The organism is Shewanella fidelis ATCC BAA-318 (genome assembly GCF_000518605.1).
Taxonomy (GTDB): Bacteria; Pseudomonadota; Gammaproteobacteria; order Enterobacterales; family Shewanellaceae; genus Shewanella; species Shewanella fidelis.
The window spans coordinates 284,885-515,570 of record NZ_JADX01000004.1 but is presented as its reverse complement, the minus strand read 5'-3'; the positions used below and the strand labels follow the sequence as shown (position 1 = coordinate 515,570).

The 230,686-nt window shown below is 42.9% G+C and carries 212 protein-coding genes and 1 tRNA gene (1 of these 213 only partly in view); 98 read left to right on the top strand and 115 right to left on the bottom strand.

Features of this window, described 5'->3' with window-relative positions; translation table 11 throughout:
- Window positions 1-302 carry the end of a glycerol-3-phosphate 1-O-acyltransferase PlsY gene (gene plsY / locus L884_RS0102225; protein ID WP_028765959.1) on the top strand. 310 nt of this gene lie to the left of the window's left edge, so only the last 302 of its 612 coding nucleotides appear in the window; its start codon lies beyond the left edge, outside the window; the stop codon is at window positions 300-302.
- A gap of 241 nt (window positions 303-543) precedes the next feature.
- Window positions 544-1,167, top strand: coding sequence for a 2OG-Fe(II) oxygenase (locus L884_RS0102220; protein WP_028765958.1), 624 nt, complete (start codon window positions 544-546; stop codon window positions 1,165-1,167).
- Between the two features lie 45 nt (window positions 1,168-1,212).
- Here the strand turns inward: L884_RS0102220 and tsaD are convergent, their stop codons facing one another.
- A complete protein-coding gene (tsaD, locus tag L884_RS0102215) occupies window positions 1,213-2,229 on the bottom strand; it encodes a tRNA (adenosine(37)-N6)-threonylcarbamoyltransferase complex transferase subunit TsaD (protein ID WP_028765957.1) in 1,017 nt (338 codons plus the stop codon).
- 227 nt (window positions 2,230-2,456) lie between these two features.
- On the opposite strand from tsaD, the gene rpsU reads away from it, so the two are divergent.
- The 5 genes from rpsU (at window position 2,457) to L884_RS0102190 (ending at window position 7,319) form a co-directional block, all read left to right on the top strand.
- Window positions 2,457-2,672: a 30S ribosomal protein S21 gene (rpsU, locus tag L884_RS0102210; RefSeq protein ID WP_006080725.1), complete on the top strand. Its 216-nt coding sequence runs from the start codon at window positions 2,457-2,459 to the stop codon at window positions 2,670-2,672.
- Between the two features lie 7 nt (window positions 2,673-2,679).
- Window positions 2,680-3,123, top strand: a complete 444-nt coding sequence (locus tag L884_RS0102205; protein ID WP_028765956.1) for a GatB/YqeY domain-containing protein — start codon at window positions 2,680-2,682, stop codon at window positions 3,121-3,123.
- Between the two features lie 138 nt (window positions 3,124-3,261).
- Window positions 3,262-4,992 carry a DNA primase gene (gene dnaG / locus L884_RS0102200; RefSeq protein ID WP_028765955.1) on the top strand — a complete coding sequence of 577 codons (1,731 nt, stop codon included), beginning with the start codon at window positions 3,262-3,264 and terminating at the stop codon, window positions 4,990-4,992.
- A 126-nt stretch (window positions 4,993-5,118) separates the two neighbouring features.
- Window positions 5,119-6,969, top strand: coding sequence for an RNA polymerase sigma factor RpoD (gene rpoD, locus L884_RS0102195; RefSeq protein WP_156925636.1), 1,851 nt, complete (start codon window positions 5,119-5,121; stop codon window positions 6,967-6,969).
- Window positions 6,970-7,242: 273 nt separating this feature from the next.
- Window positions 7,243-7,319: transfer RNA gene (locus L884_RS0102190), tRNA-Ile, on the top strand.
- Window positions 7,320-7,732: 413 nt separating this feature from the next.
- Here the strand turns inward: L884_RS0102190 and L884_RS0102185 are convergent.
- The 5 genes from L884_RS0102185 to L884_RS0102165 form a co-directional block, all read right to left on the bottom strand.
- Window positions 7,733-8,119 carry a hypothetical protein gene (locus tag L884_RS0102185; RefSeq protein WP_028765953.1) on the bottom strand — a complete coding sequence of 129 codons (387 nt, stop codon included), beginning with the start codon at window positions 8,117-8,119 and terminating at the stop codon, window positions 7,733-7,735.
- Window positions 8,120-8,688: 569 nt separating this feature from the next.
- Window positions 8,689-10,854: a c-type cytochrome gene (locus L884_RS0102180; protein ID WP_028765952.1), complete on the bottom strand. Its 2,166-nt coding sequence runs from the start codon at window positions 10,852-10,854 to the stop codon at window positions 8,689-8,691.
- Window position 10,855: 1 nt separating this feature from the next.
- Window positions 10,856-11,470, bottom strand: coding sequence for a cbb3-type cytochrome c oxidase subunit II (locus L884_RS0102175; protein ID WP_028765951.1), 615 nt, complete (start codon window positions 11,468-11,470; stop codon window positions 10,856-10,858).
- Window positions 11,460-12,869 (bottom strand): cytochrome-c oxidase, cbb3-type subunit I, encoded by a 1,410-nt coding sequence (gene ccoN / locus L884_RS0102170; RefSeq protein ID WP_028765950.1) that lies wholly within the window; start codon window positions 12,867-12,869, stop codon window positions 11,460-11,462. Before ccoN ends, L884_RS0102175 begins: the two co-directional genes overlap by 11 nt.
- Window positions 12,870-12,872: 3 nt before the next feature.
- Complete coding sequence (locus L884_RS0102165) at window positions 12,873-13,205, bottom strand: c-type cytochrome (protein ID WP_028765949.1); 333 nt, start codon at window positions 13,203-13,205, stop codon at window positions 12,873-12,875.
- A gap of 322 nt (window positions 13,206-13,527) precedes the next feature.
- Between L884_RS0102165 and L884_RS23365 the strand changes: the two genes are divergently transcribed.
- Together L884_RS23365 and L884_RS0102160 are read left to right on the top strand one after the other, a co-directional pair.
- Entirely contained in the window at window positions 13,528-13,653 is a 126-nt protein-coding gene (locus L884_RS23365; RefSeq protein WP_281171811.1) for a hypothetical protein, read from the top strand.
- Between the two features lie 341 nt (window positions 13,654-13,994).
- Window positions 13,995-14,426 carry a universal stress protein gene (locus L884_RS0102160; RefSeq protein ID WP_028765948.1) on the top strand — a complete coding sequence of 144 codons (432 nt, stop codon included), beginning with the start codon at window positions 13,995-13,997 and terminating at the stop codon, window positions 14,424-14,426.
- 98 nt (window positions 14,427-14,524) lie between these two features.
- Here L884_RS0102160 and gabT read toward each other — a convergent pair whose 3' ends face one another.
- The 10 genes from gabT to L884_RS0102110 all read right to left on the bottom strand — a co-directional run bounded on the left by gabT (window position 14,525) and on the right by L884_RS0102110 (window position 26,454).
- Window positions 14,525-15,805, bottom strand: a complete 1,281-nt coding sequence (gene gabT, locus L884_RS0102155) for a 4-aminobutyrate--2-oxoglutarate transaminase (RefSeq protein ID WP_028765947.1) — start codon at window positions 15,803-15,805, stop codon at window positions 14,525-14,527.
- 37 nt (window positions 15,806-15,842) lie between these two features.
- Entirely contained in the window at window positions 15,843-17,291 is a 1,449-nt protein-coding gene (gene gabD, locus L884_RS0102150; RefSeq protein WP_028765946.1) for an NADP-dependent succinate-semialdehyde dehydrogenase, read from the bottom strand.
- A 97-nt stretch (window positions 17,292-17,388) separates the two neighbouring features.
- Window positions 17,389-18,675, bottom strand: coding sequence for an NAD(P)/FAD-dependent oxidoreductase (locus L884_RS0102145; RefSeq protein WP_028765945.1), 1,287 nt, complete (start codon window positions 18,673-18,675; stop codon window positions 17,389-17,391).
- Window positions 18,676-18,896: 221 nt separating this feature from the next.
- Entirely contained in the window at window positions 18,897-19,712 is an 816-nt protein-coding gene (locus tag L884_RS0102140; RefSeq protein WP_028765944.1) for an ABC transporter permease subunit, read from the bottom strand.
- Window positions 19,709-20,614, bottom strand: coding sequence for an ABC transporter permease subunit (locus L884_RS0102135; RefSeq protein ID WP_028765943.1), 906 nt, complete (start codon window positions 20,612-20,614; stop codon window positions 19,709-19,711). The genes L884_RS0102140 and L884_RS0102135 overlap by 4 nt, the downstream gene beginning before the upstream one ends.
- A 10-nt stretch (window positions 20,615-20,624) precedes the next feature.
- Complete coding sequence (gene potA / locus L884_RS0102130; protein ID WP_028765942.1) at window positions 20,625-21,761, bottom strand: polyamine ABC transporter ATP-binding protein; 1,137 nt, start codon at window positions 21,759-21,761, stop codon at window positions 20,625-20,627.
- 118 nt (window positions 21,762-21,879) lie between these two features.
- A complete protein-coding gene (locus L884_RS0102125; protein ID WP_028765941.1) occupies window positions 21,880-22,980 on the bottom strand; it encodes a polyamine ABC transporter substrate-binding protein in 1,101 nt (366 codons plus the stop codon).
- A gap of 316 nt (window positions 22,981-23,296) precedes the next feature.
- The gene (locus L884_RS0102120) at window positions 23,297-24,646 is read right to left on the bottom strand and encodes a glutamine synthetase family protein (RefSeq protein WP_028765940.1); all 1,350 of its coding nucleotides are present in this window, start codon (window positions 24,644-24,646) and stop codon (window positions 23,297-23,299) included.
- A 3-nt stretch (window positions 24,647-24,649) separates the two neighbouring features.
- Entirely contained in the window at window positions 24,650-25,411 is a 762-nt protein-coding gene (locus tag L884_RS0102115) for a gamma-glutamyl-gamma-aminobutyrate hydrolase family protein (RefSeq protein WP_028765939.1), read from the bottom strand.
- A gap of 494 nt (window positions 25,412-25,905) precedes the next feature.
- Complete coding sequence (locus tag L884_RS0102110; protein WP_028765938.1) at window positions 25,906-26,454, bottom strand: cupin domain-containing protein; 549 nt, start codon at window positions 26,452-26,454, stop codon at window positions 25,906-25,908.
- A 247-nt stretch (window positions 26,455-26,701) separates the two neighbouring features.
- On the opposite strand from L884_RS0102110, the gene L884_RS0102105 reads away from it, so the two are divergent.
- On the top strand, window positions 26,702-28,009 hold the full coding sequence (locus tag L884_RS0102105; RefSeq protein ID WP_028765937.1) for an NAD(P)/FAD-dependent oxidoreductase: 1,308 nt from the start codon (window positions 26,702-26,704) through the stop codon (window positions 28,007-28,009).
- Window positions 28,010-28,174: 165 nt separating this feature from the next.
- Here the strand turns inward: L884_RS0102105 and L884_RS0102100 are convergent, their stop codons facing one another.
- Window positions 28,175-29,674 carry an aldehyde dehydrogenase gene (locus tag L884_RS0102100; RefSeq protein WP_028765936.1) on the bottom strand — a complete coding sequence of 500 codons (1,500 nt, stop codon included), beginning with the start codon at window positions 29,672-29,674 and terminating at the stop codon, window positions 28,175-28,177.
- 291 nt (window positions 29,675-29,965) lie between these two features.
- On the opposite strand from L884_RS0102100, the gene aptA reads away from it, so the two are divergent.
- The 4 genes from aptA to L884_RS0102080 all read left to right on the top strand — a co-directional run bounded on the left by aptA (window position 29,966) and on the right by L884_RS0102080 (window position 34,289).
- Window positions 29,966-31,306: an omega-aminotransferase AptA gene (aptA, locus tag L884_RS0102095; RefSeq protein ID WP_028765935.1), complete on the top strand. Its 1,341-nt coding sequence runs from the start codon at window positions 29,966-29,968 to the stop codon at window positions 31,304-31,306.
- Window positions 31,307-31,413: 107 nt separating this feature from the next.
- Window positions 31,414-32,913: a CoA-acylating methylmalonate-semialdehyde dehydrogenase gene (locus L884_RS0102090; RefSeq protein ID WP_028765934.1), complete on the top strand. Its 1,500-nt coding sequence runs from the start codon at window positions 31,414-31,416 to the stop codon at window positions 32,911-32,913.
- Between the two features lie 79 nt (window positions 32,914-32,992).
- Window positions 32,993-33,373: a cupin domain-containing protein gene (locus tag L884_RS0102085; protein ID WP_028765933.1), complete on the top strand. Its 381-nt coding sequence runs from the start codon at window positions 32,993-32,995 to the stop codon at window positions 33,371-33,373.
- A gap of 193 nt (window positions 33,374-33,566) precedes the next feature.
- Complete coding sequence (locus tag L884_RS0102080) at window positions 33,567-34,289, top strand: TorF family putative porin (RefSeq protein ID WP_028765932.1); 723 nt, start codon at window positions 33,567-33,569, stop codon at window positions 34,287-34,289.
- 221 nt (window positions 34,290-34,510) lie between these two features.
- On the opposite strand, the gene cyaB is transcribed toward L884_RS0102080, so the two are convergent.
- Together cyaB and L884_RS23150 are read right to left on the bottom strand one after the other, a co-directional pair.
- The gene (gene cyaB / locus L884_RS0102075; protein WP_051435495.1) at window positions 34,511-35,074 is read right to left on the bottom strand and encodes a class IV adenylate cyclase; all 564 of its coding nucleotides are present in this window, start codon (window positions 35,072-35,074) and stop codon (window positions 34,511-34,513) included.
- Between the two features lie 151 nt (window positions 35,075-35,225).
- Window positions 35,226-35,399, bottom strand: a complete 174-nt coding sequence (locus L884_RS23150; protein WP_169731768.1) for a hypothetical protein — start codon at window positions 35,397-35,399, stop codon at window positions 35,226-35,228.
- A gap of 156 nt (window positions 35,400-35,555) precedes the next feature.
- Between L884_RS23150 and L884_RS0102065 the strand changes: the two genes are divergently transcribed.
- Window positions 35,556-35,900: a DUF3634 family protein gene (locus L884_RS0102065; RefSeq protein ID WP_028765930.1), complete on the top strand. Its 345-nt coding sequence runs from the start codon at window positions 35,556-35,558 to the stop codon at window positions 35,898-35,900.
- Between the two features lie 218 nt (window positions 35,901-36,118).
- Here the strand turns inward: L884_RS0102065 and L884_RS0102060 are convergent, their stop codons facing one another.
- The 12 genes from L884_RS0102060 to L884_RS0102005 all read right to left on the bottom strand — a co-directional run bounded on the left by L884_RS0102060 (window position 36,119) and on the right by L884_RS0102005 (window position 47,136).
- Window positions 36,119-36,679, bottom strand: coding sequence for a DUF3833 domain-containing protein (locus L884_RS0102060; protein WP_028765929.1), 561 nt, complete (start codon window positions 36,677-36,679; stop codon window positions 36,119-36,121).
- The gene (locus L884_RS0102055) at window positions 36,667-37,314 is read right to left on the bottom strand and encodes a chalcone isomerase family protein (protein WP_037410165.1); all 648 of its coding nucleotides are present in this window, start codon (window positions 37,312-37,314) and stop codon (window positions 36,667-36,669) included. Before L884_RS0102055 ends, L884_RS0102060 begins: the two co-directional genes overlap by 13 nt.
- 33 nt (window positions 37,315-37,347) lie before the next feature.
- Window positions 37,348-37,851, bottom strand: a complete 504-nt coding sequence (locus L884_RS0102050) for a DUF2878 domain-containing protein (protein WP_028765927.1) — start codon at window positions 37,849-37,851, stop codon at window positions 37,348-37,350.
- Between the two features lie 19 nt (window positions 37,852-37,870).
- Entirely contained in the window at window positions 37,871-39,124 is a 1,254-nt protein-coding gene (locus L884_RS0102045) for an SAM-dependent methyltransferase (protein ID WP_028765926.1), read from the bottom strand.
- Window positions 39,124-39,897 (bottom strand): DUF1365 domain-containing protein, encoded by a 774-nt coding sequence (locus L884_RS0102040; RefSeq protein WP_037410163.1) that lies wholly within the window; start codon window positions 39,895-39,897, stop codon window positions 39,124-39,126. Before L884_RS0102040 ends, L884_RS0102045 begins: the two co-directional genes overlap by 1 nt.
- Window positions 39,894-41,174, bottom strand: a complete 1,281-nt coding sequence (locus tag L884_RS0102035) for an NAD(P)/FAD-dependent oxidoreductase (protein WP_028765924.1) — start codon at window positions 41,172-41,174, stop codon at window positions 39,894-39,896. Before L884_RS0102035 ends, L884_RS0102040 begins: the two co-directional genes overlap by 4 nt.
- Window positions 41,171-42,013 carry an SDR family NAD(P)-dependent oxidoreductase gene (locus L884_RS21575; RefSeq protein ID WP_084221376.1) on the bottom strand — a complete coding sequence of 281 codons (843 nt, stop codon included), beginning with the start codon at window positions 42,011-42,013 and terminating at the stop codon, window positions 41,171-41,173. Before L884_RS21575 ends, L884_RS0102035 begins: the two co-directional genes overlap by 4 nt.
- On the bottom strand, window positions 42,010-42,492 hold the full coding sequence (locus L884_RS0102025) for a nuclear transport factor 2 family protein (protein WP_084221375.1): 483 nt from the start codon (window positions 42,490-42,492) through the stop codon (window positions 42,010-42,012). The genes L884_RS21575 and L884_RS0102025 overlap by 4 nt, the downstream gene beginning before the upstream one ends.
- Before the next feature lie 26 nt (window positions 42,493-42,518).
- Window positions 42,519-44,048 carry a deoxyribodipyrimidine photo-lyase gene (gene phrB, locus L884_RS21570; RefSeq protein ID WP_051435494.1) on the bottom strand — a complete coding sequence of 510 codons (1,530 nt, stop codon included), beginning with the start codon at window positions 44,046-44,048 and terminating at the stop codon, window positions 42,519-42,521.
- The gene (locus L884_RS22560) at window positions 44,041-45,036 is read right to left on the bottom strand and encodes a MerR family transcriptional regulator (RefSeq protein ID WP_051435493.1); all 996 of its coding nucleotides are present in this window, start codon (window positions 45,034-45,036) and stop codon (window positions 44,041-44,043) included. The genes phrB and L884_RS22560 overlap by 8 nt, the downstream gene beginning before the upstream one ends.
- Window positions 45,037-45,085: 49 nt before the next feature.
- Window positions 45,086-46,042 (bottom strand): YbgA family protein, encoded by a 957-nt coding sequence (locus L884_RS0102010; protein ID WP_028765922.1) that lies wholly within the window; start codon window positions 46,040-46,042, stop codon window positions 45,086-45,088.
- Between the two features lie 176 nt (window positions 46,043-46,218).
- On the bottom strand, window positions 46,219-47,136 hold the full coding sequence (locus L884_RS0102005) for a polyprenyl-phosphate transporter (protein WP_028765921.1): 918 nt from the start codon (window positions 47,134-47,136) through the stop codon (window positions 46,219-46,221).
- Window positions 47,137-47,366: 230 nt separating this feature from the next.
- Here L884_RS0102005 and L884_RS0102000 point away from each other — a divergent pair, with 230 nt between their 5' ends.
- From L884_RS0102000 to L884_RS0101990, 3 genes are all read left to right on the top strand, one after another.
- Window positions 47,367-47,858, top strand: a complete 492-nt coding sequence (locus tag L884_RS0102000) for a hotdog fold domain-containing protein (protein WP_028765920.1) — start codon at window positions 47,367-47,369, stop codon at window positions 47,856-47,858.
- Between the two features lie 97 nt (window positions 47,859-47,955).
- Entirely contained in the window at window positions 47,956-48,249 is a 294-nt protein-coding gene (locus tag L884_RS0101995; RefSeq protein WP_028765919.1) for an ArsR/SmtB family transcription factor, read from the top strand.
- 51 nt (window positions 48,250-48,300) lie between these two features.
- Window positions 48,301-48,909: a DUF1294 domain-containing protein gene (locus L884_RS0101990; protein ID WP_028765918.1), complete on the top strand. Its 609-nt coding sequence runs from the start codon at window positions 48,301-48,303 to the stop codon at window positions 48,907-48,909.
- A gap of 96 nt (window positions 48,910-49,005) precedes the next feature.
- Here the strand turns inward: L884_RS0101990 and L884_RS0101985 are convergent, their stop codons facing one another.
- A complete protein-coding gene (locus tag L884_RS0101985) occupies window positions 49,006-53,982 on the bottom strand; it encodes an Ig-like domain-containing protein (RefSeq protein ID WP_028765917.1) in 4,977 nt (1,658 codons plus the stop codon).
- A 2-nt stretch (window positions 53,983-53,984) separates the two neighbouring features.
- A complete protein-coding gene (locus L884_RS0101980; RefSeq protein WP_028765916.1) occupies window positions 53,985-55,073 on the bottom strand; it encodes an OmpA family protein in 1,089 nt (362 codons plus the stop codon).
- Between the two features lie 273 nt (window positions 55,074-55,346).
- Here L884_RS0101980 and bamJ point away from each other — a divergent pair, with 273 nt between their 5' ends.
- Entirely contained in the window at window positions 55,347-55,817 is a 471-nt protein-coding gene (gene bamJ / locus L884_RS0101975) for a BamJ family beta-barrel-assembly machinery protein (protein WP_028765915.1), read from the top strand.
- 125 nt (window positions 55,818-55,942) lie between these two features.
- On the opposite strand, the gene L884_RS0101970 is transcribed toward bamJ, so the two are convergent.
- Entirely contained in the window at window positions 55,943-57,160 is a 1,218-nt protein-coding gene (locus L884_RS0101970) for a M24 family metallopeptidase (RefSeq protein ID WP_028765914.1), read from the bottom strand.
- Window positions 57,161-57,562: 402 nt separating this feature from the next.
- On the opposite strand from L884_RS0101970, the gene L884_RS0101965 reads away from it, so the two are divergent.
- Genes L884_RS0101965 through L884_RS0101955 form a run of 3 tightly spaced genes read left to right on the top strand, consistent with a single transcriptional unit; the run spans window position 57,563 to window position 58,981 of the window.
- On the top strand, window positions 57,563-57,787 hold the full coding sequence (locus L884_RS0101965; protein ID WP_028765913.1) for a hypothetical protein: 225 nt from the start codon (window positions 57,563-57,565) through the stop codon (window positions 57,785-57,787).
- A gap of 19 nt (window positions 57,788-57,806) precedes the next feature.
- On the top strand, window positions 57,807-58,184 hold the full coding sequence (locus L884_RS0101960; protein WP_028765912.1) for a VOC family protein: 378 nt from the start codon (window positions 57,807-57,809) through the stop codon (window positions 58,182-58,184).
- Complete coding sequence (locus L884_RS0101955) at window positions 58,181-58,981, top strand: phytochelatin synthase family protein (protein ID WP_037410160.1); 801 nt, start codon at window positions 58,181-58,183, stop codon at window positions 58,979-58,981. The genes L884_RS0101960 and L884_RS0101955 overlap by 4 nt, the downstream gene beginning before the upstream one ends.
- A gap of 48 nt (window positions 58,982-59,029) precedes the next feature.
- Here L884_RS0101955 and L884_RS0101950 read toward each other — a convergent pair whose 3' ends face one another.
- The gene (locus L884_RS0101950; protein WP_028765910.1) at window positions 59,030-59,800 is read right to left on the bottom strand and encodes an ROK family protein; all 771 of its coding nucleotides are present in this window, start codon (window positions 59,798-59,800) and stop codon (window positions 59,030-59,032) included.
- 315 nt (window positions 59,801-60,115) lie between these two features.
- Here L884_RS0101950 and L884_RS0101945 point away from each other — a divergent pair, with 315 nt between their 5' ends.
- The 4 genes from L884_RS0101945 to L884_RS0101930 all read left to right on the top strand — a co-directional run bounded on the left by L884_RS0101945 (window position 60,116) and on the right by L884_RS0101930 (window position 64,971).
- On the top strand, window positions 60,116-61,903 hold the full coding sequence (locus L884_RS0101945) for an aminopeptidase P family protein (RefSeq protein ID WP_028765909.1): 1,788 nt from the start codon (window positions 60,116-60,118) through the stop codon (window positions 61,901-61,903).
- A gap of 204 nt (window positions 61,904-62,107) precedes the next feature.
- Entirely contained in the window at window positions 62,108-63,406 is a 1,299-nt protein-coding gene (locus L884_RS0101940; RefSeq protein WP_028765908.1) for a DEAD/DEAH box helicase, read from the top strand.
- Between the two features lie 155 nt (window positions 63,407-63,561).
- Complete coding sequence (locus tag L884_RS0101935; RefSeq protein WP_028765907.1) at window positions 63,562-64,206, top strand: peroxiredoxin-like family protein; 645 nt, start codon at window positions 63,562-63,564, stop codon at window positions 64,204-64,206.
- A 120-nt stretch (window positions 64,207-64,326) separates the two neighbouring features.
- Window positions 64,327-64,971 carry a DUF2913 family protein gene (locus L884_RS0101930; protein WP_028765906.1) on the top strand — a complete coding sequence of 215 codons (645 nt, stop codon included), beginning with the start codon at window positions 64,327-64,329 and terminating at the stop codon, window positions 64,969-64,971.
- A gap of 43 nt (window positions 64,972-65,014) precedes the next feature.
- On the opposite strand, the gene L884_RS0101925 is transcribed toward L884_RS0101930, so the two are convergent.
- Window positions 65,015-65,665: an OB-fold-containig protein gene (locus L884_RS0101925; RefSeq protein ID WP_028765905.1), complete on the bottom strand. Its 651-nt coding sequence runs from the start codon at window positions 65,663-65,665 to the stop codon at window positions 65,015-65,017.
- A 226-nt stretch (window positions 65,666-65,891) separates the two neighbouring features.
- On the opposite strand from L884_RS0101925, the gene L884_RS0101920 reads away from it, so the two are divergent.
- From L884_RS0101920 to L884_RS0101905, 4 genes are all read left to right on the top strand, one after another.
- On the top strand, window positions 65,892-67,376 hold the full coding sequence (locus tag L884_RS0101920) for a carboxypeptidase M32 (RefSeq protein ID WP_028765904.1): 1,485 nt from the start codon (window positions 65,892-65,894) through the stop codon (window positions 67,374-67,376).
- Between the two features lie 91 nt (window positions 67,377-67,467).
- Window positions 67,468-67,947 carry a GNAT family N-acetyltransferase gene (locus tag L884_RS0101915; protein WP_028765903.1) on the top strand — a complete coding sequence of 160 codons (480 nt, stop codon included), beginning with the start codon at window positions 67,468-67,470 and terminating at the stop codon, window positions 67,945-67,947.
- A 46-nt stretch (window positions 67,948-67,993) separates the two neighbouring features.
- Window positions 67,994-68,245, top strand: coding sequence for a DUF2960 domain-containing protein (locus L884_RS0101910; protein WP_028765902.1), 252 nt, complete (start codon window positions 67,994-67,996; stop codon window positions 68,243-68,245).
- Between the two features lie 61 nt (window positions 68,246-68,306).
- A complete protein-coding gene (locus L884_RS0101905; protein ID WP_028765901.1) occupies window positions 68,307-68,831 on the top strand; it encodes an RDD family protein in 525 nt (174 codons plus the stop codon).
- A gap of 72 nt (window positions 68,832-68,903) precedes the next feature.
- On the opposite strand, the gene lptG is transcribed toward L884_RS0101905, so the two are convergent.
- Together lptG and lptF are read right to left on the bottom strand one after the other, a co-directional pair.
- Window positions 68,904-69,962 carry an LPS export ABC transporter permease LptG gene (gene lptG / locus L884_RS0101900; protein WP_028765900.1) on the bottom strand — a complete coding sequence of 353 codons (1,059 nt, stop codon included), beginning with the start codon at window positions 69,960-69,962 and terminating at the stop codon, window positions 68,904-68,906.
- Window positions 69,959-71,074: an LPS export ABC transporter permease LptF gene (lptF, locus tag L884_RS0101895; protein ID WP_028765899.1), complete on the bottom strand. Its 1,116-nt coding sequence runs from the start codon at window positions 71,072-71,074 to the stop codon at window positions 69,959-69,961. Before lptF ends, lptG begins: the two co-directional genes overlap by 4 nt.
- Window positions 71,075-71,297: 223 nt before the next feature.
- On the opposite strand from lptF, the gene pepA reads away from it, so the two are divergent.
- The 4 genes from pepA to L884_RS21560 all read left to right on the top strand — a co-directional run bounded on the left by pepA (window position 71,298) and on the right by L884_RS21560 (window position 80,766).
- On the top strand, window positions 71,298-72,806 hold the full coding sequence (gene pepA / locus L884_RS0101890) for a leucyl aminopeptidase (RefSeq protein WP_028765898.1): 1,509 nt from the start codon (window positions 71,298-71,300) through the stop codon (window positions 72,804-72,806).
- A 371-nt stretch (window positions 72,807-73,177) separates the two neighbouring features.
- Entirely contained in the window at window positions 73,178-77,143 is a 3,966-nt protein-coding gene (locus L884_RS0101885; protein ID WP_028765897.1) for a transporter substrate-binding domain-containing protein, read from the top strand.
- Complete coding sequence (locus L884_RS0101880) at window positions 77,144-78,352, top strand: EAL domain-containing response regulator (RefSeq protein WP_028765896.1); 1,209 nt, start codon at window positions 77,144-77,146, stop codon at window positions 78,350-78,352. It begins immediately after the preceding gene.
- Between the two features lie 263 nt (window positions 78,353-78,615).
- Complete coding sequence (locus tag L884_RS21560; RefSeq protein WP_051435492.1) at window positions 78,616-80,766, top strand: putative bifunctional diguanylate cyclase/phosphodiesterase; 2,151 nt, start codon at window positions 78,616-78,618, stop codon at window positions 80,764-80,766.
- 48 nt (window positions 80,767-80,814) lie between these two features.
- On the opposite strand, the gene paeA is transcribed toward L884_RS21560, so the two are convergent.
- Both paeA and L884_RS0101865 read right to left on the bottom strand, forming a co-directional pair.
- Window positions 80,815-82,137, bottom strand: a complete 1,323-nt coding sequence (paeA, locus tag L884_RS0101870; RefSeq protein ID WP_028765895.1) for a polyamine export protein PaeA — start codon at window positions 82,135-82,137, stop codon at window positions 80,815-80,817.
- Between the two features lie 265 nt (window positions 82,138-82,402).
- Complete coding sequence (locus tag L884_RS0101865) at window positions 82,403-83,632, bottom strand: DEAD/DEAH box helicase (protein WP_028765894.1); 1,230 nt, start codon at window positions 83,630-83,632, stop codon at window positions 82,403-82,405.
- A gap of 252 nt (window positions 83,633-83,884) precedes the next feature.
- Here L884_RS0101865 and L884_RS0101860 point away from each other — a divergent pair, with 252 nt between their 5' ends.
- Both L884_RS0101860 and L884_RS0101855 read left to right on the top strand, forming a co-directional pair.
- Window positions 83,885-84,367 carry a DNA polymerase III subunit chi gene (locus L884_RS0101860; RefSeq protein WP_028765893.1) on the top strand — a complete coding sequence of 161 codons (483 nt, stop codon included), beginning with the start codon at window positions 83,885-83,887 and terminating at the stop codon, window positions 84,365-84,367.
- Between the two features lie 19 nt (window positions 84,368-84,386).
- Complete coding sequence (locus L884_RS0101855) at window positions 84,387-87,287, top strand: valine--tRNA ligase (RefSeq protein WP_028765892.1); 2,901 nt, start codon at window positions 84,387-84,389, stop codon at window positions 87,285-87,287.
- A gap of 92 nt (window positions 87,288-87,379) precedes the next feature.
- Here L884_RS0101855 and L884_RS0101850 read toward each other — a convergent pair whose 3' ends face one another.
- Complete coding sequence (locus L884_RS0101850) at window positions 87,380-89,101, bottom strand: methyl-accepting chemotaxis protein (RefSeq protein WP_028765891.1); 1,722 nt, start codon at window positions 89,099-89,101, stop codon at window positions 87,380-87,382.
- Between the two features lie 344 nt (window positions 89,102-89,445).
- Between L884_RS0101850 and L884_RS0101845 the strand changes: the two genes are divergently transcribed.
- Both L884_RS0101845 and L884_RS22745 read left to right on the top strand, forming a co-directional pair.
- Entirely contained in the window at window positions 89,446-92,412 is a 2,967-nt protein-coding gene (locus L884_RS0101845) for an ImpA family metalloprotease (protein WP_028765890.1), read from the top strand.
- A gap of 185 nt (window positions 92,413-92,597) precedes the next feature.
- Window positions 92,598-92,762 carry a YqaE/Pmp3 family membrane protein gene (locus L884_RS22745; protein WP_012144718.1) on the top strand — a complete coding sequence of 55 codons (165 nt, stop codon included), beginning with the start codon at window positions 92,598-92,600 and terminating at the stop codon, window positions 92,760-92,762.
- A 45-nt stretch (window positions 92,763-92,807) separates the two neighbouring features.
- Here the strand turns inward: L884_RS22745 and L884_RS0101835 are convergent, their stop codons facing one another.
- Window positions 92,808-93,704, bottom strand: a complete 897-nt coding sequence (locus L884_RS0101835) for a LysR substrate-binding domain-containing protein (RefSeq protein WP_028765889.1) — start codon at window positions 93,702-93,704, stop codon at window positions 92,808-92,810.
- 107 nt (window positions 93,705-93,811) lie between these two features.
- On the opposite strand from L884_RS0101835, the gene L884_RS21555 reads away from it, so the two are divergent.
- The 3 genes from L884_RS21555 (at window position 93,812) to L884_RS0101810 (ending at window position 97,016) form a co-directional block, all read left to right on the top strand.
- Complete coding sequence (locus tag L884_RS21555; protein ID WP_084221372.1) at window positions 93,812-94,342, top strand: CidA/LrgA family protein; 531 nt, start codon at window positions 93,812-93,814, stop codon at window positions 94,340-94,342.
- The gene (locus L884_RS0101825) at window positions 94,339-95,028 is read left to right on the top strand and encodes an LrgB family protein (protein WP_028765888.1); all 690 of its coding nucleotides are present in this window, start codon (window positions 94,339-94,341) and stop codon (window positions 95,026-95,028) included. The genes L884_RS21555 and L884_RS0101825 overlap by 4 nt, the downstream gene beginning before the upstream one ends.
- A gap of 455 nt (window positions 95,029-95,483) precedes the next feature.
- Complete coding sequence (locus tag L884_RS0101810; protein WP_028765886.1) at window positions 95,484-97,016, top strand: MFS transporter; 1,533 nt, start codon at window positions 95,484-95,486, stop codon at window positions 97,014-97,016.
- Between the two features lie 103 nt (window positions 97,017-97,119).
- Here L884_RS0101810 and L884_RS0101805 read toward each other — a convergent pair whose 3' ends face one another.
- The 3 genes from L884_RS0101805 to L884_RS0101790 form a co-directional block, all read right to left on the bottom strand.
- Window positions 97,120-97,719 carry an acetate uptake transporter gene (locus tag L884_RS0101805; protein ID WP_028765885.1) on the bottom strand — a complete coding sequence of 200 codons (600 nt, stop codon included), beginning with the start codon at window positions 97,717-97,719 and terminating at the stop codon, window positions 97,120-97,122.
- Window positions 97,720-98,344: 625 nt separating this feature from the next.
- Window positions 98,345-99,049 carry a pseudouridine synthase gene (locus L884_RS0101795; RefSeq protein ID WP_028765883.1) on the bottom strand — a complete coding sequence of 235 codons (705 nt, stop codon included), beginning with the start codon at window positions 99,047-99,049 and terminating at the stop codon, window positions 98,345-98,347.
- 12 nt (window positions 99,050-99,061) lie between these two features.
- Window positions 99,062-99,685, bottom strand: a complete 624-nt coding sequence (locus L884_RS0101790) for a helix-turn-helix transcriptional regulator (protein ID WP_028765882.1) — start codon at window positions 99,683-99,685, stop codon at window positions 99,062-99,064.
- A 164-nt stretch (window positions 99,686-99,849) separates the two neighbouring features.
- On the opposite strand from L884_RS0101790, the gene L884_RS0101785 reads away from it, so the two are divergent.
- Entirely contained in the window at window positions 99,850-100,458 is a 609-nt protein-coding gene (locus L884_RS0101785; RefSeq protein ID WP_028765881.1) for an NAD(P)H-dependent oxidoreductase, read from the top strand.
- A gap of 41 nt (window positions 100,459-100,499) precedes the next feature.
- The gene (locus L884_RS0101780) at window positions 100,500-100,922 is read left to right on the top strand and encodes a VOC family protein (RefSeq protein WP_028765880.1); all 423 of its coding nucleotides are present in this window, start codon (window positions 100,500-100,502) and stop codon (window positions 100,920-100,922) included.
- 129 nt (window positions 100,923-101,051) lie between these two features.
- On the opposite strand, the gene L884_RS0101775 is transcribed toward L884_RS0101780, so the two are convergent.
- Window positions 101,052-101,294 (bottom strand): hypothetical protein, encoded by a 243-nt coding sequence (locus tag L884_RS0101775; RefSeq protein WP_028765879.1) that lies wholly within the window; start codon window positions 101,292-101,294, stop codon window positions 101,052-101,054.
- Window positions 101,295-101,331: 37 nt separating this feature from the next.
- A complete protein-coding gene (locus L884_RS21550) occupies window positions 101,332-101,559 on the bottom strand; it encodes a hypothetical protein (protein ID WP_156925634.1) in 228 nt (75 codons plus the stop codon).
- A 251-nt stretch (window positions 101,560-101,810) separates the two neighbouring features.
- Between L884_RS21550 and L884_RS0101765 the strand changes: the two genes are divergently transcribed.
- Entirely contained in the window at window positions 101,811-102,725 is a 915-nt protein-coding gene (locus L884_RS0101765; RefSeq protein ID WP_245603043.1) for a universal stress protein, read from the top strand.
- 7 nt (window positions 102,726-102,732) lie between these two features.
- Here the strand turns inward: L884_RS0101765 and L884_RS0101760 are convergent, their stop codons facing one another.
- On the bottom strand, window positions 102,733-103,071 hold the full coding sequence (locus L884_RS0101760) for a TehB family protein (protein WP_028765877.1): 339 nt from the start codon (window positions 103,069-103,071) through the stop codon (window positions 102,733-102,735).
- A 136-nt stretch (window positions 103,072-103,207) separates the two neighbouring features.
- On the opposite strand from L884_RS0101760, the gene L884_RS0101755 reads away from it, so the two are divergent.
- A complete protein-coding gene (locus tag L884_RS0101755; RefSeq protein WP_028765876.1) occupies window positions 103,208-103,696 on the top strand; it encodes a YcxB family protein in 489 nt (162 codons plus the stop codon).
- A gap of 2 nt (window positions 103,697-103,698) precedes the next feature.
- Here L884_RS0101755 and L884_RS0101750 read toward each other — a convergent pair whose 3' ends face one another.
- Window positions 103,699-104,235, bottom strand: coding sequence for a GNAT family N-acetyltransferase (locus L884_RS0101750; RefSeq protein WP_051435491.1), 537 nt, complete (start codon window positions 104,233-104,235; stop codon window positions 103,699-103,701).
- Between the two features lie 250 nt (window positions 104,236-104,485).
- Here L884_RS0101750 and L884_RS0101745 point away from each other — a divergent pair, with 250 nt between their 5' ends.
- Genes L884_RS0101745 through L884_RS0101735 form a run of 4 tightly spaced genes read left to right on the top strand, consistent with a single transcriptional unit; the run spans window position 104,486 to window position 107,789 of the window.
- Entirely contained in the window at window positions 104,486-105,364 is an 879-nt protein-coding gene (locus L884_RS0101745) for a MipA/OmpV family protein (RefSeq protein WP_028765874.1), read from the top strand.
- A gap of 56 nt (window positions 105,365-105,420) precedes the next feature.
- Entirely contained in the window at window positions 105,421-105,786 is a 366-nt protein-coding gene (locus L884_RS22740; RefSeq protein ID WP_084221380.1) for a DUF3019 domain-containing protein, read from the top strand.
- Window positions 105,786-106,499, top strand: a complete 714-nt coding sequence (locus L884_RS0101740; protein ID WP_028765873.1) for a response regulator — start codon at window positions 105,786-105,788, stop codon at window positions 106,497-106,499. Before L884_RS22740 ends, L884_RS0101740 begins: the two co-directional genes overlap by 1 nt.
- A gap of 18 nt (window positions 106,500-106,517) precedes the next feature.
- A complete protein-coding gene (locus L884_RS0101735) occupies window positions 106,518-107,789 on the top strand; it encodes a sensor histidine kinase (RefSeq protein WP_028765872.1) in 1,272 nt (423 codons plus the stop codon).
- Between the two features lie 41 nt (window positions 107,790-107,830).
- Here the strand turns inward: L884_RS0101735 and L884_RS0101730 are convergent, their stop codons facing one another.
- On the bottom strand, window positions 107,831-108,106 hold the full coding sequence (locus tag L884_RS0101730) for a DUF1289 domain-containing protein (protein WP_028765871.1): 276 nt from the start codon (window positions 108,104-108,106) through the stop codon (window positions 107,831-107,833).
- 110 nt (window positions 108,107-108,216) lie between these two features.
- Here L884_RS0101730 and L884_RS0101725 point away from each other — a divergent pair, with 110 nt between their 5' ends.
- On the top strand, window positions 108,217-108,771 hold the full coding sequence (locus L884_RS0101725; protein ID WP_037410150.1) for a DUF4136 domain-containing protein: 555 nt from the start codon (window positions 108,217-108,219) through the stop codon (window positions 108,769-108,771).
- 104 nt (window positions 108,772-108,875) lie between these two features.
- Here the strand turns inward: L884_RS0101725 and L884_RS0101720 are convergent, their stop codons facing one another.
- From L884_RS0101720 to L884_RS0101710, 3 genes are all read right to left on the bottom strand, one after another.
- Entirely contained in the window at window positions 108,876-110,342 is a 1,467-nt protein-coding gene (locus L884_RS0101720; RefSeq protein ID WP_028765869.1) for an AAA family ATPase, read from the bottom strand.
- Between the two features lie 123 nt (window positions 110,343-110,465).
- On the bottom strand, window positions 110,466-111,602 hold the full coding sequence (locus L884_RS0101715) for an HlyD family secretion protein (RefSeq protein WP_028765868.1): 1,137 nt from the start codon (window positions 111,600-111,602) through the stop codon (window positions 110,466-110,468).
- A 1-nt stretch (window position 111,603) separates the two neighbouring features.
- Entirely contained in the window at window positions 111,604-112,014 is a 411-nt protein-coding gene (locus tag L884_RS0101710) for a DUF3302 domain-containing protein (protein WP_028765867.1), read from the bottom strand.
- Window positions 112,015-112,309: 295 nt separating this feature from the next.
- Between L884_RS0101710 and purT the strand changes: the two genes are divergently transcribed.
- Entirely contained in the window at window positions 112,310-113,485 is a 1,176-nt protein-coding gene (gene purT, locus L884_RS0101705) for a formate-dependent phosphoribosylglycinamide formyltransferase (RefSeq protein ID WP_028765866.1), read from the top strand.
- Between the two features lie 56 nt (window positions 113,486-113,541).
- Here purT and L884_RS0101700 read toward each other — a convergent pair whose 3' ends face one another.
- Genes L884_RS0101700 through L884_RS0101680 form a run of 5 tightly spaced genes read right to left on the bottom strand, consistent with a single transcriptional unit; the run spans window position 113,542 to window position 117,615 of the window.
- Window positions 113,542-114,495, bottom strand: a complete 954-nt coding sequence (locus L884_RS0101700; protein ID WP_028765865.1) for a D-2-hydroxyacid dehydrogenase — start codon at window positions 114,493-114,495, stop codon at window positions 113,542-113,544.
- A 10-nt stretch (window positions 114,496-114,505) separates the two neighbouring features.
- Window positions 114,506-115,117, bottom strand: a complete 612-nt coding sequence (locus L884_RS0101695) for an outer membrane beta-barrel protein (RefSeq protein WP_028765864.1) — start codon at window positions 115,115-115,117, stop codon at window positions 114,506-114,508.
- Between the two features lie 28 nt (window positions 115,118-115,145).
- A complete protein-coding gene (gene djlA / locus L884_RS0101690) occupies window positions 115,146-115,922 on the bottom strand; it encodes a co-chaperone DjlA (RefSeq protein WP_028765863.1) in 777 nt (258 codons plus the stop codon).
- Window positions 115,922-116,590, bottom strand: a complete 669-nt coding sequence (gene murU, locus L884_RS0101685; protein ID WP_028765862.1) for an N-acetylmuramate alpha-1-phosphate uridylyltransferase MurU — start codon at window positions 116,588-116,590, stop codon at window positions 115,922-115,924. The genes djlA and murU overlap by 1 nt, the downstream gene beginning before the upstream one ends.
- Window positions 116,591-116,604: 14 nt before the next feature.
- Window positions 116,605-117,615, bottom strand: coding sequence for an aminoglycoside phosphotransferase family protein (locus tag L884_RS0101680; protein WP_028765861.1), 1,011 nt, complete (start codon window positions 117,613-117,615; stop codon window positions 116,605-116,607).
- A 155-nt stretch (window positions 117,616-117,770) separates the two neighbouring features.
- Here L884_RS0101680 and lptD point away from each other — a divergent pair, with 155 nt between their 5' ends.
- The 7 genes from lptD to L884_RS0101645 all read left to right on the top strand — a co-directional run bounded on the left by lptD (window position 117,771) and on the right by L884_RS0101645 (window position 126,875).
- On the top strand, window positions 117,771-120,095 hold the full coding sequence (lptD, locus tag L884_RS0101675) for an LPS assembly protein LptD (protein WP_028765860.1): 2,325 nt from the start codon (window positions 117,771-117,773) through the stop codon (window positions 120,093-120,095).
- Window positions 120,096-120,221: 126 nt separating this feature from the next.
- Window positions 120,222-121,526 carry a peptidylprolyl isomerase SurA gene (gene surA / locus L884_RS0101670; RefSeq protein WP_028765859.1) on the top strand — a complete coding sequence of 435 codons (1,305 nt, stop codon included), beginning with the start codon at window positions 120,222-120,224 and terminating at the stop codon, window positions 121,524-121,526.
- 5 nt (window positions 121,527-121,531) lie between these two features.
- Complete coding sequence (pdxA, locus tag L884_RS0101665) at window positions 121,532-122,515, top strand: 4-hydroxythreonine-4-phosphate dehydrogenase PdxA (RefSeq protein ID WP_028765858.1); 984 nt, start codon at window positions 121,532-121,534, stop codon at window positions 122,513-122,515.
- Window positions 122,516-122,531: 16 nt separating this feature from the next.
- Window positions 122,532-123,335, top strand: coding sequence for a 16S rRNA (adenine(1518)-N(6)/adenine(1519)-N(6))-dimethyltransferase RsmA (gene rsmA / locus L884_RS0101660; protein WP_028765857.1), 804 nt, complete (start codon window positions 122,532-122,534; stop codon window positions 123,333-123,335).
- Window positions 123,336-123,520: 185 nt separating this feature from the next.
- Window positions 123,521-123,901 (top strand): Co2+/Mg2+ efflux protein ApaG, encoded by a 381-nt coding sequence (gene apaG / locus L884_RS0101655; RefSeq protein WP_028765856.1) that lies wholly within the window; start codon window positions 123,521-123,523, stop codon window positions 123,899-123,901.
- 24 nt (window positions 123,902-123,925) lie between these two features.
- The gene (locus L884_RS0101650) at window positions 123,926-124,756 is read left to right on the top strand and encodes a symmetrical bis(5'-nucleosyl)-tetraphosphatase (RefSeq protein ID WP_028765855.1); all 831 of its coding nucleotides are present in this window, start codon (window positions 123,926-123,928) and stop codon (window positions 124,754-124,756) included.
- A gap of 97 nt (window positions 124,757-124,853) precedes the next feature.
- A complete protein-coding gene (locus L884_RS0101645) occupies window positions 124,854-126,875 on the top strand; it encodes a methyl-accepting chemotaxis protein (protein ID WP_028765854.1) in 2,022 nt (673 codons plus the stop codon).
- A 107-nt stretch (window positions 126,876-126,982) separates the two neighbouring features.
- Here the strand turns inward: L884_RS0101645 and L884_RS0101640 are convergent, their stop codons facing one another.
- From L884_RS0101640 to rplU, 7 genes are all read right to left on the bottom strand, one after another.
- On the bottom strand, window positions 126,983-127,378 hold the full coding sequence (locus L884_RS0101640) for a DUF3718 domain-containing protein (protein WP_028765853.1): 396 nt from the start codon (window positions 127,376-127,378) through the stop codon (window positions 126,983-126,985).
- A 97-nt stretch (window positions 127,379-127,475) separates the two neighbouring features.
- Entirely contained in the window at window positions 127,476-127,958 is a 483-nt protein-coding gene (folA, locus tag L884_RS0101635; protein ID WP_028765852.1) for a type 3 dihydrofolate reductase, read from the bottom strand.
- Window positions 127,959-128,062: 104 nt separating this feature from the next.
- Window positions 128,063-128,536 carry a threonine/serine exporter family protein gene (locus L884_RS0101630; protein ID WP_028765851.1) on the bottom strand — a complete coding sequence of 158 codons (474 nt, stop codon included), beginning with the start codon at window positions 128,534-128,536 and terminating at the stop codon, window positions 128,063-128,065.
- A complete protein-coding gene (locus tag L884_RS0101625) occupies window positions 128,533-129,294 on the bottom strand; it encodes a threonine/serine exporter family protein (protein ID WP_028765850.1) in 762 nt (253 codons plus the stop codon). The genes L884_RS0101630 and L884_RS0101625 overlap by 4 nt, the downstream gene beginning before the upstream one ends.
- 27 nt (window positions 129,295-129,321) lie before the next feature.
- Window positions 129,322-130,485: an Obg family GTPase CgtA gene (cgtA, locus tag L884_RS0101620; RefSeq protein ID WP_028765849.1), complete on the bottom strand. Its 1,164-nt coding sequence runs from the start codon at window positions 130,483-130,485 to the stop codon at window positions 129,322-129,324.
- A 138-nt stretch (window positions 130,486-130,623) separates the two neighbouring features.
- Complete coding sequence (rpmA, locus tag L884_RS0101615) at window positions 130,624-130,878, bottom strand: 50S ribosomal protein L27 (protein ID WP_028765848.1); 255 nt, start codon at window positions 130,876-130,878, stop codon at window positions 130,624-130,626.
- Window positions 130,879-130,893: 15 nt separating this feature from the next.
- Complete coding sequence (rplU, locus tag L884_RS0101610) at window positions 130,894-131,205, bottom strand: 50S ribosomal protein L21 (protein WP_028765847.1); 312 nt, start codon at window positions 131,203-131,205, stop codon at window positions 130,894-130,896.
- A gap of 282 nt (window positions 131,206-131,487) precedes the next feature.
- Here rplU and ispB point away from each other — a divergent pair, with 282 nt between their 5' ends.
- Window positions 131,488-132,459 (top strand): octaprenyl diphosphate synthase, encoded by a 972-nt coding sequence (ispB, locus tag L884_RS0101605; protein WP_028765846.1) that lies wholly within the window; start codon window positions 131,488-131,490, stop codon window positions 132,457-132,459.
- A 69-nt stretch (window positions 132,460-132,528) separates the two neighbouring features.
- Here ispB and mdh read toward each other — a convergent pair whose 3' ends face one another.
- Window positions 132,529-133,464, bottom strand: a complete 936-nt coding sequence (mdh, locus tag L884_RS0101600; RefSeq protein WP_028765845.1) for a malate dehydrogenase — start codon at window positions 133,462-133,464, stop codon at window positions 132,529-132,531.
- A gap of 351 nt (window positions 133,465-133,815) precedes the next feature.
- Here mdh and argR point away from each other — a divergent pair, with 351 nt between their 5' ends.
- Window positions 133,816-134,286, top strand: coding sequence for a transcriptional regulator ArgR (gene argR / locus L884_RS0101595; RefSeq protein WP_028765844.1), 471 nt, complete (start codon window positions 133,816-133,818; stop codon window positions 134,284-134,286).
- Between the two features lie 332 nt (window positions 134,287-134,618).
- Complete coding sequence (locus L884_RS0101590; protein WP_028765843.1) at window positions 134,619-135,086, top strand: cupin domain-containing protein; 468 nt, start codon at window positions 134,619-134,621, stop codon at window positions 135,084-135,086.
- 57 nt (window positions 135,087-135,143) lie between these two features.
- On the opposite strand, the gene L884_RS0101585 is transcribed toward L884_RS0101590, so the two are convergent.
- From L884_RS0101585 to L884_RS0101560, 6 genes are all read right to left on the bottom strand, one after another.
- A complete protein-coding gene (locus tag L884_RS0101585; protein ID WP_028765842.1) occupies window positions 135,144-136,076 on the bottom strand; it encodes a Dyp-type peroxidase in 933 nt (310 codons plus the stop codon).
- A gap of 295 nt (window positions 136,077-136,371) precedes the next feature.
- On the bottom strand, window positions 136,372-137,403 hold the full coding sequence (locus tag L884_RS0101580; RefSeq protein WP_028765841.1) for an ABC transporter ATP-binding protein: 1,032 nt from the start codon (window positions 137,401-137,403) through the stop codon (window positions 136,372-136,374).
- Window position 137,404: 1 nt separating this feature from the next.
- Window positions 137,405-139,036 (bottom strand): ABC transporter permease, encoded by a 1,632-nt coding sequence (locus L884_RS0101575; protein WP_028765840.1) that lies wholly within the window; start codon window positions 139,034-139,036, stop codon window positions 137,405-137,407.
- A 180-nt stretch (window positions 139,037-139,216) separates the two neighbouring features.
- The gene (locus tag L884_RS0101570; RefSeq protein ID WP_028765839.1) at window positions 139,217-140,224 is read right to left on the bottom strand and encodes a Fe(3+) ABC transporter substrate-binding protein; all 1,008 of its coding nucleotides are present in this window, start codon (window positions 140,222-140,224) and stop codon (window positions 139,217-139,219) included.
- Between the two features lie 192 nt (window positions 140,225-140,416).
- A complete protein-coding gene (locus tag L884_RS0101565; RefSeq protein WP_028765838.1) occupies window positions 140,417-141,013 on the bottom strand; it encodes a glutathione S-transferase in 597 nt (198 codons plus the stop codon).
- Window positions 141,014-141,031: 18 nt separating this feature from the next.
- Window positions 141,032-141,781, bottom strand: a complete 750-nt coding sequence (locus L884_RS0101560) for a ferredoxin--NADP reductase (RefSeq protein WP_028765837.1) — start codon at window positions 141,779-141,781, stop codon at window positions 141,032-141,034.
- Window positions 141,782-142,052: 271 nt separating this feature from the next.
- Here L884_RS0101560 and L884_RS21545 point away from each other — a divergent pair, with 271 nt between their 5' ends.
- Window positions 142,053-142,643 carry a histidine phosphatase family protein gene (locus L884_RS21545; protein WP_051435490.1) on the top strand — a complete coding sequence of 197 codons (591 nt, stop codon included), beginning with the start codon at window positions 142,053-142,055 and terminating at the stop codon, window positions 142,641-142,643.
- A 13-nt stretch (window positions 142,644-142,656) separates the two neighbouring features.
- On the top strand, window positions 142,657-142,854 hold the full coding sequence (locus tag L884_RS0101550) for a hypothetical protein (protein WP_028765836.1): 198 nt from the start codon (window positions 142,657-142,659) through the stop codon (window positions 142,852-142,854).
- Here the strand turns inward: L884_RS0101550 and L884_RS0101545 are convergent.
- Both L884_RS0101545 and L884_RS0101540 read right to left on the bottom strand, forming a co-directional pair.
- Window positions 142,851-143,114, bottom strand: a complete 264-nt coding sequence (locus L884_RS0101545) for a hypothetical protein (RefSeq protein ID WP_028765835.1) — start codon at window positions 143,112-143,114, stop codon at window positions 142,851-142,853. The genes L884_RS0101550 and L884_RS0101545 overlap by 4 nt on opposite strands.
- A 107-nt stretch (window positions 143,115-143,221) precedes the next feature.
- Window positions 143,222-145,000, bottom strand: a complete 1,779-nt coding sequence (locus L884_RS0101540; protein ID WP_028765834.1) for an ABCB family ABC transporter ATP-binding protein/permease — start codon at window positions 144,998-145,000, stop codon at window positions 143,222-143,224.
- A gap of 337 nt (window positions 145,001-145,337) precedes the next feature.
- On the opposite strand from L884_RS0101540, the gene L884_RS22990 reads away from it, so the two are divergent.
- The gene (locus L884_RS22990) at window positions 145,338-145,514 is read left to right on the top strand and encodes a hypothetical protein (RefSeq protein WP_108944435.1); all 177 of its coding nucleotides are present in this window, start codon (window positions 145,338-145,340) and stop codon (window positions 145,512-145,514) included.
- A 61-nt stretch (window positions 145,515-145,575) separates the two neighbouring features.
- Here L884_RS22990 and aroG read toward each other — a convergent pair whose 3' ends face one another.
- The 5 genes from aroG to L884_RS0101510 form a co-directional block, all read right to left on the bottom strand.
- Window positions 145,576-146,631 carry a 3-deoxy-7-phosphoheptulonate synthase AroG gene (gene aroG, locus L884_RS0101530; RefSeq protein WP_028765833.1) on the bottom strand — a complete coding sequence of 352 codons (1,056 nt, stop codon included), beginning with the start codon at window positions 146,629-146,631 and terminating at the stop codon, window positions 145,576-145,578.
- Between the two features lie 418 nt (window positions 146,632-147,049).
- A complete protein-coding gene (locus L884_RS0101525) occupies window positions 147,050-148,213 on the bottom strand; it encodes a tetratricopeptide repeat protein (RefSeq protein WP_037410146.1) in 1,164 nt (387 codons plus the stop codon).
- A gap of 155 nt (window positions 148,214-148,368) precedes the next feature.
- Entirely contained in the window at window positions 148,369-148,713 is a 345-nt protein-coding gene (locus L884_RS0101520; RefSeq protein ID WP_425423466.1) for a hypothetical protein, read from the bottom strand.
- A gap of 133 nt (window positions 148,714-148,846) precedes the next feature.
- The gene (locus L884_RS0101515; RefSeq protein WP_028765830.1) at window positions 148,847-150,097 is read right to left on the bottom strand and encodes an ammonium transporter; all 1,251 of its coding nucleotides are present in this window, start codon (window positions 150,095-150,097) and stop codon (window positions 148,847-148,849) included.
- A gap of 12 nt (window positions 150,098-150,109) precedes the next feature.
- The gene (locus L884_RS0101510; RefSeq protein ID WP_028765829.1) at window positions 150,110-150,448 is read right to left on the bottom strand and encodes a P-II family nitrogen regulator; all 339 of its coding nucleotides are present in this window, start codon (window positions 150,446-150,448) and stop codon (window positions 150,110-150,112) included.
- Window positions 150,449-150,720: 272 nt separating this feature from the next.
- Here L884_RS0101510 and L884_RS0101505 point away from each other — a divergent pair, with 272 nt between their 5' ends.
- Window positions 150,721-151,260 carry an isochorismatase family protein gene (locus tag L884_RS0101505; RefSeq protein WP_028765828.1) on the top strand — a complete coding sequence of 180 codons (540 nt, stop codon included), beginning with the start codon at window positions 150,721-150,723 and terminating at the stop codon, window positions 151,258-151,260.
- A 117-nt stretch (window positions 151,261-151,377) separates the two neighbouring features.
- Here the strand turns inward: L884_RS0101505 and nrfA are convergent, their stop codons facing one another.
- Window positions 151,378-152,781, bottom strand: a complete 1,404-nt coding sequence (nrfA, locus tag L884_RS0101500; protein WP_028765827.1) for an ammonia-forming nitrite reductase cytochrome c552 subunit — start codon at window positions 152,779-152,781, stop codon at window positions 151,378-151,380.
- 244 nt (window positions 152,782-153,025) lie between these two features.
- On the opposite strand from nrfA, the gene narQ reads away from it, so the two are divergent.
- Both narQ and L884_RS0101490 read left to right on the top strand, forming a co-directional pair.
- A complete protein-coding gene (narQ, locus tag L884_RS0101495; RefSeq protein ID WP_028765826.1) occupies window positions 153,026-154,750 on the top strand; it encodes a nitrate/nitrite two-component system sensor histidine kinase NarQ in 1,725 nt (574 codons plus the stop codon).
- Window positions 154,751-154,839: 89 nt separating this feature from the next.
- Complete coding sequence (locus L884_RS0101490; protein WP_028765825.1) at window positions 154,840-155,469, top strand: response regulator; 630 nt, start codon at window positions 154,840-154,842, stop codon at window positions 155,467-155,469.
- A 338-nt stretch (window positions 155,470-155,807) separates the two neighbouring features.
- Here L884_RS0101490 and L884_RS0101485 read toward each other — a convergent pair whose 3' ends face one another.
- Complete coding sequence (locus tag L884_RS0101485; protein ID WP_028765824.1) at window positions 155,808-156,179, bottom strand: YacL family protein; 372 nt, start codon at window positions 156,177-156,179, stop codon at window positions 155,808-155,810.
- A gap of 476 nt (window positions 156,180-156,655) precedes the next feature.
- On the bottom strand, window positions 156,656-157,420 hold the full coding sequence (gene fkpA, locus L884_RS0101480; protein WP_028765823.1) for an FKBP-type peptidyl-prolyl cis-trans isomerase: 765 nt from the start codon (window positions 157,418-157,420) through the stop codon (window positions 156,656-156,658).
- A 478-nt stretch (window positions 157,421-157,898) separates the two neighbouring features.
- Here fkpA and L884_RS0101475 point away from each other — a divergent pair, with 478 nt between their 5' ends.
- The 5 genes from L884_RS0101475 (at window position 157,899) to L884_RS0101455 (ending at window position 163,472) form a co-directional block, all read left to right on the top strand.
- A complete protein-coding gene (locus tag L884_RS0101475) occupies window positions 157,899-158,111 on the top strand; it encodes a SlyX family protein (RefSeq protein WP_028765822.1) in 213 nt (70 codons plus the stop codon).
- A 260-nt stretch (window positions 158,112-158,371) separates the two neighbouring features.
- A complete protein-coding gene (locus L884_RS0101470; RefSeq protein ID WP_051435488.1) occupies window positions 158,372-159,739 on the top strand; it encodes a COG3014 family protein in 1,368 nt (455 codons plus the stop codon).
- A gap of 23 nt (window positions 159,740-159,762) precedes the next feature.
- Window positions 159,763-160,356 (top strand): penicillin-binding protein activator LpoB, encoded by a 594-nt coding sequence (gene lpoB / locus L884_RS0101465; protein WP_174208590.1) that lies wholly within the window; start codon window positions 159,763-159,765, stop codon window positions 160,354-160,356.
- A 156-nt stretch (window positions 160,357-160,512) separates the two neighbouring features.
- Window positions 160,513-163,152: an aminopeptidase N gene (pepN, locus tag L884_RS0101460; protein ID WP_245603042.1), complete on the top strand. Its 2,640-nt coding sequence runs from the start codon at window positions 160,513-160,515 to the stop codon at window positions 163,150-163,152.
- Window positions 163,153-163,259: 107 nt separating this feature from the next.
- On the top strand, window positions 163,260-163,472 hold the full coding sequence (locus L884_RS0101455) for a hypothetical protein (protein WP_028765818.1): 213 nt from the start codon (window positions 163,260-163,262) through the stop codon (window positions 163,470-163,472).
- A 55-nt stretch (window positions 163,473-163,527) separates the two neighbouring features.
- Here L884_RS0101455 and L884_RS0101450 read toward each other — a convergent pair whose 3' ends face one another.
- Window positions 163,528-164,088, bottom strand: a complete 561-nt coding sequence (locus L884_RS0101450) for a phosphoribosyltransferase (RefSeq protein ID WP_028765817.1) — start codon at window positions 164,086-164,088, stop codon at window positions 163,528-163,530.
- A gap of 367 nt (window positions 164,089-164,455) precedes the next feature.
- Window positions 164,456-166,222: an alkaline phosphatase D family protein gene (locus L884_RS0101440; RefSeq protein WP_028765816.1), complete on the bottom strand. Its 1,767-nt coding sequence runs from the start codon at window positions 166,220-166,222 to the stop codon at window positions 164,456-164,458.
- Window positions 166,223-166,424: 202 nt separating this feature from the next.
- Between L884_RS0101440 and L884_RS0101435 the strand changes: the two genes are divergently transcribed.
- Both L884_RS0101435 and L884_RS0101430 read left to right on the top strand, forming a co-directional pair.
- Entirely contained in the window at window positions 166,425-166,922 is a 498-nt protein-coding gene (locus L884_RS0101435) for a toxin-antitoxin system YwqK family antitoxin (protein WP_028765815.1), read from the top strand.
- Between the two features lie 66 nt (window positions 166,923-166,988).
- Window positions 166,989-168,548 carry an ankyrin repeat domain-containing protein gene (locus L884_RS0101430; RefSeq protein WP_156925631.1) on the top strand — a complete coding sequence of 520 codons (1,560 nt, stop codon included), beginning with the start codon at window positions 166,989-166,991 and terminating at the stop codon, window positions 168,546-168,548.
- A gap of 14 nt (window positions 168,549-168,562) precedes the next feature.
- On the opposite strand, the gene L884_RS0101425 is transcribed toward L884_RS0101430, so the two are convergent.
- A complete protein-coding gene (locus tag L884_RS0101425) occupies window positions 168,563-169,738 on the bottom strand; it encodes an endonuclease/exonuclease/phosphatase family protein (protein WP_245603041.1) in 1,176 nt (391 codons plus the stop codon).
- A gap of 39 nt (window positions 169,739-169,777) precedes the next feature.
- Window positions 169,778-170,719 carry a DUF808 domain-containing protein gene (locus L884_RS0101420; RefSeq protein ID WP_028765812.1) on the bottom strand — a complete coding sequence of 314 codons (942 nt, stop codon included), beginning with the start codon at window positions 170,717-170,719 and terminating at the stop codon, window positions 169,778-169,780.
- A 274-nt stretch (window positions 170,720-170,993) separates the two neighbouring features.
- Here L884_RS0101420 and rpiA point away from each other — a divergent pair, with 274 nt between their 5' ends.
- Window positions 170,994-171,653 (top strand): ribose-5-phosphate isomerase RpiA, encoded by a 660-nt coding sequence (gene rpiA, locus L884_RS0101415; protein WP_028765811.1) that lies wholly within the window; start codon window positions 170,994-170,996, stop codon window positions 171,651-171,653.
- Window positions 171,654-172,011: 358 nt separating this feature from the next.
- On the opposite strand, the gene L884_RS0101410 is transcribed toward rpiA, so the two are convergent.
- Window positions 172,012-172,626 carry a LysE family translocator gene (locus tag L884_RS0101410; protein WP_028765810.1) on the bottom strand — a complete coding sequence of 205 codons (615 nt, stop codon included), beginning with the start codon at window positions 172,624-172,626 and terminating at the stop codon, window positions 172,012-172,014.
- A 130-nt stretch (window positions 172,627-172,756) separates the two neighbouring features.
- Here L884_RS0101410 and L884_RS0101405 point away from each other — a divergent pair, with 130 nt between their 5' ends.
- On the top strand, window positions 172,757-173,779 hold the full coding sequence (locus L884_RS0101405) for a GlxA family transcriptional regulator (protein WP_051435487.1): 1,023 nt from the start codon (window positions 172,757-172,759) through the stop codon (window positions 173,777-173,779).
- A 14-nt stretch (window positions 173,780-173,793) separates the two neighbouring features.
- Here L884_RS0101405 and L884_RS0101400 read toward each other — a convergent pair whose 3' ends face one another.
- A complete protein-coding gene (locus tag L884_RS0101400; RefSeq protein ID WP_245603040.1) occupies window positions 173,794-174,642 on the bottom strand; it encodes a nucleotidyltransferase domain-containing protein in 849 nt (282 codons plus the stop codon).
- 203 nt (window positions 174,643-174,845) lie between these two features.
- Window positions 174,846-175,778, bottom strand: a complete 933-nt coding sequence (rarD, locus tag L884_RS0101395; protein WP_028765807.1) for an EamA family transporter RarD — start codon at window positions 175,776-175,778, stop codon at window positions 174,846-174,848.
- Window positions 175,779-176,002: 224 nt separating this feature from the next.
- On the opposite strand from rarD, the gene L884_RS0101390 reads away from it, so the two are divergent.
- Window positions 176,003-176,431: a hypothetical protein gene (locus L884_RS0101390; RefSeq protein WP_028765806.1), complete on the top strand. Its 429-nt coding sequence runs from the start codon at window positions 176,003-176,005 to the stop codon at window positions 176,429-176,431.
- 86 nt (window positions 176,432-176,517) lie between these two features.
- Here the strand turns inward: L884_RS0101390 and L884_RS0101385 are convergent, their stop codons facing one another.
- From L884_RS0101385 to L884_RS0101360, 6 genes are all read right to left on the bottom strand, one after another.
- Window positions 176,518-176,928: an NUDIX hydrolase gene (locus L884_RS0101385; RefSeq protein ID WP_245603039.1), complete on the bottom strand. Its 411-nt coding sequence runs from the start codon at window positions 176,926-176,928 to the stop codon at window positions 176,518-176,520.
- Window positions 176,929-176,930: 2 nt separating this feature from the next.
- Window positions 176,931-177,473: a hypothetical protein gene (locus L884_RS0101380; RefSeq protein WP_028765804.1), complete on the bottom strand. Its 543-nt coding sequence runs from the start codon at window positions 177,471-177,473 to the stop codon at window positions 176,931-176,933.
- 102 nt (window positions 177,474-177,575) lie between these two features.
- Window positions 177,576-178,064, bottom strand: coding sequence for a 2-thiouracil desulfurase family protein (locus L884_RS0101375; protein ID WP_028765803.1), 489 nt, complete (start codon window positions 178,062-178,064; stop codon window positions 177,576-177,578).
- Window positions 178,065-178,183: 119 nt separating this feature from the next.
- Window positions 178,184-178,564: a VOC family protein gene (locus tag L884_RS0101370; RefSeq protein WP_028765802.1), complete on the bottom strand. Its 381-nt coding sequence runs from the start codon at window positions 178,562-178,564 to the stop codon at window positions 178,184-178,186.
- Window positions 178,565-179,112: 548 nt separating this feature from the next.
- Window positions 179,113-180,441 carry an SLC5/6 family protein gene (locus L884_RS0101365; protein WP_028765801.1) on the bottom strand — a complete coding sequence of 443 codons (1,329 nt, stop codon included), beginning with the start codon at window positions 180,439-180,441 and terminating at the stop codon, window positions 179,113-179,115.
- A gap of 703 nt (window positions 180,442-181,144) precedes the next feature.
- Window positions 181,145-182,464 (bottom strand): L-cysteine desulfidase family protein, encoded by a 1,320-nt coding sequence (locus L884_RS0101360; RefSeq protein WP_028765800.1) that lies wholly within the window; start codon window positions 182,462-182,464, stop codon window positions 181,145-181,147.
- A 204-nt stretch (window positions 182,465-182,668) separates the two neighbouring features.
- Here L884_RS0101360 and L884_RS0101355 point away from each other — a divergent pair, with 204 nt between their 5' ends.
- Window positions 182,669-183,148, top strand: coding sequence for an Lrp/AsnC family transcriptional regulator (locus tag L884_RS0101355; RefSeq protein WP_028765799.1), 480 nt, complete (start codon window positions 182,669-182,671; stop codon window positions 183,146-183,148).
- A 300-nt stretch (window positions 183,149-183,448) separates the two neighbouring features.
- On the opposite strand, the gene recJ is transcribed toward L884_RS0101355, so the two are convergent.
- From recJ to brnQ, 4 genes are all read right to left on the bottom strand, one after another.
- Window positions 183,449-185,185, bottom strand: coding sequence for a single-stranded-DNA-specific exonuclease RecJ (gene recJ, locus L884_RS0101350; RefSeq protein WP_028765798.1), 1,737 nt, complete (start codon window positions 185,183-185,185; stop codon window positions 183,449-183,451).
- Between the two features lie 104 nt (window positions 185,186-185,289).
- Window positions 185,290-186,012 carry a bifunctional protein-disulfide isomerase/oxidoreductase DsbC gene (gene dsbC / locus L884_RS0101345; protein ID WP_028765797.1) on the bottom strand — a complete coding sequence of 241 codons (723 nt, stop codon included), beginning with the start codon at window positions 186,010-186,012 and terminating at the stop codon, window positions 185,290-185,292.
- Window positions 186,013-186,272: 260 nt separating this feature from the next.
- On the bottom strand, window positions 186,273-187,175 hold the full coding sequence (gene xerD, locus L884_RS0101340; RefSeq protein WP_028765796.1) for a site-specific tyrosine recombinase XerD: 903 nt from the start codon (window positions 187,173-187,175) through the stop codon (window positions 186,273-186,275).
- Between the two features lie 408 nt (window positions 187,176-187,583).
- A complete protein-coding gene (gene brnQ, locus L884_RS0101335; RefSeq protein WP_084221371.1) occupies window positions 187,584-188,927 on the bottom strand; it encodes a branched-chain amino acid transport system II carrier protein in 1,344 nt (447 codons plus the stop codon).
- Window positions 188,928-189,447: 520 nt separating this feature from the next.
- Here brnQ and L884_RS0101325 point away from each other — a divergent pair.
- The 6 genes from L884_RS0101325 (at window position 189,448) to L884_RS0101300 (ending at window position 199,120) form a co-directional block, all read left to right on the top strand.
- A complete protein-coding gene (locus L884_RS0101325; protein WP_028765793.1) occupies window positions 189,448-190,170 on the top strand; it encodes a tRNA1(Val) (adenine(37)-N6)-methyltransferase in 723 nt (240 codons plus the stop codon).
- Between the two features lie 76 nt (window positions 190,171-190,246).
- Entirely contained in the window at window positions 190,247-191,473 is a 1,227-nt protein-coding gene (srmB, locus tag L884_RS0101320; RefSeq protein WP_028765792.1) for an ATP-dependent RNA helicase SrmB, read from the top strand.
- A 220-nt stretch (window positions 191,474-191,693) separates the two neighbouring features.
- Complete coding sequence (locus tag L884_RS0101315) at window positions 191,694-192,917, top strand: efflux RND transporter periplasmic adaptor subunit (protein WP_028765791.1); 1,224 nt, start codon at window positions 191,694-191,696, stop codon at window positions 192,915-192,917.
- Window positions 192,917-196,078 (top strand): efflux RND transporter permease subunit, encoded by a 3,162-nt coding sequence (locus L884_RS0101310; protein WP_051435486.1) that lies wholly within the window; start codon window positions 192,917-192,919, stop codon window positions 196,076-196,078. Before L884_RS0101315 ends, L884_RS0101310 begins: the two co-directional genes overlap by 1 nt.
- Before the next feature lie 118 nt (window positions 196,079-196,196).
- Window positions 196,197-196,805, top strand: a complete 609-nt coding sequence (locus L884_RS0101305; RefSeq protein WP_028765789.1) for a TatD family nuclease-associated radical SAM protein — start codon at window positions 196,197-196,199, stop codon at window positions 196,803-196,805.
- A gap of 95 nt (window positions 196,806-196,900) precedes the next feature.
- On the top strand, window positions 196,901-199,120 hold the full coding sequence (locus L884_RS0101300) for a PAS domain-containing protein (RefSeq protein WP_028765788.1): 2,220 nt from the start codon (window positions 196,901-196,903) through the stop codon (window positions 199,118-199,120).
- 48 nt (window positions 199,121-199,168) lie between these two features.
- Here L884_RS0101300 and L884_RS21540 read toward each other — a convergent pair whose 3' ends face one another.
- The 8 genes from L884_RS21540 to tkt all read right to left on the bottom strand — a co-directional run bounded on the left by L884_RS21540 (window position 199,169) and on the right by tkt (window position 209,246).
- Window positions 199,169-200,596, bottom strand: coding sequence for a hypothetical protein (locus L884_RS21540; RefSeq protein ID WP_051435485.1), 1,428 nt, complete (start codon window positions 200,594-200,596; stop codon window positions 199,169-199,171).
- A 260-nt stretch (window positions 200,597-200,856) separates the two neighbouring features.
- Window positions 200,857-201,372 carry a hypothetical protein gene (locus L884_RS0101290; protein WP_028765787.1) on the bottom strand — a complete coding sequence of 172 codons (516 nt, stop codon included), beginning with the start codon at window positions 201,370-201,372 and terminating at the stop codon, window positions 200,857-200,859.
- Between the two features lie 4 nt (window positions 201,373-201,376).
- Window positions 201,377-202,114 carry a winged helix-turn-helix domain-containing protein gene (locus tag L884_RS0101285; RefSeq protein WP_028765786.1) on the bottom strand — a complete coding sequence of 246 codons (738 nt, stop codon included), beginning with the start codon at window positions 202,112-202,114 and terminating at the stop codon, window positions 201,377-201,379.
- Between the two features lie 329 nt (window positions 202,115-202,443).
- Entirely contained in the window at window positions 202,444-203,184 is a 741-nt protein-coding gene (locus tag L884_RS0101280) for a DUF481 domain-containing protein (RefSeq protein WP_028765785.1), read from the bottom strand.
- 160 nt (window positions 203,185-203,344) lie between these two features.
- A complete protein-coding gene (gene fba / locus L884_RS0101275; protein ID WP_028765784.1) occupies window positions 203,345-204,409 on the bottom strand; it encodes a class II fructose-bisphosphate aldolase in 1,065 nt (354 codons plus the stop codon).
- Window positions 204,410-204,710: 301 nt separating this feature from the next.
- Window positions 204,711-205,886, bottom strand: a complete 1,176-nt coding sequence (locus L884_RS0101270; RefSeq protein ID WP_028765783.1) for a phosphoglycerate kinase — start codon at window positions 205,884-205,886, stop codon at window positions 204,711-204,713.
- A gap of 135 nt (window positions 205,887-206,021) precedes the next feature.
- Window positions 206,022-207,044 (bottom strand): erythrose-4-phosphate dehydrogenase, encoded by a 1,023-nt coding sequence (gene epd, locus L884_RS0101265; RefSeq protein ID WP_028765782.1) that lies wholly within the window; start codon window positions 207,042-207,044, stop codon window positions 206,022-206,024.
- Between the two features lie 210 nt (window positions 207,045-207,254).
- Entirely contained in the window at window positions 207,255-209,246 is a 1,992-nt protein-coding gene (tkt, locus tag L884_RS0101260; protein ID WP_028765781.1) for a transketolase, read from the bottom strand.
- Window positions 209,247-209,749: 503 nt separating this feature from the next.
- Here tkt and metK point away from each other — a divergent pair.
- From metK to L884_RS0101230, 5 genes are all read left to right on the top strand, one after another.
- Window positions 209,750-210,904 (top strand): methionine adenosyltransferase, encoded by a 1,155-nt coding sequence (metK, locus tag L884_RS0101255; protein ID WP_028765780.1) that lies wholly within the window; start codon window positions 209,750-209,752, stop codon window positions 210,902-210,904.
- A 311-nt stretch (window positions 210,905-211,215) separates the two neighbouring features.
- Window positions 211,216-211,704, top strand: a complete 489-nt coding sequence (locus L884_RS0101250) for a GNAT family N-acetyltransferase (protein ID WP_051435484.1) — start codon at window positions 211,216-211,218, stop codon at window positions 211,702-211,704.
- A 794-nt stretch (window positions 211,705-212,498) separates the two neighbouring features.
- A complete protein-coding gene (locus L884_RS0101240) occupies window positions 212,499-212,843 on the top strand; it encodes a ribonuclease E inhibitor RraB (protein ID WP_028765778.1) in 345 nt (114 codons plus the stop codon).
- Between the two features lie 89 nt (window positions 212,844-212,932).
- A complete protein-coding gene (locus L884_RS0101235; RefSeq protein ID WP_028765777.1) occupies window positions 212,933-213,403 on the top strand; it encodes a hypothetical protein in 471 nt (156 codons plus the stop codon).
- A 106-nt stretch (window positions 213,404-213,509) separates the two neighbouring features.
- Complete coding sequence (locus tag L884_RS0101230; protein ID WP_028765776.1) at window positions 213,510-213,908, top strand: hypothetical protein; 399 nt, start codon at window positions 213,510-213,512, stop codon at window positions 213,906-213,908.
- A gap of 511 nt (window positions 213,909-214,419) precedes the next feature.
- On the opposite strand, the gene L884_RS0101225 is transcribed toward L884_RS0101230, so the two are convergent.
- Entirely contained in the window at window positions 214,420-215,115 is a 696-nt protein-coding gene (locus L884_RS0101225; protein WP_028765775.1) for a VC0807 family protein, read from the bottom strand.
- A gap of 389 nt (window positions 215,116-215,504) precedes the next feature.
- Between L884_RS0101225 and L884_RS0101220 the strand changes: the two genes are divergently transcribed.
- Together L884_RS0101220 and L884_RS0101215 are read left to right on the top strand one after the other, a co-directional pair.
- Window positions 215,505-216,197, top strand: coding sequence for a hypothetical protein (locus L884_RS0101220; protein ID WP_028765774.1), 693 nt, complete (start codon window positions 215,505-215,507; stop codon window positions 216,195-216,197).
- 124 nt (window positions 216,198-216,321) lie between these two features.
- Window positions 216,322-216,855, top strand: coding sequence for a DUF3016 domain-containing protein (locus tag L884_RS0101215; RefSeq protein WP_028765773.1), 534 nt, complete (start codon window positions 216,322-216,324; stop codon window positions 216,853-216,855).
- 159 nt (window positions 216,856-217,014) lie between these two features.
- Here the strand turns inward: L884_RS0101215 and L884_RS0101210 are convergent, their stop codons facing one another.
- Both L884_RS0101210 and L884_RS0101205 read right to left on the bottom strand, forming a co-directional pair.
- Window positions 217,015-217,365: a hypothetical protein gene (locus tag L884_RS0101210; RefSeq protein WP_028765772.1), complete on the bottom strand. Its 351-nt coding sequence runs from the start codon at window positions 217,363-217,365 to the stop codon at window positions 217,015-217,017.
- A gap of 8 nt (window positions 217,366-217,373) precedes the next feature.
- Window positions 217,374-217,931: a GNAT family N-acetyltransferase gene (locus L884_RS0101205; protein ID WP_028765771.1), complete on the bottom strand. Its 558-nt coding sequence runs from the start codon at window positions 217,929-217,931 to the stop codon at window positions 217,374-217,376.
- Window positions 217,932-218,355: 424 nt separating this feature from the next.
- On the opposite strand from L884_RS0101205, the gene L884_RS0101200 reads away from it, so the two are divergent.
- The gene (locus L884_RS0101200; protein WP_028765770.1) at window positions 218,356-219,297 is read left to right on the top strand and encodes a GGDEF domain-containing protein; all 942 of its coding nucleotides are present in this window, start codon (window positions 218,356-218,358) and stop codon (window positions 219,295-219,297) included.
- Between the two features lie 54 nt (window positions 219,298-219,351).
- Here the strand turns inward: L884_RS0101200 and L884_RS0101195 are convergent, their stop codons facing one another.
- The gene (locus L884_RS0101195; RefSeq protein ID WP_028765769.1) at window positions 219,352-219,570 is read right to left on the bottom strand and encodes a hypothetical protein; all 219 of its coding nucleotides are present in this window, start codon (window positions 219,568-219,570) and stop codon (window positions 219,352-219,354) included.
- A 100-nt stretch (window positions 219,571-219,670) separates the two neighbouring features.
- On the opposite strand from L884_RS0101195, the gene L884_RS0101190 reads away from it, so the two are divergent.
- Entirely contained in the window at window positions 219,671-220,084 is a 414-nt protein-coding gene (locus tag L884_RS0101190) for an META domain-containing protein (protein WP_028765768.1), read from the top strand.
- A gap of 70 nt (window positions 220,085-220,154) precedes the next feature.
- Here L884_RS0101190 and L884_RS0101185 read toward each other — a convergent pair whose 3' ends face one another.
- Both L884_RS0101185 and L884_RS0101180 read right to left on the bottom strand, forming a co-directional pair.
- Window positions 220,155-221,453 (bottom strand): dicarboxylate/amino acid:cation symporter, encoded by a 1,299-nt coding sequence (locus L884_RS0101185; RefSeq protein WP_028765767.1) that lies wholly within the window; start codon window positions 221,451-221,453, stop codon window positions 220,155-220,157.
- 170 nt (window positions 221,454-221,623) lie between these two features.
- A complete protein-coding gene (locus tag L884_RS0101180; protein ID WP_051435483.1) occupies window positions 221,624-221,920 on the bottom strand; it encodes a hypothetical protein in 297 nt (98 codons plus the stop codon).
- 138 nt (window positions 221,921-222,058) lie between these two features.
- Here L884_RS0101180 and L884_RS0101175 point away from each other — a divergent pair, with 138 nt between their 5' ends.
- Window positions 222,059-222,502: a GNAT family N-acetyltransferase gene (locus tag L884_RS0101175; RefSeq protein WP_028765765.1), complete on the top strand. Its 444-nt coding sequence runs from the start codon at window positions 222,059-222,061 to the stop codon at window positions 222,500-222,502.
- Between the two features lie 335 nt (window positions 222,503-222,837).
- Here the strand turns inward: L884_RS0101175 and L884_RS0101170 are convergent, their stop codons facing one another.
- Window positions 222,838-224,205, bottom strand: a complete 1,368-nt coding sequence (locus L884_RS0101170) for an L-serine ammonia-lyase (protein ID WP_028765764.1) — start codon at window positions 224,203-224,205, stop codon at window positions 222,838-222,840.
- Window positions 224,206-224,331: 126 nt separating this feature from the next.
- A complete protein-coding gene (locus tag L884_RS0101165) occupies window positions 224,332-225,684 on the bottom strand; it encodes an SLC5/6 family protein (RefSeq protein WP_028765763.1) in 1,353 nt (450 codons plus the stop codon).
- 557 nt (window positions 225,685-226,241) lie between these two features.
- On the opposite strand from L884_RS0101165, the gene yjjX reads away from it, so the two are divergent.
- From yjjX to L884_RS0101145, 4 genes are all read left to right on the top strand, one after another.
- Complete coding sequence (gene yjjX, locus L884_RS0101160; protein ID WP_028765762.1) at window positions 226,242-226,781, top strand: inosine/xanthosine triphosphatase; 540 nt, start codon at window positions 226,242-226,244, stop codon at window positions 226,779-226,781.
- Window positions 226,782-226,874: 93 nt separating this feature from the next.
- On the top strand, window positions 226,875-227,807 hold the full coding sequence (locus L884_RS22710; protein WP_084221370.1) for a bifunctional helix-turn-helix transcriptional regulator/GNAT family N-acetyltransferase: 933 nt from the start codon (window positions 226,875-226,877) through the stop codon (window positions 227,805-227,807).
- A 97-nt stretch (window positions 227,808-227,904) separates the two neighbouring features.
- Window positions 227,905-228,948 carry an NADP(H)-dependent aldo-keto reductase gene (locus L884_RS0101150; RefSeq protein ID WP_028765760.1) on the top strand — a complete coding sequence of 348 codons (1,044 nt, stop codon included), beginning with the start codon at window positions 227,905-227,907 and terminating at the stop codon, window positions 228,946-228,948.
- 92 nt (window positions 228,949-229,040) lie between these two features.
- Window positions 229,041-230,252 carry a cysteine desulfurase gene (locus L884_RS0101145; protein WP_028765759.1) on the top strand — a complete coding sequence of 404 codons (1,212 nt, stop codon included), beginning with the start codon at window positions 229,041-229,043 and terminating at the stop codon, window positions 230,250-230,252.
- Window positions 230,253-230,686 lie beyond the last annotated feature (434 nt).

The following is a 230,686-nucleotide window of genomic DNA, read 5'->3' as shown; positions in this document are numbered from 1 at the left end:
TTAAAGGTGGTAAAGGCGTTGCAACCGCTTTTGGGGCTATGGCACCAATTGGTCATGATCTTGCGCTATGCCTAATGGGCTCATGGGTACTGTTAGTGTTAATCACTCGCTACTCCTCTTTTGCCGCTATTTGCACTGCACTACTTGCACCTGTTTATACCTGGTGGCTAGATGATAGATTCACCATCCCAGTTGCTATGCTTTCAACGCTAATCGTTATCCGTCATAAAGATAATATTCAGCGATTGCTAAAAGGTGAGGAGTCAAAAGTCTCACGTAAGAAGCGCACAAAAGCACCATAATCACTCGTTATTTAAAAACATTAACTGATCAGGCTGTCTCACACCAAGTTTCCTGATAAGCCTTAATTAGCAACCTTTAATTATTACGATTGCCTTTTAAAAATCCCAGTCTATAATCGCGCCGATTTTGACTGGGTAGCCCAAGCGTTACCTTTCTGACACTACTCTCGAATACAGCGCTCATCTTTTTTGAGCCTGCCAGTAAAGTTATCGTGTTATCTTGTTTCGAGTACACCTTTCTATGGTTCCACAATTAAGTGAAGCTGTGATGGATACCATTGCTGATGCATTGGTTGAAACCGGCTACATTGTTCTGTCTGACACTCTGCCTACATCTGTTTGTGAGCAATTATTACAAACCTCAAAGAATGCAACATGGGATGACTTTCGTCCTGCCGCTATTGGTCGTGGCGGTGAGCAGCAGTTAGTCGATAGCATTCGCAGTGATCAAATTCGTTGGTTATCAGAGCAGCGCTCTGCAGACAAACAATATTTAGATCTAATGACTCAATTACGTGAAGGGATAAATAAGCGCCTATATATGGGGCTATTTGATTTTGAGAGTCACTACGCTATTTACGAGCCCGGTGCATTCTATCAAAAGCACTCAGATGTACTACAAGGTTCGCGAAATCGAATTCTAACCTCAGTACTATTTCTCAATCATGACTGGCGAGCAGAGCATGCAGGAGAGCTAGTTGTTTATGATGAACAAGACAACAAACTTGAGACCATTAGCCCAGAGTTTGGTAAATGGGTGGTGTTTTTGAGTGAGCGTTTCCCCCACGAAGTATTACCTACGACCGTTAATCGTTACAGCATCGCAGGCTGGTTTCGGGTTAGTAACGCTAATCACGGCTTTTAATACAAAAGCGGCGCTCAATGAGCGCCGCTATGGGTATTTTTCATCTTAATCTACGGGTTCTAGCGTATCTAAAGGCCATCTTGGTTGGCCTTTAACAGCTAAATCTTCAATTTGGCCGGCTTTTAAACGCTGTAGACCTGCATAAGCGATCATGGCTCCGTTATCGGTACAGAACTCGCCACGAGGATAGTAAACTTTGCCGCCTAACTTCTGCATCATGTCACTTAGTGATGCACGTAATCGTGTATTAGCGCTTACACCACCGGCTATAACTAAGTTTTTATAACCTGTTTGCTTTAAAGCACGCTGACACTTAATGGCTAAGGTATCGACAACCGCTTCTTCAAAAGCACAGGCAATATTAGCACGAGTTTGTTCATCATCTGGTTCGGCAGCAATTGTGTTTGCCGTGAATGTTTTTAAACCAGAGAAGCTCATGTTTAAACCCGGTTTGTCAGTCATCGGACGTGGGAACTTATAACTATTCGGTACACCTTTGGCAGCGAGTTTTGATAACCTTGGGCCACCTGGGTAATCTAGTCCCATCAATTTTGCTGTTTTATCAAATGCTTCACCGGCAGCATCATCAACCGACTCACCAAGAACCGTGTAACGACCAATGCCTTCAACGCCGACAATCATTGAGTGTCCGCCAGAAACAAGTAAAGCTAAAAATGGAAATTCAGGGACATCATCTTCAAGCATTGGTGCAAGTAAGTGGCCTTCCATATGATGCACACCAATGGCAGGCTTATCCCAAGAGAATGCTAATGCACGACCAACACAAGCGCCCACAAGCAACGCCCCGATAAGCCCTGGACCTTTGGTATAAGCGATACCATCTAAGTCATCAATTGTCATGCCTGCATCATTCAATGCTTGACGAATTAAAGGCACAATTTTACGAACATGGTCACGAGATGCCAATTCAGGTACAACCCCACCGTAATCCGCATGCAATTTAACCTGACTATATAGAGTATGTGATAACAAGCCCTTTTCATCGTCATAAACCGCAATACCTGTTTCATCACAGGATGTTTCTATACCTAAAACCCGCATTTTCTCTCGTCTTCAGTTGACATAATTAGCGCTAATTCTACCTGCTGTGCTTTAATTACTCCATAGTCCCGATACACATCGCACGTAATATCTCCAATTATGACTCATTCTGATCGCAATAGGGGGTTTACAAGAGATACGAAGTCGGTATAGAATTTCGCACCATTTTTAAATTATCTGAGTCAAGTAATTGTCTCACACAACCTACACCTAAGGGGTGATGGCGTATGCCAATTATTAAAGTACGTGAAAACGAACCATTCGACGTAGCTCTACGTCGTTTCAAGCGCTCTTGTGAAAAAGCTGGTATTTTAGCCGACGTTCGCGCTCGTGAATTCTACGAGAAGCCAACTACTGCACGTAAGCGTGCTAAAGCCGCTGCAGTTAAGCGTCTAGCTAAGAAGCTTTCTCGCGAAAACGCACGTCGCGTACGTTTATACTAATCTCATTATGAGCCTAGTTGATCAGCTAAAAGACCAAATGAAAGAAGCCATGCGCGCCAAAGAAAAGGTGCGCTTGGGGACAATTCGTATGGCACTAGCCGCCGTTAAACAGGTTGAAGTGGATACCCGCGAAACCCTGACTGACGAGCAAGCTATAGCGGTCTTAACCAAAATGGTAAAACAGCGTCGTGACTCTATTGCTCAATATGAAGCAGCAGGTCGTGATGAGCTAGCACAAACTGAAGCCGAAGAAATTCTAGTTTTAGAGCATTTTCTGCCGAAGGCACTTTCTGAAGAAGAAATTGTTGCGCTAGTTGATGCAAGCATCCTAGAGATGGGCGCATCCACCATGGCGGATATGGGTAAAGTAATGGGAGCTTTAAAGCCAAAGGTAATGGGTAGAGCTGACATGGCGGCAATTGGCGCTATGATCCGTGCTAAACTCAAATAACTTTAGTTTTATCGCATGAATAAGCCGTGCTCCTGCGCGGCTTGTTTGTTTTCAAGATTTACAAATTTACATACTTGAAGTTTCTAATTTCAGGTTACTTTTGATCTCACGTAACCAAGGCGGCATTGAACAACACTAATGGCGATACCACGTGATTTTATTAATGAGCTAGTCGCTCGCACTGATATTGTCGACTTGATCGACCATAGAGTGCCCCTAAAGAAGGCGGGTAAAAACCACTCTGCCTGTTGTCCTTTTCATAGCGAAAAATCACCCTCTTTTACCGTTAGCAGAGATAAACAGTTTTATCATTGCTTTGGTTGCGGCGCACACGGCAACGTCATTGACTTTGTTATGGAATATGACCGCCTCGATTTTGTCGATGCGATAGAAGAGCTCGCCGGACAACTAGGGCTAGAAGTACCAAGAGAACAAGGTACAGGTAAACCGCGCGATCAAGAGTTAAGCCGCGATTTATATCAGCTCATGGAAGAAGCCAGTCTCTTTTTCCAAAGTCAATTAAGACAACATACTGATAAACAAAAAGTCCTTGATTACTTAGCACATCGAGGTCTTTCAAAAGAAGTGGTTGAGCACTTCAATATTGGTTTTGCCCCCGATGGCTGGGATGGCTTACTAAGCCGCTATCGTCAAAACCAAGACTCACAAGATAAATTACTTACTGCAGGTATGGTCATTGAAAATGACAGCGGTAAGCGTTACGACCGATTTCGTGACCGTCTTATGTTTCCAATCCGCGATAGACGCGGACGAGTCATTGGATTTGGCGGCCGAGTTTTAGGAGAAGGTACACCAAAGTACTTGAATTCTCCAGAAACGCCCATATTTCATAAGGGTAATGAGCTTTACGGTCTTTACGAATTAAAACAACGTCATCGCGATCCACACAGAGTACTGATTGTGGAAGGCTATATGGATGTTGTGGCACTAGCGCAATTTGATGTAGATTATGCGGTCGCCTCTCTTGGCACTTCAACGACAGCTGATCAATTTCAGTTATTACTGCGTAGTGCCAAAGAAGTTATCTGCTGTTATGACGGTGACAATGCCGGCAAAGAAGCCGCTTGGCGGGCACTAGAAACAGCGCTACCACTACTAAAGCCTGGTAATCAGGTACGATTTATGTTTTTACCTGAAGGTGAAGATCCAGATACTTTAGTTAGACAAATTGGTAAGCAAGAATTTGAAAGCCGTATCGATAACGCCATGGCGTTACCAGAGTTTTTATTTGAAAACTTAGCAAAGACGTACGGCAACGAAGACAAAAGTGTGTTGGCACAACATGCCATCAAACTAATTGAAAAAGTGCAGGATACTGTTTTACAGAGCCTGTTACTCGAAGATTTAGCTCACAAGCTAAGAATGAACGGTGCTGATGAACTTAAGCGAAAATTTAACTTTTCGACTAAGTCGGCCGATAAACCTAATCAGCACAAAGCGCTAAAGGGTCGTGGTACACCATTGCGATTAGCCATCGCATTACTTGCACAACACCCGCACTTAGGTGAGAAACTGCCTGAGCAACCAGCGCTAAAACATATACAGATGGCCGGCATTGATTTGCTGACCCTTGTATTAGATTTAACTCGTGGACAAGTGATAAGCAGCGCACAACTACTTGAACAGTTTAGAGGCGATAACCAATTCAGCACTCTAAAAAAACTGACCCAATGGGATCACCAAGTGGCGGATGAAAACTTGCTTCAAAAGTTAAAAGAAACACTCGTGTGGTTAAACAACCAGTATCTTGAACAACGCTATCAAGAGCTGAGTATGAAAAAGAACCTCACGAAAGAAGAGCGGTTACAGCTTAGTAAGCTCATTTCAGTGATTAAAAACAAGGCTTAGTTAATATTTCAGCCTCAAAAGTAAACACTTGGACTAGCACAGATAAGCGCCGAAGGCTATAATTGACGACTTGCGTGGCTGTTTTTTGCCCGTCGTTTTAACTGTTTCCCAACTTGGATGATATCTATGGATCATACTCCGCAGTCGCAACTAAAATTGTTGCTCGCCAAAGGTAAAGAGCAAGGTTACTTAACCTATGCAGAAGTGAACGATCACTTACCTGCAGACATGGTCGATTCAGACCAGATTGAAGATATTATCCAGATGATCAATGACATGGGTATTCGAGTCTATGAACAGGCTCCGGATGCTGATGAAATCATGATGTCTGAAGACAGCACCGATGATGATGCTGCAGAAGAAGCTGCTGCTGCACTTGCAACAGTAGAAGCTGAATTAGGTCGTACTACTGACCCTGTACGTATGTATATGCGTGAAATGGGTACTGTTGAACTTCTAACCCGCGAAGGCGAGATTGTTATTGCTAAGCGTATTGAAGAAGGCATCAACACTGTTCAAGCATCTGTTGCGGAATACCCGCAAGCAATTGCAATGATCCTTGAGCAATATGACCGTTACGAAGCTGAAGAAGTTAGACTATCTGACATTATTTCTGGGTTTGTTGATCCAAATGCAGAAGATGTCGCACCGACAGCGACTCACGTTGGTTCAGAGTTATCTGATGAAGATCTAGATGACGAAGACGATGACGACGATGATGACGATGACGAAGATGGTGTAGATGGTGACGAGGATGGTCCAAAAGGTCCTGATCCTGAAGAAGCCAAAGAAAAGTTCGCTATATTGCGCGCTGCCCACGAAAATGCGTTAAGAATTATTGCAGAAAAAGGTCGTGGTCACCCAGAGTCGACAGTAGCCCTATTTGAAATTGGCGAGATCTTCAAAGAGTTCCGTTTAATGCCTAAGCAGTTTGACCGCTTAGTTAAAAACATGCGCTCTATGATGGACAAAGTACGTGTTCAAGAACGTTTGATCATGAAACTTTGTGTTGAACAAGCCAAAATGCCGAAGAAAAACTTCGTCAAAGTATACACAAGCAATGAAAGCAGCATTGAATGGTTCAATGACGAGCTAGCATCAGGCAAGCCATATGTAGAAGGTCTACAGATGGTTGAGTACGATGTACAGCGTTGCCGTGCCAAACTAGACGCTATTGAGACTGAAACAGGTCTTGCAATTGGTGCAATTAAAGATATCAACCGTCGCATGTCAATCGGTGAAGCAAAAGCTCGCCGTGCGAAAAAAGAGATGGTTGAAGCTAACTTACGTCTAGTAATTTCTATCGCGAAAAAATACACCAACCGTGGTCTACAGTTCTTGGATCTGATCCAGGAAGGTAACATCGGTCTGATGAAAGCGGTAGATAAGTTTGAATACCGTCGTGGTTACAAGTTCTCGACCTACGCAACATGGTGGATCCGTCAAGCGATCACTCGCTCTATTGCAGACCAAGCAAGAACGATCCGTATTCCTGTGCACATGATTGAGACAATCAACAAGCTTAACCGTATCTCTCGTCAAATGCTGCAAGAGATGGGTCGTGAGCCTTCTCCAGAAGAGTTGGCAGAGCGTATGTTAATGCCTGAAGATAAGATCCGTAAGGTACTTAAGATTGCTAAAGAGCCAATCTCAATGGAAACACCAATTGGTGATGACGAAGATTCGCACTTAGGTGATTTTATTGAAGATACAACGCTTGAACTACCTCTTGATTCTGCGACAGGCGAAAGCTTGAAAAACGCAACTCATGAAGTTCTAGCCGGTCTTACAGCTCGTGAAGCTAAAGTACTGCGTATGCGTTTCGGTATCGACATGAACACAGACCACACGCTTGAAGAAGTGGGTAAGCAGTTTGACGTAACCCGTGAGCGTATTCGTCAGATTGAAGCTAAAGCGCTACGTAAGTTGCGCCACCCTTCTCGCTCAGAGATCTTAAAATCGTTCCTAGACGAATAGTCTAAACGTCCGATAATACTAAAAAGCTGCCTCTGGCAGCTTTTTTTATAGCTAAAATTACTCTGCAGGCTTGAGAGTTAACTACTTTGGAATAGCGGTCTAAGTCCAAAAGGTGCATCGACAAACTGAGTATCGAGCAAAATATCGAAATATTGATTAACAGATAGGCAGTTGCGCATTAATAAGTGCGTTTATAGCTAAATCTGTGGTGACAAGTGTAATTAAACCTCGTATACTTCTTTCCGCTTTCGATAGTGACGACTATCTTAAGTCGGCCCCTTAGCTCAGTTGGTTAGAGCACACGACTCATAATCGTTAGGTCCACGGTTCAAGTCCGTGAGGGGCCACCAAATTATGATAAGCCGCTTAGAGAAATCTAAGCGGCTTTTTCATATCTGAAACACTCATGGCTACGCCCCAAGATGTTTAGATTAATGCTCCCTCGTACATATACATCAAGCTTCAGCTGGCATTAATTTCTTTCTAAGTATCTTATACCAATCAATTTAAGACCTTGCTCAAACTAGACTGTTTTATGGCGAACTAATTTAGGGGAATAGCTGAAAAAGAACACGCCCTAGTGAGGCTATTTAACTCAGAAGTCGGCAAGCAAAAAGCATTCAAGGATAACAAAAAATGTTGCTACAGATTAGTATGATACCGCTCATAGAGTGCAGTTAGCCATTTATCATTTAGATTAAAATATAAATACAAATAGATTAACAAAGATCCCCCCCCATTGATTCAAAGTTGAGCAGTATTATTACCAATCGTCACCACCTATAATAATGATATAAAGTAACTCACCATAAACCAGCAGCATGACCGGAATTGTCACTGAGTATATATAGCCGGAAAGTAACAAAACAAATGCAATACTAAATGCCACAAATCTAGTGATGCCTAAGTTAAATAACTCGTACTCATTGGTACGCCTAAAAATTAATTTAAAGAACTCACTTCCAAATGCTAATGCAATAAACATATAAAGCACGACAAAGCCTACCCCAACGCCTAAAGCACATATTTCAGTTCTATGGACATAAGAAACGCTAAAACCTTTGTCTAAGATGACAAAGTCAAAAGCTAAGCAGTAAAGTAATAACAGAAAAAAAATCAATTGAACCTTTGCAAAACTGTACTTTTTCATAAGACTCCTTTTTATGAATCAACAGTATTCAGCGTGAGATATATGCCTTGCTTTGTTTCGCTCCGACATTCTTTAATTACAAACTTAAGCGCTCAAACTTTACTCTTAAGTCAGTGCAACAAAAATTTAATTCGCTCCCAAAATAAATAAAGCACAGCATACATAACGCTCTTACCTTGTTAGTTTTTAATAAAGTAGAAACCTCAACCTAAGTCAACGTCACATTAATTAAACTAAGCATATTTAATTTCAGTAAATTGAATATCAACATCATTAATAAGATTCATTCTGCCTTAACAAAGATTAACGCTATAAAACAGTTCTTTAGCTAATCACTCCGCGCTAATGATATTTAGATAAAGTTTTTTAATAACAAGCAGAGCAAACGGCCTATCGCAATTAATTATAGAAATAAAAAAGGCCTGCAAATCGTGCAGGCCTTAACTTAGATGGGCTATAAAACGTTTAACAGCGGTTCATTTATACGCTGTTAAGATAAACGCTTGCGTAAGTTTGTCGTAACCTCCCGCCGCTTTTAAACACTAATACCAATTAGTTGTCAGCTAAAACTAATCAATATCAATACTGCTATCTTTGTGGTCGTACATATCGGGCGTTGTATGTAAGTTCCCCGCAAAACCCGACTTTTCTAATTGTTTACGCACTGCTTTTACCTGAGCAGCAGTCACAGGCTCTTTTCTGTCACCTAAATAGTAACGCACAAAGCTGATAAGATTAGCCAACTCAGTGTCGGTTAACACATTTTGAAAACTCGTCATTGGCATAAAGTTGCGTTCTTCATCCAAATAGGTTGGTGAAAGCCCTCGAATGGTGACCGCAATAGTATTAAACGGATCACTATGCATAATAATGCCGTTATTCAGCAGTGTTGGTGCAATTGGATCTCGCCCTTTACCGTCTTCACCGTGGCAAACACCGCAAGTTTCGGTATAAAGATTGTAAGCATTAAAGCGTTTATCGATATAAGCTTCCTCTGTGAAACCCGTTGGATTTAACTGCTTGGTTTCAGGAGGAATCGTATTATGCTTATCACCAACCAATAAATAACGAGAAATGGTTTTAATATCTTCTCTTGTCATTAAGCTGGTACTATTTTTCACAACGTCAGCCATGCCGGCAAAAGCAGAACCTTTAGACGAATGGCCTGTATGTAAAAAATCTGTCAGAGACTCTATATCCCACCGGTCCTGATACAGTTCTTTGGCACTAATATCTGGTGCATTCCAACCATCAATTAGATTTCCTTGAAAGATCTTTTCAGGGATCAGCGCTTGAGCAATATTACGTGGTGTATGGCACTCACTACAATGACCAAGCCCCATCACCCAATATTTGCCGCGCTGCCACTCTTTCAGTTCTTCCTCGGTCAATTCAACATGTTCAGGCGCCTCGTAGGACAATGGTTCAGTGTCCATAAACACCAAATTCCACCCAAGTAAGCCAGTACGAATATTCGATGGGAAAATCATCTCATTTTTATCATTCTGCCTTGCTACTGCCGTGATCGATTGCAAGTAACTCCATAGGTCCTGAGTATCTTGCTCAGTAAGGTATTGATAAGAAGTGTAAGGCATTGCAGGATACAAATAGCCATGGCGTCCTTTGCCTTCAAATAGAGCAGCTTTGAAGTCCTCATAACTGTCAGCACCTATTCCCTCACTCACATGTGGAGTGATATTAGTCGAGTACACGGTGCCAAAGGGAGTTTTAAATGGCAGTCCACCAGCAAAGCGCTCCCCACCTTCAGAGCTGTGGCAAGCGACACAGTCACCAGCATTAATTAAGTACTCGCCTCGCTTAACCGACTCTGGGTCTAATGCCGCTAGCTTGGCGTCACTCATCAACCTTTGTTCGGTAATATAAGCACCTACAGCTAAGATCTCATTCTCGGTGAGCTGCTCATCGAAGCCCGGCATTAAGTTATTAAGCCCCGCTTCTATGGTGTGTTTTATCTCTTCGATACTACCGCCATGTAGCCAAATAGCATCATTCAATAACGGTGCACCAATTTGGCTATTGGCAATCGTGCCATCTCCATGACAACTAGCACAATGCTGCATGAATATGCCTTTACCAAGGTCAATTTTAACCTGAGGTGCGTTAAGGTTACGCCGCTGTAATGAAGCAATATAATAAGCCATTTTGGTAATTTGGTCGTCAGATAGCACACCTTTCCAACCAGGCATAGCGCCATGTCGACCTTTTTCTATCGAGTGTAATATCTCAGCTTCACTGCCACCATAGAGCCATTCGTTATCGATTAAGTTAGGGAAGTGTTTTTGTCCTTGAGCGTTACTGCGATGACAGGCGGCGCAATGGTTTTGAAACAGCGCTTCACCACTGGCGGTTATCACCTTATTACTGGCTAGAGTCATTAAGCTTTTGTCAGTCAATGGCGCCATCTCTATTTCTAGATCAGTCACAGGCGAGCTCAAGGCATCATCTTGTTGTTGCCAGCCCATCAAACCTTTCCAGTTACCTAACCCCGGATATAGCACTAAAAATACGGCAGAAATAGCAAAAGCGACTAAGTAAGATATGAACAAGATCCGCGGTGGAGGCGCATCGTTTTCATCAATACCATCAAAAGTATCTATGGTTCGATTTTCATCAGCGCTGTGATTATCGCGCCAGTATTTGACTATCACACCGGCCATAAAAGCAAGAAAAACAATGATAAAGCCAATAACCCAAATGTTCCAGAAAACAGTCATATTAACGCTCCTGATCGCCGGCAGTATCTTGGCCAAGGCTCTGTAAATATTGAACTAAAGCCTCCCCCTTCGTCATTCCTTTCACTGCTAAGCGTGCTTTATCTATTTCACTGTCAGTGTAAGGAACACCTAAGGTTTGTAGTGCACGCATTTTATCTTCGATGTCGTCACCGGATAACACTTGCTCAAATAACCATGGATAAGCAGGCATTAACGATGTCGGTACTACCTGCCTCGGGTTCATTAGATGGATCCGTTGCCATTGATCTGAGTACTTTCTGCCTAGGTTTGTTAAATCTGGACCTGTGCGCTTTGAGCCCCACAAATTAGGGTACTCATAAATATCGTCAGCTTCTTTGTTTGCTCTACCATCCCGTTTCACTTCAGGATCAATATTACGTACCATTTGAGTGTGGCAAACATGGCAACCTTCACTGATATAGACATCACGACCTGCAACCTGCACAGCGGTCAATGGTATCGCCATTGAGCGCAGACGGATCTCATCTGTACGTACAAGATTAGGCACAATAAGCACCACTATTGAAAAACTGGCAACTAGCACAGTTGCTACAATGAGGATCACCAAAGATTGGGTAAAGTCTTTACTTAGCATCTTGATTGACCTCCAACTTTACAGTCACTGTTTTGTATAGGTTAAACACCATCAGCAATAAACCTAATACATAGCAAGCACCACCAAAGAAACGAACAAACAACCATGGGGCCTTAAAATCCATCGCTTCGACAAAGCTATATGCAAGTGAGCCATTTTCTTGTTGTGCTAACCACATATAGCCCTCACCAATTCCAGCAACCCATAATGCAATCGCATAAAGTGCCACACCTAAATGAGCTAGCCAGAAATGCCACTTAAGCAACTTCTGCGACCAAAGGCCGTTTTGTCCCCAAAGCCGTGGAATAAAATAGTAAAATACGGCAATACCTGACATTCCTACCCACCCAAGCGCGGCAGAATGCACGTGACCAATAATCCATTCAGTATTATGAGCAAGCATGTTAAACCAGCGTATAGCTAAGAGCGGCCCCTCAAAGGTCGCCAAGCAGTAGTACAAAATAGCCGACATGAAAAACCACATAATGTAGTCAGTTTTTAATTTAGCCTTGTTTTGTAGCAGGGTCATGGCGCTATTAAATGCTCCCGCCCAAGACGGTAACCACAAAATAAGCGACATTACGATACCTATGTTTTGCACCCAAACCGGCACAGACGAGTAAACAAGGTGGTGAGTACCGGCCCACGTATAGAAACCGACCAACCCCCAAAAATGAATAATAGATAAACGGTAAGAATAGATTGGCCGTTCAGCGAGTTTCGGTATGAAGTAGTAGTTCATACCAATAATACCGGCAGTGAGTAAGAACCCTACGGCATTATGGCCCCACCACCACTGAACAATGGCATCTTGTGCCCCCGCAAAAACTGAATAAGACTTCATAAAATAAGCGGGTAGCGCCAAATTATTAAGAATAAAAATCAACGCAATAACAATGATAAACGCGCCAAAAAACCAGTTTGCAACAAATATGTGATGCACGGTTCGTTTAGCTATCGTGCCGAAGAACAGTACCGCGTACAGCACCCAAACAATGACAATCAGAATATCGATTGGCCATTCAAGTTCGGCGTATTCTTTACTGGTTGTGTAGCCTAGCGGCAACGTAATCAGAGCTAGGACCAATATTAACTGCCAACCCCAAAACACCATCCAAGCCAGACTATGGTTGAATAGCTTGGTTTTGCCAGTTCGCTGCACGATATACAGTGAGGTGCCCATTAAAATATTAACGACAAACCCATAAATGACACCAGATGTGTGCAAGGGACGCAATCGCCCAAATTGAATATACTCAGAATCAAAATTAAGCGCTGGCCAATAAAGCTGCGCAGCGAGTACCACGCCAATAAACATACCCGCAACAGCCCAAACTAACGCTGCAATAATAAAATAACGGACGACCTTAACATCATAGAGCTCGGTGCTTGCTTGCATGCTCTACTCCTCTTCTTTACTCGTGCCCAAAACTGAGTAGTAATAAGAGATATCCTTCATATCTTGTTCACTCAGTGCGTCAGCTTGTTGTTGCATCAAAATAGCTAAGCCGCTTATTCGCTGCCTAGCTTGATAGTCTTTTAAAGAAGAAATGAGGTAACCCATCTTTTGGCCACGAAGGTTTGGGTAGGGATCAACAGTGGAGATCCCATCCTCACCATGACAGGTCATACAGACTTTGGCTTTTTCTTTGCCAATTTTAAAACTCGGCTCATAGTCTGCGTGTGTCGCTAACGACCAAAATGTAACAAGCAGGAGTAACAGTAGTCGATTCATAAGTAGTCTCTTATATTCTTGTGCACCTTATTGAAACTAGTCTGTATTCTTTGAATTGCCAAAAAATGCACAATTATTGTTCAGATAATCACTACGTCTGCAGGTTTATTTAGGTTTAGTTTTTCTGATAGCCGTACCATCTGTTCTCAGAAACTTGATGCCATATTTATTAGGTACCCCTAAATAAAAAATTCAATAAAACTAAGATTAACAATAATTAAGGGAGGATTTTTTGTGAGCTTTATCAAAAATAAATCTCAACATTTGTGGGATATTCATTCAAACGTATCAGCTTGTATCCTGTATTGTTGAGAGGCACTAGATGGATTTTATTAGACATGTACCGGCACTATTCTCATTAGTGGCTGGGGTTGTAATTGTTGAGTGCGCCGTTGTTATCTTAGGCTTATTCACCAAACGACTGACTCAATTCTTTACACAGAACTAATCCTAACCGATAGAGTTAAGTCATAGAAACGCTGCTTCACAGATTCCCTTAATCACTTAGCTCTATTATTTTCCCGCCTGCAATCCTCCTAAGTCGCGATAAAAGCCACAATAAAGCCATCGATTTTCAGCTTACGAATTTACTCACACAAGCACAGCGCCTATATTTAAAGGAGTATTAATCCTTAAGCTTTTTAGGCTATATAAGATAAGGAAAGGTAATACTTGGATAACTTCACAAAGGAGCAAGCATTGTTTCAACTATTCGCCTTGAATTAGATTGCTAAAAAACGCTCTGAGTTGATCAAATTCTTGTACTGATTGGAATAACAGGAGGATGTTATGCGAAGCCAGCAGATCCTTTGTCCAACCGACTTTTCGGAGACAGCATCACACGCCATAAGCTATGCAATCGAGATGGCGAACTTTTATGAAGTCGGGATCTGTCTACTACACGTAGTCGATAAACCCTTTGGCGATAAATACACTCGAGTGCTCGCGGTGACACCCGAAGAACTTATAGAGAGGATGGAAAGAGAAGCCGCTGAAAAAATGCAGCAATTTATCAGCTCATTTGATGTCTACTTTCCATTTGAAAGTCGAATTTGCCATGGTCGCCCTGTGGAGCAGATATTAGCGACTGAAAAAAATATCAATGCCGGTATGATTGTAATGGCAAGCCACGGACGCACTGGACTCGCTCACTTTCTCAACGCCAATACGGCAGAAGAAATTGTTAACAAAGCCCATTGTCCTGTACTCGTGGTTAAGTAAAAATATTAACCTATTGAAACAAGAAAACCCGAGACTGAAACAGCGCTCGGATTTCTACATCGCCCACAGGCAGACTTCAAAAACTCTAACAACAAGTATTAATCCTTGTTTAGCACCGCGTCAAAACTAGCACTAATGATTTCAAGCCCTCTGTCTACCAGTTCATCTGGCGCGGTAAGGGGGACTAAAATACGCAGTACATTGCCATAAGTACCACATGACAACAGGATAAGCCCTCTATCTCGCGCTTCTTTCAATATTTGCGCGCAATACTCAGGTGCAGGTTCACCATTTTGCATCAGCTCCACAGCTATCATGGCACCAAGGCCGCGCACATCTACAATCTGCTCATGCCTGCGCGCCATCCCTTTCAGTGACTCTTTTAGTTTAAAGCCCAAAGCATTGGCTCGCTCAAGCAATTGCTCCTGCTCAAATACGTCAATCACAGCAAGCGCAGCAGCACAAGCTAACGGGTTGCCACCATAAGTACCGCCTAAACCACCAGCACCAATAGCGTCCATCACTTCGGCGCGACCAGTAATACCTGAAAGCGGAAAACCACCCGCTATAGATTTGGCAAAAGTAGTGATATCTGCAGCGACGCCCATCTGCTCCATAGCAAAGAAAGTACCTGTGCGTCCCGCGCCAGTCTGTACTTCATCGGCAATCAGCATGATACCGTGCTGATCACATAGCAAACGTAACCGCTGCATAAATTCAACCGAGGTATGGTAGAAGCCGCCCTCACCTTGTACTGGCTCGATAATGATAGCTGCAATATCGTCCGGCTCAGCATCATTTTTGAAAATACGCTCTATCGATGCTATTGCATCGTCATCACTTATGCCGTGTAGTGCACAGGGAAACTCAGCTCTAAATACATTGGCCGACATCAAGCCCATGCCTTTGCTATAAGGTGCAACCTTGCCCGTTAACGCCAACGCAGCCATGGTTCGACCATGGTAGCCCGAGGTAAACGCTATAACCCCGCTGCGTTTGGTATAAGCCCGCGCCACTTTAACGGCGTTTTCTACTGCCTCAGAGCCACTGGTAAATAACGCTGTTTTCTTTGCGAAATTACCCGGTACGAGATGGTTCAACTTTTCACATACCTGAATATAGTTCTCATAACCCAGCACCATAAAGCAAGTGTGAGAAAACAACTCGAGTTGCTCAGCAACGGCTGCTTTAACTTTGTTGTGCAGGTGGCCGGTATTAAGCACCGCAATACCACCAGCAAAGTCGATGAACTCGCGCCCTTCCACATCCCATACCCTAGCGTTATCCGCACGCTGAGTATAGATAGGATGAATTTGCCCTACGCCATTAGCGACCGCAGCTTGGCGGCGTACCATAAGTGACTCATTGGTTGTCATGATCAATTCCTTTTTACTGACTTCAGTTGAATGTTAACGACTAAACCGACATGCAGATGTACTTCATCTCTAAATACTCTTCGATACCACACTTAGCGCCTTCACGACCGAGTCCCGATGATTTGATCCCACCAAATGGCGCGACTTCAGTAGAGATAAGGCCTGTATTAACACCGACCATACCGTATTCAAGTGCTTCAGAGACTTTCCATACTAACGAGATATCTCGACCATAAAAGTAAGCTGCTAAACCAAACTCAGTGTCATTGGCCTGCTCAATCACATCATCAACATCTGAGAACTTGAATAGCGCAGCTAAAGGGCCAAAAGTTTCCTCTTTAGCGACTAACATGCGCTTATCCACCTCAGTGATAACTGTTGGCTCAAAGAAGTTCTCTCCTAAATCTGCACGTTTGCCACCACAACGCAACGTGGCTCCTTTGGCCAAGGCATCATCCAGATGTCTTTGTACTTTAGCCACCGCATCACTGTTAATAAGTGGTCCTGTTGTCACGTCAGCTTCGGTGCCTACACCCAACTTGAGCTTAGTTACCGCTTGGGCTAGCTTCTCGGCAAATTCATCGTAGACACCGTCTTGCACATAGATACGATTAGCACACACGCAAGTCTGACCAGCGTTGCGATACTTAGCAATCATCGCCCCTTCAACTGCCGCATCAATATCTGCATCGTTAAACACAATAAAGGGCGCATTGCCCCCAAGCTCCAGTGACATCTTTTTAAGTGTCGGTGCGCATTGCTCCATTAACTTTATTCCTACCGGTGTTGAACCTGTGAAAGAAAGCTTACGAACCACAGGGTTGCTACAAAGCTCATTGCCAATAGCAACAGCGTCACCAGTAACGACACTGAAAACACCTGCGGGGATCCCCGCTCTCTCTGCCAACTCAGCTAAAGCCAATGCGGTAAAAGGGGTTTGCGGCGCAGGCTTAACCACCATGGTGCAGCCTGCTGCCAGCGCAGGTGCTGCTTTACGGGTGATCATTGCCGCAGGAAAATTCCACGGTGTAATTGCAGCTGTAACACCAACACTCTGCTTAATCACTAAAAGGCGCTTATCGCCTTGATGACCTGGGATGGTATCGCCATATACGCGTTTCGCTTCTTCTGCAAACCATTCAATAAATGATGCAGCATAAGCCACTTCACCTTTAGCTTCAGCCAATGGCTTACCTTGCTCTGTCGTCATCATTAATGCCAAATCATCTTGATGTTGCAGTAATAACTCAAACCAACGCTTTAGCTTTACAGCACGCTCTTTTGCAGTCAGTGCACGCCAAGCTGGTAATGCCTTTTCCGCTGCACTGATTGCCATTTGTGTTTCTGCTGTGCCCATCATTGGGACACTAGCAATCACTTCATTAGTCGCAGGATTGGCTATCTCCACTTTGGCGCCACTTAAGGCGTCAAGCCACTGACCATCTATATAACATTGTTGGCGTAGTAAGCTCATATCATTCAACTGCACAGGTTACTCCTTCATTTAATTTGGCGCTTTATAGCCGACAGACTAATTGGCTTCGACTCCCTAAAGCTGGGTCGAGTTCATCACTAGCGATATAAATTTACACCCCTAATTTGTCGCGCATACTGTAATACCAAGCACCAATTGCGCTAAAAGGCACCCTAAACATATGCCCGCCAGGGAATGGATAATGCGGTAAACCAGCAAAAGCGTCGAATCGTGTCGCTTGACCATTTATAGCCTCAGCTAAGATCTTACCTGCCAAATGCGTATAAGTGACGCCATGGCCACTGCAGCCTTGAGAGTAATAGATATTGCTACCAATTCGACCAACCTGAGGTAAGCGCGATAATGTGAGCAAAAAATTGCCAGTCCAAGTGTAATCAATCTTCACATCTTTAAGTTGTGGGAAAGTCTTAAGCATCTTAGGGCCGATAATCGACTTAATATCTGCAGGATCTCTGGCGCCATACACTACGCCACCACCATAAATAAGACGGTTATCCCCAGATAACCGAAAGTAATCGAGTAGGTAATTACAATCTTCGACACAATAGTTTTGTGGCAGTAGACTTTTAGCGAGCGCCTCACCTAATGGCTCGGTGGTGATAACCTGAGTACCACAAGGCATAGATTTAGCCTGTAGTTTTGGCATCAAGTCGCCAAGGTAAGCATTACCCGCAACCACTACAAACTTAGACTTAACCGTGCCATGACTGGTATGTACTATGGGGTTTTCGCCTTCTTCAACCTTGATCACCGCCGAACCTTCAAATATCTGGCCACCCAATGATTCAACAGCTTGTGCCTCGCCTAACGCTAGATTAAGTGGATGAATATGGCCGCCACTCTTATCAAGTAGACCACCAACATAAGATTCGGTGTCGACGACCTTACGAATGTCATTCTTGTCTAGCAGCTCTAGGTGGTTCATATGACCATGCTTTTCCCACAAGGCTTTTTGCGCTTGCAAATGCCCCATCTGCTTTTCATTTAACGCCGCGAATACCCCGCCATCACGTAGATCACATTGGATGTTATAGGTGTTGATCCGCTCTTTAATTATGCGGGCCCCCTCAAAAGCCATTTCACCAAATAATTTCCCCGCTTCTGTACCGACTGTTTTCTCAATAGAATCTATATCGCGACTAAAGCTATTAACTATCTGGCCCCCATTACGTCCTGATGCGCCCCAACCAATTCTTGCAGCTTCAAGTACAGTGACTTTATAACCCATTTCAAGTAAATGCAGTGCGGTTGATAAGCCGGTGTAGCCGGCTCCAATAATGCAAACATCGGTTTCAATATTGTCCTGAAGCATCGCTCGTTCAGCTTTATCGTTTGCTGAGGCCGCATAATATGATTCAGTATGAGGGGTTTTAGTCATGGTTTCCGCCTGTCTTTCATTGGTTATTATTGACATAACTTCTGTCCTTTTATTCTTTACTCATTGTTCTTTAGCTCAATCTGTTAGTTGTTAAGCGGCGACACTTTTGACCTCGCTAAGTGAGAGTTCAGGCTCTTAGTCATAAACAAATTGAGATAGATCTATAACGCAGGTGTATGTGAAAGCAGACTAGCTGCTTTCACATCATCAAAGTGCAGTGGCTATGCTGAGCTCGCGCGTTGCTTAATATCTGCGCGGCGAGCAAAGTACCAAGAGATAAATGCAATAAGCGACACGATAAGAATAATTAAGGTCGCCAGCGCATTAATCTTAGGTGATACCCCCATACGCACCGAGGAGAACACCACCATAGGCAAAGTCGTCGCCCCCGGTCCCGATGCAAAACTGGCTATAACGAGATCATCAAGCGATAAGCTAAAAGACAATAACCAACCAGCTACCAGCGCTGGAGAGATCATAGGAACGGTAATAGCAAAAAACGTTTTAAATGGTGTAGCGCCTAGGTCTTGAGCCGCTTCTTCAACTGAACGATCGATTTCACGTAATCGAGATGAAACAACAACAGCAACATAAGCCGCACAAAACGTCGAGTGCGCAATCCAAACCGTCAACATCCCCCGTTCTGCAGGCCAGCCGAATAAGTCAGCCATATGCACAAACAGCAGTAACAGAGAAAGACCGGTAATCACCTCTGGCATCACCAACGGGGCAGTGATCATATTCGATAACGTTAACTTGCCCCAACCTCGGGCAAATCGCGTCATGACAAAGGCTGCCATGGTGCCGATAATCACCGCCATGGTGGAAGCATAAAAAGCAACCAGTAAACTAGTCCAAACCGCATCGAGGATCTGCTGATCGCGAAACAGCTCACCGTACCATTTAGTGGAAAACCCTGCCCATACGGTCACCAACTTAGATTCATTAAAAGAATAAAACACCAAAATAAACATAGGTGCGTACAGGAAGAACATCCCAGCCCAAAGCATAATGGTAGAAAAATTTAACTTCTTCATGCTGTTTTCTCCATCTCTTTAGCCTGATAACGGTGGAATAAAGTGATTGGGATAATCAATAACCCTAGCATCACAATGGCAAGTGCCGAAGCCACAGGCCAGTCACGATTGTTAAAAAACTCTTGCCATAACACCTTACCAATCATCAGTGAATCGGGACCACCAAGCAGCTCAGGGATCACAAACTCCCCTACGACCGGAATAAATACCAACATGGAACCGGCAATAACTCCGCCTTTTGATAACGGCAGCGTCACCTTCCAGAAGGTATTTAAACTACGTGAACCTAAGTCTGCCGCCGCTTCTAACAAGCTAGCATCGAGCTGAGACAAATTTGCGTATAGCGGTAAAATCATAAACGGCAAATAGCTGTAAATAATGCCAATATAAACCGCAGTATTAGTATTAAGAATTTGCAGAGGTTCAGAAATGAGGCCACTCCACATCAACAGGTTGTTGATCACCCCATTGTTACTCAGTATGCCCATCCAAGCATAAACTCTAATCAAAAAGGAGGTCCAAGAGGGCAACATTACCAATAAAATCAGCATAGTTTGATTACGTTTTGGAGCACGAGCAATGGCATAAGCCATCGGGTAACCAATCAGTAAGCAACCTATGGTTGAGATCGTCGCCATTTTTAGCGAGCCAAGGTAAGCGTTGTAGTATATTGAATCATCAAGGATCAGCAGATAATTCCCCAAGTTCAGCATGATTTGCAATGACTCTTCCGCATACTGAAATAATGGCTCATAAGGTGGAATCGAGATAATAGGTGTTGAAAAGCTGATCTTAAGTACGATTGCGAAAGGTAAAGCAAAGAACATTAATAGCCAAAAGTATGGAACGCCTATTGTCCAGCATTGGCCTTTGGGTAATCGAAATTTTAGCGGCTTTTTCATGATCGTATCCTTATGATCTCAAGACCACTCCGCTGGTGGCCTCCCAACTAATGAAAACAGCCTCTTCCCAAGTTGGAGGATCTGAACGACGTTCACGATTGGTCATAATCGTTTGAATAAGTTGTTTGTTAGGTAATCGAATGTAATACACCGAAATACCACCAAGGTAAGCAATATCCTCAACCACACCGCTAGACCAGTTATACTCACCTGTTGGTTGCTCCCTTGTAATACGGGTCTTCTCAGGTCGAACCGCTAACCAAACACACTTATCATCCACATTGGTAGATACGCCATGATCAATAAATAACTTTTGCGATAAACCTTGGCTTTCGATAATGACGTGATCGGCCTTATCTTCAACTATCTCGCCTTCAAATAAGTTTACGCTGCCGATAAACTCAGCCACCATGCGACTATTAGGGCTTTCATAGATATCCGTTGGAGTGCCAGTTTGTGCAATCCAGCCTTCATTCATGATGGATATGCGACCAGCCATGGTCATTGCTTCTTCTTGATCATGGGTCACCATTACGCAAGTCACATCAACGGCTTCCAAGATATCCACTACCTCAAGTTGCATTTGAGTACGCAACTTCTTATCCAATGCTCCCATCGGCTCATCGAGCAGCAATAACTTAGGACGCTTGGCAAGCGAACGAGCCAAGGCAACACGTTGACGCTGACCGCCTGACAGTTGGTTAGGCTTACGCTTGGCATAGCTTTCCATATGCACCAGTTTCAGCATCTCCTGCACACGAGATTCTATTTCAGCTTTAGGTAACTTATCCTGCTTTAGACCAAAGGCAATATTTTGTGCCACTGTCATATGAGGAAACAAAGCATAAGACTGAAACATCATATTGATAGGACGTTCATGAGGAGGCATATCGGTAATATCTTCACCATCTAGAAAGATGCGTCCCTCAGATGGTTTCTCAAAGCCTGCCAGCATACGTAACAGCGTCGACTTCCCCGAGCCTGAACCACCTAGCAGAGCAAAAATCTCCCCTTTTTTGATATTGAGCGTGACATCATCTACTGCACGCACTTCATCGAATAGTTTACTCACTCCGTCTATCTGAAGTAGCACTTCGCCCTGCGTCTTTTTAATAGAGTTATTAGTGACGTCTAAGGTACTTGCCATATTACTTCTCCACCTAAAGGCATTAAACAATGCTCTTTTTATAAATTCACCTACAACAAACTAGCTCTGCATTATGTTCAGTTCCTAAAAGGGCAAGGCATTGCCTTGCCCTAACGGCTTAATAACCTGACTTCACTTTGCTCCACACACGGGTCAATGTGCGCTGTGATTTCATAGGACGAACATCACCTACATACAAGCGATCGAGAACCTCTTTGGTCGGGTAAATAGAGGTGTTAGTACGCACATCTTCATCGACTAAAGGTCGAGCAGGTACGTTAGGGTTGGCATAAGCCACGTAATTTGTGATTGGCGCTATAACCTCTGGACGCAGTAGATAATTAATAAAGGTATGAGCGTTTTTCACATTAGCTGCATCAGCAGGAATGGCTATCATGTCAAACCATAGGTTTGATCCTTCTTTAGGGATTGAATACTCGATGGTATTACCATTTTCTGCTTCATCGGCGCGATCTGCTGCTTGGAAAATATCGCCAGAATAGCCAAAGGCTACACAGATATCGCCATTTGCTAAATCAGTGATATAACGCGATGAATGGAAATAGGTGATGTAAGGGCGCACTTTCGCTAACACCTCACCGGCTTTCTTAAAGTCATCAGCTTTAGTGCTGTTTGGATCAAGTCCAAGATAAATAAGTGCCATTGGGATCATCTCATCAGCGCTATCTAACATTGATAGGCCACATTGAGATACTTTTTCAGCATACTTAGGATTAAATAGCAGTTCTAATGAATCAACAGGTGCATCATCTCCCAATACTGCTTTAACTTTGTCTACGTTATAACCAATTCCGTTTGTGCCCCAAAGATAAGGAACAGAATATTGATTACCTGGATCTGCAACCTCTAATTGAGTCATCAACTCAGGGCTTAAATTTTTATGATTTGGTAATAGATTAGAATCTAACTTTTGAAAAGCACCCGCTTTAATTTGTTTAGCCAAGAAACTATTTGATGGAACGACAATATCGTATCCAGAACGGCCAGAAAGTAATTTAGCCTCAACGACTTCATTGCTATCAAATACATCATAGATAACACGAATACCTGTCTCTTTTTGAAAATTATCTAAGGTATCTTCAGCAATATAATCAGACCAGTTATACACTCTAACGACTTCTTCAGCATAAGTTGTCGACGAGGCCATTACACTTGCTGTGACGAGGGCAAGTGTGGTCGCTTTTTTTAATAGTTTCATGCTTTCTCCTATATAGCGTAGCAGCAGGAAATCCGCCTCTGCTGTCCATTCAATGTGTTGCCGTATTCTCGGCTTTAAACCTATCAATGTCAGAAGTCGCTCAACTCTACGAACACTTGTTTGTATTGATTGGTTTTCGTTTTTATTATTCACCAATGCTACACCCGAAAAACCGCATCGGCAGTGTGGTACTGCTTTACAGTTTTCATATAGATAACACTCTTAAAAATGTTATCTGTATGAATAACTCCTTTTACATATTGCAATCACTTTTATATACAGCGCTGTCTCCCCAAAGCCACCGCTGCCATATTTTTTATACCGTCAGTAGCAAAAATTCACGCTCCCAAGAGCTAATTACACGGCGATAATTTTCTAAATCAGCCTGCTTTACTGCGATATATCCATTAGTAAAGATATCCCCCAAATACTCTCGACACGCCGAGCTTTCGGCCATTATTGCCAAGGCTTCCTCAAGGGTTAAAGGCAATGCCGCCCCTCCACGAGTCTCATTCGCACGTCCTTGAACTGGTGTCGATGGTTTTACATCATCTACCATGCCCATATAGCCACAAAGTAAACTTGCAGCAATCGACAAGTAACTATTCGCATCAGCACCTGCAATACGGTTTTCAATACGTAAGTTTTGTGGCGAAGATTCCGGAATACGTAACCCACAAGTACGGTTCTCTTCACCCCACTCAAGGTTTACAGGCGCTGAAGCACCAGGCAGGAAACGACGGAACGAGTTAACGTTTGGCGCAAATAGAGGCAACAACTCAGGAATAAACTTTTGCAAACCACCGATATAGCTATAAAACAGTGGGCTCTTAGTACCGTCATCATTGGAAAATATATTTTTACCTGACTTCACATCAACAATACTTTGGTGCAAATGCATTGCACTGCCCGGTTCATTCGTTACAGGCTTAGCCATAAAAGTGGCACAAACATTATGCTTAAGTGCAGCCTCACGCAGCGTACGTTTAAATACAAACACCTGATCAGCTAGCGAAAGCGCATCACCGTGGGAGAAGTTAATCTCCATCTGCGCAGTGCCTTCTTCATGGATCAAGGTATCGATATCTAAGCCCTGCTCTTCACACCAGTCATACATATCCTCAAACAGTGGATCGTATTCATTGGCAGCATCGATAGAGAATGATTGACGTCCTGATTCTTGACGACCAGAACGTCCAACAGGTGGTGTTAGCGGGTGATCAGGATGTTCATTAATGCGGGTTAAATAAAATTCCATCTCAGGAGCGACAACGGGCTTCCAACCTTTGTCTTCATAAAGCCTCAGCACTTTCTTAAGTAAGTTACGTGGAGACAACTCTATCGGGTTCCCCATTTTGTCATAAGTATCATGAATCACCTGAGCTGTAGCTTCTATAGTCCATGGCAATTTAAATACCGCATCTTCATCAGGAACACACACAAAATCAATATCAGCTTCATCCAATAAAGCATCATAAGACTCATCATCAACATAATCGCCTGTTACTGTTTGCAGTAACACACTCTCTGGTAAGCGCATGCCCTTTTCGTCGATAAACTTGTCAACCGGTGCAATCTTGCCACGGGCAATCCCGGTCATATCACAAACGACACACTCAACTTCAGTAATTTTTTGTTCTTTTAAGTAGCTGACTAACTTTTTCATTTTTTATTTCACTCTGCTCGCTGCACGGCGTTGACATGCTTTATTAAAGGCCTCAAAAATTGCGGTATAGAAAGGACTGTCGAGAACTTTCCACTCCGGATGCCACTGCACACCTAGTGCAAAATTTTTTGCTTCTTTGACAGAAAAAGCTTCTATCAAACCATCACTTGAATAAGCTTCTGGCCGCAACCCAAGCCCAAGGCGATTTACACCTTGAGTATGGACAGAGTTCACCTCTGCAGAGCTGCGGCCCCACGCCTCGTGAAGCAGTCCTCCAGGCTCAATTTGAACCTCATGTGAAATACCGTATTGCACGTCTACGGGTTGGCTTTTGTCTTCTCTATGCTCAATAAAACCACCAATCTCATGCAACTTTTGATGTAAGCCCCCCCCAAACACAACATTCATTTCTTGAAAGCCACGACAAATGGCTAATACAGGTACCCCTGCATCAATCGCAGCTTTGAGCAAAGGCAAAGTGGTAGCGTCACGTTTAGGATCATGATGTGTTCCCTCTTCGCTAACAGGACCATCATAGTGATGTGGTTCAATATTTGAGGGAGAACCGGTAAACAAGATCCCATCCAGACGAGATAAAATGACCTCTGCAGGGCAGTGCCCGAGTGCAGGGATAACGAGTGGCCAGGAATGTGTCGCATCCGCTATCGCTAACAGGTACTTCTCACCTACGATATTAAAAGGATGCAAGCCTAATTGCTGATTGCATGCAGTCACACCAACCACTGCAAGTCCTACTTCCGACATAAAACACCTTCAATCCTTGTCTTCGTAATTTTTAGAATTATTTTTAAATAGTTTTTATCTTGATTTACGAAATGTTGAATAATGAACACTTACTCCCCAAATGTTCATTTTTTCACACACTACACTGAAACAATAACTGAGGCAAGGGGGGAGGTGAAATGATTGTTAAAAAACGCAAAAAGATAGATCGAGCCGATAAAAATCAATAGCTTATAGTTGTTATTTTTTATTAAACTTTTCCTAAAGTTAATGAAAATGTGTTTTTTATGCCATAAAAGTATATCAATCCGATTTGATATTGCTCACACTTACATAGAGCGAATGCTTTATATTATTTACATAAGAACATAAAAACAGCATCAGGCAGATAGAGCTAGCGGGTAATGTCACTAAAAGAGGAAAAACTGAATAATGATACTGTTAGCAAGCTAGTTACCGTAAAGAAATCAGTAGACTCTACGGTAAGCTAGCTTTACAAAAGTTAACTAGAATAATTAGAAATTTGCAGGGGTTGTGGCGCTTACTATTCTACATGGCACGTCAAATGGATTACGAAAACGATGAGGTAACTCACTATTAAAGTAGTAACTATCCCCCTCATTCAGCTCGAAAACTTCATCACCGACTGTCAACTCCAACCGGCCTTCAATGACCATAGCCGCCTCTTGACCTTCATGCTTTAACATTTCAATACCAGTGTCCGAACCTGGAGGGTAAGTTTCGCTCATTACTGACATAGCACGATTTGGGAAATCTCGACCAATCAGCTTAAAATCAAGTACGCCATCGCCAATATCAAGTAACTCATCTTGGCGGTATACCACTTTTTGCTCAGTCTCTTGTGTGTCTTCAATAGAAAAAAACTCCACTAAAGACATAGGTAAACCTGAAAGCACCTTTTTAAGTGAGCTAACTGAGGGGCTAACACTATTTTTCTCGATCATCGAGATTGTACTATTGGTGACACCTGCTCGTTTAGCCAACTCTCGCTGGGACAACCCCTTCTCTTTTCGAACCCTTTTCAGGCTTTCTCCAATATCCAAAATCTTTCCCCTAATTGAAGTTATCTTTCTCCGTCTCCAACAACATGTAGAGCGATACAAACCTGTCTCAGTTTGTTTTAAACATGGCCTTTAAAATTCTAGACCATAACTTTTACTGAGCAATTTGTATTCTACAGGAAAGCGTGTTAAAAATAACGAACATCTGTAAATAATTTATTTCTAGTACAACCAAGTATATTACCGAGCCACGTCCAATTTACAATAAAAACATACATTTGGAGATGATATGCTAACTAAAAATCCGGTACATAGCGAGCAATACCCCGCATCCTATTACTTTGCGACAGCAAATAATTTACACCCATCACCACGTCTAGAAGAAGTGTTAAATGTGGATGTTTGTATCGTCGGTGGCGGCTTTAGTGGCATAAATACTGCGATTGAACTAGCGCAGAAAGGATTTTCAGTTGCCCTACTGGAAGCAAAGCGCATTGGCTGGGGCGCTTCAGGGCGTAATGGGGGGGAGTTGATCCGCGGCATAGGTCACGATATCAACCAATTCCACGATATCATCGGCAGCGAAGGAGTCAAAGCGATAGAGCAAATGGGCTTTGAAGCCGTAGATATTGTCAGACAACGCGTCGCTGAGCATAACATCGAGTGTAACTTACAAATGGGTTACTGTGACTTAGCGATTCGTTCTCGTCATATGCGAGAACTTGAAGAAGATTTTGAACACTTAAATAGTATAGGTTATGGCCAAAACATGACCTTATTAGATAAGTCGCGCATAGGAGAAGTCATAGGGTCTGACTTTTACCAAGGTGCCTTAGTCGATATGGCGAGTGGTCACCTGCACCCACTTAACTTAGCCCTAGGTGAAGCCAAAGTCGCTCGTAGCTTAGGAGTAAAGATGTTTGAATACAGTGCGGCTAAAAAAATAATTAAAGGCGATAAACCTAAAGTCCTCACCGAGCATGGTGAGGTCAATTGCCAATATTTAGTCCTTGCTGGTAACGCGTATTTAGGCGTCGATTTAGAAGAAAACATTGGCAGCAAGGTGCTCCCCGCTGGTACTTATATTTTAGCGACTGAGCCACTCACTCAAGAGCAATGTGACGCAATTATCCCACAAAACATGGCTTTCGCTGATCTCAGAGTTGATTTAGATTACTACCATCTATCTGAAGATAATCGTTTACTTTTCGGCGGGCTTTGTACTTATTCAGGTAAAGATCCTAAAGACATTGAAGCCGCCCTTAGACCTAACCTAGAAAAAGTATTCCCCCAATTAAAAGGCGTACGCATCGATTACGAATGGGGAGGTATGATTGGTATTGGCGCAAATCGGTTGCCACAAATAGGTCGCCTACCCGATGCTAAAAATATTTTCTATGCACAGGCTTATGCTGGTCATGGAGTCAATGCTACCCATATGGCTGCGAAGTTAATTGCCGAAGCCATTACCACTCAAGCTGAGCGTTTTGATATTTTCGCGCAAATCCCGCATATGACATTTCCAGGCGGACGCCATTTACGCTCTCCATTACTGGCAATGGGAATGCTTTATCATAGATTTAAAGATATTTTCTAACCTCAGCTTTATCAAAGCTAACGCTATCCCCAAAAATATAAAAAGCCCCAAACATTGCTTTGGGGCTTTTAGCGTTAATATGATACCAATTAGTATAAAGATTTGGTCGCTCAGCGAGAATTTAGCGGCACTGAGACAAGGCAACGAGTGAAGAGCATAGTTGCTCTACTCCAAAACTAACCATGTCGCCTTAATCTCTGTGTACTTATCAAAAGCGTGCAGCGATTTATCACGGCCGTTACCAGACTGCTTATAGCCTCCAAAAGGCGCTGTCATATCACCGCCATCATAATGGTTAATCCAAACCATACCACTACGGATCGCCTTAGCTGTCTTATGGGCTTTATTGATATCTGATGTCCAGACCCCAGCAGCAAGGCCATAAATCGTATCATTGGCAATCTCTATCGCTTGCTCCATACCATCGAATGTAATCACCGATAACACCGGACCAAAAATCTCTTCTTTGGCGATTGTCATTTTATTTTCTACATTAGAGAAAATTGTCGGCTCAATATAAACACCACCGGTATCCTGCATTACTTGAGAGCCACCGTGATTTAAGGTCGCACCTTCATCAACTCCCGACTGTATATAACCCAACACATTATCTAGCTGTTGTTTATCGACAACGGCACCTGATGTGGTGCTAGGGTCCAAGGGATGTCCCGGTGTCCAGCTCTTAAGCTCCTCAGCAATTAAGGCGATCAACTCATCCTTAACACCAGACTCTACTAGTAGGCGAGAGCCAGCCGTGCAGACTTCACCTTGATTAAAAGCAATCGCTGATGCTGCTGCTTGAGCCGCTTTTTTGAGATCAGGGGCATCATTAAAAATGATATTTGGACTCTTACCGCCAGCCTCTAACCAAACACGCTTCATATTAGACTCGCCCGCATAAATCATAAGTTGCTTGGCGATTTTGGTAGAACCGGTAAAGACTAACGTGTCGACATCCATATGCAGTGCCAATGCCTTACCCACTGTATGACCAAAACCTGGAAGCACATTTAATACCCCCTTTGGCAGGCCAGCTTCAATTGCAATTTGCGCCATCCTAATAGCAGTAAGTGGCGACTTTTCAGAAGGTTTTAATACCACGCTATTACCAGTAGCTAATGCAGGACCTAACTTCCAACACGCCATAAGCATTGGGAAGTTCCAAGGTACAATTGCCGCTACCACACCAACAGCTTCACGGGTGATCATGCCAATTTCATTATGCGCTGTTGGCGCAATTTCATCGTAAATTTTATCAATGGCTTCGCCAGACCAGCGAATGGCACGCGCTGCTCCCGCCACATCAACAGCCTTAGAATATTGGATTGGTTTTCCCATATCTAAGGTTTCCAATAACGCCAACTCATCTGCATGTTGTTCTAACAGCTCTGCAAAACGGAGCATGATTTGTTTACGCTTCACTGGCGCAAGATTTGCCCAAACACCACTTTTAAATGTTTCTCTCGCATTTTGCACCGCGATATTTGCATCAGCCTCATCACAACTCGCCACTTTAGCTAAAACTCTACCATCTATCGGACTAATACAATCGAACGTCAATTTTGACTGTGCATCAAGATACTCGCCCGCAATAAAAGCGGAACCGTTAATCGACATAGAATCTGCTAATGCTTGCCACTGCATGCGGCTCTTTGGTGTGCTCATGATGACCTCTTAACACTGAATATAATAATTAGAATGACTGTTAATGCAGCTAAACCGCCTTTTATCGGTGATTTGACGCAATAAGGTGTGGCTAAAGATTACGCTTATTGATGGGTTAATTTCAATATTTTTTACAAAAACTTCATTTTTGCTACAAATAAATGCACAAAAAGCTTTCATGTTCATTATTTCTGACATAGCATAGCAAATATCGACCGCTTGCCTAAAAAAGCAACAGATGAAAGTTAATAGCCTCTAAAAACAATAATGAACTGAATCAAGGTAGATGATATGGCAGATCCACAGACTCACAATCAAGGCGATACAAAGTCATTAGAACATTACTGGATGCCGTTTACGGCAAATAGGCAATTTAAGTCGAGCCCACGAATGCTCGCTCATGCTGAAGGTATGTACTATAAAGATGTCGCAGGTCGCCCCATATTAGACGGCACAGCAGGTTTGTGGTGCTGTAACGCAGGACACGGACGTAAAGAGATCTCTGAAGCGGTGAGCAAGCAGATCCATGAAATGGACTACGCGCCCTCTTTTCAAATGGGCCACCCTTTAGCCTTTGAACTCGCCGAGCGCCTAGCCCAAATCAGCCCTAAAGGGTTAAATAAAGCCTTCTTCACCAACTCAGGTTCTGAATCTGTCGATAGTGCGTTAAAAATCGCACTCACCTATCACCGTGCTAACGGAGAAGCAACGCGAACTCGCTTTATTGGTCGTGAGTTGGGTTACCACGGTGTGGGCTTCGGCGGTATTTCAGTTGGCGGAATTGGCAATAACCGTAAGACCTTTAACCAGCAGCTGCTGCAAGGTGTTGACCACCTGCCCCATACACTCGACATCAAAGACAATGCGTTTTGCCGTGGTATGCCTAAAACAGGAGCAGAAAAAGCAGAAGTCCTAGAACAACTTGTAGCGCTCCATGGTGCAGAAAACATTGCCGCTGTAATTGTTGAGCCAATGTCCGGCTCTGCAGGCGTGATTCTGCCACCAGAAGGTTACCTACAAAAGCTGCGCGAAATCACTAAAAAACACGGCATTCTATTGATATTCGATGAGGTTATTACCGCTTTTGGCCGTGTTGGCGATGCTTTTGCTAGCCAGCGCTGGGGCGTAGTTCCAGACATAATTACCACAGCCAAAGCCCTAAATAATGGCGCTATCCCTATGGGCGCAGTTCTGGTTGATGACAATATTTATGATACCTGTATGCAAGGCCCTGAAAATGCGATTGAACTGTTTCATGGTTACACCTATTCCGGCCATCCGGTAGCTGCAGCGGCTGCACTTGCCACTCTCAATATCTATGAAAATGAAAAACTATTTGAACGAACTAAAGAGCTAGAAGGTTACTTCGAAGAAGCAGTGCATAGCCTAAAAGGCCTGCCAAATGTGATTGATATTCGAAACACGGGTTTGGTTGGAGGCATTCAATTTGCCCCGAGCGAACACGGTATAGGTAAACGCGGCTTCGGCATTTTCGAACATTGCTTTGCTAATGGCACATTAGTGCGCGCCACGGGTGACATTATCGCGATCTCACCTCCGCTCATAGTCGACAAGCAGCAGATAGATCAGATTATTAATACCCTTGGCGATGCCATTAAAGCCATAGGCTAGGACAACGCCAAAGCCTATGACTAGCAGTTGAGTCATGGCTTTGGTTGCGCCATTACCACTATCAATAAATAAGCCCCTACAGGCGATAGAATTAGGATTTTTGCGTTATGCATATCATTAACCACTACATTAACGGCAGCCATTCCGCAGCAAGCCAACGTACTCAAGCCTTTTTTGAGCCAGCAACCGGAGAGCAGCGCGGTACAGTATCTTTAGCAAGTGCAGCTGAAGTGGCAGGCGTCATTGAACTGGCTAAAAAAGCCCATGAGTCATGGTCTAAAGTGACACCTCTCAACCGATCTCGTGTTCTGTTTAAATTTAAAGCCTTGGTTGAAGCCAACATGGATGAGCTAGCAGAACTTATAACTCGAGAGCACGGTAAAGTGCTTGAAGATGCTAAAGGTGAGATCATTCGTGGCCTAGAAGTTGTGGAGTTTGCCTGCGGCATTCCCCACCTATTAAAAGGTGAGCATACAGAGCAAGTTGGCGGTGGTGTTGATGCATGGACCCTTAACCAATCACTTGGTGTTGTGGCTGGCATTGCACCATTTAACTTCCCTGTAATGGTGCCAATGTGGATGTTCCCTATTGCTATCGCCTGCGGTAACACCTTCATCATGAAGCCATCGGAGAAAGATCCAAGTTCAGTTATGCGTATGGCGGAGCTACTCACTGAGGCAGGCCTTCCCAATGGTGTATTCAATGTCGTTAATGGTGATAAAGAAGCGGTTGATACTCTTCTTACACATGCAGATGTGCAAGCAGTAAGCTTTGTTGGTTCTACCCCAATTGCCGAATATATCTATTCAACAGCATCTGCACACGGTAAACGAGTTCAAGCTTTAGGCGGCGCCAAAAACCATATGCTATTGATGCCTGATGCGGATCTTGATCAAGCTGTTGGCGCTTTAATGGGGGCAGCTTATGGCAGTGCAGGTGAACGCTGCATGGCAATATCTGTGGTATTGGCCGTAGGAGAGTCAGGTGATGCATTAGTTGAAAAACTACTGCCGCAAATCAAAGCCCTTAAAGTCGGAAATGGCGTTACGCCAGAGATGGACATGGGACCACTGATCTCTGCACAGCATTTAGAAAAGGTCAGCAACTATGTTAACACCGGTGTTGCAGAGGGGGCTCAATTACTCGCCGATGGACGCCAACTATCTGTAACCGACCATGAGCGAGGATACTTCTTGGGTGGTTGCCTGTTTGACCATGTCACCCCCGAGATGACCATTTATAAGGAAGAGATCTTCGGCCCAGTACTCGCTATCGTGCGCGTAAAAGATTACAGCGAAGCACTGCAGCTGATAAACGATCATGAGTTCGGTAATGGCACAGCCATCTTCACTCAAAGTGGTGAGGCTGCGCGTCACTTCTGTCACAACGTGCAAGTCGGTATGGTCGGTGTAAATGTACCCATTCCTGTGCCGATGGCTTTTCATAGTTTTGGCGGCTGGAAGCGTTCTTTATTTGGCCCTCTACATATGCATGGTCCCGATGGCGTACGTTTTTATACCAAGCGCAAAGCCATTACCGCTCGCTGGCCACATTCAAGCAACAATACTGGCTCGAAAGCTGAATTTGTAATGCCAACAATGAAGTAACGAGAATAAGCGTGGCTTAGGCTACGCTTTTTTCCTTTAGCTTAGCAGTACTGCTTATCAGTAAAAATGGATAGCACTAATGGTTAAAAACATAGATTCAATCCTAAATTTTGCCAAGCTCAACAGCGCCATCGAGCGCTATAAACTTGATGCCGAAAAAATAATAAAAGGTGATCCTAATCAGCAACTGCAAAATCACTATTCCAGTGATTGCGAACAGTTCCATGTAGGCGTCTGGCGAAGCGAAATAGGCACTTGGAAAGTAGCGTATAGCGAACATGAATACTGTGAAATCTTATCGGGTTCGAGCAAAGTTACCGATAAAAATGGTCACAGTATCACAGTAAAAACGGGTGACAGATTTGTCATTCCAGCAGGGTTTGAAGGCACCTGGGAGGTGCTAGAGAACTGCCAGAAGGTATATGTGATTTTCGAAGCTAACACTCAGTTAAACAATTAGAGAATCACTTATACCAATCAACATAAGGGTTTACTCATTTGACCTTGTGTTGATTGGTATTACAGCCATGAGGTCGTAGCAATATGCTGCTGTTTGGCAAAACAAATGATGCTTAACACAGGTTGCTGAATAGCAACAAGTATAAGACTAAAAACAAAGCATCACAGTCAACGTGTAAAATGGAGAAACTACCGTGTATAAAAAACTCAATAACAAACGGATTGCCCAAGTTGTCGGTCTAACCCTTTCTACAGCACTATTTGCCCCTCTAGCTCAAGCTGAATTCTCTGGCGAGATCAGTATCACTAATGATTATCGCTTCCGCGGTGTATCACAAACAGCCGGCGACTTCGCACTTCAAGGAAGTTTAGACTACAGCCTAGAGAACGGCCTATTCTTTGGTGCTTGGGCAAGTAATGTTGATAAAGATAGCTATGATGCCGACGTTGAAATTGATGTTTATGCTGGGTATTGGGGAGCTTTTGGTGCTGATGAAGAGTGGGAATATGACGTTACTCTGACTTACTATACCTATCCAGGACAAGATGAAAGCACGAGATATTTAGAGGCCAATGTAGGCCTTTACTATGCAGGCTTCCACCTTGCTCAGTGGTACACCAATGATTACTCAAATGCTGATGTATCTTTAAATTATACAGAACTTAATTATTCTTATGAGATCAGCGAAAACTGGAGTATTGATGCTCACGTTGGCTATAGCTACGGTGACGGCGCTGATTATGATTGGGGAGAAGACTATGTTGACTACTCCATTGGCGTATCAACTGAAATTGGCGGTGTCGGTTTGTCGCTAGCTTGGCTTGATACCAACTTAAGTGATGACAATATCATCGGCTCTTCTGATCCATGGAGAAATGACGGCACCGTGCTTGCTACAGCAAGCTACGCCTTTTAAGTTCACCTAGCTAGTTTCCTTCCCTAATAAAAAACCGCCGAGAGGCGGTTTTTTATTAGGGGGATAATACCAATCCATATAAACATTTAGTCACTCAGCGAGAGTTTAGCGGTTTTGAGGCAAGGCAAAGAATGAAGAGCACAATAATAGCTTGCAAACACAAATAAGCGCTTGTTGTGCATGCTAAAGTAAACCGTATTGATATTGCTAACCGATACAGGTTATCTGGCTGATTGGCCATTAGCTTGCAAAGCTTGTTGCAACTGGCGATAGGATTGATGTTCTTGCATCTCTGGAGTTAAGCCTAACTCCGCAGCCAACTCAAGCAACTCCGCTTTATAACGCGCAAGAGCCGATTCATCATCGGTCATAATTGCCAGTTCGGCAAAATCACCAATACCGGCGAGGTTATCCACTGTGACATGAAACTCCCCAATAAAATAAATACTGCGGGTTTTGCGTAACTCAAGCACCAATTGATAGCCCATGTTTTGCAACATGCTTTTGGCTCGATCTGCGTCATTAATATCAACAGCTTCACAGCGGTCAGCTTCCGGGCCTTTTACAATCCACAACTTAATTCCTGAAGGCTGCATCTCCCGAATACAAACACTTTTTCCTTGCTGCTTAAGCTCGTGATCAGCTAGGTCAAAATAACAATCATATTCAGCGTTATCTTCGAGCCTTATTTCTATTGGAAGTTGCTTGAGGCGATTTAAAAAATCTGCTTTAGACTGCAAACGATATTTGAACTCAACTTCATATTTGCCGACAAAATGGGTCACTTTTTTACCTACTGCAATTTCAAATAAGATGAACTATGCAGTATGCCCTATCCCCCTTTTGACAGCAGCGCTGAGGCTCACAAGTTTATTGCGTCAATAACCTATAAAAATACACAAATAAAACGAGACCACACCTAGTTATCTATAGTGCTTAATCACAAAAGCCTTTGTTATCGCAGGCAATTTTATCGGCCAGTTCTCGCCAACTTTCACTCAACAGATGATGTTGCTCGCAACGCTCTGGAAACGCTTTAGAAAGCCCTTCAACTAACTGAGCTTGCCTTTCGCATAACTCCAGCCAACGTTCAGCATTAGATATCGACATAGTGTTTTCCTTAACTTTACCAGTGAAATCCATTTTACAATCTTGTCTAACTTAGCTTGATTACAGCTAAAATTCCAATCTAAGCCCTTTTAAATATCAACGCTCAATAGTATGTTAGGTTTAGGCCGAGAAGTGACTAATCGAAAAGGAATATCCATGACTCCTACCCTACTCAAAATTGTGTTTATTGCTGTTGCGGTATTTATTATTTATAAGCTTATTTTTAGCGGTAAAAAAGGATTAACGATATTTGAGATGCACTTTAAAGAGGGGCGACTCGATTCCCACAAAGGCAAAATTCCAGAAAAATTTGCCAAAGAGTGCCGCGCTATCGCCAAGTCAAATAAACTCACTTGCACGGTAAGAGCTGAAAAGCTTAATGGAGTACGTTTACATATCTCGGCTAACGTCAGTGATGGTATCGCTCAACGTATTAGAAATGTATTTCCATTTGAATACTATGACAAAAAACAGGTTGATAATAGTAAAAAAGTGTCTTAATCAATCAAGCTTAATTCGTAGCAAGGGTGAGTCTTGCTACGAAACCGTAGTGACTTAATTGCTTTACTCAGGCTTTTGCTGCTTGTTGGCTATTCCATTAGATATAAACCATATTAGCTAAAGCACTCAGCTAAATTTCACCAGCTATGCAAGCAGTTGTAGTTAGCAAAGCAATCAAAACAGTGAACATCTACTCAAGTCCTAAATCGTACACTTTGTTAATCGTTAACTTTGCTTATCACTAAAGTGACTTCAGCCACTGTAATACCAAATTTGATAATGTCACTGCGATTAATAATGGTGTTTTCGTCAACTAAAAACATCCAATCGTCAAAGGCTACTTGGTACTCAGTGTCATCAACAGGGAGCAACATTTCATATTGCCATTGCAATGCCATTCCAACGGCTTGTCCCTTAGCTTGACCTAAAATATCATTGGCCGTGCCAGTGTAATTGCCGTTACCAAGATCGGTTATATTCCAAATTCGGATCTGCTTTTCACCATCGTCATAAACAAACCACTCTTTGATCTCACCTTGATTGCCTTGCCAACTTGCCAACATCTCAACGGTAAAACGTCTAGTCACTTTACCGCTAAAGTCCTGAACTGTGCCATGAGCAGTCAGCTTGCCATCAAAAAAGGTTTTTAGATCTAAATTTGGGGTCGTCCCCTGATAATCATTAATGTCTGAGCTAGAACATGCAGTCACTAGTGACAAAACAACTGCAGCGAAAAGCAGTTTTACGACTCGGTTTACAAGGGTGCTCAACAGTCGCATGCTAGCTCTCCTAATAATTGCTTTCTAAGCTCAGGGCGACTTGTTTGTTCCGATAGCCAGATTGCTAGAAAATCGTTACTAAAACCCTTTGGTAACGGCTCTGCCAAAGGTTCGCCATTAAAATAAAATTGGCTCGAGTCAGGACTAATTACCTTTAGCGACAAGCTATCTCCCTCAGTCACATCCGGCCAAACAGCACTAATAGCTGATAGCCACTGTTGTTGATCTTGTTCACTCACCCCTATGTGTTGCCATTGATCGAGTGTCGCCTCAACCAAACGAGCGCTAGGAATATCTTGATAATACTCAATGTCGAGCATCACCGGATACTCACCTGAGCTATAATCGCCATCCAAGGTAAGTAGTCTGGCTCGATAAAGCGAAAACCACCACCACTGCATTTCACCGCGACCAACCTCTTTAAACACTGGATCTTTGCGCTCAAATGAAGACGTTGAAGCCGATTGAGCAACAAACTTGATACTCGAAGAGTTAGCCTGCGGCAATTGCTCTGTAAGCTCTTGTACTATTTTTGCTTCAGCAGTACTTATCAACGCCAGTGCAGTTGTCAATCCGTACAACGTTGTCTTAACGTAGTCAAAGTAGAGCCGAGAGTTGGCCGGTTGAACATCCATGATAAAACTCCCCTTGCTATCAGTGGCTTTGGGTTAAGCATGACTGACATGAACAAACATAGGGAACATTACGAGCCAGACAAAGAACAGGATCAATGCACTAGACAATAACTCAAGCGGTAACAAGACCGCTTCAAATCGCGCTCCAGCTAGATAGCTTAAACAGCCAAATACACCACCAAGAATCGCATTTATTTGCCAGCTCAGTTTTTGTGTGAAAGCCAAGCTATAACGCAATGAAATAGCAAAGTGGCACCAAATTGCTAGCAGCCAGAAAGGAAATTGCTGGAACTGAAACACACCAACAAACATCAACACACAGTCAAAAGCAAAACCAAACAATGCAATTTTTAGGATTAAACTCACGTCTTGGCGCACATCACTAGAAATCGCAAAATGCACCAATAGCAGACTTACACTCAACCACAGCGACTGGTTTTGATATAACACAGATAGCCACCAAACCGCTTGAAACATAAGCAGATTGATAAGGGCTAAATGTGACTGAGTTAATCGGTTACTTTTGGCCATCATCATAGTTTGATGCCTCTATCAACTATGTGTTATTGGTTTGGTGCAAACGATACTGTGGACGCACTGCAACTAAATGTACTGCACTGGTGGTTCTTTCTAAAAAGCCCCCCTCGCAATAGCTTAGGTAAAACTTCCACATGCGGATAAAGTCATCTCCGTATCCAAGCGCCTTGATTTTTGGTAATGCGGCATCAAAGTTATCGTGCCAATCTTTGAGTGTTTTGGCGTAATCCAGCCCCATATCATCCACTGACCAAGTGACGAAATCGGTGTGCTTAGTTAACTCATTAGACATGCGCGTTACCGAAGGTAAGCAGCCACCAGGAAAAATGTAACGTTGAATAAAGTCAGCACCTTTACGGTAGCTATCATAGCGCTGATCGGCAATAGTAATTGCTTGGATCAGCAGGCGTCCATTTGGCTTAAGTACACTTTGTAGTTTTTTGAAAAAGCCAGCTAGATATTCATGACCCACAGCTTCGATCATTTCGATCGATACCACCCGATCATATTCACCGCCTAAAATCCGATAATCATCTTTAAGTAAGGTGATTGAATCTTGCAAACCTTCTTGTTCAACCCGTTGTTTGGCATATTCATACTGGGCATCGGATATCGTTGTGGTAGTCACTTTTACGCCATAGTGCTTTGCTGCATATATTGCCAACGCGCCCCAACCAGTCCCCACTTCCAGTAGACTTTGTCCGGGGCTTAAATCTAAACGCTCACAAATGGTTTTAAGTTTATGTTGCTGCGCTTCATCTAGCGTTGCGCCGCAATGAGGATAGATCGCGCTTGAATAAAGCATGTCTTTATCTAAGAACTGCTCATACATCTGATTACCCAAATCATAGTGAGCTAAAATATTACGTTTAGATCCCTCTTGGGTATTACGATTCAATAAATGAGCAACCCGACTAAAAGGTGCGGTCAGCCAAGATAACTTTTGTTCCAGTTTATCAAGCAAGGGTAGGTTACAGGCAAACAGCTGCACTACTTTGGTAAGATCTGGGCTTGACCAATGTGCTTGGATAAACGCCTCGCCAGCCCCAATCGAACCAGACAACAATACTTGACGGTAAAAGCGCGGGTTATGCACCACAATGGTTGCGTGTAGCTCAGATTTTTTACTGCCAAATTCATAGCTTTTATCGCCGTCAATCAAGCATAGATGCCCTTGCGCTAACCCTGGCAGTACACCCAATAGAAGCTTTCTTGCAAGGCTATCAGGCAAACGCTCAGCAGTCAGATTATGTTTTGTGGTGATATCTTCCATTATATTTTCTCCGCTGGCTTTCCTGGGTGACCAATAAAGGGCACTCGTTTAATAAATAGTTTTAATGCTTGCCAATAAATCCCTTGGACGATCTTTAATGTCATTAGTGGGAAGTTAACTAGCATGGCTCGTAAACTTTTACCGCTGATTTGTTGTTTAACTAAACTCAAATTAGCGTCGAATAGCTTTTCGCTACTGCGATTTTCAATACCAACTCTGACTTTTGCCGCAGGTGCCGTCACCCGCCAGATATATTTCATGTTTAAGTCCATAAACGGTGAAACATGAAAGGCCTTCTGTGTTGGTTGAGTATTTTCAAGATCAACCAAATAATAATGGCGCTCATTCCATGGTGTATTGCTTACTTCTGCAAGTAAGTATTTGGGCTCATCATTTTGATAACAAAAAAAGCAATTTATCGGACTAAAATAGATGCCAAAATGGCGCACTTGACCAACAAACACCACGCGGTTGCAAGCTTCAAAACCGCCTAGCAGTTTAACTTTAAGCAAGACTCGGGTTTTTAAATCATCCGCGAGTGTATCTGCATCCTGAGATAGATAATCTGTCTGCTTAAACCTAAGCGGTGCTAAACGCTTTGACGAAAACACCCGACTGACCGTTTCTAATCGTTCTAGCTCATCGAGATCTATACCTAACATTACCATCGAGTAATTAAACGCATGCTTACTTGGCTGATAGCGCTTGTGAGCGACATTGCCAATATAAACACCGCTTATAAACTCGTCTGTATCTAGCGGTGCACGACTCATAGGCGCATCCCGAATGCTTCACATACATCAAATGCACTGTGCACTCCATCTTCATGGAATCCGTTATACCAATAAGCTCCAGCGAAATGAGTATGCTTGACACCTGAAATTAAATCGCGCTGTGACTGTGCTTGCATACTGTCTTCGTTGAAAACTGGGTGCGCATAGTTAAATGTACGTAATACCTTGCTAGGTGAGATCAACTCTGATTGATTTAATGTCACACAAAATGTTGGTGCATTAGCAGGTAAACGCTGCAAAATATTCATATTGTAAGTAACAGAAGCTTGCTTGGCGGTGTCGCCATCTAAGCGGTAATTCCAGCTAGCCCATGCAGCAGGACGCTGAGGCATTAAGTTCTCGTCAGTGTGCAGTACAACTTCATTATTTTGGTAGGCAAGCTTTCCTAATACATTTTGCTCATTCTTGCTGGCATCATTTAGCATTGCTAACGCTTGGTCGCTATGACAAGCCAAGACCACTTCATCAAACTCTTGCCACTCACCTGCGTTAACTTGCAGTTGCACGGCATCATTTTCGCGCGTTATCGCCGTGACAGGGCTATTGAGCTGTATTTGCTCTTTAAACGGTGCAATTAGATCGGGAATATAACTACGAGAACCACCTTGAAGCACATACCACTGCGGCCTATCAGCTATGTTCAACAGTCCGTGATTTTGGAAAAACTGGATAAAAAAGCGCAACGAAAACGCGCGCATATCATCAATGCTCGAAGACCAAATCGCGGCGCCCATAGGCAAAATGTAATGCTGACTGAAAAAGTCGCTAAAACCTTTTCTATCCAACAACTCTCCTAAGGTTTGAAACTCATACTTGTCATCAGCAAAGGCTTGCTTACACAGTTTATTAAAACGTAAAATTTCTAAAATAAGCGACCAAAACTTCGGTCTAAATAGGTTGCGTTTCTGCGCAAACAGGCTAGATATGGTGTTGCCATTGTATTCCAGTCCGGTAATGGCGTTATGCACACTAAAGCTCATTTCGGTCGCTAATGGTTTAACATTAAGCCTAGCCAGTAACTGTTCAAATCTAGGATAAGTTCGGTCGTTAAATACGATAAAACCAGTATCGATAGCGTAATCTTTTCCCTCCACGTTAACATCAACTGTTGCTGTGTGACCGCCAATATAATCATTAGCTTCGAATACGGTTACCTCATGCTTTTGCGACAAAATATGCGCGCAAGTCAAGCCAGAGATGCCTGTACCGACGATTGCGATCCGTTTACGCTGCTTATTGTTTTCGACCATATTCATTGAGACACCTTATTCGCTTCTTCTGGCTGATGTTTTTGGTGATTATCTTGAGCTTGCGGGCTTGGCTTTGCAGCTTTTAGCTGTTGAGAGTCGCTATTTGCCTGCACAGCCTTTGGTTGATTAATTCGCTGCCACCAACTAAACGGCAACAGCGAGATCAATTTAAGTAACAATGTAAAACGTTTAGGGAAATGGATCTCTCGAACGCCTTTGGCTAAGCCTTGACGAATAGCGTTTGAGGCCTGTTCACTGCTCAGGCGCATCGGCATCGCAAAGTCATTTTTATCGGTTAAGGGGGTTTTAACAAAGCCAGGACAAATCACACTGACCCCAATATTGTGAGGCTTCAAATCAATGGCTAAACTGCTTGCTAAATATTGCACACCGGCTTTTGATGCACCATAAGCCTCAGCTCTAGGGAAGGGTAAATACACTGCACTTGACCCCATTAAGCCTAAACGACCACCAGCTTTAATGAGTGGCGTAAATGCCGCCAAACAATAGCCCATGGCGATTAAATTAGTACGGATCACTCGCTCAAACAGCTCTGCATCAAACTGTTTTGCGTCGTCGATATATTCGCAGCTTCCTGCATTCAATATCACTAAGTCAAAGCTGTTAACGCCTTTTGCAGTTAACGCTTTTGCTTGCGCCTGCACTTGCTCATTATCAGTGACATCAAATAACAGCCTTTCAGCGCCAGCTAATTGCGACAAAGCTTGCGGGTTACGACCACAGGCATACACCTGCCAGCCATCTGCAAGGTAATCTTGAGCCAATTGCAAACCAATGCCTGAACTAGCGCCAGTTATTAACACACGTTTAGCGCAAGTGTTCATTGTGAAGCCCTCGCTTTTATTCGCTTCACCAAGCTTCCAATTAGCGGGATGTGTTCATATAACATACTGCCTAGATCAAAAAAGTCTTGATGGCGATAAACTTTGTCTTTTAACGCTAACATGCTCACGCCCTCAAGGCTTATCGGCTGCCCACCATTTAATTTGCCGTGAGTGAAAGTCATCGTCCACTGCAACGTGGCAGCACCTTGAGCGTGAATAACCTGATGAATGTCGAATTTAATTGAAGCAACGTTGTGATACATTGCAGCGAAGTATTGAGTCAACGCTGGTAAACCTGAGACCTGATGCAGGGGATCACTAAACTCAATGTCTTCACTGTAGATCTCTGATAGCAGATGTAAGTTGTCTTTATTCAATCGTTGATATAAAGATACGAAGCGCTCTACTAACGCATGCTCAACACCTACAGCATCATCTGCCGACACTTGAGACGGTAATACATCAACATTCACTGTCATCCAAAAATCTCCTTATCTAAGTCCGCCTAGGCGTTGACTGTATTTGTCTGCTGCACTCGTTGAGATGAGTTGTTAGCGGTTGCTTGAGATGTTGTCGCACCTCGTTTCATAACAGACAATTGAGCAATGGCTCTGCTTCTTGCGAACTTATGCTCAACTATAGGTGAAAAATAGCTTACGCAACCGAAAAGCTGAGCTTGAAAGGGTATTTTAAGTTTATGAATTAACTTTAAATCCACTCCATCCAGCTCTGGTAGATACTTACGGATGAACTCCCCTGTAGGATCAAACTTCTCACACTGAGATATAGGGTTAAACACTCTAAAATAGGGCTGAGCATCACAACCAGTTCCAGCAGACCATTGCCAACCGCCGTTATTCGCTGCTAAATCACCATCAATAAGGTTTTGTTTGAAGTAACGCTCGCCCCAACGCCAATCAACTAATAAGTGCTTAGTTAAAAAACTCGCTGTCACCATGCGTAATCGGTTATGCATCCAGCCCGTTTGATTTAGCTGACGCATAGCCGCATCTACCAAGGGATAACCCGTGCGACCTTCACACCAAGCTTGAAACTCTTGTGGATCATTACGCCAAGCAACATGATCGGCTAACCGATTAAAGTTTGCTCCCTTGGATAAGCTTGGAAAAGCAATCAATAGATGCCGATAAAACTCTCGCCAAATCAACTCATTTAGCCAACATCGACCGGGGCTATCATCATCTACCAGCGCTTCTGGATAATAGCCAAGTAACGCTTGCAAACATTGCGCAGGACTTAATATACCGATAGCAAGATAGGCAGAAATTTGGCTGGTGCCATCAATAGCAGGAAAGTCACGTACAGCTTGATAATCATAAACTTTACTCCTAGCAAACTGACGTAACTGTTTATGTGCCGCAGCCTCACCTACCTGCCAACCATCGCTGCAGCGCTTTTGATAGCGTAGTTCTATTGCACTCGGCAATGGTAAAGGCTCAGCGACCGCTGTAGGTTTTGCAACTGTGCTGACTGGAGTTTGCTTCGCAATATCACGCCACTTTTTAGCAAAAGGCGTAAACACCTTATACATATCACCCGCTAGATTACGCACAGATAGGGGGGTAAGGTAGCAGTGCTGGCTAAACAGCTTGAGCTTGATCCCGCTGGCGAGCACCTTTCTATCACGTTGACGCTCATTAAACTCAGGTTCGCTACTGGCAAACACTTGCTCTATTTGCCAATAGTCGAGATATTGCGCTAACAGCGCAGGCACTTCGTCAAAGTCAGCAACATGGATGACATCAAACGGTATGCCGAGCTCAGCCAACTCATGAGCGATAACATTTAACTGCCTTTCAATGAAATCTATCTGTATTGGGGCGACATCATGTTGCTGCCATTGCTTGGGAGTGGCAAAAAATAGCGCTCGTACTTTACCGCTAGCCTGCTCCCCTCCCCTCAGGCTTAATTGCTGCGCATGCTCACAAGCAGCAACTAAAGCCTGATTATCTTGTAAGCGTAGATCTTGACGAAACCACATCAGACTATTGTGACTTTGTTGTTCCCTAGACATTGTTACCCCCGTGGTGCTCGTCAGTCTCAATTGCACCTTCACTTCTCAATAACTCAGCGACAGAATCACGTTGGCGTCCGAGTTGCTGATTAACGGTATTTGCGTGAATACCGACAAAATGAACGTTTACCACTTGCAACTCAGTCGCCTCGGCTAAGCTTTGATTGTCTTGAGGTGCAGGCTGAGAAAGCTGCTGCAGCAAAGCTTGATATTGACGAATGTCTGCCGCGCTAGATTGTACATGGGGTGCGATAAACAGCTGACGTATGTTGAGTCTATGCACTAACAAATACAGCAACTTAATATCGGTGAGCCTTATCAGTTGATGCTCGACGCCATAGGAACTTAACTCTGCCGATAATAGCAAAGGGGACCATTTGTCTGTGCGCTCAAGCGCCACCAATAACGCAGGCTTTATAGGAGATTTAGGCGTCCCCTTCTTATCGAAGCGACGTTTTTGGGCAATATAAAATGCCAGCTCATCAACAAGCCAAGACTCGATCACTGCACCATCTAAACGCTGTTCGAGTATGCTGTCTACGCACCGCAACCAAGGCCAATAAAGCTTGTTCAGCAAAATAGAAAATGGATACAAACTTGAAAGTTGCTTAAGGCTGTCATTTAATCCTTGCGAATTAAAATTAATAACCTTTTGATTAAGTTGGTTTATATGCTGCTGCCACAAATCTGCTTGCTCTGATGCAGTTACTTTCAGCGCTTGGCTATCAGCAATGGCCAACTCTTTATCTGCTAATAAAGGTTTGATTTTGCTTATCGCCACCCCCTTATTTAGCCAATAAAGGATCTCTTCTATTTGCGCTAAATGCTCACGACCATACAAGCGATGACCTTTTGCCGTTCGTTTCGGAGTCACTAACCCAAAGCGTCGCTGCCACGCTCGCAATGTCACAGGGTTCACGCCAGTAAGCTCTGCAGCATCACCGATGGAAACCCAGCGTTCTTCAGTCACTGTTTTAGCATTACTCATTTAGCCCCCTTATTAAGCCAAACCAAGTGTCAATATTGTTAAACACTGACTAATAGGCATAACGCAATTTGAGCTCTTGCGGATGCGGGTTTAAATAGACTTGATTGGCAATATAAGGTGTTGGAAATTCACGTAAGTAATGATTGATCAAGGTAATAGGCACAAGGATTGGCTGCAAACCTTGGTTATATTTCAATATTGACTCAGCTAACTCTGACTTTTGCTCACTCGACAGATGCTTCTTAAAGTAACCTTGTATATGTTGCAGCGCACTAGTGTGATTTTTTCGGGTCGCTTTAATCTTTAAGATCTGCATAAAATGAGTAAAGTAAGTGTCGGCAATTTTTTCTAAATCGCCACTCATATCTGCTAGCTTTGGCCCTAGCTCTCGGTATAGCTTTGGATTATGAGCCATTAGCATATACTTATAGCGGGCATGAAAATCTAAGATATTACTCTTAGTAAAGCCCGACGCCTTGAGCATATGCCAATCATGGTATGCATAAACACGGGTAAAGAAGTTCTCCCGAATAGGCAAGTCATGTAAACGCCCTTCCTCTTCAACTGGAAGCAGTGGGTATCGCTCCATCAACTTGCGTGCGTAAACCCCTATACCAGACTTCCAACCGTTGTTAGTGCCATACTTATACTCGGTGACACGCTCCATTCCGCAGGTCGGCGATTTAGCACATAAAATATAGCCGCCTAAAAAATCAAGTTGCGCTACTTTTTTATCGCTAAACTCATTGAGTTTGTCGGTTACATCTACTGAACCATCGGCACTTTTCACAAAAATGATATCGCCATCTTTCTCTAGGCGAATTGATTTACGCGGAGCCCCCATACCAATCGCCATTTCCGGGCAAACTGGTACATAGTCGAAATGCTCTGCAATCTCTTTGCGGCAATAACTTGATGCTTTGTGGCCGCCATCGAAACGGACTTTCTCACCTAACAAACAAGCACTTATTCCTATTTGGATTCGTTCTGGATTAAATTGGCTCATAGTCATACTCCCTAATTGACTGTTCATTACGCGCTATACTTGTACAAGGATCATTTTTTTGTACAAGTTTTTAATTTATCCTTAAATCCAACTATTTTCATTGATAATTTAAACAAAAAAAACGCCAGCTATTGAGCTGGCGTTTTAGACAAAAAATTGATTACTTCACAAGAAAATTAACGGTTTTTATTGGCAAATCGCTCTAAGCCCCAAACCAAAAAGATGCCAGCTAACATGGCGATAACCGCATATAGCAGCAGTGATGGTTGACCAGTTATTTGCTCATACTGCATAGGTGATAACACCCGCTCATCAAGTGGCACCATTTCACCTTTAGAGTTTTCGCGGAATGTCAGCACTTCTTTCCAAGGCCAGATTTTGCCAAGTGTGCCTAGCATTAAGCCGGTTAAAAACACTAAGGTTGCATCGTGATATTTTCTCAGTAGCGCAGAAAGTACGTGGCTAAAACTCAAGATACCGATAGCAGCACCTGCGGCAAAAGTAACGATAATACCCAATTCTAAATTCTTTACTGCACCGATTACTGGTGTATAAAGACCTAGCAGCAACAAAATAAAGCTGCCAGAAATCCCCGGTAAGATCATCGCAGTTATCGCGATACATCCACCTAAAAATACATTCAGGTAAGTCATTTCAACTGCAATCGGATTAAGCATGGTAATACCCCACGCGAACGCGACTCCGACAGCGAACAACCCTAAGCGCGCAAAGCTAAAGCCTTTAACTTGCTTCAACATATGGATCACTGATATTACGATCAAGCCAAAAAAGAATGACCAAACAGGAATAGGGTGAGTCTCGAGTAAATAGGTAATTAATTTTGCCAGTGTAAAAATACTGGTCAATATGCCACCAAATACGCAAATTAAAAATGGGCCATTAATATGCATAAAGGCCGCTTTAATGCCTTTTTCTTTAATAACACCGACAAGCGAAGGTCTAATCTTTTTAATACTCTCTAATAGCGGATCCAAAATACCGGTAATAAAGGCAATTGTGCCCCCCGAAACACCAGGAACAACGTCTGCCGCTCCCATAGCCATCCCTTTTAGGTAGGTCTTTAAATAATTCACTTTAATCCTTAATTTACTGAGATGTTTTTTACCGGTCGAAATTATACGTGCCACTCACCGCAAAACGAAATGAAATGCAGTTTAATTTTCTGTACATAGATTAATCGACACTAGTAATTAATGTTAATTCAATGTTAACCTCATCCGACCAGTTAAGAGTTTACGGTTAATTTAGTCGTAAACACAACAAAAGCTAACTGTCATAAGCAAACACATAAGGACAAGTAGAGATGAGCCATAGTTATACTAATAATAAGCCCACCAAAGTCATGTCACTCTATAATCGTGTTAGCCGTCTGCCCTTTGGTAATAAGATTTTTTCAATAATGGTTAGCCGAATGGCGCCTTATTTCAGTACAGTAAAACCTATCATTAGTGAATTAAATGTGAATCGCTGCGTTTGCCAAATAAAAAAACGTAAAGCTGTACACAACCATATTCAAACTGTGCATGTTATCGCCATCTGTAATGGACTTGAAATGGCTATGGGAGTGATGGCCGAAGCTTCAATTCCTCATCACTTAAGATGGATCCCTAAAGGCATGAGCGTCGACTACACCGCCAAAGCGGGTAGTGATATCACTTGTGTTGCCGAAGTAAAACCTGAGCAATGGGTTGCGGGTGATATGCTCGTACCCGTAACGGCTTATGACACAAATGGAGTGGTTGTAGTACAAGGTACAATTAAACTGTGGATCTCTGAAAAGCCAAGCAAACATTAATTAAGGTAGAATTGCTCTGCAGACATAAATAACGCTTGTCGGCTAGCACAACCCTGCTATTATTTCGAATAATACAGAAACATTTATGAGTAAGCTTATGAACACCGAAATTGCTGCAAAAGCCCTAAAAGAGTTAGGTCACCCAACTCGACTAACTTTATTTAGATGTCTAGTAAAAGCTGGCCATAAAGGTTTACCTGTCGGTCACTTACAAGAGAGTCTACAGATCCCAAACTCAACCTTATCCCACCACTTATCAAGTTTGATGTCAGCAGGATTAGTAAAGCAACATCGTGAGGGGCGGGTATTACACTGTATTCCGCAATTTGACTGCTTAGAAGGTCTCATCCAGTTCTTACAAGAAGAGTGCTGCGCTGAGGAGTCTTGCTAACACTCAATACCTCTCAGAATGACATCGGTAACCAGCAAAACTAAACCCTCTATGAAGCAAGCAGTACAGAACGATGTAATAGTAGGCGAAATCGACAGTTGGGATGACACCAGAGGCTTTGGCTTTATCCAAATCCTTGGGCAGAAGCAGCAAGTATTTTTGCACATTTCCGCATTAGCTAATGACAGTCGACGGCCTCAAGCGGGCCTTCGAGTCCAATTTCATAAAGTTAAAGACAAACAAGGAAAGTGGCGCGCCGAAAAAGCTCGGCTAATCAGTGGCGGCAGGGGAAAAGCAAGCCGGAAAATAGCTCCTGCATCAAGTCGCTTCAATGTCACGATAGCACTAAGCTTTGTCGTGGGGTTAGCTATTGCCTACTTGATGCAACATATTCCTCTGTGGCTACTGCTCTATTTTATCATTATGAGTCTAGTCACCTTTATTACTTACGCTTGGGATAAGCGCGCAGCTCGCAAACAGCGGTGGCGAGTGAGCGAGTTTAAGTTGCAATTACTAAGTTTAATTGGTGGCTGGCCCGGCGCCCTGTTGGCTCAGCAATGGCTGAGGCACAAATCAGCTAAAGGTCGCTTCAAATTGATTTTATGGTTAGTGATAGCCATCAACCTCGCCACGCTCTATCTCGCCCATAGTAGAATATAGAGCAGAACTAAAGCGATAAGAAAAGCGCAGCCTAAATCGGCTGCATTTTTTAGAATTAATAGAGCGCTATCTACTCTTTTATCAACTAATTAGCAATTAGGGCGTCACCGTTACTTCAGCTGAGCCCGATACCGTTCCCATAGTTGCTGTCACTGTGGCTGTACCAACGCCTATAGCGTTAATCGTATCTCTATGACCATAAGCGACATTATCATCTGTTGAACTCCAATTGACATATTTAGCGTAGTCAACCACATCCCCATTGCTATAAGTTACCATCACCTGCACAGTTTGATAGTCTCCATTTTTGAGGGTCAGGTTATTTGGAATAATCTCGACTCGCTCTGCAACATTAGGCTTAACATTTAACAACAAACTATCGCTAAGTCCTGCATATGATGCCGATATGCTAGTGGCACCTTCAAGGCTGACTCCCATCGCTTCACCTGCTCGAGCGTTGCCTGTTTCGATTGATATTGTATAAGGATCGTCACTTTTCCAATCAGCATCTAAGGTAATATCAACTACACTGCCATCAGAGAAATAAGCATTCGCATAAAACTGCTGTATATTTTCAGAAAAAACCGTATCTACTCGAGGAGTGATCTCTATCCGCTCTATCACAGCCGCGGTAACTTGAGCACTGACACTATCTACGACGCCCTCAAATTGAGCCGTGATCTCACTCATACCGATAGCCCTTGCGGTTGCAATACCGCCATCTTTACCTGAGGTGACGATGTGTACCACATCTGACTGGCTCGAAGTCCAAGTCGCTAACTCAGTGACATCTTGAGCAGGTCTATCGATAAAAGTTGCTACCGCTTTATAGCGTCCCTGAGTACCTATCGGCGCCGATAAATTATCAGGAGTCACCGTTAACCCTAGCAGCTCACTATCAAGGACATTGATCCTCCCTTGCCCTTGAACACCTTGATATATTGCAAAGGTATCTGTGATTCCAGACTCTATGCCGTATGCAACACCATTATTATCAATAGAGACTTTACTCGCATCACCGCCTCGCCAGTCACTAACGTTTGTAACCTCTTTTTGAGTTATTGTCCCACTACTATTTCTATAAATCGCAAACGCCTGTAATTGGGTCGTTTTATTAACAATAACATAGGTATCCGCAGGCTCCACTTGCACACCTAAGTACTCAAAATCGCTAACCTTGAGTTGAGCTTGGGCCTCAATACCTGAGTAACGCGCTGTTACAAACGTCTGACCTTGACTATCACCAGTAACCTGCCCTGCAGAGCGCCCAGATGGAACAATGTGGGCTATTGAGTCATCAGCCAAACTCCATGTTGATACTGTCGATACATCATTTGAATAGCCGTCAGAGTAGAATGCCCTCGCAACATACTGCTGGCTTTCATTAATATTTATCGTTGAACTGACAGGGGTAACTTGCAGATCCACTAAAGCAGGTTCTGTGACGAGCAACGAGGCCTTAGCAACGAGTGACTGATAACTCGCTTGGATCTCGGTGCGACCCGATAGCAAAGTATGGGCAACACCTTGTGAGTCTATGGTAGCAATATCGGTCTCGCTACTCTGCCAACTCGATTCCAGTGTCACCTCTTTGTTGCTACCATCAGTAAAGCGAGCATAAGCTTGGTATGCTTGATCAAGCCCCGCTGCAATCGACGCATCGACCGGAGACAGGGTTAATTCAACTAATTCCGCGGGCGTAACTTGAACAACCGCGCTATCGATTGCCGTCAAATATTGCGCTGTAACTTCTGTTTGCCCGAGTCCCATCGCGCTAGCAAAACCACTACTTTCAGCTCCAGTGCCGATATGCACTATGGCGTCATCATTAGAACGCCAAGTCGCCACTTCAGTGATATCTTCAGAGCGATTATCGGTATAAAAAGCACGAGCATTGAATTGGCCTGAAGTCCCTAAGGGCACACTGGCAAAAGTGGGAGTTACACGAATATAGCTCAGCTGTGCATCTGTTACCTTCAGCTCTGCTGTTGCGTTAAAACCTATGTAACTAGCACTGACCTGAATATTGCCCGACCTATAGCTTTGAGCGACTCCAAAACGATCTAGTGTGGCGATATCGCTATCGGAGCTATTCCAACTAACTAGTTCGGTAAGCCGTTTACTACTGCCATCTGAAAACACGCCTGTCGCCTGATAGGGCTGACGAAGCCCCGCAGCAATGCTGCTATAAACCGGCGAAATCACCAGCTTCTCGAGTATGGCGTCGGTCACTGTCACATCGACTTTATCACTCAGTCCTGCAAATTCAGCTTGTACTTTGGTTATCCCTAACGCAATGGCTTGTGCAAAACCTGCCGTAGCGCCAGTTGCGGTAATATTGACTAAACTTGGGTCACTAACACGCCAAGTCGCAAGATGAGTGACATCACTAGTGTGTCCATCGGAATAAAATGCATCGGCGCGATACTGCCCTGTGGTTCCCAATGGCACTGACACATTTGCAGGAGAAACTTGAAGGCCAGTAACGACAGCATCTGTCACCTTAAGTTCGGCAATAGCAGATACGCCGATATAGCTGGCCTTAATCTGAGTATCTCCCTGCTGATAACTTTGTGCTAGGCCATGTTTATCTATCGTTGCAACACCTAAGCGACTTGATTGCCAACTTGCCACATGGGTTAACTCTTTATGGCTGCCATCAGAGAATATGCCAAACAATCGATATTGTTGAGTATTGCCCGCTGCGATGGTGGCTGTTACCGGTGTTATTGTCACTGACTCAAGTACTGCACTGGTCACATTGACATTAGCACTTGCCTGCATGCCTTGATAGCTAGCCTCTACAGTTGCGCTTCCTTCAGTAACACCTTCGGCAAGACCAATAGTGTTAACTTGCACGATGGACGGAGACAGTGAATTCCAATTCGCTAAGCTAGAGACGTCACTGCTATGACCATCAGAGTAATAAGCCGTTGCTACAAGCTTTTGCTTATAACCTAGTGCAATTGAGCTATCTACAGGTGAAACCTGCAATTGAGTGATAACGGCATCGGTCACGGTTAACTCAGCAATCGCCTGCATCCCCAAATAACTAGCAACGATATTTACCCGGCCTTCGGTTAAGCTGTGAGCAACACCAAAAGTATCGATAGTGGCTGTATTAGTATCGCTGGTTTGCCAATAAGCATAAGCTGTTACCTCTTTACTGCTGCCATCTGAAAATAATGCGAACAGTTGATAGTCCTGAATATTGCCTGCAGCGACACTTGCGCTAACGGGTGAAATAATAAGTCTTTGTAAAACGGCAGGAGTCACTTTTACTGTTGTTTCACTGCTGACCGTTGCTGATGCGACAGTCTCAGCTCCCGCTTCTAGAACAGCTGAACTCACCCCCGCATAGGTGGCAGAGATCGCGACTCGCCCCTCTGCTAACGCGCTTGCATAACCGCCATCTGCACCAGAATTGACAATACTGACAAGCTGTCGATTACCCGACAACCAACTCGCTTGCTGAGTCACATCATCACTATGGCCATCAGAATAGTAAGCCGTTGCACTATACTGGCCTTGGGTGCCGACCGGCACTTGCAAATCAATCGGTGAGATCTGTAATTCAACAACCTTTGCTTCAGTAACAGTTAGCTCAGTAGATTGACTTAGCCCTAGATAATCAAAGCGAATGTCAGTAACACCAGCTAAGTAAGTATCAGCAAAACCCGCATTTTCAGCGGTTATGCCTATAGAGGCTATTTGTGGCTGGCTACTTTGCCAATAGCCCTGAGCGGTAACATCTTTTGTACTGCCATCACTGAAGCTTGCATAGGCATGATATTGCACTCTTGCACCAGCAGGCACTTGAGTATTGATTGGTGAGATCTGCAGTGAGGTGATTACGGCATCGGTCACTTCTATCAATGCATCTGCATCTTGCGCTTGATAACGAGCACTAATGTTTGAGGTACCGACCGCTATAGCTATTGCATCACCAGCATTTTGTCCTTGTGCAACAATGTCGAGCACTTCAGCCTGAGATGCCGACCAAACTGCTTCACGGCTTACGTCTTTTACCTGACCATCGGAAAAATAAGCGGTAGCAACATAGCTGCCTTTGGTGCCAAGCGGCACAGTACTTTGAGTTGGAGTGACAACCAAATTACTGACCTTAGCATCCTCGACCGTTAAACCTGTGCTATCCGATAAACTTGCACCAGCAAAAGCAAGGGTTGCTTGTACTTGAGTCTGACCTAGCGACTTAGCAACTAAAAAACCTTGTTCATCAATAGTTGCAATATCAACAGCGGCACTGCGCCAAATTGACTGCTTTGTGACATCAATACTTAAGCCATCTTCTAAAATTAGGTGTGCTTGGTACTGTAAACTCGTGCCATTAGGAATTGCCTCATCAAGCGGGCTTATCAATAACCTGCTAGGCTTAGTCGCAAGCACAACCAGTGTTGCCAATGCTTCTTGAGTAGAAAACAGTGCTTTTACTTGTGTAACGCCAACCGCAAGACCGGTTGCTATAGCAACATTCTCTCCAGTGCTTTCTAGTGTTGCGATATCGGCGTTTAAACTTGTCCAACTTGCCTCATTAGTCACATCTTGTTGATGACCATCAGCAAATAAAGCTAAGGCTCGATAGTTCTGGGTCATTCCAACCAATATCTGAGCCTGAGCGGGTTCAATATTCAATGCCGTTAGCGCGGCATCTGTCACCCTAAGTGTCGCTGAATCGGTTAATACACTGCCCCCTTCTTGCAAAGGATTAAGCGTTGCCGTTATCTGTACCTCTCCAGCTAAGCTGCCCTGCGCGATACCAGCAGCAGAAATGCTAGCCAAATCTGGCTCACTGCTCGTCCAGCTGACTTGTTGAGTGACATCTTTGCTTGCACCATCACTGTATGTTGCGATGGCTTTATAAACTTGATGAGTACTTACCGCTATCACACTATTGTTTGGAGTAATATCAAGGGCAACAGCATATGCAGGGCAAGGGTTATCAGGTCCGCCGCAGGCACCGGTAGGAAAACCATCATCATCGCCACCACAACCGGCTAAAATCAATAACGTAAATAAAATGAGATTACGCTGTAGTTGTTTAAATATCGACATGCTTAGATCTCCGGCTTCATTGCTGATGTCGTTGATTGAATATGTACTAGGACTCGGCGATTCTGATGCCGATGTGAAGCAGTATCATTTTTCATGACGGGTGCCAGTTCACCATAACCGTGAACCTCAATTTGTTCAGCTTTTATCCCCGCTGTAATTAAGTAGTCCGCCACAGCTTGCGCCCTACGCCAAGATAACGCTAGATTGTAATCATCACTGCCTTTTGAGTCGGTATAGCCCTTAATGTTGACAATCGATGCAGGAAATTGGCTTAATCTTTCAATCACAGGTGTTAACGCATCCGCATTGGTTAGTTCACTACTATCAAAATCAAATAAACTGACAACAGTGATTGCGGGTAACACCACAGGTTTAGGTGTTACTGGAGGAGTTTGCTCAGTTAAGCTCAACGACGTCTCTGTAACTGGTGATTGGGTTTTGTTAGAGCTTTGACCAAAGCGATAGCTAATACCTAAAGTGGTTAGGTGACCATTGCTGCCACCAATCAACTCGCTGCCAAGGCTATCAACATATTGATATTCGAGTCGTGCGCTCCATGACGGTGATAGCTTATATTCAATCCCAGCTCCTAACATAGGAGCCCAATCCGAATCTGATTGATAGCTATTAGGCCCACGGTTATCACCATCCCAATAGAAACTGCCCGCCTTTGCAAATAGTTCAAGGTTTTCGCTTAAGCTAAATCGTGTCACGGCAGAGAGCTCCCAGCCCTTCATACTGCCGGTATAAGTATTATTTACACCGCTTTCCGAATAGTTGGCAACGGCTTCACCAAGGTCGAGATATGCAGTCTCAAAACCTAGGAATTGCCAAGCTTGATAACCTGCATAAGCCCCAAAACCCACATCATTACCATCGCAAGTTATGCTCCAGCTTTCACAGGCGTTTTGATAATGCATCTGGCCAACCTTTGCCCCCAGATAAAAATAGGGTTGAAACTGTTTTACCGCTTCTACGTCTGCTACGTGTGCTACGTCATCAAGTTGTGCTGCATGAGCCCGCATAAAAGGCAGACATAGCAGAGTCGACATGAAAAATGCGACTCTTCCGATTGAACTCAGTTTAAACATGGCTTATTCCTTGATAACGATATGTAACAAATGCGCAGTACAACCGCGCATAGTAGCCCAAACTGATTACATAACCATATCGGCCGCAACAATAAACATTATAAGTAACACTTATTGATCGTTTATTTCTTATTGTTTTTATTACTTATTTAATCCATAACACTGAAAAGAGAGGCAATGCAGAAGCTGTTTTTTATGAGTTACTCGAACATTTACCCACTGACAACGATTCGCTATCATAGATAGCTAAAATCAAAACAAGGTGTATCAAAAATGAAAGTAGTTTTAGCTGTTGTAGTGATTGCGTGTGTTGTTTTTTACTTTTTTACCTCGATGAACAATCAAAAAGCGGCTAAAGAGAATATCGCCATCGGCAGTGCTTTTTTAGCTGAAAACAAACTAAAAGACGGTGTGATAACCACTGCATCTGGTCTGCAATATCAAGTATTAGAGCCAGGAACAGGTTCGGTACACCCTAAAGCCAGTGACACTGTGACTGTGCATTATCATGGCACCTTAATTGATGGCACTGTATTTGACAGTTCAGTTGAGCGCGGAGAGCCAATTGCATTTCCGCTTAATCGTGTGATTAAAGGTTGGACCGAAGGGGTTCAACTTATGGTTGTTGGCGAAAAAACCCGTTTCTTTATTCCAAGTGAACTTGCCTACGGTAACCGTAGTGCGGGGAAAATTGGCGGTGGTTCAACTTTAATCTTTGATGTCGAGCTGATCAGTATCGATTAATATCCTTTTGACTATTTTATAAAAACAAAGCCCGAATGGTTAACCATTCGGGCTTTTCATTAAGTAGAGGCAATCGTGTCTATAGCCATAGAAATCCCGTTATTAACAACGAGGCATTTCAAGTACTAAGCTTGGTAACCAAATGGATCATCGATAGAATGTGCAGGTTTGGTAAACCAAACAGGACCTTGCTCTGTCATATAGAAATGATCTTCATGACGCACGCCGAACTCTCCCGGTACACATAACATGGGTTCATTACTGAAACACATGCCCGCTTCAAGCGGAGTGTGATCGTTTAGTACTAAATACGGCCATTCATGGATATCTAGACCCACACCGTGGCCGGTACGATGCGGCAGACCCGGTACATCATAGCCAGGGCCAAAACCTGCAGCTTCAAGTACATCACGGGCAGCGCGATCCACACTGGCACAAGTTGCACCTATTTGAGCTGCCTCAAACCCCGCTATCTGCGATGCTTGTTCTAATTGCCACAACTCACGTTGGCGAGGGCTAGGCTCACCGAACACATAAGTACGGGTAATATCTGAGTTATAACCATGTAGTTGACAACCCGTATCAATTAATACGGTGTCGTTAAGCTCAAGTACTTTAGGCGACTTAACCCCATGCGGATAAGCGCTGTCTTCACCAAACAACACAATACAAAAATATGATCCCGCTGGAATACCCACTTTAATATGCGCAGCATTAATAAAGGCTTCCACTTCACTCGTAGTGATCCCTTCATGCAAAATACGCGCAACAGCTTTATGCACTTCTAATGTCATGTCTTTAGCGCGCTGTAACAAGCTCAATTCAACCGCTGATTTAATCATACGGCAACCCGCAGTCACCGGCTTAGCATTGACATAGTTAAACTGCGGATGCGCTTGGCGCACGCCATCAAAAATAAAGAAAGCCGCTGACTCATCAATACCGATATCACCTGAGGTAATCCCCATGTTCGCTAATACGTTACCGAATAATGCAAATGGGCTCTCATCTTCTTGCCACGTATTTACTTTGCCACCAATGACCATATAACCATTTAAGGTATCAACCTCAAACGCAGGCGCTATGTACTCAAGCTCGCCAGTAGCAGGTAAAATAGCCCCAACCATACGCTCACTGGCGTACCAACGAGTCCCTGTGTAATAGTAGAGGTTTGTTCCAGCATTTAAGTAGATAGCCGCGATACCTTGCTGTTGCATGATCGCCTGTGCTTTTGCGATTCGAGCTTGATACTCTTCGCGACTAATAGGTTCAACACCTTGAGTCATATCCGCTAGCTTTGCTAATTCTTGCTCTGCGGTAGAACCGCCAACACCTATCGTCATATCAGTACCTTTCAAATTTCATCACTTAATTTGGTTATATCGCCATTGGGATAATGGCCGATGTTATGACATACTTTCTAGCATAAAATATACAATTCGTCAGTAACAAATAAATATAGATGCAAATTATTGTGGTTAACTCCCATACCACTTACACCACGCTAATGACCGTTTAAAATTAATAGTCAAATAGGGCTTTTAAACTTTGAAGCCTACTAAGCCTTGCTATTGCGGTCTTTAGTGAGATAACCACTGTCAAAGAAGTTATCCCTCCCCAAAAAATTAACCTTGAAGCATGCCCTCGCTTTACTAACTACCACTAACCGTCTTAAAGAGGCTTAGTAATAGAGGTTACTGCATTATCTATCGCCTATTTAGGTACGACGCTACAGGTATAGATTCATGCACAGATTTGCCTTTTACCAACCTTTACCCGCTCTAGGGTTACTGCTTAGCAGCAATGCCTGCGCACAACAAACGACTCGAGAGGTGAAGTCGCAGTCTTTAACTTCACTGCTGCAACCTTTGTCTTACCCTGCCAAAGCACATCAGAGTGTTAACTTTAAGAGCGCCTTCTATGATGTCGGACAAGCTCGCCATATCCGAAATGCAGCTAATACTCGATAGTCTACTTTTAGGAGGAACCATGGAATCGACTTGGCAGGAGCTACATACCAATAAGTTTGATCAGGCTATAACCTTTTATCGCCAAGCGTTTAACTGCGATATTCGCGAGGTTAGCTCTCGTTTCAATAGTCGCTATGCACTAGTGATAAGCAAAGATGAACAAAAGCCGATAGCAGGGATCATCGAAAGCCACCTCTCTTGTGGCTGGAATAGCTACATAGCGGTAAATAACTTAATTGATACCCTAACCTTAGCAATGAGTCTTGGCGCAACCAATATCCAACCTTTCGAGATCCCCAAAATAGGTAGTGCCGTCGTACTTCACGACGCCAATGGCCAAGAGTTATCACTCATTGAATTTGAAAATAACAACCTACTTAAGAAGATAGTGGCATGAGAATAAAACAACGTGTGAGCATAGCGCTTATTTATCTTACTTGCCTTTTGTCCGCTCTATGGCAATCTGTTAGCGCAGAGGTTGTAGACTGGGCAACACCAATAGGTAAGCAGCGCTTAATTGAAGCCGAACTAACCCAAGACTTTTTTAATTTGGCCCCTCACTTTGAAGGACAACAAAACAAAGTTTTTTGCGGCGCAGCCTCAATGACCATAGTGGCAAACGCATTAAGAGTGCAAGCCGATGGGCAGCAAATCCCGTTAGATAACAGTTTGGTCAAAGCCCACGAGAAAGCATATTTCCCCGACGGTGTTAGTCCGCTGTTTCACCGCTATACTCAGACCACTATTCTAGCAAACACGCCGCTAACCAAAGCGCAGTTACTCGGTGAGCCTAAAGCAAATAAATTGAGCAGAGACTTTGGCTTACAGCTAAGCGAGCTAGCACACATCGCACGCTCATTGAATTTACAAGTCGCACAGACATTCGTTGAGCCTGCCAAACTGGCTCAACAGCAATATCACACAGCACTAAAGCAACAATTGCTCAACGCGCTAAATGAACAGCATCAGCACATTATAATCAATTACTCTCGGGCTAGATTATCGCAAAAAGGTGCTGGCCACTTCTCACCGCTTGCGGCCTATCACCAAGGTTCAGATTCTTTTTTAGTAATGGATGTATCAAATACCTACCAAAACTGGGTATGGGTCAGCAGCAACATCCTATTTGAAGCCATGGCAACTACCGACGTCAATCGCAGCCGAGGGTTTATTGTTATTCAAGAAGCTGTATAAGCAATTAATAAACGGGCTAAAAGCCCGTTTATTACCTTCACTAAGCTGTTATTTACTCAACATAGCCTTTAAACCGCGGCATACCACGGTTTCATAAGCATCGACTCGATTAATCTTTACCTTAGCAACAGGTATAGGCAATGCCATCTCTTTAATGGCAGCCACGCAAGCTTGGTAATAATGCGGATTATTCATTAAGCTGCCCGCTAGATAGATCTGTGACGGATTAAATAGATTAACCACCCATGCCAAGCTTTGACCAATATAACTGCCAGCACGTGCAATATCATCACTTCGAGTCCAGTTGCGGCGTTTTATCGCTGCACCACTGGCGAGCTGTTCAAGACTAAACTCACCAAACTCGGTCATTATTCGACAATGGCCTAACTCACCAGCCGTAGCGGAAGCTCCAGTGAAAGGCACACCGTTAATCGCAATAGACATACCAATGCCCATATCACACATAACTAGTAGCTCACACTCCTGCTTGCTCCCCATTAATGCGTGTAAACCAGCATCGCTGTCATTCGCTATTATCACTTGTTTAGCACCAGTATACAGATCGTCTGCACTTAACCCCTTGAGGCCCGGTAATGACTGACAAGATACCAATTGCTGAGATTGCACTAATCCCGGCACGGCAATGCCTAAGCCATAATCCTCTAAACCGTAGTCTTGCTCTAAATCTGCGATTTGCGAATTTAAATTATTAATATTAAATGCGTCTGTTATCGCGATTTTATATTGCTCAACTCGTCCCTGCGTCGTTATTTCAAATAACGCTTTTGAACCGCTAATATCGATTGTTAATGTTTGCACTTAGCACTCCCATGAGCATGGATACACCACGACTAATCGCATCCCAACGAACAAACAAAATACTAACATAATAATGACTTACCCCCTATAGGCGGTTAAATATTAACTGATAAGGGATTTTAGTTATCTGTAATATGTTCAACTTGCCTATGTTGGGCTTGCTAAACCACTTAGCCACTCTACAAACGTTACAGTGTGGTACATAAGCTGCAATGTTCTGCGTATCTATGCTAATCTGCGCGCTAAATTCGCACAAAAACAAATCGCTTCAAGCGCAGTAGATATACCAGCTTGAGTGCTAATAATGGAGTTTAAATGTCAAATACCATTGCAGAACGCCTAAATGCCATCCGTAGCGAAATGGCAAAATCAAACCTAGACGCATTTATTATTCCACGCGCAGATGAATACTTAGGTGAATATGTTCCCGAGCACAATGAGCGCATGCTGTGGGCAAGTGGATTTACAGGCTCGGCAGGCAGTATCATCGTATTAAAACAAACTGCCGCTATTTTTGTCGATGGCCGTTACACAGTTCAAGTGCGCCAACAAGTTGATGGCCAATTATTCGAGTATTTAAGCCTGTACGATACCCCGCAAGCTCAATGGTTAATTGAGCAGCTTGGTGCTAATAGCAAAGTTGGTTTTGATGCTCGTTTACATACCTTAGCTTGGTTTAACCAAACTCAAGCGGAGCTTGCTAAAGCCCAAATTAGCCTTATTCAAGTTGCACACAACCCGGTGGATCTAAATTGGACTGACAGACCCACACCAACCTCAGCTCCAATTATGTTATTCAATGAGCAAAGCGCTGGCAGAAGCAGTCTAGATAAACGCACGGCAATTGGTGCGGATATTAAAGCACAAGGTGCTGATGTTGCGATTATTTCGGCACTAGATTCATTTTGTTGGCTACTAAATATTCGCGGTAAAGATATTCCATGTTTACCTGTTGTATTAGGTACAGCGCTATTGCACGCCAATGGCGAAATGGTGTTATTTACCGATTTGAATAAACTGCCAGAGAATATTCAGCAACATGTAGGCACAGGGGTTAGCTTTAAGAATGAATCAGATCTTGCAGCTGAGCTTACTGGACTAAAAGGGCAAAAAGTACTTGCAAGTCCAGAGACCTGCAATGCATGGCTACAACTTACCGCTCAAGCTGCCGGCGCACAGTTAATTGCTGGCAGCGATCCAGTAGCCCTGCCCAAAGCACAAAAAAATGCCGCAGAACTTGCAGGCATGAAGGCTTGCCATATCCGCGATGGCGTGGCAGTTAGCCGTTTCCTTGCTTGGCTAGATCGCGAAGTGGCAGCCAACCGCCTATACGATGAAGCGGTACTAGCAGATAAACTTGAAAGCTTCCGCTTAAGCGATCCTATGTATCAAGAGCCAAGCTTCGATACCATTTCAGCAACTGGCGCAAACGCTGCTATGTGTCATTACAATCACAACAATGGCACACCAGCACAAATGCAGATGAACAGTATTTATCTTGTTGATTCTGGGGCTCAGTATTTAGATGGCACTACCGATGTGACTCGTACTATCGCTATTGGCGATGTAACTGCTGAGCAGAAAAAAATGGTCACTTTAGTATTAAAAGGCCATATCGCCATCGATCAAGCTAAGTTCCCTAAAGGCACCAGTGGCATGCAGTTAGACGCGTTTGCACGCCAATACCTATGGCAACACGGTTATGATTTCGACCACGGTACTGGCCATGGCGTAGGTCACTACCTTAGCGTACACGAAGGCCCACAAGGAATCGCAAAAGGCCGCTCAAACGTTGCATTACTTGAAGGCATGGTGCTATCAAATGAGCCTGGCTATTACCGCGCTGAAGAGTTTGGCATTCGCTTAGAAAACTTAATCGCGGTGCGCCCTTGTGAAGCGCTGGCAAATATCGAACGTGAAATGTTGGAGTTTGAAGCGTTAACCTTCATCCCTATGGATTCTCGATTAATCGATAAACAGTATCTAACAGAGTCTGAAGTTAGTTGGTTTAACCAATACCATCAGCAAGTTAAAGATAAACTGACTCCGTTTATGCAAGGTGAAGATTTAGACTGGTTAAGTAAAGTAACTGCTGCAATCTAACCACTGGTTGACAGGCTTTAGTTAACGGGGATGAAAGCAGCGCTTACGGCGCTGCTTAACCGCGAACAATATTGCAAAAGTACAGGTTTTAATCTAATACCAGTCAGTAGAAAAGTTTGCTATACTCCGCGGCCGCCATTTTTATGGTACACAAATGCTAGCGTGCGTTAGTAACTGAATTGTTGAACATAGGACTCCTCAATCATGAGATTTGAATCATTTAGTTTTGCTCCTGAGATTTTGCGTGCAATCTCTGAATGTGGTTATGAAAAAATGACACCAATTCAGCAGCAAGCGATCCCTGCTGTACGTCGCGGCCAAGATGTACTTGCTAGTGCGCAAACAGGTACAGGCAAAACCGCTGCATTTGCATTGCCGATTTTACAAAAAATGCTTGATAACCCGAGCGCCGCCGGCCGCTCAAACGCTAGGGCGTTAATTTTAACCCCAACTCGTGAGTTGGCTGCGCAAATAGCCGATAACATTAATGACTATGCTAAATACTTAGATATGACAGTTGTTACTGTGTTCGGTGGTGTCAAAATGGACACTCAAGCGACAAAATTAAAGCGTGGAGCTGATATTATTATCGCCACTCCAGGTCGTTTACTCGAACATCTTACCGCCTGTAACTTGAGCCTATCCAATGTTGATTTTCTCGTTTTAGACGAAGCTGATCGCATGCTTGATATGGGCTTTAGCGCTGATATCCAGAAGATCCTTCAAGCGGTAAACAAGAAGCGTCAAAACCTATTGTTCTCAGCAACGTTTTCATCAGCTGTTAAGCAACTAGCCAATGAGATGATGGTAAAACCAAACGTTATTGCGGCTGACAAACAAAACACCACCGCAATTACCGTAAGCCAAGTCGTATACCCAGTTGAACAGCGCCGTAAGCGTGAGCTTTTATCTGAGTTAATTGGTAAGAAAAACTGGCGTCAAGTACTAGTATTTACCGCAACTCGCGACGCGGCAGATAAGCTTGAAAAAGAGCTAAACCTAGACGGTATTCCAACTGCGGTTGTACATGGCGAAAAGGCACAAGGTAGTCGTCGCCGTGCATTACGTGAATTTAAAGAAGGTAAAATGCGCGTACTGGTCGCGACAGAAGTTGCAGCACGCGGCCTTGACATTCAAGGCTTAGAGTATGTCGTAAACTACGATTTGCCTTTCCTAGCTGAAGATTATGTTCACCGAATTGGCCGTACTGGCCGAGCAGGAAAATCAGGTGTAGCAATTTCATTTGTTAGCCGTGAAGAAGAGCGCACTCTAGCTGATATCGAAAAACTCATTGGTCAGCAACTGCGTCGTATTACTATCCCAGGTTACGAAGTTGGCAGCCGCGATCTGCTGATTAAACAGCTACAAAAACGTCGCAGTTTCGCCAAGAAACAGCAGCGAGTAGATAATGTGGGCGCACAGGTTATTGCAGAAAAAAATATGCAAGGCCGTCGCGTTAAAGTGAAAAATGCCTCACCAGCAAAAATTAAGAAGATAAAATAATCGCTGTACGGACACCAAATTATTTTATGAACAAATAAGGCACCTTTTGGTGCCTTTTTTGTTCATGGCGATTATTCCTTATGCAATGAAAGCAATTTGTGCTCTACGCGGTCTTGTCAAACGCAACCCCATTTTGCTTTAAAAAAGGAATAATAATGCTAAGAAATACCTTTGCCGCTCTGGCCCTAATTATCAGTAGCGTAACGTTAAGCCATAGTGTTAATGCGAAACCCATTGCTACTGATGAGTTCAGCGTTATGCCATTAATGAACGGCCAAACGATCCCGGCTGCAAGCTTAAAAGATCTTAACGATCGCACCGTTGATATTGCCCAAATAACCCAAGGTAAGCCCAGCGTGATCTTTTTCTATCGTGGTGGTTGGTGCCCATTTTGTAATTCACAAATGGGTCAACTTAAAGCGATTGAGCCACAGCTATTAGACATGGGCTTTCAACTTATTGGCATATCACCTGATACACCAGCAAAACTAAAGCAGTCGATGACACAGCAAGAGTTATCTTATACTTTGCTATCTGACGCTGACTTAGAAGTAACCAAAGCGTTTGGGTTAGCTTACTTTACCAGTGAAAAAGTCACTAAGCGCTACATGAACAAAATGCAGCTTGAAAACAAACTATGGCAAACACCTGAAGGCCAACAGCGTTTAGTGCTTCCTGTCCCTGCAGTATATATAACTGATGGCAATGGCTTAGTGCACTTTCAATATGTAAATCCCAACTTTAGGGTACGACCTGCACCAGAGCTCATCATGACCGCAGCAAGTTTAATTAAGCAATAAACAATAGCCCGTGATCAGACTAAATAGCGGTTTACGGGCTAAGTTAATTTCGCAGCAGCGACACATTAGGTATAATCCCTTCGCCGTCACCTTTTACCACTTCCATACGGCGGAGAACCAATGTCAGATATCACCTATAACCAAGCTGTTTTACAATTTGCCACGGCAGGTTTAGCAGCCCTTGCTGAAGCTAGCGCGAAAAGTAGTAGCGTTAGAACCCCTGCAGCAGAAAGCCACTTTCTATGTAGTTGGATGGTAACCGCTTTAAAGCAGCGTACTTTTTCTAAGTTAATCGCAGATGATTTAACCCTATGGGTGCGTCAAGGTCGCAGCATGGGTGCAGGTGCAGAACTCAAAACTCTGCTAGAAAAAATAAAGGCTCAATATAGCTATATTAACGATAAGCAATCAGGTTTGGGCTTAGCGATTTACAATATGCTTGCAGAGCTTGAAAGCCAGGAATGGCTAGTGATTACCGATCAAGAAGTGACTAAAAAACTTAAGCTTGATAGTGATGGTTGCAATAGCTTAATCATCTCTGATGACCAATTTACTCAACGTATCGTCGATGGTGAATTAATAAAACCTATTACACTTTTTGTACGTGCCGATGAAATGCTATTTGCCCAAATTGCATACCAACATGATTTAATACTTAGCCCTGGAAACAAAAAGGCTTCTTTGATTAAGCATCATAAAGCTTATCAAATCTGGCCTAAAAATTTACAACCCGCGCTAACCATTTTACAGCCAATAAACCCATAGTGTTTATGAGTTAAACGACCTGCTTATTCAGGTCGTTTTTACTTTAACAGGCTTTAGCAAGGCTTGTGGTTGATTCTGCTAACCATACCCTGCCGCGCCTAGCCACTAACACCACTAACTCTCCTTCATCAAACTCTATCCCACTATAATTCGGCTCAACAAACACCTGCTGCTCTTGCTGGTTTTTATCGATAACCACAGCGGCACGAGGAAAGCCTTGGCTTGCACCACCAAAAGTGACTTTGGCAATACAACCATTGAGATCATCAATCGATACCACAGTTGAAATACGATAACTTAGCCTGTCGGCAATGTTCTTTCCCAAATAATGGCAACAAAAACACATTACCAATAATGCAATAGGTAGACTGATAGATTGTGGCTGTAATTGTCCAAGCATACTTAGAGACAGTAAGTTGAAACTTAATCCTGTAATTGCAAAACAGGCTAGAGCAAGTGAGAACCATACTAAGACAGGTAAACGATGAATACATAACCAATTTGCAAGCCTAAGCAACGGGCTAGCTTGCTTGTGAGTCTGTACACCGTCATCCGTATGCAGTGGCTCATGTAGCAAACCTATCAGACTGGCTCCAATCACTAGAGATAAAGATTCCAGTAAACCTAATAGTAGTACTAGGCTTAACGAAATTGCATAAGGTAAGTTTTGCTGGCTCAGCAAAAAAGTGACCATTCGTCCTCCCTGATATTTATCAAGCTGCATCCGCTGCAACTCTTTGAAGCCTAAAGCATTAAATAAAGGCTTGATTCATATTGATGCTAACACAATATATGTTGATAACAAGCAAATAAAACCAAGCGACCTTTCTAAAACTCGCAAGTTTTACGCTTAACACTTAGCGGGCATGTAGCAACATGCTAGCATTAGCCAATATCCCCTTAAAACAAGCAGCAGTATTATGAGCCTAAATAAAGCCCACCACTATCAAACCTTAGCTACGCATTTTCAGAGCATTAGCCATTTTGAGCACCTTAGTGCATTAGGCGATTGGGACCAAGCAACCATGATGCCTATCGGGGGAGGCGAAGCTCGAGGTGCAGCAATGGCTGAACTCGCAACACATATCCATAGTTTAAAAACAGCACCTATGCTGGCAGATACCATTAAAGAAGCGCAACAAGAGGCACTTACTGCTGAACAACAAGCTAATCTGCGTGAAATGAACTATCAATATCTGCAAGCCAATGCAGTGCCCGCAGACTTGGTTAAGGCCAAAACAAAAGCGGCGTATCATTGCGAACAAGCGTGGCGAGAGCAACGTAAGCATAATGACTGGCAAGGCTTTAAACCCAATTTAGAAACGCTCATGTCGCTAGTAAAAGAAGAAGCAACTATTCGTGCGCAAACGTTAGGAGTCAGCCCCTATGACGCACTATTAGATAAATTTGAGCCCGGCATGACCACGGCAAAAATTGAGCATATCTTTGGTCAACTAAAAAGTTGGCTACCTTCACTTATTCAGCAAGTACAAGCCAAACAAGTCTCTGAGCCCCGCTATGATATTCCAACTGCGACAGCTAGCGACCAAGCCCTACTTGGCCGCGACGTCATGAAGGCTTTAGGGTTTGACTTTAATCATGGACGGCTTGATATTAGTAGTCATCCATTTTGCGGTGGTGTATCGAGTGATGTTCGCCTTACCACTCGCTATGATGAAGCTGACTTTACCAGTGGCTTAATGGGCATTATCCATGAAACCGGCCACGCTAAATATGAGCAAGGACTACCACTGGCTTGGCGCGGCCAGCCAGCAGGGCTTGCACGGTCTATGGCACTGCACGAAAGCCAAAGTTTGTTTTGTGAAATGCAGATTGGCCGCGGGGCGAGTTTTTTAAAACTGATCCAACCTCTGTTAAAACAGCACTTAGGCTGCCAGTTAAGTCACCAGCAACTGACCAATATCTACACTAGGGTCAGTCCAGGTCATATCCGTGTCGACGCTGATGAAGTCACCTACCCTTGTCATATTTTGCTGCGTTTTGAAGCTGAAAAATCTCTTGTATCCGGTGAGCTAGCCGTTGCAGATCTGCCTGACTTCTGGTCAGCACAGATGCAAGAGCTACTTGGGATCAATACCGATGGTGACTACAAAAATGGTTGCATGCAGGATATTCATTGGGCGGTAGGCGAACTAGGTTATTTTCCAAGTTATACACTAGGCGCTATGTATGCAGCCCAATTCAAGCAAGCAATGGAACAGAGCTTAGGTGCTGTTGAGCAAGCCATTGAGGCAGGCAAACTAAGCGATGTGATGACTTGGCTAGAAGCCAATGTATGGTCAAAAGGCAGCTTACTGAGTATTGATGAGCTAATGATTCAAGCAACGGGTGAAACGCTTAACCCAATACATTTTAAACATCATCTTGAAAACCGCTACCTGTAAGCCCTAAGCCAATAAATGCTACAAACTCACTGCTCTATCGCCTATAAACGCTAGAGCAGTCTTTTATCTATTGCCATAGTAGGATTAACCAATGAATTTACGCCCCATAACCCATGCAGACTGGCCCCATATTTTAGATATTCAGCTTGAGTGCTACCCACAAATTGAGCCTGAGTCTCTCGAAGTATTACAAAGTAAATGGCAAGCTTCACCGGATAGTTGTTTTGTCATGGAACTCGATAACAATATTATTGGTTACTGTCTTGCTCACCCTTGGTTACTTGATAACCCGCCGTCACTTGAGCAACAGCTTAATCAAATAGAACAAGCCAATACGCTTTATCTGCACGATATTGCGCTATCAGCTAAAGCTCAGGGCAAAGGCGCTGGTAAACAAGCGTTAGCAAAATTAATTAACTTTGCAAACTGCAATCACTTCGCCAACATCTCTCTGGTCGCTGTACAGGGCGCACATCACTATTGGGGCAAACAAGGCTTTATTACTAAACCTATTAGTAAAGATCTATCGGCTTACCCTGCCGATGCGCGTTATATGGTTTATACCTTGTAGCCAAGATTTGTTATCATAGACAAACTTTCCTTAGAGACGCTAGAAAATGGCAACCAGAATCACATACAAATTTAAAAACCAAGCAAAAGAGATCAACTTTGCTTATGACAAATTTCATGACATATATGAAGCAGTTGCCGCTGCTGAAGGTATTGATTTAACAAAATACCTCATGATGGAACAGCAAATCGCTATGACCTCAAAAGGCTCATCAGCAGTAAAAGATTTTCGTGATAAAGAGTTTGCGCGATTTGGCTTTAGCGACATCTATTACCACAAAGACGACGCCAAAAAGTAATAAGGTTTGAACCAGACACTGTTTATCACCATCCTAAAAACCTAATAAAAAAGTGATATAAATGACGACTTCATATCTACCAAATAATGAACATGCTAATTTCCCACGCGCTGGGTTTATCAAACGTTTTGGCGCAATTGTTTACGACTTGATGCTAGCCGTTGCAGTCTACATGGTCGCAGGTGCTATTGGATTCGGTATTTTTACCGGTTTAACCGCCAGCGGCATTATTGATATGGCGGGTTTTGAACATGTCTCTGATCTGCTTAATGGCACACCTTTATACAAAGGGATCTATCAGTTTTGGATTGTGATGTGCGTAGGTCTGTTTTATATCAGCTTTTGGAGCTATGGCGGACAAACCTTAGGCATGCGAGCATGGCGTCTAAAGATCCAACACCCCAATGGTCAAAACCTGAGTATGATCACCGCTGCGGCAAGGCTGGTTTGGTCACTATTAGGCATTGGTAACTTGTGGATTTTGATTAACGGTAACAAGTTAGCGTTACAAGATATGATGACCCGATCAGAAGTGGTTGTACTTTCAAAAGAAGCTAATCAAATGCGCAACTGGCGCGGAGTTTAATCCTTCTCGCTAGTTTCAAAATTCGATAAAAAAGCCAATCACAGATGATTGGCTTTTTTGTATCACAGCTCGCTATTTCCTAATAAAGTAGAGAGCGCCAATAGCAAATATCAGTGCCGGCATACCTGCGCTAATAAAGGCTGGTAATCCATACACAATACTTAGCGGGCCAAATATTTCACTACAAATATAGAAGCTAAAGCCCGCAACGACACCAAGCAGCACCCGCGCCCCCATGGTGACAGTTCTTAATGGGCCAAATACAAACGATAGCGCCACCAACATCATCACTGCCACCGTTACCGGTTGCATCAACTTGCGCCACAAAGCAAGCTCATAACGTTCTGAGGCTTGATGGTTACTCTCTAAGTAATCAAGGTAATCTAACAAGCCTTCTATCGACAGCGCTTCAGGTTTAACTGATACCACACTGAGTTTTTCCGGGGTTAAAGACGACACCCATTTATCTTGCTCAAGATTAACTAATACAACCTGTTCGTTTTTAAGCGTAGTACGACGTACGTCTCTTAGTAACCAATACTCATCTTTATACTCAGCCGAATCAGCATGGACTGTACTGGTTAAGTTTGTCGTATCATCAAACTCATATAAGGTAATATCGCGTAAATTATTAATGTCAGCAGCACCACCGATATTAACGAATAAGTCACCATCTTTAGCCCAGATCCCACGACTTGAATCAATCAAACTACCGCCGGAAACATTGGTTCGTTTGATCTCTTTAGCCCGCAACTCAGCCACAGGCGCAACCCATTCAGTAAGCATCATCACGATAATCATTAGCGGTATAGCTGTTTTCATCGCAGACATGGTGATCTGCAAACGAGACAAACCGGCAGATTGCATCACCACAAGCTCAGAATTCGATGCCAACATTCCCATACCAATTAGGGCACCTAACAACACCGCCATAGGAAAGAACAGTTCAATATCTCGTGGCACCAAAAACAGCACATAAACAGCAGCATCCATCATGGTATAAGTACCACGACCAACAACACGTAATTGGTCTACCCACTTAATGATGCCTGACAAGCCAGTTAAAATCAGCAACGCTAAAGATGAAGTACTAATCAATACTCTGGCGATATAAAAGTCTAAAATTCTCATACTTTAGCCGCCTTTTTGCGCTTGAATAGACCTGAAATCTTAGCGCCGAACGGCCGCTCTTTACCTAACAGTAATATACCTATCATCAACGCTGAGGCATGGATCCACCACATGCCTAAATATTGAGGTATAACACCATCTTCTAATGATTTACGTCCAGCAACCATCAAGCCAAAATAACCTAGGTATAACAAGATAGCTGGGAACATCTTGGCAAACTTACCTTGACGGTTATTCACTCGCGCCATAGGTACCGCAATTAACGTCATCAACGGAATTGCAAGTGGAATAGCTAAACGCCAGTGAAATTCAGCTGTCGCTTCTGGACTATCAATCTTCATTAGCTCATCAATTGGCATCGCTGACAATTTACGGCGGCGTTCATCAACTGCTTGCTCTTTAATCTGCATTTGATAGCCACCGAACTCAACGACCTGGTAATCAACACGTTTAGGATTGCCCTGATATTGCACGCCGTCTTCAAGTTGCAAACGTTGGCCACCAGTACCGTCCTCAATCACTTTACCACTGCGAGCAACCACGACATTGGCGACACCAGTTTCATCATCAGGATCAGGCAATTGCGCAACAAACACTTTATCCAGTTTGTTATCACGACCAATACGCTCAACAAACAGTACCGCACGGCCATTTGGACTGGTTTGAAAACGTCCTTGGGTTAACGCAGCCAGTCCTGCTTCAGATTTTGCGTTTTCAAGCACTTGATTTTGCTGCTCCTCCGCCCATGGCGCAACATATACCGCAAGAAAACCTGTAAAAATCATATTCACTACTGCAAGTAATAGCGTTACCCGAGTGATATACCACTCACTTATACCCACACCATGGAAAATAACCATCTCATTTTCGGCATACATACGCCCATGAGCTAATAAAATGCCCAAAAAGAGACTAAGAGGTAACACCAAGACAATCAAAAATGGCATGTTAAGACCTAGCAAGGTCATAACTAAGGAGGCTGGAAATTCGCCATCAGAGGCATCAGCAAGCACGCGCACAAAGTGTTGGCTAATAAAAATAGCTAACAGTACTAAAAGTACTGCTATTTGCGCTTTTAAAACTTCTCGAATCAGGTATCTAAATACAATCACAGTGAGGATCCGGTCTCCAAACGTTCATTTATGCTGGTATCAATACAACTTTCATGTAAACTGTCTACTTTTAGTAGTTTTGTGACCAACAATTACATAACATGGCTAGGGAAAACACCTGAAAAAAATACAATAGGGTGCGCCATATTTAAGCCCTTTTTGGGCACAAGCAGACATTATCTAATAAATAATAAAATTTGTCTTTAAGAATCTAGGAGAGCTCATGGAGTTTAGCGTAAAGAGCGGCAGTCCAGAAAAGCAACGCTCAGCTTGTATCGTCGTAGGTGTATACGAACCAAGACGCTTGTCTGGTATTGCCGAACAGCTAGACAAGATCAGTGAAGGCTATATCAGTAACTTACTTCGTCGTGGTGATTTGGAAGGAAAGCCAGGACAAATGTTGCTGTTACACCATGTACCAAATGTACTTAGCGAGCGCGTCTTGCTAGTCGGTTGTGGTAAAGAGCGTGAACTTGATGAACGTCAATACAAGCAAATCATCACCAAAACAATCAACACTTTAAATGAAACGGGTTCAATGGAAGCAGTGTGTTTCCTAACTGAGCTCCATGTTAAAGGCCGTGATACTTACTGGAAAGTTCGCGAAGCAGTTGAAACCACTCAAAATAGCCTTTATAGCTTTGATGCACTAAAAACCCGTAAAGGTGAAACTCGTCGACCACTGCGTAAACTGGTCTTTAACGTACCGACTCGCCGTGAACTCACCGTTGGCGAACGTGCTATAGAGCATGGCATGGCAGTTTCTGCTGGTATGCATCTATGCCGTGACGTAGCTAATATGCCGCCAAACATCTGTAATCCTGCATATCTAGCTTCTCAAGCTCGTCAAATCGCTGAAAATACCGAAAACCTCACGGTAACAACTGTAGGCGAAGAGCAGATGGAAGCGCTAGGAATGAACTCTTACCTTGCGGTTGGTCGTGGTAGCCACAATGAGTCTGTAATGACCATTATGGAATACAAAGGTGCAATTGATAACACTGAAAAACCAATCGTATTGATTGGTAAAGGCCTAACCTTTGACTCAGGTGGTATCTCGTTAAAGCCTGGTGAAGCCATGGATGAGATGAAATATGACATGGGCGGTGCCGCCGGTGTTATTGGTGCCATGAAAGCCCTATGTGAAATGCAGTTACCAATCAACGTTATTGGTATTTTGGCTGGCTGTGAAAACATGCCATCAAGCAATGCATACCGCCCTGGCGATATTCTAACGACGATGTCAGGACAAACGGTTGAAGTACTTAACACCGACGCTGAAGGCCGTTTAGTCTTATGTGATGTATTAACCTACGTAGAGCGCTTTGATCCTGAACTTGTTGTGGATACCGCAACCTTAACTGGCGCTTGTGTGATCGCGCTTGGTAAGCATGCATCAGGACTATTCTCTGGCCATAATCCACTAGCACATGAGCTACTAAATGCTGGTGAGCAAAGTGGTGACCGCGCATGGCGCATGCCGCTATGGGATGAGTATCAAGAACACTTAGAAAGCCCGTTTGCAGACATGACAAACTTAGGCGGCCGTGCTGCTGGTTCTATTACTGCTGCATGTTTTCTATCTCGATTTGCCAAGAAATATAACTGGGCACATTTAGATGTAGCAGGCACAGCATGGAACAGCGGAGCTAACAAAGGCTCTACTGGTCGTCCAGTACCGCTATTAACTCAGTTCCTAATCAATCGTGCTGGCGTTGAACAAGGCGAATAATATCTAAATAGCCAATAACGATTAAAAAGGCCAAACTTTGTCAAGTTTGGCCTTTTTGTTGCTCGCTAGCTTTGCCTGAAAAAGCAAACATGTCCACTATTGTCATTACCAAAAACACTTCAAATTTGCGATCTAACTGACAATATATTTCTCAGCTTGATATCGACAGTAATTATTTAACCTATACAATACGCGCACCCATGCTGATTTAAACTAAAAGCTCTGCCTTTTGTAGCTTTAGTAGCAATAAATATCGACACCAGCCGCAAAAACTCAACGATCTTGATGAATATTCATCACCATCAACTCTCGCAGCTAAGTGCAATAAAGTAATTTGATTTTTTAGTAGCTATCCCATTTCAGGTGACCAAATGCGTCAGGCATTAATCGTATTTTTCTTTCTATTTTCCTCATTCAATATCTTGGCACAAGAAACTAACAAGCCTGAGTTAGAGCGCGTTGTTAGAGTTGGCTATCCAACATTCGATTGGCAACCCTTCACTTATGTCAGCAAAGAGAAAAAAGTCATTGGTTTATTGCCTGCGATATTTCAAGAGATCGCCAAAAACAGTGGCTATCAAATTGAGGTGTTGACCTATCCCAGCTACGCAGAAGTCAATCAAGCACTGCGCCATGGAGAGGTCGATATCGTTATGGGGGCGTCTAAAACCCCCGAAAGAGTCACTTGGCTAAGCTTCAGCTCACCTATCATGTTAGTTCCTAATGCGGTGATTACCCATGAAGCCAATATTAATAGTTTGCTTGAATTAAAAGACCAACATATTGCAACCGAAGCTGGATTTGCAATCAATGAAGTATTACTTAGAGCAACCGCAAGCCAAATTGAGTTGAGTAATTACCCCGGAAGCCAAGATGCATATTCTGCTGTGGTAAAGGGCTACGTTGATGCTTATGTCGGTAATGCAATTACCTTAGACTACCTGTTCACACATCAAAATGCGCCAGATGATCTTAATATCAGTTTATTACAGGATATGCCGTTTGATCATTTGCATTTTGCAGGCTTATATAAAAATCAAAAACTTATCGATGAGCTAAACACAGGTCTTAAATTAATCTCGAATAAGACATTCAATGAGCTTTACGAAGTTTGGCTTACCAAGTCTCAAAGTCGCTATGTCTATCAACAACACGAACTAAACCTTACTGATGAAGAGATCTGTGCCATTCGTGAAAAGCGCAACATTAAAGTACTTTACTCTCCTAACAACTACCCTTTCGCGTTTACTAATGAAAAAGGTGAAATGGATGGAATGAGTGCAGACATATTAAAAATCATGGCTAAACGACTCAATCTTATAATCGTGCCAACCGCTTACTCCGGTAACGATATTGCAAGTGAGTTAGTTAACGGTGATTTTGACCTTGTGCTCTCTTATACATGTAAAGAACAAAGCATTCCTTACATAAACTGTACTTCTGCCTATGTCCAGGATCCTTGGATTGCTGTAAGTTCAATTAATTCAAATACCTTAGCCTTAAGTAAGACTCGTAGGCTAGGTGTGCTTAGTGGCCATAAAAAATTAACTAATATCCAACCATTTTTTCCAGCAGCACAAGAATATAAATTTGATTCAACGGAGCAACTATTAACTGCAGTACTGGATAAAAATGTAGACGTTGCGGTATTGCCGCTGTCAAAAGCCAATAGGCTGATAAGCCCACGTTACTTTGGCCAATTAAAAATAATAAATGACCCCGTTGGTGATCATAGCCGTGCTATCAGTTTTGGTGTGAATAAAACAAAAAACACTTTGCTTTCAATCCTAAATAAAGCGCATACGTCAATTGCAGAAGAAGAGATGCAAGCCATTAACCACAAATGGAATGACGTTAAAATCAACAGTGAATTTTCGTTTAACAGTATTCCAAGTTGGTTATTATTAATCATTGGGGGCGTATTAAGCACGCTTCTTATTATTGTTTATTCAAATAGAAAACTAAAAGCAGAAATAGCCCAAAGGCATAGCGTAGAAAAAGAGCTCAGGCTCGTAAATAGTAACTTTGGTGGCATTGTCGCGCAGCTTGTACGTTATGGTGACGATATTAATGATATTTCTTGGAGTTACGTCAGCAGTAATATCGAGAAATATTTAGGCCTTACACCAGAGCAGCTTTATCAAAGTCCGCACCTATTAATGGAGTTTCTTAGTGAACATGCCGAAGAACATGACTTTCTGAATGATATTCAAGAGTCACGCTTTTCAGATTCACTATACACTACGCTAAAGTTGAACATTAACGGCCAGTCATCTTGGTTTCAAGTTACGGGTATTTGTACTCTAGTCAGTAAAAATAGACACTGGACATTTACCTTAGTCGATATCTCTTTATTGAAGCAAAAGCAATCCGAGCTTAACGAGGCTCGCCAACTTGCAGAAGCCGCTGCAGAGGCTAAATCACGCTTTTTAGCCATGATGAGCCATGAAATTCGCACGCCGATTAGTGGTATTTTAAGTTTACTTGAGCTGATGACACCGCATTTAAACAGTAAAGAGTTATACGGGATCCACAAAAACCTTACCCACTCAGGTAATAATTTGCTAAACATCGTCAATGATGTTCTAGATTTTTCAAAAATTGAAGCTGGAAAACTAATACTGACTCCAACAGATTGCCATCTAAGCAGTTTTATCTGCGAACTTGTTCAACCCCATATTGCTCATGTTGAACGCAAAGGCCTGAAATTTAATCTATGGTTAGATCCGCAATTAGCCTATTCAGTGCAGCTTGATAAGCTACGATTAAAACAAGTACTAAATAACCTGCTTAACAACGCCTCAAAATTCACAAGCGAAGGTGAGATTTGGCTTTCAATAGACTTATTGAAAGCTAGCGATGAACAGCAAACAATTAGCTTCGCTGTAACTGATACCGGAATAGGAATTTCTGAATGTGATATTGATAAGCTATTTCTGCCGTTTGAACAGGTAGATTTAAGCAGTGAACGACGCTTTAGTGGTACTGGGTTAGGCCTATCGATCTGCCAGCAACTCGTGCACCTCATGGGGGGCGAGATTTCTGTGAGCAGTACTCGTGGCCAAGGAAGTACATTCAGGTTCAACTTGAGTTGTCCAATTGTAGCGGTTGAAATTCCAACAAAAATCAATAAACACTGTGGCATTCTTGTTAGCGATCCTAACAGTTATGATTTGCTCAATGATTACCTAAAGAGTTGGCACTGTAGCGCGTTAGATCTATCCGCTCTTGAAAATAAAATGTCTCTCGCTACCTGGGCAACAGGTAGCAAAGTAGACGTTTTGCTTATTGATAATCAATGGTGTACTCAGCAAGGTATTACGCTCAGCTGGTTGAAACGTTGCATTCCGCACATACAAATTATTTTACTAAAAAACCAAAGTATGTTGTCACCAACGCCTGCAAGTCTTGGTTGGGCTCTATCAATTACGCCGCTAATCCCTGAGCATCTTTTACATTTGATTACTAAACCAGATTTCTTTGAATCCAAATTTGCGAATGCTAACACCACACCTAGTTTAACACTCACTCGTGATCAAGCTATTGCTCAAAACAAGTTAATTTTAGTTGCTGAAGACCACCCAATTAACCAAGACGTTATCCGAATGCAGCTAACAAAACTAGGATACTTTGCGGATATATTCGAAGATGGAAGACAGGCGTTAGCAGCCTACCAACAGCAAAAGTACAATTTATTACTGACTGATTGCCATATGCCAGAACTTGACGGTTATGGTTTGGTTAGAATTATTCGCGAAACAGAGCGAGCTAACTTAGTAGCACCTTTACCGGTTGTCGCACTTACAGCTAATGCAATTTCCAGTGAAAGAGATCGCTGTCAAGATTTAGGCTTTGATGACTACTTGATCAAACCGATCAGCCTAAGCCAATTACAAAAAGTGTTACAAAAACACCTAGGTGATACTGCTGAAAAGCCTTTAGCTGTTACAGCAGTTGAGGAACTAAAAACGAATAATGAACAAATTTCAGATAGCGATCTAGACTCTGTAGTACTGGCTGTTGATATAGAGGCTCTTATGATTAACTTTGGTGATATGGCAATCTGTAAGAGCTTGCTAAGCAAATTTATTGCGACAGCACAGCAAGATACTCCACAACTAAAACAAGCAGTAACCACTGCTAGCTTTGAAATGATTGCCCATATATCCCACAGATTTAAGGGAGCTGCTGGCGTGATTGAGTCTCAACCATTAGCACAAGTATCAAAAGAACTGGAGGCTGCGGCCATTGCAAAAAACATTACTCAGTGTCAGCAGCTATTGAGTCAGCTAATCCATTGTATTGATCAAATAACAGCTGAAGTGGAACAACTATAAATGAAAGTGCTAGTTATTGAAGATCATGAATTTCAGCGTGAAGCGATGCTAATGCAGCTTGCGTTAATTGAGCAACCGATTATTGGTGAAGTAGCCACAGCCGCCTCGGGCAAAGAAGCATTGGCAATGATGGCAAACTTCAACCCTGATGTATTGCTTTGTGACCTAAAAATGCCAGAAATGGATGGTATCACCTTCCTTAGCTACTTAAGTGAACAATCATTTAATGGTTCAATTATTATTACCAGTGCCAGCAGTGATATTGTGCTAAATACCGTGCAAAAAATGTGTTTGAGCTATCATCTAAAAGTGATAGGGGCTATCAATAAGCCGATAAAAATAACCACATTAAAAGAATTGCTCACTTTAGCGAGTATAGAGCAGCAAAAAAACGCTGTATTCTCAGGTCCGCATACAATCAAAAATAAAGATTTTACAGAAAAAGAGCTAAACCACGCTTTACAACAGGGATGGATCCAACCTTACTTTCAACCATTAGTCACACTCGAAAATGGTGACTGGTTTAGCTGTGAAGCACTCATTCGCTTTATTCATCCAGTATTAGGAGTTCTTCCACCAGCAAGCTTTTTACCACTGTTGAGTAAAATGCAGAAAGATGCTGAATTAGCACTACTTAGCATTGAGTATATTCTTCAGAACCAGCAAGCACTGCAAGATAGGCCGGTTGCTATCAACATCACTCCAACCACCTTAATGCATGACAGTTTTGTCAATAATATCCTTGCCATTGTTGATGAATATCCACACCTAAGCCAAAAGATTTACTTTGAAATCACAGAGTCTGACGCCCTTGAAAATACAGGTCGTGGATTAGAGTCTGCTTCGCGTCTAGCAATGCATGGCTTCAATCTATCTATCGACGATTTCGGTACAGGTTATTCCTCACTATCTTTGCTAGATACCCTACCTTTTGACTCGTTAAAGATCGATATGAGCTTTATAAGGCCAATGGAGAGCAATAAAACCGCCGCTGCTATCGTAGAAGCCTGCTTATTATTGAGCCAGCGTTTACAGCTAAACTCTGTCGCTGAAGGAGTTGAATCATTAGCCCTATGGCGTCACCTGCAGCAACTTAGTTGCAAGTTAGCACAGGGGTATTTTATTGCACCTCCAATGCCCATTGACCGATTAAAGCAATGGCATAATGACTGGCAGCTGAAAGTAATAAAACTGCAATTAACAAATTAACCTTAGCTGCAGCTAAGTATTAATGGTAGTGCAGTGACAACATCTTAAGGGCCATACGTCCAATGAATAAGACCTTTTTCTGTCTGCCGCAGAATCCAGCCAACTAACACCACTTAAACTGCAATAAAACTGCACAATACCAACTTATAAGCTAATCTTTAGTTGCAGCGTTATCATTTAAATAACTAGATCGAAAGGATAGTCGTCGCCCAGTTTTCGATAATGCGGAGCCATACTCACATAGACTGAAGGAATAGTATGCTGTGAATCAGATATGCCATAATCCCCTTGAAAACAGTCAATACATTGAAGTCATTGATCTACTATCTTATCCAATCGCAATCATCGATTCAGCGGGAGTGATCCGACTAGTCAACAGTAGTTGGAAAGAGTTTGCCTGTTTCAAACATTTCAATATTAGTAATTGGATTGGTATCGATTATTTACAATTGTGTAGCCAAGGCTCTCAAACTTGTATACCCCAAAGCTTAAAAAAAATACTCAACCAAGATATTGATTACATAAAGATTGAATATCATTGTGAAGACAAAGATTGTAATCATTTCTTTCAATTATCTGCCAACAAAATCCGCATAAATGACACCGACTATCTCATGGTGAGTCACGAAGAGGTACTTGCCAAAGAAGAACTAATTAAAAGCCAGCAACGTTTATCTATTGCAGTGAACGCTGCTCAAATAGGGATTTGGGACTACGATCTGAAAACCCAATCGCTGCATTGGGATAGCTGGATGTACAAAATATATGGCATCTGTCCTAATCAAACCCAAGCGGCATATAACGTATGGGAAAATAGTGTACATCCTGAAGACCTTGCTCAAGCCGTCGATGATTTTAATAAAGCTGTTAGAACTGGTGAGAATTTTGAAAGCGAATTTCGTATCATTCGAGGCGATGGTGAAATCAGACATATACAAGCGTCAGCTAAAGTCATTACTGATAGTCAGCGTATTGCCATACGCTTAGTTGGCACCAATATTGATATAACCCAAACAAAAAAGTCTGAAACAAAAATCTATGAGCTTGCATACTTTGATCAACTCACCAAACTCCCTAATCGACGTTTGCTCGAAGATAGAGTCTGTCAGTCATTAGTACTAAACCGTAAATTAAAATCTTATGCATCATTGCTCTTTGTTGACATAGACAACTTCAAATCCGTAAATGCTCTCAATAACCACAATGTGGGCGATCAAGTACTAAGAGCCCTTGCTGATAGGATTAGTAGTAATATCGAACTAGAAGCAACAGCTTGTAGACTTAGTGGCGATAAATTCATGGTGTTCCTGCCTCATATCTCCAACGACAAACTTGAAGCAATGAAACATGTAAAATCTATAGCTAGGAAACTGATACAAAAAATCCAAATGCCTTTAACCCTCAATAGCACTGCATTTAAGCTAACTGCCAGTATCGGCATGACCTTATTTAATGGCGAAGCAGTTTACATTGAAGACTTAATCAAACAAGCAGAGCTAGCCATGTATAAAGTTAAAGAGTCTGGCCGCAACAATATCAGTTTCTACGATCCTCAAATGCAAATCGAAATCCTACAGCGTAAACAGATGGAAAATGATTTAGAGCGAGCGGTACTTAACGATGAATTTAATCTCTTTTACCAAGCACAAGTATCCAATCACAGCGGAGTCGTTGGTGCCGAAGCTTTACTTCGCTGGTTTCACCCAGAACAGGGGATTATTTCCCCTGATAAATTCATTCCTCAACTCGAAGAAACGGGCTTAATCGTTTTAGTAGGGGAAAAAGTACTGCATGATGGCTGTAAAAAATTGCAGCAATGGGCAAGCATTCCCGAATTTAGTCAATTAACTCTATCTGTAAATGTAAGTTCAGCACAGTTATTACATGAGGGGTTTAGCAGCTACGTAATCCAGCTTGTAAGCCAATTCAAGATAAAATCTGGCAAGTTAAAATTAGAAATAACAGAAAGTACCTTTATCGAAAATATCGATGCCACTATCGCAGTGATGAATGAACTAGCGAGCGTTGGAGTGCAATTCTCCCTAGACGATTTTGGAACCGGTTTCTCATCGCTTAGCTACCTAAAGTCATTGCCACTCACAGAGTTGAAAATTGATAAATCCTTTATTAAAGACATAATTAAAGATGGTAGCGATATGGCAATATCGCAGACTATTGTTAACCTTGCTAACAGCTTAAAGTTTGATGTTATTGCTGAAGGGGTTGAATGTGCTGAACAGCAGTATTTACTTCACCAAATAGGTTGTAATAACTACCAAGGTTACCATTTTAATCGTCCCGCAGAAGCAGATGAGTTTGAAGCATTTGCGAAAAACTATAACAAACAGCTTCGACCTAAACCGGCTGGAGCTCATGAGCAATGCTTAACCCATCAATCCCAGTTAAGAGCCTAACATTAGCGCTTTCAAGCTGAGTATAGGCTCATTATTCACAGTTAGAAGCTAACTTTTAATCTCCAAAACCTCATTCACTTGCAGCTCATCAATTTTGGTCACTAACAGCTGATCAACTTTGTAACTGTCAACATCAACCACTTCAAACTTATAGCCAGCATGTATCACTGAATCTGTACACTTAGGGATCTTACGAAGCATGAACATCATGAAACCCGCAATGGTTTCATAGTTATGATTTTGTGGAAACTCCTCAATATCAAGCGCTCGCATAACATCAATTATCGGGGTCACACCGTCCATTAACCAAGAACGTTCATCTCGAGCAATAATCTGCTCTTCGCTTTCAGGTAAAGACCAAGCGCCCATCACTGCGTCTTGCAGATCTTTCGCGGTCACCACCCCGACGACTAACGAGTATTCATTCATCACAATTGCAAAATCGGCACGGCTATTTTTAAAATAATCCATAGACTCCGATAGGCTCAAAGTGTCAGGAATAATAAAGCAGTTAGTGACTAAGTTTTTATCTTTGAGGCTTATTTTTTCGCCATTAATCAAATAAATCAGTAACTTTTTGGCATTAACAATACCCACAACAGTATCGAGTTGTTCATCGCAAACCAAAAAGTTTGAGTGCGGCTGCTCTGCAATTTTGGCCTTAATCTCCTCTTCACTATCTTGCAGTAAAAAGTAAGCTAAGCTGTCGCGAGCAGTCATAGCAGCAGTCACAGGAATACTTTGCATCTCAAACACTTTTTCCATCATCAGCTGATCGCCTTTATCTAGCACACCAGCTTCAGCTCCCGCATCCATCACCGCGTAGATATCATCTGAGGTCACCGCATCATTGCGAGCAGTTTGCACCTGAAATACTCGAAAAACTAAGTTAGCAGAACCGTTAAAAAACCATACCAATGGCTTTAACACCAAAATACACACCATCATTGGGCCAACAAAGGTCATTGCCACTTTTTCAGGGAATGCCATCGCTAAGCGCTTAGGAATAAGATCTGCGATTAAAATAAATAAGCTGGTAACAAGCGCAAACGAAAGCAAGAAACTGGTTTTATCCAGCCAAGGGCCAGTTAACCATGACGATAAAAATGCGTGAATATGTGGCGTAAACGCAGACTCACCTACAATACCGCCCATAATAGCAACCGCATTTAGGCCAATTTGCACTACAGTAAAAAAGTTGCCGGGTTGCTCTTGTAATAACAACACTTTATCAGCGCGAATATCACCTTCACTGGATAATTGACGCAAACGAATTTTACGCGCAGCCGCAAGGGCGATCTCAGACATTGAAAAAAAACAACTCACTCCAATAAGGAGTAAAATAATCACAGCATTATCAAAGAAGCTCATCTAGCACCTACCCTAAAACTAAAATACACACCTATCTCTGTACTGCATCTAACAATTTTTGTTTATTGACAGCCAGTTAACCACAAGCAAATGTAAGTATAATACCAATAACCTGTCGCGCGAGCGCGGAGTATATCCACAATATAGACACTGCACCAGATAATAAATTAGACAACGAAAATGGTCACTTTTTAAATCTAAGTCACCTCCGCAAACTTTAAGCAAAGCAAGAGTGAATCGCTGTTGCTCTAGATTTGGCAACTGACTACCTAGACCTCTTAGAAACAAAATCTTTGGCACTTCGCTTATTTTGGCTACGCCTATTAGCCTTTTTATCTCTGGGTGGTCTTTTACTCACTGCCGAAGCAGGTTTATCCGTCACTTCAAATCCATGCAGAGGTTCAAGTTTAATCGCTCGCCCAGTTAACTTCTCAATCGCTTTTAGATTATCAAGCTCACCATGACACACTAAGGATATCGCTCTACCATTATCGCCAGCTCTTGCTGTTCGGCCAATGCGATGTACATAAACTGGCGCACTCATAGGCAAAGCAAAATTAATAACGACTGGTAACGCATCAATATGAATGCCACGAGATAATAGGTCTGTCGTCACTAACACCTGCAATTCGTCGCCCTTAAATGCCTCAAGAGTTTGTTGTCTCTGCTGATGCTCTTTATCCCCATGTAAAGCTGCCGCTGGGATCCCCGCTTTGACTAATCTTTTAGCAAGCTTATCTGCATCATCTCGCCCATTGATAAACACCAAAACCTGTGACCATTGATGCTGCTTTAAGAGGGCTGACAGAGCTTTCGCTTTATCGCCTTTATTAACTAAATAGACGGACTCATTAATATTCTTAGCCACGCTATTAGCAGCTTGTGCAGTGAGCTTGATGGGATTATTTAGCAGCTGAGCAACTTTGTCGTTAAGCGCAGGCATAAGAGTGGCCGAAAACAGCAAGGTTTGACGCTTAGCTGGTATAAACTCAACAATCGACTCCAAGTCAGGCCAAAAACCCATGTCCATGAGCCTATCAGCCTCATCGAGTACCAACTGCTTTACACCATGAAGCGAAAGTTGTTGCTGACGTAAGAAATCAAGTAATCGTCCAGGGGTTGCCACCACCAATTGTGGCCGCTCACCAAGCCCTTTAACTTGCTCGGCTCTATCTACCCCGCCGCATAGAACAGTTACTTTGACAGTAGCTGAAACTAACTCAATAGCCTCAGCAACTTGCAGCGCTAACTCTCTCGTAGGCACAATGACTAACGCCTTGATCTCGCCGTCACTCATATCGCTGTTGCTGATAGTCTGTAGCAGTGGCAAACCAAAAGCGTACGTTTTACCACTGCCAGTTTGCGCAAGCGCTAACACATCTTTACCCGCGAGTATTTCAGGGATTGCCAGCTTTTGGATCTCTGTCGCTACAGATAATTTAGCTGGCAGCTGAGATAGGATTTGAGTCGTTAAATTTAAGTTGGAAAAATTCATAATACAGGCTAGTCACGAGAATTGCGTGGAGTGTAACTAGCGCACTGCAATTAGTAAAATGAAGCTTTTAACGCCGCCTTAAGTAGTAAGCTAAAGCTTGGCTCGTAAATAACTCGCTATACCTTGAAATAAATCCACGATTAGAGGCTGATCTATGAGCGGCTTTTAGTGTAAAATCCTCTCTTTCGTCAACCAAAAGCCGAAGCTATAGCAAACTATCTCTTCGAGCAGGTCTAAAAGCAGGTTTAAAGCATGTCTCCAAGTCAGACTCAAGCTCAGTTTTATCTGTTGCCAAAGGAAGTACCCAGCGCCAATAACACCGCGCTGGATCAAGTGTATCTTCTTGCCTGCCAACTCGCTCAGCGAGCCTTTGCTCAACAAGAGTTAGTCTACATTCATTGCCAAGATCAACAGCAAGCTTACGCGATTGACGAGCTACTTTGGCAGTTTGAGCCACAATCATTTGTGCCTCATAATCTTAAAGGTGAAGGCCCATTAGGCGGCGCACCGGTAGAAATTGGATTTGACAGGCTGGGAGCTAACAAAAAACGTCATCTTCTGGTTAATCTTGCAGACCAAGTGCCACAATTTGCGGTAAACTTTGAACAGATTATCGATTTCGTTGCCAATGACGATAACCATAAAGCGATTGCTCGTGATCGCTATCGGCAATATCGCACGCTTGGCGTCACTTTAATGACCCAAGATTTAGCAACACAACCAATTAATTTTTAGTTTGAGATAAACACGCCCCATGGAAAAAACATATAACCCGCAGTCTATAGAACAGTCTCTCTACCAAAACTGGGAAGAGAAAGGTTACTTCAAGCCACACGGCGATGAGTCTCAAGGCAACTATTGCATCATGATCCCGCCACCAAACGTGACGGGTAGCTTGCACATGGGTCATGCCTTCCAAGATACCATCATGGACACCTTGACTCGTTACCAACGTATGAAGGGTAAGAACACGCTTTGGCAGGTCGGTACCGATCATGCTGGTATTGCAACTCAAATGTTGGTTGAACGTAAAGTCGCAGCAGAAGAAGGTTTAAGCCGTCACGATCTTGGCCGAGAAAACTTCATCGATCGTATCTGGGATTGGAAAGCACACTCTGGTGGCACTATCACTAAGCAGCTACGTCGTCTTGGCGCCTCTGTGGATTGGGATCGCGAACGTTTCACCATGGATGAAGGCATGTCTGATGCCGTTCAAGAAGTGTTTGTTCGACTATATGAAGATGACCTCATCTACCGTGGTAAGCGCTTAGTAAACTGGGATCCAAAACTACACACTGCGATTTCTGATCTCGAAGTTGAGAACAAAGAAAAGCAAGGCAGCATGTGGCACTTCCGCTACCCACTCGCTGATGGTGCTCTAACAGCTGACGGTAAAGATTACCTAGAGGTTGCCACGACACGTCCTGAAACTATGCTAGGCGACAGCGCTGTTGCGGTTCATCCTGAAGATGAGCGTTACCAATCGCTAATCGGTAAGTTTATTCTACTACCAATCGTAAATCGTCTTATCCCAATCGTTGCTGACGACTATGTGGATATGGAGTTTGGTACTGGTTGTGTGAAGATCACTCCTGCACACGACTTTAACGACTATGAAGTTGGTAAGCGTCACGCGCTGCCTATGTACAATATTCTAACGATTGACGCTGCAATCCGCTCGAGCGCTGAAGTAGTAAATACTGACGGCAGTGCCAATAACGAGTTAGATAACAGCTTACCTGAGCGTTATGCCGGCCTTGACCGCTTCAAAGCTCGTACCGCTGTTGTTGAAGAGTTTGAAACATTAGGCCTGCTAGGCAAAATCGATCCACACGCATTAAAGGTACCTTATGGTGACCGCAGCGGCGTTGTGATTGAGCCGTTACTTACAGACCAATGGTATGTTGCAGTTGCCCCTATGGCTAAAACTGCAATGGAAGCCGTTGAAAACGGTGACATCAAGTTCGTACCACAGCAATATGAGAACATGTACAACTCTTGGATGCGTGACATTCAAGACTGGTGTATCTCACGTCAACTTTGGTGGGGTCACCGTATCCCAGCATGGTACGACGAAGCAGGTAAAGTTTACGTTGGCCGTGATGAAGCTGAAATCCGTGCTAAGCACAAGCTAGACGACACTGTTGTTCTACGCCAAGATCCAGATGTACTTGATACTTGGTTCAGCTCTGCACTTTGGACATTCTCTACTCTGGGCTGGCCAGAAGATACTGCTGAGCTTAAAGCTTTCCACCCGACAGATGTGTTGGTAACAGGCTTTGACATCATCTTCTTCTGGGTTGCCCGTATGATCATGATGACAATGCACTTCATCAAAGATGAAAATGGCAAGCCACAAGTACCATTTAAAACGGTATACGTTACCGGTCTTATCCGTGATGAAGCGGGTAATAAGATGTCTAAGTCTAAGGGTAACGTACTTGACCCATTAGATATGATTGATGGTATCGATCTTGAATCTCTAGTTGAAAAGCGTACTGGCAACATGATGCAGCCACAGCTTGCCGCTAAGATTGAAAAGAGCACCCGCAAAGAGTTTGCCGATGGTATTGAAGCACATGGTACTGACGCGCTGCGCTTTACATTGGCATCAATGGCATCAACCGGTCGTGACATCAACTGGGACATGAAGCGCCTAGATGGTTACCGTAGCTTCTGTAACAAGATCTGGAACGCATCACGCTACGTGTTAATGAACACAGAAGTACAAGCAGAAGGTGCTAGCGATGATGCTATCGGTGAAGCGCTTGATTGCGGACAGCATGGTGGAGAGATGGAACTGTCTCTTGCGGATCGCTGGATTATTGGTTTATTCAACCAAACGGTTAAAGCTTATGATGAGCATATGGCTAACTACCGTTTCGACTTAGCAGCTAACACTATTTACGAGTTCACTTGGAACCAATTCTGTGACTGGTACTTAGAGCTAACTAAACCTGTTATGCAAAGCGGTACAGATGCGCAGCTTCGTGGTACACGCCATACTTTGGTGAATGTACTTGAGCAGATGCAACGTCTAATGCACCCAATCATGCCTTACCTAACAGAGACTATCTGGCAACGCGTTAAGCCGCTTGCAGGTGTTGAAGGTGAGACTTTAATGCTGGCTCAGTTCCCTGAATTCCAAGCAGATAAAGTTGATGCCGTAGCAATGGAAGATCTTGAGTGGGTTAAGCAAGTGATTGTTGCTGTACGTAATATCCGTGCTGAGCTAAATATTGCCCCATCTAAGCCATTAAATGCGCTTCTACGTGGTGTGAGTGAGCAAGATAAGGCGCGCTTAGAAGCAAACCAAACCTTCTTCAAGACCTTAGCTAAGCTTGAGTCTATGACGATTCTAGCCGATGGTGAAACTGCGCCAATGTCAACTACCCAGTTAGTAGGCGACATGGAGCTATTGATCCCTATGGCTGGTCTTATCGACGTAGCTAAAGAAGTGGCACGTATCGACAAGCTACTTGAAAAAGCACAAGCTGAATTTGCACGTATCGAAGGTAAGCTTTCTAACCAAGGCTTCGTTGCCAAAGCACCTGCAGCCGTGATTGAAAAAGAGCGTGCTAAGCAAGCTGAATATCAACGTGATATGGACAAACTGACTGAGCAAAAAGCTGAGCTTGCAAAGCTAGAAGGCTAAGTCATTTGCCGTTAACTCTCTTGTTAAGGGTTAACCGATAAAAAAGGGCTGTCACTGACAGCCCTTTTTATTATCTCAATTTTGCTAACTTACTAAACCCGATAATAGGCTATCTCTTGCTGCATAGATTCAGCAAGGCTAGCAAGTTCATGAGTCGATGCTTGAGTTTGCTCAGCTCCCGCTGCTGTTTGATCTGAAATATCACTGATATTAGTGATATTACGATTAATCTCTTCAGTCACTAAGCTTTGCTCTTCTGAAGCAGCAGCAATCTGCGTATTCAAGCCATTAATTTGCTCAATACTTGCCATTATTTGCAGTAAGGCGTCACCCGCTTGCTGTGACTTAGCGACACTTAACTTAGCTTGTTCAGTACCGCGCTGCATCATTAGCATTGAATCCTTAGCACCTTGCTGTAAACGTAAGATCATCTTCTGGATCTCTTCAGTCGAGTCCTGTGTGCGCTTAGCTAAGCTGCGAACTTCATCGGCAACAACTGCAAAACCTCGTCCCTGTTCACCCGCACGTGCAGCTTCAATAGCAGCGTTTAGTGCTAACAAGTTAGTCTGCTCCGAGATCCCTTGAATAACATCGACCACACTGCCAATTTCATCAGATGACTTTGATAATACCTGCATTGCCTCTGTCGCACCGTCCATTTCAACCGATAGCGTTTCAATTACAGCAATGCTCTCATTAACAACCACTTGGCCTTTATGAGCAATACCATTGGCCTCATTAGAACTATATGCGGCTGCTTCAGCGCTCTGAGCAACTTCTCTCACTGTCGAAGTGAATTGATGAATTGCCGCGGCGATTTGCTGAGTTTGTTGCTGCTGTTCAACAACATTACGCTGAGTCTGAGTTGACACAACTGAGTTTTCTTCAGCTGCACTCGCTAAACGCGCTGTAGACTCATGGGTGTTTTGCACTACATGCTGAAAGCGAGCTGCTATCTGATTGACATAATCGGCAATATGGGCAAATTCATCATCACCGCCAATTTCAATACGCTTGGTGAGATCGCCACTGGCAATACTAACTGCGGTAGTTTCTAGCTCAATCACAGACTTAGCCACACGTTTACGAATTAAGGTTAAGCTGACAGTGATCAACAGCATGCTAATACTAGAAAATAGCGCCACCAGAAGAATATAGATCTGCATATCGCTATTAAACTCGGTAAAAGTCTTTTCACCTTCCGCTATCTGTATCGCTAAAAAGCCTTGTGCTTCCGCTGTAATTTTATTGAATAACGGGTTAATTTCAGAAAGCAAAATTTGATTCGCTTGCTCATATTGCTGGCCCTGCAAAGCTGCAATTGCAGGATTAAAACCAACACTAATAACGCGATTTAACAGCTGATTAAGCTGATTCGCCTGTTTGAGTTCATCGGGCGCTAAATCGGCGCTCAAAATTTTCCCTTCGACAATATCTTGTAAAGCCGTTATCGATGCCTTTGCCTGATTGATATGCAAAGACAAGGGATGATTGTGCATTTCTGAAAACTGGCTAGTTGGATCATGTTGAAACGCCAGCAACAACTCGCTCCGAGCTGTCGCTAGCTCAGTTAATGTTTGACCTGCATTAATGCTTAGCTGCATGCCTTGGGCATGCAGCTGACCTATCGACTCCCCCGCGTCTCTCATCCCGGATATACCTTTGTAGCCAAGAAACACAAAAGACATAACAGTTAACACAACAATAAGTTTTAATTGAAAACGTACTGATTTAAAAGCAGAAATTGAACTCGATGTAACTTGAGTTGGCTGACGAACTTCTTCTCTATCTAACTGATTAATGATTACAGACATATAAACCCCTAACGTCGGGTGCCCTTTAAAAGTAGTGAAAGTCAATGGCGACTGGTCGCTCGCAGTAAGCAAACAAATTCAGGCCGATTGCAGCATAGAGAAATTGCTTCAACTTGGTACAAAATGATGAAATATAAGATTAAATTATTGACTTAGCTCACAGGCTTATAAAAAAAACGCCAAAAAACACCTAGCAATAGCGACAACTACAGCAAAAAGTCAACTTGATGACAGCGTCAATAAAATGACTTAATTATTGTTTTTTAAGGATATTATTAAGATTTAATTGCTTTAAAAATCAAAAGCACCCAGTATGTAAACAAATTGCATGGAGTGTTAAAAAAATGAAGCAATTAGTTTTATCCAGTTTTATCTTGTTAGGGCTATCTGCGTGTGGTGGCTCAGATGATTCAACCGCTAATGGTGATGAAGGTAATGTCGTCCCGCCAGTGATTCAAGCGCCTACAGTTGAGCTAGGCGATGACATTACCGCATGGAATGATAATCTAGTCTCAATAACTGCCGATGTGGCAACTTTTGCTACAGGCACGCCAACCTTTGAATGGCAACAGCTTTCAGGCCCTAAAGTAGTCTTATCCAATAGCAGCATAGATAACGTCACTATTGATGCAAGCGCATTAGAAGCCGCTGCCGAAATCTCACTCAGCTTAACGGTTACTGATAGCGCTAACCAAACCGCAACAGATAGCATAACCTTACAATTAAACGATAAAATTTCCACAGCATTAACAATCGGTGATGCAAGCCTTGTACAAGCGCTATCCCCAAAGATGGTAACGAGAGCGATTAAGCATATCGATCAATATCGTATTGATGGCGTTTCTCTATTAAAGCAAATCTACCAAGATGGCGTCGTGAAATACGATCAAGGTCGACACTCACAAATGATTGGCCTATCTAACGCAGAGCATGGCTACCCACAAAGTAAAGCTTATGCCATTGTGACAGGTAACAAAGGGCTGACCTTTGCAGCAACTAACGATATTGCAGGACAACGCAATGCAGCTTTCGGTACTGATATTATTTCAAGTATGCAGCAAGGTAATAACGCCGAATTTGAAGCCAGTTTTAAACGATTATTAGCTTGGATGATGGCAAAAGATGTCACTACACTTGCCGAAACTCATCAAGTCAGACTATTTCTGATGGCAGGCAATACAGTTAGTCGCATTAACAGTTGGATTAATGAAAACTATCCAAACTGGCAAGTCGAAACTTGTAGCGATGAAGCCAACTTAAGCAGTTGCTTGCGCGAAGCCCAACTTGTGATCAGCGGTTCCTCTGAACTATTTCCTATCGATACAGTAAAACCACTTATCGCTCAAATCCAGAGTGATAAACAGCCATTACTTTATGTACATCTACATAGTTGGAATAGTAAGCCTCTTACCCAAACAGTCATTAATCCTATGGGCTTTAGTATGCAAGAGCCCGGCGGACCGGGGAACTATTTTGCTCAAGATAAAGCCGATTGGTCGTCTGTCACAGACATGCTAAGTCATTTTGTCGCATTAGAAAAAGAGCGACTTTGGCTAGATCTGTTCGACTCTCAGCAAGTCGATTTCAATCTTGCTAACTGTGCAACACGTTGTGATGACCTATTTGATAGTACTTATCGCTCAGCGCTATCAAAAATACGACGTAATATTCAAAGCATTGAAAGCAATAGAATCGATATTTTTAACCACTCTGATTACACGCTATATAAATTACTAATCCTTTTAGGTGATAACTACCGCCAAGATATTCAATACCCTATGGATGTCGTCACTACCGACAATCTGCGCTATCTAAAAGCCTACTATGCCGACCATAGCGTATATAACTACCGTGATATCAATGCTGTACCAAAAGATCTCGGTAATTTTAGCCGAACGGACTTTAGCCATGTAACAGCAATAAACAAAGAGGTCAGTTTAATCAGCAAACAAGGGTTTAGATCAGCAGGCGTATATGCTTTACCCGGTCGAACGGTCAGCGTAACACGCAATGACAACAACCCAGTTCGTACTTGGATATTTATCAATACACTACGTTCAGGCTCAACCCATGAGTTCGCCGAAAACGGCTATAAACGCCCTAAACTACTGCAATCGACTCATATTGAAGTAAAAGCAGGTGAAACCATCAAGTTTACCAGTCCCTACGGTGGCCCAATGCAAATTAACTTCGATACCGGTGACTTAGCTACCGAATTTAGTTTTAGTCAGGTGGGACTGCACCCATATTGGCGTAAAGGCATGGATGGTAATCAATTCATGCAGGCTTTAACAGCTAACCAATACGACTGGGCAGAGCTTGCAACTGAGCATTTCGAGGTTCACTCTAAGATCGATAAGATGCAACAAACCATGGCTCATGAGCCACTTTGGAATACACCCGAAAAAATGGCCGATGCAATTATGACCCAAGTACATAATTACCCGCATTTGCTCGCCGGCTTTAAAGGACCATTTATTGATGAAGTCGCTGAGATCAGTGACTTTGCCAACAACAAAGGTTGGCAAATTGACAGCATTGATACTGTTAAACATATGAATGCCGACCAAGCAACATGCGGTGCAGGCTGTTCAGGCAATCCTTATGACGCAAGTTGGTCATTTAGCCCAACAGGCCACGGGGATATACATGAATTAGGCCATGGTCTTGAAAAGGGACGCTTGCGTTTTGATGGTCACGATGGTCATGCATCCACCAACCCCTATTCTTACTACACTAAATCGCGAGCCTATACCGAACTTGGAAAGCTTCCCTCATGCCAAGGACTAGATATAAAAGATGAATTTGAGATGTTACAGGCAAGTGTCAATCAAGCAGATCCCTTTGCCTATATGCAATCAGCACAATTAACAAGCTGGTCAAGTGGCATGGCCACTATGCTACAAATGATGATTGCATCGCAAAAGTATGGCGCACTCGAAAACGGTTGGCACCTGCTTGCTAGAGTTCACATATTACTACGCGAGTTTGAAAGAGCGAAAGCCAATGAAGAGACGTGGCAACAACAGCGAACAAAACTGGGCTTCGATCAGTTTAGCTTGGCATCTGCGCAAAATATCTCTAACAATGACTTCTTAATGATCGCCATGAGCTATGCAACTCAACTTGATTATCGCCAGATGTATCAGATGTGGGGGCTAGCTACAACTCAAGCGGCGAAAGAGCAAGTTGGCTCATTTGGATTTACCGCGCTGGCTAAACAAATCTATGTTTATGCACCTGGAGAGTACTGCAAAAGCTTAGATTTGCCTGCGGTGGCGATAGACGGGGTATCAGCTTGGCCACTGTAGACGAGTAAGTCATTCGTTGAGCATTATTAACCTAAATACTACATTTACAATCCTAGGAATATGGATTAAGTTTTATACTTAAGCAGCCACATATTAACTTGGGTCTTGAAATCACAAGTGTTTTTTAGCAAAAACTTGATGAATAAGACTACGATTTGTAATGAAAACTAAAAGGATATCAATTTATGGATACCAACAAGCTGTTACTCATCATCATCGCAATTTTATTACCGCCTGTGGCTGTTTTTCTCAAAAGCGGCGTAGGTAAAGACTTACTTATCAATATTATTTTGTGTCTGCTGTTTTTTATTCCAGGTTTACTGCATGCGCTGTGGGTAGTTACAAAGTAGGTAGAATCATTCATTAGCCCAACTCATGTTGGGCTTTTTTCATCTCTAAGGTTTGCTTTGTTCCAGCTGCTGCTTAACAAGCTCAATCATCGCTTTAGCCGCAAAAGACAAACTCTGCTGTTTACGCCAAAATAGTGATAACTCCCAACGCAGATCTTGACTGGCTAAAGGCACATTCACTACCGCATCGACTCGATAGCGCTCAGCAATAATTTGCGGCAAAACCATAATTCCGGTACCAGCTGCCACCAGTGCAATACCAAAGTCTGCATGACTCACCCGGGTGATTTCTGCTGGAACAAAACCCGCTTTATCACAGGCATCTAAAACCAATTCATACAGAGCATATTCCGGCTCAAACATCACCTGTGATAATCCACGCAAATCGGTTAATTGCAACTCTTCACAACATGAAAGCTCGTGAGTTTTCGGTACGACAACCACCATAGGATCATTACGGATCCTCAAGCCATCAAACTCACCGTCAAAAGCGATAATGCCTGTCGCTAACTCAATCTCATTTTTCTGTAATGCCAGTGTTTGCTCTATACCACCACGCACTAACAGTTGCATATCGATTTTTGGGTATAGCTGACGAAATTTAGCAATAACTGGAGCAAACAGTTCAGCACTACCTAGAGGTGCTAAACCCAGTTTTAAGCTACCGCCACTTAAGTTACGCAGCGCGTCAAGCTCATGCAACAGTGCCTGACGCCCGCTTAACAATTGCTGTGCATGGCGATATACAACCTCACCTGCTGCGGTGAGCTTTATCTGGGTGCCTCGCTTTCCTCGCTCCAGTAACACCATATCTAGCTCATCTTCTAGCATTCTTATTGCTTTAGAGAGTGCGGGTTGTGTCAAAAATGCCACGTGACTCGCCCTAGCAAAGCCACCAGCATCAACGACTTGAATAAAGTATTGCAGTGCTTTGAGATCCATTTAAATAACCATTTTTTATAGATACCATTCTTAATATTCATTTTTTCTATCGAATTAGCAAGCGTAAACTAAGCCAACTTAGCCCCCACACTGTTTTGGACATTCCCATGGCTTTGTTAGCCCAACTTAAACAGCTAAATATCAAACACGCTTGTATGCTTATTTTGCAAGTGAGCGCTTTTTGTGGATTTGCTTGGTTATGCCAAATCTTAGCAACTTACATTCACTCACCTATTCCTGGCAGCGTCATTGGCCTCGCACTGCTGCTAGCGCTGCTTTCACTGAAGCTAATACCTGAGCGCAGTGTTGAATTGGCAGCCACATGGCTAATCGGTGAGTTGCTGTTGTTTTTCATTCCGCCAGTTGTGGCAGTCATTAAGTATCAGGCTTTACTAGAACATTTTGGTGCAATATTAATTACTACCATGTTAGCAGCGAGTACATGCGTACTATTGGGCACAGCTTTTGCGGTAGATAAATTATTTAAATTTGAGCACAAAAAGCGTTTACAGCGTCAAACTGCAGAAGCACCTGAGCATTCGCTACAAACCATAAGAGCTACGGAAAAAGTGTTGAGCTTACCTACCCCGGCATCCAATTCAACGCAAAAAACTCCCAAGGAGCGCCAAGCAGCATGAACCATTCAGCCCTAGGTTTATTTTGTTTAGCCATCACATTAGCAGGTTATTTCGCAAGTAAAGCACTATACCGGCGGCAACGCAGAGTTTGGCTAGCCCCTATTATTGTTGCTCCCGTTGCGATATTAATCACTGTGGTAAGTCTGAAGATTGATATCAGTGATTACTTTAGCTATACCCACTATTTAGCAGCAATGTTAGCGCCAGCGACCATCGCATTTGCATTGCCAATTTATCGTGAGCGCAAACTAATTAAACAGTACCCATTAACACTCAGCCTAGGTGTCATCTGCGGTTTGCTGCTTGGCCTTGCTTCATCTTGGTTACTGACAAAGCTGACCAATCTGCCACCTGAGTTATCACACAGCCTGATGGTGCGCTCAGTCTCAACTCCGTTTGCTATTGAAGCAACAAGCTCATTTGGCGGTATACCAGAGCTCACCGCAATGTTGGTATTACTGACTGGAGTCATTGGCATGTTGATATGTGAGCCACTATTTAAAGTTGCACATATTCAAAGTTCGATTGCTAAAGGTGTTGCATTGGGAGCTTCAGCTCACGGTGCAGGTGCAGCTAAAGCAAATGAAATTGGCCGCCAAGAAGGGGTTATTGCCAGTCTAACGATGATTTTTACCGGTATTGCAATGGTACTCACTGCGCCAGTCTTTGCTATGTTAGTTAACTGATCTGACTACCGGTTAACTCACAACCTTTGCTGCCGATACTGTTAGCGATTGCATCACTAATAGTATCGACAGCGTTCAGGCTTAACACTCCTATTTCCTCTACTTTCCATTTGCTCCAGCTCCCCCTACCCATGCTAATAGACGAGTGAAATAACTTTCGTTTATTAACCTACACACAGATTACCCCATGTTTTGTTAGCCTATTGATATCTTCTGCCTTTGCCTAACAACTAATTAAGTACTCTTTTTGTCAGTTAAACGAATTAAAAGCTGCTTAAAGCTCACTAAAGTGAAAATTAACACTTTTGCGTTTAACAACAAATTAGGTAAAGTGTCTGCTGCAATTACAAGCTTGCAGCGTTTTGGTAAAGAGTTACACGTTCGACATACTCAAAACCAACACAATAAAAACATACAAAATAACTATAAATAATTACAAAAATTGAAGGAAAGTTATGAGTGATTCGAAAGATACTTATGCAGATAACGACCTGCGGGAAGTTAAACAGCTTGGTATGTGGGCCTCTATTGCCAGCTTAAGTTATATATTTTGGATAGTCGGTGGCATGGAGCTAGTAGAGCGAATCGCTTACTACGGCGTAAAAGCCAGTGCTGGCCTGTATGCAAAAGCCCCCACCTCTGAGGGTGGCTTAGGGATTAGTCTCAGTGATTACGGTGTCATTATCGCGATATGGGCATTTATGCAGACCTTTATTCCCGTTTTTACAGGCGGGATCTCAGACCGAGTCGGTTATAAAGAAACCATTTTTGCCTCTACCGTAATTAAAATTGCTGGCTACCTAGTCATGGCATTTTTCCCAAGCTTTTATGGCTTCCTCATCGGTGCAATCTTGCTCGCCGGTGGTACCGGGATCTTTAAGCCGGGCATTCAAGGCACCTTAGTTTTATCAACAGGTAGACAAAATACTTCTATGGCTTGGGGTATTTTCTATCAAGTGGTAAACATTGGTGGTTTCTTAGGCCCGCTGGTTGCTGTACATATGCGCCAGCTTTCTTGGGACAACGTATTCTATGCGTGTGCCGCGATTATCTCGCTTAACTTCCTATTCTTACTTGCCTATAAAGAGCCGGGCAAAGAAGAGCGCATGGAGCGTAATCGTAAAATAAAATCAGGTGAAATACATCAAGAAGCACTTTGGAAAGACGCTTGGCATGAACTAAAAAAGCCTGTCGTTATTTACTACATGCTTGTATTTGCAGGTTTCTGGTTCCTATTCAACTCACTATTTGATGTGTTACCCATTCATATTGCTGAATGGGTCGATACTAGCGTTATAGTTACCTCATTATTTGGCCCAGAAGGAACCTCGAACGGCATATTGCAGTTCTGGCTTGGACTGGATAATACCGGTACTAAAGTGATGCCTGAAGGTATGCTTAACTTAAATGCAGGTATGATTATGACGACCTGTTTCTTAGTGGCAGCATTAACGGCTAAGTACCGCATCACCACAGCCATGTTAGGTGGTTGTCTATTAAGTATTATCGCTTTCGTCGTGATTGGTGCAACCAACGCTGCATGGATGATCGTCCTTGCGATTGCAATGTTCTCTTTTGGTGAGATGATGATCAGCCCGAAGAAGAATGAGTTTATGGGCAATATTGCTCCTGAAGGCAAAAAAGCCATGTATCTTGGCTTTGTTATGTTACCGCAGGGGATCGGCTGGACCTTAGAAGGTTACTTTGGTCCTAAACTATATGAAATGTATGCCTCTAAAGAAGTCTTCTCATTAGAATTACTTGCGGAGCGCGGCATGAGTGCAAGTGACATTAGCGCCATTCCACAAGGTGAAGCCTTTACAACATTAGTGGCTTATACCGGTGAGCCAGCAAAAGAGTTAACCACATTACTGTATAACACGCACAATATCGGTATGGCTTGGTACATTATTGCTGCTATCGGTACTATTTCAGCAGTGGGGATCTACCTTTACGGAAAGTGGCTACTCAAGCTACAACAGCGTTAATTGCGATGTAACGCCAAACCGTAGATATAAAAAAGCTGACCTAAGGTCAGCTTTTTTAACGCTTTAAACTATGCATTATCGGAGATAATAATTGGTGGATAGCTTAAGCGGCTTGTTTGTCAGCTTCTGGCTCGTACGCAGCAACAGCAACTGGACCGATAGGTAAAATAACACGGCCAAACTCAGCGTTTAACACTTGAGCCATTGCAAAATAAATTGCACTTAGACCACAGAAAATACCTTCGTAACCGGCGATAGTGCCAATCAACTCACTACCAGTGAAATCGCGAGCAGCAAGTAGGAAGAACAAAATAGTTAATGATGCAAACACAACTTGTTTAGCACGTGGGTAACGTAGTGAACCAACAAATAATGCAGCAGTAAACATGCCCCATAATAGTAAGTACCAACCCATGAATGTTGCAGGGCTAGCCGCAAAACCCATTTTCGGCATAACGATTAAACCAACTAGGGTTAACCAAAATAGACCGTAAGATGTAAATGCTGTGGTACCGAACGTATCGCCGCGCTTAAAGCACATGATACCCACGATAACCTGAGCAAGACCGCCGTAGAAAATTCCCATTGCTAAAATCATTGAGTCAATTGGGAAAAAGCCTGCGTTATGGATGTTTAATAGTACGGTAGTCATACCGAAGCCCATTAGGCCAAGTGGAGCAGGATTAGCGAGTTGTGTAGACATTAAGTTCCCCTACAGGAAGTATTCACTAACAAATGCGCCTTCTAAAAAGCCGCATTATTAAATTGAGTTAATTTGAGCGCGCGCATTCTAGTTGAAGCCATTATCCTGAGCAAATATCTCCAATAACTTATCTATCGTAGCGACACACTCACAGTTTAAAAACAAATCAATATAAATCATACACTTAGCTCGTTACCTGCAAATAAACAACTAGCGATAAACACAACAGCGATCAATACCTCATAATTTACATAAATGAGACATTGATCATCGCAATGGCTTGTTCGCACTTTAGTAATTAATGAATTTGCTGAACCACAGATGTCGAAAAATTGCACCAGCTCACAAAGTTGAACAATAGCTAGCAACCAATATAAAAATTTTATCTGTATAGGAAATATACATAGACAGAAGCCTTTTGGCCCAATCAGGCCTGCTAAAAGCGAGTTTAAAGGCTGCATTTGAGAAGCGGATATCAGGAGTTGAAATTTACTTGCTTAAAGTTAGCTAATAAAAAACCGAGTAACTTGTTGTAACTCGGTTACGCCATAATAATTGTTATAGGAGGAAACCACTAAATAGAAAATACCAACAAAGTACGGCTAGTTAGTCAGAGTCGGCAACCTTAAGCATTAAGTACTTCATCTACTGTTAACTCGCGACTCTCTCCAGGCAATAACTTTTCATCCAAAGTGATCGCGCCAACCGAAAGCCGGTGCAACCCAACAACCGGATTACGAAAGCGACCAAACATGCGTTTTATTTGATGGTAGCGCCCTTCCATAAGTGTGACTAACGCAGTGTATTCATCCACTATCTCAAGCTTGGCCGGTAATGTGGTAATGTCTTCATACTCAAAGTACATACCATTGGCAAATGCAGCAATATAGGAGTCATCAATTGGGTTTTGTAAGCTAACCCGATACAACTTACCCACCTTGTGCTCAGGTGACATTAGCTTTTTAGACCAGCGACCATCATTGGTTAACAAAAGCAGTCCTGATGTATTGAGATCTAAGCGACCCACAATATGTAGACTATGCTTGTCTGCTCGATCTAACAGATCGATAACCGTCTTGTGTTTATCATCAATAGTAGCACTGACCACTCCCACAGGTTTATATAACATCACATAGCAGGCTTTATTCGCCTGTAGCACTTTATCTTCGAATGTTACATGGGAAAACTCATCAATGATCTGGTCAATATCGCGGGCGATAACACCATCAACCTTGACTAATCCTTTAGCTAAAAGTGTTCGTACATTTTTTTTACTTACGCCAGTGTTAGCGCTAATAAACCTGTCTATACGTGAACGTTTCGATTGCATAAATACGCTACTTTATCCTGCTATTGGTACTATTTTATAAGCGCAGCGACGTGCACCTTCAATAATATGTTCTTCTCGAGTGATGTTCGCCTCTGCAGTAAATAGACTCTGGAAAAGTTGTAATTCCGAACGGCAAAAGTTCAGACAAGATGTGGCCGCTGCGCAAATTGGACAATGATTTTCTAGCAGAAAGTACAGCTCTTGATGTTGCTCAATCGTTGCCATATAGCCTTCTTCTGTGCGTAATTTTGCTAGTATATTCAGCTTAGCTTGTAAACCGTCAACATTAGCAAGTGCTTGGCTATACAGAGTATATGTGGCTTGTTCGCGATGCGTAATCAGCTGCTCTAGTGCACCATCACCAAAAATAGTTTTTACTGAGTCAATGAGTTGTACTGTTAGCTCTTCATGCCTATCAGAAAAATGACTATTACTTTGCGGTGTTAATGCCCAATAACGCGTGGGACGGCCGCGCGTTGCTTTTCGGTCTTCATATACTAGATCACGGCTTTCCTCTAGGCTTTGCAGGTGCTGCCTTACTGCCATTGTTGTCAGACCCAATTCTGTAGCAATCACTTTAGCTGTGAGCGCGCCACGGGTTTTCAGCATCTGTAAAATCTTATCACTCGTCTTCATCGACACCTCTTTTGAACAGCTCTTTCCTTATGTCACTCACAAGCAAAGCTATAGGACTGATGCCATTATTACTCAAAAAAACATTAAGTAAACTTTTTTCTTTACTTTAATTTGTAAAGATATTACTTTACTTAAAACTTAAATAAACAAAAAGGTTTACATAAATGGGATTAGTCATTGTTAGTGCCAGCCAAAGAAGCCCTTCGCAAAGTGCCAAAGTCGCCCGCTATATTGCCGAGCAGCCTGCTACCTTTACGCAAGTTAGTCACATTGAATTGAATCAGTTCCAGCTGCCCTTTTGGGATGGTGAAGCAAGCACTAAAGTGGACAACGGTAGCCAATGGCCGCTAATCGCTCAACAAATAAAACGTGCCGATGCTTTAGTGCTAATCACTCCAGAGTGGGGCGGTATGGCCTCGCCGCTTATGAAGAATTTTCTATTAATGGCCGATAGCCAAGATACTGCCCATAAACCAGCACTATTAGTCGCGGTGGTGAGTGGAATAAGCGGCGCTTACCCGATTGCAGAATTAAGAATGAATGCACTCAAAAATAATAAATTAGTCGCTACACCCGATCATTTAATTATTCGTAATGTTGAGGAGGTGCTAAACAAACAAGAGCCAAGTTCTGAACGTGATTTACATTTACGCGAGCGTATCGACTACAGTTTGCATATGCTTGCCCAGTACAGCACGGCACTAGAAACGGTACGATTTAACCATCAAAACAAACCTTATCCTAAGCAGCAAGAGTACAGTTACGGCATGTAAGACATCACACTATTTAGCATAAATCATAAAAGGAATTCACCATGATCCACTTAGAACACTTAAACCTAGTCGTAAGGAACATCCCTAAAGCACTGACCTTTTATCAAGCAATATTCCCACATTGGCAAGTACGCGGTGGCGGCGAGTCAACATGGTATGGCGTTGAACGTAATTGGGTACATTTTGGCGATGATTATCAATATTTAACTTTCAATGATGATGGCAATGCCGACAATCGTGATTTAAGCGGACACCAAGTTGGTTTAGCTCACTTTGCTTATGCTACCGATGATTTAGATGGTGTTATTAGCCGTTTACAAGCTGCAGGTTATGAAATCGCAAAACCGGGGATGGACGACCCATATAGACGTAATGTGTATTTCATTGACCCTGATGGTTATGAGGTCGAATTTGTTGAGTACTTAACCGACATTCCTGCTTTACGAAATCGCTATGACCAATAAGTACGGCTAAAAAGAACAAGCCCGGGTTAGAGAAGATTAGCTTTAACTAGCGACTTCAGGGTAATAAACAATGAGCCTGATCAACTCATTATTACGCTATATCTAGCTTTTCCGGCGCAAGAAATACCATTAAGCTAACCAAATAGCGATTGCAAATAAAAGCAGATAAAAACCTAAGCCAAACAAAAAAGGAAGATCGGTAGATTTTGCTTTGCGTCGAGAGTGGGACAAAACTGTTGCAGGCGCCAGTGGATAGTTAACTTTTCCCCAAGTCGTGAGATAAAGCACAACCGCCCCTGTGGCATACAAAACATAACAAAGCACATAATCCCACAGGATAGTAAACAGTAACTCCGCAGCAAATATAAGCATATTGCTTTCCTTAGCAAATGATTTCAAACCGGCGCGACTACCCCGCCATTTTATATAAAAACAGTATAAAACCTGCAAAACATAGCGCACCGACCACAACCATAATCGTTAGGGTTTTAGAGCGAGCCATAGACTGCAATAGTGCCACTTCAGTATGCATAGCAAACAAATCAGTTAGACCACTAGTAGCGCTATTCATTGTCGTGTTTTTTGCTTTTGGTTTAGGCTCCTGTTTAGGTGCAACTTGCTTATCTTTAGTATTCATATCAGCTCCAATCCGTAGAGCTACTAGACTACGCGCGTCAACGGTTAATAAAAAGTTAAAACTTATTAACATTAAATACCGTTATATAGTGTGAATTTTTTTGAATTGGACAAAAACTAAAAAGTGTCAAAGCCATGAAATCAACAGCTTGAAAAGTCGTAGATTGAAAAATGCTTACAAGGGATATTTTAAGCGTGAATTGATATTAGTAAGTGCAGGTATTTGCTGGACTGTCGACTAAAGTTGATCCAATGCAAAGCAATAAATGGACGACTTTAATGATTGCTTACCACAATACTTTAACCCTTATCGATAACTACTCGGCTGCGCAGGAAGCACTAAACAAAGCGCTGCAACTCGCGAGAAAAACTAAAGCTAAAGCTAAAGTGACGGCCTTAAAAATAAACAGGCCCAACAATAATCTATTAAGCAGACTTGGGTTAATCCCTGAGAACGCCCTTGATCCTATGTTGTTTGTCAAAAAGTTGATTAACCAATATCAACGTCAAGGAGTGGAGATCGAGGTAAAACAGATCAACAACGTCAAAGATCATATTGCATTGATAGATGAAAGCACTCGCCGCCACTACGACTTAATTATTATCAATAACCAACACCATTCGTTACTTAAAGAGATCATGCCTAGCCGAGAATCACATTTGCTGCGAGACAGCGCTTTGCCAATCATGATAGTCGGTAACAAACATTGGCAACCCCGCGGTCATATTCTTACTGCACTGGAAACAACAGAATCAAACTTTGAGCATAATCAACTCAATCAATCTCTACTCGACGATAGTCAGCAACTTAGTCGATTATTGAATAGCGATATTCACTTAGTTAATTGTTATCAGTTAGAAAACTGGAGCATGGCTGTCACCGCCGATAGCCACCACCGCTCAGATGAGGAACAAAAACAGCAACATTGGCAACGACTGTTAGACAAGGCTAAGCACTATCAACTTAAGCGGGAGCATCTTCATTTAGAGCAAGGCTTGCCAGACCATGTTATTCCTAATGTGGCCCATAAATGCAATGCCAACCTATTAGTGATTGGTGCAGGTGAACATCACGGGCTTATCAGCGAATTAAAAGGCCACACCTCTGCAGTAATTATCGATCAACTCAAGTGCGATATATTAGCGATAAAACCTCAATTACACTGAAAGCTAACTATTCGTCTCGCTCAGATAGGTTTTGCGCGACGATCTCTGAGTCTTTATGGGCCCAAAAATCGACTCTGAAACGCGTCTCTTGAGTCAAGAACTCCACTTTATGCCAGTACTGAGGCGGTGAGACTGCGACTTCACCAGCCTTAATAATCAGCTCTTGTTCAACCTCACCACGTCTGTCAGTAAAACCATAAAACTTAAGTTCGCCATTCAATACATGGATTTGGCCAAAGACACCAGCCTTAGTATTGTGCAGGTGCAAAAACATCTTAGGTACGCTATTAATCTCAAATACTGAGGTTGATTTATAATTAACATAATCAACTGGGATACTAGCCATAGGTTCACCTTTCCATTTATAAAATCTAATTAATGCAATTTAAGTTCAAGTTAAGCGACTATCAGCAAACTAACCACTATAATCTGCCACAATATGCCAAACCGTGCAGTTAAAGCCGCAGCAATAATGAGCAACAATGAACCAAGAATATAGTTACACCACTCAATACACCTTAGACAAAAGCCACTTTAGCGAATGCTTTGATGAGTCAGCTGTTGTCGACAACTCAATTAAAGCTTATCGAAAAGCAATTATCTTCGCTGTTGTGGGCACCGCGTTAATGCTAACCAACATTAACGGTTATGCATCATGGTTTTTAATCGCGTTAAGTGCGCTAGAAGCATTAAGCGTAAAATTTAGAAAGCCTTGGTGGTTGATGCGCCAAATGATAAGTAAAGCAGCCAACAATGAGGTGACTTTAACGATTAATGAGTCTGGAATTAGTAATGACTCATTTTACGTACAAGGCACCATTTTATGGAACGACATCACCGAGTTTACAGAGACCAAACAGGGATTTTTATTAAAACAAGCTAAAGGCGTTAGTTATCTTTCTAAGCGCAGTCTCGATGAAACCGCCATACAATTTGTTAAAGATAAAGCCGCGAGCAAAGCACTTAACTAAGTTCAGTCTTTAACGTTCGCCATTAGAAATGCGTCAATATATTCACCATCACGGAAAGCATATTCACGCATTTCCCCTTCAATAACAAAGCCATGCTTTTTATACAAACTAATGGCTAAATGGTTATCTGTATAGACTTCTAATTCGATACGTCTAACCGCTAACCAATTTTGCGCATGTGACACCATGGCGCTAAGCAGGGCCGACGCAATACCAATTGCACGAAAATCTTCATGCACCGCCATGCCGATATTAGCCACATGCTTGCGCCTTGGGTTAGTGAAGACCTCCATACCAATTTGGCCAACCACCTCACCAGCCCTAATGGCCACTAAACTGTAAACATTTTCAGGTAGCTCAACTAAACGCTTTTGCCATAACTGCAGTGATGGGAAAGGTTGCTGCAATGTTTCTCGATAGCAACTTGGCTGACTGTAAAGCCGCCAAATACCTTCGATATCACTCTCAATGCTGTGACGGATCTCTATATCTAGCAATTTAGTTTCGCCTGCAACAGTATGAATAGTATCGAGTTCCATTGACATCTCCCCGCTATAGCACTTGTGTATTATTGATAATGCTTTTACAAAATAACTGTTATATCAACAAGTAACAACTAGTCGTTAGTAAGAAACTTTAGCGCAAACTGAATTAACCAGGCTTGCAATGGTTATTTTTCAATCTGTATCAGTTTGCAACAAATAGATTATCTCGCATGCCGCTTTTCAGTAATAAATGATACTCTATGAATTCATTTGTTAATTTTGTAATCATGAGTCAATGTTTTAGATGCCTTATTTATTAGCATTACTGCTCACAGCTAGCCTATTTTCAACATCATCTTTAGCTAGCACGCCTACAAGCTGTGATAACAATACCGACTGTATTGAAGTTGGTCGTTGGGATATTGGCATAGCCTTAGGTTATGGTAATAAGACTAACCCACTGAAAGATTTTGAAGACATTCCTTTATATGCCGTTCCAACTCTAGCCTATTACGGCGATAACTGGTTTTTTGACAATGGCAATATTGGCTACACTATCACAGAAGGTGAAAACTACACCGTTAACCTAATTACCACTTTTAGCAATGACAGCGCTTTTTTCCACCGCTGGGACCCTTCAAATATATTCTTACTGAGCGGCGACACTAACCATAATGCAGTTACGCCGTTAGCTAGCACTATGACAGGTAGGACCGCTAAAGATCCTAAAGCTATTGGTGAGTTAGAAAATCGAAACTTTACATATCTTGGCGGAGTAGAGGCTTTTATTTACACACGGTTTGGTATAGTGCATGCAACCGTTGCACATGATATTTTAGATGTCCATGGTGGCACGGAATCTAAGCTAAAGTGGTTTTACAATCTTCCGCTAAACAAATGGAATTTTGAAATCGCAGCAGTTTTAGACTGGAAAAGTGAAGAGGTCGTTGATTACTATTATGGCGTTAGAGCTAATGAAAGCCTCTACTGGAACCAAGCATATCAGGCGGAGTCAGCGGTGAATAAAAGCATCGAGTTTACAGGACAGTATGTATTAACTGAGCACTGGAATTTACTCTTCGTTGCCCGCTATACCGATATCGCTAATGAAATAGCTGACAGCCCTCTGTTAGATAAAGATTATACCAGTACCTATTTTGTTAGTGCTGCTTATAGGTTCTAGTCAGCGTGCTTTCAACGACTAAAAAACTCTTACTGTGTTTTTTTGCTGGCTCATTATTGAGTCAAAGCGTATTAGCAAAAACCAGCGATGAGGAATTAACCCCTTTACTTAAACTTTCACCGGAGATCTGCATCACTTCTGCAGACGAGAGGTCCTGTGATATTGAAGTCACTCTCGAGTGGCAAACATTAACAAATAGAACAATTTGCATAATATCCGACTACAAAGACTTAAAACAATGGTGCAGTACTTCACCAGATATTCACGATTTAACCGTCAATATTAGTGCAGAACGTGATATTCAGTTTGTGATGATAGACAAAGATACCCACGAGACCATTGCAGGTGTAAAATTAAAAGTAACACCAGCTTCTCCGCCTCAGGTTAGGCGTCGATACCGAAATCCATGGAGTTTATTCTAATGACCAACTCGCAATCTACGCACAGAGTACTTTTAGTCGAAGATGATATTCGTTTGGCCAATTTGATCGTCGATTTCTTAAAATCCCATGGCATGCATGTCGAAGTCGAACGCCGAGGCGACACAGTGCTAACCCGTCTTATCAATTACAAGCCAGATATTATTTTACTCGATATTATGCTGCCAGGCATGGATGGTTTAACGCTATGTGAGAAATTGCCTGACTATTTTGCCGGCCCAATTTTACTTATGAGCGCACTAGGCTCAAATGAAGATCAAATCAAAGGGCTTGAACTAGGCGCCGATGATTATGTTGTTAAGCCTGTTGATCCAGCTCTGTTAGTGGCGCGGATCAACAACCTATTGCGTCGACAAGCTAAACCAGATCAAGTCGAGTCACACTGCTTAAGTTTTGGTAAGCTAAGTATCGATCCTCACACACAAGCGATTCGGCTTGGTGACACCGAGGTAGACTTAACCAGTCACGAATTTGAATTATTATGGTTACTTGCCTCACAAGCAGGGCAAGTCATGAGCCGTCAATATATCTATCAATATCTACTTAATATTGATTTTGATGGCAAAGACCGAAAAATTGATGTGCGTATTTCACGCCTGAGAAAGAAACTCGGCGATAACATTGAAACACCATTTAGAATTAAAACCGTATGGGGCCAAGGTTACTTATTTGCACCAGAAGCATGGAACAACTAACGCCACAACAATACTAAGATGAAACGTCTTTTTATTAGCCTATATTTTTTGCTTAGCCTAGGAGTTTTAGGCATTGGCTGGGCACTTGATAATTTATGGCAAAGCAATGTCGATGATAAAGGTGCACATGATGCACCTTTAATTGCTTTAGCGCAGGTACTATCAGCCGTCCCAGTCGCGCAGCGTCAAGCTATGCTTGATAGTATTGAGTCAAACCCAAAATTTCCGTTAACCTTGCTCGATGCCGAACAAGTTGCCTTTTCTAGTGAGCAGCTTATCCAAGCAGATAAGATCATTGCTACCCCTTATGATCTCAACCATGAACTGCACTTTGTCGCAGTCGGTGAACAGGTACTAATGGCAGGGCCTATTGAGCTTGATCCTCGTGCTAGCCTGAGAAACCTTTACAATATCTTCTTCTACCTGTTACTTGGGTTTATCGTATTAATTTGGGTGTGGCCACTGTCTAAAGATCTTAAGATTCTTGGACGAGCAACTAAAGAGTTTGGTCAAGCCAAATGGAATACGCGTATTAAGCTGGCAAAGAGCTCGCAAGTATTACCTTTAGCTGACACATTCAATGATATGGCCGCGCATATTAGCGCCCTAATAGAGAATCAAAAACACCTCTCTAATGCGGTATCACATGAGATCAGAACACCACTGGCTCGACTAAAATTTGCCTTAGCATTACTACCGCAGTATTGCCAACCTGACTCAGACTTAACTAGCCGCCAACGTTTCTTAGACGATATGCAACTCGATATCAAAGAGATGGAAAACCTGCTGCAAGAACTACTCACCTACGCAAGTTTAGAAACCCAGCGCGAATCACTCACTTTTGAGCGCTGCGATTTAACCAGTTTGGTATCACAGACAATTAGACGGCTGCAGACCTACAATCCCACACCAATAATACTAAACGCGCCTGATGAGGCGATATTTGTGTCTGCCGAACCCTCATTGGTAGAGCGAGCATTGCAAAACTTGATCACAAATGCGCAGCGTTTTTCAACGGATGATATTCAAGTAAAAATTGCCCAGTCTAACCAAGCAATAACCGTATCGGTTACTGATCATGGCGAAGGTATTTTGGCTGAAGATCAAACTAAGATATTTGAACCCTTTTACCGCAGTGCTAGCAGCAAAAATGGCAATAAGGGCCACGGATTAGGGCTAGCCATTATAAAACGCATTATGGAAAGACATCACGGGGAGGTCACCTTAGAAAGCCGCCCTGGATTTACCTGCTTTACCCTAGTTTGGCCAATTCGCCAGCAAAAAGATTAATCGTCAATAATCCAAACAAGTTTACCGGCTTCAACGACCAATCAGTCAGTGGTTTCGCTATCAAAATCAAGATTAGCATTAACCTTGGCTCTTTCATCAAGGATCTGCGCCTTTTTGGCTTTAAGATAGGCAAGCTGACGCCTTCGCTTACGCTGTTTACATAAACGAATCACATTATTTTTTTGCGCATCGCTAAACTCAAGCCAATTAAAACGTTCGTCGCGATTACGCAAACATCCCTTACAATAACCTCTTGCATCGCTTTGACACACTCCAATGCAGGGACTGGGGATCTCAAAAAACTCTAACTGCTCCATGAGTTAAACATATACCATCTTGGCCATAAAAGGCTAAAATAAATACAGTCTTTATACTAATTGGTATTACTTGCTTTACTAGCCATGCCTCCCACAACTGAGAACTCGCTATGAAAAAATGCCAGCATAACTTATTGATTACCCTAATCTCGCTAACATTAATCTTGTTAAGCGCCTGTAGCTCAACACCTAAACATGACTACGATCTCAATTATGATTTCAGCAAGTTAACCAGCTTCTCTCAGATAGTACCGCCTGCAAATAACGATCCTCTAAGCGCGAATAGAATTCAGCTTGCGATTGAAACAGCACTAAGCAAACAAGGTTTTATTAAACAAGAAACTAATCCAGATTTTCATGTGACTTATGGTTTTAAGGTGGAAGATAAGCCTAAAGACTCCGGCTTTTCAATTGGTCTAGGTACTGGCTCTTGGGGCAGTTCAGGTGGCGCAAGTATAGGTACCAGCGTCGATGTGCCTGTTGGAAGTGACACGGCTAAAATTCAAACCATTCAAATTGATATTATTGACCCAAAAACTAACAAGCTTATTTGGCGGGGTTCAGACAAGTTTACATTTGATGAAGGCGGAAATGCCAAAGCCGAAGAAACCAATGAGACCGTCGCTAAGATATTAGCTCAATTTCCGCCGCAAAAGCCTGATTAAGCGCATAATAAATACGCTTATTGTGTTTTAGTAACTCACAGAGGTAATAACGGAGAATCGCGTTTATTCGACGTAGCTAATTATCAGTTTTATTTATCTCGTTATTAATGAGCACTAACTGTACGCTCTTTAGCCCAGAGTCTTAATGAGTGCAATTGTTCACGCATCACCACAGACAGTGGCTGAGTTTTCAAAATCTCTTGATGTAACACAGCTTGGTTCACTTCAAGCTGTGACGCTCTAGCGGTATATACAGCGGAAATCACCGCTTGCTCGATTTCAGCTCCCGAAAAGCCTTGAGTCACGTTAGCAAGCTGGGGAAGATCAAACTTGCTTAACTCAAGCTGACGCTTAGTAATGTGGATCTTAAAAATGATTTGACGGATCTTTGCGTCAGGTAAATCAACAAAGAAAATTTCATCCATTCGCCCTTTACGCATTAACTCTGGCGGTAGTGCACTGATGTCATTAGCTGTCGCGACCAAAAAAACATCTGAAGTTCGCTCAGCCATCCAAGTTAACAGCGTGCCAAGAATACGCTTGGATGTGCCATCGTCACTACTACCACTACTCAAGCCTTTTTCTATTTCATCAACCCACAACACGCAAGGCGCCATTAAGTCCGCCAGCTCTAATGCTTTAGCTAAATTTTTCTCCGTTTCACCAATATATTTATTATATAACGCCGCCATATCCAGTTTAAGCAGCGGGCGCTGCCACATCCCCGCTACCGCTTTGGCCGCTAGACTTTTTCCGCTTCCTTGAACACCAAGTAAAAGTGCCCCTTTCGGTCTATCTAATTCAACTTTCGCAGCCGAAGTTGGGGCTCTATGACTTAACCAACGCTTAAGATTTTGCAATCCTGCGACTTGCGAGAAATCACTGGTGTCATACTCAAACTGCAATACACCTTTTAGATCCAGTAACTCAAACTTTGCTCGATTGATGGTATCAATGTCTGAATGAGTGATTGCACCATCGTCCACAATTGCTTTGTGAGCTAATCGGCGGGCATCATCAAATGTAACCCCACGCAGGTTATCAGCAAGCTTGGCCACCGCAGTGTCATCCACGTTGAGCATTATGCCCTCACTACGGACCTTATCGACTTGTTCATAAATCAGGTTTAATAGCTGAGTACGACTAGGTAAAGATAACCTGAAGTGAGCGCAATAATGTTTAATTTCAGCGGGAATAGTAAACTCATGACTCACTAATACTATTGTGTGTTTTATTGACTCATACTCAAGAGCGATCTCTTTTAGCAAACGGACATTCTTCGGTGCACCTTCCACAAAAGGGTGAAAATCGCAAAGCACATAGATCCCCTGCTCTTGCGTGGATTTTATTTGCCTAAGAATGTCACTCGGTTCTGCATTAAACTTTTGCCGTCCAAGACCGCTATCTACTCGCATTAAGCCTTCTGTCACGCTCCAGCTAAATAACGGCTGAAACAAAATATTAGATACTTTTTTAAGTAACTCTATGACTCGGTACTCTTCGTAAGTTTCGATAACCACAATTGGGGTATTTGAGCGCAATACCGCGGTGAGATCTTGAATATCTTGCATGTTTCGTCCTTAAACAGCTGAACAAGTTACTAATGAGGCAAAAGGGGGCTTGCGCCCCCTTTATATCAAGAGTCATAAGCTCATGCCTTATTTAGCTTATAACTCCTTATTCACCAAAATACCTTAGTGGAATAAGTAGTTGAGCCAGCCCTGCATTCTCAATAACACTTTACGCATTATTGATACATGAGCAAAATGCTCGGTATAGATAGCTGCATGACCAGAAACACCGGCAGGAAAGCGGGTGCGCACTTCATGATCTTCAAGTTTAATAAGCACCAAAGCGCGGCCGCGAGTCATTAACCGATTACCAGAAATCAACGCTCCTGAAGATTGGATCTCACCTTCAGCCATAGCAGGTAACACTTTAGCTACCTTACCTTTAAACACTTGTCCTGGCGCGCCGTCTAAAATAACCTCAGCTTCATCCCCTTCTTTTAAACGTAAGAGTGAGTTTTGCCAAAATGCACCAACAAATGCCCGCTCTTCGTCAGGAATAAAGCTAAGTAACGGTCTAAGTGGCATAGGCACGGCAACGATACCCGGTCGTAAAGCCATCTGTGTCACCATCCCGTCGGCTGGTGCTCTAACCACAGTTTGTTCAAGGTCGAACTCGGCTTTTTCAAGTTCACCTTGGATCCCCGCCACTTTGGTATTAACGCCATCAACATTAGATTGATAAGCCAAGCGCACCCTTAACTCTTCCGCACTTGCCGCTGTTAATTGTGCTTCTGAAGCTAAATAAAGCTGACGTTTATTATCGAGTTCCAGCTCAGTAAACGGTGAGTTCGCGCCACCACGTTTACGTCCCTTTTCATAACGGTCAAATGCTGACTTAGTTCTATCTCTATCTGCTTGGGCTCGAGTTACAGCCGCTTTGGCGGTTTCCCACGCAGCTTCTAGTTGCGGCACTTCTAGCTCTGCCGCCACTAACGCTGCACGCTTTTGTTTAACAATAGCTTGAAATGGTGTTGGGTCGATTCTAAATAAAACATCACCCTTTTTTATCGGTGTGTTTGGTTCGACTTCTACTGTTGTCACCACCCCTCTCACTGCTGGGTTAATAGGTGTGGTGACAAAATACTCTTTGGCAAATGGTGTGTAAGGATGGTTGTAGTTCATCAATAAAATCAACGCACCTACAATAAAAACGCCACCTAAAATCGCCGTTGGTACCGTCCATTTTGTCAGTGGGATTTTAAATATCTTAAAGATAGCAATACATACTGCGGTATAGGTAAGTACTAACAATAAATCCATATTACACCTCTACCTTATCAGCTTGATTACCTGTGGACGGCTTACCAACTATGTCAGCCGCAACATTTTCGACAGAGTTAGCCGCTTCCATTGCTGCCAATTTCTTTTCTAGATTTCTCACTGACTCAGTTAAACCTTTTACCTCACTTTCAAGTAGTTGCTCTTTTTCAACAACCTCCTGAAAACCCCAGCCCCTATCTTCACGATAAAGCGTTGCCCAAATCCATAAAAATGGCCAAATAGCATGAAGAGTAAATAAACTAACCCACCCGGCAATATGTAAAGCATCTTGCTGTGGATGATTACGTTTTTTGGCTATTTCATAGGGGATATCATGGATCGCTATCACGCCATAAAAAATAAAAATAGCCACGAAAAAAATGATGCCTAATGCAAAATAATCTAGAAACACTGCGCTCTCCCTTTTTAATCAGATCTTGGCGATAGCCCCTAAAACACACCATTATCATTTTGGCAACATTTACACTTAAAATCCATTTTTATGATTAAAAAACAAACATTAAATTCATTGACAATAGAGTAAAGCGTGTGATCTAACGCACACTTGCTAGCAATTCTCCGTAACAACTAGTAGCTGCGCGTTACACTAGGCACAAATAATAAAAAGCCATAGATGCTTAAATAGACTGTGCGGCAACAAGCTTGCCCTGCAATCAAGACACTCCCTACAAAATAAAGGTACACAAATGATAGGTACTGCATTATCAACCAGTGCTAAACGCGCTATGCTGCTTGGCTGTGGCGAGCTAGGTAAAGAAGTTGCTATAGAGCTGCAACGTTTCGGTATTGAGATTATTGGCGTAGACCGTTATCCCAATGCCCCGGCAATGCAAATAGCTCATCGCTCACATGTCATCAACATGCTTGACGCCGATGCATTAAAAGCTGTAATTGCATTAGAAAAACCCGATCTGGTTATTCCTGAGTTAGAAGCCATTGCTACCCAGACTTTACTCGAAGTAGAAGCTGAAGGCGTTAATGTCGTCCCTACAGCAAAAGCTACCCAACTAACAATGGATCGTGAAGGTATTCGCCGTTTAGCCGCAGAGACCTTAGGCATTGCAACATCTCCTTATTTCTTCTGTGATAACGAAGCTGAATTTAACCATGCTGTCGCGACGATCGGCCTGCCTTGTGTCGTCAAGCCTGTTATGAGTTCATCGGGAAAAGGCCAAAGTGTTATTCGTAACCAAGAACAAATTTTGTCCGCTTGGGAGTATGCCCAAGAGGGCGGCCGCGCCGGTAAAGGCCGAGTAATTGTAGAGGGCTTTATCGCCTTCGACTATGAGATCACCTTGCTAACAATTAGTGCCGTTAATGGTATTCACTTTTGCGATCCTATCGGTCATCGTCAAGAGGAGGGTGATTACCGTGAATCATGGCAGCCACAAGCAATGTCAGCAACGGTTTTGCAAAAGTCTCAAGCCATTGGTAAAAAAGTCGTCGAAGCTTTAGGCGGTTATGGGCTGTTTGGAGTAGAGCTGTTCATAAAAGGCGATGAAGTCTACTTTTCTGAAGTATCACCGCGACCACACGACACAGGTATGGTAACGCTCATTAGCCAAGATCTATCGGAATTTGCTTTACATGTTCGGGCTATTCTCGGTTTACCTATCAGTAATATCGCTCAACATGGCCCAAGCGCATCAGCGGTAATTCTGGCTAAAGGAACCTCGACAGATATTCAGTTTACCGGTGTAGCAGAAGCATTAGTTGAAGCTGATACGCAAGTACGCTTGTTTGCTAAACCTGAAATCGATGGTCAACGACGTTTAGGCGTTGCTCTAGCTCGAGGCATTGATATTGATAATGCCGTTACTAAGGCGCTCAACGCCGCAGATAAAATCAAGGTCATCATATAATACCAATCAATAACCCAGCGAGTTAGCTGGGTTATTTTTGTTCAAAACAGTGATATTTAGCTAACACAATTTTTAGGTTTACCGGCTAAAAAACAACCTAAGTTGTCGATGGCAATGTTGAGCAAGTTAGCTCTCGCTTCAACTGTCGCCCATGCATTATGAGGCGATATACTAATATTATTCGCGCTCAGCAATGGATTATCAGGTTTAGGTGGTTCAGTCGATAATACATCAACACCGGCAAAGGCAAGTTCACCTTGATTGAGCGCATCCGCTAATGCTTGCTCTTCAACTAACCCACCGCGTGCGGTATTAATTAGCATCGCAGTTGCTTTCATTTTTTTCAGCGAACAAGCATCGATCATGTTCTGAGTCTCAGGCGTTAAAGGACAATGCAGCGAAATAATATCAGACTGAGCAAACACAGTATCTCGCTCAACCCAGCGACAACCTTCTGGCAAAAGTAGATCTGCATTGCGAGTATTAACCAGCACTTGCATACCAAACGCCAAGGCAATTTTAGACACGGCTTGAGCGATATCACCAAAGCCAATCAAGCCTAGTGTTTTACCTTTAAGAGATTGCAATGGTGTCAATGTAAAGCAAAAGTCATTGGCTTGCGTCCATTGACCACGCTTTACCGCTTCAGAATGCAATGCCACTTGTTGAGTCGCATTGAGGATGTGGGCAAATGCCATTTGTGCCACCGCATCAGGACCGTAAGCAGGCACATTGGTGACGACTATGCCAAGATTTTTCGCCGCAATAAGATCTACAACATTAGTACCAGTAGCTAAAATACCGATATATTTAAGCTTAGGTAGCTGCTGTAACGTCGCTTCATCTAGGGGCGTTTTATTGGTAAAAATAACCTCGGCATCTTGGCTACGGGGTAAAATATCAGCACAGGAACTGCGCTCATACACAGTGAGCTCAGCCAATTCGGCAAGCGGTTGCCAATCAAGATCACCAGGGTTAAGGGTAAAACCGTCGAGTACCACTAACTTCATAAAAACTAACCTAAAATTTAAAGCTAGCACCTATATTAGCCTGCCCTTGCCACATGATGTCTGACTGAATTTTCCAGATACAGCCTGCATGATCACAAAATAGCGCATTGTCTGCATCGACAAAGGTGGCGTAGCCTTTCACTTCTGCAAACAGGGATATCGACTGACTAACCTGATACTCAAAACCACCGCCAATCGCCATCGAAAAACGAGTCTCGTTTGAATAACCATCCCCAGGACGCATGTGAGTCAAACCTAAACTTGTGGTCACATAAGGTTGCAATGCACCATTAGGAAAATAGAGCGAACCACCCACATGAAAATAGTCAACATCCATTGAAGTGATAATCTCAGGGCTAAAATTACCCGCACCTTTTAGATCTGTTGCTTGGTGGCTATATAGCAAATAGACATTACCCGGATCCTTAGTGGTGATCCCAAGCATCAGACCATAGTTTTCAGATTCAGCAATCTTACCTTGGCCATTATCAGTACTGGCTGTACTTGAAATATCAAATTCACTGCCAGCAAAGCTATAACCAGCAAATGGCGCCACATACACTTCAGCCGTTGCGGGAAGAGCACACAATGAAGCCATTAATACCCCAATACTTAATCTCATTTTATGTCCCTATCTGTTATGACTAAAATTAGCGCATTCCTCTTTCACCTTTGACTCTATCATAAGCGGCTTGAATGTCTTGTGCTTTTGTCTTTGCTAACTCCATCATTTCAGCTGGCAAGCCCTTAGCCACTAATTTATCTGGGTGATGTTCATTCATCAGTTTTCTGTAGGCACGTTTTATCTCTTGATCTGAATTAGCCTCGCTCATACCAAGCAAATCATAGGCATCTTTAATCGAGGTTTGGTTGCCTGCGCCGCTGCGATGAAAATTAAACTCCGCTTGCCATCGCGCTAGTAAATCATCGAGCTGCTGTTGACTAAAACCTAACTCTTTAGCCACTGTAGACAAAATAGCGCGCTCTTGTTGATCCAATTGCGCATCTGATAATGCGGTTTGAATTTGGATCTCCAAAAACATCTGCAACACTTCTTTACGACCCATAGAAATCAACCTAAAGGTCTTTAAACAAGCATTAAGATCAAAGTCTGAGTCTTTGCCCTCACGGAAGGCTGCTTGCGCATCGGCACGGGCTTGACCGCTTAAGTTAAGCTGATCCATCAAAGAGGTTGCCATGCGAATGTCATTTTCTGTGACTCGTCCCGACGCTTTCGCTACGTGCCCCATAACAGCAAATGTGGTATTAAAGAATAACGCCTGACGTTTAGCACCACTGCTAATGCCTGCATCTCTTGCTAACTTGCGATCATACATATGTCCAAGCCACAAACCGAGAATCGCCCCCGCAAGCCGGCCAAACATAAAGCCAATAACGAAACCGAAAAACTTACCCCAAATACGCATTACTTAACCTTATTACTTTCACGAACTTCAATTTGTGTATGTCGCTCAATTGTGCCTACATCACACCAAAAATGATTAAAATGACAACCACTAACTCGTTGCTGCTTCATTGCTGATCGCAATAACGGTGCCAACGCAAATGCGCCTTCTGGCGTATTATCAAATAGTTTTGGGTGATAAATTCCCATGCCTGAAAACGTCAGCTTTTCCTCTCCATGCTCAAACACCTTACCTTCGGCTAACGCAAAATCACCATCAGGATGCTGACTAGGGTTATCAACTAACCAAAGCTGAGCGAGCATGCCTGAGTCTAGCGGTGCGATTTCAGGTAATCTATCAATAAATATGTCACCATTAATCACCAAAAAAGGCTCGTCGCCTAATAGGTTAAGCGCTTGCTTAATACCACCTCCAGTCTCTAATGCAGATGTCTCAGCACTGTATTGGATATTAACTTGCCATTGACTGCCGTCACCAAGTGCTTCGACTAATTTATGCCCAAGCCAAGCATGGTTAATGACAATCTCACGGAACCCTGCAGCAGCTAGCTTTTCAATGTGATAAACAATTAATGGCTTACCCGCAACAGTTACCAAAGGTTTAGGGATTGAATCTGTCAAAGGCCGCAAACGCTCGCCACGCCCTGCAGCTAAAATCATCGCTTTCATTAGATACCTTGTTATTAATGCAATTGGCTTTTAGCTGTAACCGCTGGAATGATCACTTCAGCTATCCACTTGGAAAACCCATGTAACTCTTGATACCTCGCAGCTATATCGCGAATGTATTCTAATGTAAGTGGGATATCAGCCATATAGGCAGGTTTATTGTCACGATAATTCAGCCTTGCAAAAATACCTGCCGCTTTTACATGACGTTGGATCCCCATTAAATCAAACCATCTTCGATACTGGGCAAAACTCACATCCGCGCCAATAAGCTTATCGTTAAGACATTGCTGATAATGCTGCTGCATAAGTAGTTCAACATCTGAATCGGGCCAACGAATATAACAGTCACGCAATAAAGACACTGCATCGTAAGTCACAGGACCGATAACAGCATCTTGAAAGTCGATCACCTTCAATTGACCATCTTGCAGCATTAAATTGCGACTATGATAATCTCTATGCATGCCAGCCTGAGGTTGTGACATCGCATTTTCGGTCAATACTTTAAAAGCACCCGCCGTGCGAATGTTAACTTCATCAACGGCTAAGCCTAAATGATGTAATGCTAGCCACTCACAAAAAATATCCAATTCACGGGCTACGAATGCTGCATCGTATTTAGGAAGCGGGCCTGTTTGAGTCTGTGTCACTTTAGCAATATCTGTCAGTAACCCTAAAGCCTCAGAGTAGTATTGCTGTAAGGTCTCTTTATTTAATACAGAAAGCAGCTGTGTATCCCCTAAGTCGCTTAGCAACATGACACCTAAATCACGGTCACTTGCAATAACCTTTGGCACAGCAATGCCTTGACGTGAATAGCTATCCGCCAATTGAATAAAAGGCACAATATCGATAAGGTTAGGCGGCGAGTCGACTACAATATAAGAGTCATTATTAACAAAAACTCTAAAGTAGCGTCGAAAACTCGCATCGCCAGATATCAACTGTGGCGATACTTTTACATTAAAATACTGGTTTAGCCATGCATTTAACTGAAGAAATCTAGGATCTGACAAGGGCACCTCATGGCTCTTAAGAAGAAATTGCTTTATTATAACGACAAAATGGAAACAGCTAAGCGATTGAAAAAAATTATTTGGCTGAGTTGCCCAGGAAAGGGACAACTTTTCTCCTCTTTCACTGTCCAGACTAAGAAATCATTATTAATTGACCTAAGATGCAGATCCGTTATTTTCTGGCCTTGAGCCTGCTTCCCCAATTAGTCTTAGCAGACGAAACCGAAACTGTGAGCAACTATAGTGCACAGTGTGTTGTTGTACCTCCGGTAAAACCCTATGTACCTCTCTATGAGCTCAACACTGCCGAGGACTTAGCACGTATCTATATTAGCTCTGATCGTTCTGAAGCTCAGATGGGCAAACAAGCCACGTTTTCAGGTAATGTAAACTTCAGCCAAGGTGGTCGAAATGTCGCTGCAGATGAAGCCATTTTAAATCAAGAAGCTGAAGAGTTAGAGGCCAATGGTAATTTAGTTTTTCAGGATGAATTATTTACCGTTACCGCTGAATCGTTAGTGGCTAAAATGCGCAGTAACAGCGCGGTACTAAGTGGCGCGAAATATTGGCTTCATGGTCAACAGATCCATGGTGATGCAGAGACTTTAGAGATCACTCAAGAGAATAATCTGCTACTTGCCGGTACCAATTTCACCACTTGTCCGGGGGAAGACCCTGCATGGCTTTTAGAAGCCGATCGCATCAAAATCGATAGCTCTGACGAATGGGGCGAAATTTGGGACGCCAAAATTAAAATTGGTGGCGTTCCTGTCATGTATGTGCCTTACATGACCATTCCGGTATCTGATAAACGCAAGTCAGGCTTTTTATTTCCAAGCTTTAGCACCAGCACAACTAATGGTGTTGAGGTTGCGACACCTTACTATTGGAATATCGCTCCGGAATACGACCTAACCTTTACGCCAAACTATATGTCTGCCCGTGGCTTATTTACCAAAACAGAGTTCAGATATTTAGCCGGTGAAAAGCAGCAAGGCCAATTAAACTTAGAATACCTCGCTAATGACGATAAGTTAGTTGGCAGCCCTGACCGCTATCTTTACCACTGGGAACATAGTGGCGCCATCAATAAAAATTGGCGAGTATTAGCCAACTATACTGATGTATCTGATAATAACTATTTCAATGACTTAAGTTCAGATGTGCAGCGTGCGACCGATAACCAATTAACCCGTATCGGTGAAGTTGCCTATTTCGAGCAGAACTGGGATGTCAGCGCCCGCGTACAAGACATCAAAGTACTGGGTGAAGATGAAAAGCCTTATCAAGTGATGCCGCAGCTGACCTTTAATTATCGCGCACCTAACTATTGGCACGGCATAGACTTTAATTTCAATAGTGAATTAACTAATTTTGAGCACCAAGATAGCGAGTACTCGACTGCAACCCGTTTGCATTTAGAGCCAAGCATTTCTTATCCAATACATGGACCAGCCGGCTCACTTACTAGTGAGGTCAAGCTGCTACAAACCAATTACTGGCAAGATGACAGATCGAATTTATCTACCACGCAACTAGATGACACAGTGAATCGAACCTTGCCGCAAGTTCGAGTTCATGGCCAAATTAATTTCGAACGCTTTACCGACTATTTTGACAGCAACTATCGCCAAACGTTAGAGCCACAGTTCCAATACCTTTATGTGGGTTACGAAGATCAATCAGGCATAGGTATTTACGATACTGCCCTATTACAAGAGGACTATAATGGCCTCTTCAGAGAGCGCCGCTTTTCTGGCTTAGATCGTATTGCTGATGCCAACCAGTTCACGCTTGGTTTAACAACCAGAATGTTCAACGAACAAAACCGTGAAGTGTTTAAGTTTAGTCTTGGCCAAATCATCTATTTGCAAGACAGTCGGGTTGGTATTAACGATGTAAATGGCACTAACGATGTGTTTGTACAGGAAAACACTTCAAACTCAGCCGTTGCAGCGGAGCTAACAACTCAGCTTTATTCTGACTGGTTTTTCAGTGGCTCTATTCAATATGACGCTAAAGAAAGTGAAAATAAGAAAAGCGAACTCACAGTTGATTACCGCCCAGGTGAAAATAAGCTCCTACAGGCGAGTTACCGCTATGTACCTGACTTATTAAACACTAACACCAATGAATCCGTCGATATTAAACAGGTAGGCTTCCGAGGCGCTTGGCCTATCAATGACAGCTTATATCTTGTTGGTAACTGGTACTACGATCTAAATGAAAGCCGTGCGGTAGAAACCTACACAGGCTTTCAATATGAATCATGTTGTTGGGCAGTGCGTTTGAGTTATCATTACCGCATTAAGACCAATTATATTGACGAAGATAATCCAGTACAGGATACTCGAGAGCTATTTGAAAGTGGCTTCTATCTTAACTTTGTTATTAAAGGACTAGGTGGGTCGGGTCCATTAGGCGTATCAGATATGCTGGACGACGGTTTATTTAACTACCGTAAACCGCTCTATTTGAAAAATTAGCAAATAAATAACTTAAAAAATGCTGAACCTAGCTGACGACCTAGAGTCAAAGCAGGACTATAGAATCATTCGAGCGGTATAAAAATACCGTAAATGACACTTAATAAATGCCAAGGATTTTTGTGGATGAAACGCTGTAACCAACTAATTTTTGCCCTGTTAACGTTGGCGATGAGCCAAACTATTCAGGCTGCTCCGACGCCACTTGACCGCGTCACAGTACAAGTCAATGAAGGGATCATTCTTGAAAGTGAAGTGAGCGGCATGGTGAAAACCATTAAAGCTAATGCAGCAAATGCTGGGCAAAAACTACCGTCAGATGCAGCGTTGCGTACTCAGGTTATTGAACGTTTGATTCTAACCCGCTTACAACTGCAAATGGCAGACAGAATTGGTTTACACATTGGTGACTTACAACTAGACCAAACCATTGAAAATATCGCCAAGGAACAGAATATTACTGTCGCAAATATGAAGGCGCAAATTGAAAGCGAAGGCACAACTTTTGCTCAATACCGTGAACAATTACGCGAAGAGATCACCCTTGGTGAAATTCAACGTATTCAAGTGCAGCGCCGCATTCAAGTTTCACCACAGGAAATCAATAACCTTGTCAAAATCATCAATGAACAAGGCCTAAAAGATGTTGAGTTCCAAATTGGCCATATCCTTATTGATGTACCAGCAGATGCTAACAGCCAACAATTAGAATCAGCGAATAAGCGCGCTGCTGCTGTGCTTAAAAGATTGAATGACGGTGATGACTTTAGAAGTATCGCGATTGCCGCTTCATCTGGTCCAAAAGCACTTGAAGGTGGTATTTGGGACTACATGAATATCAACGAAATGCCGACTTTATTTGCCGAAGTTGTGGGTGATGCCAAAACTGGTGATATAATCGGCCCAATTAAAAGTGGTTCTGGCTTGCACATTATTAAGATAATGGACGCACGCGGTTTACAAACCCAAGAAATTGAAGAAGTAAAATCTCGTCATATTCTACTTAAGCCATCACCAATTCTGTCAGAAGAGCGTGCTAAAAGCATGATGGACAGATTCCTAGCTCAAGTTAAATCTGGTGAAGCAAAATTTGAAGACCTAGCCCGCCAGTACTCTGAAGATCCAGGTAGCGCGGTCAAAGGTGGTGAACTAGGCTGGGCTGACCCGAATATTTATGTACCAGCTTTTGCTAAGGAACTTAATAGCTTACAGATTGGTGAATACAGCGAGCCATTCCGCTCGACACACGGCTGGCATATTGTTCAGCTAGAAGATAAACGTACAACAGATGCAACTGACAAATTCAATACCAATCGCGCGCATCAATTAATCTTCCGTCGTAAGTTTAATGAAGAGTTACAAAACTGGTTAGACGAAATGCGCTCGGAAGCGTTTATCGATATCTTTGAGCCAGTATCAAACCGAGGTTAATACTATTGTCGACTAAACGAATCGCCATCACGCCGGGTGAACCGGCGGGTGTAGGCCCAGATTTAGTGATCCAACTAGCTCAGCAGGCATGGCCTGCTGAGCTAGTCGTTTGTGCCGATCCACAATTGCTACAATCTCGAGCAAAGAAACTCGGCTTGCCTATTCAACTGCGTCCTTACCAGCCAAATCAGCCAGCAAAAGCTCAAGAAGCCGGCACCTTAACCATTGTGCCCTTTTCACTTGAAACCGAAGCGGTTTGCGGAAAGCTCGATGAGCAAAACAGCGCATATGTTGTTGAAACATTAAAATTTGCCGGCGAAAAAAACATGGTCGGCGAATTTGATGCTGTGGTGACTGGACCTGTGCACAAAGGCATCATCAACGAAGCGGGTATTCCATTTAGCGGCCATACTGAGTTTTTTGCCCACCAAGCAAATTGCCAAGATGTGGTTATGATGTTGGCAGCTCCCGGCCTACAAGTCGCCTTAGTTACCACTCACATTCCACTAGCGTATGTATCTAAAGCCATTACTCGGGATCGACTACATCAAATCATCAAAATATTACACAATGATTTAGTAGAGAAGTTCGCTATTGCAACACCGCGGATCTATGTTTGTGGTTTGAATCCACACGCTGGTGAAGATGGCCATTTAGGCAGAGAAGAGATTGATGTTATTATCCCAGCACTAGATGAGCTGCGTGAACTCAATATGGATATTGTGGGGCCTTTACCTGCAGATACCCTATTCCAACCTAAATACCTAGAAGATGCCGACGTTGTACTTGCAATGTACCACGATCAGGGGCTTCCAGTACTAAAATCTAGAGGATTTGGCAGTTCGGTCAATATCACTCTAGGATTACCCTATATAAGAACATCGGTCGACCATGGTACGGCCTTAGAGCTTGCAGGCACAGGCACTGCAGATATCGGCAGTTTCGTCTGCGCATTAAATAAGGCCATTGATTTGGCTGCAAAGAATTAGTGATAAAAATTATCTCATGAGCAATAAAGTACATTTAGGCCACACAGCCAGAAAACGTTTCGGACAAAACTTCTTAACAGACGAAAATGTGATTAATCGCATTGTTGGCGCTATCTCACCGGATAACGACCACGTAATGGTAGAAATTGGTCCAGGCCTAGCAGCGCTAACAGAGCCGGTGGCAACTAGCATCGACAAACTAATTGTAGTTGAGCTAGATAAAGACTTGGTTGAACGTTTACAAGAGCACCCAGTGCTAAAAGATAAACTCGAGATCCACCAAGGTGATGCACTGAAGTTTGATTTCAACCAATTAGTGCAGCAAGACAAGCAGATGAAAGTATTTGGTAACTTACCGTACAACATCTCAACACCGCTTATGTTCCACTTATTTGAGTTTGCTGAACATATTAAGAACATGCACTTTATGCTGCAAAAAGAGGTAGTTTTAAGGCTATCTGCAGCTCCTGGCACCAAAGCGTATGGCCGTCTAACCGTCATGGCGCAGTACCATTGCCAGGTAATGCCTGTACTTGAAGTTCCACCAGGATGCTTTACTCCGCCACCAAAGGTAGACTCAGCCGTAGTTCGCCTTGTTCCATATAAAGATAAGCCGTGGCCTTGTAAGGATGTAGAGCTGTTAAGAAACTTAACGACTACTGCATTCAACATGCGCCGCAAAACCTTAAGAAATAACCTTAAGCAGATGCTGACAGATGAAGATTTTGAGCAGCTTGGAATTGACGCAGCTTTAAGGCCAGAGCAAATCCGCGTAGATCAATACGTTGCTATGGCAAACCATGTATTTGATAAAAAGTAATCTTGGCGTACCAATGATTAAAAAAGGGCACTAACTGCCCTTTTTTTGTACCTATTATTTGGATTATTAGTGTTAATTTTTATAGTGTCCATTTACTATCAATCTAGCCGTGTTTGCTGAACACTAGCGACAACTGGCATTCTCAGTTACACAGATTTCGCTTAACGTATCTTTTAGGGGCTTGTATGGATCAATTAACATCATCAGTTAGAGTTGACGTAAAAACAGCGTATATTGAAACCCAATCCTCGCCCGATGAAGATAAGTATCTATTTAGTTACACCATTACTATCCATAATCTTGGAAATAAAGCCGTTACCTTAAAAAGTCGTCATTGGTGTATCACCGATGCAGACGGTCGTAAAAGCGAAGTTCACGGCTCAGGTGTTGTCGGAGAAACACCAACAATCCAACCTAAAACCTCATATGAGTATACCAGTGGTACTGTTTTAGAAACGCCATTAGGTGTCATGGAAGGAAGTTACACCATGACGGACGAACAGGGACAAGAGTTCAAAGCAAGAATTGCGGCATTTCGTTTATCCATCCCCGGCTTACTACACTAACAAAAACATAATAAACAGGTAAAAATGGCAAACTATTTTGTAGGCGATATTCAGGGCTGTTTTCAAGAACTCAGCTTACTTCTTGAAAAGGTAGCTTTTAATCCTTCACGCGACAACCTTTGGGCTGTGGGCGATCTAGTTGCAAGAGGCCCAGGCTCTCTAGCAACTTTACGTTTTTTTAAATCACTCCAAGGATCGGCAAAAGTAGTCCTTGGCAATCACGATCTGCACCTTCTAGCGATTCATGGTAAGTTGAAACGCCCCAATCCAAAAGATCATCTAGATGAGCTATTGGCCGCTAACGATATTTCCTCGATTATCGATTGGTTGAGATCACAACCGCTATATCAAGAACTTCCTACACAGCACTTAATAATGACTCACGCAGGAGTGCCACCCAATTGGAACCTTGAGACATTACGCAGCAGAGCCAATGCGGTTAGCCATGTTTTGCAATCACCTAGCTATTTAACCGATCTGATTGAACACATGTATACCAACGACATAGATCAAGACCTGCCGCAACTGTCCGATCTTGAACAGCAGATTTACTGCATAAATGCATTAACACGAATGCGCTATATCACCGACTCAGGCAAGTTGGATTTTAGCTGTAAAGCGCCAATAGAGCATTGCAATGCCGAGTTAACGCCTTGGTTCAACCTACCGCACAATCTACCAACTGATTACCGTGTTGTATTTGGTCATTGGGCAGCAATCATGGGGAAAACCAAGGTTACAAACCGTTTAGGTCTTGATACTGGTTGCTGTTGGGGAGAATTCATGACCTTATGGCATCTAGAGTCTGATCAGAAAATTACTCAGAACAAACTAAAAGGCGTTAAATTAAGTTAAAAAACAGTTAAACTATTGCGACATCTGGTCGATATAAAATATTACTGGGTGTCGCCAACAACAGTGACTTTAAAAAAATAATAACGATGGAGCGCTTATGAAGTTAAATGTAGCCACAAGAGTAATTGGTGGGTTTACCGTTGTCACCTTGCTATTACTCGTTCTCGGCGCCGCATCTTGGTTTACCAATAACCAATTAAAGGCGAGCACTCAGGTTTTGCAACAATTAAGCCTTCCAGCATTGGAGTCAAGCAGCCAACTGACTCAAACTATTTCTCAGCAAGAAAAGCTCGTCTTAGTGGCATACCATAGCCCCGACATTACTGAAATGCCTCAAGTTAACGCTCAGTTCTCCTCAGCAAGCAAAGTCTTCAATAATGAGCTCAACAAATTAAGTACTCTAGTCAGCAACAATGATGACTTTACATCAGTGATCAATAAACTAAAAAGTCACTACGCTAGGTTCAACAATACCAGCCAAGAGATGATGCAGGCCCATGAAAGCGCATTAGTCACAGCACAAAAAGTTGTCAACCAATATGATGAAATTGAGATTGCTGCAGATGATACTGCGTCTTTACTGCTAGATTTGATTGATCTTGAAATGAGTGACGACCCTATTGAGCAAGAGATCGCCGCAACTGCAAGTAATCTGGATCTTAGTTTTAGTAGCATAGTAAGTACTAGCTTCGATCTCATGGGCAGCACTGATAAAGCCAAGTTTAATACCATTTCCAAAGAGCTAGATTACATAGTTAGTGACTCAAAAAGCAAAGTGACTTACATCACCAGTCATTGGGAAGGCGTTGTTGATGCAGAGTTAATCAATGAGATTAACAGTGAAGCCAATAAAGTATTTAGTATGATCAATGGCCGAAATTCTTTGATTGAGTATAAGCGCAACGAAATTGCTTACAACGATAGCGCATCGGCATTATTGACTGAGGTTGAGCAGACTGCAGGCAATGTTAATCAACAGATGGTAGCATTAACCAATAACATTGAGGCCATATCCAATACCATTAGCTCTGACGCTATCGCTAACATTGATAGTGCCAGTATGCGTACCGTTTTGTTAATGCTCGTTGCCGTTATTGTAGCAGTAGTAGTAAGTATTGCAGTTGTACGACCGCTAACGCGCTCACTAGATAAAGTAAACCATGCACTTAATGTGCTAGCTTCAGGTGATCTCACTCATAAGCTTGACGATTCAGGCCATGATGAGTTTGCTACGCTATCAAAAAACTGCAATAAGCTTGTTGATAGTCTACGGGGCTTAATCCAAGGCATTTTAGAGCGTTCAGATCAACTTGCAGCGGCAGCTGAACAAACATCCACAATTACTGCGCAAACAACTACTGGCATTCAAGAACAAAAAAGTCAGGTTGATCAAGTCGCTACAGCGACAACCCAGTTAAGTTCGAGCGCGCAACAAGTGACAGCAAGCGCCGACGACGCCCTAAGTCAAATCAAAGCTGCTGATGACGAAAGTCAGCATATGCGCCTCATTGCCGATGAAAATAAACGCACTATTCTAGCTCTTGCCGATGAAGTGTCTAAAGCAAGTGTCGTGATCAATAAGGTGCACGCTGACAGTGCCTCTATCGGTTCTATTCTTGATGTGATCCGTGGTATTGCGGAGCAAACCAACCTATTGGCCTTAAACGCCGCTATTGAAGCAGCTCGCGCAGGTGAGCAAGGGCGAGGCTTTGCCGTTGTCGCAGATGAAGTTCGCAGCCTAGCATCACGTACTCAAGATTCAACTCAAGAAATTCAACAGATGATTGAGGTTTTACAGCAAGGTACTCAAGAAGCCGTCGCTGTAATGGACCTAGGGCGCACTCAGGCCAATTCTTGCGTAGATAAAACAGAACAAGCTAATAATGCATTAGAAAGCATTAGCGACGCAGTACATCGCGCTCATGACTCAGGAACACATATTGCCCATGCAGCCCAAGAGCAAAATCTCGTTAGCCAACAAGTCTCTGAAAAATTAGAGCACATTGCAGCTATCTCAGAGGAAACCTCTACTGGAGCGAGCCAAACAGCACAGTCAAGTCACCAAGTGGCCCTGCTAGCTGAAGAGCTACAAGCGTCGGTAAAGGAATTTAAAGTATAATACTAATTGGTATAAGCTCTGCGATAGCGACAGGAATTACCACCTCAAACGATAGATACAAAAATACCGGGATAAACCCGGTATTTTTTCATCTTTACGTGCTCGATTTAACCGCCAGCGATACGTGACTTAATCGCGTTAGTGATCTCACTACCACTATGGCCGTTGCTTTCAGCCCAAGCAACAATTGTTTGACCATCAGCCTCGACAGCACCTAATGCAGATGCTGGTAGACGCTTAGCAACAAACGTCCCCACTTTGTTAGAACCACTTTTTAGGGCTGTTCTTAATAAGCTATCGCCGTTACAAGAAACACCACTATAAATATTACGTAGTTTAACTCGGCTTTCCTTTAGCTTTTTGCGTAAACGGTTTTTATCGTCGGCTTGCACATAGTTGCAAATATTCGCTGCCAATTGATCTTGATTAGCTGCAACAGGTGAAGATAGAGAAATTGAAGATGCCACCATCAATGTAGCGAGGCTTACAGACAACAAGCGCATCTGATACTCCTTATTTTTAGTTTTATTTATTAGCAAAGTAGCGCTATCGAGTAGGCTGGCTTTGTCTAGATACAGGGTACTAAACAACCCGTTAAATTTAACATTTTTTTACCAACTTGATAAAGCTATATTCAAGATCATTATCATTTTTAGCTACATCTCTAGACACTTCTTGCCAACTACCGTCATTCCACTCTGGAAAATAGGTATCACCGTCAACATCTAACGCAATTTCAGTCAGATATAAAATGTCAGCTTGTGGTAGTAACATCTCATATAATTGTCCACCGCCCATAATCACCAACTCTTCACAGTCACCTGCTGCCAATTTAGCATCATCAAAACTGGTTACTGTGGTAACACCATCAATAATAAGGTCTGCTTGACGGCTAATGACGATATTGTGGCGACCAGGTAACGGTCGACCAATAGACTCATAGGTTTTTCGGCCCATCACAACTGGCTTACCTAAAGTCATGGCTTTAAAGTGTCGTAAATCTTCAGGTAAATGCCAAGGCATTTGATTGTCTTTACCGATCACTCGGTTATTTGCCATTGCGGCAATCATCGCGATTTTCATAGGGTTCTCGTTATTGATTATGTTTAACTTAAAATAGGGCTGATGTTAGCGCCAAAAAAACTAAATATGAAACAGCTCAGTATGCAACTAAGGCAGCGACATCGCTACTTAATGACTGGGCGCGAACGGAAATACAACAAACTCGGCATGGCTAAACCAACCGAAAGCGCCCCCAAGATAAACACCGTTTTTAAGCCATTGCTAACCACTTCATAAATAAGTTCAGGACTCATCTCAGCTTGTGCGGTTAATTGTACAAGACCAATAACGGTATTAAAGGCGTAAGTACCTGGGATCATAGGAATAATGGCCGCTACCGCATACATTAATGGTGGCGCCAAATGTTTTTTTGCAAAAGCGATAGTCACTACGCCAACCAAGGCGGCGGCTAAAAATGTTGCCCATTCGATTGGTAAACATAAGCTCAACCACATAGTACGACTACCATGCCCTAAAGCAGCTGCTAGTGCGCAATAAGGTAGATAGCGTCTTGGAACATTAAACACCATAGCGAAACCAACCGCAGGGATAGCGGAGAATACGGCGTCATTCAACATGGTTAAAACAAGTGACATCATAGAAATAAGCCACCTATCTGCATTGCGATAGTAATCCCGATTACCGATGCTACGGTTAATAACGTTGCATGACCCCAGCGAGAGATCCCCACATTTAAGTGGCCTTTAACCATATCGGATATCGAATTGATCATTGGAAAACCAGGCACCAGCATTAACACACTCGCAGCCATCGGTAATTTAGGCGTATCAGTCCAATCAAACTGATAACCAGTCTGCGCAATCAAGGTGGTTACAAACGCGGTAACACTAAAGTTAAGCAATAAATTATAGTGGCGTTTTGCGATTGCCAATCTCACAAACATACCAGTCGCTGACGCTAAAAATGTGATAGCACAGGCGTTAAGATCGCCGCCAAATAAATGGCAAAAACTGGCACAAGATAGGCCGATCATCGGCACAACATATTTTGCAGGATAAGTTTTAGCTTGAATACGCCCCACTCTTTTGCGTACTTCGTTTAGGCCGTAGATCCCCTTTTCTGTGAGCAAGCAAATACGTTGTAGTTCGCACACCACAGTCATATTAATACCATGTTCACGAATGCGGCGAGTGGTCGTTATGCAGCGACCTGCAGAAAGGCTAGTTAATACGAGTGAGTTGGAAGAAATTGATATTTCGACACTTTCTAAGCCTAAGGCGTGGCCTAGACGCTGAGTGATCTCTTCAACGAGTTCAGATTCAGCGCCATAAGCAAGCAGAAGTTGAGCAACCCTAACGACCTGACGAGTGATGTCATTTTGCGTTGTAGCGTACACCTTATCTCAACTTCCTCTTATGTATTGTTATCTTTGGTAGATAATTTCTACATCATAATCATCGTCGTCAAAATCATCATCGAAGTCATCATCATAATCTTCGTTGATTGATTCATTGGCTTTCTGATGATAGTTATCCCACTTAAACTCAACTTCAGCGTCTGCATCGACTTCTTCTTCAGGAGGAAGTGAATCAATAAAGTCCAATAGTTTAACGGCTAACTCAGCTGTACCTTCACGGTTATAAGCAGAAATGGTGTAAACCTCGCCATCCCACTCTAACTCTTTAACGATATGGTCAATACGCTCTTGTAGCTCTTCTTCAAGCATCAAGTCAGCTTTATTGATCACTAGCCAGCGTGGCTTGCCAGCAAGCTTCGGAGAGTGCTTTTCGAGCTCACCCACAATTGCGCGTGCAGATTCAACAGGGTCGCTACCGTCAATCGGCTCAACATCCAAGATATGTAATAGAACACGACAACGCTCTAGGTGCTTCAAGAACTGCACACCTAAGCCAGCACCATCAGCAGCACCTTCAATTAGACCTGGAATATCGGCAATGACAAAGCTCTGACCAGGTCTTGGGTTAACCACACCTAGATTAGGGACTAAGGTGGTAAACGGATAGTCTGCCACTTTAGGTTTCGCTTTTGACACAGAGCGAATGAATGTTGACTTACCCGCGTTAGGCATACCTAGCAGACCAACATCAGCTAGCAAAAGCAGCTCTAGCTTAAGGCTACGAACTTCACCGTCTGTACCTAATGTTTTTTGTCTTGGTGCACGGTTAGTACTGCTCTTAAAACGAGTATTACCAAGACCGTGGAAACCACCTTTAGCCACAAGTAATTTTTGGCCATGGGTAGTTAAATCACCTAGTGCTTCTTCGGTATCGTTGTCGATAGCGCGAGTACCAACTGGTACTTTAAGGATCAAATCCGCACCGCCGTGACCAGTACAATCACGCCCGCGTCCATTCTTACCGCGTTCAGCGATATGGAAACGTTCAAACTGATAAGTGATCAGTGTATTAAGGTTTTCGTCAGCTTGTAGATAAACACTACCGCCATCACCACCATCACCACCGTCTGGACCACCATCCGGAACATATTTTTCGCGTCTAAAGCTAACGCAACCACTGCCACCATTACCGGCTTCTACGCGGATAATAGCTTCATCGACAAACTTCATACCAACTCCTGGCACCCTAGAATATAAGAATTATACTCTTAACGATTCTAGTCGCCAAAAAACAATTTAATTTAATTTACAAAAAACAAAGCCCCACCAATGGCGGGGCTTAAAAACAATCTTAGCTTAAGCTACAGATTATTCTTCGATGCTGATGAACTTACGGTTCTGTGGACCTTTAACTTCAAACTTCACTTTACCATCAGTAAGAGCGAATAGAGTGTGGTCACGACCGATACCAACATTAACACCAGCGTGGAATTTAGTACCACGTTGACGAACGATGATGTTACCAGCTAGAACTGATTCACCGCCGAAGCGCTTAACACCAAGACGTTTGCTTTCTGAATCGCGGCCGTTACGAGTAGAACCGCCAGCTTTTTTATGTGCCATGAGTTATTCTCCTAATTAAGCGTTGATAGCTGTAATTTTAACTTCAGTAAACCACTGACGGTGGCCCATTTTCTTATCGTGGTGCTTACGACGACGGAACTTAACAATAGTTACCTTCTCCGCACGGCCGTGGCTGATAACTTCAGCAACAACCTTACCACCTTCAACTAAAGGTGCACCAACGTGTACAGTTTCACCATCAGCAACCAAAAGAACTTGGTCAAATTCGATAGTTTCGCCTGTAGCAACTTCTAATTTCTCTAAACGAACTGTATGGCCGGCTTCAACGCGATGTTGCTTGCCGCCACTTTGAAAAACAGCGTACATAGCTATTTTACTCCGATATTTCTAACACGCCGCTCAAAACATCTTTGTTTGATGCAGGGGTGCTATAAAAGCTTTAATGACAATGGTCGCGGAGTTTACGCTAAGAACAGGCTGCTGACAAGTCTTAATTAACTTAGAATAAAAAAAGACCCAAATAACTCTCACAATTACCTACAACTACTGTCTTGTACCGCAAATTTAGGTAGAATCCATCTATTATAACATTTAAGCCTTAATTGAGCTGTATGTTAACCAACAGCCAACAAGAACTAGAGCCTACTTATGGATTTAAACGCCATTCGTCAATTGACTGATAGCGATATGCAAGCTGTCAATCAACTGATCTATAAACAACTAGAGTCAGATGTTGCCCTAATTAATCAACTTGGGTTCTACATTATCAACGGTGGCGGTAAACGCTTACGACCTCTGCTCTCTATATTAGCAGCAAGAGCTATCGACTATAAAGGTGATTCTCACCTTAAATTAGCGGCGATCATTGAGTTTATTCATACTGCTTCGTTATTGCATGATGATGTAGTGGATGAATCTATGCTGCGACGTGGTAGAGAAACGGCTAACGCCCTCTTTGGCAATAGCGCCAGTGTATTGGTAGGCGACTTCCTTTATACCCGCTCATTCCAAATGATGACCGAACTAAAATCGATGCAAGTGCTTGAGATTTTAGCCGACGCAACCAACGTACTTGCAGAAGGTGAGGTCTTACAATTAATGAATTGTAACGATCCTGACACCACTGAAGAAAGTTACATGCGTGTCATCTATTGTAAAACAGCAAAACTATTCGAAGCCGCAACTCGTCTTGCAGGACTTCTTGCTGACAGCCCAATAGAAGTACAACAGGCACTTGCTGATTACGGTAAATATTTAGGAACAGCATTCCAATTAACTGACGACTTACTGGATTACACAGCTGATACAGAAGAGTTAGGTAAGAATATCGGCGACGATTTGGCTGAAGGTAAACCGACTTTGCCACTTATTTTTGCAATGGCTAACGGCAGTGATACTGAAAAAGCACTTATCCGCGAAGCCATTGAAAAAGGCGATGGTACCGAGCATATAGACGTGATCCTCGCAGCCCTTAAAAACTGTGGCGCATTAGAATATACCGAGCAACGTGCTATCGAAGAGTCAGAAAAAGCCATTGCAGCACTTTCTATTATTCCAGACTCAGACTACAAAACTGCGTTAATCTCACTGGCAATGATTGCAACTCAACGTAGCAATTAATTGCGCTTCACTGAGATGAAAACAAAAAGGGAGCCTAGTCGGCTCCCTTTTTAATAACCGTATTGACGATTACTTAACGAAATCGATACCTAGCTGGATATCAGCTTGCAACGTATCAAGCATAGCATCACGAGCATTAGCTTCAAATGCGCTAACCTCACCGTAAGCCAATACCTCTTCGACACCATTTTTACCTAGTACAACTGGTTGTGCGAAGAACTCAGCATGTTCACTGCCGCCGTCTACGTAAGCACATTCAACAACATTTGCTTCACCTTGTAGACCACGAACTAAAGATAGACCAAAACGACATGCTGCTTGACCCATAGATAAGGTCGCACTGCCGCCGCCAGCTTTAGCTTCAACCACTTCAGTACCCGCGTTTTGAATACGAGTCGTTAGTGCTGCAATTTCTTCATCAGTAAAGCTTACGCCTTCCACTTGAGAAAGAAGCGGTAAAATCGTTACCCCACTGTGACCGCCAATTACAGGAACTTTAACGTCAGCAACATTCAAACCTTTAGCTTCAGCAACAAAAGTTTCTGAACGGATCACATCAAGAGTGGTAACACCGAATAAACGATTTTTGTCGTACACACCAGCCTTTTTCAATACTTCAGCAGCAATAGCAACTGTAGTATTAACTGGGTTAGTAATAATACCAATCAGCGCTTTCGGGCATGCAGCCGCGCACTTTTCAACAAGATTACGTACGATACCCGCATTAATGTTAAATAGATCTGAGCGATCCATTCCCGGCTTACGCGCAACACCAGCAGAGATAAGTACAACGTCAGCACCTTCTAGTGCAGGCGTTGGATCTTCACCAGCAAAACCTTTCACATCCACTGCGGTTGGGATATGGCTCAAGTCAACCGCAACACCAGGAGTCACTGGAGCGATATCATACAATGACAAAGTTGAACCCGCAGGTAATTGTGTTTTTAACAGTAGGGCAAGTGCCTGGCCAATGCCGCCAGCAGCTCCAAGTACAGCAACTTTCATAGTTATCTCCGTTAATTCTCGGATTTTTGTGATTTAGATCCATTTTCTTGATGCGGCAACAGTACTGGATTCACAATTAAATTTCAATTATCCCTTAGTCGTGTTCTGCATAATCTAGAACGCTAATATAAAAGGGGTTACTCAAAAAGCTTGTGGGAATCGGGCTTTGAAGCGGGTTAGTAAGATGGATTAGCAAATTAAAAATTAGAATAATCATTCTAACTGAAATATATCCTTAACGTCCATGACTGCTATCAGTGAATTTTTATTCATCAAAACGAATATTATTTGACAAAAATTGCCAAAATAATCATCATGAGGCAGATCTTATTGAATAAAGAATAAAAAAATATGCAAGCAAGTAAAAGCCAAGATGATTTAGTCAAAACCTTTAAATCAATTTTAAAAGAGGAGCGATTTGGCTCTCAGAGTGAAATTGTTACAGCCTTACAAGCTGAAGGCTTTAGCAATATTAACCAGTCTAAAGTCTCGCGTATGCTAAGCAAGTTTGGTGCGGTAAGAACCCGTAATGCTAAGCAAGAGATGGTGTACTGTTTACCTGCAGAGCTCGGCGTACCGACGGCAGGAAGTCCATTAAAAAATCTAGTTTTAGACGTTGACCATAACCAAGCTATGATCGTAGTTAGAACTAGTCCAGGTGCTGCACAGCTAATTGCGCGACTTTTAGATTCAATAGGTAAACCTGAAGGGATCTTAGGCACTATTGCTGGTGACGATACTATCTTTATCTGTCCATCTAGTATTCACAATGTTGAAGATACACTAGAAACCGTCAAGTCTCTGTTTAATTACGCAGATTAATACCACAGACTGTCAAAATTTGCTGACAGCATTGACGCTTAAAAGCTAAAATTCGATAAACTTAATGCCATACAAATGTGTATGGCATTAAGTTTTATTCTAAGGCCTTAATCGAACACATTAACGCACATAGCCCTCGCCTTAGCTCACGAAAACCAGCTATATCATTTTCAATAAGCACTAACCCGACTGTATAGCACTAAACTCAACTCTTCCCCACTTATTCGAGTCCACGTCAAAACTGTTTTATACAATATATTGAATCATGTATTCTCAATTGAACAATTGTCGTTATAATCATTTATGACAGTTTTGTAGGCTGAGGGTAACTAATGCATAAGAGTAAAATAATAAATATCAATGATCTATGCTGGGAGTCATGGCAGCATGAAGATGAGTACGCTAGCGATCAAAAGCACCTTGGGGACATGGCTGGCGGCGAAAAGATTGGGGTAACTATGGAGCGCTTACCGCCCGGAAAAGCCTCTGCTGTTGCACACTACCATACCAAAGAAGAAGAACATATTTACGCAATGCAAGGCGAAGCGACTTTGTATATTGACGGTGAACCCCACCCATTTAGTCAAGGTCAATATGTCTGTTTTAACGCTGATACCGGTATCGCCCATAAGCTATTTAACCATAGCGATAGCGACTTCATCTTTATTGTCGTTGGTAATAGAGATATTCACGACGTCGTTGTTTATCCCGAAAATAATAAAGTGCTAGTCAAATCAGTTAATGAGATCTACGCCCGTAGGCCGACTAATTATTGGGATAAAGACGAGACCTCGAACTAACTTAATAAAAAACGCACCTAAGTGCGTTTTTTTATTTGAGTGATTAACTGTTAAATATTATTCAGCAGCGATCATAAAATCTAGTGATGGCGCAAAGAAAGAAGAACCTGTTAATGCTTGTGTGAAATGCATTAAATGATCGTGGTTACCTTCTGCATCGCCATAGACCATGCTTTCTAGCATCTTTTCAAAGTTGACAGAGTTACGACAAGTAGAGATAAACATTAAGCCCTGCTCTTTAACCGAACCGTAAGGCATGCTCTGTCTCAAGATCTCCATCGACTTACCTTCACTATCTTTAAGGTTCACACGTTTAATGTGACTTGTTAACGGTTTATCTGCAGAAGCATATTCAATATTGTCAACCTTAGTTCGACCAATCACATCTTCTTGTTTTTTCACAGGAAGACGATTCCACTTACTTAGGTTATGAGCAAATTTTTGCACATGAATATAGCTGCCACCTTTAAAGGTGCCATCTTCTTCACCAACCAGTGCCACCTCTTGACGGCTACGACCTTTAGGGTTTTCTGTACCATCAACAAAGCCAGTTAGATCACGAGCATCCATAAATCTAAAGCCGCGCTCTTCATCAATTAATTCAACTAAGCCTTCAAACATCTGATTAACTTCATTCGCCACCAGATGCAGAATATCAAATCGGTCACAACGGATATGTACGAATAAATCGTATTCGATTGCCGGAGCCTCACGAGTTCCCTTATTCATAGCAGGGAAAGGTTTCAGCTGCTCAGGTCGAGCATTTGGATATAGTGTGTCCCAATAATTGGCACCAATAGCTACAAAACCATTAAATGCACTATCAGAATATTGATCTGCCAATTCATAGATGTATTGAGCAACATTCGCCACACAAGGACGCATCTCAGACTCAACAGCTTCATTAGCATTAAACATTAAATAGACACTGTGCAAGTTCCCTTCAGCACATACTCCAAGTTGTTCACGCGGCATAACCTGACTATCCATTATTTTAAGTAACCCTTTTGCTGAATTTAATTTCGGCAACATTATGTACAACTTTAGTCATTAATATCATTAACTGACGCACAATAACTAGAATTAAAACAAAAATGTTGGTTGTCACGCAGATTTGCCCCAAGCAAAAATCGATCTGTATCTCAGAAAAAATGCATTGTGCATCATAAAATCTTCAAAGACACTATCCGTATGCTTATAGACAGTAGAAAATCCCCCCGCTTATGACAACACTAATAGCTTAATATAGCCAAGCTAAACCTAAGCTTAACTAGCTTGCTATATCTTAACTTAGTAAGACTAAATTGTGATTCTGATAACTAATGTCAACTTTCTGTCCGACAGCCAACTCTAGATTAGTGCTATGCACTTCCAATTGAGTTTGTTCCACCTTAACCAAATATTGACAAATATTTCCTAAAAATCGACGCTCTAAGACTTCTCCAACGCCTGCAGTGTCGCTTGTTAAGTGAATATGTTGCGGCCTCAACATTAACTCAGCCTTACCATCGACAGCCAGCTCCAACGGCTCATTACTTCTAATGGTGCCGATTAAGGTATTTACGTGGTAACTGTCTATCAACTCTGCACTAAGATAATTAGCCGTACCTAAAAACTCTGCAACATACCTATCTGATGGCATTGAATAGAGGTTTTCAGCATCTCCACACTGCACGATGCGACCTTCGTTAAATAGAGCAAGTTTATCTGCAAAGACAAACGCTTCGTCCTTACTATGAGTAACAAATACTGCGCTAACATTATGCTTTTTGAGAATGTCGCGGATCTCCAACATCATCTCTTTACGCACTTTTGCATCGATATTAGAAAATGGCTCATCCAGTAGCAATACTTCAGGCTCGTAAGCTAATGCTCTGGCTATTGAAACTCTTTGCTGTTGACCGCCCGATAGTTCATGAGGGTAGCGCTTAGCCAACCCCTCCAGCTTAACTAATGCCAACATCTCTTCTAATCGAGCTTTGCGTAGTTTTTTGTTGCGAGTTTGGACACCAAACAAAATATTATCGGCAACGGTAAGATGAGGAAATAGCGCATAATCTTGAAAAATCATTCCTACGCCACGCTGCTCACTGGCAATAAAATGCTGCTGATCAGCAACCACTCTGCCATTGATAGTAATAGAGCCCTGACTGATAGCCTGTAAGCCAGCAATTGCCCGCAATAGGGTTGTTTTACCACAACCGCTTGGACCTAATAACGCGACTATCTCGCCTTTTTCAACTGTCAGATCTAAGCCTTTTAAAATCACCTGCCCTTGGTAGTCACTCACTACTTGTTGTATTGCTAACGTCGCCATATTAATTATCTTGCTCCAAGGAACGGTTTAGGTAAATGAGTGGTATTAAGCCCACTAATACAATCACAATTGCAGCTAAAGCACCTTGCTCCAATTGCTCATCTGACACGAATTGAAATACATATGTCGCTAAGTTTTCAAATCCAATTGGTCTAAGTAATAAGGCTGCCGGTAGCTCTTTCATGCACTCGATAAAAACCAACAACAAACCTGCAAATATCCCTTTTCTGAGTAAAGGTATATGCACTAAACGCAGCAAACCTGACGGCTTCAACCCCATGGTTATGCCCGCCATATCAAGCGAAGGAGAAATACGTTTATAACTATTTTCTATACTGCCTATAGCAATAGCTGCAAAGCGAATGCAAAAAGCACACACTATGATAAAAGTGCTACCTGTAAATATTAACCCCGGCTCTTCAAACCCAAAAAACTGAGCCATATCATTAATCGCGAAATCAAACTGCGTAAATGGTACTAAAATGCCTATCGCTAGCACTGTGCCTGGTAATGCATAACCAGTCGATGCCAATCGAGACGGCAACATATCTGCACGGCGTGGACTAATACGACGAATGAACATGAGCAAAACACCAATAGCTACACAGATAACACTCGCTAACATAGCTATCCATAAGCTATTAAAGCTGTACTCAAAAAACTCTGCATTCCAGCTCTGGGCAAAGTAATAGTAGGCATATTGCATTAAAATCATAAAAGGTAATAAAAACGCTAGGAACAGCAAAGTACTGCAATAACTAAATGCCAGCCCAGCCTTAATACCACTTAAATGATAAATATCTAGCTCACCTGGACTTGATTGTTTCTGAAATAATTTTTGTTTACGGCGGGCAAAACGCTCAAAACCAACCATGGCAAAAATCACGAGCAGCATAATGGTAGATAGCTTTGCAGCCGTAGCAAGACTGCCATATTCAAACCAAGTATCGTAAACCGCAGTCGTTAAGGTTGGCACAGCAAAATAGCTAACCGTGGCAAAATCAGCAGCGGTTTCCATTGCAACTAATGCAGCCCCCACGGCAAATGCAGGCCTTGCCATGGGTAAACTTAATCTCCAAAAGCTCTTCCAAGGACCACAGCCCATAACCCGGCTCGCTTGGCTTAAGCTCGCTGACTGCTCCATAAAGGCGGTTCTTGCTAGCAAATAAATATAAGGAAACAACACTAGCGCCAGCATAATAGCTGCACCACCTAACGAACGTACCTCTGGAAAAAAATAATCCTGCGGCGACTGCCAACCAAAAAAGCTACGCAAACTGCCTTGAATAGGCCCAGCATAATCAAGCAGATCGGTATACACATAGGCCACAACATATGCGGGCATGGCGAGCGGCAACAGCAATGCCCATTGGAATATACGTCGCCCAGGGAAATGACACTTGGCCACTAACCAAGCTGCTGGAATAGCAATAACTAACGAGCCTAACACCACCCAAAACATTAACCATAAACTATTGCTTATATAGGTCGATAAAACGGTATTAGCAAGGTGTAGAAACACGTCTTCATCAGGCAGAAATGACTGACCAATAAGTGCAATTATTGGCATAAAAATTAGCAATGCTAACGCATAACTCGTAACAGACCAGCCTTTGGCTAAGCCTAGAACCATAATCTTGACTACCTATTTGATAAAAAAGAACCATTGTTAGAAACAAGAAAACCTATCTTATTGCAATAAGCATAAGATAGGTTCAATGTTATTCACTGGCTATAATCACTAACTCTAAGCCTGTTTGCCTTAGTTTACGTTGGATACGTTAGCCCAACCTTAAACATCTTTATCACTAAGTTACAGATCAAATTTAACTTCATCGAGTAATTTAATCGCTGCGTTGTGATATTCAGCAAGCTTGTATATCGGTAGATCATCAGCTTTAAACTCGCCCCAAGAAGCAACTAGCTTAGAAGGTGCAACATCTGCCTTAACCGGATATTCAAAGTTCACTTCGGCATAAGTTTGCTGCGCCTTATCTCCCGATAAATACTCCATCAACTGCAACGCAGCGTCTTGGTTTTTAGAATATTTTGCCATTGCCATGCCAGACACATTGATATGCGAGCCACGGTTATCTTGATTTGGGAAGTTGATTTCTATCGCATCTGCCCACGCTTGCTGCTTAGGATCTTGTAGCATTTTCCCAAGGTAGTAACTGTTACCAATGGCTAAATCACAAAGACCTTCGCTTACCGCTTTTACTTGAGCTCTATCATTACCCTGTGGTTTTCTGGCTAAATTAGCTTTCCACCCTTGTAACCAAGTTTTAGTTTCTTGTTCACCGTGATGCGCAATCATAGAAGCAACAAGTGAAACATTGTAAGGATGCTTACCACTGCGAGTACAGATTTTGCCTTTGTATTTAGGGTCGGCTAAGTCTTCATAATTAATATCAAGCTTACCTAAACGCTCTTTAGATGAGTAAATATTACGAACACGCATTGTCAGCGCATACCATTCATCGTCAGGCGAACGGTATTTAGCAGGAATATTTTGCTGTAACGTTTCACTCTTAACTGGGGTCACAAGATCTTTTTCAGCAAGTTCCATTAAACGGTAAAAATCAGAAGTGAGTACAACGTCGGCCTTTGACAGTCTGCCTTCACGCATCATACGTTCAGCAATGCCTTTTTTAGAAAATACAACATCGACTTTGATGCCGGTTTCTTTTGTGAAATCAGCTAAGATAGGATCGATCAGAAAAGCTTGTCGATAAGAGTATACAGTTAAGTTTTCAGCCGCATTGGCCATCGACGCAAAGCATGCAAGCCCGATAACTGCCAAACTTTTTACCATTTTCATACGTTTCTCCCTCAAAAATCGTTCGCTGCATCACAGTGGATACTGATAATAATTCTCAATCGCAGAAATGGTAATCAAAAGCTAAGCTAACAGCAAGTATTTATCACATTTTTAACACTTATATAAACACCACAAATACATCAGCAAATGCTTAACTTATATCAATTTTAACTGTAACTCACCTAAATCACGTTATTGTGGTTGTGTCGTTTTGAATATAGTCGATTTTGCAGCGTCGGCATGCCATACAGATAAGCTTGGGACGACCTTACGCCATAGTAATTGTGGATGGCGAAAATCAAGGTAATCAAGTAAGCAAACTAACATCACTTTTTGCGCTGTTAACTCTTGATAATGCACAAGACCCAGCTGCTCTACTTGCTGTAAGCCTCGCAGCAATGCCTGCTCAAACCTTGCCGCCCAAAAGTCGGAACGCAAACCTTCTTGCTCGCGCAACTGTTCTTGCCTTAGCGCTACCGCACTATCAAGCATGCCTTTTAATAACGAGAAGTGGCATTGATTAGCCCAGTCGTTATATTGGCCACCGAATAATTGACTGTCGCCGTACTTAGCGTCAATAAACCTCATGATAACTTCACTGTCATACAGGGACGAGCCATCGTTTAAACTTAAGCAAGGTACTTTTGCTAGCGGATTACAACGTAGAAACTCTGCATTATTCGCAAAGGGATCAATAATCACTTCAGTTACGTCTGAAACACTATAATAGTGAAGTAAAACACGCACACAGCGGGCATAGGGGGATGCATCTGAGTAAAATAGTTTCATGGCTATGTATTCCGTTATTTACCAATACTTTTCAACAGTGACTTGACCAGGTGCTCGGCGCAAGTTCTTCACTAATCCTTTGTCAGTTAAAATCTTTTGCATATCTGTAATCATCTCTGGATTACCACAAAGCATCACTTGAGAGTCTTTAGGATTGATATTAAAACCAACAAAAGATTCTAATTCACCATTTAAGACTAATTGGGGGATCCTTAATTTGAATGCCTCTGCCAAGGGTTCTCTGGTGACTGAAAGTACCAATTTAAACTGCTGTGGATAATTGGATTCAAACTGCTTAAGTAGCTCAAGGTAAGCCAGATCTTCGACTTGACGAACACCATATACCAACACGACTTTTTCGTAGGTTTGCCAAGGCTCAGCTGTTGCCATCATAGAAATAAATGGCCCCACAGCGGTACCCGTAGCAATAAACCAAAGGTGTTTACCTTGATGCTCCCCGGTAGGTAACTCATCGAGAGTCATAAAGCCCGTCGCCTTTGTTGCAACATCAATACTATCGCCGACTTCTAATGCCTGAAGATTAGGAGACAATTGGCCGTCATTGACTGCTACCGCCAAAACCTCAATGTAATCGGTACCAGGGGGGTTAACCAAAGAATAAGCACGACCGACTCTTTTATCATCAATCACTTGGCTAAGTTTAATAAACTGACCTGCTGTAAAGTCGCCGATATCTGCCTGTATTCTGAGTGAAAACAGCTTGTCACTCCAATCCTGCCGAGATAAAACCTTACCTTCTATCCACATAGCACACTCCCTAAGTTTATTAAAAAACTTGGACCTTTCGCACTCCAAGCGCTTTTAGTTAAGTTACAACATATCGGCTTCAGCGTTAAAAATCACAAACCAATAGCCGTAACACACCGTTAGCTAAGGGTAAAACTATAAATAAGCATATGCTTTTATTTTAATAACAGAAACATTAATCTAATATTCAATTTATTTAAGCATACTCAGCGTCTTAATAACTTGCATAGCTAAGTACGCAATTTAGCGTCGCCAATGTTTAGGAGAAAAGATGAGATTAATAAGCCGTAATCCCCTAAAGTTCATTACGCTATTTATTATTAGTAGCTTTATGAATTGCAGCGTTGTTTTTGCGGTCCAAGAGGGAAACATCAAGCAGCAGACAAACACTCAGACTCCTGCGACAACAAATGTTATCGTCAAGCAAGTACTGCTAGTCAGGCATGCAGAGAAAAGCCAGAGTAATAGCCAAGATCCTCAGCTTAGTGCGGTAGGAATGCAAAGAGCACAGGCACTAGCACAACAATTGGCTCCCGTCGCGCTATCGCAATTAATAGCCTCGGACTACCAAAGAACTCAATTAACCCTAGCACCTTTAGCCAAAGAAAAAGCACTGACACTAACCATAGCTTCAACAAAATCTGGAATATCAGAGCATATCAAGCATATTGTCGCTTTAGTTAAACAGGAACAAGGCAATAGTTTAATCGCTGGACACTCTAATACCCTTCCGTTAATAATATCAGCCCTTGGCGGACCAAATATCGGAACAATTAGTGAGTCTAGCTATGGTGGGATATACCAATTACAGCTAACACAAAACGGTAAGGTCATATTAACCCAAAGCCATTTTGTTCAATAACGAAGGAGAACCTATGAGTCAATCAAAATTGCCTTCAGAACCGAAAGCATTATCAGATAGCTGTAATAGTTGCGAGCGTATGTCTGTTATTGAAGGTGAGCGAGTCTGCTATAGAGAAGGAGCAATCATAGGCTTAACGCCAATGAAGCCCTCCTCAACAAAAACAAAACTCGTTTGTGACGGCTGGAAATTAGGCAAACTCAACTTTTAAGCATTAAGCATACCGGCGTAATCTCTTGCAGAGAACTTAGGTTCATGCAAAAGGCCTTGCAGTGGAGACTCAGGCGTTGCTTTAGCAATACTTAATCCTCGGGTCGTAACTCGCATTCCTGCACACAATTCAAAATACACAACTTCTAGCTCATCAGTTTCAAGGCCACGTTTTTTTAGCGTTGCCATAATAGCTAACCAATCAGTATTAACTTTACTGTCTTGCCCTTCAATCTGAGCGAGTATCGGTATGTTTTTCATTGTGATCAGCCTCAGTATCTGCTTATTGTTAAATTAGGTGCAATGATAACAATATGAAACTGAACCTTTGCTGAACCCTTAATGAGTAATCAAACCACAACAAAGGGTTAATTCGACTCTTGCTGCACTCGCCATAACTTAGTGTAAAAACCATTTTTCGCGAGTAAATCAATATGACTCCCCGCCTCTACAACTTTACCTTGGCTTAATACAATAATTCGATCCGCATCGACTACAGTCGATAGCCTGTGGGCAATAACTAGACTAGTATGCCCCTTAGCAACCTCTTTTAGCGCTGATAAAATCGCTTGTTCAGAGTGACTATCTAATGAAGATGTGGCCTCATCAAATACTAAAATTGGCGCTTTTTTCAAAATAGCTCGCGCAATGGCAACCCGTTGCTTCTCACCACCGGATAATTTTAAACCTCGCTCACCAACTTTTGTCTCGGCGCCCTCTGGTAAAGTGGCGATAAATTCATGTAAATGAGCCATTTTTATCGCTGCATTAATATCATCTAGGCTAGCCTCAGGACGACCATAACGAATATTTTCGATTAAGGTATCGTTAAATAACACAGTATCTTGAGGCACTATCGCAATAGCTTGCCTTAAGGTGTCTTGAGTGACATGGCGAATGTCATGACCATCAATTACGATTTTTCCTTCTACGACATCGTAAAACCGAAACAGCAACTTAACTAAAGTTGATTTACCTGCCCCGCTATCGCCAACAATAGCCACTTTTTCACCGGGCTGAATGCTGAAACTAACATCGTCTAGGATCGTTCGAGAATCATAACGAAACCCTACATGTTCAAAGGAAATCTTTCCCTTAGTTAATGCCATATCGTAGGCGTCTTGCTGATCGTTTATCTGAGGAGTCTTATCCAATAAATCAAACATACGCTCAATATTGGCAAATGCACCGCGGATTTCGCGGTAAACAAATCCTAAAAAATTAAGCGGTATAAACAGCTGCATCATAAAGGCATTGATCAATACAAAATCACCGATGGTCATGACACCTTTAGTTACATCATACGCAGCCATCCCCAACATCAAGGTCATCGCCACCGAGATAATACAAGCTTGCCCAGCATTTAAAGCAAACAACGACAGGCGATTTTTGCGCTTAGCATTTTCCCACTCGGCTAAGGCTACATCGTATTGCTGGGCCTCAAAGGCCTCATTATTAAAATACTTAACCGTTTCATAGTTAAGTAAACTATCAATAGCGCGCGTATTTGATACTGAATCAGCCTTTGCTGCGTCACGCACATAGCCTGTTCGCCATTCAGTCGCTACGATCGAAAAAGCCCCATAGGCAATCACTGATAATAAAGTGACCCCAGCAAATTTATAGCCGTAGTTGTAAAACAAAATACCAACCACCAGCGCGATCTCTAGAATCGTTGGCACAATATTGAACACCATGAAGCGCATTAAAAAACTCATGCCACTGGTGCCACGTTCAATATCCCGAGACAAACCACCCGTACGGCGCTCTAAGTGAAATGCCATATCTAAACGATGTAAATGTTCAAAGACAGCCATACCTAAACGACGAATTGCCCGCTCGGTAACGCGCCCAAATAAGGTATCTCTCACTTCTGAAATCAAAGTATTGAGTAAGCGAATGCAGCCATACGCGATGACCAGAGAAATCGGAACAGACACTAATTCCGCCGTAGAAGAGCTATCTAGCCCATCCACCAATGCTTTTAAGATAAACGGTAAACCCACGCTGGCAATTTTAGCGATCACCAGACACAGCAGCGCTAAAGCGACCCTTTGCTTAAATTCAATCAAGTAAGGCCACAGCATTCGCAATACATGCCAATTTAACTTGCCTATAGGACCATCGAAATATAATGAAGGGCGCATTGCTACTTCCAAATTAATTTGAGTATCAAGAATATTATTTCTATTGTGCGACAGATAGTTAGCTAATTAAGCGAAAAAACCAGCCTTACAACTGTAATAAAAAAGTTAACAAAGACTTGCTCAATACTGTGCTATCGTACTATTTTAAGCTCAATATAGCGGCAGACGAACTCATAAACTGGGTCGGTTTACACACTTTTTGACTAATTTGTATTTAGTCGCGTAAATACTGTTAACCCAAAGAAAAGAATTTGATACTCTCTGCGCTACAAAATCAAAAGTGAACAAAAAGAGTGAGTATCACTCTTGGCAAGTTAACTACATAAAGGATGCAAATATGCTTGACTCATCCAAGCCACAATACCCCCCCTTACCACTCATCCAAACATGGATATGGATGATGACCCAATCTGGAAATCCTGAAATTCAGGAAAAGGGACAAAACAATCTTATTGCCTCTTTTGGTAGCTTAGCTAAAGCAAACCAATACTTGCTTGAGCAAGAAGGAAAATAGTTCACACTAATTGAATTATCGAAATCAAAAAAGGAGGCATTAGCCTCCTTTTATTTATCTATTATCCAACTCGACGCTGAGTAATACTGTCATTTAAGGTTGCAAGCAACTTTTCAGTATCGCTCCAACCAATACAGGCATCGGTTACTGACTGGCCGTAGCATAGTGATTGTCCCTGAATGTGGTCTTGACGACCTTCTATTAAGTTACTCTCCACCATTACACCAAAAATCGCATCTTCACCCGCAGAGATTTGCTGAGCGACATCATCACAAACAAGCATCTGTCTTTCAAATTGCTTGCTGCTATTGGCATGGCTAAAATCAATCATAATATTGCTAGCCAGCTTTGCTTTTTCTAGCTGCTGCTTGATATCACTAACATGCGCTGCACTGTAATTCGGTTCTTTGCCGCCGCGCAAAATAATATGGCAATCTAGATTACCTTTGGTTTCAACAATCGCCGAATGACCATATTTAGTGACCGATAGAAAATGATGTGGAGCACTAGCCGCACCAATTGCGTCAATGGCCACTTTAATCGTGCCATCGGTACCATTTTTAAAACCAACTGGGCTTGATAAGCCTGAAGCTAATTCACGGTGAACTTGAGATTCGGTGGTGCGAGCACCAATCGCTCCCCAGCACATTAAGTCAGCCACATACTGTGGGGTAATCATATCTAAAAACTCACCCGCAGTCGGCAGCCCCATATCGTTAAGATCTAACAACAACTTACGCGCAGTTCGCAGTCCATCATTTAACTTAAAGCTGTTGTCCATGTAGGGATCATTTATCAAACCTTTCCAGCCAACTGTTGTACGCGGTTTCTCGAAATAAACTCGCATCACAATCTCTAACTGATCTTTATAGCGTTCTCTTAATTCAACTAAACGCTTACCATACTCAAGAGCCGCAACAGGATCATGAATAGAGCAAGGACCGATGACTACTAATAAGCGATCATCTTTTTTCGCTAAAATATTATGGATATTTTCACGGGCATTAAATACGGTAGCTGATGCGTTCTCTGTTGCCGGAAATCGCTCCAAAATCGCAATAGGAGGTAACAACTCTTTTATCTTATTAATTCGAACATCATCATTTTGGTAATACATGGTATTTCTTTACTCCGTCTAGCCTATGAATACAGATCTCTCAATTGCGATACTGCAGTCAATTTAGCCAGTATAAGCAAAGATTGCAATCAAGTTATTATTATTTAACTTAAATAATTTTAAAGTATTGTTTCAAATAAAAATAAACCCAACAAAAACAGAAGCAAACTATTAACTTACAAACATAAAAACCAAATAAAACATCTTATTAGTACATAAAAGTCCAGTCAGCAACACTTAAGCTCATGTAGAGCAAACTTACTTTATTAGCCGCGATAATGGTCAATAAAAAGCCTTGTAAACGATCAGCGCAATATACATTAAGCCTGACTAATTGGTATCTGTCAGGCTTGAACCAATGCGCGCGACTAAAACTATCGAAATAGATAATGAGTAGAGGGGGGGATAGATGCTGCAGTTAATGACTACGCATCGCTTGTAACTTAGACTGATAGCGTTGCTTATTATGCTCATCTTTAGTGAGTGATAATGCTTTTTGCAGATTTTGTTGGGCGCGCTTTTCATCTCCAGTCATCCAGTATGTCCTAGATAAGCCAAAATAAAACTCATGGCGGTAGTCAGCCTTTTCTATTGCTCTTTTATACCAAGCTAAGGCGTCTTGGTATTCTCTATCTATATAAGCTTGCTGGGCCCTACCATAATAGTAATAAGGGTTACGAATACGTGCCAGCTCCATAACCTTATGTACATCCGCCCACTCTTCCAACCTATCTTGTGCGGCCAGCATAATCGCATAGTTATTAAGCGCATTCATATCTTCAGGGCTAACGCTTAGCGCATAACGATAAAGAGCCTCTGCTTCACTATTCATCCCCTTATAGCGATAAAGTACAGCCAATGTGTTAAGTGCTGGGAGGAAATGGCTCTGCTCGTTAAGTGCTAACTTGAGTAAGTGATAAGCGCGGTCATAATCTTCAGCAACCAGAGCCTCTGCAGCTAGATTATTATAAAACATAGAGATAACAGTCGACTTATTCACTCTTTGTATGCTGTATCCCTGCATAGCACGTTCAGGTAAGAAGTCGATTTGAATTGAGCGGGTAGAAAGGTTAAACACATTACCTTTCTGCTGAGGTAACAATTTTAAATTTATATGGCCATTTACCAGATAAAAGCCTCCTTGACGATCCCATATCGGAGGTATGCCAATATCTTGAAATTCTACTTTAACATCAACAGCCTCAGCTAAAGCAGCCGTTAATACTACCAATGACAAACAGTTACCTTCACGATCATTGAAAGTCTCACTGGCGGTACGAGTCACGTTGTCTGCGTAATAAAAACCGCCATCGTCAGCATTAATATAATCCGCAAGCCATTCATGCACCATTGGTGGCGATTGCATTTGGTTATTAGCGCGTTGCTGCGCACGCTTTAATTCCGCAATAGCGTCTGCTGGTAATTCAAATAGCTGTTCAGGGCTGGGTAATGACGTAATGACAGAAAAGTGGCGATCATGGAAATAAGGCGTTAAGTCTGTCGAGACTTTAGCTGGTTGATTAGCACAACCAACAAGCAATAAACTAGCTAGCGCCACTAGAAGCAAAATGGTTCGATTCATCACATACTCAACGTAAGGGCTCCATACATTAAGCATATGTCATTAAGATGGATCTGGATGAAAAAATCGCAAAATATGGGCTTACATAGTTAACAACCGAAGCTAAAGCCCCAACGTTAATCCATAACCACACTTAATGTGACGATAGTGATAGCTCAATTAGGTGGGTCAATTTGAATATACACTTGCTGCTCATGGTAATCGTAAGGCCGGTAATATAAGCCTTGGCAGGCAAAGTGACGGTATGGTGTTGTAACGACTAAACAACCAATAGGTAGAGACTGCAGTATTTGAATTTGTTGCTGATAACGTAGCGCTTCACGCCATTGGTACTTTCGTTGTACTTCGTCGCGAACCGCAAACGCATCAAAAGGCTCGCTAGATTTGCGCACGACAACCTGACCAGCAAGCGCAGTTGTAGATAATAAACAAAATAGCGAAACAAGACTCAACAGTTTAGCCATTTTTATTCCACGATTAAGCAATCTAACTATTTGCATATCGGCAAGCTCTCCAAGCGACTTTAAACTACTCTACCCCAAATAAATACAGAACAATAGCGACAAAACGGCCGCTAACGACCAATAAAAAACAGAGCCGCAGCTCTGTTTTTTTGTTTCCGAAAAGCCAACCTTAATTGGCACTTTTAATTGACACAAACTCTGGGTAGGCATCAATACCACAGTCTGAAGCATCCATACCGTTATACTCTTCTTCCTCGCTTACACGGATCCCCATGGTTAACTTCAATGCCAACCAAACAAGAGTTGACGCAGCAAACACCCAAGCAAAAATAACTGCGGCACCAAACAGCTGAGTGATCAGGCTGGCATCTGAATTTGATAAAGGCACTAACACTAAGCCAAGTAAACCAGCAACACCGTGCACCGAAATTGCGCCCACAGGATCATCAATTTTAACTCGATCAAACGCCACAATCGAAAATACCACTAAGCCACCCGCAACAACACCTATCACTCCCGCCATAGCTAGTGTTGGCGATAACGGATCAGCGGTAATTGCAACTAAGCCAGCCAATGCACCATTGAGTATCATGGTTAGATCCGCTTTGCCCCAAATCAAGCGACACACAATTAACGCAGATATCGCACCAAAGGCCGCAGCAGAGTTGGTATTTACGAAGATTTTAGCCACGGCACTAGCGTTTTCAGCATCAGAAACCAGTAATTGTGAACCACCATTAAATCCAAACCAGCCCATCCATAAAATGAACATACCTAAGGTCGCCATAGGCAGATTTGAACCAGGGATCGGGTTAACTTGGCCATTTGCACCATATTTTCCCTTACGAGCACCTAACAATAGCACCCCAGAAATCGCAGCAGCAGCCCCCGCCATATGAACAATGCCACTTCCAGCAAAATCAACAAAACCAGCTTCAGCTAAAAATCCACCGCCCCAAGTCCAGTACCCCTCAACCGGATATATAATCGCCGTCATAAACACAGAGAAAGTTAAAAATGCCCATAACTTCATGCGTTCTGCAACGGCACCTGACACGATCGACATTGCAGTGGCCACAAATACAACTTGAAAGAAGAAGTCTGACTCTAGTGCATGATCTGCATCTGCTGCCTGCGAGCCTATTAAACTACCAAATGATGGTAACCAACCACCTTCAGCACTATCAACATACATTATGTTGTAGCCAACAATGAGATACATCACACATGCAATCGAGTATAAACACACGTTTTTAGTCAAGATTTCAGTGGTGTTCTTTGAACGAACTAAACCGGCTTCTAACATGGCAAACCCCGCTGCCATCCACATCACTAAAGCACCCGAAATCAAAAAGTAAAATGTATCTAGGGCGAAGCGTAACTCAGTTACTGTTAATCCCAACTTGGTTAAATCATCCATTTGCTTATCCCCTTATAGTGCGTCGTTATCAAATTCACCAGTTCGAATGCGAATGGCTTGCTCAAGATCAGTAATGAAAATTTTTCCGTCACCAATTTTTCCGGTACGAGCTGCACCGGTTATCGCTTCTATTAGCAACTCTAACCGCTCTGTTTTAATGGCAATTTCCAATTTCACTTTAGGGAGAAAATCGACTTGATACTCTGCGCCACGATATAACTCGGTATGACCCTTTTGCCGACCAAAGCCTTTAACTTCAGTGACGGTCATACCTTCAATGCCAACTCCAGCAATGGCCTCACGCACATCGTCTAATTTAAATGGTTTTATAATTGCACTAACCAATTTCATGACTCTCTCCCTAATTGCATTTCTTGTTTGATTAATACAATTCAAGCATTAGGCCAAAACACAAAACACATATAATTCAAAAGCATAGGTAAAAACAAACTTCACCGTGTGACTATTTATGCACCAATGATGTGCGTAGATTAATAAAATGCACTGTTGTAAAGCATCAACAAGATAAGCATTAGACTTATCGCTAATAGGAGAGATAACAAAGATAAGTTGTACTGAGATCTGTTATTGAAACCATCAAGGTTCCAAAAAGGAGTTGCAACATGCTTAAACCTGAACAATGCGTGCTACTGGTGGTTGATGTGCAAGGACAACTCGCTCAGGTTGTACAGCAAAGCCAGCAGTTACATAAAAAGCTAATAACGCTTATTAAAGGTGTGCAACTATTTGATATACCAGTTATTTGCCTAGAGCAACTACCCGATAAACTTGGTGCGACCAGCGTTGAGGTTGCTCAAAGTATTGAACAGTTTAATCCTATTAATAAGCATCACTTTAGTGGCTGGCAAGCTGAAGCGTTACAGCAACAACTCTCTGATTTAGGGCGTAAGCATATTATACTGGCAGGCATAGAAACCCATGTATGTGTATACCAAACTTGTCGTCAGTTACTCGACAATGGTTTTCAACCTCATCTAGTGACCGATGCCGTGTCATCCAGAGAGCTTGCCAATAAATTAAGCGGCATTGAAATGATGCTGTATTTCGGTGCAATCCAAACCAACGTTGAAACGCTGCTATTTGAATTACAGCAAGATGCGCAAGGCGATCGTTTTAAAGCACTGTTAACGCTGATTAAGTAACTTATCTCACTCAGTTACTCAGCATTATTTTAGTGAAGTCATTTATCGCGGAAGCAAAAAGCCCTCAATATGAGGGCTTTTACTTTAAACATCTAAGTTAACTAAACTTAGCGAGACTTACTTGTAAGTTGCTTCGCGCTTTTCAGCTTCAGCATCCCACTTAGGTAGCACAGTCTTCTTGAATTCAGCTTTGTCAGCGTTCATCTTCTTCATGTCCATACCAAGAGCAGCTTGTGCTTTAGCCTTAGTAGAGATATCTGGAATAGCAATTGGTTGCTTAACGCCTTTCTTAGCAAGTAGTTGAGCTAGCTTAACGCGAGCGTCTGCTGCTTTGTTTACTGCAGTACCTAGTACACGTAATGCTTCATCTGGAGCGTGAGATGCAACACCGTGAGAAGCGATTGCATAGTCCCAACGCCATTGAGCATGACGGATATCAGTTAGAATCGGCTTCATTTCAGCTTCAGTTGCACCCGCTTTCCATGCCGCACCAGCTTCAAAGTGAGCCTTAACAAGTTGATCTTCAGCTTGTAACTGAATTTGCTTAACCTTAGCTTTACGCTCTTTGTCTAGGTTAACCATGAACTCTTTGCTTTGGTCGTGACAAGTACCACAAGTTTCTTCGAAACGATCAAATGGGTTACCCACTTTGTGGTCAGTGAACTTACGACCTTCAGGGCTCTTAACTTTAGGCATGTGACAGTCAGTACAACTTACGTTGTTCTTACCGTGCATACCTAGCTGCCAAGTTTCATAGCCAGGGTGTTGTGCTTTTAGCATTGGCGTTTTAGATACAGCATGAGTCCAATCTGCGAACTCGATAGCATCATAGTATGCTTCCATATCTTCAACAGTTGTGCCCTTGTCCCATGGGAACTTAACATAACCTTTCTTATCAGCAGTCTTCTCGAAGTAGTATTCTACGTGACATTGTGCACAAACCATTGACTGCTTATCTTTACGAGAAGCTTCATCAAATGGCATACCAATCGCTTCTAAGCCACGCTCAGCAAATGGACGAGAAATACGTAGTTTGGCTTTGCCTTTTTCGTGACAGTCTGAACAACCGATAGTATTAACAACTTCAGCGCCGCCTTTAGCCCACTTACCAGAGAAGTAACCATCTTCGCCTTGCTCTTCAATTAAGCGAGGTACATCAGGGCTCTTACAAGACCAACATGCCATTGGCATTGGACCATCTTCAGCGCTCTTTGGTGCACCAGTACGTAATGTATTACGTAAATCGGTCACTGCGTACATATGACCACGAGCCTTGTTGTAATCTTTAGCGAAACCGTAACCAGCCCACAAAATCACTAGGTTAGGATCTTGTTCAAGCGCATCAATAATTTCAACGCTTTCAGAGGTATCGTGCCAGCTGTTATATTGCTTAGAGAATTTATCTTTATAAACTTCACTACGAGGTTCAGTTTTATCACTTGCAAATGCGCTACCAGCCATTAAGCTTGCAGCAACGATCGCACTCAGTGCAAAAGTCTTTTTAGTTAATGTTTTCACCATCTCATCTCCATGTTACTTTTATAATCTTTGTATAGTCCCACCTATTCCAAGGTCGAAGTTATTCACTTCCTATTGATAAAAACATACCCCTAAGGGGGTATCCGGAGTGAAGTTTGCGTTAGATCAAATTGTGAACGTGTTGTTGCTCACACTTTTGCCTATTTGTTAACGCAATCAAGCAAGCACTAATATAGAAAACAACTAAATTAGTAATACATACAACGCCATTATGAGATTTATTTAGATGAAAAAAGGTAGGCTCACCTCAGCTATTTGGGGCTTCATGTTAACGCTTATTTTACTTTCTAGTGGCCTGGCAATTTTTGCAATTGTTAACCTGTCTTACAGCTTGGGAGACGCCCGTGCGATCAACGCTTCTGGCTCGCTTAGAATGCAAAGTTACCGCCTAATGTTTTATGCAAATTCAGGGAGTGAGGAAGCGATATCAAAAATTGCAGAGTTTGAAAATACTCTACATTCTCAAGCACTTGAGCGTTCATTAGTCTGGTATACCCCACAAGAATTAAAAGACAAGTATCTCTCTGTTATCGACAAATGGCAGGTCATGCGTTACTACATTGAGCATGAGGAGTCGAGACTGTATGCTGCCGCGCTAAAGGACTTTGTCGACACCATAGATCTGTTTGTTTTAGAAACCGAGCAATATGCAGCCCTCAAACTAAAAATCTTAGCGTTAAGTCAAATAGTTGGCTTAGGTATTATGCTACTTATTGCATTTTTTACAGTACGAATAGCCAAACGCAAAGTTGTTAAACCATTGCAACAATTGATGCAGGCTGCTGATACAATTTCGCAGGGCAATTTTAATGTAGAAATGCCTAAAACAGAGTATCTCGAATTGAGTGCGCTTAGCAGCGCGTTAGATTCAACGGTCAAAAAGCTCGCCAGCGTCTATCAAGGCTTAGAGGAGCAAGTTCAAGAAAAAACGGTAGCGTTAACCCGCGCTAACGACGAATTAACCTTATTGTACGATAGTTTGGTAATGCTGCATTCGAGCAAGCTAAACAAAAAAACCTTATCTGAAGCACTTGATGCACTGCAACGACATGAAAATGGCGTTCAACTTCGTCTAGTCATAGTCGAAGATAATGAAGTCGTTGATATTATTACCGCTGATAACCAAGATGAGTGGCACCATAGCAACGATGCAAGCGTGCAGTTTCCTTTAAAGTTCGAAGAAAATAATCTCGGCTACATTGAAGTCAGTAATAACGCACCATTTTCAAACCAATTAATTAATAACTTCGCCATCATGCTAGCTCGCTCTATGGTGATATACAGTGCCGGCGAACAACGACAACAACTCGCCGTTATGGAAGAGCGTGGTGTTATTGCAAGGGAGTTACATGACTCGCTTGGACAGCTACTATCGTTTTTAAAAATTCAGGTTAATTTACTGTCTAAAGAGTTAGATAAAACCTGTAAAAGTCCACGAGCCGCCGAACAACTGCAAGAGATCAATGAGGGAGTCACAACGGCTTACGTGCAGCTTCGAGAGCTACTATCCACTTTCCGTTTAACCATTAAAGATCCCAATCTTGGTCATGCCATAGAAGGCATGATCGAACAATTACGTGGTCAATCTGATGCCAGCATAACCTTAGATTATAAACTGCCACCGCAGTTACTTGGCGCACATCAACATATTCATATTTTGCAGCTCACTCGTGAAGCAACATTAAATGCCATTAAACACGCCAATGCCAAACATATTCATATAAGCTGTCAAAAAGTATCTAATGAAAAAGCCGTTATCAGTATCAGTGATGACGGGATCGGCATCGATGCATTACAGGAAAGAGACCAACATTTTGGTCTTGGAATTATGCATGAACGCGCCAGTCGCCTATCTGGTGTGGTAGACTTTGGATCAAATAGTAAAGGTGGGGCTACAGTAACGCTGACTTTCCCACCAGAGCAAGATCCCGTACAGCCCCCAAATGGCTAATTTGCGGAACCTTATTTAGCATGAAGCACAAACAATATTGTTTTTAAGTCTAATAACTAGACTCATATTCCTCAGCAGGAGGCGGTAAAATGGGAAAACCCTACTCAGTATTAGTGATCGATGATCATCCACTACTACGTCGTGGGATCTGTCAGCTAGTAACCTCGGATTCAGACTTTAGCTTATTTGGTGAAGCAGGATCAGGATTAGATGCCCTAGCAGCAGTAAGTGAAAACGAACCCGATATTATATTGCTAGACCTAAATATGAAGGGGATGACTGGCTTAGATACGCTTAATGCGCTAAGACAGGAAGGGGTTACTTCTCGCATCGTCATTTTAACCGTATCTGATGCAAAGCAAGATGTTATTCGTATTGTTCGTGCAGGCGCTGACGGTTACCTACTTAAAGATACTGAACCTGATCTATTGCTTGATATGCTGAAAAAGACCATGCTTGGTCACCGCGTTATCAGTGAAACAGTACAAGAGTATTTATCTGAGCTAAACAGCACGGTTAACGAGCAAGAGTGGATTGAGAACCTTACGCCACGTGAACTTGAGATCTTGCAACACCTTGCGGAAGGTCAAAGTAATCGCGTGGTCGCTGAACAGCTACATATCAGTGAAGGCACCGTTAAAGTACACGTGAAAAACCTACTACGTAAAGCTAATGCCAAATCACGTACCGAAATGGCTGTTCGTTACTTGAACCAGTAATAATACCAATCAGTATAAACATTTAGTCACTCAGCGAGAGTTTAGCGGTTTTGAGGCAAGGCAACGAGTGAAGGGCATAGTTGTTCTACGTTTAAGCTCGTTAACACTGCATCAGAATCGCTAAAACTCGCCATTCTGGAGCGTTTTTGGCTGCCTACTTCTGCGTTGAATAGCTTGATAAGGGAATAACCATTATTGCAGCTATTCGCCTTGAATTAGTTTGCCAAAAACCGCTCTGAGTAGATCAAATTCTTATACTGATTGGTATAAAATTAAAGGCAGCGAATCGCTGCCTTTTTTGTCTATTTATGCTCAATAATAAATCTGAGGATCGGCAATCATTTTTCGTCGATAAAACGTCGCCAACTTAAAATCACTTCATAGAAATCTTCTAAGCCGCAAAATGCTTCAGACTCGCCATCATAAAAAGACATAGACTCATCAAGCTCTTGATCTTCATTGTCTTCAATATCATTAGCAAACACGCGAGCCTGCTCAGTATCTAGCTCCAATGAAATCGCTTTCCCCACTAAGCGCCAATCATTACCTTGGCCGCTTTGTAAACGCGCTATTTGATCACAGATTTGATTATAAAGCTCCAAGTTATCAGCGAGTTCCTCTGACAACCACAAGCCTAATGCTTCATGATCCATACTAAAACGTGCAAAAACGGTATCTGTAATAGTGTTACGTAAAAATTCGTATTCCATACCAAGCTCAAAAATAAGCGTCTCTATCGAGATCATTTTAATTAACTAATACCAATTAGTATAAAGATTTGGTCGCTCAGCGAGAATTTAGCGGCACTGAGGCAAGGTCATTAAGTGCTCCTGCTTTAATGACATTCGCTGCATCCATGCAGCTCGCAACAAGTGCAGAGCATAGTTGAACTAGGTTCAAGCTTCCTTTTTATTATCAAGAGTCGCAGTAATCAGAGCCGCTAAAACTCGCCATTCTGGAGCGTTTTTGGCTGCCTACTTCTGCGTTGAATAACTTCACAAGGGAGCAACCATTCTTTCAATTATTCGCCTTGAATTAGTTTGCCAAAACCGCTCTGAGTAGATCAACTTCTTATCTTAATTGGTATAACTGCAACTAACGCAGATAAAATAAAAAAGGACGCTTAAAGCGTCCTTTCTCAATTGGTATTTTAGCTTAGCACTAGTACAAATGCCAAACCAAATGATTAATGTGCGTGAGCCGCGTCAGCAGCACCTGCTTTTTCAATATCTAGCAGTTCAACTTCAAATACTAGCGTTGAGTTTGCTGGAATAGTACCTGTATCGCGATCGCCATATGCAAGTTCTGCAGGGATAACGAACTTGTACTTAGAGCCTACAGACATTAGCTGCACGCCTTCAGTCCAACCAGGAATAACACGGTTTAGTGGGAAGGTTGCTGGTTCACCACGAGCAACAGAGCTATCAAACTCAGTACCATCTGTTAATGTTCCCACGTAGTGAACTTTAACAGTATCTTCAGCTACAGGCTTTTCACCTGTACCTTCAGTAATCACTTCATACTGCAGACCAGAGTCAGTAGTGATAACACCTTCTTTTGCTTTGTTAGCTTCTAAGAAAGCTTTGCTTTCTGCTGCAGCTTTTTCAGCCAACACAGCCGCTTGAGCTTGGCGTTTTTCATTTAGCTTTTCATCTAAGCTTTGCAAAATGGTTTGCATCTCTTCTTGAGATAGCTTCAGTTCACTGTTTAGACCTTCACTAAAACCAGTCACAATCAATGCTCTATCAACACTTAGGCCTAGCTCTTCTTGCTCTTTAATGTGGCCAGCCATGTATGTACCAATTGATGCACCAACGCTGTATGCTTCTTTTTGAGCTTCAGTTTTCAATTCAACTGGCGCAGTAGCCGCAACAGCCTCTTTCTCTTGATTACACGCTGTTAAACCAACTACGGCCAAAGCCACTAGTGAATATTTATAAATCGATTTCATTAAAGCTTCCTCAGCATTTACACGTGGTTACACTAACCTAATATTTTTATTTAGGCGAACCACTTTATACTAGTTAAATAGGTTATTCCAATCTGAACAGCGAAAAGCTTGCTGACTGAGCTGAACTGTACTTTTCAAGATATATTAATCAATTATGTGCAGCTATAACTCAGTAGATAACGGTTGTACCACTAACTTAGCAATGATTATCTTATTCGTCATCTAACAGACAGCAGAAATTCAGCCGAGTTCAGAGATTAACGGTCTCAGTTTGCTATTAGTCAGCATAGATACAGCTTTTTGTTCAATAAACGTTCAAATAGAACATTCGAGTAAGTTTCTATAAACATCGGTTGATGTTGTATACTCTGCAGCATCCGTAACGGTATAGAGAGAGCAGCCCTCTCATATGCCAGTCTCCCCGCCTACGCCAATGTCGGCAAGTAGCCGTTGAGACCCCATCCATTTCGAGGTTAACTTGGATAATTTAGAAAATCGTGTCGAAGAGTTAGAAATGAAAGTTGCTTTTCAAGATGGCACTATTGAAGAGCTTGATCAGCAAGTGATCAAATTAAACAAAGCACTTGCAGCGCAGCAAGAACAGTTGCGTTTACTAATAAATAAATTACAGGCCGTAGAGCCAAGTAACATGGCAAGCCAAGCTGAAGAGACACCACCGCCACATTATTAACAGTACAGGTCAACATCTCATTAAGGTGAATAGCTAGAATTGATAAAAACTGCCTTTAAATGCCCAGTATTTATGCAACACTTAAGGGTATTCATCTTATGTTCAGCTGCATAACGCTATAAAAAGCCTTGATATAACGCTCAAATATTATATGTTTTATAAATCAGCTAAACGCCGCCTGCATAGTTAATATGCCATAGTTAAGATTTAGCTAAAAATAATAAGCTGGTGTGATAAATGCGAATTAAAGAGACTTGCTAATGAGACGTTTTTTACTGCTAGCAACCATGGTGCTTAGCCTAAACGGCTGCGCATTTAATAGCATTTTCATCAATTATCCATCGCAGATCGCGCCAGTGAAAGCGCAACTTAACTCTCCTACTCCGCAAAACGCTGCCCAAATAGTTGCTCCTGAAATCAGCGGAGCCGATGGCTTACTCTATGCCCAAGAAGCGGGGCGCAGCGCACAGATAGCCGGAAACTTCGATGCCAGTAAACAGTATTACCAGCAGGCAGTAGCAGCCTATAATGCCTTTGACGACAAAGCTAAAATTAGCCTCAGCGACGCCGGCGCCACAGCCAGCAGCCTATTATTAAACGACAATGTCATACCTTATCGCGGCCCCGGTTATGAGCGCATTATGCTGCATCAGTATCAAGCCCTTAATTATCTGTTTGCGGGTGATCCGCAAGGCGCATTAGTTGAGGTTCGCCGTAGTAATGAATTACAAAGCCAAGAGCAAGCAAGGTATCAAAAATCCAATAAGTCGGTACAGGCCATGGCAAATGGCACTATTGATGCTGAGATGAACAAACTAGGAAAAGCCGCAGGCACTACCACAAGCTCTTTCTTAAATGCCTACAGCTATTACACCACAGGTATGCTGCATGAAATTTTAGGCGAAGCAAACGATGCCTTTATTGATTACCGTAAAGCGGCGCAAATAACCCCAAACAACCCTTACCTACAAAAAGATCTTGTCAGGCTGGCGAAACAATTATCTATGCCGCAATACGATGACTTCAAACGTCGCTGGGGCGATGCCGTGTTACCTAAAAAAGATGATGGCCAAGTCATTATCATGCTTGAGCGCGGCTTTGTGCCTGAAAAGCAAAGTTTTACCGTCCCCTTCACCATCGAAGGCAACTGGCAAACAGCGTCATTAGCGACTTATTATCCAAATAGACAAAGCGTGCCTCAAGGACAGATCCAAGGTCTAGGCACAGTATTAAAAACTGCGCCAATTGCCAATATCGATGCACTCGCAATAACCGCATTAAAAGAAGAACTGCCCGCAGCACTAGTTAGGCAAGCTGCACGTATTTACGCCAAGGCTGAAATGGCTCAAAGCGTTGAAAGTCAAACCAAAAAGCGCCGCAACCAAACAGATTATGCCTCTATTGCTATGCAGATCTTTAATGTGGTTACCGAACAAGCGGATAGACGCAGTTGGTTAACCTTACCTGAGCAAGCACAAATCGCTCGCTCCTATGTCAAACCGGGCAGCTACTCGCTTATGCTCGACAACAACCCAGCCGACCCAATTGAAGTTAAAAGTGGCCGCACTACATTAGTGTGGATAATTGATACTGGCAATTACACCCGTTTTTATTCAATAATCATTTAGCAATCACTTGTATGGAATTAACTATGAAACATTTAAAAGTCGTTTTTATTCTTGCAGCAGTTATCGGTTTATCTGCCTGCCAATCAAAAGTTGAATACGGTGATGCCACAGAAGTGGAAACCGTAAACGAAAACTTCGGCTCTACCGATTTACAAGCTATCGCGGCTAAGATGGTAGACAGCATGCTGACGTTCCCACCAGTTGTAGCGATGACTGCCAACGATCGTCCAATCATCTTTGTTGATAAGATTAAAAACAAAACGTCTGAACATATCGATACTGAATCAGTCACCGACTCTATTAGCAACAAACTACTGCGCTCAGGCAAGTTCCGCTTTATCGACATGACGAAAGTCGATTCGGTACGTAAGCAGTTAGATTACCAAAACAATTCAGGTATGGTTGACCCATCAACTGCGATTAACTTTGGTCGTCAAATTGGTGCGCAATACATGCTTTACGGCAACCTATCTAGCATCGTTAAGCAAGATGGCAGCACTAAAGATGTTTACTACAAAATGACGATGCGTTTAATGGACTTAGAAACTGGTCTTATTGAATGGTCTGATGAAAAAGAGATCCGTAAAGTTAAGTCTAAATCTTTCTTAGGACTATAATTTTACTCAGGTAAATCCTTATATCAGTTAAGCCAGCGTTAAGCTGGCTTTTTTATGCTTTAGCCCTTTGCAGAAATACGGTACCTTATGCGCTCACAGCGCTGTATCGCTATAGGCGCCACATCAGTAGACTATAAAACAATAAAGGATGTGATTTTGAAGTTGTCGTTTTACCGCGCTGTCGCCGCCATTTTAAGTTTATTAATCACCTCATCTATTGCTAGCGAAGCGCAACAGCAACAACGAGATAGTTCAGCCTATATAACCCAAGAACAAGCAGGCCAGCGCTCAGACCGACTATCTGATGTGCACTACCAACTCGATTTTACCCTAACAGCGCAAGACAGCTTTAGCGGCATAACTAAAGTAAGCTTTGAGCTCAGCGATACAGATCAACCGCTAAGCTTAGATCTAAATCAAGCCCAAATTAAACGCTTTATCATTAACGGCAAAAAAGTCTATCCCAACTATAACAACAGCTATATTCTGCTCAACCCTCGCTTGCTTAATCGTGGCAGCAATACCATAGAAGTTGAATATCATCGTCCATACAGTAATACAGGCGAAGGCCTACATAAATTTGTCGATCCCGTCGATGAGCAGGTTTATTTATACTCTCACTTTGAACCCGCCACTGCGCAAAAAATGTTTGCTGTATTTGCTCAACCAGATGTTAAAGCCACTTTCCAGTTAACGGTTACTGCGCCAAAATCATGGACAGTGATCAGCGCCACCAAAGAAAGCCAAATCATAGATCTTGGTAACCAGCGACGCTGGCAGTTTCCACAGTCACCTAAGCTAAGTCCTTATAACTTTTCCATGCACGCTGGGCCATATCATATGTGGCAAGACAACTCAGGTAAGTATCCACTGCGATTATTTTCCCGGCAATCTGTCGCAGAAAAAGTTAATCCGCAAGACTGGTTTAACTACACTCAACAAGGGCTAGGCTACTTCGAAGACTACTTTGGCATCGACTACCCATTTAAAAAATATGATCAACTATTAGTACCTGACTTTCTTTACGGTGCAATGGAAAATCCTGCGGCAATTACTGTTAGCGAGAAGCAATACCTCACTGACAGTGCTATGACCAGCGAACAAAAACAGCGACTTGCCATGGTGATCATGCATGAAATGGCACACCAATGGTTCGGCAATCTTGTCACCATGAAATGGTGGAACGGTTTATGGCTAAATGAAAGTTTTGCCGCATTTATGGCGATTCAAGCCACCAGCAAAGTAACTGAATTTAACCAAGTTTGGCGCAGCTTTTACACAGAAGAAAAGCAACGCGCCTACAGTCTAGATAGCTCTGCCAATAGCCACCCAATCGAGGCCAGCGTTGCATCGAGCAAAAATGCATTTGATAACATCGATGCCATTACCTACGCCAAAGGTGCTGCAAGCTTAAAACAGCTTAACCACCTAGTCAGCGAAAAGGTATTTCAACAAGGCGTACAAAACTATCTAAGCCAATACAGCTACCAAAATGCTGAGTTAAACGACTTTATTCATAGCCTTGAACAAGCAGCTAAGCGTGATTTAAGCCAATGGAGTCAAGACTGGTTACGTCAAGCTGGGGTCAACACCATTGAAGCTGAGTTTAGTTGTGCTAATGGCCGCATTAGTCACTTCAGGTTAAAGCAAACAGCCGCAATTGCCGAACACAACACCTTACGTGAGCAAAAAGTGCTTGTTGGCCTGTTTACTAAAGGTCGCCGTCAATTGCATCGTAATATCAGCATGGCTGTAAATTATCGAGGTCAAAGCACTGACGTTAATAAGCTTGTGGGTCTACACTGTCCTGATCTTGTCTATCCAAATTACCAAGATTGGGGTTTTGTTAAGGTCAACTTAGATCCTGTGTCATTTAACACAGCACAAACTGAACTGGCTAAAGTACAAGACCCTTTTCTACGCGCTATGCTTTGGCAAAGCCTTTGGGATAGTGTTGAGAGCGGCAAACTCCCGCTAAATGATTATATAAGTACAGTGCTTATCAACTTACCTAAAGAGCGCGATGCTATCATCTTAGATCAAGTGTTAAACTCGCTCTCCAAAGCACGGCTGCACCTCGATAAGATGCACCCAAGCAATCAACGTTACGCTAAGATATCAATTCGCGCCATTGAGCAAATGAGCTTAAGAAAAGTGATGTTCAATAGTGGCAATCGCGATTTTCAACGTCGCTGGTTTAGCACCTATATCGAGTTTGCGCGCAGTAAATTTGCTTTAGATCATCTCGATTCACTGTTAAATAAAACCGCAACCATCAAAGGGTTAACTTTAGATCAGTCTTTACGTTGGCAAATAATAGTCCACCTCAATCAACATGATCACCGCAACGCCCGCTATTGGTTGGAGCAAGAGCAAAGACGCGATAAGTCAGATAGCGCTAAGAACTATGCTCTAGGAGCCGAAGCTGCGCGACCTGCTGCAGCCAAAAAGCGTCAATGGTTAAGCCGCATTCAACAACCAACTAATTTGCCATTTGCCAAGCTTCGCACCGTAATGGAGAACCTCTATCCCAGTGAGCAAAAGCGTTTGAGCGCGGCAACCTCAGAGCAACGTTTAACAACACTCGCTGCGCTTGATGCCAGTAAAGACTCGGTCTTTATGCGCAGTTACAACAAAACCCTGCTCCCAACGGACTGTACTTACGCCAATATCAGCGCATTGCAGCAAGTATTAGACACTGAGCCCAATTTATCACCATTAACAAAACGTGGTTTACAACAGGCTATTCACCAAGAACGTACTTGCTTGCGTATTAAAACCAACATGAAACATTAACGGCTCGTCAAAACGAAAATAGGCCGCAGACATAGCGCGGCCTATTTGCTATTAGCGCAAAACAGTACCATTCTGAAAGAACAACTAGTTAACAAGGAAGCAATTTGATGGGACCTTTTACCATTGCGGCGATCGCAATAATCGGCGCATTTTTACTCACAGCATACAAAGAATACAATAAGCAAAAAAACCGAGTAGATGCCAAGGAATTACTGCAAGTAAATGAAGAAATTACCGCGTTAAAAGAACGTGTGATGACACTAGAAAAAATCGTCACAGATAAGTCTTATCAGCTACATGACGAAATCAACAAACTCTAGTAGCAAAAACAAAAAAGCCACCAAAATGGTGGCTTTTAGCTAAAACAGCGGCAACTTAAACGAATAAGTCTTTGATGTTTTTCAGATCGCCCTTGCCTTCAGCAAGCTCTTCTGGCGACAAACCTGATACTTCATGGGGGAATACTAACCACTCGTCAGACTCATGGATAAAGTAATCAGGCTTTAAAGGCACTGCGGTGTTTTGTGGCTTATAGTATGGACAAGCAATACGCACATCTTTTGGCATATTTAAACGCATTAAGTCGCTTAAGTTTTCCATTAACGCCTGAACACTACGGCCAGAATCAAAAACGTCATCAACAATCAGTAAACCATCATCTGCATTGGCATTTTCTACGATGTAATGTAGACCATGAACTTTAATCTGCTTACTTTGCTTGTTGATACCGTAATAAGATGAAGTACGTACCGCAATGTGGTCTGTTTCAACTTTTTTAAAGTCAAAAAATTCTTGTACAGCGATACCAATTGGAGCACCACCACGCCAAATACCCACGATAAACTGCGGACGGAAGCCACTTTCATAAACTTGCGCAGCTAAACGAAATGAATCTTCTAGCAACTCTTGTGCGGTAATAAAGCGTTTCTCTGACATTTGACCGTCCCCATCTTGTTATTAATTTCTAAATTAGGTTTTACACTTTCAGCAGCTAAATTGACTAAACTTGCGACAAATACCAATCGGCATATATTCACTAAGAATAGATCAAAATAAACGGCGCTGATGAGCATAAAAAGACGAGTGAGCAGGCTATTCCAAGATTGGCAATAGGCATATGTTAGCGGCTAATTTTGCTTAACTGCTTAACATCTAAACACCCGGCAAATTTTGGAGGCAAATTTTATACTAGATTGACAGCTATTGCTGCAAAAAAGCCAAAAAATTGCGGCAGCAACAACAAAAAAATGAAGGCAACCCAAGGGGCTGACTTCATTTTGTTATTAATATTAGTTAGCAAATACTAGCTAGCTACCTCAAGCTTATGGCTAGCGGCTTTGGTCACCATCGAGAAATTACGCTCAACCGCCTCTGTAAAGCCGCGAGTATAAATGGTGTCAACATAACGCCAGTCGCTGCGTACCTCTTGATGACTAAAAGTCAGCGTCATCAAACCTCGGTTCATTAAATTGGCATAAGCAAGGTTTTCTACCAAATCGACGATAGCGGCTTCTGTTGCCGGAATATCTTTTTCTTCAATTCCTAAATAGTACTCAAGCCCAGGTGATGACACCGAACTGGTTGCAAACTCAACCCCAACAGCGTCGCCAGCAGCATCTTTCAGCTCATTGGCCCAAGCATTATGTGTATCACCAGCAATCACCACCAAATTTTTGGCTTGAGACTTAGCCGTAGCGAGTAACACTTCACGCTCGTAGGCATAACCATCCCAAGCATCAAGATTATATGGAATGGCAGGTAACTGCAGCAGCGCCATAGCCTCAGGCGTAAGTTTGTCACCGAAAAATGCCAAATACTTAAGCTCATCTTCAGTCAAACTCGGATCGCCAGCCGCTTGTCTTGCAGCGATTTGCGCCAATGCAGCAAGCTGACCAAACTCAGGGATAGATAACTGCTGGGTTGCAATCGCTGCCGGTAGCATCATTTGCCCCATCAACACTTGCTGCCCTAAAACTTGCCATGTTGCTGTAGATGTCAGCAATGCTGTTTGTACCCATGCTTGCTGCGCTTGTCCAAGCATGGTGCGATTGGTATCCGTTACATCTGCCATAAAGCGGTCACTATCCAGGCCACCCGTAGCTGCATCCATATATTCAGCGTAATCAAGCGGCTTATCACGACCAATTAAGCGCGTATCTAACATATGTAAATCAACAAGATCGCCAAAAGCAAATGAGCGATAAATCTCTTCATGGTTCCCCTCTCGCCACGGCCTAATCGGCAACCACTCAAAGTACGCTTGTAATGCTGCCTCTTTACGGGCGTCAAAGTCCCCTTCAGCGTCGTTATGATTTTCAGCCCCTTCACGCCAGCTATCGTTAGCCACTTCGTGGTCATCCCATACGGTAATAAACGCCGCTTTACCATGAAGCTTTTGCAAGCTTAAATCACTGCGATACTGCGCATAACGGGTACGATAATCGCTTAGGCTAAATAGCTCTCCAACAGGTAACACTTCACGCTGTAACTCAGCAGCACGCTCGCTTGCATATTCACCACGGGCATATTCATATATGTAGTCCCCCAGATGGATCACTGCATCTAAGTCATCCATTCTGGACGCCATCTCATACACATTAAAATAGCCGGCGGGGAAATTTGCACAGGACATCACCGCAAATTTCACTTTATCCAGTGCGCCTTGAGGCAAAGTCTTGGTCATCGCAACAGGCGAGGTCTTATTACCGGTTTTAAAACGATAAAAATATTGAGTTCCTGACTCTAGTCCCATGGCATCAACTTTAACGGTATAGTCACGGTCGCTATTGGTAATAGTGTCACCACTGACCACCAGCTGGGCAAAGTTAGCATCAGTAGCCACTTCCCAAGCGACTTTAATATCGCCATCAACTTCAGGAGTGACTCGAGTCCAAATAATCACAGCATCATGGCTAGGATCACCACTGGCGAGTCCATGTAAAAACTCGGCGTAAATCCCCTTGTCATCATCGTCACTGCTACAGCCCATTAAGCCATAAGATACAACGGCAGCCCCCACGCCTTTAGCCGACATAGCTAAAAAGTCTCTACGAGTTACAGGTCGTTTCATTGTTATTATTCCTTTAATATTAGCGTTCTAGTTTTATTGACCCGACATGTGGTACGAGGTCTAATCAGATCAGATACTAAAGCACCACCATGACACGAAGAAGACAAAGTTGTAAACCACTTGTTAAACGCCATAGGTTTGAGCAGTCGTTTTTTATCAGTAAAGCATTGGCTGGTATTTCATCTAATAGGAACAAAGGATAATGTGCAGAACCATTTCTGTATTGGCGATATTAATGACGCTAGTTAGCGGTTGCAGTAGCACAGATCAAACAGTTCTGTTTGATGATTTACAACAAAGAAATGGGGCAATCTACTATCAAGACGCTCTCTATACCGGGGTATTTATAGATACTGACAAGCAGCAAAGAGTTAGAGCTAAAGGCTACCTGAAAGACGGTCTACTCCAAGGAGAAGTTGTTAGCTTTGACGGTCATGGCAGAGTCACTAGAAGCGAACACTTTAAAGATGGCAAGCCCCATGGCCCCATAACCAAGTTTTATGCAGATGGCACAATAGAAGAGCAAGGCCAATTTCGCCAAGGCGAAGCAGTTGGTAAATGGCTGCTTTATTATAACAATGGCGCCTTAGCACGTGAGTCCTTTCACAAAAATGACCGCCCTGATGGACAGTGGACATATTTTAATGAAGATGGAACTATCAAACAGATAAGAACTTACAAAAATGGACAGCGGATTTAAACATGCTGCCGCCAAGCAAGCACCATTGAGTTGTAGCTGCAACATACGGATATTCTAGGGGAAAACGTGAGACGCCTAACCACAGTAATCATGCTAGGCCTAGCGCTTGGCGGCTGCGCACAACCAGCCAATGCACCTAAACCACAACCAACAAACCAAGCCACTAATCCACCCTCAAGCAGTGATTTGAGTGAAAGTGAAATTAATGCCGCTACAGAAGCAATGATTACCGCTTTAGAGCAAAACGACATAACCGCATTTACAGCTCTGTTAGCAAGTTCTCCTCGACAAAGCCTTAACCCTAAAGATGGTTATAGCCCCTTATACCTAGCAATTACCATGCGCCATCCCGAGCTGGTGAAGCCATTACTTGATGCCGGAGCAGATCCCAACTTAGGCAATCAATATTCCGGTTATCAAACACCGCTAATGTTTGCCATTTTCAACGTTGACATTAACAGCTTCAAACAACTTTTAGCCTATGATGCGACGCCTAATACCGTCGATTACAAAGGACTTTCCCCGCTGCATTATTTAGCCCAAAGTCGCTGTGGTAGCTGTTTACCAAGGGATGAATTTAATCACCAAGCATTGGCTTTACTTATGGAGCATGGTGCCAACATCAATCAACAAGACAATGAAGGTGAAAGCCCTGCCTTTGTTGCCGCAAAATACAATAATATTCCCATGCTTAGCGCACTTGCAGCTCAAGGTGCTAATTTAGATCTACTCACAAAAGGCGGCTTTTCTGCGCTGATCCAAGCAATCGATTTTAATGAACCTGAAATCGTAGCCGCGTTACTTAGGTTAGGTGCAGATGTCGATGCCAAAACAGCGCATGACACAACACCGTTAATGGATGCCTTACTCAGAAGAGAACCCCGCCAAACGATAATTGATAAATTGATTGCCGCTGGAGCGAATGTTAATAGTCATGGCGCTGAAGCGACGCCGTTAGTTATCGCAGTAGAGAGCAACAATATCGCTCAAGTTAACCAATTAGTTGCAGCGGGAGCCGATCCTTCATTAGCGACTCTAGAGGGATATACCACCCCATTAATGTCAGCAATTTATATTCAAAGTAACCCTATGATTGAGCGACTTTTGCAGCTTGGTGCAGAACCAAATCAGCGGGATGTCCAAGGCGCTTCTCCACTTAGGTACGCTATAGGACTACAAAACCAAACCGCGGTTAAATTACTGATAGATGCTGGTGCTGATGTGAATGAGCTTACTAAGCAACACTGGACGCCACTTGCCACTGCGATTGATATCAACAACCTTGAAATCGCCAGACTCTTGCTCGCCAAAGGAGCCGATATCAATATTAGCGATAGCTATGGCGACTGGCCGCCGATAGTACTCGCTAGCAGTAAGCTAGACTTGCCCATGCTGTCGTTACTGATGGACAGCGGCGCCGACATTAAAGGCACAAATTTAAATGGTAACAATGCGCTGCATATTGCAGTGCTTAATATTGATCAACTAGACGATAATGCCAAACAGGTGATCTCAGCACTAATTGATTATGGTGCCGATCTGCAAGCTATTAATCACTCAGGCTCCAGCGCATTAGACTACGCCGACTCAAAACCCGAGCTATTAAAGTTTTTACAGCAATTTTAAGCGCTCGTTAGCGACTAGGTTCTTATACGCAAAGTACAAATAACCGGAGCGTGATCGCTACTTTGGCTATCACGCTCAAAGCTAGGGTTAACTAAGTGACGATCTTCAGTGTGATAATCGCATACCTCAGCGACACTTTTATCAAAGCTTGGGTCAAAATCAGCTGACAATAACAGGTAATCTAATACTGAGCCACAAGCACCGTAATAGTGAGTTGGTGCGCGTGATGCTCGAGCCTTGGCCAATAATTGCTGCTCTAATGCAGGATCTTCAAAACTGGCCTCAAAATTAGTTTCCTGGTTTGCAGGCACAGTGTCATCAGCGTCTTTTAGGCCAAATAAATCGGTTAACCCTTGCTGAAACAGTTTATAAGCATCAGTTAACGGGTAATTGGCTAATTGATCATAGCCCTCTTTTTCAAAACGCAGTTCTCGAGTTGTTAAACCTGACAATACCGAGCTAGTCAGCTCCTCATTAAAATCGCCCATTAACACCATGGGATATCCAGTCTCAATTCGCCGCTGCAACATAGCTTGAAACAGCAATGCAGCCTCACTGCCGCGCTGCACACTCGAGGCCCATTGACCAAGGCTGTTACGGCCAAGTAACTCGCCAAAGTTAACCAAAGGTGCTGCAGATGTACTCGCTGGGGCTTGAGTAAACTGAGGTTGCGGCAATCCATCTAAATGCGGACGCTTAGATTTAAAGTGCACCACATAGATATCACAAACGCCAATTTGCGGTAGATTAACACTAGCGCGCAGCGGTTTACGGCTAAAGCTAAAGCCAGTATCTAAACCTAAAGCGTGAACGTACTCAGGCTTAGCTTCAATCGCACAGACTTCAATAATCGGATACTTTGAGCTAAGCGCCACTACCGGATCGCGGCAAATATAATCGTCAATGACTGTGGGTTCATCGACCACAGCGAAATGATCATAGCCAGCAAGGCGCATTTGTTGTTCGAGTGCTGCTGCCGAAAATACTTCCTGAAAACCAATAACGTCAGGTTGGTGCTGCCCTAGAAAATCAGCTAACCAAGCTTGCTTCTTTTGCCATTGCTCTGTGCTGTAGATATTTTCAAAATCGTAAAAAGCCAATGGTGGTTCGATGTAATTAAACAGGTTAAAACTGGCCAGCTTTAACCTGTTGCTATGAGAACCTGCATTGGAATTTACCATGTTTGTCATTACTACCCTTAATAACAGATATAAATCGATGTTTTATCGCTAGCTCGCAGTCTTACCAGACTTCAACTTATTAACAATTTGCATCAACAATAGCGCGATAGCGCCTGCAACAACCCCAAAAAGCGCATTCAAAATACTTGGAGTAATAAAAGCAACTACGGGGCCAACAAAATCAAAACCAGCAACCCAAGCTGCAGCTAAGCTAATCTTTTCGCCAATCCAATGCCAACCGTGGGTTAGAATACCGCCACCAACCATAAACATAGCAATGGTGCCAACAACTGACAGCGTTTTCATCAAATAGGGAGCAGAGCTAAGTAACATAAAGCCAAAGCGCCGCTTAAATCGCGCCCATGCTCCTTCGCCCGGACGTTGACTCAAGTACAAGCCGGCGTCATCCAGTTTAACAATTCCAGCCACTAAGCCATACACACCTATGGTCATGATGATTGCTATAAAGCTCAAGGTAAAAAACTGCGTGCTTAAGCTCTTTTCTGCCACTATGCCTAAAGTAATGGCGATAATCTCTGCCGATAATACAAAGTCAGTACGAATAGCCCCTTTGACTTTGTTTTTTTCATATTCTTGTAAATCAATATTGTCATCTAACTGTGGATCAACTTCTTCAGCAAGCTGATGTTTACTCGCCGAGTAGCTGTGATAAATTTTCTCAAAGCCTTCGTAGCAAAGAAATAAGCCACCAAACATGAGTAGTGGGGTGACAGCCCAAGGAATAAACGCACTGATCAACATCGCCGCCGGTACTAAAATGCATTTATTTTTAAACGAACCCAAGGCGACGGCCCACACCACAGGCAGTTCACGCTCAGCGCTCACCCCAGTGACTTGTTGAGCATTAAGCGCAAGATCGTCTCCAAGCACCCCTGCTGTTTTACGGGCTGCAATTTTACTCATTGCAGCGACATCATCTAAAATCGTGGCAATGTCATCCAATAAGGTTAATAAGCTTGCGCCAGCCATAACGACTCCTTTGTGTTGTGCATTTACAGCACTAAAAAATCCATCTCAATAAAACCTAGATTAAGGTTACCTGTGCAAAGTAGCGTACTAATGCTAAATAATCTAATGACAATATAATGTTAGCTAACTCTAGTTTTGCCGTTAGCTAAATGTTTAACCGAGATCCGCCAAAATTCAGCCCATTCAAGTCGCTAAACGAGTATACTGTCGCCAATATTTTTAACCTTGCCTATTACTTTATCTTTAACTTCTATCTTAAATAAGGGATTTCATAATGACCCAAGATGAAATGAAAAAAGCTGCCGGTTGGGCTGCTCTGCAGTACGTAGAAGAAAACAGCATTGTTGGCGTAGGAACAGGTTCAACTGTGAACCACTTTATTGATGCACTTGCTACCATGAAATTTGATATCCAAGGTGCGGTATCAAGCTCTGAAGCATCAACTGAAAAAATGAAAGCCTTAGGTATTCCGGTTTTCGACCTAAACAGCGTCAATGAACTTTCAGTTTATGTTGATGGTGCAGATGAAATCAACAGCCAAATGGATATGATTAAAGGTGGCGGAGCAGCACTTACACGCGAAAAAATCGTTGCGGCAGTCGCTGATAAGTTTGTGTGTATCGTTGATAACACCAAACAAGTCGATATTCTTGGTGAGTTCCCACTACCAATCGAAGTCATTCCAATGGCACGCTCATATGTGGCACGTCAAATTGTTAAACTTGGTGGCGATCCGGTATACCGTGAAGGCTGTGTCACTGACAACGGCAACATCATTCTTGATGTATACAACATGAAAATTATGAAGCCAAAAGAGCTTGAAGAGCAGATAGACGGTATCGTTGGTGTTGTCACCAATGGCTTATTCGCTAAGCGTGGTGCAGACATCTTATTAGTCGGTACTCCTGATGGTGTGAAAACCGTTACTTTCTAATGCTTATACTTGATTAACAAACTAAAAAGCCACTCATTGAGTGGCTTTTTTAATGGCTAACTAAAACATAAAAGCCAAGGATCAAAAACACCTTATACCAATTAGTATAAGAAATTGATCTACTCAGAGCGTTTTTGGCAAACTAATTCAAGGCGAATAACTGAAAGAATGGTTGCTCCCTTGTGAAGTTATTCAACGCAGAAGTAGGCAGCCAAAAACGCTCCAGAATGGCGAGTTTTAGCGGCTCTGATCCTGCGTTAACAAGCTTGAACGTAGAATCACTATGCTCTTCACTCGTTGCCTTGTCTCAGTGCCGCTAAATTCTCGCTGAGCGATCAAACCTTTATACTAATTGGTATTAATTGTTGTATAAAGGCAGACTCGCGCCTATCAAGGTAAATAAACCACCACAGCATTGGTTAAAACGCTTACCAGAACGAGCCAACCATGGACGGATTTTAGTCGCCACATTGGCGATAAAATACTCCACCACAAACTCCACCACCGCAAACGTTGCTGCCATCACCATAAACTGACTAACTAATGACAGCTTTGGGTCGATAAACTGTGGTAAAAACGCGCCAAAAAATAACAATACCTTAGGGTTGGTTATTGCAGCTAATGCGCCTTGCCTAAACAAGCTGCAACCACTTACCGCTTGCGCCTTAGCAATAGGCTGCAACTCCATTGCAGGTGAACGCCAAATACGGATACCCAGCCAAATTAGATACAAACCACCTAGCCATTTAAACAGCAACAACAAGTCAGTTGAAGCCAGCAGCAACGCCCCGATCCCAAACATCGCCAAGCCAATCACCACCACAAATCCAAGCACGCCGCCAGTAATAGTGAACAACGTCTTTTTATGGCCATACATCACTCCATGAGTCAGCGCCAACAAGCCGTTAGGCCCCGGAGCGAGTGATAAACCAATAACTGCAACCAAATAAATTAACCAAGTGTCTAATGCCATACCTTAACCTTAAATTTAAACTAGACTAGCGCTTTGATGTGCGAATTATAAAGCGCACTGAGCCACAACACGCGAGGCAAATTAGACAAAACAAGGTAATATTAAGACATCTGTTTTTTTGAAAGCGGCAATGATTTTGTCAACCAACAGCCCACTAGAGTCAATCAACTCGGTAAAGTCGCCAGATGTGCGTTTTTTACTGCTGCCATTACCCGAATTTAGCATGCTGCCGTTTGCAGGGTTTCTCGATAAGTTACGCTTCTCTGCCGATGAAGAAGATTACAGTAACCAACAATACTGTCGTTGGCAGCTCATCGCCCCAACTCCTTGCCATCAGCAATCGAGCAATGGCGTGTCGATAGAGATCAACTGCACCATTGAAGAACTTGAGCTGAATGACTTTGACTACTTAGTGGTTTTTGGTGGCCGCAGTGCTCGAAATTGTCAGCAACTACCGCAACAATACCACCGCATATTACATGCCGCTGTAGCCAAAGGGATCACGCTGGTTAGTATCGATAACGCTTGTTTTTTATTTGCCGAGGCAGGCCTATTAAAGCAACATAAAGTGGCTGTGCATTGGCGTCATGTAGCTGAATTTAGAGTGGCATTTCCAAAGTTAGAAGTGGCTAGTGAGCAGTTATTTAGTATCGATAATAAACGCATAAGCTGCGTAGGAGGCAATGCCGCAATAGATCTTGCAGTTGAGCTATTAGCAAAGCACTGCGGCCGCACTAAAGCACTAAAGGGCTTAGCCGATATGTTAGTTGATGAGGCTCGAGAGCAGCGCCATCAACTAAAATCGCTTAATGCCAATGTACAGATCAATAATACTGCCAACCGCCATGTTGGCCGCGCAGTGAGTTTAATGCGACAACAGCTGGCAAGTACTGACACGGTAGACAGCTTAGCCATGAAACTTGCCATCAGTCGGCGGCAACTTGACCGATTATTCAAAGACAGCTTTAACCAAACAGCGCGAGAGTACTGGGCTGAAATGCGGCTGCAACACGTTAACTGGCGACTACTTAACTCTGACCATAACTTGCAACACTTGGCTGCAGAAATTGGCCTAAATGATGTGAGTTATCTATGCAAAGTATTCCGTAAACGCTTTGGCACTAGCCCCCATGCACTGCGTCAATCTAAGTAAGTTACTCAGTATTACTAAGTAGATTGACCAAGCAGTTCAGCGTTAAAGTAATCAATACAGAGCTTCTCAGCTTGAGTGTTAACCGTTATCTGTGAAGGCTGTCTTAACCCTAGATATAGATCTATACATTGCTGCAACGCGGCGATTAATGGCGCTTTCTCAGGACTCACAACGGTGAGTGATAACTGCCGAGTAAAATCAGGTAAGCGCTGCTCAATTTTTCTTACTCCAGAGGGGGTTAAGCCCTGCTTTTGCAGTGCCAAAGGCGACAGTACTGTACTACGCAGAAATGATAAAAACTCCACTGCCTCAAAATACTCACCGCGAGCAACTTTAGTGGTGCCATAATGCACCCAAGTCCAAAACCTATCCTCAATCCACTGCTGTTCTGGCTGCGGATAAGCAAAAGCGGTACTTGCCAATACTGCCGATAAACGCTGGCCTCGCTGCCAAATGACTTGGGTATCATCTACGCGCAGGGCCGCATCAGGCAAAGCAACAAACTTATAATCCACATGCAGAGCATGGGGCTCATATAAAGCAATGATCAGTCTTGGCTCACCAACATGCTCGCCTGTAAAGGCTGCGACCTTACCATCAATTTTATCAACCAAACTCAAGCGCTCTGCCATGACCTGCTCAAAAAATGCAGGCTCAATCGCAATCACTAAGTCTAAATCGCTATATTTATCCATTGAGTTCGACGCATAAGAGCCACTAGCGCCAATGCCGACCACCCGAGGATCGGTGCTAAACACGCGAATGATCTGCTCAAGCAGTTGCTGGTGAGTTGCAGGTAGTGAACTTGGAAATGAAATCGAGCTTAATACTAAACCCGTTGCAGCAGTTGGATAATGTTTCATATTTTACCTATCGGAATCGATGTGAAAACTGCATAGCAGCCAGTGCGGTAAAATTAACGCAGCATTCCAATGTATGTTAAACCCAACTCAGTTTCAATTATCTCGCAGTGCTTAACCAAGATCTTGTGGCTTAGCTCACATGGCTAACCACAGCAAAAAGGGGAGCATGCTCCCCTTTAATAAATTGGCACAGCAATTTTAGCTTAAACTGGCGCTTTGGTTTTCTTGCGTAATTTTGGCAGTGCTTCTAATGAGCACAGCAGTAGACCTGTCCAAATTAACGCAAAGCTCACCGCTTTCACTTGGTCAAAATGCTCGTTAAATACTAAAACCGCTAACAAGAATTGTAAGCTAGGCTCAACATATTGCATCAAACCAATCATAGATAAACTGGTCGCTCTAATCGCTAGTGCAAAGAATACTAGCGGCATCAGCGTCACAGGGGCAGAACCGATATAAAGCAGCAAAGTTGCTAGCTCACCTGACATAGCTGAAGAGATCACCACACTTTGATCTGAGCCCCAGAGCCACATTAGGTAAATAGCCGCAACAGGCATTAACAGCAATGCTTCAACCGTTACCGAGGTTAATGAGTCAAAGCGAATAAACTTTTTGCACAAACCATAAAGCGCAAAAAAACTGCCCATACTCAGTGCCAACCAAGGCAACTCGCCATAGCTATAAACCATATAGCTAATACCACAGATCCCCAACACCACAGCCATCTTTTGCGCTGCAGATAGCTTATCACCAAGAAACAGCACCCCTAAGGCGATAGCAAATAATGGATTAATGAAAAAACCTAGACTTGCAGCCAGAACTTGGCCATGGGTCATCGCCCACGTAAAGCTATACCAAGACACACACATTATCAGTGATGCTAAGCCACACAACAAAACCGACCTTTTATCAGCCTTAAGCTCAGCCAATGATGGCATGTTACGGCCTAGCAGAATAAAAACTAATGCCATAAAAGGAACAGAAAACAAAATTCTAAAGGCCAGTAACTCATTAATATCCGCATTAGGCAGAAATTGATAGTACAGTGGCATTAAGCCCCAAAGTAAAAATGAGAACGCAGCAAGCGCATTGCCTTGAAACGTAGACGAGGCAGTGTTCGCAGTATTGGATTGCATAGGGATCTTACAGGTGTGGATTGAAAATTAGCGTGCGCTATTGTCGCATTTGAGCAGCCATAAAAGCGTGATTTATATCATCCTATTTAGTGTGATTTACCTAAAGCTGTCATATGTCATTCCAACACTTTATTGTTGGTCTGCAGATATTAGTGATAGCTTACAAACAGCTCTCATAAAGAGAGACAAGGAAGAAACTATCAAATAAATTAAAGGAGTAAGTCGTGAAGCAGTTTATAAGTAGTGTCGTCATCATACTCGCCATATTATTGCCCACTCAGGTCTCAGCACACACCTTTGAAGGTAACTGGTACTTCCTAAAGGGGGAATACAAGCAAGCGGATGGCACCATTTTAAAAGCCGACAACAGCAGTTTAGTGGCAGTAAAATCAATTAAAGGCGATATATTTTCATTAACCAATAGCGAAAATGGTGTGTTCTTAGGTTATCTTGCCGGTGAGTTTTTAGTGGATGGTGACAACTACACCGAAGCAGTAAAAAGCGGTACTCGTACTAAGCATCATGGCAAGAACTACCATTTTAAAGGTTGGCTAGAAACCAGTGAAGAGAATGGTCAAACCGTCACCTACTGGCACCATAAAGGCGAAGTTGACGGTGTAAAAGAGTACGAAGTATGGCGCAAGCTGCTCTAACCTATCGGCCGCGAGAGATAATATAATTAATTAGAGCAAGCTAAAGCCATTAGCTTGCTCTATTAGATGGTTAACTCAGCTTGTGATTAAGCAGTCTTACTATTAATAAGCTGTTGCGACTCAAGCCAGCCCATAGCAACTAGCGCTGCTAACGAGCATACTGCCTCGTCATTCATGTCAACAAATTCAAGCTGCTCAATTTCAGCATCCGGCTGCAACTCACCTGAGTAATCAGCAAAGTAGCAAGTCAGCTGTACCGACACACCTTCAGCTTTACCATCTGCTTGAGCAGTAAATGTATTCATATATTTGATGCTAGCAGGCTCAAGATCGACAGACAGTTCCTCTTTAATCTCACGCACCAATGCCTGCTCATCACTCTCCCCCGCCTCGCGCTTACCACCCGGCAGATAAAACAACTGTTTACCTTTAGAGCGCACCGCTAACAACTTGCCATCTCGAATCAACACCCAAGCAAGCTTATCAATCACTTTCATTATTATTTACCTTTCAGTTGGTAGTAGCGTGTTTCGTGATAGGTATCAGGCGAAACAACCACTTCATCAGTTTCAATTTCATCAACGCAGTCAAAATCCAGTTCAAAGCCATTAGCAATTGCTGCGTTTTTTATTCTTGTCAGTACGTCATCGTCGTAGGTATAAAGATGCAATGCCTCAAACAGATTAGCGCCACAAAGCGAAAATCGGCCATCACTGCTATACAGCACTAATGGACTATCTTTAATTGCTCTATTTTCAGGACCACGCCAATAGCCAAGGTATTCACCATTAGGAAACTCAGCCACAAATGAAATCAGTGCAAATGTGTCGTCAATGGCTTGCACATTAGCCACAATATCGGGATCGGCCAAGTCCTTTTCCGTCAGATAACTCTTATCAGCCCAAGGCTGCCAATCAGCTTGGTCGTTAAACTCAACTTCCACCTCTGATAACAGCGGCAAGAAGCGCTTTACCAGAAAGGTTAAATCTGCTGGGCACGCTTCACCTGCCAACCTAAATTTCGATATATTGTCAATATTCACTTACCTCTCCTTGACGACCTACTGTGACACTAATCATCAGCGCGTTTAACTATGATCGTTGAATTGTATATTGATAGAAAGTCACGCCATTTTTATCAGTTGTTAGCAAATAGCTTTCAGCGCATGTCGAAGCTTAGCGACAGTATGCTGACTATATACTTTGATACCATTACGCGTTAATAATGCAGCGGCTACCCCAGCTCCATCAATTTTTATACCGCTGAATGAGCCATCATAAATTGTGGAACTACCACAAGACGGGCTACCTTCTGCGAGCAACGCATACTTTATTTGCAGCTTTTGGCAGAGCAGCAACGCGTTTTCCGCCCCTATTAAAAATTGAGTTGTAACATCGATACCATCATTTCCAACAACTTTCGCGCCATGATTGAGCACATCATCACCTTCTCCCGCAATTATTTCAGCAGGAGCTCTCGGTGTAGGCAGACCTGCTGACACCTCGGGACAAAACACTATTAATTCAACATTTGATTTGAGCCATTCGAAATCAGACTCAGGGATTGATAGGCAACTTGCGTTGTATCTAACTTTATTTCCAACCAAGCACGAGCTAACAAGCACTTTTACCACAGGAATTCCTTTACATACGAAAAATAGTTAACGCCCGCCTAACAGGTGCAAAATGCTTGGCTAAACTTAGGAATGAAGTGTCGCAAGCCAAGCTTTTTACGTCCTTCCTTTAGCACTTACTAGGTACGTATTTCGACACGCCAAGGTGGATTGAGGCGATTTTCACCAGCCCAATAAAGTTTAATTTTATTACCTGATGGATCATGTAAAACAGCTTCTCGCCATAAATAACTTTCATCTGTAGGTTCTTGGTCGAAATTAATGCCTTTAATCTTCAATTGATCGACCCATTCATCTAGCTGCTCATGTTCAAAATAGATAACCGTTCGGCTTACAAATTCACAATTTTCTAAAGATAGTGAAAAAGTTGAACCACCTTCAGGGCATTCAAAACGCGCATAATGTGGCGTATCAACTATTTGGGTAAAACCTAGAATACGATAGAAATCTGTAGCCTTATCCATGTTAATTACGGGTAATGTAACTTGATTTAAATTCACCGAACCTCCTTGTACACCTAACAGCTTATTAAACTGCAGCACCGATAGCATTGTTATCGTTACGTCTTTAAATTTTATCTGAGTGTCTCGATAAAACGCTTAGCAAGAATATAACCTATTGTTTTAATAGGTAGTAGTAAAACTAATAGAAGATATTTGAAACACTGCAGATTAGTAGACTATCAGTAATTGCTTTACCTTTTTTCTTCCAATGGATGAAGTTCATAACCAAGCTAACAGAAAACACCAATTCCCCATCGAAGTTGCCGAAGTACGTTGGAATAAATTTCGTGAGTCCAGACATGGATGTCTGGCTAGCTTTCGCGGGGCAGGATGCCCCATCGGAAGCGTTAGGTTATTTCGAATAAGTACGAGGGAGACAACTTCGTCTGGGGCGGCTGGGACTCTTTATAAAAGAAAGGGCAAGAGGGGGAAGCTGTTGTCCCCCTCTTGCCCGGGTGTGGGATGGAATCCCACGACTTTAGTTGTTAGACGCAGTCTAACCCAAAGCCCAAGCGTAGCTTGATTAGCCAATCACTAATCGGTGATTACATAAAGGCTAGTAATGGTGAAACACACAACAAAATACCGGTGACAATAATCAGATTAGTCGCCCAACCTTTATACTTGTGCAAGTGTGGCACTTTGTACACTAAGTACGCAGGGATCAAACAACCTACCAAACCAAAAATTGGACTACAGATAGAAGTAAACGACAAAATAGGTGCATTTAACGCAACCGCAGACCACGCCAGTAAAATAATGAATGCTGTAATAAGCTTATTAACCAGTTCTTTATTAATCTGTGACTCTTTACGGCTACGCAGCAATATGTTCATTGCAATACCGCGACAGGCCTCTTGGAATGCTAAAAACACGCCGAAGAAAGAAGTCACTACCGCAAAGATATTAATCACAATACCGGTAATGGTCGCCCAGCTACCCGGGAAGTATTGCGCAATAATCGCCAAAGCAGAGATGTTCTGCTGCATCGCATCGGTTGCTTGCTCTTGGCTAATAGCGAAGGTAAACGATACCGCGAAGAAGAACACCACGACAAAAAGAATAGCAAAGGCAATTTTCATTGCTCGCTCAGCTTTAAAGCGCGCAACTTCAATCGACTTTTCGTGAGAGCGATAAGAGATAACCATTGGGCTTAACGACTGGATAAACAAAATAGACGTTAAGGTAAATGGCAAGGTAATAATGGCATTTTTCAGCATAGGGGCAAATTCGCCCATGCTTGGAATGTTGGCCATATCCCAGCGAGCCATCAATAATACGCCCATGACTGCAACCAATGACAACACGGTAACCGCCATAAAGCCAGACAGTTTAAACAGTAGCTTTTCGCCTTTTGAGCCGATAAAAGCTAATAAGCAGATAAGAGCTAACCCGTAAAATACATTGTCACTCAGCTTGCCCTCTGTTACCCCAAACGACTGCAAGTAAGAGGCACTGTCATTAGTAACCGCTAGCGAATAAACCAGCACCCAAATAACCAACATTAAGAAATACAGCACACCTAAAGCGATACCCCAGTTTTTACCAAGGTAGTTTTCTATCACGCCTGGGTAGTCAGTACACTTTTTTGACTCAGCTAAAGTGTTAATGAATAACTTTTGGAACAGGTACATTGCTGGATAGCCAATAATAGATGACAGCAAAAATACCCACAGTCCCATTACACCAACTTGCACAGGTAAAAAAACGATACCTGCACCAATGGCCATACCAATACTCATCACAATCCAACCTATGTCGACACTGTCGAATTTGGTCGCTTGTTGCCATTCGGCTTGGGTCATGTTGGCGCGCTCATGTAGGGATTGCGCTTGGGTGCCACCAGTTAGTGCCCCTTGAACTACTTCACTCATTAATCAATTCCATTAAATTTGGCTAGAGCCACTGATACGATAAAAATTATAATTATGCTTATGAGAACGCATGCTTTTATAGCATTTACTTGGCCTGAGCATACTCAAGGATGGAGAGAATTTTTTTATTTAAAATGCCACCAAACAAGGGAAATTTAGCAAAACATGCTCTCAAATCAGCGATTTTTTCAGATGATTTATCCGTACTGATCCAGATCAAGAGTTAATCACTTTTCAGCGGCCAATAGTTTGATGGCCTTCACCTTATTAGTCATTAATCTTTAGCGTTCCCGAGCTTAAAAATGTGATTCATTTCAATATTTTAGATTTAAGGCTAGAGAGGTGTGGCGCACAATTCGCGAATTAAAGTGATAACCCCAACTAAATCAAATCGATATGTGAGTCACATCACCCACCAGCATAAGACTAAAAATCAAACTATTAGAAAATAAATTAACAAGCTAGATGACAGTATCTTTAAATTGAAGAGAGTTAATAATAGCAATCAGTATTATGAATGAAGATTTTCAGATATTGGCGCTGTTGCAAACAGCAGATACTAAAAAGCCAAATCGACGTTCAATAAACAATCGACTTGGCTTATTTTTCGCTTAGCACTCGGCTCAAGCTTTTATGTTAAGGGCATAGATAAACAGCTGTGATGATAGCCATGAGTGACTATTATTTAGCATTAACCCGCAATTTATTTATGCATCATGATCTCTAAGATCTGCACATCGGTTTGGGTCATCGCGCCATTGGCTAAGCTTGCTAAATTGCGAATGGTTTGGTCAACATCATCAGCCACAATGCCTTCAGTACCGGTAACTCTAATACCATCAATCGCCATTAAAGCCGCTTTTACCGCAGCGCCCGCAGATGATGATACTTTCATTGCGCATGCGGTTTTAGCACCATCGCAAATCACCCCACTAACGTCACCAATCATGCTGCAGATCGCTGCACTAACCTGTTCAATCTCACCATCAAGTAAATAGGTGATCCCCGCAGCAGATCCCATCGCAGCTGTTGTTGCGCCGCATAACGCAGAAAGCTTGTTTTGATAGCTTTTAATATATATAGCCGTCAAATGCGACAACATTAATGCACGGACCGTTTGCTCTTCACTCGACTTAAGAAAATCTGCACTCACAACAACTGGCATCGTTGCCGCAATACCTTGGTTACCCGATCCTGAGTTACTCATCGCAGGCATCATAGCACCGTCCATACGCGCATCAGATGCACCAGCAGTGCGGGTTAATACTTCTGTTAGTAAGCCGCCAGACAATAAGCCTCGCTCTTGGTTCTTAATAAAAGTTGCACCAATCTTTAAGCCGTAATCACCCGTTAAGCCTTCGTTAGACAAAGCATCATTCAATGTTTTTGCCTGCAGGATAAAGCGAATATCAGCAATCGGTGCATGTATAGCAAAGTCATAAATATCTTGCAGTTTTGCTTCAACAAACAGGTTGTCTTTACTGACGTTGTCATTATTTTCAGACTGTTCCATTGCGGCGAAGGCTGCTAATAATTCACCATTTTTTTCAATGGCAATCACATTTGTGTGGCTATCTGCAATCGTCACGCTCACCGTTTGCTGTTGATAGTAAACCGTTACTTTGGCATACAAAATATTTGCGACATCTGCGACACCCACAGTGACTTGCTGGTTATCCAGCATCTGTTTAGCCGCTGCAACATCTGCTGCGGTGAGATTTTTTAGTACCTCAAGCCCCGCATGGCGATCGCCAGCCACAGTACCAATTGCTGCCGCTATTGGCAGGCCGACCATACCTGTGCCCGGAATGCCGACACCCATACCGTTTTTCATCAGGTTAGCAGATACAGCAACATCTATTTTAACCTCTGTTAGCAGCTGTTCACTGTGGCGATCCATACCTAGCTCATCAATGGCAATTGCCGCAGCTAATGCAACTGAAATGGGCTCTGTACAGCCAAGTGCTGGCACTACATCGCGTTTTACTGCTTCAAGGAATAATGGCCATAGGTGTTGTTTCATGCTTGTGCTCACTTTTCATCATCGACACAGGTTAAATAGCGTCATTGCAATCTTGGTTTTATTGTAATGGATTGCTTGAAGAAATATTTTTCCATTTTTTCTACAAATAGCACTTAAAAGAGAAAATAATTCTATTAATATAGCTCAGAGAATTAGAATAGCCGCTAAAATAAGCACAATAGATAACCTTAAAGGATGGTTTTCGTGGTTGAAAAAGTAAAACTTGATAAAGTTGACCGCCAGTTACTCACCATGTTGCAGCACGATGTCACGCTATCGCTGAACGATTTAGCTAAAGCCGTTAATTTAACGACCACGCCTTGCTGGAAACGCTTAAAGCGTTTAGAAGAAGAGGGAGTAATTAGTAAACGGGTCGCACTTCTCAACCCCAGTAAAATAGGCGTTGACTTCACCGCATTCGTGCAAGTTAAGACATGCGATCATTCCCATGCTTGGTATGAAACCTTCATTGAAGCTGTCTACGCCATGCCCGAAGTCATGGAGTTTTATCGCATGGCGGGAGAATATGATTATATGATGCGGGTACAAGTTGAAGACATGGCTGCATTTGATCACTTTTATAAACGTTTAGTTAATCAAGTTGCCGGGCTCACCAATGTCACCTCAACTTTTGCCATGGAGTCGTTGAAGTTCAGCACAGTTTTACCACTAAAGCCGGCTTAATGAGTAAAAAGGGATGCAAGCTATGCATCCCTTATACCAATTAGTATAAAGATTTAATCGCTCAGCGAGAATTTAGCGGCACTGAGACAAGGCAACGAGTGAAGAGCATAGTAAAACTAGGTTCAAGCTTCCTCTTTTTATAAAGAGCCGCAGTATCAGAGCCGCTAAAACTCGCCATTCTGGAGCGCTTTTGGCTGCCTACTTCTGCGTTGAATAACTTCACAAGGGAACAACCATTCTTTCAATTATTCGCCTTGAATTAGTTTGCCAAAAGCGCTCTGAGTAGATCAACTTCTTATACTAATTGGTATTATACTTAGGTTCTATCTGCTCAACCATTAGCTGCAAGCTTTGATTACCTCTAAACTCATTTACATCGAGTTTATACACCACCTGCGCGTACTGAATCGTGGCATCGGGCCAAGTTTTCAAATCCACATTAAACGCGATAGCGTCGAGCATCACTCGGCCGCACTCGGTTTCTAAAATCAACTTTAAATGCTTCTCGCCAACAATGCGCTGCTGGATCACTCTGAAGTAACCATCAAATAAAGGCTCAGGGAATGACTGCCCCCAAGGGCCTGCATTTCTCAGCTCACTGGCAAGCTCAAGCTTAAACTGCTCAGGTGTGAGTTCACCGTCAGACACTAACTCACCAGTTAATAACTCAGGCGCTAACACTTCGCGTACCGCTTTATCGTAGGCGTCAGCAAACTGGGCAAATTGGCCAGCTTGAATTGATAAGCCCGCCGCCATTGCATGGCCGCCAAACTTTAAAATCATTCCAGGGTGGCGGCTATTAATCAGCTCCAATAAGTCTCGCATATGCAGACCTTTAATTGAGCGAGCCGAGCCTTTGATCTCCCCCTCACCGGCTTCAGCGAAAGCGATAACAGGTCGGTGATATTTATCTTTAATCCGAGAGGCTAAAATACCAATCACTCCCTGATGCCAATCCGCCTGATAAATGGCAATCCCCCACGGTAGCTCAGCTTCATTAAGCTCGACACTCTCAAGGCTTTTGAGTGCTTCTTGCTGCATTTCAGCTTCAAGATCACGTCGCTCAGCATTCAAACCATCAAGCTCCGATGCCATACGTCTTGCTAACATGATGTCATCACAAAGTAAGGTTTCTACCCCTAGCGCCATCTCATCTAAACGCCCTGCAGCATTGAGTCTAGGGCCTACTGCAAAACCAAAATCTGAGGCTACAATGCGAGAAGGTGTGCGCTTAGCGACTTCAAGCAAGGCTGTGATCCCCACGCGACAGCGGCCCGCTTTAACACGCTGTAAGCCCGCCTCAACCAAGATACGGTTATTGGTGTCGAGTGATACCACATCGGCCACTGTTCCTAAGGCAACAATATCCAGTAGCTGGCCAAGGTTAGGCTCGCTGATATTTTGTCGTTGATACCAGTTACGGGATCTGAGCTCAGCTCTAAGCGCAGACATTAAATAAAACGCCACCCCTACGCCAGCAATCGATTTACTGGCAAACTCACAGCCATCTTGGTTAGGGTTCACTATCGCGTCGGCATCAGGCAGAGTATGCCCCGGCAAATGGTGGTCAGTGATCACTACCGTCATGCCAAGAGCCTTGGCCGCAGCGACACCTTCAATAGATGAAATACCGTTGTCAACGGTGATCAGTAGCTGTGCATTTTTACTGGCAGCAACAGCAACAATCTCAGGACTTAAGCCGTAGCCATAATCGAAACGATTAGGGATCAGATAATCCACTTTTTGCGCGCCCATCATCCGCAGTGCTAGCACACAGACGCTAGTCGATGTCGCACCATCGGCATCAAAGTCGCCCATGATCAAAATCGCCTTTTGCGCTTCAATCGCCTCGGCAATTATCTGGGCTGCTTTATCTAGCCCCGCCATCGTATCTGGACGTAATAGCTTACCAAGGCTCAGCTCGCAGTCTTCAGGGCTGACGCCACGGCTGGCGTAGATCTGCTTTAAAATTGGCGAAAGGCTATCAGGTAGGTGGCTATCATCGACTCTTGGGCGGCGAACAATCTGATGGATCACGTTAGATTAAATCCTCAAAATTTAAAAATAGTAGCATAACAAAACTGCCGAAAAGGGGCACAAAAAAGGTGAGCCTTGCTCACCTTTTTCATCACTGGCTAATATTAAAGCTGTGACTCAATAGTACGTAGTAGTGCTTCTGGTGGCTGATAGCCTGGAACTAATGTACCGTCTTCAAGCACGATAGCTGGTGTACCGTTAATACCAAATGTTTGGCCTAACTGATATTGCTCTTTAATTTTGGCATCGCATGAGGCTTTCTTAACCGCACGGCCATTTTTAGCATCGCCCATCGCCTTTAGTGGGTCAGTAGCACACCATACTGATTCCATTTCATCTGCGTTAGATGATGGCACGCCTGCGCGTGGGAAAGCTAAGTAACGCACAGTAATGCCTAGGTCGTTATAACCATCCATTTCATTGTGTAACTTACGGCAGTAACCACAGCTAACATCAGTGAAAATAGTGACTACGTGCTTTTCGTTTTTCGCTTTGTAAACCAACATGTGATCTTCAAGTGGCTTCATCATATCAACACGAGGACCAGCCATAGCAGCTTCAGTTAGGTTCTTCATGCCTTTGTCTAGATCATAAAGGTTACCGTGAAATAGCTTTGATCCGTCTTTAGAAATATAAAGCACGCCGCGATCGGTAAACGCTTCATAGAGATCACTTACCGGTGATGGCTTAATGGAGATCACTTCAACGCTTAGTGTGTCACTTAGCTTTTGCTTTAATGCCGCGGTGTTGTCGCTGTTTGATGCCGCACTTGCTGCCGGGGCAATTAACATTGCCATTACTAAAGAAAATGTTCGAGTGAACTTCATTACTATTCCTACTCTTTTATAAGGGTCAGACTTTCGGGTATTAATAAACGATTAGACCTTGTTTGGAGCTGAAAACTTACAGACTCCATCCAGTTAAAGCAAATTATTTGCTGTAACTAAATCATTCAGACGTGAAATCCATCAAATATTTATGATCGAGTAAAGTCTAAATCGCCCTTACCTCGTTAGCTATTCAACAATGCTAAAGCGGCAAATCAATTCAACTTAATCAACGTTATTAAGACACTTGTGACTCAGGATTAGCCACGAGGGTGATGCTCACTGTGCAAACTAGCAAGTCTGGCTGTAGCCACATGGGTATAAATCTGGGTCGTCGACAGATCGCTATGGCCCAATAACAGCTGCACTACTCGCAGATCTGCACCATGATTTAAAAGATGGGTCGCAAACGCATGACGCAAAGTATGTGGCGATAGCTCGGTGGTGATCCCCGCCCGTAATGCATAATGCTTAATACGGTGCCAAAAGGTCTGCCGTGTCATCTGTTGTGCGCGTTTCGATGGAAATAGCACGTCACTTTGCTTACCTTTTAGCAATTCAGCTCGAGCAAACTTCAAGTAGTTTTCAAGTTCTGCCACCGCCATTTCACCTAATGGTACTAATCGTTCCTTACCACCTTTACCTGTAATACGCACTAAGCCTTGGCGCAGACTCAATTGCTCCATTGTTAGCCCCACCAGCTCAGATACTCGCAGTCCTGTTGCATAAAGCAATTCAAGCATCGCTTTGTCTCGACACTCAATTGGATCATCATCTATTGGCTCAGCCAACAAGCTATCAATATCTTGCTCGCTCAATGAGTCAGGCAACTTACGTGCTAATTTAGGCGACTCGATTAATGCCATTGGATCTGTTTCTATCTGCTTTTTCACAATCAAGTAGTTATAAAAGCGCCGTAAACTACTCATCATGCGTGCGCTACTGGTTTTGGCAGCTCCGTTATCAAAACGTTCAGCTAAGTACTCTCGGATCGCTAATTGACCGCAAGTACGCAGTTCCCCACCGTTACGCTGCACATAGCGGTCTAAATGGCGTAGATCGGTGCGATAGGCACTTAAGGTATTGTCACTCAAGCCCTTCGTTGACCATAGGTCATCTAAGAAAATATCAATGATGCTATCGGGCGTGTACTTATCTGACACTTGTCATTCCTATCTACGATTAAATAAACGAGGGCCTAAAACCTAGGGCGCTTCTCTGCTAGAACCTGCTTTCCCTAGGACCTAGGACCTGCTTTTCCTAGAACCTAGGACCTGCTTTTCCTAGAACCTAGGGCTGCACGCTCTATCTCGCGGGCCGACAGCGTGCGACCTATCACCGTCAGAATGTAGCGGTACTTGCCTTGTCGGTCTACCTAGGCCTCGTACTCGTCTTTGCCTAGGACCTAGGACCTGCTTTCCCTAGAACCTAGAACCTAGAACCTAGAACCTACTTTCCCTAGAACCTTCTTTTAAACAAAAAGGCGATGATTGTGTAATCATCGCCTCAATATTATGTCATTGTGTTGTGCTTCGCTATCTTAACCTCAGCACAATAAAACGCTATTTGCTTTAGCTCGCAGCGACTGGCTGACTCGGCTTTTTAACCATTAAACAAGCAATAATCACGATTGCGGTTGGCAGTAACCATGCCATACCTTCGTTATGCAGTGGCATAAAGTTAAAGAAGCTTACATCAACTTTAGCCGCTTTAAAGCCATCAACGATACCGAAGAACAATGCCACACTTAATACAATACGATGTGCCATTTTTGGATGGGCGAAACGTTCAGTTAAGAAAGTTACCGCAACCAGTGCAATCGCAACAGGGTATACCGTCATTAACACAGGTACACTGATGTTGATTAACTGAGCCAGACCCACGTTTGCAACAGTTGCACAAACAAGGCTAACCAATACTACAAAACGGCGATATGAAACTTTAGGCAGTAACTCGTTAAAGTACTCACCACATGCACTGATCAGACCCACAGCTGTCGTTAAACAAGCAAGTGTTACTACTGAAGACAGTAAAATCATGCCGCTAGCACCAAACTTAGCAATCACATAATTACTTAAAATAACACCGCCGTTTTCAGCGCCTGTCGCTAAGTCGCCAGCTGTCGCACCTAGATAAAATAGTGACACATAAACAAAGGCCAAACCTGCAGCAGCAATCAATGCAGCCTTAATCAGGTAATTAGTTTGTGCAGCAGGTTCGTTGATACCTTTTTTACGAAGAATATCAATAATAAGAATACCAAAGATCAATGATGCCAAGGTATCCATGGTGTTGTAGCCTTCCAAAATACCTTTAGTCAACGGGCTCGCTTGGTAGTCACCCACAGCAGCGCCAATATCGCTACCAGGAATAACGATAACTGAGATCGCTAAGCCCACTAACAGTAGAATTAAAATCGGAGTAAGGACTTTACCGACGCTATCTAATAGCTTGCCAGGGAATAGAGCAAGCACCATAGAAAGACCGAAGAAACCTAACGTGTAAAATAGTTGAGTGATATTTAACGTTAGACCCGCGATCATAAACGTAGCTGACGTGTCTTCTAAGAAAGGCTTGAAACCCACTTCATATGCTACTAGTCCGGTTCTTGGCGCCGCAAACGCAGGGCCAATAATGATAAAGATCGACACAGCCAATGCAGTTGCAGCGATGGGAGGCAGCAGTTGCATGATTTTGCCGTTTGCTTTCGCGACAGCAATAAGCGTGATCAGTGGTAAACCGACAGCAGTAATTAAGAAGCCGAACATGGCTAGCGTAATGTTTTCACCGGCTAAAAAGCCTGCTAATGGCGGGAAAATTAGGTTACCTGCGCCTAAGAAGAACGCGAAGGTCATGAACCCTAACCCTAACGTATCTGCGATACTCAACTGATTGTTTTGCACTTTATTCCCCATCTAGATTTTTTATTTAGTTAACTATGTTATGCAATCACCGCCCTTTACAGCATCTGCTCAGATGGCAACAAAGGGTGTAATCTTTACTTTACATGGTTCCGTGGTAAATACGGCCGATTCTTGGCGAGTTTTTGAACAGCAGCGGAAAATACTAACGCTAAAATTGCTTGAAAACTGGTTTACCGTCTCTAAAACTGGGCTTTTACCCGTCAAAGAGGGGCATACTATTAGCAGAGTCAATCATAATTAACAAGCAAGCATGCGGAATAAAGCGCATTCTCGATACAAGTAACAACCAAGCATTAACATAGTTTTTTCATAACTTACATTCACCCTATGACCCAACATAACCCGACACATCTGCTTTAATAGCCAGCAAGCACTATAAAGCTAGTAACCACTTACCATCAGCAACATAAAATCTCGCGTTAATAGTTAACAACTGGCGCCAATTTGCCAATTTCAGTAGTGGCTTGTTTAGCGTACAATTAGGCGACTTTCTCTAATAAAGCTTTTGTAGATGCCTTTTACTTTTAAACGTTTTCATATTGACGATAGCCGCTGCGGTATGCCGGTTAGCACTGATGGTGTTTTACTCGGTGCTTGGGCACCGCTCACTGAGGCAAAAAGCATTTTAGATATTGGTGCAGGAAGCGGGTTGTTAAGCCTAATGGCTGCGCAGCGCAGCCAAGCCTATATAACGGCAGTAGAGCTCGAGCCTTTAGCTGCAGCAGACTGCCTCAATAACTTTGCTGCTAGCCCTTGGTCTGCCAGATTAGCACTGGTTTGCAGCGATATTGCCAGTTACGCGCAAGCTTATTCACAATCCAAGGCAGCACTGTTTGAACATATTATTTGCAACCCACCTTACTTTGCCAATGGTCCACAATCAGATAATAGTGCCCGTGCTGCAGCAAGGCACACTGATAGCCTAAGCTTTGACACCTTACTGCAATCGATTAAGGCACTATTGGCAGCAAATGGCACTGTGAGTTTGATATTACCTAGCGAAACAGTGGCACAACTTGAGGCAAAACTAGCGCCAAACCAGTTAGCACTTCACGGCAAACTGTCAGCCGCAAGCGTTGAAGGTAAGGCGCCGAATCGACACATACTACTGCTATCTCATGCAGCGCAAAGCACTGCTAGCGCATTTGAACAGCAGCTCACTGTTCGCCTCAAAAATGGTCAATACAGCAACGAATTTATCCAACTAAGCAAGGATTTTTATTTAAAGCTATAGATGCAGTGATCTAATCGTTTAAAGTCTCTGCTATAAGCTTTATAATGTCCGGCTATTATTTATCGAGATGCCACGCATGCAATTTGAAGATCTCCAGCTTGACCCTTGTTTGTTAGAGTCACTGAAAGCAATGGGCCACAACAAGCCCACTACGATCCAACAACAAACAATCCCTGTAGCAATGGAGCAAAGAGATATCTTAGCTCGCGCACCTACAGGTACGGGTAAAACAGCAAGCTTCCTTCTGCCTGCGTTACAGCACCTTATCGACTTCCCACGTCGATACGGTGGCCGCGCACGTGTATTGATCTTGACTCCGACCCGTGAACTTGCCAGCCAAATCCACCGCTATGCGTGTCACTTGGCGACAGGCCTAGGCTTAGATACCGTGATTATCACTGGTGGTGTACCTTATGGGCCGCAAGAAGAAGCGCTACAGAAAAACGTTGATATCTTAGTCGCCACTCCTGGTCGTTTAATGGAGTACTTAGATAAAGGTCACTTTAACGCTGAAGACGTTGAAGTACTGGTGATTGACGAAGCTGATCGCATGTTAGACATGGGATTTTCAGCCGTCGTTGAAACGATTGCAATTGAGTCTGTTGGCCGTAAACAAACTATGTTGTTTTCAGCCACACTTGAGGGCAGTGATGTTGGCCGCTTCTCGCACCAACTACTAACCGATCCAGTAAGACTTGAAGCAGAATCACCACGCAGTGAAAAAGCAAAGATCCACCAATGGATCCATCTTGCTGATGACAAGGCCCATAAGTTTGCCTTGCTTGCCGCACTGCTAAAGCAAGAAGAAGTGCAACGTGCCATCGTGTTCGTCAAGACCCGTGAAGCGGTTGCAAGTATCGAAGGCTTATTACAAAAAGAAGGTATTGCTTGTGCATTTATGCGCGGCGATATGGAGCAAAAAGCCCGCTTCCAAGCCCTCGGTCGTTTTACCAAAGGCCAAGTGAATGTACTTTTAGCGACTGACGTTGCTGCTCGTGGTATCGACATTGACGGTATTACCCATGTCATCAACTTTGATATGCCACGCTCTGCTGACACTTATGTGCACCGTATTGGCCGTACAGGTCGTGCTGGCGCCAAAGGCACTGCTATCTCTTTAGTTGAAGCACACGATATTCGAGTCGTGGGTAAAATCGAACGTTATATCGGTCAGCCGCTAAAACGTCGATTCATCAAAGATCTGCGTCCGAAAAACAAAGAAGCTAAGCCTCCAGGAAAGAAAAAGCCGTCGGCTGATAGCAAAAACAGTAGCAAGAAAAACAAGAAGAAAAAGAAAAAATAATCTCATTTGTTTTTGATTGCTAGCAAACACTTAAAGGCCACTTCATGTGGCCTTTTTCATAACCTGTAAATATCCACTCCGTCTTTTCCTAGGGTAGACGTAAACGCTTGCAATACGCCACACTTTGAAACATTTCATTTACAAATAATGATTTAACCTTGCCTTTGACTCTGGTAATTTATGCATTTAGAAAATACCTTTGCATGGAATCGCAGATCAAATGAGCTTTAATATCAAAACAATTATCCGCAGAATGATGCCACTCTTCATTCTGACAGCCTTTTTAATCGCTGCGGTCATCCTTATTGGTACCAAACAGGCGCCAGAACAAAAAGCCGACGAAGCACCACTGCCGGTCATAGATGTCACTCAAGTTGAACAGCAAACAGTATCACTTAACCTGCCATCCTATGGCGTGGTCACCCCTAAATACAAAACCCAGTTGGTAACCGAAGTACAAGGGCGCATGCTGTCTATCTCAGCTAATTTCGTTGCCGGTGGCGTTGTTAAAAAAGGCGACGAGCTTGCAGTTATCGAACCATCTGATTACGAGGCTGATTTAATGCAAGCACAAGCGTCGCTTGCTCAAGCTGAAGCGGCATTAGAAGAAGAACGCGCTAAAGGTGAAGTGGCGAAAAACGATTGGAAAGGATATGACGGCGGTGTGCCACCTGAGCTAGGTTTACGCTTACCACAGCTCAAGCAAGAGCAAGCAAACGTAAAATTCCAACAAGCAGCACTTGCCCGCGCTCAACGTAATTTGGAGCGCACTGTTATTCGAGCGCCATTTGACGGCATCATTAAAGCACGTAATGTCGATTTAGGTCAGTATGTCACTTTAGGCACAAATTTAGGCGAGCTATACGATACTCAAATTGCTGAAGTACGCTTACCATTATCAAATAACGATTTAGCCTACCTTGAATCAGTCGATAATCCAGATACCGATGTTAGCCTTAGCGCCGATCTCGCTGGCAAAACCATTACTTGGCACGGACAGATTATCCGTAGTGAAGGCGTCATTGATGCTGAAAACCGTATGGTTTATTTAGTTGCAGAAATCAAAGATCCTTATCTACGTAAACAGCGTGATGAAGGTCAGTTACCGCTTAAATACGGCACCTTTGTTACCGCAGTAATCAAAGGCCGTACCGTTAGCGGTATTGTAAAATTACCGCGCCATTTAGTACGCAACAATCAAGTCACAGTCGTCAACAATGACAATAGTATCGAGCTTAGAGACGTTAATATCGTAAAAAGCGATCTTGAAAACGTCTACATTAAAGACAGTCTTGCTGATGGTGAGCGTATTTCACTGACCAACCTTACTAATGCTGAAAATGGTCAAATTGTGAAAATCTTGGGTGAACAAAGCAATTCATCACAAGATGACGCAACTGAAATAAGTGATGCCGAGCAACTTGCTAATGCAGGAGCTCAATAATGACCACTGAAAGCTCGCAATCAACAAGCGCATCGAATCAAACAGGTATTATTGCTTGGTTTGCCCGCAACAATGTCGCAGCCAATCTGTTGATGTGGATTTTAATCATAGGTGGTCTGTTTAGCACCTTGATCATCAACAAAGAGGTCTTTCCCTCATTTGAGCTTAACTATATTAATATCAGCGTCGCCTACCCCGGCGCCGCACCTCAAGAAATTGAGGAAGGCATTAATATTAAAATTGAAGAAGCCATTCAAGATATTAACGGTATCAAGAAGGTCAACTCTGTTGCTAGCGAAGGTGTAGGCTCTGTCTCAATTGAAGTAGAAGACAGTTATGATCCACAAGATATTCTCGACGAGGCTAAGCTGCGTATCGACGCGATATCGACCTTCCCAGTTAATATTGAAAAGCCCAATATTTACCGAGTCAAACCCGAAAACAACGTAATTTGGATTTCGGTTTATGGTGATCAATCACTACAAGAGATGAAAGAGCTCGCTAAAGTCATCCGCGACGATATTGCCGCACTTCCAGCAGTGACCAAAGCGCAAGTGACTGGCGTGCGCGATTACGAAATAGGCATAGAGTTATCAGAAGATAAACTACGGGAATATGGCCTGACTTTCTCGCAGGTTGCCCAAGCCGTTCAAAACTCATCAATCGATTTACCCGGTGGTTCAATTCGCGCTAAAGATGGCGACATCCTGCTACGAACTAAAGGCCAAGCCTATACCGGCGAGGACTTTTCGCAAATAGTCGTAAGCACCCGTCCAGATGGCAGCCGTATTATGTTGCCACAAGTAGCGACCATTAATGACGGTTTTGAAGAGCGTTTAGAGTACACCCGATTTAACGGTCAACCTTCAGCGATTATTGAAGTGCTCAGCGTTGATGACCAAAACGCGCTGGATATTTCAGAGCAGGTTAAAGCTTATATTGAGCAAAAGCGTGACAGTCTACCAACTGGCGCTAAGTTAGATACTTGGGGAGACTTAACTCACTATCTTGAAGGCCGCTTAAACATGATGTTATCTAACATGTTTTATGGTGCCTTACTGGTATTTCTAATCTTAGCGCTATTTTTAGAAATAAAATTAGCATTCTGGGTAATGATGGGGCTGCCAATTAGCTTTCTTGGCGCCATGTTGTTTATGCCGCTAGAGCCGTTTTCATTATCGATAAATCTATTAACCCTATTCGCATTTATTCTGGTGTTAGGGATTGTCGTCGATGACGCCATTGTCATAGGTGAAAGTGCCTACAGTGAAATAGAAGAAAATGGTCACTCACTCGACAATGTCATTAAGGGGGCTAAAAAAGTCGCCATGCCAGCTACCTTTGGCGTACTGACAACTATTGCCGCCTTCATGCCTATGCTTATGGTATCTGGCCCGCAAGGCATTATCTGGAAGTCTATCGGCATGGTTGTAGTCTTATGTCTGATATTTTCATTGATTGAATCTAAGCTTATTTTGCCAGCTCATTTAGCGCATATGAAACCGCGTAAACCCCGTGAGCAATTAGGCGCTTTAGGCCAATTAAAAGCTAAGCTTAACGATAAGTTACAAAGCTTCATTCACAACTACTATCGCCCATTTTTAGAGCGTTGTATTGTGCAGCGCTATAACGCAGTAGCTGTATTTATCGGTGTATTAATTTTATCTATCTCACTGGTCATCAGCGGCCAAGTGCGCTGGGTGTTTTTCCCTAACCTACCGTCTGACTTTATTCAGGTTAACCTCGAAATGGAAGAAGGCAGCTCAGAGGAAAATACCTTAAAAGTCGTACAAGAAGTGGAAGAAGCCCTCTACGCAATGAACGCTCAAATGGAGCAAGAGCTTGGCTACCCTGTGGTAAAACATAGCTTCATCAATATGAGTTCACGCACTTCAGCGTTCCTATTTGCCGAACTGACTAAAGGTGAAGATCGCGACGTAGATGGCGAAGCAATCGCTAGCGCATGGCGTAAAAATCTACCAGAGCTATTAGCGGTTAAGAAACTGAATATCAATGCCAGCACTAATGAAGGTGGTGACATCTCATTTAGACTAACCTCGAGTAATCTTGAGCAACTGTCAAAAGCATCAGAAGAGTTAAAGCAAAAGCTAAGAAGCTATGAAGGTGTGTATGACATTGCCGACAACTTCTCATCCAGTAGCCAAGAAATTAAACTCAAAATTCGCCCAGAAGCCGAAGCGCTAGGGCTAACCTTGTCAGATCTGGCACGTCAAGTACGTTATGGTTTCTACGGCTATGAGGCACAGCGTATATTGCGTAATAAAGAAGAGGTCAAAGTCATGGTTCGCTACCCATTAGAGCAGCGCCGTACTATTGGCCATCTTGAGAATATGTTGATCCGCACACCAACAGGTGCCGCGGTGCCATTTGCAAGTGTCGCAGAGCTGCAACTTGGTGACTCATATTCATCTATCACCCGTGTTGATGGCCGCCGTGCGATTACCATTAATGCCAATGCTGATACCAACAAAGTGGAGCCGTCAAAAGTGGTCAGTGAAATCCAACAAGATTTCTTGCCACAGTTGCAAGCGAAATATCCACAGATCTCAACCGCATTGGATGGTGGTAGCGCCGACGAGCAAAGTGCATTAATTAGCTTACTGCAAGGCTTCTTCTTTGCGCTATTTACCATTTATGCCTTAATGGCCATTCCGCTAAAATCTTACAGCCAGCCACTAATCATTATGTCGGTGATCCCATTTGGCATGATTGGTGCGCTGTTTGGTCACTTTATATTAGGCCTGAATATGAGTATTTTGAGTCTATGTGGCATTGTGGCACTAGCGGGCGTTGTGGTGAATGACTCGCTTATTCTGGTCGACTTTGTTAACCGTGCCCGCGCCGAAGGCCACAGTATCGTGCGCGCAGCTGTTGACTCAGGTTGCTACCGCTTTAGAGCCATTATTCTTACCTCACTCACTACCTTTGTCGGCTTAGTACCTATTTTGTTAGAGAAGAGCTTACAAGCACAGATTGTTATACCTATGGCTGCATCGTTAGCATTTGGTATTTTGTTCTCGACCGTAGTGACCTTAATTTTAGTCCCGCTGTTGTACATCATTTTAGATGACTTTAGACGTGGATTAAGTCGCTTCTATCACTGGTGGTGGAAGCCAAAGACCGATGAGGTATCGGTATAAATCAATAACGAGGGAGGCTGAGCCTCCCTTTTTATATACCGAGTTCTCGATCCAGCAAACAGATTTAACTAACCGAAACCTATATGCTGTGGCTATACCGTTTATAGATAGGTCTGCCATGGAAGCTCAACAACCCACACTTGTTTACGATATTCGTAATAGCCGCTACCTCAATATCACAGGACGCTGTACCTTACGCTGTCAGTTTTGTCCCAAACATAATGGCAGTAAACAGGTCCATGAGTATCAACTGGATCTCGAGCGTCAGCCTAAAGCCGATGAACTTATTGCTCAGCTTGGTGATGTAAGCCTATTTGATGAATATGTCTTTTGCGGCTACGGTGAGCCCACTCTTAACCTCACAACACTATTAAGTGTGGCCACTGAAATTAAACGCCGTGGCGGTAAAGTTCGCGTCAATACTGATGGCTTAGGTAATCTATTCCATCGACGTGATATCCTGCCAGAGTTAGCACTATGTGTTGATAGCCTATCTATTTCTCTCAATGCCGATACTGAAGAGAGCTACATCAAACACTGCCGTCCTAAGTTGGCTGGTTCATATGCCGCTGTCTTAGACTTTATCGCACTGGCGCCAAAACTCATTAAGCAAGTACAAGTTTCTGCCATAAATGGCCTAGATGGGGTAGATATAGATGCTTGCCGGCAAATCGTCGAGTCTCGTGGTGCGCAGTTTAAACAACGAGAGTTAGATATCGTCGGTTAGGCTAATTTTATCCTAGTTAAAATTGAGCTAGCACTGGTTAGGTAGACAAATCGTGATAGAATATTGGACATAATAACTGTAATAAAATTCGATACATGCTAAGCCGTAATCTACCGCTATTAATCAATGCACAGGGGATCCACTGGTCCCAATCACGTATATTAGCTGTCGCAAGCCAGCTGTGTATGCTGCTGGTGACTGTGATTATTCTGACTAATATCATCATCACTCTAGGTGAGAGACGTTTGCAGGAAGACTGGGCTACGCAACGCTATAGTGAATTACAAGCAGTAGGCGCATTAATCTCAGATAAAGTCACTTTTCAGCAATTTAGAACCCAGATGTTTGCCAAGTCTGAGTTATTAAAACAATATCTTGCCTTACCTTCAGCTGAAAACCAGCAAAAACTACTGAGTAACTGGGACACCTTAGTAAACAATGTGCCTGAGCTATTAGGTATTGCTCTTTATGATCCCCAAGGACAACATAGATTTGCCAGCACTAATGATTTTGGCAAACAAAGTTTACCGTCAGCCCTACTCGGCACTGCCCGCAATATGGGCGGCAATGAAATCTACACTTCTCCACTTGAGTTTACGCCGATTAATGGCCAACTTGAGCCCTATATGTATCAATTTGCTTGGTTAGAAAACCCAGATCAGAGCGTACGCGGCTATCTGGTAACCTATAACTCGATGGCTAAAATGCTAAGAAGTATTAAGCCTGCATACTCCAGTGAACAAGCACCATTAATGATGCTCGATACTCAAGGCTTACTTTATGCGGGCGCTCAGACAAACGGTAATGTCAGCCGCTTACCTGAAACCATGGGCGGTAGCTTAAAGCTATCTTATCCGGCGCTTTGGCGTAAAATGTCGATGAGTAACTTCGGTCAATTCCATGGTGATGTGGCCACCTTTGTGTACCTAAAAGTCGAGCTAACGACCCAGTATGAGACCCGCCGAGAATATTTCTTGGTGTCATATATTAAGAATGATGAGATTGCCGCCAAGTTCTCCCAATGGCGTAACATTCTAATGGGTGGTGCAACAGTACTAACCCTGCTTACCGCTTTAGTCATTTTACTCACCCATTTATACCGCTTAGTTCAGCGTTCACGTGAGTTTAGTATCTATATGACTAACCGATTATTCGACTCTGATGAGGGTTGCATTATTGCCAGTGATACCGGCCGGATTGTCATTGCTAACAATACCGCTTCAAAGCTACTTTCCCAGCCAATAGACGAGTTAGCAGACCGCAGTTTGCAGCGAGTCTTAAAGATGGATGACGATGAGTACGCACTTTTCTTGAGCCAAATGCAAACCGATAAAGAGTGGCGTGGTGAACTGCAACTCGATGCAGATTTAAATAACTGGCTCGCGATCCACACACGCATAGAGATCGGCGCGGACGATAAACGTCGCTATATGCTGGTTACCTTTGAAGATATCACTGAGCTTAAGCAAATTCAGCAGCAAGCCGTACTTTGTCGCTTATTAAATGATGTACCTATGGCCAGTGTGTTAACTGACGCCAAAGGCCTTGTATTAAAAGCAAACGATGCCTTCAATCAGCTTTTAAAAATTGAGGACAGCACCGCACTTAACGTTAGCGCACTATTAAGTGATGAGTTTAACCAACAGTGGCCACAAATTGCACAACAGTTACAGATCCAAGGTTGCTGGAAAGGGCAAGTATTTGTGGTACTTGGTCATATGCCAGATCAATATTTACAAGCAACAATCAAAGGCCATTTAGATGCAGCAGGAGAGCTTGAATATATTCATTGTAGCTTTGAGCTTTCAGAGCAAAGAACCTTAGTTAGAGACAATGGCAGCTTAGTACCCAAACGTAGCACCATTTTTAATCATAAAGATGACTTAGAGCGTTATTTCAATAACTTGTCGCAAAAATGCAAAGACTTTTCCAGCTTGTTGATGATCGATATTAGTGCTGAGGGCATGCTCAGTCATATGAGTGATCTTGGTCAGCTAGAGTCTCGCCAAAAAGAGGTGGAAATCCATCTGCTGCGCGACCTGCCGCATCGCTATCAGATGTCTCATTGGCAACTTGGCAAACTCATTATCGTGCTGCCTGATACCAACTCAGATCAAGCGCATTACTTTGCCCTAGAGAGTCTAAATAAACTCAATGAAAACGGCTTAGGTGACGGGATCTGTATCGGTATTGCATCATATCAAGCTGGACAAGAGCTAGAACAGCTAATCGCCAATGCAGGGGTTGCACTTAAGCGTGCCAAGCAAACAGGTGATCAGAATATCTGCCAAGCTTACACCCGCTTTGATAGCTAAAAATGACTTAACAACAGCAAAAAGGCCCGTTCACGGGCCTTTTGTCTATCAAGTATTCAACTTATCTGCGAGTTCATCCTTGAATGGCTCATCCTCCATGTTTTCAACCCCTGAAGGCAGATCGCTTTCAATGATCTCAATGATGGCAGAACGGTTCATAGTGATTTTATAACGCGCATATTGTGGCGCTTGCTTGCCCTCTTTCAGCACTAAAACAAGATTCACTTGGTAACGGCGCTCAACGGATTCATTACTGATCTTGCCATCATGCTCTTTATAGATCTTATCTTTTCCACGCTCTAAGTTACGTGCAAACGGCACAAAACTAAAGTTCACCTGCTCTTGAATCGTTGAGTAACCCGACAAGAAATCTTTTTGCGATACCCGAGTCTGAATGCCGTAATGCAAGATCTCTGCGTCTACTTTATTCTGGCTATGCCGCTTAGTAATAATCTCAGCTACGGTTTTTGGCAGCTCTTTCTTGCGCATAAATTCGAGCCAAACTAACTGACGTGCAATAGTCGTTTTGCTGGTTGTATCACTTAATGCACGACTCCAACGCGGGCGGCCTTTTTGGATGATTCGCCATAACGCATTACGGATATCATCTTTAAAGATCTCACGAAAGCCATAAATCACCGCTAAGGTTAGTACTAACGCTATGGTCAAGCCACTAAAAAAGCCCTGAGCCTTAATAATCAGCGCCGAGACCACTAACATCACCATAGCAGTGGCAATACCTGTGGTCATTTTCTTTAGGCCAACACCTAAGGTTTTTAAATCTTCTTTAAGTACCACACCTTGTTGAATAAGCCGTCTTAACAACAGCATCTTATTGGCAATACGGTTAGGATCTTTAACCGTTTGCGATGAGTTATAGTTACGCTCTTTACGATAGGCTGCTTCCGCCCGACATAAGTTCAATACTCGGTCATTAATCTCATTAAAGTCGCTAGTGCGCGGCGCATGAGCCAACAGTTTTAGTAACCGCTGCTCACAAAACCAAGATAGATAGTTATCGGCATTCTCAAAGTATGACTTCCACTTTTCATCACTAGGCTCGTTACGTCTAAAGCGCTTAAGTAAGTGCACCACCTGCTCGCTTAACTCATCAAGTGCACTATAAAACAGCTCAAAGTCTTCAACTTGTCCCAGCTCTTTGCAGTCAGTTTCAATGGCAACTGCAAATTGATAAGCGAATAAGTTTAGGTACAACCTAAACTCTTCCACAGTGCGCTTTTTCTGGCTAGCAAACCGGCTTTGCACCAAAGGAAGGTGAAGTCCCGACGAGTAATAAGAACGACGTCCAGTAATTGATGAATGATAATATTCATCTTCATTGAGACTTTGCGGATTGATCCCCATCTCTTTAGGCAGGAAAAAGTACAGATCTAATTTACGGTTATCGCCCGCTTCCATCTGATGTAGAAACTTAATCGACAATGACTCTTCTTGCTTAATTCTGACTTTAGACACAGACACCTTATTTAATCGAATAACATCAAGTGATGTAAAATGTTATAACTCTAATGACTAGATGGTGAATGCAGCGTTTGACCCTATATAAAGACGGAGTTTGCTGCACACTAATAAGAATACTTTATCTATAATGCTTTTACATAGCAGTTTAATTGAGTAGCGCAGATGACTCGGCGCTATAGTGCGTAAGCCGTTGAACCAATGCATTAGGCCAACGGCGGATATTGAAACAGTTTACACAGCAGAAATTACAGAAGTTACTTAATTTTGCACACCCATAAGCTATTGCCAGGCTCGATTTGAATTGTCACCATACCTGCCGCTTTATTCATCTCTAATACCTTGACTAAAAACGGCTCGCTATCGTTATCTTCAACCATGTATTTCGCTAGCGTAATAGCCTCTTGTAGGCTTTCACTTGGGGCAGCTTGCAATAAACCTTTAGCGTATTGACCCGCAGACAAATCTATTGCGTAAGTCAAAATTGGCGCTTTAATCTTTTCTACAGTTCCCACTGCGCTAATCTTATTGGTAAGCTTATCACCTTGGTAATAGCTCATTGATACGTTTACACCACGGCCAGTATTCTCGATGTGTAACTGCTGGCTATCCTCAAAACCACTACCAACCCGATAAGCACTGGCTATACAGTGCAAACTGGTATTTCTATCATCATCCACAGTATGATCAAGAAAAATACACATAGCAAAAATCAAGGTTAGGGTCGCTAATATCGGCGTTGCCTTAAAACCCGCAAAAGGATTTTTCTTCATTAACTTACTCACAAATGCCTGCCTCTTTTAGCCAAGCATCATCAATAAAGTGCCAATCTTCACCCACATTTTTCACTTTTAGATTGGCACAGGCTTTACCATCATCAGCTAAGTTATTCATAACAAACTCAAGCTTGTTGCCGTCATTTGACGGCGCCACATAAACCCGTTGCCATTTAACCTGCTTACAATTAGCAAGCTTTAACGCTAACTCTTTCACTCGAGTGTGATATTTATCTTTGTCTTCATCTAAACCATAAATCGGCACTAAGATTGATTCAGTCCCTTTGATAGCCACTTTATCAGGCATCGAAAGGCTAATATCGGAAGTTGTTGTCAGGTTCATTGCTAAAAAGATAATAAGTAAGATCCCAAGAATTAAGCAAAGCAGATAATTTTTTATCGATATGCCACTTAACGCACAGGTTAGCATTGGTTTTGCTTTGGCTTTGGCATGCAGCAAGTAACCTTGCTTAGTGATATTCTCTATCCAGCTTGCATGCTCACGCCCCAAAAAGCGCTTAATGTTGTTCACTGCCGTAGCAATATCTTGATGGCTAACCTTTTTAGGGAGGAATTGATCACACATCGATTCTGTAGACACTACTTGACCACGTGCCTGCATCAGCTGATGCAGCACTAAGTATTCTATGTCTGATAATTTGAATGATGATACTGATTCGGAGCGAGTATGGATAAGCTCTCTTAACTCGAGGTCGAATCGATATGGACCTATATACACGTTAACAACTCTAACAAAATAACTGAGCAACAGTTTACTGTTATTCTTTGCCTGAGTCCGCGATTTAATTAGCGTTTAGCCGAGCTGTTGCCACTTTCGTGAGTTCTCGCACATAAATGTTATCAATTTTAAAAACTTAAAAGAAACAAACCGATACGATTGAAAACAAAAGGTTGCAAAACGCATTAAAAACAAACAGATGCAAAACTAAAGCGAATCACAAACAAAACAAAAAGGCATCTTATCGATGCCTTATACTCATTAACATTTACAGTTAACCATTAAGTGTCAAAAAATGAACAGTTACCGCCTTGAGCTTGTTAACAATTTTAAAATGCGTATAACAATGTCATGTTGGTTTCAGTATCTGTACTTTTCTTATCATCTAGCGGTGAATCGTTATAACGCACAATCACGGCAAATTTCATTGCTAATGCACCAATTATATTGGCTGTGATTGATGTTTCAGAGCGACCTTCAAAGCTATCACCGTAATCGGCAACAAATAACTGACTAAAACGCGAACTGTCACTAATGTCATAAGTAAACTTCATCGCACCGTGAGCCACAACGCTATCTTCATTATCATAGCCCAGTATTGCTCTTTGTTCGTCATCTAGCTTTTTATAGATATAACCTGGACCAATTTCAGCGCTAAGGAACATATCACCGCTATCGATAAACTTATGACCATAACCCGCAGATGCTACCGCTTTATAATCGTAACCAGTAAACGGGTCGACTTCATAGTTAGCCGTGATATACATATAGTTCTTTTCATCAAACTTATAATCACCTTGAACGCCACCATAGTATCGCTTTGCAGTGACTTCATCGGTATCTTCTTTATATAAGCCTTCTAATAGGTAAACGTTTTCCCAGTTACCTAGCTCTTGCATCATCTTAAGGCGTGCTTTAACTGAAGAGGTATCAGTGTTACCTGTGGTTAGTGTCGCACCTAACTCAGCCTCACCTGCAAAAGTCTTATCACCTTCAACAAAGTCAGCTCCCGCCTGCGCAGCAAAAGGAGTTGCCAGCACCACGGCCATAGCTGTAAGCATTTTTTTCATATTTATCGTACTCCGTTCACCAAGTTCCCTAAAAATCGGCGCAATATTAACATTTAAGACCCAAAATTGAAAATGTTGCATACAAGTCGATAAATAAAAAAATACCTGCACTAGGCAGGTATTTTTAGCATTAAAATGCGTACTAACGTAACAGTGTCAGTTACTTGATTTGTGGATCAAGTTCGCCAGACTGGTAAGCTTTGTACATAGCTTGAAGTGACTTAGGCTTGATCTTAGAGCCCATGCCCGCACAACCAAACGCTTCGTAACGAGTCGTACAAATATCAGCCATTGCTTCCATTGACGCTTTTAAGAATTTACGAGGGTCGAATTCAGCTGGGTTTTCAGCTAGGAACTTACGTACCGCACCTGTTGATGCTAAACGTAGATCGGTATCGATGTTAACCTTACGCACACCGTGCTTAATGCCTTCAACGATCTCTTCTAATGGTACGCCGTAAGTTTCAGGGATAGCACCACCGTATTGGTTGATGATCTCTAACCACTCTTGCGGTACAGAAGACGAACCGTGCATTACAAGGTGAGTGTTAGGGATCCGTGCATGGATCTCTTTGATACGGTCGATACGTAGCACGTCACCGGTAGGCTTGCGGCTAAACTTATACGCGCCGTGGCTAGTACCAATTGCGATTGCTAATGCATCAACGTGTGTGTCAGCAACAAAGCGTGCCGCTTCTTCAGGCGTAGTAAGTAGTTGGTCGTGGCTAAGTACGCCTTCTGCACCAACACCGTCTTCTTCACCTGCCATACCTGTCTCTAGGCTACCTAGACAACCGATTTCACCTTCAACAGACACACCACAAGCGTGAGCAAATGCAACGGTGCGACGAGTTACATCAACGTTGTACTCGTATGACGCAGGTGTTTTACCGTCAGCCATTAGTGAGCCGTCCATCATTACTGATGACATACCAAGCTGGATAGAGCGCTGACAAATATCAGGATCTGTACCATGGTCTTGGTGAATACATACAGGAATATCTGGATACTGCTCAAGTGCAGCTGCCATTAGATACTTAAGGAACTGAGGACGTGCATACTTACGTGCACCAGCAGATGCCTGAACAATAACAGGGCTGTCTGTTGCTTCAGCAGCTTGCATAATTGCACGCATCTGCTCAAGGTTGTTCACGTTAAACGCAGGAACACCATATCCGTGTTCTGCTGCGTGATCTAACATTTGACGTAGGGAAATTAAGGCCATTTTTTACTCCAATAATAGGGTGAGTCGCCTCACCAAGGTCACTATCGTTTGGATGGATTTTTATGCTCTAACGTTGTCAGTATTACAAAAAGACTAACGCTACAGCGGTTACTTTTTCAGTTTGAGTATTTTGCACAGCGTCATCACAGCTTTTTTATAGGCTTGTTATTGTTGCTGTTATACGCCGTTTACAGCACTATTTTTGTTGGCGGCTAGTGTAACCCCGACAAATGTCGATTTAAAGCCCGCCAACAAACAGTTTGGTAATTATTTTGTAAGCTTGCGCCTAATTTGTAATAAATTACTGACCACGGCTTTCAAGCATAGCAACTGCTGGTAGTTCTTTACCTTCTAAAAACTCAAGGAAAGCACCGCCACCTGTTGAAATATAAGACACTTTGTCAGCAATATCATATTTGTCGACTGCTGCAAGAGTGTCGCCGCCACCAGCAATAGAAAATGCATTTGATTCTGCGATGGCCTGAGCAATACGCTTAGTACCTTCACCGAATTGGTCAAATTCAAATACACCTACAGGGCCGTTCCATACAACTGTGCCAGCATTTTTGATGATTTCAGCCAAGGCTTCAGCGCTATCAGGACCGATATCAAAAATCATATCGCTATCAGATACGGCGCTAACATCTTTTAGTGTCGCAGCGGCTGTAGGGCTAAATTCGCCAGCTACAACAACATCTGTTGGTACTGGAATATCACCACCACGGCTTTGTGCATTGGCAACGAGGCGCTTAGCCTCTTCAATAAGGTCAGCTTCATAAAGTGACTTACCCACTTTGTGGCCTGCTGCAGCAACGAAAGTGTTAGCAATGCCGCCACCCACTACAAGTTGGTCAACCTTAGTTGAAAGGCTTTCAAGTACCGTTAGCTTAGTTGACACTTTAGAGCCACCAACAATTGCAACCATTGGGCGAGCAGGGTTATCAAGTGCTTTACCCAGCGCTGCAAGCTCACCTGCAAGCAGTGGACCTGCACAAGCGATTGGCGCATGAAGGCCTACACCGTGAGTAGATGCTTGAGCGCGGTGCGCGGTACCGAATGCATCCATTACGTATACATCACAAAGTGCAGCCATCTTCTTAGAAAGTGCTTCGTCGTTTTTCTTCTCACCTACATTAAAACGTACGTTTTCGAACACAACCACTTCACCCACAGCCACTTCAATACCATCAAGGTAGTCAGCTGCTAGACGCACATTGCAATCAAGTGCATTCGTCAGGTAATCAACCACAGGCTGCATTGAGAACTCGGCATTGAATTCGCCTTCTGTTGGACGACCAAGGTGTGACATCACCATTACTGCAGCGCCTTTTTCAAGTGCTAGCTTAATCGTCGGTAGAGATGCGCGTAGACGTGCGTCGCTCGTCACCACGCCGTCTTTTACAGGTACGTTAAGATCTTCACGAATAAGCACGCGCTTACCTTGAAGATCAAGATCTTGCATATTAAGAATCGCCATGTTTATGCTTCCTTACTATCTAAGTTAAAGTTAAAAATTAAAGTTAAATTCTAAAGTAAAAGCTTGTTCAAACAGCTAAACCGCTGACGGGGTCAGGCTCAGCAAGACTCAGTCAGCATCAAAATGGGTTAACCCTTATTGCGCTTCGCGTACTGCGCGGATCATCTCTAAACTGGTATCGAGCATGCGGTTAGCAAAACCCCACTCGTTATCGCACCAGAGTAATAACTTCACTAAATGACCATCACTGACTCGGGTTTGAGTGCCATCGACAATGCTCGAGCGTGGATCATGATTAAAATCGCAAGAGACTAAAGGCGCATTAGTAAAACCAACAACGCCAGAGAAAGAGCCTTCAGTTGCTTGTTTAAGCACTCGGTTAACTGTATCGATGTCGACGCGTTTATTAAGCGTCACGGAAAGATCGATTGCTGTGACATTAACCGTAGGCACCCGCACAGAGATGGCTTCAAACTTGTCTTTCATGTGCGGCAAAATACGCTCGATACCACGGGCAAGTTTGGTATCAACCGGGATAATCGATTGCCCTGCAGCACGGGTTCGACGTAAATCATCATGGTATGCATCAATAACCTGTTGGTCATTCATTGCCGAGTGGATTGTGGTGATGGCGCCACTTTTAACGCCAAAGTGTCTATCTAAAACATCAATCACTGGCACGATGCAGTTAGTGGTGCAAGAAGCATTGGATACCACAGTATGCTCAGCTTGCAATAATAGGTGGTTCACACCATAAACTATGGTGGCATCAACATCATGGGATGATGGATGGCTGATGAGCACTTGTTTAGCGCCTGCTTTTATGTGCGCCTCACACTCATCTCTACTGTTAATGACGCCCGTCGCTTCATAAACAATATCTATACCTAACTCTTGCCAAGGTAGGTTTTCAGGATCCGGCTCATGCAACAGCTTGATGGCGTCATCGCCGATAAGCATATGCTGATCTTCGAGCTTTACCTCGGTATGGAAACGACCATGGGTGGTGTCGTACTGAGTTAAATGAAGCATCGCTTCTGGTTTTGCCAACTCGTTAATCGCCACAATCTGAATGCGATCGCGCTTTGCAGATTCATACACAGCACGAAGAATTGAGCGACCAATGCGGCCGTAGCCATTTATAGCGACTCTGATCATGTAAGCTTAATCTTCCTTTAACAGCTAGTTGGTGATACAACAACGGCCTACCTCAATAGGTAAGCCGTTGTATCATAAAAGTTTAAGTTTAAACATACTTAAACAAATATTCTGTATCGTTGAGCGATAGCGCGATACATCAACTAAATTTTTCGGTTGTAAAACTCGAATGACTTGCCGATGTATCGCTTGCTTTAACATGCTAACCGATTATAGAGCGTTAGCAGTTGCAACAACGTTTTCAACCGTGAAGCCGAAGTGCTTCATCAAGTCGCCGCCTGGAGCAGATTCGCCGAAGGTAGTCATACCAACAACAGCACCACCAAAGCCAACGTACTTGTACCAGTAGTCAACATGAGCCGCTTCAATTGCAACACGCTTAGTTACAGCACTTGGTAGTACTGATTCTTTATAAGCTGCGTCTTGCTTGTCGAACTCGTTAGTTGATGGCATAGAAACCACACGTACTTGCTTGCCTTGCTCAGTTAATGCAGCAGCAGAATCAAGTGCTAGCTGTACTTCAGAACCTGTTGCAATAAGGATTAGATCTGGCGTGCCAGCGCAATCACTTAGTACATAACCACCTTTAGCTACGTTTGCTAACTGCTCAGCAGTACGTGCTTGTGCTGGTAGGTTTTGACGGCTAAATACTAGCGAGGTAGGCGCGTTACGACGCTCAATCGCATTCTTCCAAGATACTGCAGTTTCTGCCGCATCACATGGACGCCATACGTTCATGTTTGGTGTCATACGTAGGTTAGCTAACTGCTCAACTGGCTGGTGAGTAGGACCATCTTCACCTTGACCGATAGAGTCATGGGTGTAAACGAAGATGTTTTGAATGCCCATTAATGCTGACATACGAACAGCGTTACGTGCGTACTCCATGAACATCATGAAAGTTGCGCCGTAGTTGATGAAACCACCGTGAAGTGATGCACCGTTCATGATACCGCTCATACCAAATTCACGTACGCCGTAGAAAATGTAGTTACCAGCAGGATCGTCTTGGATACCTTTAGAACCAGACCAAAGCGTTAGGTTAGAACCCGCAAGGTCAGCTGAGCCACCTAACATTTCAGGTAGGATTGCACCAAATGCACCAATCGCATTTTGTGATGCTTTACGGCTAGCAATACCTTCAGCTTTATCTTGGCACTCTTGAATGAAAGCTTGTGCTTTTTCTTCAAAGTCAGCTGGTAGCTCACCCGTGATTACGCGGCGCTTGTATTCTGCAGCCAATTCTGGGAAGGCAGCTTCATAAGCAGCGAACTTCTCATTCCAGCTTGCTTCACGAGCAGCGCCCGCTTCTTTAGCATCCCAACCCGCATATACGTTTTCAGGGATCTCAAATGCAGCGTGGTTCCAACCTAGGAATTCACGTGCAGCAGCGATTTCAGCATCACCTAGTGGCGCGCCGTGACAGTCATGGCTACCAGACTTGTTTGGAGAACCGAAACCGATAGTGGTTTTGCAGCAGATCATTGTTGGCTTGTCAGTAACTGACTTAGCTTCTTCGATAGCTGCGCGAATCGCGTCGCTGTCGTGACCGTCTACGTTAGCAATTACGTGCCAGCCGTAAGACTCAAAACGCTTAGGCGTATCATCAGTGAACCAGCCTTCTACGTGACCGTCGATAGAGATACCGTTGTCATCCCAGAATGCGATTAGCTTACCAAGACCTAGAGTTCCTGCTAATGAACATGCTTCATGAGAGATACCTTCCATCAAACAGCCATCACCTAGGAAGCAGTATGTGAAGTGATCAACGATGTCATGACCAGGCTTGTTGAACTGTGCAGCCAATGTCTTTTCAGCAATCGCCATACCTACTGCGTTACTGATACCAGCACCTAATGGACCAGTGGTGGTTTCAACACCTGGTGTGTAACCGTATTCAGGGTGACCTGGTGTTTTAGAGTGAAGCTGACGGAAGTTTTTCAACTCTTCCATTGGCAATGCATAACCTGTTAGGTGTAGCAAAGAGTAGATAAGCATAGAGCCATGACCGTTAGAAAGAATAAAGCGGTCACGATCAACCCAGTCAGGGTTGTTAGGGTTGTGCTTTAGGAAATCATTCCATAGCACTTCAGCAATATCAGCCATCCCCATTGGTGCACCTGGGTGACCTGAATTGGCTTTTTGAACAGCATCCATGGTCAGTGCGCGGATTGCGTTTGCGAGTTCTTTACGAGATGACATGCTCTCTCCTGCTTGTTTTTGAGGTTTTGAGGCTTAGATTGAGTGAAAGGCGGTAGCTTTATAGCCACTCTCCCTCCACACACAAATTAGGGAGCCATATTTTCGCCTACTAGGCTGTAGGACGCAAATTTAATTCACCAACAATTAAAAATATTGTTACTTACAACCAGCTTGAATAAAGCTTGTACAATTTTAACTAAGCTAATATTAGTGCTTAAGTTTATCCTCGTTGCTGTTTAGCGCTGAAATCGAAGCAAAAAAGCTAAATTTTTATCTTTTTTTGTACAGAACACTGCTTAGCTTAATCTGTAAATCAGTAATAATTACAGCTAGATAGACGTAATCATAAATTACATTCATGATGCACCTATAAAATAAATAGCGCGAGAGACCGCACAAAATTTAGCGAAGGGGGTGTTATCAAGGCCATTTTCCACTAGAATAGCCGTCTAGATGTAGATACTTCTACATATTCGAATTGTATAAAGACGAGATTTTCCATCATGGCAAAGCACTTGTTTACCTCTGAGTCGGTCTCAGAAGGTCATCCAGATAAAATCGCCGATCAGATTTCTGATGCGGTACTTGACGCAATTTTGGAGCAAGATCCAAAAGCTCGTGTAGCATGCGAAACTTATGTCAAAACTGGCATGGTTATGGTTGGCGGCGAAATCACCACTTCTGCTTGGGTTGATATCGAAGAGATCACCCGTAAAACAGTACGTGACATTGGCTACACTCACTCAGACATGGGCTTTGATGCAGATTCTTGTGCAATCCTAAACGTGATTGGTAAGCAGTCTCCTGACATCAACCAAGGTGTTGACCGTGCTGATCCTAAAGAGCAAGGCGCTGGTGACCAAGGTCTAATGTTTGGTTATGCCAACAACGAAACTGACGTATTCATGCCTGCACCTATCACTTACTCGCACATGCTAGTAAAGCGTCAGTCTGAAGTACGTAAAGACAAAACATTGCCTTGGTTACGCCCAGATGCGAAAAGCCAAGTTACTTTTGCATACAACAGCGACGGCAGCATTGCTGGTATCGATGCGGTAGTTCTATCTACACAGCACAGCGAAGATGTAACTCAAGCAGACCTAATTGAAGGTGTAATGGAAACCATCATCAAGCCAGTATTACCGGCTAAATGGTTATCTAAAGACACTAAATACTTCATCAACCCAACTGGCCGTTTTGTTATCGGTGGTCCAGTAGGTGACTGTGGTCTAACAGGTCGTAAGATCATCGTTGACACATACGGTGGTATGGCGCGTCACGGTGGTGGTGCTTTCTCTGGTAAAGATCCATCAAAAGTTGACCGTAGTGCAGCATACGCAGCACGTTACGTAGCGAAAAACATCGTTGCAGCTGGCCTAGCTGACCGTTGTGAGATCCAAGTGTCTTACGCAATTGGTGTGGCAGAGCCTACATCAATCAGCATCGAAACTTTCGGTACTGCTAAAGTTGCTGAAGAGCTACTAATCGATCTAGTACGTCGTCACTTCGACCTACGCCCATACGGTCTAACAGAAATGTTGAACCTAGCTCGTCCAATCTACCAAGCGACTGCAGCATACGGTCACTTTGGTCGTAACGAGTTCCCATGGGAAGCAACAGACAAGGTTGACGCACTACGCGCTGACGCTGGTCTGTAATCGTTATCGATTGCTAAGGCGTTGCTGGTTCAACGCTAATAAAAACCGCCTAAGGGCGGTTTTTTTATGTCTGGAACATTTATGACGAGTTGCCATGGACGGCAAACAATCGTCGTTGTGTCTGCTATTAGCAATATTAAGTTGTGTATCAGAGTGACACAACTACGCAAGACGCCATTAACTCATCCCTGAGGGCTTAACCGCAGCATCCCTGCTGCGTATACTTGCTTCATTTGTATCACTCTGATTACTATCAATGTACAGCATAATATTTCCAGCTCTATACAGACTAAGAATGAGGTAGTTACACAGTGCAATTAACTTGGTTAGCGCCTGATGAGCGTATCGAGGTGAAGAAGTTCTATCGTAAGCACCTGCCTTATGCACGCTTGTTGCAGAAAGAATCTGTCTGCGTGTTAACCCAAGGGAGCTGCACTTCGGCTAACGACGCTGAACTATCTTCTTCTGGCGCCTCTTGCTCAAGCATTACTCTTTCTAAAATCATTGCCAGTGCCCGTATTCGACCTATTGGCCAGTTAGCCATTTTAACCGGCATGTTGGTGCATCCCGATTTTCGTGACCAAGGTGTTGGGCATCAGTTGATGCGAGAACTGGCATCCGTTATTTGTGATGGCAAAACTTACATTTTTGCCCTAGCCCATTTAGAAGGGTTTTACACACAACATGGGTTTAGCGCTGTGACATCAGCACCCAATGATATTGCGCAGTTGTTTTTGAAGTATCAGGGGGATGATGAGAGGTTGGTGTTAATGGGATTTACTGGTGCTATTGAACGATAGCTGTCGTTTTATTTGAGGCCTTACGGCCTTTGAAGCAATCAAACTTCGTTTGATAAAGGTCGTGAGCTTCCAGCTCACACTCGGGCAAAAGGGGATCAACAGCAATCCCCTCTTGCATCTCCCCTGCCGCCCCAACGGAGTTGTTGATCCTCAGTCATTTTCGAAAATCGCTATCGCCTCATATTCGCCATCCATGGCTCACCTGAGGCTATCTCGGCATCCATGCCTCGCTCACGCGATTGTCTTCAATGACCTCGGCAACTCCGATGGGGACAGGTGTTTTCTGTAAGTTTTGTGACTAACTTTTGCCCCTAAATCATTTTCACTACAACAAGAGTTGAGTAGCAAATTTGAACCTTTGTTAGTAGAAAACCTAATATGAAAGCTCATGCATAGCCTCATCTTTACACTAGCTGTACATATAAACAGTTATAACAAGCATTGTGAATTTTCAGCATTATTTTGGTGTAAGAAGGAAAACAATTTAAAGTTAACAACTGCTAAGTGGCTGTTAAAAAAGATTTCTCCCCAATAGTTAAATCAAATCTCGTCACAAATAAGTAAATTCTGGTTTTCACCATCAGAAGAGTCAGTAGTCTCACAAGACGGCACCCATTAAGGCATTGATTAAAAAGACATCTACGGTTACCTTGTTCGCATAGGATTAACTAGGCTAACTGTTCTTATTCGGAATTCAGCCTAATACACTGTTATATTCGCAGGGAAGACTGGTTGTGCGTTTCATATATTTAATTATTATTCTACTTCTATCTTTTACTGCACAAGGAAAAGAAATGCAGTACCCCAATGATGAAAATGGTCAAGTATTACAAAACATGCTTGAACGTGGCGTAAACCTAAATCGAGAATATGAAATTGATTTCTTCCATTTATTTAAAGATGAAGAATCAGCTGTAAAAATGGCCTATGAAGTAGATAATTCATATGAAAATATCAAAGTCGCCATTTATACAAATGAAGTTTCAAAAGGCTACGATGTTTATGTCTCGGTTATTATGGAGCCAACACCCGAAAACATCACTCATGTGGAAAGCACATTTGCAGAAGTAGCAACTAAATACGGTGGAAAAAGTGATGGTTGGGGATTTGAAAGCGAATATAACAAGAGCATAAAGTGAAGGGACTGCTAACGCTTGGCTCGGTTCCGCTTCGCTGCACAAGTATAGCCAAGCATTATCAGCCCCTTATGCGGGCGTTATAACTCACTATGAAATATGCGATCTTTTTAACATTGGTGATAATCTGCGCTTTTGCACAGGCAAGCTCTCCAGTTGTGTTAACTCCAAATGAAATAAATATTTCAGGTGGTTTTCAAGGCAATCACAATTACACGTTAACAGCTAAAAGAGGCTCAAATTATTTAGATGAAATGACAGAGTTCGAACTCATCATAAATAATGTAAAAATGGAGTTGTCTGAAAAATCGTTTGAGGGATTTAAATCTCCTAATTTAAATAATATAGGCTTAGTTTATTCTAACGGTCTTAATTTAAGAATAAACGGCGAGAAAAAAGCTGATATACCTTCATCCTATAGCCTTTATATACTATTTGGTGAAGAGGTTGACTGCGAGCCTAGCAGTGAAACCTCGAACTTAGTACAAAATGAAGTGGAGTTTGTTCTCCTCACAAGTGGAAAAGTGCAATCAAAAAAAATTACGGTGGCTTGTGAGTTATAACAAGCCAATTAATCAGGACAAATAACAGTTGGTTTTTGCTCCTGCGTCGCTTATTTTAACCAACTGTTATTTGCCCATTATTGGGGCGTTATGTTTCCCTTAGATTATGGATGAACTTGAAATTAACGGCGTAGTGCCCGAGCTAAATGGTAAAGCACTAAAAAAATTGATAGTGCAGGAGTTCTGGTATGATGGCATCTGTGAAGAAGTGGCCAATGTCGTCTATCTCAACGTCGACAATACTTGGTATCGACTTTACTTTGATTGCGGCATTGTTTTCTGGCGTCAAGATATTACTGACTTCGAAAATGAGCACATAATTAAATTTGATGAAACCGTATATAAGTTTCGTGACCTAGGAAATGAGTTGAATATTGCGGGGTCACAAATAGTATCTTGTGAAACGAAAGCAATTGAAAATGGGACTAAGGTTACTTTCAACCTGAATGGTAGATCGAGCATAGCCTTTAAATGTATAGGTGATGATACGAGTTGGGAAACATAACAAGTCAATAATGGCATGGACGAAAAACGCATGGCTTGCGCTCCTTCGTCGCTAATTATAGCCATGCTTTTATGCGCCCCATATTGAGGCCTTAGCGCATATCTGATTGCCATAACTAAAAGCTATCAGCTCATTACAAACCCACAGAAAACGCCTATTCCCCATCGGAGTTACCGAGGTTATTGAAGGCTCTTGTAAACATTAGCCGCATGAGCGAGGCATGGATGCCGAGATAGCCTTAGGTGAGCCATGGATGGCGAATATAAGGCGATAGCGATTGTCGAAAATAACTGAGGATCAACAACTTCGTCGGGGCGGCTGGGACTCTTTATAAAAGAAAGGGTCAAGAGGGGGAAGCTGTTGTCCCCCTTTTGCCCGGGTGTGGGATGGAATCCCACGATGTTAATTGTTAGACAAAGTCTAACTTAGAAGTCAGGCGTAGCCTGATAGACTTATCAAACGAAGTTTGATTACTAGAAAGCGAACCGTCAGACGCAACCTGACACAACCATTACTGGTTTGCCAAAACCTCTTCCAATTTAAGCCCGGTTAAATCACGAATCGTACGCCATAGATAATAAAACGTGGCCATCATCATCAACATAGATGGCACAGCAATCATTGGGTAACTGTATAAACTCAACTCCCCCAACTGCTCATTAAACTCAGGGGTGCCTGTTGGGCTGGTCACGATCCACTTTGCCAATATGTAATTCATCGTGGCCGAGAACGCAAATGAGCCTGCAACCATATAGGTAGCATTCATGAGTCGCTTTTCAAACGCCGCCATACAATTGTTCTCTTGTAAGCGCTGCATGATCTTATCTACGTCCATCACCGCAGGATTAAAGACCATAGCTTTGATTAGTGGCTTAGAAGTAAAGGTCGAAATAAGCACGGCAATACCGATAACCGCTGGAATCGCTGCTTCTTTGATTGCTAACCACTTCAGATCAAGTTCCAGTAAACCAATACCGCCGGTTAGCGCCACATTGGCTAGGCCAAGCAAGGCGATAAAATTAAATTTTCTGTATTTGATAAGCTCAAAAATACCCCAGCCTAATGGAAAGCTTAACGCCAACATTAAACCACCACTCGCACCTAGCTGAGCATCACCACTTAACTTCATTAAGATAAAAGCGGGAATGGCGATACTTACTAACAGATCAACCATAGGCCGAGGTTTATGTGTCGATGTACTACTCATATGTTGTTTTCCAGGCGAAGCATACAAGCTTCGAAAAGTGTAAAAATTAAAACCAGTGCTCTGATCCTAGACTAGCGGCTTTATAATGCCAGCATTGACGCTAGATAACGTACAAGGGCGTAAAAATACCTTGTTCTGCCGCTGGTGTCACTCTTGAGCAGTCATAGTTGCGAGTCGGGTTTATCAAACTTCAAAACTTAGATTTGAGTTAGCCCCCTATCACTGAAGCATCCTCTAACTGCTCTCAGCCACAACAACCAATAATCGAATATGGCGACATGCTAGCAGCAATGTAAACGAGCTAACTCGTAGTTAATTTATCACTCATACCTATGTTATGGTGTCATCCGCATTACAAATGGAACAGTAAAAGCCAAGGGAAGTACACCATGAAATGGAAGACATGCATTAAGGCGCTATTTATTACGCCTTTCGCGATAACGCCGATTGCACAAGCCCAACAACCAACAGATATTTTGGGCTTACAATTAGAAATGACACCTAATGAGGTAGTTCAGCTACTAAAGATCCAAGCTAGCTCTAAAGTTACCGTGGGAAACCTCAACAATCCAATACCGACCGACTTTACTGCTGCGGCCGCAGAGATAGCCGACGAATATCAACAAAAGTACTCACACATACCCACAGAGCAACGAGAGCTACTCATTAAGCAAGTTCAACAATTACGTTTAACTAACGAGATTAAAGAGATCTCTTGTTCAGATAAAGCCTGCGATACCGCATTTTTGCAAGCCAACAATATTGTATGGTTTATTGCAAGATTCACCGATGATGGCAAACTTGGCAACCTATCAATCCGCCAAAATGTTGCCAAGCTTAATGCCAAAACTCAAAAGGGTTTAGAGGAAAAGTATCACCCTGAAGAGGTCTGGGGCGATATATCACAACATCGATCCGCCAGTTTAAACCGACTATCAAAAAACGCCGAAAACCTAACGATTAAACTTAAGAACTACCCGAGTGAAAAGCGCATTGAGTATAACCTTTACGACTACAGCTTGTTTGATGATGTCACCACAAAAGAGCAAGCCTTAATCGATAAGTTTGATAAAAGCTTATAGTTAGTGATCAATTGCACTGGGCTATTGCAATAATTGAGCTATAACTAGGTATACCAATCAGAATAAGAAGTTAAACAAGTCTTTATCCTTATTGGTATATTACCTGACATACAACGGAGTCGATATGAAACACTTACTGAAGCTAGTACTGTTTACCGCAACATTAACCATAACAGGTTGTGCTCAGCAAGCTCCTACTGAGCCGCAGAACTTTCTGACTAATGACGGTAATGTCAATATTCTCTGGCAAAACACCAACGACTATACCGATATTGAAGCGACTATTGGCGTGCAATCAAAGTTTGAGCAGTACCTGTTTACCCAGCTTACCCAAGAGCTCGGTAAGCTTGCCAATAAGCATTTAACTGAGGGGCAGCAATTAGATCTCACTGTGACCAATGTCGATCTTGCTGGAGATGTTCAGCCCACTTTTGGTGCCTCAGTAGACGACATTCGTGTTGTCACAGACCTTTACCCACCAAAATTAGATTTCGAGTATACATTAAGCCAAAACGGCAAAGTCATCGCATCTGGAACTGAGAAACTCAGAAATATGAGTTATCTTTCGGATCTGCAGCCATTAAATAACGACACTTTCCGTTATGAGCAAAAATTGCTAATAGAGTGGTTTAAAAAAACAATTAAACCACTGCTATAGTGAAGTTTTACAACAATAAATAGGGCGATAGCTTTTAATAAGCCTGCGCCCTTTTAATGCGTTTTCACACTTTGTAAATAGAAATGCTTGTCAGCACTATCGCGGCTAAACTAAATCCAGCCTCAGCTGGTATTACGTTAAGCTATCGCGACACCATAACTAACAGTGATCAAAGTGTGCATTCTCCATGCACATAAACTCAAGCTGTTGCATAGATAAAATTGGCGGCTGTAGCACCTTAATCGACTCGGGATTAATGTCATCAAGACTCGCTACTTCATCAAGTGAATTACCGTAAGAATTAGTACGACCACAATAAATAAAGTGCTTATGCCAACGAACTAGGTATGCGGTTTGGCTTTTGCCTTCAAAGGTTAGCTGCGCTTCCAAGGCATGGCACTCCTGCCCTTGGGCCGTTAATACCGCGATCACTAATTTGAGGTTATCGAACCCCGAAAGATTAAGGCTAAGGTATGGTTTGAAAATAGCAGCAACAGATGGTGATAACATAAACTTCCTTAAAAAAAGCTTTCACTGGTTGGTAGGACTAATAAGTAATAATCACGGCCATCAAAACTAATGTAATCGACAACTTGCATATCAGCTTTACGAGTATGAGCAGCAAATGAGCCTTGGTTGTCTTCAGCAATAAAGGTCAACATATAGGGTAACTCATTGCTAACCTGTTTTTTTAAGAACCCTACTAAAGCTTCAAATATACCTTGTCCTCGATGCTGACTCGCAATCCAGATAGGGCCATATTGGCAACAGTTGTTTTCAGTGAGTCTTGCTCGTTCATAATCAAGCTTAGGCAAACGATTCAATAAGTTACGGTAAATCGGCCATTGCTTAAAGAAAGACCATTTTCCGGCGATCACGTAGCCAACGATTGTTGTATCAACTTCAGCGACAATCACCCAGTGTTGGTTAATTAAAGTGGTAAAATCTGCTGCTGAAAAAGATTGACCTTCAAACGAGTTATCCCGTTTATCAGCAGCTAATTCATCTTGTAAGTGCAGCTGTTCTAATGCAGCTAAGGCGGTAACATCCGATATGTTGGCTCGTCTAATTTTCATTGTGTTACTTTAAGTATTTACTTCAGCCAAAGAAGACAGCCATTGCTATCCTCCAAACATTAACAACATATGCGGCTCTACAGCATAGAACCGCATAGTTATGTAGGTTCGCAATGAGTCAATAATGGCAAAAAATCACCTTAGCTAAAGCTTGAGGTGCCTCGATTTCTTATAATGATTTGCTATTAGATACACGACAGTAATATATAGCAATTATAGCCGAATACCCCACAAGCTTGATAGACAGGCGCATCCCCAAAAATAAATGAATTAATTCACCTAAATCAAGTGATCCGATGTGTACTATTCAAGCATAAAATAGCAAAAAACCTACATTTTTAACATTCAAATAACCAGCAAAAATTAGTATAGTCTTTCACCAGTTAGTACCCGTATCGTCCTAATAATAACTAATGAGCCCAATATGTTAGCCCAAGACAGTAACCAAAAGGTTTGGCTAAGGGAAAAGGATCATCCCGCAATTAGCTTGCCAAGATGGCAGCAACAGGTCGACTTAATCAACGACCTTTACCAAGCGAAAAACACCCTGATTATTCAGACCAATGGCGACGAAGCGCAAACGGTTTGTAACGCGCCTTTCGACTCGAAGAACTTAATGCTAGGTGAAATCTTCGAAGCTAAAGGCTTAATCCAATCAATCAACGACCAAACCGACTTTGGCTTAATAAAGTTAAAGCCGAGTGATATTGGCTGCACCACGAACGCGGTTAGCCTGCTATTGGCAATACAGCTGTCTTGGCCTGACGGTCGTGTATTTGGCTGCTTACTAATTTGCGATCCCGCCACCACTCATATCAGCAACACCTATGCTGCTGTATGCGAATCAATAAAAGCGTTACTGCAAGGCGAACTAAAGCAGATGTATATGGCTGAGCAACTGCAGCGATTATCTGTGCAAGATGAGTTTACCTACATGCTAAACCCATACGGCTTTAACTTGATGGCACCAAGACAATTAAGCTTAAGTCGTAGATTTGGCTCCCATGCTGGTTTAATCGTACTTGAAGCGATGCCGTCGCGGGCAAATGCATCGGCAGCCATAGGCTCACAGTTTATACGCACCATTGCCAGAGTCATTTCAGAAAGTATGCGAGAAGCGGATATCTGCGCCCGCTTTGACGATGAGCAATTTATTATTCTCGCCTTTATTGATAATGAAGCGAATTTAGCCACTCTTATCGCCAGACTACGTAAGCGCCTCGAACGCGAAGCGCCTGACGTGACACTGCTAAGCGGTATGTGCTTTTTTACCCCTGATAGCCAACAATCATTGATACCGATGCAGCAACAAGCTGTTGCCGATCTTGAGCGAAATCGGGAAAAAATATTAGCAACTAGACGCTAAGCTCAGTGGTATGCCTTAGCAGCTTTATAATTTTTAAGCTGATAAGGCATACCTTCATTTATCAGTACTTTGCGAGCGAGCCCAGTCTAAAAATAATGCGATAGGAAAAGGCGACATCATCACCATGCCTACACCCGCTAAGCTGGCAACAGTGACCATACCGCTAATTTGCTGTGCCCAGTCAGAAAGGAAATAGATCCCCACGGCAGTGAGTAACATAGTTAACCCAAGCCAATGCATCACTTTTAAGGCATCTATGATACGTTTTTGCACGCTACCCCCTCTTTTTGATACGGATTTTTTTACTAATATGCCTAGCGATTAGTATACTATAGTCACAATATACCGATATTAATCACTTTGGATCCACAACATGATAAAACAATCCTTCATCGTAGCTGGTCTGCTATTGGGTTTAGCTGCTTGCCAGTCAACTCCTCAAACTCAAGTTGAAGATTTAGCTATTGTTGGTACATGGCACATTGAATCAGCTGCAGGTAAGCCTGTTATTGATTACAGCCCAGCAGAATTCATTTTTGCAGCAGATGGCAAATTAACCGGTAACAATAGCTGTAATAACTTCTTTGGTAACTACACCATCGATGGCCAAACACTAACCTTGCAACCTGCTGGCAACACCATGAAAGCTTGCGTTGACGCACTAACGGCACAAGAGCAACGTGTTATGCAAGCGATGCCGCAAGTGACTCAAGCTGAAATGGCAAAAGGTAAGTTAGTACTAAAAGATGCTAACGATGAAACTGTATTCGTTTTAAGCCAAAAGTAAGTATTGAGTTTCAGACATAAAAAAACCGCCTGTTGGCGGTTTTTTATTGGTTCAGATATCGGTTAAGCCATTATGACTTTTGCTTTTCCGCCATCTCAACACTGTCTTCAGCATTAGCATTGTAGTGCTCAACATCAATCTCGCCTTCTGACTTAGCAATAACGGTTGTAGCAACGAGATCACCTGATACGTTAACCACGGTACGCGCCATATCCAAGATACGATCGATACCCGCAATCAGTGCAACACCTTCAAGTGGCAGACCAACTGTCGTTAACACTAAGGTTAACATCACCAGACCCGCTCCCGGAACACCAGCAGTACCAATTGAAGCCAAAGTCGCAGTAAGAATAATGGTAATGTAGTCAACCCAAGTTAAATCAATACCAAATGCTTGTGCCACAAATAACGCAGTTACCCCTTGGTAAAGTGCAGTACCATCCATGTTAATGGTTGTACCTAGTGGCAGTACAAAGCTTGAGATCTTCTTATTAACGCCTAGATATTCACTGGCACACTTCATACTTGCAGGTAAGGTACCTGCAGAGCTTGACGTGGTGTACGCCACAGCAATGGCATTGCTGATCCCTTTAAAGAATTGCAGTGGATTAAGCTTGGCAAATACCACCAATACAAAGCTGTAGAAACCTACAACATGTAAGAAACAGCCAATATAAACCGCAATAATCACTTTAATCAGTGGCATCAACATATCTACGCCGTACTCGCCAGCAACCCATGCCATCAGACCAAATACGCCGTATGGTGCTAGCTTCATCACGAGATCTGTCAGCTTATACATAGCTTCTGCTAAGCTCTCAAATACTTGAATTGCTGGTTTACCATGGTCGCCAATCAATACCAGTGCAATACCGAGTGCGACAGCAAACACAATCACTTGTAATATCTGACCACTAGCAAGTGCAGCGACAGGGTTAGTTGGCACGATATCAATCAAGGTTTGCATGATAGATGGTGCTTGTTTTACCACCTCAGCCGACTCGTGTGGCACCATATCTAGGCCAGTACCAGGCTGCATGATATGACCTACAATCAAGCCAAGTGTAATTGCAATTGAAGTTGTACCTAAGTAGAAAGCAAATGACTTAAACCCAATGCGACCCATTTTCGCGGTGTCTTGCATCGAAGTCACACCAACGATTAATGAACAAAATACTAAAGGAACAATCAGCATTTTGATGGTGTTAACGAATAATGTACCAATCGGTTTTAAGTAAGTAGCCTGCTCGCCTAAGCCAATTCCGGTTAAAATACCTAACAGCATACCAATCATGATCTGCAACCATAAAGGCACAGACATCCAGCTCGACCACACTTTCTTAAAAAGTGAAGCTTGTTGATTCGACATATTTAAACCTTGAAACAGTGGTGGGAGGACAACTAGCCTAAAGGCCAGCTTAAAAAATAACGCGGCAGTTTAGCATACGCTGCAACAGCAATAGATGATCTATATCACGCTGGTTTGCCCCATATCGGAGCGATAACAGAAACAGCTATAAGACTGAATAATTCTCAATTTTAGGCATCAAATTTTGCATTATTCTTATTTTTAGAGAACTTCATTTTATATAGTGCAGCAGGAGGTTGATCACGCTCCATCAGATAGCTCCAATAAGCGTCATCAAAACCTGAAAAAAACGCTTTACCCTCAGCTCGTAGTATTAACCACCACCAAACTAAACCCCAGATCCCGAGTGTTAGCAGTGTTAAAGCAAAGTGCCAGCCATGCCTAATGTCTTGTGCATCACGCTTTATTGAACATTGGCTATTGTTAGCAGCAGCGCTGTTCACTGATGGCTTGTAGCTATTTTTCATAGTGACTCCAGTGGTAAACGGGTCATAGAAAAAGTTTAGCAGAGTTAGACTTTAGTCGAATGCAAATTGGCAATAATTTTCAGCAGTGAGTTAAATTTTGCTTCGTGCTAAAGTGTGCCAAAAAAAGGAAACCGATTAATGATAATTCGTAAAGGCCAACAAGCTGACCTACATGCTCTGGTCAACTTTAACCAAGCCATGGCACAAGAAACCGAAGGCTTGAGTTTAGATGCACAAGTACTAGAAAAAGGCGTTAATACCTTACTGACGTCTCCCGAGAAAGGCTTCTATTTAGTCGCTGAAATTAATGGCGAAATTGCAGGTTCCTTAATGGTAACCTTTGAGTGGAGCGACTGGCGTGCCAAAGATTACTACTGGATCCAAAGCGTATACATTCGCCCTGAGAATCGTCGCCAAGGTATTTATGGCAAGCTTTACCAAGCTGTGAAAGATATCGCAGCAGAAAATGGTGGTGCCGCTAGTTTTAGGCTCTATGTAGAGCAAGATAATACCAATGCCCAAAAAACCTATAGCGCACTGGGAATGGAACAAAGCTACTACTTAATGTACGAGCAAAAGTAATACCAATCAGTATAAGAATTTGATCAGCTCAGAACGATTTTTGGCAATCTAATTCAAGGCGAATAAATGAAAGAATGGTTGCTCCCTTGTGAAGTTATTCAACGCAGAAGTAGGCAGCCAAAAACGTTCCAGAATGGCGAGTTTTAGCGATTCTGATGCTGTGTTAACGAACTTGAACGTAGAACAACTATGCTCTTCATTCGTTGCCTTGCCTCAAAACCGCTAAACTCTCGCTGAGTGACTAAATGTTTATACTGATTGGTATAAGACACAAAAAAGGCCATCAATTGATGGCCTTTTTGCTATTCATTCCAGCACTAGACTGGCAATAAACATTAACCGCAAATGCTAGTAACTTTAATCGCTAAACCACCTTGGCTGGTTTCACGATACTTAACGTGCATATCTTTGCCCGTTTCGTACATAGTCGCGATAACTTTATCTAAGCTCACCTTTGGCTCACAGTTACGGCGCATTGCCATACGTGATGAGTTAATCGCTTTCACTGCCGCAATCGCGTTACGCTCAATACATGGCACCTGAACTTGGCCAGCAACAGGGTCACAAGTTAGTCCTAGGTTATGCTCCATACCAATTTCTGCAGCCATACATACTTGAGCAGGGTTTGCACCCATGATCTCAGCAAGACCAGCAGCTGCCATAGAGCAAGCTACGCCCACTTCACCTTGACAACCAACTTCCGCGCCAGAAATAGAAGCGTTACGCTTGTATAACGAACCCACTGCTGCAGCCGCTAGGAAGAAGCGCGTGTACTCTTGCTTACCAACAGGTTTAATAAACTTGTTGTAGTAAGCTAATACCGCAGGAATGATACCAGCAGCACCGTTAGTCGGTGATGTTACAACACGGCCACCCGCTGCGTTTTCTTCACTCACCGCCATTGCAAATACGTTGATCCAGTCAACGATTTCCATCGGATCGCTAGATAAACGCTCACCAGTTAATAACTGACGGTAAAGCGCAGGTGCACGACGAGCTACTTTTAACGGACCCGCTAACACACCTTCGGTTTGACAGCCCTTCTCAATCGCATCATGCATGGTTGACCATACAGCGCCGAAACCATCATAAATTGCTTGTTCACTATTGAAACACAACTCATTTTTGAACATCAGGCTGCTGATGCTTAAGCCTGTTTCTTTACACGTCGCTAAAAGCTCATCGGCATAGTTAAACGGGTATGGAACTTCAACTGGGTTTTCAACCGCTTTGCCAAACTGTGATTCTTCAACAATAAAACCACCGCCTACTGAGTAATAAGTCTTGCTTAGTACAAGCTCATCACCTTTGTATGCGTGCAGCATCATGCCGTTTTCGTGCAATGGTAATGCGTGGCTGTGGAAAATCACGGCGTCATGACCAAAATCCACTAGGCGCTTTTCAGTGCCCATTGGTAATTTCTTAGTCTGTTCAACGTCAGCGATAAAACCTGGAATAGCATCAATATCAACGCTTTCAGGTGAGTTACCACCTAAACCAACGATAATAGCGATATCAGTGTGGTGACCTTTACCGGTTAATGATAAAGAACCAAAAATCTCAACGCCTAAACGTGTCACTTGATCGAACTGACCCGTTTGACGAACATCATCGATAAACTCTTTGGCGGCCTTCATCGGCCCGACAGTGTGTGAGCTCGATGGACCTACACCTATCTTAAAAATATCAAATGCGCTAAACATGGAAATAACCTCGAAAAAAGAGGAAAAGCCTAGAGGGGACTAGGCTTTGTCAAACATTGATGGAACTATAAAGCTGGGCGTCAGCGTGCTCGCATGCAATCTGTACACGCCCAGCCAGTATCTTGCTTAAGACAGTAATCCGAATAGGATTGCAGTCATTGCAAGTAAACCTGCAACTACAACAAAGATGTTGCTGATACGGCCACGGTACGGAGCTAGAGCTGGTACTTTGTGGATCGCATACATTGGCATTAGGTATAGGATAGCCGCGATGATTGGACCGCCTAATGCTTCAATCATACCTAAGATACTTGGGTTGATGATTGCTACGCCCCAAATAGTGAAGAACATGAAACCTAAGATGAATTTGTCTAGCTTAGATTCAGATACTTGCTTATTTGCAGAACGTAATTGCTTGTTAATGATACCTTTCATACCTTCTGTCGCACCCATGTAGTGACCGAAGAAAGAAGATACGATTGCCACGAATGCGATAAATGGACCGAAGTAGCTTACAAAGCCGCTGTTATGTACGTTGGCCAAGTATGACAGAATCGGCAAGTTTAACTCTTTCGCTTCAGCAAGCTGTGCTGGCGATAGAGATAGTACGCATGAAATAACAAACATCATCACGAAACCAACCAACATTAGGGTTGTGTTACGTAGAATCACGTCTGCTTTACGCGCAGCATTCACACCGTGCTCACGCTTAAGTGACACAGAGAACTGTGAAATAGCTGGTGAGTGGTTGAAAGCAAAAATAAGTACTGGAATAGTCAACCAAACTGTACCTAGGAAGTCACCTACTGGCGGCACAACTTGTAATGCATCCATTTTCCAATCTGGGATCAAGTAGAACGACATGAACGCCAAGATAGCAACTAATGGGTAAACCAAAAGCTGAGTAACTTTAAGCATCATTTTCTCGCCCGCAACCATCACAGACATCATAGCAACGATAAGGCCACCAGATAGCAACCAACGTGGCACACCTGATACTTTATCCATGATCTGTACGCCAGCATCAGTTAGCATAGGCGCACCGTCAGCCGCTAAACGTGGTACTTCAACAAAAATATTTAGCTGGTTAACAATAAAACTTTCTACTGTGTTAGTAATACCTACACCGTAGATCAAAACGATTGGGTAGATAGCAAAGAAGTAAAGCAAAGTAATTGCCTTGCCCGCACCCACACCAAAGTGCTCTTCCACTACGTGGGTAATGTCGCTACCAGGCTTGCTTGATGAACAAACAAAACGTGATAGTCCACGGTGAGCTAAGTATGTCATTGGACCAATGATTGCTACCATCATCATTAGCGGCCAAAAACCGCCCATACCTGCGTTAATTGGTAGGAATAGAATTCCGGCACCAACAGCTGTACCAAACAAACTCAACATCCAAGTTGTATCTTGACGTGTCCAAGGCAGCGACTTGGTCGTTGCCGTATCTTTTGTTGTGATCGCGTCTTTTTGCATTCTTGTTACCTTGATGGTGCTGAGAAACACCAATAAATTTTGATCTCAGGAGTATTTTCGCGGTTAAGAGTATCCTAATGCACGTACTAAAAATTGATCTGAGTTCATATTCTGTAATTGTTTTTCACAATGTAACCGTTTTGTGAGCCGGATCTCTTTAATCGTGTAATAAATTTTCATTATTCACCAATAAAAATAACCGTATCGAACCTTGGTTTAACATTAAGTTTACTTAAATCATGAAATACTGATATAAAACTTCGCAACAGCAATTTTGCCTAACGGGCATAGATCACAAAAAACCAGATTTAGCCACCTCACCCAACAAGCCAGCACAATTCCTTGAACAAGATCACATTAATTATGGTCACTTATAGGCTTACCATTAGATAAACTAATGCAAAATAAATGTAATTTTATTTTTCATAGTCGTTGCCAAATTTAAGAGTTGTAATTTTGAGGTGATCTTTAAGACGAAGTTTACAGATGAAGCCAAGCATAAATTGCAATAAACTAGTGTAATTCAAACCTTCTGTACCTGAGCAAAAATTACTAAAATGAAAGCAGCAATACGCATTATTGTGGGTTCAAAAAATCCAGTAAAAGTCGCCGCAGCCCAAGTCGCCTTTGAGCGCCTTTTCCCTGAACACCAGATCCAATGTGACGGAGTTGATGCACCTTCTTTAGTTGCCGATCAACCCATGACCGACGCAGAAACTAAATTAGGCGCAATTAACCGAGTTAAACATTGCCAATCGGTATATCAAGCAGATTACTACATTGCAATGGAGGGCGGGGTTGAGCTGTTTGAACATGGACCAGCGACCTTTGCTTATATTGCCATAGCCCACAAAGAGCAAGTTAGCATTGGCCGTGGTGCGCAGCTTCCTTTACCTATGGCTGTATACCAAGCACTCACCCAAGGCCAGGAGTTAGGGCATGTAATGGATGCGATGTTTGATACCGTCAATATAAAACAAAAAGGTGGTGCAATATCCTTACTAACCAATGGTAATGAAACCCGCCAAAGTAACTACACGCAAGCCATCATCTTAGCTATGGCAGCAATACTGCATCCTGAACTCTATATAAATTAGTAGTAACTTTATTATTTTTAACTTAACAGGCTTGATTTTAGAAAATAGTCCTCGTAACTTAGGTGTTACCCGCAACTAAACAAGAGCTGTTTGATGAGTCAAGCCCAGCCTAATTCTGCGTCCCTGCTTCGTCGTCTCTCAAGACAACTTATTCGCCAACTAGGCTTACTCGACGCCGCCTGTGGTAATCAACCGCTATCTCCGGTACAAGCCCATGCTCTCATCGAATTAGGTGAAAATAGCTATGCAATTAAGCAGCTTGCTAGCTTACTAAATATTGATAAGTCCAACGCTAGCCGCGCTGTGAGTCACCTTGTGGAAAAAGGATTCGCCAGCACCCAACCCAATCCTAGAGATAATCGCAGCCTAGTGGTACAAATCAGCGCTAAAGGTAAAAGGCAGTTGCAGAAGCTACACCAACAACAAAACCAGCAGTTCAGTGATATTTTAGCGCAACTACCAAGCGAGCATATTAATGAACTTGAAGTCTCACTGGCGCGCTATAACAAAGCGGTAATGCAGTCTAAAGCGCAACAGGGATATCAAGTGCGCAGCATCACAGCAGAAGATAACCCACAAATAGCGCAAGTGATCCGCGATGTATCAGCTGAATATGGTTTGACCGCAGATAAAGGTTACGGCGTTGCTGATCCGAGCTTAGATAGCTTATATGAGGTTTACCAACACGCTAATGCTCACTATTGGGTGATTGAACGAGATGGCAAAGTGCTTGGCGGTGCTGGTGTTGCACCGCTACACGGCCAAGAGGGAGTTTGTGAGCTACAAAAAATGTATTTTGCTTCGGAGCTACGTGGCAAAGGGTTTGCCCGACGCCTAGCGTTAATGGCCATCGAATTTGCCAAGACACAGCACTATAACGCGTGTTATTTAGAAACCACTGCCAACTTAGTTGAAGCGATTAACTTGTATGCTTCTCTTGGCTTTAATCAGCTTGATGCACCTTTAGGTAATACAGGCCACGATGCTTGTGAAATTCCCATGCTTAAGCCAATCACTCGGAGCTAATGATTATTTAATGGCTTAGGCCTCATAAGTTAATGGTTTTTATCGCTAAAGCTTGCTAGCCTCAGATCAAGCGCATTCACGTATTAGGTGGCTTTTTATGGAATATAAACGTCTTTCGCATTCAAGTTTACACGTTAGCCAAATCTGTCTAGGCACCATGACTTGGGGAGCCCAAAATACCCAAGCTCAAGCATTCGAACAACTCGACTACGCCATTGGTGCTGGCGTTAACTTCATTGATACAGCAGAAATGTACCCCGTTCCGCCTGAGGCGGAAACTCAGGGCGAAACCGAACGTATTTTAGGTAACTACCTCAAGCAAAGAGGTAATCGCGATAACCTCATCATTGCCAGTAAAGTGGCTGCTCCCGGTGGCAAGAGCGATTATATTCGCCCGAATATGGCGCTCGACTGGCGCAATATCCACGCTGCAGTTGATGCCTCTCTTGCACGTCTACAACTCGATACTATCGATCTTTACCAAGTACATTGGCCCGACAGAAACACTAACTTCTTTGGTGAACTTAGCTATAACCAAATCGATGAACAAGAAAAGCAAACACCGATTATTGATACCTTAGAAGCACTGGCCGATCTGGTTAAGGCTGGAAAAATCCGCTATATCGGGATCTCTAATGAAACCCCTTGGGGCTTTATGGAGTACTTACGACTTGCCGAAAAGCACGACCTGCCAAAAATCATCTCGGTACAAAACCCATATAACTTACTTAATCGTAGCTATGAGATCGGCATGGCAGAAATCAGCCACCGTGAAGAAGTGCCATTACTGGCTTATTCACCTTTGGCATTTGGTGCGCTATCAGGTAAATACCTCGATAACCAATGGCCTGAAGGCGCGAGAATGACGCTATTTAAGCGCTTTGCACGTTATACCGGTACTCAAATGGCGTTAGACGCCACTAAAGCTTATGTCGAGCTAGCACATGAGTTTAATTTGAATCCTGCACAAATGGCGCTAGCTTTTGTTAACTCCAGAAAATTTGTTGCTTCCAATATTATTGGTGCGACTAATCTTGAGCAGTTACAACAGAATATCGACAGCATCAATTGTGCTATTTCGCCACAATTACAGTTGCGTCTAGACGAGCTAGCTCTGCAATACCGAGTACCTTGCCCATAAAAAAGCCATAATTTAGCAGTCTAAACTTGCTTTAGGCGCGTAGATCTTACAAGATCTGCGCGCCTTTTTATTTATAACCTCGGATCAGCTTTATGGTTCTCTCAACGCTGCGGTCACAATTTCCGACACTCGAACAGTCAAATGATGGCTACCCTTTGTGCTATCTCGATACCGCCGCGACCAGCCAAAAGCCGCAGAGCGTAATCGATGCTATGGCGCACTATTATCGTTTTGATAATGCCAATGTGCATCGTGCTGCACATCAGCTGTCGGCTCGAGCCACCAGCCAATATGAAGCCGTGCGCGATAAGCTAAAGCAGTTTATTAACGCCGAACGCCGACAAGAGATCATTTTTAGCCATGGCACCACTGAGTCAATCAATATCGTTGCCAACGGCTTAACCGAGCAACTGAGCAAAGGCCAACTGATTTTAATTGATAGCGCTGCTCACCACGCCAATATTGTACCTTGGCAGCAACTGGCTAAACGCACTGGCGCGCAAGTAAAACCTATTCCGCTAACAGCAGATCAGCGCTTAGATCTAAACGCTTATAAAGTCTTACTACAACAGCAGCCAGCTATTGTTGCCCTCAGCCATGTTTCCAATGCACTTGGTACGCTAAACCCGGTACACGAGCTAGTTAGCTTAGCTAAACAAGCAGGCGCTATCACATTGGTCGATGGCGCACAGGCGATTGCCCACATGAATGTTGACGTACAAGCCATTGATTGTGATTTTTATGTGTTCTCTGGCCATAAGATGTATGGGCCTACAGGGGTCGGCGTGCTGTATGGCCGCTATGATGTGCTTGATAAGTTAACGCCTCTAATGACTGGCGGTGAAATGATTAAAAGCGTCAGCTTTGAGCAAACTGAATTTAATATTTTACCTAACCGACTTGAAGCGGGTACCCCGCCTATTGCTGAAGTGATCGGCTTAGGTGCGGCAATCGACTTCATCGAATCTCTGCCAAGAGATCAAGTACATGCAGAGGAACAAGCACTACTTAATTACCTGCAAGATGAACTCAGAAAATTGGGCGACATAGTGCTTTACGCTGCCCATAGTGACAATATTGCTGCAGTGGCATTTAACTTGGCCGATGAACATCATCAAGATGTCGGTATTTTGCTTGATCAACAAGGCATCGCGGTACGCTGTGGCCATCACTGCGCTATGCCACTAATGCAAACCTTAGGCTTAAAAGGCTGCTGCCGCGCATCGATTGGGGTCTATACTAACAAAGCTGATATCGACAACTTCATTAATGCAATGAAGTCGGTAAAAGAGTTGTTGTTGTAATAGAAGGTTCTAGGTTATAGGTTCTAGGAAAAGCAGGTCCTAGGTCCTAGATCCTAGGCAGAGCAAAGATAACAGCCAGAGCTTTTGGCTTTTGGCTTTTGGCTTTTGGCTTATCCTAGTAGGGCTTTAGCCCACCCTCTAAGCGAAGCGCCCTAGAGCCTACTAAATACAGGTCCTAGGTCCTAGGAAAAGCAGGTCCTAGGTAGAGCAAAGATAACAGCCTGAGGCTTTTGGCTTTTGGCTTTTGGCTTTTGGCTTTTGGCTTTTAGCTTTTAGCTTTTAGCTTTGGCTTATCCTAGCAGGGCTTTAGCCCGCCCTCGAAGCGAAGCGTCCTAGGGCCTAGGTCCTACTTAATGCAGGTTCTAGGAAAAGCAGGTTCTAGGAAAAGCAGGTCCTAGGTAGAGCAAAGATAACAGCCTGAGGCTTTTGGCTTT

Excerpts from the sequence above, each read along its gene's own strand:
- L884_RS0101490 (WP_028765825.1), top strand. The coding sequence starts at position 154,840 with ATGGGAAAACCCTACTCAGTATTAGTGATCGATGATCATCCACTACTA.
- aroG (WP_028765833.1), bottom strand. The coding sequence starts at position 146,631 with ATGTATTACCAAAATGATGATGTTCGAATTAATAAGATAAAAGAGTTG.
- L884_RS0101740 (WP_028765873.1), top strand. The coding sequence starts at position 105,786 with ATGACCAACTCGCAATCTACGCACAGAGTACTTTTAGTCGAAGATGAT.
- L884_RS0101885 (WP_028765897.1), top strand. The coding sequence starts at position 73,178 with ATGCGTCAGGCATTAATCGTATTTTTCTTTCTATTTTCCTCATTCAAT.
- L884_RS0102090 (WP_028765934.1), top strand. The coding sequence starts at position 31,414 with ATGCATATCATTAACCACTACATTAACGGCAGCCATTCCGCAGCAAGC.
- L884_RS0101835 (WP_028765889.1), bottom strand. The coding sequence starts at position 93,704 with ATGGATCTCAAAGCACTGCAATACTTTATTCAAGTCGTTGATGCTGGT.
- L884_RS22710 (WP_084221370.1), top strand. The coding sequence starts at position 226,875 with ATGAGTCAAGCCCAGCCTAATTCTGCGTCCCTGCTTCGTCGTCTCTCA.
- L884_RS0102035 (WP_028765924.1), bottom strand. The coding sequence starts at position 41,174 with ATGAATATGGTCGAAAACAATAAGCAGCGTAAACGGATCGCAATCGTC.
- L884_RS0101785 (WP_028765881.1), top strand. The coding sequence starts at position 99,850 with ATGGGATTAGTCATTGTTAGTGCCAGCCAAAGAAGCCCTTCGCAAAGT.
- L884_RS0101590 (WP_028765843.1), top strand. The coding sequence starts at position 134,619 with ATGCATAAGAGTAAAATAATAAATATCAATGATCTATGCTGGGAGTCA.
- rpoD (WP_156925636.1), top strand. The coding sequence starts at position 5,119 with ATGGATCATACTCCGCAGTCGCAACTAAAATTGTTGCTCGCCAAAGGT.
- L884_RS23365 (WP_281171811.1), top strand. The coding sequence starts at position 13,528 with ATGGATTTTATTAGACATGTACCGGCACTATTCTCATTAGTGGCTGGG.
- L884_RS22745 (WP_012144718.1), top strand. The coding sequence starts at position 92,598 with ATGGATACCAACAAGCTGTTACTCATCATCATCGCAATTTTATTACCG.
- L884_RS0101855 (WP_028765892.1), top strand. The coding sequence starts at position 84,387 with ATGGAAAAAACATATAACCCGCAGTCTATAGAACAGTCTCTCTACCAA.
- L884_RS0101810 (WP_028765886.1), top strand. The coding sequence starts at position 95,484 with ATGAGTGATTCGAAAGATACTTATGCAGATAACGACCTGCGGGAAGTT.
- L884_RS0101945 (WP_028765909.1), top strand. The coding sequence starts at position 60,116 with ATGTCAAATACCATTGCAGAACGCCTAAATGCCATCCGTAGCGAAATG.
- L884_RS0102140 (WP_028765944.1), bottom strand. The coding sequence starts at position 19,712 with ATGAAGAAGTTAAATTTTTCTACCATTATGCTTTGGGCTGGGATGTTC.
- L884_RS0101540 (WP_028765834.1), bottom strand. The coding sequence starts at position 145,000 with ATGCGCCCTTCATTATATTTCGATGGTCCTATAGGCAAGTTAAATTGG.
- L884_RS0102175 (WP_028765951.1), bottom strand. The coding sequence starts at position 11,470 with ATGCTAAGTAAAGACTTTACCCAATCTTTGGTGATCCTCATTGTAGCA.
- L884_RS0101205 (WP_028765771.1), bottom strand. The coding sequence starts at position 217,931 with ATGAAAATTAGACGAGCCAACATATCGGATGTTACCGCCTTAGCTGCA.
- L884_RS0101365 (WP_028765801.1), bottom strand. The coding sequence starts at position 180,441 with ATGAGTGAAGTAGTTCAAGGGGCACTAACTGGTGGCACCCAAGCGCAA.
- pepA (WP_028765898.1), top strand. The coding sequence starts at position 71,298 with ATGGAGTTTAGCGTAAAGAGCGGCAGTCCAGAAAAGCAACGCTCAGCT.
- rarD (WP_028765807.1), bottom strand. The coding sequence starts at position 175,778 with ATGCAATCCAATACTGCGAACACTGCCTCGTCTACGTTTCAAGGCAAT.
- L884_RS0102055 (WP_037410165.1), bottom strand. The coding sequence starts at position 37,314 with ATGGATGTTCAACCGGCCAACTCTCGGCTCTACTTTGACTACGTTAAG.
- L884_RS0101560 (WP_028765837.1), bottom strand. The coding sequence starts at position 141,781 with ATGTGGATAGAAGGTAAGGTTTTATCTCGGCAGGATTGGAGTGACAAG.
- L884_RS0101170 (WP_028765764.1), bottom strand. The coding sequence starts at position 224,205 with ATGTTTAGCGCATTTGATATTTTTAAGATAGGTGTAGGTCCATCGAGC.
- L884_RS0102185 (WP_028765953.1), bottom strand. The coding sequence starts at position 8,119 with ATGAAAAAGTACAGTTTTGCAAAGGTTCAATTGATTTTTTTTCTGTTA.
- murU (WP_028765862.1), bottom strand. The coding sequence starts at position 116,590 with ATGAAAGCGATGATTTTAGCTGCAGGGCGTGGCGAGCGTTTGCGGCCT.
- L884_RS0101915 (WP_028765903.1), top strand. The coding sequence starts at position 67,468 with ATGAATTTACGCCCCATAACCCATGCAGACTGGCCCCATATTTTAGAT.
- L884_RS0101960 (WP_028765912.1), top strand. The coding sequence starts at position 57,807 with ATGGAATCGACTTGGCAGGAGCTACATACCAATAAGTTTGATCAGGCT.
- L884_RS0101825 (WP_028765888.1), top strand. The coding sequence starts at position 94,339 with ATGAACCATTCAGCCCTAGGTTTATTTTGTTTAGCCATCACATTAGCA.
- L884_RS0101585 (WP_028765842.1), bottom strand. The coding sequence starts at position 136,076 with ATGGATAGTCAGGTTATGCCGCGTGAACAACTTGGAGTATGTGCTGAA.
- L884_RS0101715 (WP_028765868.1), bottom strand. The coding sequence starts at position 111,602 with ATGGATTTATTGTTAGTACTTACCTATACCGCAGTATGTATTGCTATC.
- L884_RS0102050 (WP_028765927.1), bottom strand. The coding sequence starts at position 37,851 with ATGATGATGGCCAAAAGTAACCGATTAACTCAGTCACATTTAGCCCTT.
- L884_RS0101235 (WP_028765777.1), top strand. The coding sequence starts at position 212,933 with ATGAAATATGCGATCTTTTTAACATTGGTGATAATCTGCGCTTTTGCA.
- L884_RS0101720 (WP_028765869.1), bottom strand. The coding sequence starts at position 110,342 with ATGCAAGATATTCAAGATCTCACCGCGGTATTGCGCTCAAATACCCCA.
- L884_RS0101755 (WP_028765876.1), top strand. The coding sequence starts at position 103,208 with ATGAACCAAGAATATAGTTACACCACTCAATACACCTTAGACAAAAGC.
- L884_RS0101300 (WP_028765788.1), top strand. The coding sequence starts at position 196,901 with ATGCTAAGCCGTAATCTACCGCTATTAATCAATGCACAGGGGATCCAC.
- L884_RS22990 (WP_108944435.1), top strand. The coding sequence starts at position 145,338 with ATGCTTGACTCATCCAAGCCACAATACCCCCCCTTACCACTCATCCAA.
- lpoB (WP_174208590.1), top strand. The coding sequence starts at position 159,763 with ATGAAACATTTAAAAGTCGTTTTTATTCTTGCAGCAGTTATCGGTTTA.
- L884_RS0102065 (WP_028765930.1), top strand. The coding sequence starts at position 35,556 with ATGACTCCTACCCTACTCAAAATTGTGTTTATTGCTGTTGCGGTATTT.
- L884_RS0101200 (WP_028765770.1), top strand. The coding sequence starts at position 218,356 with ATGTTAGCCCAAGACAGTAACCAAAAGGTTTGGCTAAGGGAAAAGGAT.
- L884_RS0101880 (WP_028765896.1), top strand. The coding sequence starts at position 77,144 with ATGAAAGTGCTAGTTATTGAAGATCATGAATTTCAGCGTGAAGCGATG.
- L884_RS0101965 (WP_028765913.1), top strand. The coding sequence starts at position 57,563 with ATGCACAGATTTGCCTTTTACCAACCTTTACCCGCTCTAGGGTTACTG.
- L884_RS0101405 (WP_051435487.1), top strand. The coding sequence starts at position 172,757 with ATGATTTTGTCAACCAACAGCCCACTAGAGTCAATCAACTCGGTAAAG.
- L884_RS0101180 (WP_051435483.1), bottom strand. The coding sequence starts at position 221,920 with ATGAAAAATAGCTACAAGCCATCAGTGAACAGCGCTGCTGCTAACAAT.
- rplU (WP_028765847.1), bottom strand. The coding sequence starts at position 131,205 with ATGTACGCTGTTTTTCAAAGTGGCGGCAAGCAACATCGCGTTGAAGCC.
- L884_RS0101315 (WP_028765791.1), top strand. The coding sequence starts at position 191,694 with ATGAGCTTTAATATCAAAACAATTATCCGCAGAATGATGCCACTCTTC.
- L884_RS0101805 (WP_028765885.1), bottom strand. The coding sequence starts at position 97,719 with ATGTCTACACAACTCGCTAATCCTGCTCCACTTGGCCTAATGGGCTTC.
- L884_RS0102125 (WP_028765941.1), bottom strand. The coding sequence starts at position 22,980 with ATGAAACTATTAAAAAAAGCGACCACACTTGCCCTCGTCACAGCAAGT.
- L884_RS0101215 (WP_028765773.1), top strand. The coding sequence starts at position 216,322 with ATGAAACACTTACTGAAGCTAGTACTGTTTACCGCAACATTAACCATA.
- L884_RS0101750 (WP_051435491.1), bottom strand. The coding sequence starts at position 104,235 with ATGGAACTCGATACTATTCATACTGTTGCAGGCGAAACTAAATTGCTA.
- L884_RS0101385 (WP_245603039.1), bottom strand. The coding sequence starts at position 176,928 with ATGAAAGTGATTGATAAGCTTGCTTGGGTGTTGATTCGAGATGGCAAG.
- L884_RS0101860 (WP_028765893.1), top strand. The coding sequence starts at position 83,885 with ATGTCTCCAAGTCAGACTCAAGCTCAGTTTTATCTGTTGCCAAAGGAA.
- L884_RS0102135 (WP_028765943.1), bottom strand. The coding sequence starts at position 20,614 with ATGAAAAAGCCGCTAAAATTTCGATTACCCAAAGGCCAATGCTGGACA.
- L884_RS0101510 (WP_028765829.1), bottom strand. The coding sequence starts at position 150,448 with ATGAAATTGGTTAGTGCAATTATAAAACCATTTAAATTAGACGATGTG.
- L884_RS0101905 (WP_028765901.1), top strand. The coding sequence starts at position 68,307 with ATGACGACTTCATATCTACCAAATAATGAACATGCTAATTTCCCACGC.
- cgtA (WP_028765849.1), bottom strand. The coding sequence starts at position 130,485 with ATGAAGTTTGTCGATGAAGCTATTATCCGCGTAGAAGCCGGTAATGGT.
- L884_RS0102040 (WP_037410163.1), bottom strand. The coding sequence starts at position 39,897 with ATGAGTCGTGCACCGCTAGATACAGACGAGTTTATAAGCGGTGTTTAT.
- L884_RS0101455 (WP_028765818.1), top strand. The coding sequence starts at position 163,260 with ATGGGACCTTTTACCATTGCGGCGATCGCAATAATCGGCGCATTTTTA.
- L884_RS0101725 (WP_037410150.1), top strand. The coding sequence starts at position 108,217 with ATGAAAAAATGCCAGCATAACTTATTGATTACCCTAATCTCGCTAACA.
- L884_RS0101970 (WP_028765914.1), bottom strand. The coding sequence starts at position 57,160 with ATGACGATAGGTGTTGGCGGTTCTACCGCAGAGCAAGAATTAGCAAAG.
- L884_RS0101695 (WP_028765864.1), bottom strand. The coding sequence starts at position 115,117 with ATGAGATTAAGTATTGGGGTATTAATGGCTTCATTGTGTGCTCTTCCC.
- L884_RS0102100 (WP_028765936.1), bottom strand. The coding sequence starts at position 29,674 with ATGAGCACACCAAAGAGCCGCATGCAGTGGCAAGCATTAGCAGATTCT.
- L884_RS0101790 (WP_028765882.1), bottom strand. The coding sequence starts at position 99,685 with ATGAAGACGAGTGATAAGATTTTACAGATGCTGAAAACCCGTGGCGCG.
- L884_RS0101775 (WP_028765879.1), bottom strand. The coding sequence starts at position 101,294 with ATGCTTATATTTGCTGCGGAGTTACTGTTTACTATCCTGTGGGATTAT.
- L884_RS0101190 (WP_028765768.1), top strand. The coding sequence starts at position 219,671 with ATGATAAAACAATCCTTCATCGTAGCTGGTCTGCTATTGGGTTTAGCT.
- L884_RS0101225 (WP_028765775.1), bottom strand. The coding sequence starts at position 215,115 with ATGAGTAGTACATCGACACATAAACCTCGGCCTATGGTTGATCTGTTA.
- L884_RS0101310 (WP_051435486.1), top strand. The coding sequence starts at position 192,917 with ATGACCACTGAAAGCTCGCAATCAACAAGCGCATCGAATCAAACAGGT.
- L884_RS0101325 (WP_028765793.1), top strand. The coding sequence starts at position 189,448 with ATGCCTTTTACTTTTAAACGTTTTCATATTGACGATAGCCGCTGCGGT.
- L884_RS0101470 (WP_051435488.1), top strand. The coding sequence starts at position 158,372 with ATGAGACGTTTTTTACTGCTAGCAACCATGGTGCTTAGCCTAAACGGC.
- L884_RS0102085 (WP_028765933.1), top strand. The coding sequence starts at position 32,993 with ATGGTTAAAAACATAGATTCAATCCTAAATTTTGCCAAGCTCAACAGC.
- L884_RS0101485 (WP_028765824.1), bottom strand. The coding sequence starts at position 156,179 with ATGGAATACGAATTTTTACGTAACACTATTACAGATACCGTTTTTGCA.
- L884_RS0102180 (WP_028765952.1), bottom strand. The coding sequence starts at position 10,854 with ATGACTGTTTTCTGGAACATTTGGGTTATTGGCTTTATCATTGTTTTT.
- L884_RS0101730 (WP_028765871.1), bottom strand. The coding sequence starts at position 108,106 with ATGGAGCAGTTAGAGTTTTTTGAGATCCCCAGTCCCTGCATTGGAGTG.
- L884_RS0102045 (WP_028765926.1), bottom strand. The coding sequence starts at position 39,124 with ATGGAAGATATCACCACAAAACATAATCTGACTGCTGAGCGTTTGCCT.
- L884_RS0102220 (WP_028765958.1), top strand. The coding sequence starts at position 544 with ATGGTTCCACAATTAAGTGAAGCTGTGATGGATACCATTGCTGATGCA.
- L884_RS22560 (WP_051435493.1), bottom strand. The coding sequence starts at position 45,036 with ATGAGTAATGCTAAAACAGTGACTGAAGAACGCTGGGTTTCCATCGGT.
- dnaG (WP_028765955.1), top strand. The coding sequence starts at position 3,262 with ATGGCGATACCACGTGATTTTATTAATGAGCTAGTCGCTCGCACTGAT.
- L884_RS0101290 (WP_028765787.1), bottom strand. The coding sequence starts at position 201,372 with ATGAAGAAAAATCCTTTTGCGGGTTTTAAGGCAACGCCGATATTAGCG.
- rpsU (WP_006080725.1), top strand. The coding sequence starts at position 2,457 with ATGCCAATTATTAAAGTACGTGAAAACGAACCATTCGACGTAGCTCTA.
- L884_RS0101780 (WP_028765880.1), top strand. The coding sequence starts at position 100,500 with ATGATCCACTTAGAACACTTAAACCTAGTCGTAAGGAACATCCCTAAA.
- L884_RS0101505 (WP_028765828.1), top strand. The coding sequence starts at position 150,721 with ATGCTTAAACCTGAACAATGCGTGCTACTGGTGGTTGATGTGCAAGGA.
- L884_RS0101795 (WP_028765883.1), bottom strand. The coding sequence starts at position 99,049 with ATGCAATCGAAACGTTCACGTATAGACAGGTTTATTAGCGCTAACACT.
- L884_RS23150 (WP_169731768.1), bottom strand. The coding sequence starts at position 35,399 with ATGTCGATATCTAATGCTGAACGTTGGCTGGAGTTATGCGAAAGGCAA.
- L884_RS0101145 (WP_028765759.1), top strand. The coding sequence starts at position 229,041 with ATGGTTCTCTCAACGCTGCGGTCACAATTTCCGACACTCGAACAGTCA.
- L884_RS21575 (WP_084221376.1), bottom strand. The coding sequence starts at position 42,013 with ATGAACACTTGCGCTAAACGTGTGTTAATAACTGGCGCTAGTTCAGGC.
- L884_RS0101910 (WP_028765902.1), top strand. The coding sequence starts at position 67,994 with ATGGCAACCAGAATCACATACAAATTTAAAAACCAAGCAAAAGAGATC.
- purT (WP_028765866.1), top strand. The coding sequence starts at position 112,310 with ATGATAGGTACTGCATTATCAACCAGTGCTAAACGCGCTATGCTGCTT.
- L884_RS0101525 (WP_037410146.1), bottom strand. The coding sequence starts at position 148,213 with ATGAATCGAACCATTTTGCTTCTAGTGGCGCTAGCTAGTTTATTGCTT.
- L884_RS0102165 (WP_028765949.1), bottom strand. The coding sequence starts at position 13,205 with ATGAATCGACTACTGTTACTCCTGCTTGTTACATTTTGGTCGTTAGCG.
- L884_RS0101515 (WP_028765830.1), bottom strand. The coding sequence starts at position 150,097 with ATGGATGATTTAACCAAGTTGGGATTAACAGTAACTGAGTTACGCTTC.
- metK (WP_028765780.1), top strand. The coding sequence starts at position 209,750 with ATGGCAAAGCACTTGTTTACCTCTGAGTCGGTCTCAGAAGGTCATCCA.
- potA (WP_028765942.1), bottom strand. The coding sequence starts at position 21,761 with ATGGCAAGTACCTTAGACGTCACTAATAACTCTATTAAAAAGACGCAG.
- bamJ (WP_028765915.1), top strand. The coding sequence starts at position 55,347 with ATGAAAGTAGTTTTAGCTGTTGTAGTGATTGCGTGTGTTGTTTTTTAC.
- rpmA (WP_028765848.1), bottom strand. The coding sequence starts at position 130,878 with ATGGCACATAAAAAAGCTGGCGGTTCTACTCGTAACGGCCGCGATTCA.
- L884_RS0101305 (WP_028765789.1), top strand. The coding sequence starts at position 196,197 with ATGGAAGCTCAACAACCCACACTTGTTTACGATATTCGTAATAGCCGC.
- L884_RS0101745 (WP_028765874.1), top strand. The coding sequence starts at position 104,486 with ATGCCTTATTTATTAGCATTACTGCTCACAGCTAGCCTATTTTCAACA.
- L884_RS0101700 (WP_028765865.1), bottom strand. The coding sequence starts at position 114,495 with ATGAAGTTAGTGGTACTCGACGGTTTTACCCTTAACCCTGGTGATCTT.
- L884_RS0102060 (WP_028765929.1), bottom strand. The coding sequence starts at position 36,679 with ATGCGACTGTTGAGCACCCTTGTAAACCGAGTCGTAAAACTGCTTTTC.
- L884_RS0101865 (WP_028765894.1), bottom strand. The coding sequence starts at position 83,632 with ATGAATTTTTCCAACTTAAATTTAACGACTCAAATCCTATCTCAGCTG.
- L884_RS0101925 (WP_028765905.1), bottom strand. The coding sequence starts at position 65,665 with ATGGTCACTTTTTTGCTGAGCCAGCAAAACTTACCTTATGCAATTTCG.
- L884_RS0101550 (WP_028765836.1), top strand. The coding sequence starts at position 142,657 with ATGAGTCAATCAAAATTGCCTTCAGAACCGAAAGCATTATCAGATAGC.
- L884_RS0101230 (WP_028765776.1), top strand. The coding sequence starts at position 213,510 with ATGGATGAACTTGAAATTAACGGCGTAGTGCCCGAGCTAAATGGTAAA.
- fba (WP_028765784.1), bottom strand. The coding sequence starts at position 204,409 with ATGGCCTTAATTTCCCTACGTCAAATGTTAGATCACGCAGCAGAACAC.
- ispB (WP_028765846.1), top strand. The coding sequence starts at position 131,488 with ATGGATTTAAACGCCATTCGTCAATTGACTGATAGCGATATGCAAGCT.
- surA (WP_028765859.1), top strand. The coding sequence starts at position 120,222 with ATGAAACGCTGTAACCAACTAATTTTTGCCCTGTTAACGTTGGCGATG.
- fkpA (WP_028765823.1), bottom strand. The coding sequence starts at position 157,420 with ATGAAATCGATTTATAAATATTCACTAGTGGCTTTGGCCGTAGTTGGT.
- paeA (WP_028765895.1), bottom strand. The coding sequence starts at position 82,137 with ATGAGCTTCTTTGATAATGCTGTGATTATTTTACTCCTTATTGGAGTG.
- L884_RS0101220 (WP_028765774.1), top strand. The coding sequence starts at position 215,505 with ATGAAATGGAAGACATGCATTAAGGCGCTATTTATTACGCCTTTCGCG.
- L884_RS0101630 (WP_028765851.1), bottom strand. The coding sequence starts at position 128,536 with ATGATGTCACTTGTTTTAACCATGTTGAATGACGCCGTATTCTCCGCT.
- L884_RS0101450 (WP_028765817.1), bottom strand. The coding sequence starts at position 164,088 with ATGTCAGAGAAACGCTTTATTACCGCACAAGAGTTGCTAGAAGATTCA.
- L884_RS0102145 (WP_028765945.1), bottom strand. The coding sequence starts at position 18,675 with ATGACTAAAACCCCTCATACTGAATCATATTATGCGGCCTCAGCAAAC.
- L884_RS0101565 (WP_028765838.1), bottom strand. The coding sequence starts at position 141,013 with ATGAAACTATTTTACTCAGATGCATCCCCCTATGCCCGCTGTGTGCGT.
- L884_RS0101990 (WP_028765918.1), top strand. The coding sequence starts at position 48,301 with ATGAAGCAAGCAGTACAGAACGATGTAATAGTAGGCGAAATCGACAGT.
- L884_RS0101150 (WP_028765760.1), top strand. The coding sequence starts at position 227,905 with ATGGAATATAAACGTCTTTCGCATTCAAGTTTACACGTTAGCCAAATC.
- L884_RS0101440 (WP_028765816.1), bottom strand. The coding sequence starts at position 166,222 with ATGAAACGACCTGTAACTCGTAGAGACTTTTTAGCTATGTCGGCTAAA.
- L884_RS0101955 (WP_037410160.1), top strand. The coding sequence starts at position 58,181 with ATGAGAATAAAACAACGTGTGAGCATAGCGCTTATTTATCTTACTTGC.
- rsmA (WP_028765857.1), top strand. The coding sequence starts at position 122,532 with ATGAGCAATAAAGTACATTTAGGCCACACAGCCAGAAAACGTTTCGGA.
- L884_RS0101995 (WP_028765919.1), top strand. The coding sequence starts at position 47,956 with ATGAACACCGAAATTGCTGCAAAAGCCCTAAAAGAGTTAGGTCACCCA.
- L884_RS0101760 (WP_028765877.1), bottom strand. The coding sequence starts at position 103,071 with ATGGCTAGTATCCCAGTTGATTATGTTAATTATAAATCAACCTCAGTA.
- L884_RS0101175 (WP_028765765.1), top strand. The coding sequence starts at position 222,059 with ATGATAATTCGTAAAGGCCAACAAGCTGACCTACATGCTCTGGTCAAC.
- brnQ (WP_084221371.1), bottom strand. The coding sequence starts at position 188,927 with ATGGGGAATAAAGTGCAAAACAATCAGTTGAGTATCGCAGATACGTTA.
- L884_RS0102160 (WP_028765948.1), top strand. The coding sequence starts at position 13,995 with ATGCGAAGCCAGCAGATCCTTTGTCCAACCGACTTTTCGGAGACAGCA.
- L884_RS0102000 (WP_028765920.1), top strand. The coding sequence starts at position 47,367 with ATGAGCCATAGTTATACTAATAATAAGCCCACCAAAGTCATGTCACTC.
- L884_RS0101570 (WP_028765839.1), bottom strand. The coding sequence starts at position 140,224 with ATGAAAATGGTAAAAAGTTTGGCAGTTATCGGGCTTGCATGCTTTGCG.
- L884_RS0102010 (WP_028765922.1), bottom strand. The coding sequence starts at position 46,042 with ATGAGCCAATTTAATCCAGAACGAATCCAAATAGGAATAAGTGCTTGT.
- epd (WP_028765782.1), bottom strand. The coding sequence starts at position 207,044 with ATGATCAGAGTCGCTATAAATGGCTACGGCCGCATTGGTCGCTCAATT.
- L884_RS0102105 (WP_028765937.1), top strand. The coding sequence starts at position 26,702 with ATGCTAACTAAAAATCCGGTACATAGCGAGCAATACCCCGCATCCTAT.
- apaG (WP_028765856.1), top strand. The coding sequence starts at position 123,521 with ATGGATCAATTAACATCATCAGTTAGAGTTGACGTAAAAACAGCGTAT.
- L884_RS0101425 (WP_245603041.1), bottom strand. The coding sequence starts at position 169,738 with ATGACAAACATGGTAAATTCCAATGCAGGTTCTCATAGCAACAGGTTA.
- dsbC (WP_028765797.1), bottom strand. The coding sequence starts at position 186,012 with ATGAAGTTCACTCGAACATTTTCTTTAGTAATGGCAATGTTAATTGCC.
- L884_RS0101935 (WP_028765907.1), top strand. The coding sequence starts at position 63,562 with ATGCTAAGAAATACCTTTGCCGCTCTGGCCCTAATTATCAGTAGCGTA.
- L884_RS0102205 (WP_028765956.1), top strand. The coding sequence starts at position 2,680 with ATGAGCCTAGTTGATCAGCTAAAAGACCAAATGAAAGAAGCCATGCGC.
- tkt (WP_028765781.1), bottom strand. The coding sequence starts at position 209,246 with ATGTCATCTCGTAAAGAACTCGCAAACGCAATCCGCGCACTGACCATG.
- L884_RS0101410 (WP_028765810.1), bottom strand. The coding sequence starts at position 172,626 with ATGGCATTAGACACTTGGTTAATTTATTTGGTTGCAGTTATTGGTTTA.
- L884_RS0101645 (WP_028765854.1), top strand. The coding sequence starts at position 124,854 with ATGAAGTTAAATGTAGCCACAAGAGTAATTGGTGGGTTTACCGTTGTC.
- lptD (WP_028765860.1), top strand. The coding sequence starts at position 117,771 with ATGCAGATCCGTTATTTTCTGGCCTTGAGCCTGCTTCCCCAATTAGTC.
- lptG (WP_028765900.1), bottom strand. The coding sequence starts at position 69,962 with ATGAGAATTTTAGACTTTTATATCGCCAGAGTATTGATTAGTACTTCA.
- L884_RS0101270 (WP_028765783.1), bottom strand. The coding sequence starts at position 205,886 with ATGGCGATTCTTAATATGCAAGATCTTGATCTTCAAGGTAAGCGCGTG.
- L884_RS0102120 (WP_028765940.1), bottom strand. The coding sequence starts at position 24,646 with ATGAAAAAGTTAGTCAGCTACTTAAAAGAACAAAAAATTACTGAAGTT.
- L884_RS0101940 (WP_028765908.1), top strand. The coding sequence starts at position 62,108 with ATGAGATTTGAATCATTTAGTTTTGCTCCTGAGATTTTGCGTGCAATC.
- L884_RS21545 (WP_051435490.1), top strand. The coding sequence starts at position 142,053 with ATGAGATTAATAAGCCGTAATCCCCTAAAGTTCATTACGCTATTTATT.
- yjjX (WP_028765762.1), top strand. The coding sequence starts at position 226,242 with ATGAAAGCAGCAATACGCATTATTGTGGGTTCAAAAAATCCAGTAAAA.
- L884_RS0101280 (WP_028765785.1), bottom strand. The coding sequence starts at position 203,184 with ATGAAAAAAATGCTTACAGCTATGGCCGTGGTGCTGGCAACTCCTTTT.
- L884_RS0101240 (WP_028765778.1), top strand. The coding sequence starts at position 212,499 with ATGCAGTACCCCAATGATGAAAATGGTCAAGTATTACAAAACATGCTT.
- L884_RS0101545 (WP_028765835.1), bottom strand. The coding sequence starts at position 143,114 with ATGAAAAACATACCGATACTCGCTCAGATTGAAGGGCAAGACAGTAAA.
- djlA (WP_028765863.1), bottom strand. The coding sequence starts at position 115,922 with ATGCGTATTTGGGGTAAGTTTTTCGGTTTCGTTATTGGCTTTATGTTT.
- L884_RS0101520 (WP_425423466.1), bottom strand. The coding sequence starts at position 148,713 with ATGCAAATAGTTAGATTGCTTAATCGTGGAATAAAAATGGCTAAACTG.
- aptA (WP_028765935.1), top strand. The coding sequence starts at position 29,966 with ATGGCAGATCCACAGACTCACAATCAAGGCGATACAAAGTCATTAGAA.
- L884_RS0101360 (WP_028765800.1), bottom strand. The coding sequence starts at position 182,464 with ATGAAACAACACCTATGGCCATTATTCCTTGAAGCAGTAAAACGCGAT.
- srmB (WP_028765792.1), top strand. The coding sequence starts at position 190,247 with ATGCAATTTGAAGATCTCCAGCTTGACCCTTGTTTGTTAGAGTCACTG.
- L884_RS0101185 (WP_028765767.1), bottom strand. The coding sequence starts at position 221,453 with ATGTCGAATCAACAAGCTTCACTTTTTAAGAAAGTGTGGTCGAGCTGG.
- ccoN (WP_028765950.1), bottom strand. The coding sequence starts at position 12,869 with ATGCAAGCAAGCACCGAGCTCTATGATGTTAAGGTCGTCCGTTATTTT.
- tsaD (WP_028765957.1), bottom strand. The coding sequence starts at position 2,229 with ATGCGGGTTTTAGGTATAGAAACATCCTGTGATGAAACAGGTATTGCG.
- L884_RS0101850 (WP_028765891.1), bottom strand. The coding sequence starts at position 89,101 with ATGTCTGTAATCATTAATCAGTTAGATAGAGAAGAAGTTCGTCAGCCA.
- L884_RS0101735 (WP_028765872.1), top strand. The coding sequence starts at position 106,518 with ATGAAACGTCTTTTTATTAGCCTATATTTTTTGCTTAGCCTAGGAGTT.
- L884_RS0101575 (WP_028765840.1), bottom strand. The coding sequence starts at position 139,036 with ATGGTTCTAGGCTTAGCCAAAGGCTGGTCTGTTACGAGTTATGCGTTA.
- L884_RS0101845 (WP_028765890.1), top strand. The coding sequence starts at position 89,446 with ATGAAGCAATTAGTTTTATCCAGTTTTATCTTGTTAGGGCTATCTGCG.
- L884_RS0101210 (WP_028765772.1), bottom strand. The coding sequence starts at position 217,365 with ATGTTATCACCATCTGTTGCTGCTATTTTCAAACCATACCTTAGCCTT.
- L884_RS0101580 (WP_028765841.1), bottom strand. The coding sequence starts at position 137,403 with ATGGCGACGTTAGCAATACAACAAGTAGTGAGTGACTACCAAGGGCAG.
- folA (WP_028765852.1), bottom strand. The coding sequence starts at position 127,958 with ATGAAAATCGCGATGATTGCCGCAATGGCAAATAACCGAGTGATCGGT.
- L884_RS0101980 (WP_028765916.1), bottom strand. The coding sequence starts at position 55,073 with ATGTTTAAACTGAGTTCAATCGGAAGAGTCGCATTTTTCATGTCGACT.
- L884_RS0101400 (WP_245603040.1), bottom strand. The coding sequence starts at position 174,642 with ATGAAACATTATCCAACTGCTGCAACGGGTTTAGTATTAAGCTCGATT.
- L884_RS0101765 (WP_245603043.1), top strand. The coding sequence starts at position 101,811 with ATGCAAAGCAATAAATGGACGACTTTAATGATTGCTTACCACAATACT.
- rpiA (WP_028765811.1), top strand. The coding sequence starts at position 170,994 with ATGACCCAAGATGAAATGAAAAAAGCTGCCGGTTGGGCTGCTCTGCAG.
- L884_RS0101930 (WP_028765906.1), top strand. The coding sequence starts at position 64,327 with ATGTCAGATATCACCTATAACCAAGCTGTTTTACAATTTGCCACGGCA.
- L884_RS0101165 (WP_028765763.1), bottom strand. The coding sequence starts at position 225,684 with ATGCAAAAAGACGCGATCACAACAAAAGATACGGCAACGACCAAGTCG.
- L884_RS0101650 (WP_028765855.1), top strand. The coding sequence starts at position 123,926 with ATGGCAAACTATTTTGTAGGCGATATTCAGGGCTGTTTTCAAGAACTC.
- L884_RS0101420 (WP_028765812.1), bottom strand. The coding sequence starts at position 170,719 with ATGGCTGGCGCAAGCTTATTAACCTTATTGGATGACATTGCCACGATT.
- phrB (WP_051435494.1), bottom strand. The coding sequence starts at position 44,048 with ATGTCTAGGGAACAACAAAGTCACAATAGTCTGATGTGGTTTCGTCAA.
- argR (WP_028765844.1), top strand. The coding sequence starts at position 133,816 with ATGCAAGCAAGTAAAAGCCAAGATGATTTAGTCAAAACCTTTAAATCA.
- L884_RS0101435 (WP_028765815.1), top strand. The coding sequence starts at position 166,425 with ATGTGCAGAACCATTTCTGTATTGGCGATATTAATGACGCTAGTTAGC.
- mdh (WP_028765845.1), bottom strand. The coding sequence starts at position 133,464 with ATGAAAGTTGCTGTACTTGGAGCTGCTGGCGGCATTGGCCAGGCACTT.
- L884_RS0102115 (WP_028765939.1), bottom strand. The coding sequence starts at position 25,411 with ATGTCGGAAGTAGGACTTGCAGTGGTTGGTGTGACTGCATGCAATCAG.
- L884_RS21550 (WP_156925634.1), bottom strand. The coding sequence starts at position 101,559 with ATGAATACTAAAGATAAGCAAGTTGCACCTAAACAGGAGCCTAAACCA.
- L884_RS0101985 (WP_028765917.1), bottom strand. The coding sequence starts at position 53,982 with ATGTCGATATTTAAACAACTACAGCGTAATCTCATTTTATTTACGTTA.
- L884_RS21555 (WP_084221372.1), top strand. The coding sequence starts at position 93,812 with ATGGCTTTGTTAGCCCAACTTAAACAGCTAAATATCAAACACGCTTGT.
- L884_RS0102025 (WP_084221375.1), bottom strand. The coding sequence starts at position 42,492 with ATGACAGTGAATGTTGATGTATTACCGTCTCAAGTGTCGGCAGATGAT.
- narQ (WP_028765826.1), top strand. The coding sequence starts at position 153,026 with ATGAAAAAAGGTAGGCTCACCTCAGCTATTTGGGGCTTCATGTTAACG.
- nrfA (WP_028765827.1), bottom strand. The coding sequence starts at position 152,781 with ATGGTGAAAACATTAACTAAAAAGACTTTTGCACTGAGTGCGATCGTT.
- L884_RS0101920 (WP_028765904.1), top strand. The coding sequence starts at position 65,892 with ATGAGCCTAAATAAAGCCCACCACTATCAAACCTTAGCTACGCATTTT.
- L884_RS0101640 (WP_028765853.1), bottom strand. The coding sequence starts at position 127,378 with ATGCGCTTGTTGTCTGTAAGCCTCGCTACATTGATGGTGGCATCTTCA.